Source organism: Terasakiella sp. (assembly GCF_048267425.1).
GTDB lineage: Bacteria > Pseudomonadota > Alphaproteobacteria > Rhodospirillales > Terasakiellaceae > Terasakiella.
In genome coordinates this window covers 1-229,328 of sequence record NZ_JBLWXN010000002.1, presented here as the reverse complement: position 1 = coordinate 229,328, position 229,328 = coordinate 1, and the positions used below count along the sequence as shown (strand labels likewise).

Annotated in this window: 220 protein-coding genes, 2 tRNA genes, 1 other RNA gene, 2 pseudogenes and 3 riboswitches; of the genes and pseudogenes, 144 read left to right on the top strand and 81 right to left on the bottom strand. The window is 48.2% G+C overall.

Features of this window, described 5'->3' with window-relative positions:
* Positions 1-2 precede the first annotated feature (2 nt).
* The 5 genes from ACN0VA_RS04290 to ACN0VA_RS04270 all read left to right on the top strand — a co-directional run bounded on the left by ACN0VA_RS04290 (position 3) and on the right by ACN0VA_RS04270 (position 6,345).
* Complete coding sequence (locus ACN0VA_RS04290; RefSeq protein WP_417819947.1) at positions 3-1,721, top strand: sensor histidine kinase; 1,719 nt, start codon at positions 3-5, stop codon at positions 1,719-1,721.
* A gap of 5 nt (positions 1,722-1,726) precedes the next feature.
* Complete coding sequence (locus ACN0VA_RS04285; protein WP_417819946.1) at positions 1,727-3,073, top strand: sigma-54-dependent transcriptional regulator; 1,347 nt, start codon at positions 1,727-1,729, stop codon at positions 3,071-3,073.
* Between the two features lie 135 nt (positions 3,074-3,208).
* Positions 3,209-4,213: a C4-dicarboxylate TRAP transporter substrate-binding protein gene (locus ACN0VA_RS04280; protein WP_417819945.1), complete on the top strand. Its 1,005-nt coding sequence runs from the start codon at positions 3,209-3,211 to the stop codon at positions 4,211-4,213.
* An 84-nt stretch (positions 4,214-4,297) separates the two neighbouring features.
* Positions 4,298-4,930 carry a TRAP transporter small permease subunit gene (locus ACN0VA_RS04275; protein ID WP_417819944.1) on the top strand — a complete coding sequence of 211 codons (633 nt, stop codon included), beginning with the start codon at positions 4,298-4,300 and terminating at the stop codon, positions 4,928-4,930.
* Positions 4,931-4,941: 11 nt separating this feature from the next.
* Positions 4,942-6,345, top strand: a complete 1,404-nt coding sequence (locus ACN0VA_RS04270; RefSeq protein ID WP_417819943.1) for a TRAP transporter large permease — start codon at positions 4,942-4,944, stop codon at positions 6,343-6,345.
* A 79-nt stretch (positions 6,346-6,424) separates the two neighbouring features.
* Here ACN0VA_RS04270 and ACN0VA_RS04265 read toward each other — a convergent pair whose 3' ends face one another.
* The 5 genes from ACN0VA_RS04265 to ACN0VA_RS04245 all read right to left on the bottom strand — a co-directional run bounded on the left by ACN0VA_RS04265 (position 6,425) and on the right by ACN0VA_RS04245 (position 12,348).
* Positions 6,425-8,281: a methyl-accepting chemotaxis protein gene (locus ACN0VA_RS04265; protein ID WP_417819942.1), complete on the bottom strand. Its 1,857-nt coding sequence runs from the start codon at positions 8,279-8,281 to the stop codon at positions 6,425-6,427.
* 10 nt (positions 8,282-8,291) lie between these two features.
* Positions 8,292-9,221: a hypothetical protein gene (locus tag ACN0VA_RS04260; RefSeq protein ID WP_417819941.1), complete on the bottom strand. Its 930-nt coding sequence runs from the start codon at positions 9,219-9,221 to the stop codon at positions 8,292-8,294.
* A gap of 254 nt (positions 9,222-9,475) precedes the next feature.
* Entirely contained in the window at positions 9,476-10,366 is an 891-nt protein-coding gene (locus tag ACN0VA_RS04255) for a prephenate/arogenate dehydrogenase family protein (RefSeq protein WP_417819940.1), read from the bottom strand.
* Between the two features lies 1 nt (position 10,367).
* Positions 10,368-11,459 carry a histidinol-phosphate transaminase gene (gene hisC / locus ACN0VA_RS04250; RefSeq protein WP_417819939.1) on the bottom strand — a complete coding sequence of 364 codons (1,092 nt, stop codon included), beginning with the start codon at positions 11,457-11,459 and terminating at the stop codon, positions 10,368-10,370.
* Between the two features lie 28 nt (positions 11,460-11,487).
* Positions 11,488-12,348: a chorismate mutase gene (locus ACN0VA_RS04245; RefSeq protein WP_417819938.1), complete on the bottom strand. Its 861-nt coding sequence runs from the start codon at positions 12,346-12,348 to the stop codon at positions 11,488-11,490.
* A 143-nt stretch (positions 12,349-12,491) separates the two neighbouring features.
* Here ACN0VA_RS04245 and metX point away from each other — a divergent pair, with 143 nt between their 5' ends.
* Positions 12,492-13,667, top strand: coding sequence for a homoserine O-acetyltransferase MetX (gene metX / locus ACN0VA_RS04240; protein WP_417819937.1), 1,176 nt, complete (start codon positions 12,492-12,494; stop codon positions 13,665-13,667).
* Positions 13,660-14,277 carry a methionine biosynthesis protein MetW gene (gene metW, locus ACN0VA_RS04235; protein ID WP_417819936.1) on the top strand — a complete coding sequence of 206 codons (618 nt, stop codon included), beginning with the start codon at positions 13,660-13,662 and terminating at the stop codon, positions 14,275-14,277. Before metX ends, metW begins: the two co-directional genes overlap by 8 nt.
* Here metW and ACN0VA_RS04230 read toward each other — a convergent pair.
* On the bottom strand, positions 14,274-15,038 hold the full coding sequence (locus ACN0VA_RS04230) for a class I SAM-dependent methyltransferase (protein ID WP_417819935.1): 765 nt from the start codon (positions 15,036-15,038) through the stop codon (positions 14,274-14,276). The genes metW and ACN0VA_RS04230 overlap by 4 nt on opposite strands.
* Positions 15,039-15,211: 173 nt before the next feature.
* Here ACN0VA_RS04230 and gloB point away from each other — a divergent pair, with 173 nt between their 5' ends.
* The 6 genes from gloB (at position 15,212) to ACN0VA_RS04200 (ending at position 20,470) form a co-directional block, all read left to right on the top strand.
* Positions 15,212-15,982 (top strand): hydroxyacylglutathione hydrolase, encoded by a 771-nt coding sequence (gene gloB / locus ACN0VA_RS04225; protein WP_417819934.1) that lies wholly within the window; start codon positions 15,212-15,214, stop codon positions 15,980-15,982.
* Positions 15,983-16,015: 33 nt separating this feature from the next.
* Positions 16,016-16,621 (top strand): glutathione S-transferase, encoded by a 606-nt coding sequence (locus ACN0VA_RS04220; protein ID WP_417819933.1) that lies wholly within the window; start codon positions 16,016-16,018, stop codon positions 16,619-16,621.
* Positions 16,618-17,043, top strand: coding sequence for a cupin domain-containing protein (locus ACN0VA_RS04215; RefSeq protein ID WP_417819932.1), 426 nt, complete (start codon positions 16,618-16,620; stop codon positions 17,041-17,043). The genes ACN0VA_RS04220 and ACN0VA_RS04215 overlap by 4 nt, the downstream gene beginning before the upstream one ends.
* A complete protein-coding gene (locus ACN0VA_RS04210; protein WP_417819931.1) occupies positions 17,044-17,286 on the top strand; it encodes a hypothetical protein in 243 nt (80 codons plus the stop codon). It begins immediately after the preceding gene.
* Position 17,287: 1 nt separating this feature from the next.
* Positions 17,288-20,008, top strand: a complete 2,721-nt coding sequence (locus ACN0VA_RS04205) for an ATP-binding protein (protein WP_417819930.1) — start codon at positions 17,288-17,290, stop codon at positions 20,006-20,008.
* Positions 20,009-20,212: 204 nt separating this feature from the next.
* Entirely contained in the window at positions 20,213-20,470 is a 258-nt protein-coding gene (locus tag ACN0VA_RS04200) for a YjhX family toxin (protein WP_417819929.1), read from the top strand.
* Positions 20,471-20,515: 45 nt separating this feature from the next.
* Here the strand turns inward: ACN0VA_RS04200 and ACN0VA_RS04195 are convergent, their stop codons facing one another.
* Together ACN0VA_RS04195 and paaX are read right to left on the bottom strand one after the other, a co-directional pair.
* Positions 20,516-21,790 (bottom strand): FAD-dependent oxidoreductase, encoded by a 1,275-nt coding sequence (locus ACN0VA_RS04195; protein WP_417819928.1) that lies wholly within the window; start codon positions 21,788-21,790, stop codon positions 20,516-20,518.
* On the bottom strand, positions 21,787-22,758 hold the full coding sequence (gene paaX / locus ACN0VA_RS04190; RefSeq protein ID WP_417819927.1) for a phenylacetic acid degradation operon negative regulatory protein PaaX: 972 nt from the start codon (positions 22,756-22,758) through the stop codon (positions 21,787-21,789). Before paaX ends, ACN0VA_RS04195 begins: the two co-directional genes overlap by 4 nt.
* A 363-nt stretch (positions 22,759-23,121) precedes the next feature.
* Here paaX and ACN0VA_RS04185 point away from each other — a divergent pair, with 363 nt between their 5' ends.
* The 9 genes from ACN0VA_RS04185 to ACN0VA_RS04145 all read left to right on the top strand — a co-directional run bounded on the left by ACN0VA_RS04185 (position 23,122) and on the right by ACN0VA_RS04145 (position 30,863).
* Complete coding sequence (locus tag ACN0VA_RS04185; RefSeq protein WP_188664254.1) at positions 23,122-23,946, top strand: Phenylacetic acid catabolic protein; 825 nt, start codon at positions 23,122-23,124, stop codon at positions 23,944-23,946.
* Between the two features lie 38 nt (positions 23,947-23,984).
* Positions 23,985-24,386: a hypothetical protein gene (locus tag ACN0VA_RS04180; RefSeq protein WP_417819926.1), complete on the top strand. Its 402-nt coding sequence runs from the start codon at positions 23,985-23,987 to the stop codon at positions 24,384-24,386.
* Positions 24,387-24,693: 307 nt separating this feature from the next.
* Entirely contained in the window at positions 24,694-25,863 is a 1,170-nt protein-coding gene (locus ACN0VA_RS04175; protein WP_417819925.1) for an ABC transporter substrate-binding protein, read from the top strand.
* Positions 25,864-25,976: 113 nt separating this feature from the next.
* Positions 25,977-26,852, top strand: a complete 876-nt coding sequence (locus tag ACN0VA_RS04170; RefSeq protein WP_417819924.1) for a branched-chain amino acid ABC transporter permease — start codon at positions 25,977-25,979, stop codon at positions 26,850-26,852.
* Entirely contained in the window at positions 26,852-27,787 is a 936-nt protein-coding gene (locus ACN0VA_RS04165) for a branched-chain amino acid ABC transporter permease (protein WP_417819923.1), read from the top strand. The genes ACN0VA_RS04170 and ACN0VA_RS04165 overlap by 1 nt, the downstream gene beginning before the upstream one ends.
* Positions 27,787-28,542: an ABC transporter ATP-binding protein gene (locus ACN0VA_RS04160; RefSeq protein WP_417819922.1), complete on the top strand. Its 756-nt coding sequence runs from the start codon at positions 27,787-27,789 to the stop codon at positions 28,540-28,542. Before ACN0VA_RS04165 ends, ACN0VA_RS04160 begins: the two co-directional genes overlap by 1 nt.
* Positions 28,543-28,546: 4 nt before the next feature.
* Positions 28,547-29,251: an ABC transporter ATP-binding protein gene (locus tag ACN0VA_RS04155; protein WP_417819921.1), complete on the top strand. Its 705-nt coding sequence runs from the start codon at positions 28,547-28,549 to the stop codon at positions 29,249-29,251.
* A 23-nt stretch (positions 29,252-29,274) separates the two neighbouring features.
* The gene (locus ACN0VA_RS04150; protein ID WP_417819920.1) at positions 29,275-30,231 is read left to right on the top strand and encodes an MBL fold metallo-hydrolase; all 957 of its coding nucleotides are present in this window, start codon (positions 29,275-29,277) and stop codon (positions 30,229-30,231) included.
* Positions 30,232-30,269: 38 nt separating this feature from the next.
* A complete protein-coding gene (locus tag ACN0VA_RS04145; protein ID WP_417819919.1) occupies positions 30,270-30,863 on the top strand; it encodes a hemerythrin domain-containing protein in 594 nt (197 codons plus the stop codon).
* A gap of 85 nt (positions 30,864-30,948) precedes the next feature.
* On the opposite strand, the gene ACN0VA_RS04140 is transcribed toward ACN0VA_RS04145, so the two are convergent.
* The 8 genes from ACN0VA_RS04140 to ACN0VA_RS04105 all read right to left on the bottom strand — a co-directional run bounded on the left by ACN0VA_RS04140 (position 30,949) and on the right by ACN0VA_RS04105 (position 38,759).
* Complete coding sequence (locus tag ACN0VA_RS04140) at positions 30,949-31,638, bottom strand: substrate-binding periplasmic protein (RefSeq protein ID WP_417819918.1); 690 nt, start codon at positions 31,636-31,638, stop codon at positions 30,949-30,951.
* Between the two features lie 130 nt (positions 31,639-31,768).
* Positions 31,769-33,073, bottom strand: coding sequence for a phenylacetate--CoA ligase PaaK (gene paaK, locus ACN0VA_RS04135; RefSeq protein ID WP_417819917.1), 1,305 nt, complete (start codon positions 33,071-33,073; stop codon positions 31,769-31,771).
* A 67-nt stretch (positions 33,074-33,140) separates the two neighbouring features.
* Positions 33,141-34,346 (bottom strand): 3-oxoadipyl-CoA thiolase, encoded by a 1,206-nt coding sequence (pcaF, locus tag ACN0VA_RS04130; RefSeq protein WP_417819916.1) that lies wholly within the window; start codon positions 34,344-34,346, stop codon positions 33,141-33,143.
* Entirely contained in the window at positions 34,343-34,792 is a 450-nt protein-coding gene (paaI, locus tag ACN0VA_RS04125) for a hydroxyphenylacetyl-CoA thioesterase PaaI (RefSeq protein WP_417819915.1), read from the bottom strand. Before paaI ends, pcaF begins: the two co-directional genes overlap by 4 nt.
* On the bottom strand, positions 34,785-36,323 hold the full coding sequence (gene paaH / locus ACN0VA_RS04120; RefSeq protein ID WP_417819914.1) for a 3-hydroxyacyl-CoA dehydrogenase PaaH: 1,539 nt from the start codon (positions 36,321-36,323) through the stop codon (positions 34,785-34,787). The genes paaI and paaH overlap by 8 nt, the downstream gene beginning before the upstream one ends.
* 2 nt (positions 36,324-36,325) lie before the next feature.
* Positions 36,326-37,117 carry a 2-(1,2-epoxy-1,2-dihydrophenyl)acetyl-CoA isomerase PaaG gene (paaG, locus tag ACN0VA_RS04115; RefSeq protein ID WP_417819913.1) on the bottom strand — a complete coding sequence of 264 codons (792 nt, stop codon included), beginning with the start codon at positions 37,115-37,117 and terminating at the stop codon, positions 36,326-36,328.
* A gap of 5 nt (positions 37,118-37,122) precedes the next feature.
* The gene (locus tag ACN0VA_RS04110; protein ID WP_417819912.1) at positions 37,123-37,926 is read right to left on the bottom strand and encodes an enoyl-CoA hydratase-related protein; all 804 of its coding nucleotides are present in this window, start codon (positions 37,924-37,926) and stop codon (positions 37,123-37,125) included.
* Positions 37,927-37,991: 65 nt separating this feature from the next.
* On the bottom strand, positions 37,992-38,759 hold the full coding sequence (locus tag ACN0VA_RS04105; protein ID WP_417819911.1) for a Phenylacetic acid catabolic protein: 768 nt from the start codon (positions 38,757-38,759) through the stop codon (positions 37,992-37,994).
* Positions 38,760-39,002: 243 nt separating this feature from the next.
* On the opposite strand from ACN0VA_RS04105, the gene ACN0VA_RS04100 reads away from it, so the two are divergent.
* From ACN0VA_RS04100 to ACN0VA_RS04090, 3 genes are all read left to right on the top strand, one after another.
* The gene (locus tag ACN0VA_RS04100) at positions 39,003-39,452 is read left to right on the top strand and encodes a flavodoxin domain-containing protein (RefSeq protein ID WP_417819910.1); all 450 of its coding nucleotides are present in this window, start codon (positions 39,003-39,005) and stop codon (positions 39,450-39,452) included.
* Between the two features lie 56 nt (positions 39,453-39,508).
* Positions 39,509-41,167 (top strand): phenylacetic acid degradation protein PaaN, encoded by a 1,659-nt coding sequence (gene paaN / locus ACN0VA_RS04095; RefSeq protein WP_417819909.1) that lies wholly within the window; start codon positions 39,509-39,511, stop codon positions 41,165-41,167.
* An 85-nt stretch (positions 41,168-41,252) separates the two neighbouring features.
* Positions 41,253-41,867: a phenylacetic acid degradation protein PaaY gene (locus ACN0VA_RS04090; RefSeq protein WP_417819908.1), complete on the top strand. Its 615-nt coding sequence runs from the start codon at positions 41,253-41,255 to the stop codon at positions 41,865-41,867.
* Here the strand turns inward: ACN0VA_RS04090 and ACN0VA_RS04085 are convergent.
* The 4 genes from ACN0VA_RS04085 to ACN0VA_RS04070 form a co-directional block, all read right to left on the bottom strand.
* A complete protein-coding gene (locus ACN0VA_RS04085) occupies positions 41,864-42,229 on the bottom strand; it encodes a VOC family protein (protein WP_417819907.1) in 366 nt (121 codons plus the stop codon). The two genes, ACN0VA_RS04090 and ACN0VA_RS04085, sit on opposite strands and share 4 nt — an antisense overlap.
* Before the next feature lie 12 nt (positions 42,230-42,241).
* Positions 42,242-43,012, bottom strand: coding sequence for a class II glutamine amidotransferase (locus ACN0VA_RS04080; RefSeq protein ID WP_417819906.1), 771 nt, complete (start codon positions 43,010-43,012; stop codon positions 42,242-42,244).
* Positions 43,013-43,076: 64 nt separating this feature from the next.
* On the bottom strand, positions 43,077-43,712 hold the full coding sequence (gene maiA, locus ACN0VA_RS04075; RefSeq protein WP_417819905.1) for a maleylacetoacetate isomerase: 636 nt from the start codon (positions 43,710-43,712) through the stop codon (positions 43,077-43,079).
* Positions 43,712-44,722 carry a fumarylacetoacetate hydrolase family protein gene (locus ACN0VA_RS04070; protein WP_417819904.1) on the bottom strand — a complete coding sequence of 337 codons (1,011 nt, stop codon included), beginning with the start codon at positions 44,720-44,722 and terminating at the stop codon, positions 43,712-43,714. Before ACN0VA_RS04070 ends, maiA begins: the two co-directional genes overlap by 1 nt.
* Positions 44,723-44,875: 153 nt before the next feature.
* Here ACN0VA_RS04070 and ACN0VA_RS04065 point away from each other — a divergent pair, with 153 nt between their 5' ends.
* Positions 44,876-45,346: a MarR family winged helix-turn-helix transcriptional regulator gene (locus ACN0VA_RS04065; RefSeq protein WP_417819903.1), complete on the top strand. Its 471-nt coding sequence runs from the start codon at positions 44,876-44,878 to the stop codon at positions 45,344-45,346.
* Here ACN0VA_RS04065 and ACN0VA_RS04060 read toward each other — a convergent pair.
* Positions 45,343-45,504 (bottom strand): hypothetical protein, encoded by a 162-nt coding sequence (locus tag ACN0VA_RS04060; protein ID WP_417819902.1) that lies wholly within the window; start codon positions 45,502-45,504, stop codon positions 45,343-45,345. The two genes, ACN0VA_RS04065 and ACN0VA_RS04060, sit on opposite strands and share 4 nt — an antisense overlap.
* A gap of 194 nt (positions 45,505-45,698) precedes the next feature.
* On the opposite strand from ACN0VA_RS04060, the gene ACN0VA_RS04055 reads away from it, so the two are divergent.
* Positions 45,699-48,170, top strand: coding sequence for an EAL domain-containing protein (locus tag ACN0VA_RS04055; protein WP_417819901.1), 2,472 nt, complete (start codon positions 45,699-45,701; stop codon positions 48,168-48,170).
* A 17-nt stretch (positions 48,171-48,187) separates the two neighbouring features.
* A complete protein-coding gene (gene bluB, locus ACN0VA_RS04050) occupies positions 48,188-48,826 on the top strand; it encodes a 5,6-dimethylbenzimidazole synthase (RefSeq protein WP_417819900.1) in 639 nt (212 codons plus the stop codon).
* Position 48,827: 1 nt separating this feature from the next.
* On the opposite strand, the gene ACN0VA_RS04045 is transcribed toward bluB, so the two are convergent.
* The 9 genes from ACN0VA_RS04045 to ACN0VA_RS04005 form a co-directional block, all read right to left on the bottom strand.
* The gene (locus ACN0VA_RS04045) at positions 48,828-49,118 is read right to left on the bottom strand and encodes a hypothetical protein (RefSeq protein ID WP_417819899.1); all 291 of its coding nucleotides are present in this window, start codon (positions 49,116-49,118) and stop codon (positions 48,828-48,830) included.
* Positions 49,115-49,861: a competence/damage-inducible protein A gene (locus ACN0VA_RS04040; protein WP_417819898.1), complete on the bottom strand. Its 747-nt coding sequence runs from the start codon at positions 49,859-49,861 to the stop codon at positions 49,115-49,117. The genes ACN0VA_RS04045 and ACN0VA_RS04040 overlap by 4 nt, the downstream gene beginning before the upstream one ends.
* A gap of 3 nt (positions 49,862-49,864) precedes the next feature.
* A complete protein-coding gene (locus ACN0VA_RS04035; protein WP_417819897.1) occupies positions 49,865-51,580 on the bottom strand; it encodes a hypothetical protein in 1,716 nt (571 codons plus the stop codon).
* A 119-nt stretch (positions 51,581-51,699) separates the two neighbouring features.
* Positions 51,700-52,377 carry an energy-coupling factor ABC transporter ATP-binding protein gene (locus ACN0VA_RS04030; RefSeq protein ID WP_417819896.1) on the bottom strand — a complete coding sequence of 226 codons (678 nt, stop codon included), beginning with the start codon at positions 52,375-52,377 and terminating at the stop codon, positions 51,700-51,702.
* Complete coding sequence (gene cbiQ / locus ACN0VA_RS04025; RefSeq protein ID WP_417819895.1) at positions 52,370-53,140, bottom strand: cobalt ECF transporter T component CbiQ; 771 nt, start codon at positions 53,138-53,140, stop codon at positions 52,370-52,372. Before cbiQ ends, ACN0VA_RS04030 begins: the two co-directional genes overlap by 8 nt.
* Positions 53,137-53,706, bottom strand: a complete 570-nt coding sequence (locus tag ACN0VA_RS04020) for a cobalt ABC transporter permease (RefSeq protein WP_417819894.1) — start codon at positions 53,704-53,706, stop codon at positions 53,137-53,139. The genes cbiQ and ACN0VA_RS04020 overlap by 4 nt, the downstream gene beginning before the upstream one ends.
* Positions 53,699-54,328: a cobalt transporter CbiM gene (gene cbiM, locus ACN0VA_RS04015; RefSeq protein WP_417819893.1), complete on the bottom strand. Its 630-nt coding sequence runs from the start codon at positions 54,326-54,328 to the stop codon at positions 53,699-53,701. The genes ACN0VA_RS04020 and cbiM overlap by 8 nt, the downstream gene beginning before the upstream one ends.
* Before the next feature lie 3 nt (positions 54,329-54,331).
* Positions 54,332-55,129, bottom strand: coding sequence for a DUF4198 domain-containing protein (locus ACN0VA_RS04010; RefSeq protein ID WP_417819892.1), 798 nt, complete (start codon positions 55,127-55,129; stop codon positions 54,332-54,334).
* Between the two features lie 97 nt (positions 55,130-55,226).
* A riboswitch (cobalamin riboswitch) is annotated at positions 55,227-55,440 on the bottom strand.
* A 71-nt stretch (positions 55,441-55,511) separates the two neighbouring features.
* Entirely contained in the window at positions 55,512-56,696 is a 1,185-nt protein-coding gene (locus ACN0VA_RS04005; protein WP_417819891.1) for an LbtU family siderophore porin, read from the bottom strand.
* A 106-nt stretch (positions 56,697-56,802) separates the two neighbouring features.
* Positions 56,803-57,016, bottom strand: a riboswitch (cobalamin riboswitch).
* A gap of 158 nt (positions 57,017-57,174) precedes the next feature.
* On the opposite strand from ACN0VA_RS04005, the gene ACN0VA_RS04000 reads away from it, so the two are divergent.
* From ACN0VA_RS04000 to ACN0VA_RS03985, 4 genes are all read left to right on the top strand, one after another.
* Entirely contained in the window at positions 57,175-57,750 is a 576-nt protein-coding gene (locus ACN0VA_RS04000; protein WP_417819890.1) for a YceI family protein, read from the top strand.
* 23 nt (positions 57,751-57,773) lie between these two features.
* A complete protein-coding gene (locus ACN0VA_RS03995; RefSeq protein ID WP_417819889.1) occupies positions 57,774-58,841 on the top strand; it encodes a YceI family protein in 1,068 nt (355 codons plus the stop codon).
* 42 nt (positions 58,842-58,883) lie between these two features.
* Complete coding sequence (locus ACN0VA_RS03990; protein WP_417819888.1) at positions 58,884-59,498, top strand: hypothetical protein; 615 nt, start codon at positions 58,884-58,886, stop codon at positions 59,496-59,498.
* 83 nt (positions 59,499-59,581) lie between these two features.
* A complete protein-coding gene (locus ACN0VA_RS03985; protein WP_417819887.1) occupies positions 59,582-60,751 on the top strand; it encodes an HD-GYP domain-containing protein in 1,170 nt (389 codons plus the stop codon).
* 30 nt (positions 60,752-60,781) lie between these two features.
* On the opposite strand, the pseudogene ACN0VA_RS03980 reads toward ACN0VA_RS03985, so the two are convergent.
* Positions 60,782-62,458: pseudogene (locus tag ACN0VA_RS03980) on the bottom strand (methyl-accepting chemotaxis protein); the annotation flags it as partial.
* A gap of 239 nt (positions 62,459-62,697) precedes the next feature.
* On the opposite strand from ACN0VA_RS03980, the gene ACN0VA_RS03975 reads away from it, so the two are divergent.
* From ACN0VA_RS03975 to ACN0VA_RS03955, 5 genes are all read left to right on the top strand, one after another.
* On the top strand, positions 62,698-64,347 hold the full coding sequence (locus ACN0VA_RS03975) for an NAD+ synthase (RefSeq protein ID WP_417819886.1): 1,650 nt from the start codon (positions 62,698-62,700) through the stop codon (positions 64,345-64,347).
* Entirely contained in the window at positions 64,344-65,678 is a 1,335-nt protein-coding gene (gltX, locus tag ACN0VA_RS03970; protein WP_417819885.1) for a glutamate--tRNA ligase, read from the top strand. The genes ACN0VA_RS03975 and gltX overlap by 4 nt, the downstream gene beginning before the upstream one ends.
* A 72-nt stretch (positions 65,679-65,750) precedes the next feature.
* Positions 65,751-67,118, top strand: coding sequence for a cysteine--tRNA ligase (gene cysS / locus ACN0VA_RS03965; RefSeq protein ID WP_417819884.1), 1,368 nt, complete (start codon positions 65,751-65,753; stop codon positions 67,116-67,118).
* Between the two features lie 56 nt (positions 67,119-67,174).
* Positions 67,175-67,894 (top strand): substrate-binding periplasmic protein, encoded by a 720-nt coding sequence (locus ACN0VA_RS03960; RefSeq protein WP_417819883.1) that lies wholly within the window; start codon positions 67,175-67,177, stop codon positions 67,892-67,894.
* Positions 67,895-67,983: 89 nt separating this feature from the next.
* Positions 67,984-69,549: a DUF4384 domain-containing protein gene (locus ACN0VA_RS03955; RefSeq protein ID WP_417819882.1), complete on the top strand. Its 1,566-nt coding sequence runs from the start codon at positions 67,984-67,986 to the stop codon at positions 69,547-69,549.
* Positions 69,550-69,556: 7 nt separating this feature from the next.
* Here ACN0VA_RS03955 and ACN0VA_RS03950 read toward each other — a convergent pair whose 3' ends face one another.
* The 3 genes from ACN0VA_RS03950 to ACN0VA_RS03940 all read right to left on the bottom strand — a co-directional run bounded on the left by ACN0VA_RS03950 (position 69,557) and on the right by ACN0VA_RS03940 (position 72,636).
* Positions 69,557-70,075 (bottom strand): adenine phosphoribosyltransferase, encoded by a 519-nt coding sequence (locus ACN0VA_RS03950; RefSeq protein ID WP_417819881.1) that lies wholly within the window; start codon positions 70,073-70,075, stop codon positions 69,557-69,559.
* A gap of 80 nt (positions 70,076-70,155) precedes the next feature.
* A complete protein-coding gene (locus ACN0VA_RS03945; RefSeq protein ID WP_417819880.1) occupies positions 70,156-71,715 on the bottom strand; it encodes a hypothetical protein in 1,560 nt (519 codons plus the stop codon).
* A 117-nt stretch (positions 71,716-71,832) separates the two neighbouring features.
* Entirely contained in the window at positions 71,833-72,636 is an 804-nt protein-coding gene (locus tag ACN0VA_RS03940) for a hypothetical protein (RefSeq protein WP_417819879.1), read from the bottom strand.
* Positions 72,637-72,840: 204 nt separating this feature from the next.
* Here ACN0VA_RS03940 and ACN0VA_RS03935 point away from each other — a divergent pair, with 204 nt between their 5' ends.
* Positions 72,841-73,551: a DUF6969 family protein gene (locus ACN0VA_RS03935; RefSeq protein ID WP_417819878.1), complete on the top strand. Its 711-nt coding sequence runs from the start codon at positions 72,841-72,843 to the stop codon at positions 73,549-73,551.
* 79 nt (positions 73,552-73,630) lie between these two features.
* A complete protein-coding gene (locus ACN0VA_RS03930) occupies positions 73,631-75,496 on the top strand; it encodes an ABCB family ABC transporter ATP-binding protein/permease (protein WP_417819877.1) in 1,866 nt (621 codons plus the stop codon).
* Here ACN0VA_RS03930 and ACN0VA_RS03925 read toward each other — a convergent pair.
* From ACN0VA_RS03925 to ACN0VA_RS03915, 3 genes are all read right to left on the bottom strand, one after another.
* A complete protein-coding gene (locus ACN0VA_RS03925) occupies positions 75,491-76,003 on the bottom strand; it encodes a DUF2867 domain-containing protein (RefSeq protein ID WP_417819876.1) in 513 nt (170 codons plus the stop codon). The two genes, ACN0VA_RS03930 and ACN0VA_RS03925, sit on opposite strands and share 6 nt — an antisense overlap.
* 137 nt (positions 76,004-76,140) lie before the next feature.
* Entirely contained in the window at positions 76,141-76,470 is a 330-nt protein-coding gene (locus ACN0VA_RS03920; RefSeq protein WP_417819875.1) for a hypothetical protein, read from the bottom strand.
* A gap of 133 nt (positions 76,471-76,603) precedes the next feature.
* Positions 76,604-77,587, bottom strand: a complete 984-nt coding sequence (locus tag ACN0VA_RS03915; RefSeq protein ID WP_417819874.1) for an MDR family oxidoreductase — start codon at positions 77,585-77,587, stop codon at positions 76,604-76,606.
* Positions 77,588-77,748: 161 nt separating this feature from the next.
* On the opposite strand from ACN0VA_RS03915, the gene ACN0VA_RS03910 reads away from it, so the two are divergent.
* The 7 genes from ACN0VA_RS03910 (at position 77,749) to ACN0VA_RS03880 (ending at position 83,761) form a co-directional block, all read left to right on the top strand.
* A complete protein-coding gene (locus ACN0VA_RS03910; protein ID WP_417819873.1) occupies positions 77,749-79,230 on the top strand; it encodes a hypothetical protein in 1,482 nt (493 codons plus the stop codon).
* 221 nt (positions 79,231-79,451) lie between these two features.
* The gene (locus ACN0VA_RS03905; protein WP_417819872.1) at positions 79,452-80,225 is read left to right on the top strand and encodes an ABC transporter ATP-binding protein; all 774 of its coding nucleotides are present in this window, start codon (positions 79,452-79,454) and stop codon (positions 80,223-80,225) included.
* Positions 80,226-80,279: 54 nt separating this feature from the next.
* The gene (locus tag ACN0VA_RS03900; RefSeq protein WP_229734304.1) at positions 80,280-81,023 is read left to right on the top strand and encodes an ABC transporter substrate-binding protein; all 744 of its coding nucleotides are present in this window, start codon (positions 80,280-80,282) and stop codon (positions 81,021-81,023) included.
* A 61-nt stretch (positions 81,024-81,084) separates the two neighbouring features.
* Positions 81,085-81,780: an ABC transporter permease gene (locus tag ACN0VA_RS03895; RefSeq protein ID WP_188664337.1), complete on the top strand. Its 696-nt coding sequence runs from the start codon at positions 81,085-81,087 to the stop codon at positions 81,778-81,780.
* Positions 81,777-82,457, top strand: coding sequence for an ABC transporter permease (locus ACN0VA_RS03890; RefSeq protein ID WP_417819871.1), 681 nt, complete (start codon positions 81,777-81,779; stop codon positions 82,455-82,457). The genes ACN0VA_RS03895 and ACN0VA_RS03890 overlap by 4 nt, the downstream gene beginning before the upstream one ends.
* A 139-nt stretch (positions 82,458-82,596) precedes the next feature.
* Positions 82,597-83,025 carry a CBS domain-containing protein gene (locus ACN0VA_RS03885; RefSeq protein WP_417819870.1) on the top strand — a complete coding sequence of 143 codons (429 nt, stop codon included), beginning with the start codon at positions 82,597-82,599 and terminating at the stop codon, positions 83,023-83,025.
* Position 83,026: 1 nt separating this feature from the next.
* Positions 83,027-83,761, top strand: a complete 735-nt coding sequence (locus tag ACN0VA_RS03880) for a hypothetical protein (RefSeq protein ID WP_417819869.1) — start codon at positions 83,027-83,029, stop codon at positions 83,759-83,761.
* Between the two features lie 73 nt (positions 83,762-83,834).
* Here the strand turns inward: ACN0VA_RS03880 and ACN0VA_RS03875 are convergent, their stop codons facing one another.
* Both ACN0VA_RS03875 and ACN0VA_RS03870 read right to left on the bottom strand, forming a co-directional pair.
* Positions 83,835-91,343, bottom strand: coding sequence for a S8 family serine peptidase (locus ACN0VA_RS03875; RefSeq protein ID WP_417819868.1), 7,509 nt, complete (start codon positions 91,341-91,343; stop codon positions 83,835-83,837).
* Positions 91,344-91,640: 297 nt separating this feature from the next.
* Positions 91,641-91,715: transfer RNA gene (locus tag ACN0VA_RS03870), tRNA-Thr, on the bottom strand.
* Between the two features lie 426 nt (positions 91,716-92,141).
* Here ACN0VA_RS03870 and dcd point away from each other — a divergent pair.
* From dcd to ACN0VA_RS03790, 16 genes and pseudogenes are all read left to right on the top strand, one after another.
* Complete coding sequence (gene dcd / locus ACN0VA_RS03865; RefSeq protein ID WP_417819866.1) at positions 92,142-92,696, top strand: dCTP deaminase; 555 nt, start codon at positions 92,142-92,144, stop codon at positions 92,694-92,696.
* Positions 92,697-92,705: 9 nt separating this feature from the next.
* Positions 92,706-94,001: a UDP-N-acetylglucosamine 1-carboxyvinyltransferase gene (murA, locus tag ACN0VA_RS03860; protein WP_417819865.1), complete on the top strand. Its 1,296-nt coding sequence runs from the start codon at positions 92,706-92,708 to the stop codon at positions 93,999-94,001.
* A gap of 17 nt (positions 94,002-94,018) precedes the next feature.
* Positions 94,019-94,687, top strand: coding sequence for an ATP phosphoribosyltransferase (hisG, locus tag ACN0VA_RS03855; protein WP_417819864.1), 669 nt, complete (start codon positions 94,019-94,021; stop codon positions 94,685-94,687).
* Complete coding sequence (gene hisD, locus ACN0VA_RS03850) at positions 94,671-95,969, top strand: histidinol dehydrogenase (protein WP_417819863.1); 1,299 nt, start codon at positions 94,671-94,673, stop codon at positions 95,967-95,969. Before hisG (ACN0VA_RS03855) ends, hisD begins: the two co-directional genes overlap by 17 nt.
* A 114-nt stretch (positions 95,970-96,083) precedes the next feature.
* Positions 96,084-97,916: pseudogene (locus ACN0VA_RS03845) on the top strand (methyl-accepting chemotaxis protein); the annotation flags it as partial.
* A 21-nt stretch (positions 97,917-97,937) separates the two neighbouring features.
* Positions 97,938-98,528: a bacteriohemerythrin gene (locus ACN0VA_RS03840; protein WP_417820312.1), complete on the top strand. Its 591-nt coding sequence runs from the start codon at positions 97,938-97,940 to the stop codon at positions 98,526-98,528.
* Between the two features lie 117 nt (positions 98,529-98,645).
* Entirely contained in the window at positions 98,646-99,125 is a 480-nt protein-coding gene (locus ACN0VA_RS03835; protein ID WP_417819862.1) for a UPF0262 family protein, read from the top strand.
* A gap of 9 nt (positions 99,126-99,134) precedes the next feature.
* Entirely contained in the window at positions 99,135-99,581 is a 447-nt protein-coding gene (locus ACN0VA_RS03830) for a low molecular weight phosphatase family protein (protein ID WP_417819861.1), read from the top strand.
* Positions 99,582-99,691: 110 nt separating this feature from the next.
* A complete protein-coding gene (locus tag ACN0VA_RS03825) occupies positions 99,692-101,125 on the top strand; it encodes a diguanylate cyclase (RefSeq protein WP_417819860.1) in 1,434 nt (477 codons plus the stop codon).
* 125 nt (positions 101,126-101,250) lie between these two features.
* Positions 101,251-101,469, top strand: a complete 219-nt coding sequence (infA, locus tag ACN0VA_RS03820) for a translation initiation factor IF-1 (RefSeq protein ID WP_135079527.1) — start codon at positions 101,251-101,253, stop codon at positions 101,467-101,469.
* A gap of 18 nt (positions 101,470-101,487) precedes the next feature.
* On the top strand, positions 101,488-102,066 hold the full coding sequence (locus ACN0VA_RS03815) for a Maf family protein (RefSeq protein WP_417819859.1): 579 nt from the start codon (positions 101,488-101,490) through the stop codon (positions 102,064-102,066).
* Between the two features lie 4 nt (positions 102,067-102,070).
* Positions 102,071-103,417, top strand: coding sequence for a ribonuclease E/G (locus tag ACN0VA_RS03810; RefSeq protein ID WP_417819858.1), 1,347 nt, complete (start codon positions 102,071-102,073; stop codon positions 103,415-103,417).
* Between the two features lie 4 nt (positions 103,418-103,421).
* On the top strand, positions 103,422-103,622 hold the full coding sequence (locus ACN0VA_RS03805) for a DNA gyrase inhibitor YacG (RefSeq protein WP_417819857.1): 201 nt from the start codon (positions 103,422-103,424) through the stop codon (positions 103,620-103,622).
* Positions 103,623-103,753: 131 nt separating this feature from the next.
* Positions 103,754-103,829, top strand: a tRNA-Phe gene (locus ACN0VA_RS03800).
* Positions 103,830-103,908: 79 nt separating this feature from the next.
* Positions 103,909-104,313, top strand: a complete 405-nt coding sequence (locus ACN0VA_RS03795; RefSeq protein ID WP_188664387.1) for a hypothetical protein — start codon at positions 103,909-103,911, stop codon at positions 104,311-104,313.
* A 26-nt stretch (positions 104,314-104,339) separates the two neighbouring features.
* Positions 104,340-104,558, top strand: a complete 219-nt coding sequence (locus ACN0VA_RS03790; protein WP_417819856.1) for a helix-turn-helix domain-containing protein — start codon at positions 104,340-104,342, stop codon at positions 104,556-104,558.
* A gap of 157 nt (positions 104,559-104,715) precedes the next feature.
* Here the strand turns inward: ACN0VA_RS03790 and ACN0VA_RS03785 are convergent, their stop codons facing one another.
* Positions 104,716-105,291, bottom strand: coding sequence for a cytochrome b/b6 domain-containing protein (locus ACN0VA_RS03785; RefSeq protein WP_417819855.1), 576 nt, complete (start codon positions 105,289-105,291; stop codon positions 104,716-104,718).
* Positions 105,292-105,357: 66 nt separating this feature from the next.
* On the bottom strand, positions 105,358-105,861 hold the full coding sequence (locus tag ACN0VA_RS03780; protein WP_417819854.1) for a PepSY domain-containing protein: 504 nt from the start codon (positions 105,859-105,861) through the stop codon (positions 105,358-105,360).
* Between the two features lie 194 nt (positions 105,862-106,055).
* Between ACN0VA_RS03780 and ACN0VA_RS03775 the strand changes: the two genes are divergently transcribed.
* The 3 genes from ACN0VA_RS03775 to ACN0VA_RS03765 are packed head-to-tail and all read left to right on the top strand — an operon-like array spanning position 106,056 to position 108,397.
* On the top strand, positions 106,056-106,388 hold the full coding sequence (locus tag ACN0VA_RS03775; protein ID WP_417819853.1) for a PepSY domain-containing protein: 333 nt from the start codon (positions 106,056-106,058) through the stop codon (positions 106,386-106,388).
* Between the two features lie 18 nt (positions 106,389-106,406).
* Entirely contained in the window at positions 106,407-107,069 is a 663-nt protein-coding gene (locus tag ACN0VA_RS03770) for a response regulator transcription factor (RefSeq protein ID WP_417820311.1), read from the top strand.
* Positions 107,066-108,397, top strand: a complete 1,332-nt coding sequence (locus ACN0VA_RS03765; RefSeq protein WP_417819852.1) for a sensor histidine kinase — start codon at positions 107,066-107,068, stop codon at positions 108,395-108,397. Before ACN0VA_RS03770 ends, ACN0VA_RS03765 begins: the two co-directional genes overlap by 4 nt.
* A gap of 1 nt (position 108,398) precedes the next feature.
* Here the strand turns inward: ACN0VA_RS03765 and ACN0VA_RS03760 are convergent, their stop codons facing one another.
* Positions 108,399-108,554: a hypothetical protein gene (locus ACN0VA_RS03760; protein WP_417819851.1), complete on the bottom strand. Its 156-nt coding sequence runs from the start codon at positions 108,552-108,554 to the stop codon at positions 108,399-108,401.
* A gap of 262 nt (positions 108,555-108,816) precedes the next feature.
* On the opposite strand from ACN0VA_RS03760, the gene ACN0VA_RS03755 reads away from it, so the two are divergent.
* Complete coding sequence (locus ACN0VA_RS03755; protein ID WP_417819850.1) at positions 108,817-108,990, top strand: hypothetical protein; 174 nt, start codon at positions 108,817-108,819, stop codon at positions 108,988-108,990.
* A gap of 251 nt (positions 108,991-109,241) precedes the next feature.
* On the opposite strand, the gene ACN0VA_RS03750 is transcribed toward ACN0VA_RS03755, so the two are convergent.
* Positions 109,242-109,391 carry a hypothetical protein gene (locus ACN0VA_RS03750; RefSeq protein ID WP_417819849.1) on the bottom strand — a complete coding sequence of 50 codons (150 nt, stop codon included), beginning with the start codon at positions 109,389-109,391 and terminating at the stop codon, positions 109,242-109,244.
* A gap of 281 nt (positions 109,392-109,672) precedes the next feature.
* On the opposite strand from ACN0VA_RS03750, the gene ACN0VA_RS03745 reads away from it, so the two are divergent.
* Entirely contained in the window at positions 109,673-109,993 is a 321-nt protein-coding gene (locus tag ACN0VA_RS03745) for a hypothetical protein (protein ID WP_188660989.1), read from the top strand.
* A gap of 63 nt (positions 109,994-110,056) precedes the next feature.
* Here ACN0VA_RS03745 and ACN0VA_RS03740 read toward each other — a convergent pair whose 3' ends face one another.
* Positions 110,057-110,938 carry a class I SAM-dependent methyltransferase gene (locus tag ACN0VA_RS03740; protein ID WP_417819848.1) on the bottom strand — a complete coding sequence of 294 codons (882 nt, stop codon included), beginning with the start codon at positions 110,936-110,938 and terminating at the stop codon, positions 110,057-110,059.
* 3 nt (positions 110,939-110,941) lie between these two features.
* On the bottom strand, positions 110,942-112,138 hold the full coding sequence (locus ACN0VA_RS03735; protein WP_417819847.1) for an N-acyl amino acid synthase FeeM domain-containing protein: 1,197 nt from the start codon (positions 112,136-112,138) through the stop codon (positions 110,942-110,944).
* A 569-nt stretch (positions 112,139-112,707) separates the two neighbouring features.
* On the opposite strand from ACN0VA_RS03735, the gene gshB reads away from it, so the two are divergent.
* Both gshB and ACN0VA_RS03725 read left to right on the top strand, forming a co-directional pair.
* Positions 112,708-113,763 carry a glutathione synthase gene (gene gshB, locus ACN0VA_RS03730; protein ID WP_417819846.1) on the top strand — a complete coding sequence of 352 codons (1,056 nt, stop codon included), beginning with the start codon at positions 112,708-112,710 and terminating at the stop codon, positions 113,761-113,763.
* Positions 113,744-115,774: a flavohemoglobin expression-modulating QEGLA motif protein gene (locus ACN0VA_RS03725; RefSeq protein ID WP_417819845.1), complete on the top strand. Its 2,031-nt coding sequence runs from the start codon at positions 113,744-113,746 to the stop codon at positions 115,772-115,774. The genes gshB and ACN0VA_RS03725 overlap by 20 nt, the downstream gene beginning before the upstream one ends.
* On the opposite strand, the gene ACN0VA_RS03720 is transcribed toward ACN0VA_RS03725, so the two are convergent.
* The 3 genes from ACN0VA_RS03720 to ACN0VA_RS03710 all read right to left on the bottom strand — a co-directional run bounded on the left by ACN0VA_RS03720 (position 115,771) and on the right by ACN0VA_RS03710 (position 118,569).
* Positions 115,771-117,426: an ATP-binding protein gene (locus ACN0VA_RS03720; RefSeq protein ID WP_417819844.1), complete on the bottom strand. Its 1,656-nt coding sequence runs from the start codon at positions 117,424-117,426 to the stop codon at positions 115,771-115,773. The two genes, ACN0VA_RS03725 and ACN0VA_RS03720, sit on opposite strands and share 4 nt — an antisense overlap.
* Before the next feature lie 193 nt (positions 117,427-117,619).
* A complete protein-coding gene (locus tag ACN0VA_RS03715) occupies positions 117,620-117,820 on the bottom strand; it encodes a DUF2892 domain-containing protein (protein ID WP_417819843.1) in 201 nt (66 codons plus the stop codon).
* Between the two features lie 77 nt (positions 117,821-117,897).
* A complete protein-coding gene (locus ACN0VA_RS03710) occupies positions 117,898-118,569 on the bottom strand; it encodes a Crp/Fnr family transcriptional regulator (RefSeq protein ID WP_417819842.1) in 672 nt (223 codons plus the stop codon).
* Positions 118,570-118,755: 186 nt separating this feature from the next.
* On the opposite strand from ACN0VA_RS03710, the gene ACN0VA_RS03705 reads away from it, so the two are divergent.
* A complete protein-coding gene (locus tag ACN0VA_RS03705; RefSeq protein ID WP_417819841.1) occupies positions 118,756-119,772 on the top strand; it encodes an amino acid ABC transporter substrate-binding protein in 1,017 nt (338 codons plus the stop codon).
* A gap of 6 nt (positions 119,773-119,778) precedes the next feature.
* Here the strand turns inward: ACN0VA_RS03705 and ACN0VA_RS03700 are convergent, their stop codons facing one another.
* Both ACN0VA_RS03700 and secA read right to left on the bottom strand, forming a co-directional pair.
* Complete coding sequence (locus tag ACN0VA_RS03700) at positions 119,779-120,138, bottom strand: c-type cytochrome (protein ID WP_417819840.1); 360 nt, start codon at positions 120,136-120,138, stop codon at positions 119,779-119,781.
* A complete protein-coding gene (secA, locus tag ACN0VA_RS03695) occupies positions 120,131-122,839 on the bottom strand; it encodes a preprotein translocase subunit SecA (protein WP_417819839.1) in 2,709 nt (902 codons plus the stop codon). The genes ACN0VA_RS03700 and secA overlap by 8 nt, the downstream gene beginning before the upstream one ends.
* 222 nt (positions 122,840-123,061) lie before the next feature.
* Between secA and ACN0VA_RS03690 the strand changes: the two genes are divergently transcribed.
* From ACN0VA_RS03690 to ACN0VA_RS03655, 8 genes are all read left to right on the top strand, one after another.
* The gene (locus tag ACN0VA_RS03690; protein WP_417819838.1) at positions 123,062-123,910 is read left to right on the top strand and encodes a peptidylprolyl isomerase; all 849 of its coding nucleotides are present in this window, start codon (positions 123,062-123,064) and stop codon (positions 123,908-123,910) included.
* A 78-nt stretch (positions 123,911-123,988) separates the two neighbouring features.
* On the top strand, positions 123,989-125,224 hold the full coding sequence (argJ, locus tag ACN0VA_RS03685; protein ID WP_417819836.1) for a bifunctional glutamate N-acetyltransferase/amino-acid acetyltransferase ArgJ: 1,236 nt from the start codon (positions 123,989-123,991) through the stop codon (positions 125,222-125,224).
* Between the two features lie 55 nt (positions 125,225-125,279).
* Positions 125,280-125,717, top strand: a complete 438-nt coding sequence (locus ACN0VA_RS03680) for a (deoxy)nucleoside triphosphate pyrophosphohydrolase (protein ID WP_417820310.1) — start codon at positions 125,280-125,282, stop codon at positions 125,715-125,717.
* Positions 125,718-125,840: 123 nt separating this feature from the next.
* Positions 125,841-126,644, top strand: a complete 804-nt coding sequence (locus tag ACN0VA_RS03675; RefSeq protein ID WP_417819835.1) for an inositol monophosphatase family protein — start codon at positions 125,841-125,843, stop codon at positions 126,642-126,644.
* Positions 126,645-126,793: 149 nt separating this feature from the next.
* Positions 126,794-127,918: an OmpA family protein gene (locus ACN0VA_RS03670; RefSeq protein ID WP_417819834.1), complete on the top strand. Its 1,125-nt coding sequence runs from the start codon at positions 126,794-126,796 to the stop codon at positions 127,916-127,918.
* Positions 127,919-127,951: 33 nt separating this feature from the next.
* Positions 127,952-129,085, top strand: a complete 1,134-nt coding sequence (locus tag ACN0VA_RS03665; RefSeq protein WP_417819833.1) for a flagellar motor protein MotA — start codon at positions 127,952-127,954, stop codon at positions 129,083-129,085.
* A gap of 1 nt (position 129,086) precedes the next feature.
* Positions 129,087-130,259, top strand: a complete 1,173-nt coding sequence (locus tag ACN0VA_RS03660) for a peptidoglycan -binding protein (protein WP_417819832.1) — start codon at positions 129,087-129,089, stop codon at positions 130,257-130,259.
* A gap of 85 nt (positions 130,260-130,344) precedes the next feature.
* On the top strand, positions 130,345-131,541 hold the full coding sequence (locus tag ACN0VA_RS03655) for an MFS transporter (RefSeq protein ID WP_188661037.1): 1,197 nt from the start codon (positions 130,345-130,347) through the stop codon (positions 131,539-131,541).
* 5 nt (positions 131,542-131,546) lie between these two features.
* Here the strand turns inward: ACN0VA_RS03655 and ACN0VA_RS03650 are convergent, their stop codons facing one another.
* On the bottom strand, positions 131,547-132,551 hold the full coding sequence (locus tag ACN0VA_RS03650; RefSeq protein WP_417819831.1) for an asparaginase: 1,005 nt from the start codon (positions 132,549-132,551) through the stop codon (positions 131,547-131,549).
* Positions 132,551-132,856 (bottom strand): iron donor protein CyaY, encoded by a 306-nt coding sequence (gene cyaY / locus ACN0VA_RS03645; RefSeq protein ID WP_417819830.1) that lies wholly within the window; start codon positions 132,854-132,856, stop codon positions 132,551-132,553. The genes ACN0VA_RS03650 and cyaY overlap by 1 nt, the downstream gene beginning before the upstream one ends.
* 188 nt (positions 132,857-133,044) lie before the next feature.
* Between cyaY and rpmE the strand changes: the two genes are divergently transcribed.
* From rpmE to ACN0VA_RS03620, 5 genes are all read left to right on the top strand, one after another.
* Positions 133,045-133,266 carry a 50S ribosomal protein L31 gene (gene rpmE, locus ACN0VA_RS03640; protein ID WP_417819829.1) on the top strand — a complete coding sequence of 74 codons (222 nt, stop codon included), beginning with the start codon at positions 133,045-133,047 and terminating at the stop codon, positions 133,264-133,266.
* Positions 133,267-133,463: 197 nt separating this feature from the next.
* Positions 133,464-134,729 carry a DUF2336 domain-containing protein gene (locus ACN0VA_RS03635; protein ID WP_417819828.1) on the top strand — a complete coding sequence of 422 codons (1,266 nt, stop codon included), beginning with the start codon at positions 133,464-133,466 and terminating at the stop codon, positions 134,727-134,729.
* A 201-nt stretch (positions 134,730-134,930) separates the two neighbouring features.
* Positions 134,931-135,392 (top strand): Hsp20 family protein, encoded by a 462-nt coding sequence (locus tag ACN0VA_RS03630; RefSeq protein ID WP_188661048.1) that lies wholly within the window; start codon positions 134,931-134,933, stop codon positions 135,390-135,392.
* Positions 135,393-135,548: 156 nt separating this feature from the next.
* Entirely contained in the window at positions 135,549-136,697 is a 1,149-nt protein-coding gene (locus tag ACN0VA_RS03625) for a GMP reductase (RefSeq protein WP_417819827.1), read from the top strand.
* A gap of 195 nt (positions 136,698-136,892) precedes the next feature.
* Complete coding sequence (locus ACN0VA_RS03620; protein WP_417819826.1) at positions 136,893-137,414, top strand: pentapeptide repeat-containing protein; 522 nt, start codon at positions 136,893-136,895, stop codon at positions 137,412-137,414.
* 56 nt (positions 137,415-137,470) lie between these two features.
* Here the strand turns inward: ACN0VA_RS03620 and ACN0VA_RS03615 are convergent, their stop codons facing one another.
* Positions 137,471-138,859, bottom strand: coding sequence for an MFS transporter (locus tag ACN0VA_RS03615; protein ID WP_417819825.1), 1,389 nt, complete (start codon positions 138,857-138,859; stop codon positions 137,471-137,473).
* 97 nt (positions 138,860-138,956) lie between these two features.
* Between ACN0VA_RS03615 and ACN0VA_RS03610 the strand changes: the two genes are divergently transcribed.
* Entirely contained in the window at positions 138,957-139,382 is a 426-nt protein-coding gene (locus tag ACN0VA_RS03610; protein WP_417819824.1) for a hypothetical protein, read from the top strand.
* Here ACN0VA_RS03610 and ACN0VA_RS03605 read toward each other — a convergent pair.
* Positions 139,379-140,308, bottom strand: a complete 930-nt coding sequence (locus tag ACN0VA_RS03605; RefSeq protein ID WP_417820309.1) for a pseudouridine-5'-phosphate glycosidase — start codon at positions 140,306-140,308, stop codon at positions 139,379-139,381. The genes ACN0VA_RS03610 and ACN0VA_RS03605 overlap by 4 nt on opposite strands.
* Before the next feature lie 102 nt (positions 140,309-140,410).
* Here ACN0VA_RS03605 and ACN0VA_RS03600 point away from each other — a divergent pair, with 102 nt between their 5' ends.
* Both ACN0VA_RS03600 and hisG (ACN0VA_RS03595) read left to right on the top strand, forming a co-directional pair.
* Entirely contained in the window at positions 140,411-141,298 is an 888-nt protein-coding gene (locus ACN0VA_RS03600; protein ID WP_417819823.1) for a formylglycine-generating enzyme family protein, read from the top strand.
* A gap of 39 nt (positions 141,299-141,337) precedes the next feature.
* Positions 141,338-142,210: an ATP phosphoribosyltransferase gene (hisG, locus tag ACN0VA_RS03595; RefSeq protein ID WP_417819822.1), complete on the top strand. Its 873-nt coding sequence runs from the start codon at positions 141,338-141,340 to the stop codon at positions 142,208-142,210.
* Positions 142,211-142,285: 75 nt separating this feature from the next.
* Here the strand turns inward: hisG (ACN0VA_RS03595) and efp are convergent, their stop codons facing one another.
* The 4 genes from efp to gap all read right to left on the bottom strand — a co-directional run bounded on the left by efp (position 142,286) and on the right by gap (position 145,563).
* Complete coding sequence (gene efp, locus ACN0VA_RS03590) at positions 142,286-142,855, bottom strand: elongation factor P (protein ID WP_417819821.1); 570 nt, start codon at positions 142,853-142,855, stop codon at positions 142,286-142,288.
* A 90-nt stretch (positions 142,856-142,945) separates the two neighbouring features.
* A complete protein-coding gene (locus ACN0VA_RS03585; RefSeq protein WP_417819820.1) occupies positions 142,946-143,734 on the bottom strand; it encodes a substrate-binding periplasmic protein in 789 nt (262 codons plus the stop codon).
* Between the two features lie 59 nt (positions 143,735-143,793).
* Positions 143,794-144,411 carry a thiamine phosphate synthase gene (thiE, locus tag ACN0VA_RS03580; RefSeq protein ID WP_417819819.1) on the bottom strand — a complete coding sequence of 206 codons (618 nt, stop codon included), beginning with the start codon at positions 144,409-144,411 and terminating at the stop codon, positions 143,794-143,796.
* A gap of 141 nt (positions 144,412-144,552) precedes the next feature.
* Complete coding sequence (gap, locus tag ACN0VA_RS03575; protein ID WP_417820308.1) at positions 144,553-145,563, bottom strand: type I glyceraldehyde-3-phosphate dehydrogenase; 1,011 nt, start codon at positions 145,561-145,563, stop codon at positions 144,553-144,555.
* Between the two features lie 212 nt (positions 145,564-145,775).
* On the opposite strand from gap, the gene ACN0VA_RS03570 reads away from it, so the two are divergent.
* From ACN0VA_RS03570 to ACN0VA_RS03550, 5 genes are all read left to right on the top strand, one after another.
* Complete coding sequence (locus ACN0VA_RS03570; protein WP_417819818.1) at positions 145,776-146,156, top strand: hypothetical protein; 381 nt, start codon at positions 145,776-145,778, stop codon at positions 146,154-146,156.
* Entirely contained in the window at positions 146,156-146,563 is a 408-nt protein-coding gene (locus ACN0VA_RS03565; protein ID WP_417819817.1) for a cell division protein ZapA, read from the top strand. Before ACN0VA_RS03570 ends, ACN0VA_RS03565 begins: the two co-directional genes overlap by 1 nt.
* A gap of 39 nt (positions 146,564-146,602) precedes the next feature.
* Positions 146,603-146,763: non-coding RNA, 6S RNA (gene ssrS / locus ACN0VA_RS03560), on the top strand.
* Between the two features lie 25 nt (positions 146,764-146,788).
* Positions 146,789-147,352: a 5-formyltetrahydrofolate cyclo-ligase gene (locus ACN0VA_RS03555; protein ID WP_417819816.1), complete on the top strand. Its 564-nt coding sequence runs from the start codon at positions 146,789-146,791 to the stop codon at positions 147,350-147,352.
* 23 nt (positions 147,353-147,375) lie between these two features.
* A complete protein-coding gene (locus ACN0VA_RS03550; RefSeq protein WP_417819815.1) occupies positions 147,376-148,188 on the top strand; it encodes a TIGR00282 family metallophosphoesterase in 813 nt (270 codons plus the stop codon).
* Between the two features lie 72 nt (positions 148,189-148,260).
* Here ACN0VA_RS03550 and ACN0VA_RS03545 read toward each other — a convergent pair whose 3' ends face one another.
* The gene (locus ACN0VA_RS03545; RefSeq protein ID WP_417819814.1) at positions 148,261-150,423 is read right to left on the bottom strand and encodes a methyl-accepting chemotaxis protein; all 2,163 of its coding nucleotides are present in this window, start codon (positions 150,421-150,423) and stop codon (positions 148,261-148,263) included.
* A 361-nt stretch (positions 150,424-150,784) separates the two neighbouring features.
* Between ACN0VA_RS03545 and ACN0VA_RS03540 the strand changes: the two genes are divergently transcribed.
* From ACN0VA_RS03540 to ACN0VA_RS03470, 15 genes are all read left to right on the top strand, one after another.
* A complete protein-coding gene (locus tag ACN0VA_RS03540) occupies positions 150,785-151,534 on the top strand; it encodes a YebC/PmpR family DNA-binding transcriptional regulator (RefSeq protein ID WP_417819813.1) in 750 nt (249 codons plus the stop codon).
* Between the two features lie 3 nt (positions 151,535-151,537).
* Entirely contained in the window at positions 151,538-152,032 is a 495-nt protein-coding gene (gene ruvC / locus ACN0VA_RS03535; RefSeq protein ID WP_417819812.1) for a crossover junction endodeoxyribonuclease RuvC, read from the top strand.
* Entirely contained in the window at positions 152,029-152,661 is a 633-nt protein-coding gene (ruvA, locus tag ACN0VA_RS03530; protein ID WP_417819811.1) for a Holliday junction branch migration protein RuvA, read from the top strand. The genes ruvC and ruvA overlap by 4 nt, the downstream gene beginning before the upstream one ends.
* Positions 152,662-152,673: 12 nt before the next feature.
* Positions 152,674-153,726: a Holliday junction branch migration DNA helicase RuvB gene (gene ruvB / locus ACN0VA_RS03525; protein WP_417819810.1), complete on the top strand. Its 1,053-nt coding sequence runs from the start codon at positions 152,674-152,676 to the stop codon at positions 153,724-153,726.
* Positions 153,723-154,163, top strand: coding sequence for a tol-pal system-associated acyl-CoA thioesterase (gene ybgC / locus ACN0VA_RS03520; protein ID WP_417819809.1), 441 nt, complete (start codon positions 153,723-153,725; stop codon positions 154,161-154,163). The genes ruvB and ybgC overlap by 4 nt, the downstream gene beginning before the upstream one ends.
* Positions 154,153-154,884 (top strand): protein TolQ, encoded by a 732-nt coding sequence (gene tolQ / locus ACN0VA_RS03515; protein ID WP_417819808.1) that lies wholly within the window; start codon positions 154,153-154,155, stop codon positions 154,882-154,884. The genes ybgC and tolQ overlap by 11 nt, the downstream gene beginning before the upstream one ends.
* Before the next feature lie 3 nt (positions 154,885-154,887).
* A complete protein-coding gene (tolR, locus tag ACN0VA_RS03510) occupies positions 154,888-155,346 on the top strand; it encodes a protein TolR (RefSeq protein WP_417819807.1) in 459 nt (152 codons plus the stop codon).
* Positions 155,347-155,352: 6 nt separating this feature from the next.
* Entirely contained in the window at positions 155,353-156,240 is an 888-nt protein-coding gene (locus tag ACN0VA_RS03505) for a cell envelope integrity protein TolA (RefSeq protein WP_417819806.1), read from the top strand.
* Between the two features lie 108 nt (positions 156,241-156,348).
* Positions 156,349-157,662, top strand: coding sequence for a Tol-Pal system beta propeller repeat protein TolB (gene tolB / locus ACN0VA_RS03500; protein ID WP_417819805.1), 1,314 nt, complete (start codon positions 156,349-156,351; stop codon positions 157,660-157,662).
* Between the two features lie 119 nt (positions 157,663-157,781).
* Positions 157,782-158,285 carry a peptidoglycan-associated lipoprotein Pal gene (gene pal / locus ACN0VA_RS03495; RefSeq protein ID WP_188661141.1) on the top strand — a complete coding sequence of 168 codons (504 nt, stop codon included), beginning with the start codon at positions 157,782-157,784 and terminating at the stop codon, positions 158,283-158,285.
* 131 nt (positions 158,286-158,416) lie between these two features.
* Positions 158,417-159,442, top strand: coding sequence for a tol-pal system protein YbgF (gene ybgF / locus ACN0VA_RS03490; protein ID WP_417819804.1), 1,026 nt, complete (start codon positions 158,417-158,419; stop codon positions 159,440-159,442).
* Positions 159,443-159,465: 23 nt separating this feature from the next.
* A complete protein-coding gene (gene tilS / locus ACN0VA_RS03485; RefSeq protein WP_417819803.1) occupies positions 159,466-160,671 on the top strand; it encodes a tRNA lysidine(34) synthetase TilS in 1,206 nt (401 codons plus the stop codon).
* Positions 160,672-160,752: 81 nt separating this feature from the next.
* On the top strand, positions 160,753-162,681 hold the full coding sequence (gene ftsH / locus ACN0VA_RS03480; protein WP_417819802.1) for an ATP-dependent zinc metalloprotease FtsH: 1,929 nt from the start codon (positions 160,753-160,755) through the stop codon (positions 162,679-162,681).
* Positions 162,682-162,741: 60 nt separating this feature from the next.
* On the top strand, positions 162,742-163,824 hold the full coding sequence (folP, locus tag ACN0VA_RS03475) for a dihydropteroate synthase (RefSeq protein ID WP_417819801.1): 1,083 nt from the start codon (positions 162,742-162,744) through the stop codon (positions 163,822-163,824).
* A gap of 58 nt (positions 163,825-163,882) precedes the next feature.
* The gene (locus ACN0VA_RS03470; RefSeq protein ID WP_417819800.1) at positions 163,883-164,734 is read left to right on the top strand and encodes an AraC family transcriptional regulator; all 852 of its coding nucleotides are present in this window, start codon (positions 163,883-163,885) and stop codon (positions 164,732-164,734) included.
* 39 nt (positions 164,735-164,773) lie between these two features.
* Here the strand turns inward: ACN0VA_RS03470 and ACN0VA_RS03465 are convergent, their stop codons facing one another.
* A complete protein-coding gene (locus ACN0VA_RS03465) occupies positions 164,774-165,337 on the bottom strand; it encodes an IMPACT family protein (RefSeq protein WP_417819799.1) in 564 nt (187 codons plus the stop codon).
* Between the two features lie 130 nt (positions 165,338-165,467).
* Between ACN0VA_RS03465 and glmM the strand changes: the two genes are divergently transcribed.
* From glmM to ACN0VA_RS03445, 4 genes are all read left to right on the top strand, one after another.
* Positions 165,468-166,811, top strand: coding sequence for a phosphoglucosamine mutase (glmM, locus tag ACN0VA_RS03460; protein WP_417819798.1), 1,344 nt, complete (start codon positions 165,468-165,470; stop codon positions 166,809-166,811).
* The gene (gene thiD, locus ACN0VA_RS03455) at positions 166,808-167,623 is read left to right on the top strand and encodes a bifunctional hydroxymethylpyrimidine kinase/phosphomethylpyrimidine kinase (RefSeq protein ID WP_417819797.1); all 816 of its coding nucleotides are present in this window, start codon (positions 166,808-166,810) and stop codon (positions 167,621-167,623) included. Before glmM ends, thiD begins: the two co-directional genes overlap by 4 nt.
* Before the next feature lie 90 nt (positions 167,624-167,713).
* On the top strand, positions 167,714-168,703 hold the full coding sequence (gene moaA / locus ACN0VA_RS03450; RefSeq protein WP_417819796.1) for a GTP 3',8-cyclase MoaA: 990 nt from the start codon (positions 167,714-167,716) through the stop codon (positions 168,701-168,703).
* Positions 168,704-168,746: 43 nt separating this feature from the next.
* Positions 168,747-169,514, top strand: coding sequence for an NAD kinase (locus ACN0VA_RS03445; protein WP_417819795.1), 768 nt, complete (start codon positions 168,747-168,749; stop codon positions 169,512-169,514).
* 14 nt (positions 169,515-169,528) lie between these two features.
* Here ACN0VA_RS03445 and ACN0VA_RS03440 read toward each other — a convergent pair whose 3' ends face one another.
* The 11 genes from ACN0VA_RS03440 to ACN0VA_RS03390 form a co-directional block, all read right to left on the bottom strand.
* On the bottom strand, positions 169,529-170,797 hold the full coding sequence (locus ACN0VA_RS03440; RefSeq protein ID WP_417819794.1) for a hypothetical protein: 1,269 nt from the start codon (positions 170,795-170,797) through the stop codon (positions 169,529-169,531).
* A complete protein-coding gene (locus ACN0VA_RS03435) occupies positions 170,797-171,321 on the bottom strand; it encodes a hypothetical protein (RefSeq protein WP_417819793.1) in 525 nt (174 codons plus the stop codon). Before ACN0VA_RS03435 ends, ACN0VA_RS03440 begins: the two co-directional genes overlap by 1 nt.
* A gap of 3 nt (positions 171,322-171,324) precedes the next feature.
* A complete protein-coding gene (locus ACN0VA_RS03430; protein ID WP_417819792.1) occupies positions 171,325-172,953 on the bottom strand; it encodes a hypothetical protein in 1,629 nt (542 codons plus the stop codon).
* A gap of 105 nt (positions 172,954-173,058) precedes the next feature.
* Complete coding sequence (locus ACN0VA_RS03425; protein WP_417819791.1) at positions 173,059-174,012, bottom strand: GGDEF domain-containing protein; 954 nt, start codon at positions 174,010-174,012, stop codon at positions 173,059-173,061.
* 134 nt (positions 174,013-174,146) lie between these two features.
* A complete protein-coding gene (locus ACN0VA_RS03420) occupies positions 174,147-174,746 on the bottom strand; it encodes a hypothetical protein (protein WP_417819790.1) in 600 nt (199 codons plus the stop codon).
* 2 nt (positions 174,747-174,748) lie between these two features.
* A complete protein-coding gene (locus tag ACN0VA_RS03415; RefSeq protein ID WP_417819789.1) occupies positions 174,749-175,966 on the bottom strand; it encodes a murein transglycosylase domain-containing protein in 1,218 nt (405 codons plus the stop codon).
* 4 nt (positions 175,967-175,970) lie between these two features.
* Positions 175,971-176,813 carry a hypothetical protein gene (locus ACN0VA_RS03410; protein ID WP_417819788.1) on the bottom strand — a complete coding sequence of 281 codons (843 nt, stop codon included), beginning with the start codon at positions 176,811-176,813 and terminating at the stop codon, positions 175,971-175,973.
* Positions 176,814-176,918: 105 nt separating this feature from the next.
* Positions 176,919-177,908, bottom strand: a complete 990-nt coding sequence (locus ACN0VA_RS03405; protein ID WP_417819787.1) for a hypothetical protein — start codon at positions 177,906-177,908, stop codon at positions 176,919-176,921.
* Positions 177,909-177,934: 26 nt separating this feature from the next.
* The gene (locus tag ACN0VA_RS03400) at positions 177,935-179,041 is read right to left on the bottom strand and encodes a hypothetical protein (RefSeq protein ID WP_417819786.1); all 1,107 of its coding nucleotides are present in this window, start codon (positions 179,039-179,041) and stop codon (positions 177,935-177,937) included.
* A 230-nt stretch (positions 179,042-179,271) separates the two neighbouring features.
* Complete coding sequence (locus ACN0VA_RS03395) at positions 179,272-179,670, bottom strand: c-type cytochrome (protein WP_417819785.1); 399 nt, start codon at positions 179,668-179,670, stop codon at positions 179,272-179,274.
* Between the two features lie 302 nt (positions 179,671-179,972).
* Positions 179,973-181,136: a hypothetical protein gene (locus ACN0VA_RS03390; RefSeq protein ID WP_417819784.1), complete on the bottom strand. Its 1,164-nt coding sequence runs from the start codon at positions 181,134-181,136 to the stop codon at positions 179,973-179,975.
* A gap of 171 nt (positions 181,137-181,307) precedes the next feature.
* On the opposite strand from ACN0VA_RS03390, the gene ACN0VA_RS03385 reads away from it, so the two are divergent.
* The 11 genes from ACN0VA_RS03385 to mobA all read left to right on the top strand — a co-directional run bounded on the left by ACN0VA_RS03385 (position 181,308) and on the right by mobA (position 190,663).
* Entirely contained in the window at positions 181,308-182,099 is a 792-nt protein-coding gene (locus ACN0VA_RS03385) for a dienelactone hydrolase family protein (RefSeq protein WP_417819783.1), read from the top strand.
* Between the two features lie 96 nt (positions 182,100-182,195).
* Positions 182,196-183,983 carry an ABC transporter transmembrane domain-containing protein gene (locus tag ACN0VA_RS03380; RefSeq protein ID WP_417819782.1) on the top strand — a complete coding sequence of 596 codons (1,788 nt, stop codon included), beginning with the start codon at positions 182,196-182,198 and terminating at the stop codon, positions 183,981-183,983.
* Between the two features lie 27 nt (positions 183,984-184,010).
* Positions 184,011-184,694, top strand: a complete 684-nt coding sequence (locus ACN0VA_RS03375) for a DUF2927 domain-containing protein (RefSeq protein WP_417819781.1) — start codon at positions 184,011-184,013, stop codon at positions 184,692-184,694.
* A gap of 6 nt (positions 184,695-184,700) precedes the next feature.
* Entirely contained in the window at positions 184,701-185,933 is a 1,233-nt protein-coding gene (locus ACN0VA_RS03370; RefSeq protein WP_417819780.1) for a glycerate kinase type-2 family protein, read from the top strand.
* 152 nt (positions 185,934-186,085) lie between these two features.
* Positions 186,086-186,241: a hypothetical protein gene (locus ACN0VA_RS03365; protein ID WP_417819779.1), complete on the top strand. Its 156-nt coding sequence runs from the start codon at positions 186,086-186,088 to the stop codon at positions 186,239-186,241.
* 92 nt (positions 186,242-186,333) lie between these two features.
* Positions 186,334-186,480: a hypothetical protein gene (locus ACN0VA_RS03360; RefSeq protein ID WP_417819778.1), complete on the top strand. Its 147-nt coding sequence runs from the start codon at positions 186,334-186,336 to the stop codon at positions 186,478-186,480.
* Positions 186,481-186,567: 87 nt separating this feature from the next.
* On the top strand, positions 186,568-187,557 hold the full coding sequence (locus ACN0VA_RS03355) for a NapC/NirT family cytochrome c (RefSeq protein WP_417819777.1): 990 nt from the start codon (positions 186,568-186,570) through the stop codon (positions 187,555-187,557).
* A gap of 75 nt (positions 187,558-187,632) precedes the next feature.
* Positions 187,633-188,334, top strand: a complete 702-nt coding sequence (gene modA / locus ACN0VA_RS03350) for a molybdate ABC transporter substrate-binding protein (protein WP_417819776.1) — start codon at positions 187,633-187,635, stop codon at positions 188,332-188,334.
* Positions 188,331-188,993 (top strand): molybdate ABC transporter permease subunit, encoded by a 663-nt coding sequence (gene modB, locus ACN0VA_RS03345; RefSeq protein WP_417819775.1) that lies wholly within the window; start codon positions 188,331-188,333, stop codon positions 188,991-188,993. The genes modA and modB overlap by 4 nt, the downstream gene beginning before the upstream one ends.
* Positions 188,994-190,088 (top strand): molybdenum ABC transporter ATP-binding protein, encoded by a 1,095-nt coding sequence (gene modC / locus ACN0VA_RS03340; RefSeq protein ID WP_417819774.1) that lies wholly within the window; start codon positions 188,994-188,996, stop codon positions 190,086-190,088.
* Entirely contained in the window at positions 190,088-190,663 is a 576-nt protein-coding gene (gene mobA, locus ACN0VA_RS03335; protein ID WP_417819773.1) for a molybdenum cofactor guanylyltransferase MobA, read from the top strand. Before modC ends, mobA begins: the two co-directional genes overlap by 1 nt.
* Before the next feature lie 5 nt (positions 190,664-190,668).
* Here mobA and ACN0VA_RS03330 read toward each other — a convergent pair whose 3' ends face one another.
* Positions 190,669-191,466: an FCD domain-containing protein gene (locus ACN0VA_RS03330; protein WP_188661226.1), complete on the bottom strand. Its 798-nt coding sequence runs from the start codon at positions 191,464-191,466 to the stop codon at positions 190,669-190,671.
* A 288-nt stretch (positions 191,467-191,754) separates the two neighbouring features.
* On the opposite strand from ACN0VA_RS03330, the gene ACN0VA_RS03325 reads away from it, so the two are divergent.
* The 8 genes from ACN0VA_RS03325 (at position 191,755) to ACN0VA_RS03290 (ending at position 204,126) form a co-directional block, all read left to right on the top strand.
* The gene (locus ACN0VA_RS03325) at positions 191,755-192,810 is read left to right on the top strand and encodes a TRAP transporter substrate-binding protein (protein WP_417819772.1); all 1,056 of its coding nucleotides are present in this window, start codon (positions 191,755-191,757) and stop codon (positions 192,808-192,810) included.
* A 158-nt stretch (positions 192,811-192,968) separates the two neighbouring features.
* Positions 192,969-193,550, top strand: a complete 582-nt coding sequence (locus ACN0VA_RS03320) for a TRAP transporter small permease subunit (protein ID WP_417819771.1) — start codon at positions 192,969-192,971, stop codon at positions 193,548-193,550.
* A 1-nt stretch (position 193,551) separates the two neighbouring features.
* Complete coding sequence (locus tag ACN0VA_RS03315; protein WP_417819770.1) at positions 193,552-194,937, top strand: TRAP transporter large permease; 1,386 nt, start codon at positions 193,552-193,554, stop codon at positions 194,935-194,937.
* Positions 194,938-194,949: 12 nt separating this feature from the next.
* A complete protein-coding gene (locus tag ACN0VA_RS03310; protein ID WP_417819769.1) occupies positions 194,950-195,708 on the top strand; it encodes a (Fe-S)-binding protein in 759 nt (252 codons plus the stop codon).
* Positions 195,695-197,134 carry a LutB/LldF family L-lactate oxidation iron-sulfur protein gene (locus ACN0VA_RS03305; RefSeq protein ID WP_417819768.1) on the top strand — a complete coding sequence of 480 codons (1,440 nt, stop codon included), beginning with the start codon at positions 195,695-195,697 and terminating at the stop codon, positions 197,132-197,134. Before ACN0VA_RS03310 ends, ACN0VA_RS03305 begins: the two co-directional genes overlap by 14 nt.
* Complete coding sequence (locus ACN0VA_RS03300; protein ID WP_417819767.1) at positions 197,127-197,792, top strand: LutC/YkgG family protein; 666 nt, start codon at positions 197,127-197,129, stop codon at positions 197,790-197,792. The genes ACN0VA_RS03305 and ACN0VA_RS03300 overlap by 8 nt, the downstream gene beginning before the upstream one ends.
* A 58-nt stretch (positions 197,793-197,850) precedes the next feature.
* Positions 197,851-201,300 carry a pyruvate carboxylase gene (locus ACN0VA_RS03295; RefSeq protein WP_417819766.1) on the top strand — a complete coding sequence of 1,150 codons (3,450 nt, stop codon included), beginning with the start codon at positions 197,851-197,853 and terminating at the stop codon, positions 201,298-201,300.
* Between the two features lie 21 nt (positions 201,301-201,321).
* Positions 201,322-204,126 carry an FAD-binding and (Fe-S)-binding domain-containing protein gene (locus ACN0VA_RS03290; RefSeq protein ID WP_417819765.1) on the top strand — a complete coding sequence of 935 codons (2,805 nt, stop codon included), beginning with the start codon at positions 201,322-201,324 and terminating at the stop codon, positions 204,124-204,126.
* Here ACN0VA_RS03290 and fdhD read toward each other — a convergent pair.
* Positions 204,123-204,938: a formate dehydrogenase accessory sulfurtransferase FdhD gene (gene fdhD / locus ACN0VA_RS03285; RefSeq protein ID WP_417819764.1), complete on the bottom strand. Its 816-nt coding sequence runs from the start codon at positions 204,936-204,938 to the stop codon at positions 204,123-204,125. The genes ACN0VA_RS03290 and fdhD overlap by 4 nt on opposite strands.
* A gap of 250 nt (positions 204,939-205,188) precedes the next feature.
* Positions 205,189-205,278: riboswitch (glycine riboswitch) on the top strand.
* Positions 205,279-205,495: 217 nt separating this feature from the next.
* Between fdhD and ACN0VA_RS03280 the strand changes: the two genes are divergently transcribed.
* The 9 genes from ACN0VA_RS03280 to ACN0VA_RS03240 all read left to right on the top strand — a co-directional run bounded on the left by ACN0VA_RS03280 (position 205,496) and on the right by ACN0VA_RS03240 (position 217,109).
* Complete coding sequence (locus ACN0VA_RS03280; RefSeq protein ID WP_417820307.1) at positions 205,496-206,878, top strand: L-serine ammonia-lyase; 1,383 nt, start codon at positions 205,496-205,498, stop codon at positions 206,876-206,878.
* A gap of 22 nt (positions 206,879-206,900) precedes the next feature.
* Positions 206,901-208,181 carry a serine hydroxymethyltransferase gene (glyA, locus tag ACN0VA_RS03275; RefSeq protein WP_417819763.1) on the top strand — a complete coding sequence of 427 codons (1,281 nt, stop codon included), beginning with the start codon at positions 206,901-206,903 and terminating at the stop codon, positions 208,179-208,181.
* A gap of 15 nt (positions 208,182-208,196) precedes the next feature.
* Complete coding sequence (lpdA, locus tag ACN0VA_RS03270; RefSeq protein ID WP_417819762.1) at positions 208,197-209,600, top strand: dihydrolipoyl dehydrogenase; 1,404 nt, start codon at positions 208,197-208,199, stop codon at positions 209,598-209,600.
* A gap of 30 nt (positions 209,601-209,630) precedes the next feature.
* On the top strand, positions 209,631-210,731 hold the full coding sequence (gcvT, locus tag ACN0VA_RS03265; RefSeq protein ID WP_417819761.1) for a glycine cleavage system aminomethyltransferase GcvT: 1,101 nt from the start codon (positions 209,631-209,633) through the stop codon (positions 210,729-210,731).
* A 16-nt stretch (positions 210,732-210,747) separates the two neighbouring features.
* The gene (gene gcvH / locus ACN0VA_RS03260) at positions 210,748-211,113 is read left to right on the top strand and encodes a glycine cleavage system protein GcvH (RefSeq protein WP_417819760.1); all 366 of its coding nucleotides are present in this window, start codon (positions 210,748-210,750) and stop codon (positions 211,111-211,113) included.
* Positions 211,114-211,140: 27 nt separating this feature from the next.
* On the top strand, positions 211,141-213,999 hold the full coding sequence (gcvP, locus tag ACN0VA_RS03255) for an aminomethyl-transferring glycine dehydrogenase (protein ID WP_417819759.1): 2,859 nt from the start codon (positions 211,141-211,143) through the stop codon (positions 213,997-213,999).
* Between the two features lie 267 nt (positions 214,000-214,266).
* Positions 214,267-215,625 (top strand): alanine/glycine:cation symporter family protein, encoded by a 1,359-nt coding sequence (locus ACN0VA_RS03250; RefSeq protein WP_417819758.1) that lies wholly within the window; start codon positions 214,267-214,269, stop codon positions 215,623-215,625.
* A gap of 97 nt (positions 215,626-215,722) precedes the next feature.
* Positions 215,723-216,733 carry a type I glyceraldehyde-3-phosphate dehydrogenase gene (locus tag ACN0VA_RS03245; RefSeq protein WP_417819757.1) on the top strand — a complete coding sequence of 337 codons (1,011 nt, stop codon included), beginning with the start codon at positions 215,723-215,725 and terminating at the stop codon, positions 216,731-216,733.
* Between the two features lie 175 nt (positions 216,734-216,908).
* Complete coding sequence (locus tag ACN0VA_RS03240; protein WP_417819756.1) at positions 216,909-217,109, top strand: hypothetical protein; 201 nt, start codon at positions 216,909-216,911, stop codon at positions 217,107-217,109.
* 135 nt (positions 217,110-217,244) lie between these two features.
* Here ACN0VA_RS03240 and ACN0VA_RS03235 read toward each other — a convergent pair whose 3' ends face one another.
* Positions 217,245-218,162, bottom strand: coding sequence for a metal ABC transporter solute-binding protein, Zn/Mn family (locus ACN0VA_RS03235; RefSeq protein ID WP_417819755.1), 918 nt, complete (start codon positions 218,160-218,162; stop codon positions 217,245-217,247).
* 164 nt (positions 218,163-218,326) lie between these two features.
* On the opposite strand from ACN0VA_RS03235, the gene ACN0VA_RS03230 reads away from it, so the two are divergent.
* Both ACN0VA_RS03230 and ACN0VA_RS03225 read left to right on the top strand, forming a co-directional pair.
* A complete protein-coding gene (locus ACN0VA_RS03230) occupies positions 218,327-218,848 on the top strand; it encodes a hypothetical protein (RefSeq protein ID WP_417819754.1) in 522 nt (173 codons plus the stop codon).
* Positions 218,849-218,862: 14 nt separating this feature from the next.
* A complete protein-coding gene (locus ACN0VA_RS03225) occupies positions 218,863-219,063 on the top strand; it encodes a hypothetical protein (protein WP_417819753.1) in 201 nt (66 codons plus the stop codon).
* On the opposite strand, the gene ACN0VA_RS03220 is transcribed toward ACN0VA_RS03225, so the two are convergent.
* Positions 219,060-219,434, bottom strand: coding sequence for a hypothetical protein (locus ACN0VA_RS03220; RefSeq protein WP_417819752.1), 375 nt, complete (start codon positions 219,432-219,434; stop codon positions 219,060-219,062). The genes ACN0VA_RS03225 and ACN0VA_RS03220 overlap by 4 nt on opposite strands.
* A gap of 537 nt (positions 219,435-219,971) precedes the next feature.
* On the opposite strand from ACN0VA_RS03220, the gene ACN0VA_RS03215 reads away from it, so the two are divergent.
* The gene (locus ACN0VA_RS03215; protein ID WP_188661310.1) at positions 219,972-220,310 is read left to right on the top strand and encodes a P-II family nitrogen regulator; all 339 of its coding nucleotides are present in this window, start codon (positions 219,972-219,974) and stop codon (positions 220,308-220,310) included.
* 63 nt (positions 220,311-220,373) lie between these two features.
* The gene (gene glnA / locus ACN0VA_RS03210) at positions 220,374-221,795 is read left to right on the top strand and encodes a type I glutamate--ammonia ligase (protein WP_417819751.1); all 1,422 of its coding nucleotides are present in this window, start codon (positions 220,374-220,376) and stop codon (positions 221,793-221,795) included.
* An 83-nt stretch (positions 221,796-221,878) separates the two neighbouring features.
* Here glnA and ACN0VA_RS03205 read toward each other — a convergent pair whose 3' ends face one another.
* Genes ACN0VA_RS03205 through ACN0VA_RS03195 form a run of 3 tightly spaced genes read right to left on the bottom strand, consistent with a single transcriptional unit; the run spans position 221,879 to position 224,075 of the window.
* Positions 221,879-222,556: a phage tail protein gene (locus tag ACN0VA_RS03205; RefSeq protein WP_417819750.1), complete on the bottom strand. Its 678-nt coding sequence runs from the start codon at positions 222,554-222,556 to the stop codon at positions 221,879-221,881.
* Between the two features lie 27 nt (positions 222,557-222,583).
* A complete protein-coding gene (locus ACN0VA_RS03200) occupies positions 222,584-223,300 on the bottom strand; it encodes a phage tail protein (RefSeq protein WP_417819749.1) in 717 nt (238 codons plus the stop codon).
* Between the two features lie 49 nt (positions 223,301-223,349).
* Complete coding sequence (locus tag ACN0VA_RS03195) at positions 223,350-224,075, bottom strand: phage tail protein (RefSeq protein ID WP_417819748.1); 726 nt, start codon at positions 224,073-224,075, stop codon at positions 223,350-223,352.
* A gap of 343 nt (positions 224,076-224,418) precedes the next feature.
* Between ACN0VA_RS03195 and ACN0VA_RS03190 the strand changes: the two genes are divergently transcribed.
* Positions 224,419-225,696: a serine dehydratase subunit alpha family protein gene (locus tag ACN0VA_RS03190; RefSeq protein WP_417819747.1), complete on the top strand. Its 1,278-nt coding sequence runs from the start codon at positions 224,419-224,421 to the stop codon at positions 225,694-225,696.
* A 46-nt stretch (positions 225,697-225,742) separates the two neighbouring features.
* Here ACN0VA_RS03190 and ACN0VA_RS03185 read toward each other — a convergent pair whose 3' ends face one another.
* Genes ACN0VA_RS03185 through ACN0VA_RS03175 form a run of 3 tightly spaced genes read right to left on the bottom strand, consistent with a single transcriptional unit; the run spans position 225,743 to position 227,908 of the window.
* Entirely contained in the window at positions 225,743-226,435 is a 693-nt protein-coding gene (locus ACN0VA_RS03185; RefSeq protein ID WP_417819746.1) for a phage tail protein, read from the bottom strand.
* Positions 226,436-226,460: 25 nt separating this feature from the next.
* Positions 226,461-227,168 (bottom strand): phage tail protein, encoded by a 708-nt coding sequence (locus ACN0VA_RS03180; RefSeq protein WP_417819745.1) that lies wholly within the window; start codon positions 227,166-227,168, stop codon positions 226,461-226,463.
* A gap of 50 nt (positions 227,169-227,218) precedes the next feature.
* A complete protein-coding gene (locus tag ACN0VA_RS03175) occupies positions 227,219-227,908 on the bottom strand; it encodes a phage tail protein (RefSeq protein ID WP_417819744.1) in 690 nt (229 codons plus the stop codon).
* Between the two features lie 280 nt (positions 227,909-228,188).
* Here ACN0VA_RS03175 and ACN0VA_RS03170 point away from each other — a divergent pair.
* A partial coding sequence (locus ACN0VA_RS03170) for a DUF4347 domain-containing protein (RefSeq protein WP_417819743.1) occupies positions 228,189-229,328 on the top strand: 1,140 nt, incomplete at its 3' end.

Here is a 229,328-nt window from a genome sequence, read left to right as displayed (position 1 = left end):
AAATGCGCCCACGCTTTTTATTGTTGTTTATTGTCGGTTTGGCCGTCCTGTCTTATGGCATGTATTATGTTTCTTTTTCCTATTTTAAATCAGAAGAAATCAGAAAAGCCAGTGGGCGGCTGTCTCTGTATAAAAGCTCGTTGCTGAGCGAGATTGAACGCTTCGTTTACTTCCCCTTTGTGCTATCGCAAGACCCATATGTGATTTCGGCCCTGTCTGGTGAGGGAGTCGATCGGCTGAATAAAAGATTGGCGAAATTTGCCGATCAATCGGGGGTAGAGGCCATCTATTTAATGGATACGACCGGATTAACGGTGTCGTCTTCAAACTATGCCAGCAAGACCAGCTACATCGGGCAAAATTATGCCTTTCGTCCCTATTTCAAAGAAGCCCTAGTTGGAAATCATAGCGAATTTTATGGTATTGGGGCGACGACCAAATTGCCCGGTTTGTTTATTTCTGAACCTGTGCGCGATGTTCAGGGGCAGGTCATTGGTGTGATCGCACTGAAACTGAATTTTGGGCAGTTGGAAAATTTATGGATTGATTCCGATGAACAAGTTTTGCTGGGCAATAAAGACAGTGTGATCTTGTTATCGTCCAAGCCGAACTGGCGTTATCGGGCCATGTTTCCGATATCGGAAAAACGCAGGCAGGAAATTCAGGAAGAACGTCAATTTGCAAATGAGCCATTAAATGAATTGAACTGGCGTATTTGGAATGAAAATCAAGTCATGGTCGAAGGTAACTATTTCCTTTTGGTGACGGAGGAAATGGATAGCCGAAATTGGACGCTTTACTTTTTTGCCAGTCAGGACCCGGTGCAGGAAAAAACATGGCTGACCTTGATTTCGGCCTTTGTCATTCTGACGATTGTGTTTGCGGTTGTTCAGTTTCGCCGCACGGTACGTATCGGTGCAGCCTTGCGCGAATCACAAGCTGATTCTGCGGCAATGCGCGAAGCCAATAGACGTCTGGCTGTAGAAATCGAAGAACGTAAAGCCGCGGAAAAACGTTTAAAAACAACACAAAACGAATTGGCGCGTGCCAGTCGTCTGGCGGCATTGGGGCAATTGGCGGTGTCGGTAACGCATGAATTGGGGCAACCCTTGGCGGCGATGCGTAATTATTTAACGGCGGCTGAGATGTCGCCAAATCCACCGGCCACGCGTTTTATGCAGAAGATGACCGGCCTTGCCCTGCGTATGGAAAATATTACCAAGCAGCTTAAGTTTTTTGCCAAGCCGGGGTCGGAAACTTTTGAGGCTGTCGATATGCGCGATGTTCTGAAAGGGGCTGAAGAATTATTACAACCGGATTTTGTCAGCAATGCGATTCATTATAAGAGAATTGTGCCCAATACGGCGGTGATGGTGCATGCCAATCGTTTGCGTTTGGAACAGGTTTTGACCAACTTGATGCGAAATGCCTTAAATGCGATGGAGGCAGGCGAGGAACGGCTCTTAACGGTTCAGCTTAGTATTGAAAACGCACAAGCCTGTGTGGACGTTTTTGATACAGGTGCCGGGTTGGGCAAGGCGACATTGGAAGAATTGCAAGAACCCTTTGTGACCACGCGGGCTTCGGGTGAAGGTTTAGGGCTGGGGCTTGCCATTTCCAGTGAAATTGTGAAAGAACATGGGGGCCGTATGGCCGCGCGCAATCGTCAAATCAAGGGGGCTGCGTTTCGAATTGAATTGCCCTTGTGGGCGGAGGATTAAAAACAATGGTCGATGCAAATCCGACGTATACCCTTGTCATTGTCGATGATGACCGCGAAATGCGTGATTCTTTAACTCATCTGTTTGAATCGGTGGGCTGGCAATGTGAAAATTATGCCCGCGCAGAATTGTTTTGTGAAAAAGTCAGGGACATCAGCCCGGATGTGATTATCAGTGATGTGCGCATGCCCGGTATGGATGGGCTTGCTTTACTGGATTATATGCAAACCAAGGAAGACGCGGCCCCCGTTGTTTTGATTTCCGCACATGGTGATATTCCGATGGCGGTAGGTGCCATGCAAAAAGGGGCTTACAGTTTTCTGGAAAAGCCGTTTGATCCGCGTCGTTTGTTGACTGTGGCCCGCCATGCGGCCGAACAGCATCGTATGGGGCAGGATACGGAACGCTTGAAAGCCCGGCTTGCGATGTTATCGGGATTGGATCGTATTTTAATTGGGCAAACTGATGAGATTAAGATCCTGCGCGAAGATGTTCTGGATTATGCCGACCTGGAGGCGCCTGCCATGATTTTAGGCGAAACAGGTACCGGCAAAGAAGTCGTTGCCCGTGCTTTACATGATCTGAGTGGGCGCGCAAAAGGGCCGTTTACCGTCTTGAACTGTGCCACGATTTTAGAAGAAAATTTTGAAAGCAGTATGTTTGGCGAAGTTGGGCAGGTGAAAGGTATGCTGGCGGCAAGCGACGGGGGCACCTTGTTTCTGGATGAAGTCGCCACCTGCCCCCTAGCCATTCAAGCCAAATTGTTGCGTGTGATCGAAACGCGCGAATTTATGCCGATTGGGGCGGACAAGTCGGTGCCTGTTGATATTCGGATTGTGTCGGCCTCCAACGAGGATATGGAGGCAGCGGTCGCACAAGGGCGTTTTCGGTCTGATTTGTTGTATCGTTTGAATACGTTGATGTTAAATTTGCCGACCTTGCGCGAACGGCGTTCAGATATCGTGATGTTGTTTTCTCATTTTTTAAACGAATACAGTACAGTTTATGAAATCAGCACACCGGAATTAAGCGCTGATGATGTTTCGGCCTTGATGACGCATGAATGGCCGGGGAATGTGCGTGAATTACGCCATGTTGCCGAACGTCGCATTTTGGCAGCCCGTCGTGGGCGCGGTAGTGTGGGCGAAGCGATCCATTCCAGCCATGATGTCGAAGAAGTCCCCGATACCTTGCGTGAAGCGGTTGCCGCCTTTGAACGTGAACTGGTTGCCAAAGCCATTCGCACACATAAAGGCAAGATGGATGCGGTTGCGGAAAGTTTAGGAATTGGACGACGCACGTTAAATGAAAAAATCGTCAAGCTGGGGTTGGATAAGAACGCCTTGCTGTAACCCGTTTGGTCCTTTGCGGATTTCCGCGTACAGGAAGTTTACAAGCCTGCGGTTTTCTTCATGCGTATTTTTTGCCGGATTTATTATCTTATTTCCCGAGACATCTGGAGGATGTTCATTTTGGGAGATTATTTTATGAAGAAAATTCTTGGCAAATTATGCCTGACTGCTGTTGCTCTTTCTTTTGCCGGTGAGGCAATGGCGACAGAATGGAACGTGTCCTTGTGGGGCAAACGCCGCGCGTTTACGGAACATGTTGAAAAAATCGCTGAATTGGTCGACAAGAAAACCAACGGTGAATTCAAACTCAATATTTCTTACGGCGGCCTGTCTAAAAACAAAGAAAACCTTGATGGTATTTCTATTGGCGCGTTTGAAATGGCACAATTCTGCGCGGGTTATCACCGTGATAAAAACCCGTCTTTGACCGTTGCGGAACTGCCGTTCTTGGGTGTGTCTACCTTGGATCAGGAACGTCGACTGTCTGAAGAACTTTACAAACATCCGGCTGTTGTCAAAGATCTGGCGCGCTGGAATGCAACCTTGTTGATGCCCTCACCGATGCCGCAATATAACATTGCCGGTCTGGGTGATACACCGAAATCACTGGATGATTTTAAAGGCCTTGCTGTTCGCGCAACTGGCGGGATCGGTCAAGCCATGAAGGCCGTTGGTGCCGTTCCGACATCCATGTCGGCTTCTGAAGTGCGTCAAGCCCTTGATGGCGGCGTTATTAAAGCCGTTGCCTTTGCACAACACGCCCATATGGCATTCGGTGTTGTTGAAAAAGCAACGTGGTGGACGACAAACCTGAACCCCGGCACAATTAACTGCCCGGTTGTTGTCAATACAGATGCGTTGAATGGCCTGAAACCGGCTTATCGTGATGCGTTGCTCGGTTCTGTTGATGAAGCACTCGATTACTATGTCGACAACTACAACAACAAAACTATGAAACGTTGGGATCCGTTGTTGAAAGAACGCGGTATCGAGAAAGTCACTTTCTCTGACCAAGCGATTGCAGACTTGAAAAAAGCCGTTGCCACTCCTGCTGCAGATCAGTGGATTAAGGACAATGCTGCCAAAGGGCTCCCCGCTCAAGAACTGTATGACTTCTTTACTGGCATGATCAATAAGTAAGTCAAACAGCTTGAGATCAAGCGAGAGGGGGCGTCATCGACCCGGACGTCCCCTTTTTTCGCAACTTTTTTTAAGGAGGAGATCATGGCTGGGAACGCAAACGTACTCACAGATGATAGCCTGTTGAGCCTTTTAGACCAAAAGCTGAATGAGATTGGGAAATTTTTAGCCCTGATCAGCGGTCTGGCTGTTTTTTCATTAATGATTTTGGCGGTGTTATCCGTCAGTGGGCGTAACTTTTTCAATCATCCTTTACCGGGATATATTGACTGGATTGAACAGGCGATGCCCCTGATTGCTTTTATGGGGATTTCCTATACACAGCGAAACGGCGGTCATATTCGTATGGATATGGTTGTCGGTAAGTTGAAAGGCCGCGCCCTTTATGCGGCAGAGTTGGTAACGACTATTGCGATTTTGGTTCTGATGATGCTCATCGTTTGGGGCAGTTGGGAACATTTCCAACGTAGTTTTGATTTTAGCGCACCGATGTGGAGCCGCGATAGCTCAATGGATATCGGTATTCCATTATGGCCGGCAAAATTATTGGCGCCGGTGGCTTTTTCGGTTTTATGTCTGCAACTGATTGTTCAGGCGTGGGGCTTTACCAGTGCATTGATCAGCGGAACCAATGAACCCGTTGCAGTGCCTTTGATTGAAGATGTGGCAGCGCAGGCAAATAACGAAGCCAGTCACTTAACCGGTCACGATGACTAAAGGAAAAGATCATGGAACCTATTGAAATTGGCTTGATCGTTTCTGGCGGTCTGCTGGTATTTGTTGTGCTGGGGATGCGGGTGGCTTTTGCCGCCGGTCTTGCGGGGCTTGTCGGCCTTATCTGGATTTTCTGGGCGAAAAAAGGATACGATCCTGAAGCCTTTATGTGGGCGTTGGGAATTGCGGCCAAAATTGCCGGTCAGGTGCCCCATTCCAAGGTGGCAAATCAGGCCTTGTCCCTTATTCCGACATTTATTCTTATCGGTTATCTGGCCTACTATGCCGGATTGACCAAAGCATTGTTTGAGGCTGCAAAACGTTGGATTGCGTGGGTGCCGGGCGGTTTGGCCGTTGCGACCGTCTTTGCGACAGCCGGTTTTGCGGCTGTGTCTGGTGCATCAATTGCCACCTCGGCGGTGTTTGCCCGAATAGCCATTCCTGAAATGTTGAAGATCGGCTATGACAAAAAATTCGCCGCCGGTGTGGTGGCGGCAGGGGGCACGCTTGCCTCTTTGATCCCGCCGTCGGCCATTCTGGTTATTTATGCGATTATCGTCGAACAGGATGTGGGTAAGTTGCTGCTGGCAGGCTTTATTCCCGGGGCGTTCTCTGCCTTCATCTATGGCGGATTGATCATCGGTATGGCCTTAACGATAAAAGGGTTTGGCCCGCCGGTATCGGGTTATACGTGGAAAGAACGCTTTGCGTCTTTGCCTCCGTCGTTACCGATTGTTTTTGTTGTCTTCATCATTGTTGTCTTTATCTACAACCCGTTTGGCGGCGATGCATGGGGGACACCGACAGAAGGCGGTGCACTGGGTGCGTTTGTTGTTTTCTGCATGGCTGTGTTTAAAGGCATGCGCTGGGCGGAATTGAAAGATGCCTTGCTGGAAAGTGCGAAACTGTCTGTGATGATCTTTACGATTATCTGGGGCGTTCTGATTTATGTGCGCTTCCTCGGGTTTGCGGACTTGCCCGGTGCGTTTTCCGATTGGGTGACCTCGCTTGATTATTCGCCCATGTTGATCCTGATTATGATCCTGTTGGCTTATGCCGTACTGGGGATGTTCATGGATGCGATTGGCATGTTGCTGTTGACCTTGCCTGTGGTCTATCCGGCGGTTATGGCATTGAATGGTGGCGAAGCTGTGAGTGCAGCAGAAAGTACATTTGGGATGTCTGGTCCCATGTGTGCGGTCTGGTTCGGTATTCTGGTTGTGAAAATGGCAGAATTCTGTCTGATTACACCGCCGATCGGCTTGAACTGCTTTGTGGTTGCCGGTGTGCGTGACGATCTCAGTGTTCAGGATGTTTTCCGTGGTGTGGCACCGTTTTTCGTTGCCGATGCGATTACCATCGGGTTGCTGATCGCATTCCCGGCGATTGTAATCTGGCTGCCCAGTTTGGCTGGATAAGGGAATTTACGTTATAAAAAAGCCACCTCGAGGTTTGAGGTGGCTTTTTTTATGCGATGATTAAGTTGAGTTCTGCACTTTACCCTTTGCGGATTTGATCGAGGAAATTATCGACCTGTTCGCGCAGGACTGTTGATTGCGACGACAGGGCTTCGGCGGCATCCAGGACTTCTTTGGCTGCTTGGCCGTTGCGTTCTGCACTTTGCGACACTTCCACCATATCGTTAGAGGCATCTTGTGTGCTGTGGGCGGCCTGTTCCACGTTTGAGGCAATCTCCTGTGTCGCAGCACCTTGTTGTTCAACGGCAGCCGCAATGGCGGAGGATACCTCGTTCATATGGTCGATCATTTTTGAGACTTCATCAATGGCGTCCACGGCATTTTGTGTTGTGCCTTGAATAGTCGTGATCTGATGAGAAATTTCGTCCGTCGCTTTTGCTGTTTGATTGGCAAGGTTTTTCACTTCGGAGGCCACAACCGCAAAGCCTTTGCCAGCCTCACCAGCACGCGCAGCTTCGATGGTTGCGTTCAGGGCCAGCAAGTTGGTTTGTTCGGCAATGTCTGTGATTAAACTGATGACTTCACCGATCTTGTTGGCGGCTTCTGCCAAATCACGCATGGTGACATTGGTGGTTTCCGCCTGTGTGGCGGCTTGTGCCGCCATTGTTGAAGATTCAGAAACCTGACGGGCAATCTCGTTGATGGAATTGCTGAGTTCCTCTGCGGCTGAAGACACTGTATGAACGTTGGTTGTTGCATTATTGGCCGCGTTGGTGGCACTTGTCGCACGTTGCTGGTTGGTTGCGGCAATTTCGCTCATATCCCTTGCGGTTGCTTGCAATTGGGTAGAGGAAGAGGCAACGGAGTTTACAACTTCACCGACCTTGTCTTCAAATTCGGTGGCAAGGGCATCGCGTTGTTCTCTTTGTTCTGTTGCAAGGCGTTCGCGTTCCTGTGCGCGTTCTTCACTCATGCGTTGGGTATCAATCAGGTTTTGTTTGAAAACGCCCAAGGCACTTGCCATATCGCCGATTTCGTCTTTCTGATTTTCAGGAATATCGACATCCAGTTCGCCTTTACTCAAACGGGCCATAGCCTGAACCATATTGACGAGAGGGGCTGAAATTTTCTTGGTTGCAAAGATAATCGTCAGCAGGATCAACACCGCCGAGACAACGGCCAGAATACCGTAATTTAGTTTTTCAGTTGCGCTTAATTCATCAATGGCATTTTGTTTTGCATCTATACGATCTTTATTGGCTTGAATTTTAGTATCCAGCAAAAGCTCTGTCAGAATAGAGGCACTGTGATCGAGTGTGTTTTGAATAACAAGTTGGCGTGAGACCTCTTCGTAAATGAAATTACTTGCGGCTTGATCGGCGCGTTGGTTCCCTAAGAAAACAAGGCTGCGTTCGTTGGACTCCGCAAATAGTTTGAAAAGACGCGGTAGATTATCTGCGGTACGTAACAGATAATTTAAGCGTTTTTGTGCGAGTTCACGCTTTGCAGGGGTCTCGTGCGCGTCAATGGAGGGCTGGATCGCTTTTTCCAATGCGGAGACATCTTGTTGAAGCTGCACAAAGACATTTTCCATTGACGTACGCATTTCACGTGTTTTGAAAACGGCAACTTTGTCGCGTTGCAAAATGCTGCGTTGATGAAAGTTTGTCAGGGCAGCGAAAGAATTTCGCACCTTCGTCAAGCTGCGTTGTACGCTGATGCTGCCTTCCATCAGGTCGTCGGCATTTTCTGCCTTTTGATTGAGGCTGTCCAAGGTATTTTCAAATAGATTGCCTGTTTTAAAGCTGACACCCAGATTGAGGGCGGCCATAAAAAGAACCGGTAAAATACCCAGAAGGATAATTTTTGTGCCCAGTCCCCGTTTGGTTTGTGGGGAGGTTTCCTGTTCAATTGAATCGATTGTTGTTGTTGTCATAATGTCCTCCTTACCACACCATTGCTTGTATCTGGCGATTGACTAAGCCAAGTTTGTCAAACACGGTTGTCGGTGTCTGACCGGCGGCGGGCTTCGGCATCATCAGCGGGGCGGTTGCACCCACGGCAACTTTCATGGAAGAAAGTTCGGCAAGGCAGAAAAGCAGCAATTGCTGCACATCGCTGGATGTTATATTGCGGGTTTTGCGTTTCGGCAGCACAATATCGTTGGGAATTTTATATTCTGGCTTTCGGGTCAGCCCCTTTAATCCTTTTAAGGCATAGTACGCTAAGCTATAGGCATCCGCCGGTCTTTTGCCAATGGAGGGAGACGGCGGTTCAACATCGGTTTTTTTATTTGAGGCCGCCGCAACCAGTTTAATTTCTTCGGAAACGGACAGAACGTTATTGAAAACCTCGTTGGGAATGGTGTCGGGTATGCCCAACTGAACGATCATCGCCTGTGCGCGCAACAGGTTGAGATAGACATCTGTTGGTGTTTTACCTTCAACGGCTTTTGCTTGTTTTTTGAAAGGAGGCAAATTGAAAGTTTTGTCGAACTCGGTTAACTCGTTGAGGATGGTTTGAACCTCAATCAGAACATCACTTGGGGTGACCTCTTTGACTTTCGGTGGCTTGATTTTTGAAGGTTCCAGTCCGTTTACGCGCTTAAGAAGCTGGATCTTGGAGCGCACATTCAAGGCTTGTTGCAACACATGACGGGGCTGGCGGTCCGGCAGGTTTGTATCGACATTCATTAAATTGGGGATGCTCAAGTTTGCATCATGCAGACGTTCAAGCTGTGCAAGAACATCTTCTGTGACCTGATAGACTTGATTGGGGGTAACTGTCTCGGCATGGCTTGTATGAGTGGCTAAACCGCTCACCCACAGGCTGAATGTAAATATGGCAAGACGATACACGTGGTAACGTATAGGCATCTGAAGACTCCGCTGTTAACGCCCCATTTTATGAGGCTTTCTTTCTTTGTTTTGGAATTAGGTGCCTCTATCGGGCACTCTTTTATCCCTGTAGATGGGGTTAACCCATTCAAATATTTGTCGTTAACAGTACGCTATTTTTTTGTGTGCTTCAAATTGTCTATACGGATAAATACCAATTTATAATATAATTTGAATGTAAGCGGAGGATGAAACTCAGCATAAATATTCTTGTGAATATTTGAAACGTAGGGTTAGGCTTGTTTTGCTTCGATAATTTCGCGACGGATTTTGCGGGTTCGGCTAAACAGTTCTTCCAGTTTGTCGCCCTCGCCCCAGCGAATTGCACGTTGTAGAAATGTTAAGTCTTCGCTAAATCGTTGTAGAATCTCAAGAACGGCTTCTTTGTTGTTTAAGAAAACGTCGCGCCACATCACGGGGTCAGATGCTGCAATCCGTGTGAAATCCCGAAAACCGGAAGCTGAAAATTTAATGACTTCCTGTTTTAAATGTTCCCCCAAATCGTCGGCTGTCCCCACGATGGTGTAGGCAATCAGGTGAGGCAGGTGCGAGGTAATAGCCAATACCATATCGTGATGCTGGGCATCCATAATTTCGATTTGAGATCCCGCGCGTTCCCACAAAGCGCGGACTTTGGCAATGGCGTTTTCATCTGTTCCAGCCGGTGGGGTCAGGATCAACCATCGACCATCAAACAGTTCTGCAAAGCCGGCTTCCGGGCCTGAATGTTCCGTCCCGGCGATCGGGTGTGCGGGCACAAAATGGACGCCATCGGGCAGATGTTGGGAGACATCGTGAATGATGGATTGTTTAACCGAGCCAACATCGGTGACGATTGCCCCTTCTTTTAAGCCTGGAGCAAAGGCCGCAGCCGCGTCCCCACAAACACCGGGCGGGGTACAAATCACAACAAGATCGGCATCCTTGACCGCGGCAATAAAGTCGCCGTTTGCTTCATCTGCAAAACCCAGCTCGACAGCCCTGTCACGATGGGCCTGATTGATATCGCACACGGTGATGTGAGCGGCACTTCCCGTTTTTTTGACGCTACGCGCCAAAGAAGACCCGATAAGGCCGATACCTACAAAAGTGACACGATCAAAAAGGATGCCGTCTTTGGACATTTTATTTACTCATAAACTCGGTTAAAGCGCCCATGAACGCTTTCATTTCATCTTCTGTGCCGATGGAGACACGCAAGCAATCTCCCAGACCATAGGCCGCCATCGCGCGAACGATAATCCCCTTGGAACGCAGGAATTCATCGGCAGCGCGTGAAGAATGTCCATCCTGATGAGGGAAACGAACAAGGGCGAAGTTGGCGTAACTGGTTGTACAGGTTAAGCCCAGTTTACGGCATTCTTCTTCGGTCCAGCGCAGCCATTGGGTGTTGTGTTTGCGGGTTTTGGCAACAAACAAGTCATCATCCAGTGCGGCTTCACCGGCGGCCAAGGCTACGGCCGTCACGTTGAACGGGTTACGCGCACGATTAAGCACATCGGCGATTTCTTCTGACCCGTACGCCCAACCCAGACGAATACCGCCTAGGCCGTACATTTTCGAGAACGTACGCGTCATAACGGTATTTTGTGTTTTTTCGACCAGTTCAATCCCGGCTTCATAATCGTCTTCAGTCATAAATTCGGCATAGGCTGCATCAATGACAAGCAAGATATCATCGCGCAAGCCGTTGCGCAGGCGGGTCATTTCTGTTTTGGGAATGTAGGTGCCTGTCGGGTTATTCGGGTTGGCGACAAAAACGATTTTGGTTTTATCCGTTACGGCAGCCAGCATGGCATCCACATCAGTGGTCAGGTCCGTTTCCATTGCGGTAACAGGTGTTGCACCGGTTGCTTTGGCTGCGATGGGGTACATCAGGAAACCGTGATCGGAATAAAGCACTTCATCACCGGGACCGGCATAGGCGCGACACAGCAGGCCCAGCAATTCATCCGAACCTGCACCGCAGACGATGCGTTCGGCATCAATATGATATTTGGCAGCCAGTTTTTGGCGCAATGCAGTGCTGCCGCCATCGGGATAACGATGTTGGGTATCTGCCGCAGCTTTCATAGCTGTAATGGCGCTGGGGGCGGGGCCAAACGGGCCTTCGTTGGAGGCCAGTTTGATGATGCGTTCGACACCTTCGATTGCAGATTCACCGCCTTTGTACGGCGTAATGTCCATGATACCCGGACGTGGCGTTAAGATACCCATTTTTGACTTCCCAATTTAGAAATTATGCTTAGGCGAGTTCGTCTGCGCTGAAGGGCACGGCGTAACCGCCTAGCTTTAATATTCCTTTAACAGACACACCGTTTTTGTCGAGGAACTTTTTAACCTCGCTCATGTCTTCATGCAGCACCGCGTCGGCTTCGATCAGGAAAAGCCATTGATCGTGCATGGCCTTATCGTGCCAGTGCCCCTGAATGGAAACATTGAGGTCACTGTCCTGAAAATGTGCAGCAACCGTGCGGATGCTGATTTCCTGATCAAATTCAAGAACAGTATAATATCGTTCGTTATCGGTATGGTCATCGGACGGTAAGCCGATGATCAAGGCTTCTTCATACGTGCCGCGGACTTTTTCAGTTTGTGCGACCGGAAGGCGAGATAAAATTTGCGGTGTATTTTCCGCGCGCGAATAAAGGTGCCGCCACCACGGATCCGAATCGGAAATGGTCGGAACCGGTAAAACCCCGATTGCCGCATCGCCGTTTTGAACCGCACCAATGACACCACGAACGGAGGCATGAGACGTCATCGGTGTTTGCGAACCATATTGATCGCGCGCCAAATCCCAGTAAACGGCCCCCGGTTCCGGCATATAAACAGCCATCGCAAGATGACCTTGCAATTTAAGATAGGCTGACATGACCTCGCGCCAGATGCGAACCAATGCTCCTTTGGGGAAAGGCCCGCTGTGGCGTGCGATTAGGCGGCGCAGGACTTCGGCTTCGCGGCCCGGGCGCAGTTTGATCCCTTCGGCGCCTTTGGCGGCGCGAACTTCTTCGACAACAAGGGCACGTGCCATCAACAGGTCGTGGACGGCATCGTCAATGCGGTCAATTTCTTTTCTAAGTTCTGCAAGTCTGTTTTCGGACATAGTGCCTAATCCATGTTGTCGTCTAAATTTGTAGTTAGGAATAATCCGAACGGGCGCGAAAGGCAAAGAAAACATTGACAGTTTGCCTTTCAAAAGCCTAGCTATCCCATCTGTAAAGTACATTTATTTGAAAAAATTGAACCATGAGCATCGCTGACACCGCAAACAACAATCCGTATGAGGACGATTTTCCCACCCAAAAAGCCATTTTGGGTATGGATATGCCTATGCGTCTGGATTGTGGGGCAGAGTTGTCGAATTTTTCGATTGCTTATGAAACCTATGGCAGCTTAAACGCGGATAAATCCAATGCTGTTCTGGTCACGCATGCCCTGACCGGAGATCAATTTGTTGCCGGTGTGAACCCGGTGACGGGGAAGGCCGGTTGGTGGTCAATTATGGTTGGACCGGGAAAGCCGATTGATACAGATCGCTATTTTGTCATTTGCACGAATGTGTTGGGGGGCTGCATGGGAACGACCGGTCCTGCTGCGCTCAACCCAGAAACAAACGAGCCGTGGGGCGTTGACTTCCCCGTGATTACCATTGGCGATATGGTGCGTGCACAGGCCTTGTTGCTGGATGATATGGGAATTGAAACCCTGTTTAGTGTCGTCGGTGGATCAATGGGCGGGATGCAGGCGCTTGAATGGGCGGCGGCTTATCCGGAGCGGGTTTTCTCCTGTGTGCCAATTGCAACGGCGGCAACGCACAGCGCGCAGAATATTGCCTTTTACGAAGTTGGGCGCCAGGCCATTATGGCGGACCCGGACTGGTGTGACGGGCATTATCTGAAAGAAGGTAAAAAACCACGCAGCGGCGTTTCGGTTGCACGCATGGCGGCCCATATCACCTATATGTCGGAAGCGGCTTTGACACAAAAATTCGGTCGACGATTACAGGACCGTGAAAAAGTGACCTTCGGGTTTGAGGCCGATTTCCAAATTGAAAGTTACTTACGCCACCAAGGCAGCAGTTTTGTCGAACGTTTTGATGCGAATTCGTATCTGTATGTGACACGGGCGATGGACTATTTTGATCTGGCGACCACGCATGGCAGCGGTCTTTTAGCCGATGTTTTCAAGGGAACGGAAATTCGTTTCTGCGTGGTGTCCTTTTCATCCGATTGGCATTATTTACCGGAAGAAAGCCGGGTGATTGTGCGCGGATTAACAGGGGCCGGGGCCAATGTGTCCTATGTGGATGTGGTCAGCGATAAAGGCCATGATGCCTTTTTGCTGGAAGAACCGGCGTTTGAACGTGTTATGCGTGGGTTTTTGGAAGATGCGGCACGCAAAAGGGGATTGATCAATGAATAATGCAAAAGCAATTCGTGTCGATCTGCAAATTATTGCCGATATGATTGAACCGGGTGCGCGCGTTCTGGATGTTGGCTGCAGTGATGGTCAGCTGTTGGAATATCTGGTCAAAGAAAAAGACGTGCGTGGCCGTGGACTGGAAATCAGCCCCAACGGCGTGAATGCGTGTGTTGCCAAAGGATTATCCGTTGTACAAGGTGATGCTGAGGAAGACCTTGGATATTACCCAGATAATGGCTTTGATTTTGTTATTCTGAGCCAGACGTTACAGGCGACCCATCACCCGGATCAAATTGTCAAAGATTTGTTGCGTTTGGGCAAGCACGCGATTGTGTCCTTCCCCAATTTTGGCCATTGGCGGGTGCGCAGTTATCTGTTCTTTCAGGGGCGTATGCCCGTAAATGATAGCATGCCCTACCAGTGGTACAATTCACCCAATACCCATTTCTGCACGATCAAGGATTTTATCGTCATGTGTGATGAAATGGGGGTGACGATCGAACGATCTATTGCGTTGGATGCTGATGGGCAGGCGCATCGCATTCGGACCAATTTATTCTTTGCCAACCTGCTGGGTGAGCAGGCTGTTTTCCTGCTGAGTAAAGATTAAGATTTTTCTGTATTGCGCTGGTGGTTTTGTCGCGTGTGCCAGCTTTCACGCCGGGGCAGGGCGATCATGGTTTTGCGTTTGGTTTTGACGACGCGTTGCGGGTTGGCGGCATAAATCTGTTTTGTGGCTTCAACCAGACAAACTCCCGCTAAACCGGGGAAAAAGCGATAACCAATTTTTTCCCAAGCCAAGGCGGATCCCATAACCATGCGTGATTTTGAAGGCGGTACAAACAGGGCTGGTTCTGATTGTAGTGGCGTGAACATGGTGTCGCGCAACAGGCCATTGATTTGGCGTGGGGAATAAGGGCGTCCCATGCCAAATGGGGTGCGTTCCATACGTGCCCAGATCCCTGTACGGTTGGGGACCACGATTAAGACTTTGCCGCATCCGTTCAGGACGCGCCAAACCTCACGCAAGAGGTTGCGCAATTGTTCGGAACATTCAACGGCATGAACGATTAAAACGCGATCAACGCTCAGGTCCGGTAAGGGTAAGTCCGCCTCATCGACCAACGTTGTCAACGATCTGTTTTCATTGGGCCAGTGCAAAACCCCTTGGCTGGACGGCATAAAAGCAAGGGTACGGCCCGCATCGCTTTTAAAAAGTCCCAGATAAGGAGTCGTGTAGCCCAGACCCAAAATGGTTGAACCTTTGCAATCAGGCCACATTTCACGGATGCGCCGCCGGATCATCCGGCGTGCCACACCGCCAAGGGCGGAGGAATAAAAATCCCTTAAATCAACGGCATCCATCCACATAAAGCAAATCCTGATCGTGTAAGGTTCATAGGGGACAATAAACACGTTCAGCTCAGACTCTAAAGACAAAAACGCTTACTGTCATCTTTGGCGATAGGTTTTGGACGTGATTGTTGTATCGTTACAAAGACATGATATAGTTTTGCCGACAGCAAAAATACAAGGGAAGAAAGATGGCTTCACTGCAAATTGAACAAGTTCCCGTCTTATCCGACAACTACGTTTATTTGATTTATGATCCCGCGACACAAGCTTGCGCCTGTGTTGATCCGGCAGAATCCGCCCCTGTGAAGCGTCGCCTGGATGAACTGGGGTGGCGGTTGACTCATATTTTTAATACCCATCATCACCACGACCATATCGGTGGGAATTTGACGCTGAAACAGGCGTATGAATGCCAAATCGTTGGGGCGGACAATGATCGCGCACGTATCGATGGGATTGATGTCGGTGTGAAAGACGGTGATGTTTTTGAATTCGGCAGTACGCGCGCACATGTGTTTGAAGTACCGGGTCATACCCGTGGCCATATTGCATTTTGGTTTGAAGACGATCATGCCCTTTTTTGTGGGGATACCTTGTTTGCTCTGGGCTGTGGGCGTTTGTTTGAAGGAACCCCCGCCCAGATGTGGAACAGCTTGTCCAAATTAAAGCAGTTACCCGATGAAACACGTGTTTATTGCGCACATGAATATACTCAGGCCAATGCACAGTTTGCCCTGACAATTGATCCAACGAATGCGGCATTGATCAGTCGCGCCCGTGAAATTGACGATCTGCGTGCACAGGGGCAACCGACGGTTCCTGCGCGCCTAGGTATGGAAAAGGCGACGAACCCTTTTTTACGCCCGGATGAAACAAATGTGCAAAAGACCTTGGATATGGTGGGGAAAGACAGCGTCGAGGTTTTTGCAGAAATTCGCCGTCGAAAAGATAATTTTTAAGTCGTATCCGTTGAACACTGAAAGGATCATCCTATGAAAATGCGTTATTCCGCCACATCACCTTATGTGCGAAAGGCTTTGGTCTGTGCGAAGGAACTGGATTTGATGGACCGTATCGAACTGGAACCGACATTGGTATGGGACCCGGCGACGGATATGGGCAACGTCAACCCGCTTGGTAAAATTCCGGCCCTTATTCTGGACGATGGCTACGTTCTATATGACTCTCCGGTCGTTTGCGAATATCTGGATGCGTTGGTGCCGGGCGTTGTGTTGTTTCCTGCACCGGGCAAGGCGCGTTGGAAAGCGCTGCATTTTCAGGCTTTGGGTGATGGTATTCTGGATGCTGGTGTGTTGCGCCTGCTGGAAAGCCGTCGCGCGGACGGTGAAAGATCACAAGGCTGGATGGATCGTCAGGCGGCCTCTATTCAACGCGGGCTGGATGCACTGGAACAGGAAATTGACGAGCTGTCAGGCGGGCCATTGACCATTGGTCAAATTACGGTTGCCTGTTGTTTGGGCTGGATTGATTTTCGTTTCCCCGATGACAAAATTCTTTCCACCCGTCCAAAGCTGGCGGCATGGTACGAGGCATTTTCCGCCCGCCCGTCTATGCTTGAAACGGCCCCCAAAGAATGAGTGAGGCAGAACGCATTATTTCCCAGTTAGGTCTGCAACCCCACCCGGAAGGCGGCTATTATGTCGAAACCTTCCGTGATGGTGACGGGGGTGAGCGAGGGTCATGCACCGCGATTTATTATCTGTTGAAAGCCGGGGAGAAATCGCATTGGCATCGTGTGGACGCAGTGGAAATCTGGCATTGGTATGCGGGGGCACCCTTGAACCTTTTTATCAGTCAGGATGAAAAAAAGGTCGACACGGTTGTGTTGGGTCCCGATATCTTAAAAGGGGAACGTCCCCAAGGTGTTGTGCCAAAAGATGCATGGCAGGCAGCCCAAAGTACGGGGGACTGGACCTTGGTTGGATGTACGGTTTCACCAGCCTTTCAGTTTGAAGGCTTTGAAATGGCCCCACCAAAATGGAAACCGGGAGGCGGATAGATGCAAAGACCGGGCATTACGAGAGAGCGATTGGTCGGGCTATGTATGCTCGGTGCTTTGTTGTTTAGCCCGGCGTTGATTTCCCTGTTTGATCGGGGGGGCAGCACTACGTTTTTTGGTGTGCCTGTCTTGTTGGTCTATCTGTTTGGTGTCTGGGGCGGGTTGATCCTTGTAGCGGCTATTTTGATCATTCGGCGTTATTATGAAATATCGGACCCCATCGATTTGAACGGGGAGGATTGAGGTGTCCAATACGGCTATTTTCCTCGCTTCCGCGTTTTATCTGGCCTTGTTGTTTGCCATTGCCTATTGGGGCGACCGACGGGCAGAACAGGGTCGGAGTCTTTTAAAAAATCCATCCATCTATGCCTTGTCCTTAGCCGTTTATTGTACAAGTTGGACCTTTTACGGATCGGTTGGACGTGCCGCCTCGACAGGGGTTGGGTTTTTGCCGATTTATATCGGTCCGACGTTGACCTTTTTACTCGGTTGGTTTGTCATCGGTAAAATCGTGCGTATCAGCCGGAAACACCGCATTACATCGATTGCCGATTTCGTCTCTTCCCGTTACGGCAAAAGTCATGTCTTGGGCGGGCTGGTCACCATTATCGCGGTGGTCGGGATTATGCCTTATATTTCCATTCAGCTAAAGGCGGTCTGGACCAGTTATAATGTGTTGGTGGGGACGCAACATTTATCGACGCCGGAAAACCTGTGGGACGATAAGGCGTTTTATGTCGCGCTGATGATGGCGGCATTTACCATTCTGTTTGGGACACGCCATATTGATGCGACCGAACAGCATGAAGGTATGGTCACAGCCATTGCCTTTGAATCGATGATTAAGTTGTTGGCCTTTTTGGCGGTTGGTTTTTTTGTCAGCTATTCCATGTTCGACGGTGTGTCCGATATTTATGCCCGCGCAGCGGCGCATCAGGATTTATCGTCGCTTCTGACCATGAGTGCGGTAGAAGGAAACTGGTTTTCCCTCACCTTGTTGGCAATGGTTGTGGTAATTTTCCTGCCCCGTCAGTTTCAGGTGATTGTGGTGGAAAATACGGATGAACGCCACATATCGCAGGCGGTGTGGCTCTTTCCGCTGTATTTGTTACTAATTAACCTGTTTGTTTTACCGATTGCACTGGGCGGCTTGCTTTATTTCGATCAAGGCGGTGTCGATGCGGATACCTTTGTCCTTGCCCTGCCCTTGGCAGAAGGGCATCCGTGGCTGGCCTTGTTTGTGTTTATCGGGGGATTGTCTGCGGCAACGGGCATGGTCATTGTTGGGGCAATTGCACTTTCGACGATGATTTGCAATGATCTGGTGATGCCGATCCTGCTGCGCTATTTCAAGGCAAAACTGGAAGCGCGCCGCGATATGAGTATGTTGCTGTTGTTCATCCGGCGCATGGCGATCTTGCTGATTTTACTGCTGGGCTATCTCTATTATCGCATCATCGGGGAATCTTATGCGCTGGTGACCATTGGGTTGGTGTCCTTTGCCGCAGCTGCCCAATTCGCCCCGGTGATTTTAGGCGGTATTTACTGGAAAGGCGGGACGCAACGTGGGGCGATTGGCGGGTTGCTCGCTGGTTTTTTGGTTTGGGGCTATACGTTGGTCTTGCCCTCGTTTGCCTTGTCCGATTGGTTACCAATTGCGTTTGTTAATCAGGGGCCGTTCGGGATTGAGTTGCTGAAACCTTATAATCTGTTCGGGATGGGAGGGATGGATCACATCTCCCATGCGCTATTCTGGTCGATGATTGCCAATGTCGGGTTTTATATTTTGATTTCCCTGTTTGACCATCCCAGTGCGATTGAACGGATTCAGGCCACCTTGTTTGTGGAGGTCGATCAACAAACAGCGGTTAATCAAAATGTTGGTTTCTGGGGGGCGCAAGTCTCGGTCGATGAATTGCGCGATTTATGTGCGCGCTATATTGGAACCAATGCGACCCAGCGTGCCTTTTATGAACATGCGCAGCGGCGCGAGATTGATGTGGAAACATGGGATCAGGCCGCACCTTATACGGTGCGTTTTTGCGAACGCCTGCTTGCCGGTGCCATCGGATCGGCGTCGGCGCGTGTGCTGGTGGCTTCTGTTGTAAAAGGCAAAGGGGCCAGTCTGGACGAAATGCTGGAGGTTTTGGACGAAGCTTCCCATGTCATCGAATATTCCCACCAACTGGAACAAAAATCCGATGCGCTGGAACAAGCCCGCAATGAATTACAACAGGCCAATGAACGTTTGATGCAGTTGGACCGCTTGAAAGATGAATTCCTATCCCATGTCGCCCATGAATTACGTACGCCTTTGACCTCTATCCGTGGCTTTACGGAAATCCTGCACGACAATCCTGATCTGGATATGGAACAACGTCAGAAGTTCTTGCAGGTGATGGTCGAAGAAAGTCAACGTCTGACCCGGTTAATCAATCAGGTTCTGGATTTGGCACGGATCGAGTCCGGGCGTGAAACCTGGGACATTAGCGAAGTGGAAATGCGCGATGTGATTAAACATGGCGTGGAAACTTTGGCGCAGGAATGCGAGAAAGAAAACGTTGAACTGAATGTGGATGTGCCGAAATATCTTTCACTGGTTTTGGGAGATAAGGATAAGTTGACACAGGTGGTGATTAATCTGATTTCCAATGCGCAGAAAATTTACAAGGGCAAAGGGGGGCGGATTGATATTCAACTGATCGATATGGGGACCCATGTCCGTGTTGCTGTAAAAGATCAAGGTCCCGGTCTGCATGAAGATGAATTGAAGCTGGTCTTTGAGAAATTCTATCAGGCCAAACAAATTGGAACGGGGAACCCGACAGGCTCGGGTTTGGGATTGGCCATTTGCCAGCGGATTGTTTCGCATCTGGGCGGACGTATCTGGGTGGAAAGCGAGTATGGTCATGGTGCGACTTTCTTTTTCACCGTCCCGTTTTCGGATCGGGCGTTGAAGACTTGAGGTGTGATTACATTTATGATATCCCCGTAAGTGTCATGGTGGTTTTTCCGCCAAAAGCTATTCAAGGTCTTTATGTTAGAGATTGTATCCAAGTAACACCGCTTCTTTCAAAAGAAGCCTGAAACGCAACCAATGGGCGGCGGCGTGTGATGTCGTGTGCCGATTGAGTTGTTGGTGTTTTGATCCGACTAAAGACTAAAAACCATGAATATTTCAAAAGACGAACAGCGGGTGTTGCATGCGCTCGCGCAAGGTGGTGCGATTCATTTCAAGCGTGCCACGAACGGGCATGTCTATGATGTCCTGTGTTTTAACCGGGATGGTTATGCACTCAGCGGGTTTACGCTGGAAACGTTTAGGAAGTTGAAGGTAAAACGGCTGATCCGTTCCAGGAAAGGACAGCCTTATTACATTACACATGAAGGACGTTTGAGAGTGAATGCGCAATTAGATAATCGCTAACAAAAAAAGTGCGGGGTTATATATGGCCCCGCACTTTTACCCCTGTTATGGGAATGTGATTTGTTTTTCGCGCACACGGCCCGGTCGGGCTGCTTGTTCTTCCTGTGCTTCGATCTGCTTCCAGTTATCAAAATCAACGGGATGGACGTTGCGTTCCTTTAGCAAAGCGTCCAATCCGGTGGGGCCGGTTTTGTCGCTTTTGCCGTTAAAGGCATCAATGGCGCGTTTTGCCATTTCCATCGATTCTTTGCGGTTGGTCGGGATTGTGCCTTGGGGACCATGCTTACACCAGCCGGCAACGTACACCCCGTTTTCAACGACACCGTCATTATTTTGAACGATGGTCCCGTTCATGGGGAGACCGGGGATCGGGGCCGTTTCATAACCGATTGCGGAAATGACTGTGGAAACGGCAATGTCAAAAGTTTCCCCTGTGCCTTGCACACGTCCATCGACCAAAGCTGTGCGTTCCAGTCGCAATCCTTCCACACAATCGGTGCCGAGAATTTCAATCGGTTTTGCCCAGAACTGTAAATGCAATGTCTTTGCCTTATCGCCACGGTCCTGTTCATTGAGTCCGCGCAAAATCTCCATATTCTTTTCTTTGTTTTTTTGCGATTTTGGGTCTTCTTCTGCGGGAACTTCGTTTAAATCATCATTCAGAATAACGGGATGACAATGGGCGAGGTGGCCTAGTTCATTGGCTTCAGAAGGGGTGAAGGCCGCTTGCGCCGCACCACGGCGTCCGATCATATAAAAATCGTTAAGTTTGGTGGCGCGAATGGTGTCTTCGGCATGTAGGCACAAGTCGGAACCTTGCATTTCTTCGGCCGATTTTGCCAGAACACGGACAATATCAATGGCGACATTCCCATTGCCGATAATGGCGACACCGTTGGGGCCGAGTTTCGGGGCGAGGTTTACAAAATCAGGGTGGCCATTATACCAACCAACAAAGGCGCTGGAGCCATAAACACCGGGCAAGTCTTCCCCTGCGATCCCCATTTTACGATCAACAGAGGCACCGATAGCCAGAAAAACAATGTCGTACAGGTCTTTCAGTTCATCATATGTGATATCGCGACCGACTTCGACATTGCCGATAAAACGAACATTGTCGTTTTGCATGGTGCGTTCAAACTGGCGGGTGACATTCTTGGTCCCTTGATGATCCGGTGCCACACCGGCGCGAACCAGACCAAACGGTGTATGTAATCGTTCGATCATGTCGATTTGGCAATCAGGGAGTTTTTTCGCAAAGGTATCGGCGGCGTAAAAACCACTGGGGCCGGAACCGATGATGGCGATTTTTGCTGTCATAGGGTCAAACTTTCTTGCAAGGGCGGGGTGGACGTGCCGTTTTCCAATCCGCCAAATCTGTTGAAGAAATAAGGGCTGGCATCCGGTAAGGGGCCTTCGGCCGTTTCCAACAGGGATTCAAGGTGTTTTTCTGCGCTGGGGGCGCAGAGGCGATAAAGGTTTGCGCACAAGGTGGCCGCGGTGGAACCGGGCCATTCGGCGTTTAGTAAATCATCGGGCAGCATGGGGTCGCGCAGCATGATGCGGCGATATTCATGGATCAAAAGGGTGCGCACGAGAAAGCTGCTTTCCGGGTCGATCGTTCCTTCCGCACTCAGAGCGTGATAGAGCGGGCGGAAAGCATCCAGGAAATGATTGTAATCCTGCGCCAGTTGGTCCAGATCCCAACTGCTGTGAACCATATTACGATGGGGGGCGGTGCCGCTGTGACGGTCTGCGCGTGCGGCCATTGTCACGACATTTTCCTCTACGCCCATATCCTGAATGATTTGGCGAACGGCACGAATGTCTGCGGCAGGGTGGGCAAAGACATTGGGGGCCACGTTGCCAAAACCTAACCAAAGAAATTCACGGCGCAGTTGATCGCGTTGTTCCTGTGTCAGGTTGGATTTGTTTGCAATGACCATCAACCATTCGCCATTCCATGTACGGTGTGGGGAGGCATAAATGCGGCGATGGGCGGTTTCAAAACGACGACGCCCGATTTCAGTCAGCTTGTAATAGCTACGTCGTCCGATTTGTGTGGCACTGAGCCAATCATCCTTGGACAACCGAAAAACGGCGGTACGTACCATGCGTTCGCTTAACCCCAACGGTTCCACGAGGTTAATTAAACTGCCAAGCCATACCGCGCCACCATGCGGGAGGATGGCATCGCCGTATACGGTGACCAATAATGATTTGGCACGCAGCGTTGTTTTGTCGCGCAAGTCCAATATGGCATCGTGTATTTTTTTATTCTTTGTCATGGCAATTCGATTATTCCGTCTTGAAAAGAGAGCTTGTCCGCATCAACTCATAGCATATCAGGGCTGTTATTTCAGCGTTATCTCTTGCGGGATATAATAGTTACACTTTTATGGGATGTCACTACAAAAAGTGTTACATAAAGTAATTTGTATCATTAGAAACAAATTATTTAAAAAAATATAATATATAAAATCCTAGAGTAATAAAGGGTTAAGGCTTGTTCTTTGGAGAGGCTTTAAAAAGGAATTGACAGGAATTAATATGATACACTATTCTTTTAAAAGAATCATTAAATGTGTCATAAGATGATTTTTGGGCGGATAGGCGCCAATCTGAATTGAGATAAACAGTGGAGGAAACTGATGGCTAACTGGAAAACGTACGATAAAGGCGATGAATTGCCGGAAGAGTACAAGAAGCTCCTATTAAATTTGATGAGCTTCCAGGCAGACTCTGAATATGCAGGTGCGCAACGTGTTGCGGAAAATATGCGTTTTGCACCGCGCCCGGAAGAGGCTTACCGCCTGTCCAAGAAAGTGATGGAAGAAATGGGCCACGGCTATTACGTCTGGAACCTGATGTCCGACTTGGGTGTGGATGTAAATGCACGTTTACGCGAACTGGTAACGAATCCGAATAACCCGGATCCTAAAAAAGTGACGGTCATTAACGGCTTTCGTAAAGAAAACTGGTCAAAACTGTTTGAATGCTGGGAAGATGTTGCGCTGTTCTCTACCGTGGTAACGCCGGCGGCTGTGGCTTTCCTTGGGCAGTATCGTGAATGTTCTTACCTGCCGTGGGCACGTGTGAATGTGCGTATCCATAAAGAAGAATACGGTCACCTTGCATTCGGTGTTTGGGCGTCCAAGCGTTGTATCGAATTCGGTGGTGAAGAAACACGCGAATTTATGCAAAAGCGCGTTGAGAAATTTATGAAAGTCGGCCTTGGTTTTTATGGTCGTCCGTCAACGGGTGACAAACAGTCTGCCATGTTTGATAAATATTACGAATACGGCATTAAGGTGAAAAAACCGGAAGAGTTACAGGAAGAATACTTGGAACTGCTCGAATCACGCTTGAAAGAAGTCGGTCTGGAAGTGCCGCAAGGCGTGGAAGCCGATTATGACATGCGCGTCGGATATGAAGCGGCGGATCTGGATGATCAAGTATCCAAGGCTGCTGTCTAAGCAATAACGTAAAATACGAAAAACAAGGAGGGTTCGCTATGATTCCAGAGTTGCCCAATACACTTTTTTCCAACGGACGCAGTGTATTGTCCAAATTTGGCTATGTCCATTTTGAAGATGGTCAGGGTCGTGATGACTGGGCAGAGATGTGGGAACATTTAAGGGGGGATTTCCCGTTACCACTGGAAACTGTTCCCAGTTTTAATGATCTGGAGGCAACTGTTCAAGAGGCTGCGCGCCAATATATGAAAGTGCGCTTGTTGGCGGATCATTATCTGGATGACTGCGAACGCCTTCATGTTCGTATTTTTAACGGTAGTATCGAAACCGATTTGGTTGAAGATTACGCCGTGGCACGTGATCGTTATGAACATAGTGTCGAAGAGTTTGGGGAGACACGCGAGGCTGTTCAGAAACTGCTGAGCAAGCTTGCGGCCTAACCTGCCGAAAAGTCTGTGCCTTCCTTGATGGGGAAGGGAAGTCCGAAAAGGAAGGCACCGTCTTTGATTGTCAGTCAAAAAGGTGGAATGTTTTTTTGCTTGACGATTAGTTTTTATTAAAATAGTTTCAATTGAAACAAATAAGAAAGAGAAATGTCCAGATTTTCTGGGTAAAAAATCTCACTGGATCAGACTTTTGCATGTGATGTTTTGATATAGATCATGTGGCTTACAAACATTCTGCTTAAGCTGATCGGACTAAATTAAAAACAAACGATATATTGTCTATTTGGGAGGCAAACAAATTATGACTTCACGTCACAATCAAGTTAAGAAGACAGTAGCTGCACTGGGGATGGTCGCCGGTGCAATGGCCTTTGGTGCAACAACGTCTGATGCTGCGGACCCGATCAAAATCGGGACTTTCCTGTCCGTAACAGGCCCGGCTTCATTTTTGGGTGATCCGGAACTGAAAACACTGGAGCTTTATATTGAAGAACTGAATGCCAATGGTGGTGTTTTGGGTCGTCAGGTAGAACTGATTCAATATGATGTCGGTGTTGATTCCAAAAAAGCGATTACAGCTGTCAAACGTCTGGTCAGCCAAGATGAAGTCGACGTTATTGTCGGTGGTTCTACATCCGGTGCCACAATGGCGGTGATTCCGATTGTTGAAAAATCACAAGTACCGTTTATTTCGCTGGCAGGTGCTGTTGCGATTGTTGAGCCGGTTAAAAAATGGACGTTCAAGACACCTCATACCGATAAAATGGCCTGTGGTAAAATCTTTGAAGATTTACAAGCACGTGGCCTGAATGATATTGCCATGATTTCCGGTACGGGCGGTTTTGGTAAATCCATGAAAGGTCAGTGCGAAAAATTGGCACCGGCCTATAAAATCAATATTAAGGCCTCTGAATCTTATGGGCCGAAAGACACCGATATGACTGCACAGTTGACGAAGATTAAAGGTGTTGACGGTGTACAAGCGGTTGTCAATGCCGGCTTTGGTCAAGGCCCGGCGATTGTGACGAAAAACTATCGTCAGCTTGGTATGACGGCACCGCTTTATCAATCTCATGGCGTTGCGTCCAAGAAATACATTGATTTGGCCGGTGAAGCGGCTGAAGGTGTGCGTCTTCCGGCCGCGGCCCTGTTGGTTGCTGATATGTTGCCGGATTCAGACCCGCAAAAAGCTGTGGTTCAGGCTTATACCAAATCTTACAGCGAAGCGTATGGCGGTTCTGTTTCCACATTTGGCGGTCATGCCTATGACGGTCTGCAAATGGCGGTTGCCGCGATTACACGCGCGGGCAGCACCGACAAAGCAGCCGTTCGTGACGAGATCGAAAAAACCAGTGGCTACATCGGTACCGGCGGCGTTGTCAATATGACGGCAGAAGACCACCTCGGTCTGGACCTGTCTGCGTTCAAGATGCTGGAAATCAAGAACGGTAACTGGTCTATCGTGAAATAACGTCGAATTTTGGGGGAGGGATCGCCCTTCCCCAATTTTCTAAAAACGTCCTGTTTCTATGGTTTTATCCAAGAAGCAACAGGTGAATTATATCCGCAAGAAAGACGTAAAAAATGTTCGCAGAATTCCTGCAATTCCTTTTTTCCGGTATTACGTTGGGGGCAACCTATGCGCTGGTTGGGCTTGGTTTCTCCATCATCTACAACGCATCGCACGTGATCAACTTTGCGCAAGGCGAGTTTGTCATGCTGGGCGGAATGGGAACCGTTTTCTTTCTCGGCCTCGGTTTGCCGATGCCAATTGCCATTCTGGCTGCGATTGCATTGACCACTCTGTTCGGTTTTGGTCTGGAGAAATTAGCAATTGCACCGGCGCGTGGCGCGTCCGTTGTTACTTTGATTATTATTACAATCGGTGCTGCGATTGTAATACGTGGATTGGCTCAAGTTTTTTGGGGCAAGGAATTTCACGCGGTTCCCTCATTCAGCGGGGATGAGCCGATCAATATTGCAGGGGCCACGATTTTACCGCAAAGCCTGTGGGTGTTGGGAGTTACGATCTTTCTGGTGTTTGCCCTGCGTTACTTCTTCGATAAAACCATGATGGGTAAAGCGATTATTGCGACATCGTTAAATCGTGATGCCGCCCTTTTGATGGGAATTAATGTCAAACTGGTCTTGTTTATCAGTTTCGGTTTGTCCGCTGCCTTGGGGGCGATTGCCGGTATTTTGGTGGCACCGATTACACTGACAAACTTTGAAGCGGGTATCATGCTCGGTTTAAAAGGGTTCTGTGCCGCCATTCTTGGTGGATTGGGCAATGGCATGGGTGCAGTTGCTGGTGGTATGATCGTTGGTATTGCCGAGGCAATGGGGGCGGGCTACTGGGTCTCTGAATATAAAGATGCGATTGCCTTTATCCTTATTCTTCTCGTCCTGTTCTTTAAACCGAGCGGTCTGTTCGGTAAAACCGGAACGGAGCGCGTGTAATGATGATGAATTTGAAATCAGCCAAAACAGGCGGAATTCTGGTGCTTTGTGCCGTAATTGCCATTCTGCCCGTGTTTTTGAGCAATGCGTTCCAATATGAAATCGCCATTCTTATCGGTTTTAACGCGATTGTCTGTATCGGTTTGAACCTTTTAATCGGCTATGGCGGGCAAATCAGCCTGGGACATGGTGCCTTTGTCGGTCTTGGGGCTTATGGCAGTGCGATTTTGACGATGAACCAAGGTTGGGACCCGCTTCTTTCAATGGTCGTGGCGGCGCTCTTTACTGGTGTGCTCGCCTTTGTTATTGCGCGTCCGATCCTGAAATTAAAGGGGCACTATCTGGCGATGGCAACTTTGGGGATGGGGATCATCATTTCCATTGTGATCAATACCGAAGACCAGTTGACCGGCGGCCCGGATGGCATGTATGTGGACGGCTTGTCCTTTATGGCAACACAAATGTATTGGTATTGGTTGATCGGCGCGCTTCTGGTGTTCAGTGTGTGGGCGTCTCTTAACCTGATCCATTCGCCTATTGGTCGTGCGCTGCGTGCGGTTCATGGGTCTGAAGTGGCGGCCGAAGTGGTCGGGGTTGATACCACGCAATATAAGGTCCTGATTTTCGTAGTCTCTGCTGTGTTTGCCAGCATTGTGGGCAGCTTTGGTGTTTATTATTCGAATTTCGTTACACCGGATATTGCAGGGTTCTTCCATTCTATCGAACTGGTGGTGATGGTGGTGTTTGGCGGTATGGCCTCTACCTTTGGGGCGGTCATCGGCGCTGCTATTCTCACGACTTTGCCGCAATTTTTGACCTTCTTACATGATTATGAGCATCTGGTTTTTGGCTTGATCTTAATGCTGACGATGATTTTCCTGCCCAAAGGTCTCGTGCCGAGTATTGCAGGCTTGTTGAAGAAGGGAGATAAGTGATGACCCTTTTGAAAGTCAATAACCTGAGCATTGAATTTGGTGGTGTGCGCGCGATTGATGACCTGTCTTTCACGATTAATTCGGGGACCATTCATTCGATCATCGGACCAAACGGGGCGGGTAAAACGACCTTGTTTAACCTGATTACCGGTGTGTATACGCCGACCAGCGGTACGATCCTTTATGATGATGAAGGGGTGACGGGATTTAAATCTTATGAACTGGCCGCGCGTGGAATGTCACGCACGTTTCAAAACCTGCAAATTTTCTTCAATATGACGGCAATTGAAAACGTTATGGTTGGTGCCCATCTGCATTTGAACCGCGGGTTCTTTGCCTCCTTTTTCGGGCTGCCGTCTATTAAGGCCGGTGATCGACATTGCCGGGAAACCTGTCTGGAACTGCTGGATTTTGTTGGCCTGAAAAAATATGCCGATATTGATACGGAAAGCATGCCTTATGGGGCGTTGAAACGTTTGGAAATTGCACGTGCTTTGGCGTCCAAGCCCAAGATCCTGTTGCTGGACGAGCCGGCGGCAGGCCTGAACCCGGCGGAAAGTCGCGAGATTGATGAAGTCATCAAGAAAGTGGCAGAACGCGGCATTACGGTTGTTCTGGTGGAACATGATATGAAGATGGTGATGGAAATTTCAGACCATATCCTTGTCCTTGATTACGGACGCAAACTGACGGAAGGCACCGCACTTGAAGTGCGCAACAATCCAGACGTTATTGCGGCATATTTGGGGGGCTAAGGGGATGTTGAAAATACAAAATCTCACCAGTCATTATGGGCGTATTCAAGCTTTGCATGGGGTTGATCTGGAAGTCAACGAAGGCGAACTGGTTGCATTGGTTGGCGGCAATGGTGCGGGAAAAACTACCTTGTTGCGTACCATTTCGGGCTTGCAGGATGCCAGTAGCGGTTCGGTTACCTTTGAAGGGAATGATATTACCAACATGGTGGCCAACAAACGCGTTGGGTTGGATATTGCACAGGTGCCCGAAGGCCGTCAGGTCTTTACCGCCCTGTCGGTGGAAGACAATATTCGTTTAGGGGCTTTTATCAAAAAAGACAAAGCCCAGATTACTGCCGATCTTGAAAAAATGTATGCGCGTTTTCCTATTTTGAAAGAAAAACGCAATCAAGCAGCCGGGACACTTTCCGGTGGACAGCAACAAATGTTGGCGATGGCGCGTGCACTTATGTCACGCCCCCGTCTGTTGTTGTTGGATGAACCCAGCATGGGCCTGTCGCCAGTGTTGGTTATGGAAATTTTCGCAATTATTGAAGAGCTCAAGGAACAGGGTGTGACTATCTTTCTGGTGGAACAGAACGCCACGGCTGCGCTGCGTGTTGCAGATCGTGGGTATGTGATGGAAACCGGAAAAATCACACTGACGGGTAGTGGGGAAAACCTGCTGAATGACGAAACTGTCAAGGCAGCCTACCTAGGTATTTAATTGGAATAATGGAACTTTAAGCAATGACAAAGAATTTTGCATCCGCAGCTGATTTAGACGAAAAAGAAGTTTCTTTCGAGAAACTGGGCGAAGGCCTGTACGCTTATACGGCGGAAGGCGACCCCAATACCGGCATTATTATCGGTGATGACGGTGTGATGGTTATCGATACGCAGGCCACCCCGACGATGGCACAAGATGTCATTCGCCGCATTCGCGAAGTGACGGATTTACCGATCAAATACGTGCTGATGTCACATTATCATGCGGTGCGTGTGATGGGGGCATCTGCTTATAATGCTGAACAGATTATTGCCTCTAAACCCACTTATGACTTGATTGTGGAACGGGGCGAACATGATTTCAAATCCGAGGTTGGCCGCTTCCCGCGTTTGTTTAACGATGTGGAATCCGTGCCGGGTCTGACATGGCCGACGATGGTGTTTGAAGGCAAGATGACCATCTTCATGGGCAAACGCCGTGTGGAAATCATCCATGCCGGACGCGGTCATACCGCAGGGGATACGATTGTGTGGTTACCGGATGACGGGGTGTTATTCTCCGGTGATCTGGTGGAATTTGGGGCGACACCATACACAGGGGATGCCCATCTGGAAGACTGGCCGCAAACCTTGAATGTCTTGCGTGACCTGAAACCGCAAAAACTGGTACCGGGACGTGGGGCTGCATTGATGACGCCTGAATTATGTGAACAGGCGATTGCTGAAACACAGGATTTTCTGGAATCCATGTATGGTGCAGTTAAAAAAGGTCGCGCAGAAGGCAAGGAACTGGGCCAGATCTACAAAGATACATATGCCGCGCTTAAGCCGAAGTTTGGCGACTGGGTGATTTTTGATCACTGTCTGCCCTTTGATGTGACGCGTGCCTTTGACGAAGCCGGTGGGCTGGATCATCCACGCATCTGGACAGCAGAACGCGATGTCGAGATGTGGAAAGCACTCGAAGAAGTCGAATAAAACGCATAACTGAAACGATTTTTGAATGGGGGTCTGACATGACCAAAGCCATTACTATTATGAAAAGAGAACACCTAAGCTTGAATACAGTCTTGCATGTTCTCAATCAACTTGTGCTGGATCTGGAATCGGGACGTTTGCGTTCTGACGATGTTGATTATGAATTGATCGAAAAGATCATGCATTATATCGAGGAATTTCTCGATACCATGCATCATCCCAAAGAAGATAATTATCTTTTTCCGGCCTTGTTGAAAAAAACGTCCGAAGCCAATGATGTTATTCTGGAGCTTCAGGAACAGCATGAAAAAGGGGTGGAACACCGCAAACGTTTGGAAGTTCATATTCAGGCAATGAAAGACAAACACCCCGGTCAGACCGAAAAGGTTATTGATGCCTTGAAAGACTATCTGGCAGCACACCGCGCACATATGAAGCTGGAAGACACAGTCGTCATTCCGCTTGCTGAACGCGTTTTGACAGAAGAAGATTGGGCACCGATTGACGCGGCCTTTAATGAAAACAAGGATCCTGTGTTTGGTGATGTTCCGCAAAACAAGTTCCGTAAACTATTGTCCGATATTACGTTTCTTGCGCCTTCACCAATTGGGCTGGGCGGGGGAAGAAAATAGTTCTCCTAGGCTGTCGAGAGTGTAATGCCTTCCAAGGCGGCCTGACTTTACTGGCCGGGTTCTTTAAATAGAACCCGGTCTTTTTTTATTGGGTATAAGTTTGCCGTTTTAATTGGTCATAAGCCCCGTTGGCTTTCAGGCGTCGGAGAGCCTCAGCCAGTTTATGTGCTTCTTCCTGTCTGCTTTTATGAAAGAAAAGATAAGACGGCGTGCTGTGGAGCGGGGGATAAAGGAAGTGGAACGGATGGTCTGTGCGGTTTTTAAGTAAGCTATGCGCAATTGTTTCAGACAGTAAAATGATATCAACCCGATCAATGTCCAGCAAATTAAACAACTGCATATGATCGTTTACTGTGGTTGTTTTGGTGCTTGCAGGCACATTGGCGTCAAAAATTTTCCATCCTGCAGGGTACGCTACTTTATAGGGGGCTAGGTCGGCCCAACTTTCTACAATAATGTCGTCGCGCTTCGTAATAGCGATGAAGTCAATATGGAGAACAGGTTCGTCCATTTTGATGATATTTGGATAACGTTCTTCCAATATGCGCAAACGAAGGCCATTCGCATCAATACGTCCCTCATTCAGTTCGACCAAAGCACGGCGAGAGGGAATAGTAATAATTTTAGCCTCTAGTTTTACATCGTTCAGTAACTCAGGCAACAGCGCTTCCAGAAAGATATTGTTTTGTTCAACCGATATGGTCAACGGGTTGGCATAACTTGTCGAGGTGATGAAGTTGAGCAAACATAAAGCGAAAATGAAGAGGCGAGACATACTTTGTGAGCCACCTTAGGGTTGAGTGATTCTATTGTGACTTATCCTACATATATGATGGGATGAGGGCCAGACAAAAAAAGAGGCTTCCAAGAAGCCTCTTACAAAATTGAATTTTTGTCAGATAACATCAATCCTTGGGTCGGATATCCGTTACTCGTTGCGCTTTGCCTTGTGAGCGTGGAATAGCACCGGGTTCTAGCACTTCAATTTTGGTTGAAATGCCAATGTAGGATTTAATGTGATGGGACAGGTTCTTTTTAATGTCATCGTCATTTTCCTGGCCGCTTTCATTGCGTTCGACCTGAACTTTCAGTTTATCCAGATGTCCGTCACGCGATAACACGAGATGATAGTGCGGGCTGAGGCGCGGATCACGTAGCACTTGTTCTTCGATCTGACTGGGGAAGACATTGACGCCGCGAATAATCATCATATCATCCGAACGTCCGGTGATTTTGTCAAAACGCCGCATGGTGCGTGCAGTCCCCGGCAGCAAACGGGTTAAATCCTTGGTACGGTAACGGAAAACCGGCATGGCCTCTTTGGTTAATGACGTAAAGACCAGTTCACCCATTGTGCCGTCTTCGACTGGGTTGAAATTATCATCAACGACTTCGGGATAGAAATGATCCTCCCAAATGGTCGGGCCGTCTTTGGTTTCCAGACATTCCTGTGCCACACCGGGGCCGATGACTTCGGACAGGCCGTAAATGTCCAGACAGTCAATACCAAGGCGGCTTTCCATTTCATCGCGCATCTTGTTGGTCCAGGGTTCTGCCCCAAAGATACCGCAACGTAATTTAATGGCGCGAGGGTCCAGCCCTTGGCGTTCCATTTCATCGGCCAGAACAAGCATATAGGACGGTGTGACCATGATAACGTCAGGGTCGAAATCGCGGATCAACTGAACCTGTTTTTCGGTTTGCCCGCCGGACATGGGAATGACGGTACAACCCAATTCTTCTGCCCCGTAATGTGCACCTAACCCCCCTGTAAACAAGCCGTAACCATAAGCAACATGGACCCGGTCACTATGATTAACGCCTGCAGCGCGCAGAGAACGTGCAACCACACCGGCCCAGACTTTCAAGTCTTGTTTGGTATAGCCTACAACGGTCGGTTTCCCGGTCGTGCCAGAGGAAGCATGAACGCGCACAATGGATTCCATCGGAACCGCAAAACTGCTGAACGGATAAGCTTTGCGTAAATCTTCTTTGGTGGTAAATGGAAATTTTTTAAGGTCGTCCAGATGCTTCAGGTCATCGGGGTGGACATGTGCGTCCACACATTTTGCGCGATAATATGAAACGTTGTTATAGGCATGGTCCAATGACCATTTCATGCGCTTGAATTGAAGCGAACGCAGCTCATCCACGCTTGCTTTTTCGATAGGGTCCAGTTCCCCGAGTAAAGGGATATCCGTATGTTGCATAATTTAGTTCCTCCCAAACATTCCCTGTTGGTCATTTTATAACAATTAATCTGTGTTTTTTATATGTTTATATGCGTTCGATGATGGTGGCGATGCCTTGACCGACACCGATACACATGGTGCAGAGGGCATAACGCCCCTTGCGACGTTCCAATTCATAAAGGGCGGTGGTGATCAAGCGCGCGCCACTCATTCCCAAGGGGTGACCCAAGGCGATGGCTCCACCATTGGGGTTGACGTGTTCGGCATCGTCTGCCACGCCCAGTTCACGCAGAACGGCCAAGCCTTGTGAGGCAAAAGCCTCGTTTAGTTCGATCACGTCCATGTCATTGATGGACAGACCGGCTTTTTCCAAAACTTTCTGTGATGCGGGTGCTGGACCGATGCCCATAATACGGGGGTCCACCCCGGCACTTGCCATTGCGACAACACGGGCACGGGGCTTCAATCCCAACTCACTTGCTTTTTCTTCGGACGTCAGCAACAACGCACAGGCCCCGTCATTAACCCCGGAGGCATTACCCGCTGTGACACTGCCACCGTCGCGAAACGGGGCGCGCAGGCCTGCCAATGTTTCCAGTGTCGTGTCGGCACGCGGATGTTCATCCGTATCAACGATTTTTGGATCAGCTTTGCGCTGAGGAATAGTAACAGGGCAAATTTCTTCTGCCAGCCGGCCTGCATCCTGTGCGGCTTTGGTTTTTTGTTGGGATCGCAAGGCAAAGGCATCTTGATCTTCGCGGGTGATGTTGAAATCTTCGGCAACATTTTCTGCTGTTTCGGGCATGGAGTCGGTGCCGTACTGCTTTTCCATCAGTTTATTGACGAAGCGCCAGCCAATGGTGGTGTCATAAACCGCATTGGCGCGGGAAAAGGCGGTTTCGGCCTTGGGCATAACAAAGGGGGCACGCGACATGCTTTCCACACCACCGGCAATCATAAGTTCACAATCACCAGCCTTGATGGAGCGTGCAGCCAATCCGACAGCATCCATACCGGACCCACACAAACGATTGACTGTTGTACCCGGAACTGTCGTGGGCAAACCAGCCAGCAAGGCGGACATGCGCGCAACGTTGCGGTTGTCTTCGCCTGCCTGATTGGCACAGCCATAAATCACATCATCAATCGTGGACCAGTCAACGGTTTGGTTACGCGACATCAACGCTTTCATGGGGATTGCCCCCAGATCATCGGCACGGACTTTGGACAAGCTGCCGCCATAACGTCCAATCGGGGTGCGGATGGCATCAATAATGTAAGCTTCACTCATTTTTTTGTTTCCTCTGTGTCCGGGATCAACTGTCCCGAAATCGTTCTTGATCGTCCCCTAAACAGAGCAACAATGGTGCCGTCCTGTTTGGTAATTGTGATGTCATAGATGCCTGAACGTCCCATCAGAATGGTTTCCTTGGCCACGGCTGTCAGAATATCGCCTTCATGGCTGGGGGCGCTGTAGGTAATGTCGCAGCCAGAGGCCACGGTGACTTTGTTATAGGTGTTACAGGCATAGGCAAAAGCTGTATCGGCCAAGGCAAAGGTTGCCCCGCCGTGGGTCATGGCATGACCGTTGAGCATATCCTTACGCACGGTCATGGTGGCCTTGGCATATCCCGGTGCAATCTCGGTGATCTTAATCCCCATGGATTGGGCCATGTGATCATTCGGGTACATAACATCAACAGAGGCCAGCGCCCATTTTTGTGCAGTCTCAGTCATGGAAATATTTCCCCGTATTGACTTTGCGCCGCAGGAGGATGGAGGTTCGATAACGGTCTTCGCCGTAGGTTCGTCCCATATTTTCAATGACGGCACTGATATAATCCGGCCCGATTTCGTCTGCCCAAGCCAATGGGCCTTTCGGATAATTCACACCCTTTTGCATGGCAAGGTCCACGTCTGTGACGCTGCAAACTTGTTTGTGAACAGTATCTGCGGCTTCGTTGATGATCATGGCGACAGTGCGTGCCACAATCAGACCGGGGATATCGTCCAGAACGCTGACGTCAATCCCTAAAGATTGAAACAGGCCGCAAGCCTCCGCCACATGTTCTTCGTCTGCGGTGTCGGACGGGGCAATGGTGATGCGTGTGGCCTTTGCGTAATCAATAGCAAGGTCAAACAGTACAAGGGCCTCGTTTTCTTCCATGATCATGGAGGCTTCCAGCTCGCTTGCCAGCATACCCGGTGTCAGCATTAAATGCGTATGCCCGACAATAATGCGGTCCACCATGCTGTCTTCGTCATCAATGCGTTCGACATCCAGTCCGGCCTTGATCATGCGTTCCACCAGAACTTCGGCGGGACCAAGATCGCCTTCGACAATGATCTTGGACGGCTTTAAACCTTTATCTGCGTTATGGGGCCCGGCTTTGGGGACGTTATCGCCATATTCGTAAAACCCACGGCCGGATTTGCGACCCAAAAGACCGCCATCAACCAGTTCCTTTTGAATAAGGGATGGCAGGAAGCGGGGATCGTTATAAAACTGGCTCCATGTGGTCGTTGTGACAGCATAGTTTACATCCAGACCAATCAAGTCCATCAGTTCAAACGGTCCCATGCGAAATCCGCCGACGTCTTTTAAGGCCGTGTCGATGGTGGCAATGTCTGCGCCACCTTCTTCAAGGACACGTAAAGCTTCTGCGTAAAAAGGACGCGCCACACGGTTGACGATAAAGCCCGGCGTGGATTTGGCATGAACCGGTTTTTTACCCCAAGACAGACTCGTTTCGTAAACGCAATCAGCAACTTCTTTTGCAGTTGTAAGGCCGGAAATAACCTCAACCAATTGCATGATCGGTGCAGGGTTGAAGAAGTGCATGCCGACTAAACGACTGGATCGTTTCAGTTTTGCACCAATTGCTGTTAATGAAATGGATGACGTATTAGAAGCCATAATGGTGTCGGCAGAACAGATATCTTCCAACTGTGCAAAGACGTTTTGTTTAATATCCAGATTTTCAACAATGGCTTCGATAACCAGTTTGGCCGGGGCCAGATCGCTGAGGTTCTCAACGATCTGGATACGCGAAAGTAAATCATCGACATCGGGTTGGGACATTTTGCCTTTTTCAACAAGGCGGTTCAGTCCCTTGGCGGTTTTGTCTTTACCCGATTGGGCTGCGCCGTCTTGTGCGTCAAACAGCAGGACGGGATGCCCGGCCTTGGCGGCAACCTGGGCAATTCCGGCCCCCATTGTGCCGGCACCGATGACGGCAACAGTATCTGATGTGGAAAGGGCAGCCATTGTTATTTACCTGTGAAGTTCGGTTTGCGTTTTTCCAAGAAGGCACTGACACCTTCTTTATAATCATCACTGAACCCGGCGAGTTTTTGCAGATCGCGTTCCAGATCAAGTTGTTCATCCATCGTATTGGTCGGGGCGGCATTTAGGGCCCGTTTGATCAATCCCAACCCCAATGTCGGTTGTTGGGCGAGGTGGAGACAAAGTTCCTCGGTAGTTTCGTTTAAGGCATCGTCATCGACACATTTCCAGATCATGCCCCATTCTTCGGCTTGGGTTGCGCTGATTTTTTCACCCAGCAAGGCCAAGGCTTTGGCGCGTGCCATGCCAACCAGATTGGGTAGGCTCCAGGTGCCGCCACTATCGGGGATCAGGCCGATTTTACAGAAGGCCTGAATAAAACTGGCACGTTCTGCGGCATAGACGATGTCACAGGCAAGGGCGATATTGGCACCTGCACCGGCGGCGACACCATTGACGGCGCAGACAACAGGTTTTTCGATGGACTGGATCAGGCGGACCAACGGGTTGTAGAATTTTTCAATGGTTTGAGATAAATCGCGCGGTCCTTCATCTCCTTGTACGGCACGATCGCCCAAATCCTGTCCGGCACAAAAACCACGCCCGGCGGCGGTCAGCAAAATGGCGCGTACGGTGTCGTCTTTTTGGCAGTCTTTTAGGGCATCACGCAATTCAACATGCATGGTTTCGTTAAAGCTGTTGAGCACATCGGGGCGGTTCAACGTGATTTTGGCGTAGCCGTCTTTCTTTTCAAACAGGATGGTTTCTAAGGTCATTGTTCTTAGCGTCCCTCAAATACAGGTTTTCGTTTTTCCATGAAGGCGGAAACGCCTTCGGCTTTGTCTTCGGTGGCAAACAAGGTGCCAAAGGCTTTGCGCTCAAAGCTCAGTCCTTCATTGAGGAGGGCGTCGGAGGCTTTGAGTACGGATTCTTTTGCTAAACGTGCCGCGACGGGCGGTTTGGAAGCTATCACACAGGCAAGGGCATAGGCCTTGTCATATGTCAGTTCGGGTTCACACACTTCTGCGACCAGCCCGGCTTTTTCAGCGTCCTCAGCCGACATGAATTGCGCGGCAAGGACCATACGCATGGCTTTTGATTTTCCAATCATTTGGGTGAGGCGTTGCGTTCCGCCAGCACCGGGAATGATGCCGAGATTAATTTCCGGTTGCCCAAATTGGGCGTTTTTTCCGGCAATCAGGATATCGCAATGCATTGCCAATTCATTCCCACCCCCCAGACAGAAACCATTGACGGCCCCGATCAGGGGTTTGTTAAAGGCACGAATGGCAGCCCAATGATCTGCGCGGGGATCGTTCAAAACATCGACAGGGGTTTTATCTGCCATTTCCGTAATGTCGGCACCGGCGGCAAAGACTTTTTCACCACCGGTTAAAACAACACAGCGCACACGTTCGTCACGGCTTGCTTTGCCAAGGGTTTGTGCAAGTTCGTGCAGTAATTGCGTACGCAAGGCATTGTGTGCCTTCGGTCGGTTCAGGCGAAGGCTCAGGACATATTTATCATCCAGTTCAGATAAAATATCCGTGCATCCATCCAGATACGGGGCGTGAGGATTAGCCAATTTCAGATCCTAAAAAATAATATGATACAAAAAATAGGTAATATCTTTTGAAATTGATAACTTTCCTAACAGCGGGCTTCCAGTCCGATTCTGGCGAGTTGTTCTGCCATGCGGCTTTCCCACTTTGCCAGCAGATCGGCGTTGGCTGTTTTACGCAGGCCATAGGCTTTGTCCTGTTCAAAACGTTGCGAATCGCTTTTGCCGAATGTGGCGGCGACACGTGGGTACCAGTAATCGACACTGGCTTGCGCCGCTTCAAGGCTGTAGCCGTTTTCAATGGCTTTTTGCAGGCCTTTGCGCCCTAGCTCGGCATGTTCGGCTTCACGTGCGGCAATCTCGCCCATGACAGCAACCAGCGGGGCGTAGGAACAATGGGTCAGTTCTTCAAGCTGGATGGAAGAGGCAAGACCCATCAGCATGTTCATCACAACGGAGTCGAGCCAACCTTCAAAGGGGTAGTGAAAGACGTTCAGGCGTTTATCCCCACCAATGCGGCGGTTGCCCAGATCAATGGTGCGTGACAGGCGCGCATCCCACGGGTGGGACTGGACGTAAAGGTCTGTATTTACACCAAAATCTTCCAAAAGTGTGAGGGCCTGTTGGGCATGGTCAAATTTTTCGGACACGATGCGGGCAGCGGTGCAGCGTTCGCGCATTCCCGGTGCTTTGTTGATGGTATCGACAAATCCTGCGGCACCAGCCAGTTCAGAATCGACAAAAGCCACGAGCAAGCGGCGCAGTTCCCCGCGGTAGCCCGGCGTTAGCTCATCGGTTGACATAAGTTTTTCGTTGTTGGCAATGCGGGCAAGTAATGCATCATCTGTCTTGGACATATTCTTCCTCTCCCCTTGGCAAAAGGTATTTTCAATTTGTGCCTTGTTTTGTTGCCTAAAAAATAATGTGATACAAAACTAGACAACTTTATATAAATTTAGTATCAAAAAAATTAGAAACATTCAAACATTAATGTTAAAAGAAAAAGGGCCGATCCTTATATAGATGTGTACGCAAGGCAAAAAAGCCATCTTTTATCTAGGGATTATGCAGGGTTAAACAAAGAAGAACGAGTGTAAGAAATGACAAGCATCGCGATATTCGTAGGAACAGAATCGGGAAATGCCCAAATGGTGGCGGAGGCGCTGAATGATGAATTGTCGCGTCTGGACCATGATGTAGAGATCATCGAGGATTTTGACGACGGGTGCGATGTGCTGGATGGTCATGACACCATCATCATCAGTTGTTCAACGCATGGACTGGGGGAATTACCTGATAATATCATCCCCTTGTTTGAAGCTATGAAAGAAGACACGCCCGATTTATCGAACGTGAAATATGGCATTATTGCACTGGGCGATCAGACCTATTCTGATACGTTCTGCAAAGCGGGCAAGGATATGGACACTGTTTTCGCCGCTTGTGGAGCGAAACGGGTGGGGGATCGTCTGGAAGTGGACGCCTGCACGCAACCGTTGCCCGATGAAGAAGCAATTGAATGGGTCAAGGAATGGCTTGATCTTCTGTAATGAAAAACAGACGATCTTTAAAAAAGAAACACATCCAAGAATAGGGAATTAGGAAAATGAGCCTCGAGCTTTTTGAACGTCATCAGGAAAAACTGGATCAAGCCTGTGCCGCAGCACGTTCGCGTGGATATTGGTCCGCTTATAAGGAAATGCCCAGCCCGCGTGTCTACGGTGAAACCGCACAGGAAGATGGGATCAAGGCTTTTCAATCTCATTTGGGGAAAGCCTTTGAAATCGACCAACCGCACAACGGCACGACCAAAGGGTCAGAAGACGGCCCGTTCGGTGTAACCTTTGATATTGATTATCCGGCCCCCGATGTAAATGCGATGATGACAGCAGCCAAAGCGGCGATACCTGCATGGCGTAAATTGGGGCCAAAAGGGCGCGCCGGTGTGTGCATGGAAGTGCTGGAACGCCTGAATGCCAAAAGTTTCGAGATTGCGTTTTCCGTTATGCACACCACAGGTCAAGCCTTTATGATGGCTTTTCAGGCCGGTGGAGCACACGCACAAGACCGGGGGCTGGAGGCTGTTGCCTATGGCTATGATGAAATGATGCGTCACCCGGAAACAGCCGATTGGATCAAGCCACAGGGCAAGAATGATCCGTTGGAAATGAAAAAGAAATTTACCGCTGTCGGGCGTGGTGTTGCCTTGATGGTCGGTTGTGCGACGTTCCCGACATGGAATGGCTATCCCGGTTTGTTTGCTTCTTTGGTGACTGGAAATGCGGTCATTGTCAAACCGCACCCGCGTGCTGTTTTGCCCTTGGCAATTACAGTGCGTGTTATTCGTGATGTGCTCAGCGAAGTCGGGATTGACCCCAATTTGGTTTGTTTGGCGGTGGATACGCTGGAAGCACCGATCACGAAGGAATTTGCCACACATCCCGATACCAAAATCATTGATTTCACCGGGTCCAGTGAATTTGGCAACTGGCTGGAAGATAATTGTAAACAAGCTCAGGTTTATACTGAAAAAGCTGGGGTTAATGCGATTATCATTGATGATTTTGATGATATCAAAGGGATTGCGCGCAATTTGTCATTCACGTTCAGCCTGTATTCCGGGCAAATGTGTACGACCCCGCAAAATATCTTTATCCCCAAAGACGGCATTGATGTAAATGGTGAGAAAATGAGCTTTGATGACGTTGCCAAAGCCATTGCCACAGGTGTTGAAAAATTCCTGTCCGTGCCGGAGCGCGCGGTTGAGGTTTTGGGCACGATTCAGAATAAAGCTATCTTGGATCGTATGGAACAGGCCAAGGGATTAGGCGAAGTGGTCTTGGATACAACGCAAATCGATCATCCGATGTTTAAAGGTATTCAATGCCATACGCCGGTGATTGTGAAGTTGAACGGGGACGAAATTGATAAATATAGTGAAGAACTGTTTGGTCCCATTGTCTTTGTGATTGCGACGGATGATACTGCCGACAGTATTGAGAAAATGCGCAAAACCATCTCGGAACATGGTGCGATTACATTGGGCATGTATTCCAAGAACGAAGACGTGATTGCACAGGTGGAAGAGGCGGCGCTGGAGGCAGGCGTCAATCTGTCCATCAACTTGACGGGTGGTGTATTTGTCAACCAGTCAGCCGCGTTTTCTGATTTCCATGCAACGGGGGCAAATCCGGCGGCGAATGCGGCCCTGACGGATGGGAATTTCGTATCGGGGCGTTTCCGTGTGATGCAAAGCCGTCGTTAACAATTCTTTACTTCCCGAAAGAAGCGGGCTTCGGCATAAAAGTTGAAGTCCGTTTTTTTCTTTTACGCTTAAGGAGTGTCCTTAGATGTCCATGTCCCCAAAAGTCTATGAAATTGATGGTATCGTGCCGGTGATTGATGAGACCGCCTTTGTTCATCCTGAAGCGGTTTTGATCGGGGATGTGATTGTGGGCCCCGGTGTTTATGTTGGACCTGCTTGTTGCCTGCGCGGTGATTTTGGTCGACTGATTTTGGAAGAAGGCTCAAACATTCAGGACACCTGCGTGATGCATGGTTTCCCCGGTAGCGATACGGTGGTGAAGAAAAACGGACATATTGGTCATGGGGCCGTCTTACATGGCTGTGTCGTGGGCGAAGACGCGCTGGTCGGCATGAATGCGGTGATTATGGATGGTGCCGAAATTGGGCCACAATGTATTGTGGCGGCTTCGGCTTTTGTACGTGCCGGGCTGAAATTTGACAAACGATCCTTAATCGGCGGGGTTCCTGCCAAAGTGATGCGTCAGGTATCTGATGAAGAATTTGCGTGGAAACATGCCGGAACGAAAGAATATCAGGAACTTGCCATACGTTCACTTAAAACTATGAAACCGGCAACCGCCTTGCGTGAAGTTGAAGAAAACCGTGCCCGCATGCCCAGCGGCGGCGTGAAACCGTTGTTTGAGACAAAAGGCAGTTAAATATTTTGGCCAATACGCCAAAGGACACCGGATGGATCAAGAAACGTAAAATCTCGCATGCCCCACGGTTGGGTTTCCAACGGACCAAAGGATGTACCGTATTTTTCTGCAATATTGTTTTTTTGTAATTGGTTATGCCATGCCTCTACATCTTTAACCAATAAATGCATGACAAAATTTTCAGCATGGGCTTGTTGATAAAAGTCTTGTAGCAAAAAAGAACAATTGCCGTGTTGAAAATAGGCAATACCTGCAACATCACTGGTTAAAGTGAAGCCAAGATCAATATAGAATTTCTTGGAAAGTTCAAAGTCTCGGGCAGGGACAAAGGCCTTAATTTCAATTGTTTCTAGATTTGGCATGTTTAAGCATCCTTAATAAAGGTCAAAAGAATGGCTTTTGACACCGTCTCTTGTCGCATGCAGCAAAGTGCCTTGATCAAGCGAGCACCAGTTGACACCATCGTTGCTGAGGGGTTCGGAAGCAATAAGCGTTGCACCGTTTTGAGTGCAGGTAAACAGGCTGGGTGCCTGCGGGTCACTGGAAAAACGAAGGGCGTAAATGTCCTGCCCGTTGCTGAGGCAGGCGGTAAAGCGCAAAGGGTGTTCGGCCTTGACCTGTTCCATCATGTTTACGGTTTGATGCAAGGTTTTGCGCAAGGCTTCAATCGGGTCTTGTTCCAAACCGTTTTGAATTAAAAGCAGAAAAAGCAATTCACTGTCGGTGGCGCCCAAACGATGGGCAAAAAGATTGGCATCGAGTGTCATTTCTAAACCATGACGAACATCACGGTAATTGCCAATTTGCCCGTTATGCATAAACAGCCAGTTTTTATAGACAAACGGATGACAGTTTTCACGCGAGACAGGTGTCCCGGTCGAAGCGCGGACATGGGCGAAAAAGAGACCCGATTTTATCTGATGGGCCATAGATTTCAGATTGCTGTCGTTCCATGCAGGGAGAATGTCGCGAAACAGGCCCGGGGTTTGACGATCTCCGTACCATCCAACACCAAATCCATCGCCGTTAATCGCACTGACGGATTTGCGCGCATGCAAACTTTGTTCGATCAGAGAGTTCTCCGTATCAAACAGGAGGCTATCCAGAAAAATCGGATCACCGCAATATGCAAGCCAACGACACATGGTTCCCTCCATTTAATGTTAATGGAGGGAACGCTATCATAAAATGGGAGAGTGTTTGCGTCTTTTATTCCGCATCCGGGTGATTTGCGGGACTGGTCAGTTTAAATGCGTCCAGTTTTAAACAGTTTTCATTAACGCGTGCAATTTTGGGGTACGGGCTAAGATCGACCTTAAATCGCTCTGCATTGTAAACTTGCGGAACAAGGCAGATATCAGCCAGTGTGGGACTTGTGCCATAACAAAATGGATCGTCTCCCAGTCTTTGTTCCAAGGCATTAAAGCCTTCAGTAATCCAATGCTGATACCACGCTGTTTTGGCCTGATCGTCTAGCTCCAGTTCCACCGTGAGATACTTTATAACACGGGTGTTGTTAAGGGGATGGATATCTGCGCTGATCATATTTGCAAGAGAACGCACATGTGCGCGTTCACGCGGGGTTTTAGGTAAGAACGGCGTGTCTGGATAAGTTTCATCCAGATATTCCAATATGGCCATAGATTGGGTGATAATATGACCGTCATCCAGTTCTAGGCAAGGCACGAACCCTTGCGGATTTTTTGCCCGATATTCGGGTTGGTGCTGTTGCCCGCCGTCTTTCACCAAATGGACGCAGATGTGTTCAAAAGGTAGTTCTTTCAGGCTTAATCCAATTCGTGCACGATAGGAGGCAGACGAACGCCAGTAATCATAAAGCTTCATTAGTTTTTCACCACGGTTTGTTCAATAGTGCCAAAGATGGATTGTCCGTTTTTATCCAGCATTTCGATACGGATGGTATCGCCAAATTTCATAAAGGGTGTTTTGGGGGCACCATCTTCGATGGTTTCAATCATGCGGATTTCTGCGATACAGGAATAACCGACACCGCCTTGTGAAATAGGTCTGCCGGGCCCGCCATTCATTTTGTTGGAAATGGTACCGGAGCCAATGATGGCACCTGCCCCGACATTGCGGGTTTTGCAAATATGGGAAACCAGTTTGGGGAAGGTAAAGGTCATGTCAACGCCCGCATCCGGCTTGCCAAAAGCTTGTCCATTTAAAGTGGACAGCAGGGGAAGGGATAATTTTTCCCCGTCCCATGCCTCGCCCAATTCGTCCGGGGTGACGCAAACCGGAGAAAAGGCAGAGGCTGGTTTGGATTGGAAGAAACCAAACCCTTTTGCCAATTCACCGGGGATAAGTCCGCGCAGGGAACAATCGTTTACCAACATTAACAGCTTGATATGGGAGGCCGCCTGTTCTGGCGTGGAAGACATGGGAACGTCATCGGTAATAACCGCGATTTCCGCCTCGAAATCCACGCCCCATTCATCGGATGCCACTGGAATATCATCGCGTGGTCCGATAAAATCATCTGATCCCCCCTGATACATCAAAGGGTCTGTCCAGAAGCTGTCCGGCAATTCCGCCCCACGGGCTTTGCGGACCAGTTCCACATGGTTGACGTAGGCCGACCCGTCTGCCCATTGATACGCACGTGGTAAAGGGGCCATGCATTCTGTTTGATCAAAGGCTTTTGTCTCTTTGATTTCGCCAGCATTTAATTGCTCGAAAATCGCTTGCAGTTTTGGGGCAGTGTCTGTCCAGTTATCAATAGCGGCTTGCAAGGTCCGGGCAATGTGGGGAACCGGCGTGCAAAGTGTAAGGTCACGAGAGACAACGACCAGTTGACCGTCTCGGCTTGCGTCTTTGAGCGTTGCGAGTTTCATGGGTGTGATATTCCTGATAATCGGGTCAATAAGAATTAGTTTCCATCAATAATAATTTCATTTGAAACCATTTCAAGGGAAAAATGGCAAAACCTTGCAAAAAAAGCAGGCTCATGGCTATAAATGTGCGGGTCAAAGAAAAAAGGGGGTCCCATGTTACTCAGAGATGAAGACGACGACGATAAGCGCGACCTAATTCTGGATCAGTATTTGCCTTATCGTATGGCTGTCATTGCGCATTTGATGAGTACGGGGTTTTCCAAACGGTATTCAAAAGATTTTGATATGACGATCGGGGAATGGCGGGTCATGGCGAATCTTGGCCATTTGGAACCACAAAGTGGCCATGAGATTGGCGCGCATTCCCATCTGGACAAGGTCCAAATTTCACGGGCAGTTGCACGTTTGGAAAAGAAAGGCTGGATCCAGCGCGAAGGCGATACGGTTGATCGGCGCCGTAATCTGCTGACCTTAACGCCGGAAGGACGGCGGGTCTTTAATGCCATCGGAAAAATGGCTTTGGATTTCGAAGATGATGTCAGCGCATCTTTATCGACGGAAGAATACGCCGCGCTGGACAGAATCTTGCGAAAACTGTCCAAGCGGGCGGAAAGTCTGATTTAGCCGTTTTCGGACTTGGAGCAGGTCATATCGCAAAAATGCATGGCAGACAGGCCGATAGCAGCGATTAAAAATGCCAAAAACAGCGGTACGCCAACAAGTGTGCTGCCGTAAAGCATGGGAAGCATAACAAGCCACGGTAAAATCAATTGAAAGGGCATGGTTTATCTCCATTTGATCACTGTAAAAATTTTGCGGATTGTGCGCCAAGCTTGTCATGGTTTTCAAGTGCTAATTTACACAGTGTCCTCATGAATAGGTTTTTTTATCTTGATAGGTGCATAAAGGCTTAGAAAAATACATCAAAATAAGCTAAACCTTATGTGAGGATAAATTAAAAAAACTGCGAACTCAGATGCCCGTTGAAACACAGAATACCAAAATTTTGGTGGTTGATGACGACTTGATCATACGCAAGCTGGTTAGTGGTTTTCTATCTCGAAAAGGCTATGACACCGCGACCTGTAACAATGCAGACGACGCCTTGATCTATCTGGAAAATCAGGAAGTTGACCTTGTTGTGCTGGATCATTTGATGGATCCGGGCCTGAGCGGTCTTGAAATGTTGAAGCATTTGCGCGCGCAAGGAAGTCACGTGGCTGTGGTCATGTTGACGGGCGCGGAAGAACACGAAGTCATTGTCGAGGCCATGCAGGCAGGGGCACAGGATTTTATTTTAAAAACAGGTGGAAATGAATTTCTGTTAAAACTGGAACAAGGTGTGGAACGTGCTTTACGGGTATGCCTGTTGGAGCAACAAATGCGCGCAGCACACGAAGCGTTGGAGCATCAGGCGGAGTTCCTACAAACGGTGATCGATGCGGTTCCGACCCCGATTTATTATAAGGATTGGGAAGGTCGTTACATCGGTTGTAACGTTGCAATGGCTGATTTTATTGAAACACCCAAAGCTGACATTATAGGTAAAAAAGCAACCGAACTTTATGAAAGTGTTTTGGCGCAAACCGTCAGCAGACTGGACGATACTCTCTATGCGCAAGGGGGGCATAGTCTGGAGGAATTATCCTTCAATCGATCAGATGGCCTCCATCATCTTTTATTGCATAAAGCCCGTTTTCAAGAACCCGGTGGGGCGATGGGGCTGGTGGGGGCCGTTGTCGATATAACGGATCGCAAGCTTTATGAAAATGAATTGCGGCTGGCACAAACCGTCTTTGAAACCACGTCCGAAGCCATTGTTGTCACAGATGCGCACAACCGTATTCAGGCGGTTAATCCATCCTTTACGCATGTGACGGGATATACGGAAGACGAAGTTGTTGGACGAGATCCGGGTTTTTTAAGCTCGGGGCGACAGGATAAAGCGTTTTATCACAAAATGTGGTTGCAGTTATCGCAAAATGGGCATTGGCACGGGGAAATTTGGAATCGACGTAAAAATGGCGACCTGTATGCGGAATGGTTATCCATTTCAGCGGTGCATAATGAAAACAACGAAACAACCCAATATGTCGCGGTGTTCAGTGATATTACCAAACGGATCAAAGCCGAAGAACTGATCCGCCATCAGGCCAATTACGATGCGTTGACCAATTTGCCGAACCGCAATTTGTTCCTTGACCGTCTCAGTCGTTCCATGATGCGGGCCAAACGGCATAAAACACAAGTCGCCCTGATGTTTCTGGATCTGGACCGTTTTAAAAGCGTGAATGACACATTGGGACATAATGTGGGCGATTTATTGCTTCAGGAAGCCGCCGTGCGTATCAGCACGTGTGTACGCGAAACCGATACGGTATCGCGCTTGGGCGGGGATGAATTTACGGTCATTATTCCTGATTTGCATCATGTGAATGATATTGAAAAAATTGCCAACAAAATTTTATATCAATTGGCCCAGCCGTTTTCTTTGGCCGGACATGAAATTTTTGTTTCTGGCAGTGTCGGTGTGACGGTCTTTCCCGATGATGGTCAGGATTTGGAAGTCTTGTTGCGAAATGCGGATACAGCCATGTATCGGGCCAAGGAAGGCGGACGTAATGATTTTCGCTTTTTCACACAAGAAATGAATGCCGAGGCCCATGAACAAATGGTTCTGGAACGCGAAATCCGTAAAGCCATTAAGAATGAAGAATTTGTCGTTTATTACCAACCGGTTATGGATGTCAAGCAAGGCAGGATTGTTTCGTGTGAAGCCTTGGTGCGTTGGCAGCATCCGGTTAAAGGGCTGATTGCCCCAAACGATTTTATTGGGATTGCCGAAGAAACCGGCCTGATCGACGGCATTGGGCATCTCGTCCTTAAACAAGTTTGTCAGCAAATTCAGGCTTGGAAAAAGGACCCGGTGATGAAGGATATCCGGGTGGCGGTTAACCTGTCGCCGCATCAATTGCGCAACCGCAATTTGGTCCATGATATAGAAAAGATGTTGCTGCGTTATGAAATTTCAGCCGGGGCACTCGCGTTTGAAATTACAGAAACACTGGTAATGCAGGACCCCGAAGGGACAGCCGTTTTATTGGACGATATTCAGGCATTAGGCATAAAAATATATCTGGATGACTTTGGGACCGGTTATTCATCCCTGAATTATTTAAAACGTTTTTCTTTTGACGTTTTGAAAATTGATCGTTCATTTATTATGGATGTTGAAGTTGATAGTGGTGATGCCGCCTTGGTTGAGGCCATTATCGTTATGGCACATAAACTGGGGATCAAGGTTGTGGCAGAAGGCGTTGAAACAGAAAATCAACGTAAATTTGTCACACAACAGGAATGCGACCTGATCCAGGGGTTTTATTATAGCCGCCCAGTGAATGCCGCGGAAATAGTCTCATTCTGTCATCTGAATTTTGCAAAGAACTAGGTAAGAAGGTTCGAAGAATGCCCCCTGTTTTTGATAAAGAATTTTGCGAAAAACTAGATGAATTGTTTCGTTGGCGCAGGGATGTTCGACGATTTAAAACGGACCCTTTGCCGCATGGGATGCTGGATGAATTGCTGGAAACGGCAACCTTGGCACCTTCGGTCGGAAATAGCCAGCCGTGGCGTTTCGTTGTTGTCGAAGATCGCACACGTCGCGATAAGGTCCGCAACAATTTTGAAGCCTGTAATCGCGAGGCCCTTCAAGACTATGAGGGGAAAGAGGCGGAAACCTACGCCACTTTAAAATTATCCGGTCTTGATCGGGCACCGGCCCATATTGCGGTTTTTTGTGATACCCAAACCGATATTGGTAAAGGTCTGGGGCAGAAAACCATGCCGGAAACCTTAAAATATTCGGTTGTATCCAGTATCCAGACATTATGGCTTTCTGCGCGCGCGAAAGGTGTCGGACTAGGTTGGGTTTCGATTGTGGAACCGGAAACGGTTAAAGAGATTCTAGACATTAACGAGGCAAGCTGGGATTTGGTTGCCTATCTTTGTATCGGTTATCCTGAGGAAGAGCACGAGGTCCCGGAACTGGTCCGTTTTGGATGGCAGGATCGTTTGCCCCTAAGCCAGACGGTTATTCGTCGCTAGGTCAATAATAGGTGTGATCTTCCGGTGGATCATCGCGTTCTTGGGCAAGGCTGAAAATGCCCCAGCCCATACTGATACTGCCAAATGTGACCGCCAAACCCGTAAACATCATAATACCGACCAACCAGCCATCTTGTGAAGCTGAGATCATCGTCCAAAGTTTACTGATATCGTAATAAAGCAGCAAGGCACCAAAGAAAAACCCACCGCATATCCCTGCCAACATATGTTTGAACAGGAAAATTAAGGTGGTTTGTGCAGTCCAGTGCAGGTCGCTCAGCGGTGTTCTCATACAGAGAAGATAGTCTTTCCACCTAAAGATTCAATCATTACTTTGATTTCTTCTAAACAAAGATCCACATCATCTTCGCACAAGGCACGGGCAACGAGGCTGACACCCGTCTTACCATCCCCAAAATAAGGGTAGCTGCCGATTTCGACATCTGGAAATTTATTTTGAATCTCACCCAATGGCCCGGCAATCAGACCTTCACCTAAGTTTGTCGAAATGGTTTTGGAGATAACCGGGGCAGCGCCTTTTAAACGAGGTTTAAGGTTTTCGAACATGGCTTGTGCGATGCGGGGCACACCTGCCAAGACAAAAACATTTTCGACCTGAAAGCCGGGTGCTTTGCTGATCGGATTTTCGATGAGGATTGCCTCACTCGGGGTATTGGCCATACGCAGACGTGCTTCATTAAGGTCTGTCGAAGGGTAATGAGTTTTCAAAATAGCAACCGCTTCTTCATTACGAATAAGCGGGCGATTGAAAGCCTTGGCGATACAGGCGGCCGTGATATCGTCATGCGTGGGGCCGATGCCACCTGTTGTAAAGACGTAATCAAAGGCTGCGCGCGCATAATTCACGGTATCGATAATGATCTTTTCATCATCGGGAATGACGCGAGCTTCGCCAACTTGAATGCCGATCTCATTTAAGGCATTGGCAAGGAAGGCGAGGTTTGCATCGTGGGTTCGTCCCGATAAAACCTCATTCCCAATAATCAAAATAAAGGCGCGGATTTTATCAGACATAGCTTAGGATTTTTTCATTTTTTCATACATGCCTTCATAGGCCGTAATAAATTTTCCGATGGTATGGGAAATGGTGTCTTTGGTGTTGTGTGAGGTATCTTCACCTGTTTCACGCGCCTGTTGACGGGCAAAAAGAACACGGTCCATCAAACCGAGAATGCCGTCGACGACACCCTGAATCGGTTTAGCCAGATTTTCTTTTTGTGATTCCAAATAGGTTGACGCATTTGCGAAATCTTTTTCGTATTTAATCAGATGTAAAACCAAGATTGCTTCGAAAAAATATTCCAGACAATTTTTAAGAACGCGCGGTTCGCAAGGTTCTTTCAACAACTTAATAATTTGCGTGGCATAGGCATTAGGGCGACGCCCCATTTCCGGTACGGACAGCGGCAAGCGTCCTTCATCCAGCTTTTGTCCCATACAGGCGGTTTGTACTTCGTCCAACCCGATAGAGTTTTTGGTGTATAGCAGGTTGAGGATCAACATCTCAAAGAAGTTCTGATCATTGTTCTTGAAGGATTGTTCCAAACCGCGTGCGACAGCCCCTTTTGCCGAAGAACCGCCTTTGGCTTGTTCGGCAATCTGGATAATCCGTTCAACTTCAGACTTGAACAGATTCTCACGCATTTGCGACAGATAGCTGAGAATGGAAAAATTGAAGGTTCGCGGGAAGAAAATCTCGCCGCGGGCTTCGGCAGCCTTGAAAATTTCCAGAACCTCTTCCCAAGCCTCTTTTTCTTTTTTCTTTGCGCGTTTGGGGGCGGCTTGCGGTTTCTTTTCTTTGCCCAGAAGTTTGGAGAATAAACCGCCTTTTTTCTCTTTTACTGTGGTTTTCTTTGCGGTGTCATTATCGCCCGTATTGGCACGTTTGGCGGCTTCGGCTTGGGCACTGCCCCAGCCGGCAAAACCGGACTCAACCACATCAAGAAGCGGACGTGATTTGTCCCGCAGCACTTTACGGATTGTTTCTTCGTCGGCTTTGGGGTCGGTATCATTATAGACGCGGCGGGCTAAAATATCGCGGCTGTCCACGATCAGGGCTTTGATAGCATCTTCGATCAAGACACTGAATTCGACGGTGTACAGGAAATGCGGTGGAATGCCGATATCCACTGTTGAATGTCGTCCATACATATGCACACTGCGCAAGACATCCAACTTGGCATCGAAATGACGGACAACGGTTTGAATGCAGATTTTTTCTGCCAGTTCGTATGGGAAATCCGGTTCTGTTTCTTCGACAACAGTTTCTTCTTTGTCGATCGGGGTGGCTTTTCCGCCAGCGGCAATCGCTTTGGCTTTGGCAGCGGATTTTGCTTCCGCTGCTTTGCGCTTGGCTTCTTCAGCTTCGCGTTTTTTCTTTTCTTTTAGGGCCTTGGATCGTTTGGGCAAATCTTCCAAACCGACCATGATGTCTTCGGCGTGGCTGCGCACCAACCGGGTAAACTGACCGTCGCGAAACTCTTTACATTGTTCCATGACGCCAAGGACAAATTTAACCTGCTGAAGATACGTGCCTTGCTGCAATGTATCCGGATTCCCTTCCTTAAGGACTTTCAGGACACGCAAAGCCGCACGATCAACCTGAGACATCATCGCCGCTTTACCCTCTTCAGGTTTGAGCGATGCCAACTCTTGCATGGCTGTCATCAGTTCGATTTTTTCAAAATCGCTTTGTTTCTCTTCAGACACGTTTAAAACCGTTGTTTTGTTCATTTACAATTGTCGCCAAGAGTACGGACAAATCAGGCAAAAATCAACGCTTTGAACGCACAGGGATAGCAACATTTATAAACTATAAGACAATAGTTAATAAAATCGATACGAAAGATTACTTATTTTGCGTGTTTGCATTTTGGGGCCGGGGGAATAAGTCGCCCATCCTCAAGATTTAAATGGCTTTTTGTCACTTTGCGTCGAAAATGGGGATCGTGAGAAATTACGATCATCGCCTGTGGTAAATGGTTTAAAATATCAACCAGACGTTCTTGTGTGCCTTCATCCAATGCGTTGGTCGGCTCATCCAGCAACAGGATGTCGGGTTCCATTGCCAGAACGCAGGCAAGGCTGACAAGACGTTTTTCACCACCGGACAGGTTATGGGTGGCACGATCTCGCAAATGATCCAGCCGTAAATCCTGTAATGTTTTTTCGACGATGGCGAGGGCTTCGTCAATCGGTTTGCCTAGGTTTAACACCCCGAAGGCAATGTCTTCGGCGACTGTGGGGCAAAATAATTGGTCATCGGGATCTTGAAAAACCAGTCCGATGCGGCGACGGACATCTTTAAAATCGCTTTCGATAAGACGATCCTGATCAAAGGCGAAGACATGCCCGGTTGTTGGTTTGATCAATCCGACCATAATATGAAACAAGGTGCTTTTCCCTGCGCCATTGGGTCCGTTAATCGCAATACGTTCACCCGCGCTGAGGGAAAAGTCGATTCCATTTAGAACGGGCTTTTGATTGGGATAAGAAAAATGGATGTTTGTAAGTTTAATGAGTTTATCCATAAGAAATATCCAGAATGAAAAGGCCTAGGAGAAAAAGAAAAGAGACAAGGCAAAAAAGACGATCCCGCCTTTGAAAATGGAATTCGCCCAGAAGATAAAATTTCCCCTGAAATCCTCGACATTTCATAGCCTCTAAAATACGTTCGGAGCGTTCAAGGCTGCGCACCAACAACATACCAAGCAGATAACCGATGGAACGATAGGTATGCAAGTTGTTTCCCGGTTTAAAACAACGCGCCTTCATCGCGACCCGCAGGCGGAAGTATTCCTGTTTGAGTACATCAATATAACGCACGCTGAAGAGCATGAGATGAACCAGATTTTCCGGCACCCGCAGACGGTTGAGGGCATGCCCCAATACAATGGCGTCAATAGTGCCGACAAGGGCGAGCAAGGTCAGAACGACGGCATTGGCTTTTAAAGTGATTTCGCACGCTTTATAAAACCCCTCCCATGAGGCCTCAAAACCGAATAGTGTGAACCAGACCTCGCCTGGGGTGGTAAAGGGCAGCATGCAGAGAAGGAAAATAATGAAGCCGTCCATTGTTATGACTTTTTTGATGGTTTCCCCGGCCGGTAATTTTGCCGATAACATGAGGAAGACACCGCAAAGTACCGCAATGGATAAGCTGAGAAAGCCTGTCAGGCTAACAACGACGCACGCGAAAATAAAAGAGGTAACGACACGGGCGCGGGGATCAAGGTGTAACATCCATGATGATCCACCTGCGCCCATATGCATGTTTGAGGAAGCCGGGCTCATTCCCCTTTTTTTTCCTTGCGTCGGGCTGCGATATAAAAGGCTATGCCAGTTAATCCAAGGATATATCCGATCCCACCCAAGATCGTTTGGAGATCGTTCTTTTCTTTGTAAGATGCGATCTCTTTTCTCAGAGGTTGGATTTCTTTACGCACAGCTTTGGCAACCAGTCTTTGAATGTCACCGGATACGGCAACGGGTTGATCCGTGCTTTTAGGTTGGCTTTGTATCGGAGCCTTTTCACCTTTTAAGTGGTCGGGCAATTCATCAACTTGCATGATGAGTGTCGCCACATGCCCGGCGCCTAAATTCGCACGAAACTTATGCGGGATAGCTTTGGTCGGGGTGAAGCGGAATAAACCTTCTTGTCCAATTTTTGTTTCCCCCAAGGGGTTATCGTTAAGATCGAAGACTTCGACTGCTGTGCCTTCCAAAGCAACGTCACCATTGGATAGACCGACTTCCCCTTCGATATCTGCGCCATCTGTCCAGGCAGAAGCAACAACCTTGTGCGCATCGGCTGGGTTTGCAAAGGCAAGTAGAGCGATCAATACAAGAAACTTACGCATGACGGACCTCCGCCACGGGGATAAAGCTATCGAAAAGTTCAGGTTTGACGCGATGGATCAGGGAAACAGCGCAGGCACAGAGGAAACCTTCAATCGCCATAACGGGGGTATGAGCCAGGACGACCAATTTGGCAGCGGGAATAAAAGATTCCCCGGTAATGGCCAAGGCAAGGGTAACTAGGACAGCGGTCAGGGCGATGGATCCGCCTCCGGCAAGGGCACCCCAGAACATAGCGACTTTTTTGTTTGAATGACGGATACCTGAACGACAAATGTAGTGCATCAAAACAGCGGGCAGGGCGATTGCAACGGTATTCACACCCAACACTGTGACACCGCCGTATCCAAAAAATAGTGCTTGTAGCAATAAGCCGACGAAAAGGGCGGGAAAAGCAGTCCATCCTAGTATCAATCCGGCCAAACCATTCATGATCAAATGGACGGAACTGGGACCGATGGGGACATGAATGAGGGAGGCAACGAAAAACGTCGCCGCCATGATCCCGGCAGCCGGTATTTTTTCCATATCCATTTTTTTTAAGCCAAGGGCAATGCCGCCAACAGCCAGAATGCCACCCGCAATGACCACATCATTGGAAAGAGCACCATCTACGATATGCATCTGTTAATCCTCCAACGCATGGGCTTTAATCCACAGAACGGCGTCTTGGGATAATTCTTTACCCTTGAATTCACTATCCGGGCCGACCCCCAAGGCGGCAAATCCCCAATAACCGGCCTTTGGAATGCCAAAGCTGAATTTCCCTTGGGCATCGGTTAGGGCCACAATCGCCCCGCCGGGAACTTCGCTGACTTTTGCATTTTGCGGTTTGTTGGCGTTCATATCCGGTTCTGCGATCATATGTTCGATTTCAATTTCAACACCGGGAGCAGGTTGTCCATTTTTGAGAACAACACCGGAAAAAGTCGATCCGACCAGTGCGCCATAGGGTTTACTGAGTGGGACAATTTCCGTTTTCAGGCCCAGCGGTTCAGACCAATTGGTTGGTACATCGCCTTTATTGATGATCACCTTGGTGATCTGCTGGATGTAGATATCTTCGCTTTCTTCGTAATAAGGGGCCGGTACAGCCACGAGAGCATAATCCCCGTTGCGTTTCAGGGTGACAGAAGCATCGTAGGCCGTAGCTTCATTGGACAGACCCTTAAATGTGATGGGGTTTAAGGTGGGCTTCAGGTCTGTCTTTTTACCTTTGAAGACGGAATAAAATTCAACGGGTTCGCCCATTGCCATTGTATGACCATTGGACATGGGGTGCCAGAACACCAGCTTTAACGGCACTTCTCCGGCTTTTTTGATGTTAATTTCGGGTGTGTAGATAAGTTGGAAATGAGCGTTGGCCTGTTGCGCCATGCTCAGAACACTTACCATTGCGGCAGCGAAGATAGATTTACGTAACAATGTTGATCCCCTCGATCAGAGAAATAAATGTCAGGATCAAGCGGTTTGGTAGAGAAGGTACAGGTTGGAAAAAAAGACATCCCCGTGAGCTTCCCCGCTCGATCGTCGTATATATGGCAGGTATCCTGGCTTACGCTTTTTCGCCCCGTCTCCCTTCCCGGCCATTTTACCAGTGGGCTATCAGACGGCACATTTGCGCTTACAGTTGCGGGGGCAGCCACGGTTTCGATCCCTGATGGGTACGTCTCACCGTGTTCCCTTTTAATCTCCTAGACTCTTGCCTTCGGAGAACCATGATGTTTTTTAAGCGAATATACTTGATCCGGTCAAGTATATAAGTACAAGGCAGGGAGAGGAGATTGCCCCTCTCCCTGCTTTGTTGTTAGAATTCCACGGCAAGCTTGGCTGTTGTTGTATGACCGTCTTTGCCGGTTCCCCCTTCTGCAATGCTATAATCTTCATCGGCAAGATATTCTAGTGTCAGGGATGTTTGATCGTAGATCCCGACTGTGACTGCGCCACCAAGGCGTGTTTCAGGTAGGGAAAGGGCCAAGGCTTCGTCTGTTCCCTGATAAGTGGCCGCAAAGGTTGTTTCTTTACCTAGGATATCCATTGTGTAGGAAATTTCTGTGTTCCAGGTAACGGGTTGTGCGCCTTGACCATTAAAGGCAAGTTCACCAGTCTGGAAGCTATCTGTTGCTTTGACGTAGCCCACTGATGCGCTCACGCCGTTTAGACTGAGGGAACCGTACAGGCTGATCCCACCGACATAATCTTTTAAGGCTGTTGCCCCTGTGAGAGCGTCATTGACGCCGTCTGAGTCTGCAATGTTGTTAAGATAGGAAGCGGCCATGTTGTAAAGCAAACCATCTTCCTCGCCCTCTACTGCAAGGTTGAGACCGTATTGGTCGATATTGTTGCCTTCTCCTGATTTTTGCGTATCGCCATTAAAGGCAAACGCTTCGATGCTGAAACCGTTATGGGTTGCACCGACGAGAATTGCATTTTCCTTGGTTTCCCCCAGGTTTTTGGTAAGGGGATCGGTGCTCATGGCGGTATCGTAATTGCCGAACGGCATGGCCCATTTCCCGACGGTTGTATAAAGGGGAAAGGCTTCAGTGTTGGCAATTTCGATTGTGGCTTCATCAAGCGTGATATTGTTTGAACCATCTTCATAGAGTGCAACGATATTGGTTGTTACATATTCATGTGGCTTTGCAGAAAAGGTAAGTTCGGCTTTGGCCAGTGATAAATCGCTGGTGTCGGCGTCTGTGAAAGCCTCGGTTTCCGTGGCTTCAAATTCCAGTGTTCCACCAATTTGTACCGTATCCAAGAATGCGGGTTTTGCGGCTGCTTCTGTGGCTTTAGCCGTTGCGGTTTCTGCCTGTTTTTGAGTTTGTTTCAACATGGCCTGCAATTCGTCAAGCTGGCGTTGTTGTTGTTTCAGCATAGATAGTAATTCTTCACGACTGGGGGCTTGTTCTGCTGCGTGAACATGAACAGAAGATAAGGCGAGTATGGAAGCCGCAGTCAAGAAAAGGGCAGTTCTTTGTATTTTGTTGGACATATTTGGTAATCCCCACGATTAAAACAGAAGTAGCAGGGATTAAGAGAAAGATGAGATTGTTGCGAATAACAACGATAACAGCCAACTATTGAGCATCCCCGCTCCGTTAAGAAGTATGTGTTATGGCAGGTATCCTGGCTTACGCTTTTTCGCCCCGTCTCCCTTCCCGGCTATTTTGCCAGTGGGCTATCAGACGGCACATTTGCGCTCACAGTTGCGGGGGCAGCCACGGTTTTGATCCCTGATGGGTACGTCTCACCGTGTTCCCTTTTAATCTCCTAGACGTTTGTCTTGAGAGAACCATGACGGTCTTTTATGTCGGATTTGTTCTGTGAGTCAACAATTCTGTTCTCTGGCAGGTTTTATTGGTTCAATTTTAGAAACAATCCCTTTCTGTTTGCGTTCTTTTTGTCGTGTGAAGAACAGATTATCTTGCTCGGAGTAACCATTCATCTCTCATAAGCAAGGATATCTCTCGATGAAAAAACTTTTGCTCGCTTCTGTATTCGCTCTTGGTCTTGGTGTATCTGGCGCACAGGCGGAACCCGTGGAATATGTATTTGATACCAGCCACACTTCGATTGAATTTTATGTCAATCATATGGGCTTTTCCAATTTCCAAGGGGAGTTCCAGACTTTTGATGGCACGCTTGTTTTTGATGAAGCCAAGCCCCAAGACAGCCGTGTTGAGGTCGTTATTGAGGCAAACAGCATCGACACCGATGTTGCCGCGTTGGACAAACACTTAAAGTCGGCTGATTTTTTTGATGTTGCAAAGTTCCCGAACCTGACATTTAAAAGCAAATCTATCGAAATCACGGGTGACAAAACCGGGATTATCACAGGTGACCTCACCATGCACGGTGTGACTAAAGAAGTTGCTTTGAATGTGACTTTGAACAAAGCTGCCCCGAACCCGATGACAAAAAAGGCAGCCGTTGGTTTTTCTGCAACAGCAACCTTGCAACGTTCCGATTTTGGCATTTCCACTTACGTCCCGGCTGTTGGCGATGAAGTGAAAATCCGTATCGAAACTGAAGCGCAAGCAAAATAACGCATAAATTAAGGATTACCGCCATGTCATTGCGTAATAGCAGTACGTCTTACGGATGGATTGCCAAGCTCTTTCATTGGAGTATGGTGCTCAGCTTTTTGATTATGTTTCCGCTTGGTTATTATATGACCGGGTTGCCGTTAGGGCCGGATATGTTTGAAAAAATTGCGTTACATAAATCCATCGGTGTCATCGTTTTGTTCCTTGCTGTGCTGCGACTGGCCTGGCGGTTAATCAATCCAACACCCGAATTACCGATTGAAATGGCGTGGTATGAACGTCTGGGGGCACATGGGATGCATCTTGCCCTGTATGGAGTGATGTTTGTCATGCCGCTAAGCGGATGGGCCATGAGTTCTGCGGCCAATTTCCCCTTGTCGGTCTTTGGCTGGTTCACGTTACCGGCATTGATGGAACCGTCCAAGGAAGCGGTTGATTTCTTAAAAGCGTTTCACGAAGTCATGGCTGTTTTGATCCTTGTGCTGATTGCTTTGCATGTTGGTGCCGCGCTCAAACATCATTTTATTAACCGTGATGATGTTTTGAAACGTATGTTGACGGTTGTGGCCGTGTTTTTGATCACGAGCCCAGCCCTTGCAACAGATTGGTCGGTTAAAGACAGCAGCAAGCTTGGATTTATTGCCACGCAAACCGGGGCGGAATTTGAAGGGGCCTTTAAGACGTTTACTTCGACCATTTCGTTTGATCCGAATAATCTTGAAGAAAGTCATGTCGAAATCATCATTGATATTGCCAGTGTGGATACGCAAAGTGCCGAGCGTGATAGTCAGATCGTCAGCGCTGATTGGTTTGATGCATCCACTCATCCTCAGGCAATCTTTAAAACGATAGAGATTTCAAACGGAGAAAACGGGGACTATATCGCCAAGGCAAGCTTGACCATGCGGGGGATAACCAAGGAAGTTGAGTTGCCGTTTAAAGTGAAGATTGACGCCGATCAGGCACATGCCACAGGCGAGTTGACAATTCAGCGCAATGATTTTGGGATCGGGCAGGGGCAATGGGTTGCGACAACGGTTGTCGGGGATGATGTACGCATTTTCTTTGACTTGAAGGCTGATAAAAAATAGGGTGCCGCACAGCTTAATCATTTGAATGCGAGATGTGTGATCATGGCAACGAACAAGCCCGGAAAATATATTGGTGATGCTGGTGTTGCCAAATTTCTTGAACAGTACAACAGTCATGTGCCGTTTCATGTGGTACGCATGCGTGTGCTGGGGGCCTTGGCCAGCCCCAACAAGGAGTTGTTGCCTGTGATGGTGATCGCTAGTTTTTGGGGGGAGAATGATTTTCCCAAGTTTGTGACAAAGGCGGAAAGTGAGAGCTTTTTTGCGACCTTCATGGGCTTGTGGCACCGTATTGAAAAAATGGCGATTGCGCGAACCCCCTTGTTGAGTGCGCGGGGCAAACTGGCAACGCTGGAGGCAGCGAAAGACCTGCTTTTACGTCGTGTGGAAGAACTGGATGCCGGCTTTATCGAAGGGTTTTGGGGCGGTGAAGACGATATGAAAATGGCCTCTGCCACCGCTGCCTTGATTGATGGTCTGGGTGAAGAGGCCGAAGGATTTAGCGCGCTTTTACAAGATGTGGAAAATTGGTCTGATTATACACTGGCGATGCGCGAAGCCCTGTTGGAAGAAATCACCGAGCGTGATGCCTTGATCGAAGATGCCATATTGGCCTTGTTGGTTTTGAAAGACAAAGCCAAAGAAACAGTTCATTAATCTTGAAATTCTAGAATCACTTCCCATATGCTTAAGGTTATAGTGGGGTGATAGGCAGGGACACCGATCAAGAGGGTGGTGTCATGCTCAGTCCGCAGGTGGCAAAAGCCAAAGTAGGATATGCTGTTACGGATCAATCCCGGCGACCGGGGCAGGTGCGTGCGCTTGTCGTGTGCAAATACGAAAAATTCAGAAGTGAAATTGTTTCCGCTTTGGACCGTAGTTTTGAGGTGGATTATTATGCCTCACCCGCTGCGGCGATGGCCGGGCTTATGGCGGCGAAAACACCGGGTCTTATTGTGATGGATTATGATCTGGTCATTCGAGGGTCGCGCGATTTTATGCGCATGAAGCTGGAAAGCGATCATTTGCGCGATATTCCGTTTTTGATTACAGGGCGGGTTCCAACGGAAACATTTAATGAGACGGTGCGTATGCTCTGTCCTGTTTCCTATCTGCGCCGTCCGTTTATGAAATCGGCTTTGCATGATGAAGCCGGAAAATTAATTGATCGACTGTTAGAGGCCAGTTGGCGGAGCTTACCGGCACGTCAGCGCGAAGCGTTGGAAACGTCACTGGGGCATTTTCGCGGTACAACCCACCGCGTGCGCCGTGGAAATCCATTGAATATTCATAACACCAAAGAATGTTGTTTCCCCTTGATGGAAGAAGTGTTGGAGGGGCAGGTTGCGGATTTGATTTCCAACGTGAAAGATCATCATAATTATACCTATGTCCATTCCTTGAAAGTGTCGAGTTTGATGTGTCTTATGGCGCATGCCATCGGGATCAGCGGGCACGAACTGTTAACGGTTGCGGCTGCAGGTATGCTGATGGATGTGGGCAAGCTGGCGGTGTCGCAGGAATTGTTAAATTCACCGGATCCATTGTCGCGGGACGAATTGAAGCAGTTAAAAAAACATGTGTTGCATTCTCATGATATTTTGAATCGGAGTGAAAATATCAGCGAAGGCATTCGTGTCATTGCCGAACAACACCATGAAAAACTGGATGGAAGCGGGTATCCCAAGGGATTGACCGGACAGGATTTAAATGAACTGGCGCGATTGGCCACGATTGTGGATATCTTCTGCGCCTTGACGGATAAGCGCCCGTACAAGCCGGAATTCAGTTGTGAAAGTGCGATAAAGGTACTGGAAACACTGGAGGGAAAAATTGATCCCTTCCTTTTGGCATTATTTAAAGAAATTATTATGGATGTCTATCGCCCGGAAAACCCGAGCATCCATTAAGGAGCTCGGGTTCTGGGGAAAAGGGGGGCGTTAACTGCGGATCGTCGCAAGGAAGTTGCGGACTTCTTGGTTTAATTGATCCGTCGGGCCTTTTAAATCTTCGGCGGCCCATGTGACCTGAATGGCCGTGTTGTGGGATTTGGCGGCACTGCGTGTCATGGCAACGATGCGGTCGGCAACGGCTTGGGCATCATCGGATACATTTTGCACATTTCTGGCGATATCGCGTGTGGTAGCATCCTGTTCTTCAACGGATGCGGCGATTGCCGCTGCAATTTGGTCAATCTGATGGATGGTTTGACTGATGTCGTCAATGGCTTCGACAGCCTCGCCGGTTGCGTCTTGAATTTGAGAGATTTGACTGGCGATTTCATCTGTGGCACTTGCGGTTTGATTGGCAAGGTTTTTCACTTCGGAAGCCACAACCGCGAACCCTTTGCCGGCTTCGCCTGCACGTGCGGCCTCAATGGTGGCGTTCAGGGCAAGCAGGTTGGTTTGTTCGGCAATATCCGTGATCAGGCCAAGAACTTCACCAATGCGTTGCGCGGCTTCTGCAAGGCCATTGACCTTGTCGTTGGCGGTGCTGGCCTTGGTTACGGCCTGATTGGCAATGTCGGTTGATTGGGTAACCTGTTGACCGATTTCACTGATAGCGGCAGAAAGTTGTGTGGTGGATGCTGCAACCGTATCGGCGTTGGTTGTTGTGCGTTCCGAAGCTTCTGCAACTTCCATGGATTGGCTGGTATCGGTTTCAGAGCTCTCCTTACCGCCAGAACTGGCAACGGACAGGATATCGCCCGTCTTGTCGGCGATACTGGAAATGATGCTGGAGACGGAGTTTTCCAAATGATCGGCCAATTCCATCATCTGCTGGCGGTTGGCTTGTTCTTGTTGTTTGCGCTCCGTTTCCTGATTGGCGCGCATATTTTCCATTTCAACCAGATTATCTTTGAAAATGCTGAGGGCATCGGCCATTTCGCCGACTTCATCATGGCGTTCATCCGCTGGGATTTCTGCGCTGAGGTCGCCCTTAGCCAAGGTTTGCATCGCACGTGTCATACCGCGCACCGGGCGTGAAATGCTGGTCGCGATGAAGATGGCAACAACAAAGACCACAACGAGAACCACAACAACGATGATGGCATCAACACGAATGGTATTGTCGATGCTGTTATTGACGTTTTCGAATTGGTTGTCAGCTTTTTCACGCCAGTTTTCGACTTGAGAGGCCACGTTCTGATTGACTTGCGAGAACAGGTCATCGGCTTCGAACATATAGATAACAGCCATTGACGCATCTGTTTCTGCGGTATCAATGACATCGGTTGCTGCAACAATGTATTGTTCGAAAAGAGCTGCAATTTTATCAACGGATTTTTTTTCTTCACCTTGGAAGTCATGCTTTTTGATCAAAACCTTAAGATCAATGTTCAGACCATTAAGGGATGATTTCAGCGATTCCCGCATGGCTTTTTGCGAATCTTCATCCGTCATGTTGCTGGCGGTCCAGCTGATCATGCGGAAAAGCCCGCCGTTGACTTCGCTTAGTGATTCCTGGAAATCGAGGGCTTTAACGACTTTTGCCGTATTCTCATTGAATAAATTATCCATCGAGGTTCGGATTGTTTGAATACCCGAGTAGGATAACCACGATAAAAAAATCAGGGCGATTGTAAAAATCACAGGAGAAACGAGCAGTTTCTTTGTAATGCTCCAGTTTTTCATACCAAAGAACGTCCTTTTCGTCGAAGCCAGAAGTAGTCCCGTTAAAGGCCAAAATTATGTTAGTTTGACAAACAAATTATCTTGGCGCGCAAGAGGGGGCAAGTTGAGCATTGTAATAAATTGTAAGCTTTATCATTCAATCGCGCAGTTACGTTGACATTCGGTGCGAGTCAGCATAGTTTCGCGCACAGTTGGATATTTAAATTCTAGACCCTCAGTAAATGACCGATACATTTTCCCTCGCTTTGGCGCAACTTAACCCCACAGTCGGTGCAATCCGTAAAAATATGGCATTGCTGGCGACTTATTATGACCGTGCATTGGAACAATGCGCCGATCTGTTGGTGAGCCCGGAGCTGCTGACCACGGGCTACCCTCCTGAAGATTTGGTGTTGAAGCCGTCTTTTCAAGATGCTGTTGAAGATGCCGTGCTGGCGTTTGTCGAAACAACGCGAGGAAAGCCGACCGGTGTGTTGCTGGGAACACCGTGGCGTGTCGAGGAGGGATTGTATAATGCCGCCTTGTTTATTTTTGATGGGGAAATCCGTCAGATCGTTCTGAAACGTCATTTGCCCAATTATGGTGTTTTTGATGAAATGCGCCTGTTTTCAAGTGGTGCAGAAAGTGCAGTTATTGATTTTGCTGGACGCAAGCTGGGCGTAATGATCTGTGAAGATATGTGGTACGACGATGTCGCCGCCGATCTGAAACTTGCCGGGGCAGAGATGTTGATCGTTTTGAACGGATCACCTTTTGAAGGGGATAAGCCGTTTGTGCGCTATGATCTGGCAACTGAACGGGTTGAACACTGCAATATACCGTTGGTGTACGTCAATCAGGTTGGCGGACAGGATGAACTGGTCTTTGACGGGGCCTCATTCGTGATGAACAGTGCTGGTGAACGGGTCTGTCTGATGCGCCATTGGCATGAAGAAATGGCAATTGTTAAAATCGATAAAGACAATCAAGTTACCGGACCGTTGGCCCATGATAGTCATGGGTTGGAAGCTTTGTATCAGGCTATGGTTTTGGGCTTACGCGATTATGTCAATAAAAATGGTTTTCCCGGTGTGGTTTTAGGGTTGTCCGGCGGGATCGACAGTGCCTTGTCTGCGGCTGTGGCGGTTGATGCGCTTGGGGCAAAACGTGTGCGTTGCGTGATGATGCCCTCGCCTTATACATCACAAGAAAGTCTGGATGATGCACGAGGTTGTGCAGAAATGTTGGATGTTGAATACGAAAGTATTTCTATTGAACCGGCAATGCAGGCGTTTGAGACAATGCTGGCCCCGGCTTTTGGTGATAAAGACAAAGATATTACCGAAGAAAATATTCAGTCGCGTGCTCGGGGCCTTTTGTTGATGGCCCTGTCCAATAAATTTGGACATATGTTGCTGACAACGGGCAATAAATCAGAAATGTCTGTCGGCTATGCCACCATTTACGGGGACATGTGCGGCGGCTATTCTGTCTTGAAAGATGTTTATAAAATGACGGTCTTTGCGTTGTGTAAATGGCGTAACGATCAAAAACCAGAAGGTTGTTTGGGCCCCAACGGGCGTGTGATGCCCGATAATGTGATCGCCAAACCGCCTTCGGCTGAACTTCGTCCTGATCAAAAGGATGAAGACAGTCTTCCGCCTTACGAAATTCTCGATGATATACTGGAATGTTTGATCGAGAAGGAGTATTCCCTTGAAGATGTGGTGGCCTGTGGCCATGATGCAGATGTGGTGCGCCGGATCTGGAAGTTGGTTGATCGTGCGGAATATAAACGCCGTCAAGCACCTCCGGGTGTTAAGCTGACATCGCGTGCATTTGGTCGCGACCGCCGCTATCCCCTTACCAACGGTTTTACGAGTCTGATATGACCTTTAAAGTACGCTTCGCACCTTCACCCACCGGTATGATGCATATCGGCAATGCCCGCATGGCGCTGGTTAACTATCTTTATGCAAAAAAAGAAGGCGGCACTTTTTTGCTGCGTGTGGACGATACCGATCAGGAACGTTCCAAACCTGAATACGAACAGGCGATCAAGGATGCCATGAACTGGCTGGGGTTGAGCTGGGATGAAGAAGAACACCAGTCTGCCCGCATGGACCGCTACGAAGACGTTTTTGAAAAGCTGAAAGCGGACGGTCTGGTCTATGATTGTTACGAGACACCGGAAGAGCTGGAATTTATGCGCAAACGCCTGCGCTCACGCGGCAAAGCGCCGATCTATGATCGTTCTGCTCTGGACCTGTCCGATGCGGATAAAGAAAAGTTGAAGGCCGAAGGTCGTCAGGCGCACTGGCGTTTTAAATTGCCGGCAGATGACATTGAATGGACCGATCTGGTGCAGGGCGAAAAGAAATTTTTGGCTGCCAATCTGGCGGACCCGGTTATCCGTCGTGCGGACGGAACGTTCCTTTATATGATGCCCTCTGCCATTGATGATATCGATCTGGGTGTCACTCATGTCTTGCGCGGTGAAGACCATGTGTCCAACACGGCTGTGCAAATTGCAATGTTCAAGGTTTTGAATGACGCTAAATTCCCGGCATTTGCGCACTTACCGCTGCTGTCCGGTACGGAAGGCGAAAAACTGTCCAAGCGCAAAGGGTCCATGTCTTTAGCTGAAATGCAGGAAGACGGTCTGGAAGCCATGTCCATCAATAGCCTGCTGGCGCATTTGGGAACGTCAGAAAATATCGAGGCGGTCAAGAGCCTGGATGAACTGGTTGCGAGCTTTGATATTGCAAGTTTCGGGCGTGGCACCCCTAAATTCGATTTCAAGGAACTGGAACGCCTGAATTCCAAGCTGATCCACGAAATGGATTGGTCAACAGCGTCTGCACGCTTGAACCTTGAAGGTGCGGACGAAGCTTTCTGGGAAGCGGTGCGCCCCAACCTGTCACGTGTGAAAGATGCGCAGGATTGGGCTGATATCGTTTATGGTAAAGTCACCCCGATTATCGAAGATGCAGATTTTGCCGTTCAGGCCAAAGACCTGTTACCCGCGGGTGATTGGGATGAAACCACGTGGCAGACATGGACAACGGCAGTTAAGGAAGCAACCGGACGCAAAGGCAAGCAATTGTTTATGCCATTGCGTCAAGCCTTGACCGGTATGGATCATGGGCCGGAACTGGGTGTCTTGTTACCTTTGCTGGGCCGTGAAAAAGTGGAAGCCCGCCTGCAAGGGATAGCCGCTTAATTTTTTCTTTTCATAAGTGCCCCTGCGTCATGCAGGGGCCTTTTCTCTTTTTAAACATCGTTGGTTAAGACAATGACATTGCATATCTACAACACCCTGACCCGCAAAAAAGAAGAATTCAAACCGATTAATCCGGATTGTGTGGGCATGTATGTCTGTGGACCGACGGTTTATGATTTTGCCCATATTGGCAATGCGCGTCCGGTCATTGTCTTTGACGTTTTGTACCGTTTGCTCAAAACACTCTATAAAGACGTGACCTATGTGCGCAACATCACGGATGTGGATGACAAGATCAACGCGAAATCCAAGGAAACCGGCGAAGATATTCGCACGATTACGGAACGCACAGCCCAAGCATTTCACGAAGATATGGCCGCGTTAAACGCAGGTAATCCCGATATTGAACCGCGCGCGACCGAACATATCGGTGAAATGATCGATATGATCGAAACCTTGATTGCCAACGGCAATGCCTATGCCGCGGATGGTCATGTCCTGTTTCATGTGCCGAGTATGCCAGAATACGGCGCGTTATCGGGGCGTAATATGGACGATATGATTGCTGGTGCCCGTGTGGAAGTTGCTTCTTACAAAAAAGACCCGGCCGATTTTGTCCTTTGGAAACCCAGTGAAGAGGATGTCCCCGGTTGGGAAAGTCCGTGGGGACGCGGTCGTCCCGGCTGGCATATCGAATGTTCCGCTATGAGCCGTAAGTACCTCGGCAATACGTTTGATATTCATGGGGGGGGGCACGATTTGATTTTTCCACACCATGAAAATGAAATTGCCCAAAGCTGCTGCGCAAACAAAACCGAACGTTATGCCAAATACTGGATGCATAACGGGCATTTGATGGTTGAAGGTGAGAAAATGTCCAAGTCATTGGGCAATTTCTTCACGGTGCACGAATTGTTGGAAGAAGTCCCCGGTGAAGCGTTGCGTTTTTATATGCTATCGGCCCAGTATCGCTCTCCATTTGATTTTACCAAAGACGGGGTGCGTGAGGCGAAATCCACATTGGATCGTTTTTATACAGCCCTTCGCCAGCATAGTGATGTGGTGGCAGCCGAAGAGGCCGCGCCACAGGCCTTTATTGCGGCACTAGAAGACGATTTGAACACTCCTTTGGCTATCTCACAACTGCATGAACTCTTGGGGAACTTCAACAAGGCCCCCAACCCGCAGACGAAAGGGCAACTTTTAGCCGCGGCGCAATTGTTGGGAATTCTGCAACAGGATGTGGAGTTATGGTTGAAAGGCGGGAATAAGGAAAACTCCGGGGTTGATGAAAGTTCAATTGAGCGTATGATTGAAGAACGAAAACAAGCCAAAGCAAACAAGGATTTTGCAGCGGCGGACCGCATCCGTGATGAACTTGATGGTCTTGGTATCGTTCTTGAAGACAGCGCACAAGGGACAACGTGGAAACGAAAGTAGCACAGAGAAAAACGTTCAAATTTAGACTTCCAGTCTTATTTCTAATAGGATTGTTGGTGTGGTCTGTGCCTTCCTTTGCCGCAGATCGAGATATATTGGTCGGTGTTGGATTGTCCAAACCGCCTTATATTATTCAGGCAGAAAATCGTGGTGCGGAGCTGGATATCGTGCGTCGCGGGCTGGAAATCGCGGGCTATAGTGTGAAGATCCGCTATATGCCGCTAAAACGCATTCCCCATGAATTAAATGGTGGGTCGTTGGATGCGGGGATGACCATGCGCGCGCATATGGCAGTGGACGGTTTCTTTTCCAAAGCGATCATTTCTTACCAAAATTATGCGATTACGTTGGCCAGCTCGGACATTCGGTTGAAAAGCTTAAATGATCTTGGTTATTATCGGGTCACCGCGTTTCAAAATGCATCGAAGTTGTTAGGGGCTGATTTTAAATCCGCCATAGCTGAAAATCGGGAATATTACGAGGTCGCCAATCAAGCTTTGCAAGTGAAAATGCTGGCAAAGGGGCGCACGGATATTGTGATTTCCGATTTTCGTATTTTCTTGCATTTTAAACAAAAAGTGGAAGAGGAAAGCGGGGAAAAAATCGCGGTTCAGTTCCATTCCTTGTTTCCGCCAACCCATTATCGTGTCGGTTTTCGGGATCGACAAGTGCGCGATGATTTTGATATCGCCCTAGATGCAATGAAAGCATCGGGAGAATATGCAGCCATTCTTCAAAAATATATTCGTGAAGACACGATGAATATCATCAACTAAGAAAATACCACGGCGTTCTTTTTTATAAAAACGTCCCTAAACCGTGTATATTGTCCTTTAAATTCTTTCAAAGATGATTGAGGCGTGTGGTGAATAGGGTTGTCTTGTGTCTGGTACTAAGTGCGTGGTTGTTTGTATCCGGTGCTTTATCCTCCCTCTCTGCAGAAGAAGGCGTGATCCCTTCGGTCGAGCAATCCGCGTCTGAATATCGTTCGGATAAGCCGTGGCGCAAAAAAGATCCTGACCCGAAAAAAGACAAAAAGAAAACGGTTTCTGCTTCCAAAAAATTTAAAACGATGGCGCGTGCCCTGTTGGGACAACCGCATTGGAGTGAGCGTTTCCTCAGCTTACTGGATCGTGATACGCCGAAAATTGCCATACATCCTTTTCAGGCGGATGAACTGCCGATTTCGTTGGAAGAAGCCCAGATTTACGTAAACGGATTTACGCAGGCCTTGGTCCGCGAAGCCGATGGGCGTTACGCCGTTGTTGCGCGCAAGGAACTGGGGGCGCTGGTTCAGGATATTAACGAAATGGGAATGCGCAGTGAAAGTGAAAACCCCTTGGGGGATTTAATCACCCGCGCGCGTTCCGATCTTTTGGCCGTGGGCACGTTAAGCCTAAAGGGAGATAAAATTCTGCTGGCCTATAAAATGGTGGAAACGGAAACCGGGCGCATTGTATCTAGTAGTCAACAGGCGTTTGCCCGCAAGAATGAGGCGATAAGCAAAGCGCACGGCGGGTTGTCTGTCAATGGGGCAGCGCAAAAAGCCGCAGGTGCTTTGCTGCGCGATGTTAATTTTGTTCGCAAAATCATGGTTCAGGGGATCCGGTACCAAACCAGTGGCATCCATACCGGGTTTGGGCGTTATTTCACCGGGGTACTGGTGGACAGTTTGCGTCAGTATGCCGCCAGTGGTCCGCGCAATATCAACAGTATGGAAATCAGCGATTTTATCATTGAAGAAGAACAATTTCGGGGATTGCAGTTAAGTGCAAACAGTGTTGAACGCGCGACGTTATCACAGGATGGGCAGGGGAGTTTTATTTTAAAAGGAACCTATTGGCCATTTGAAGAATATGTAGAAATACGCTTGAGTTTGGAAAATGAAAAAGGTGCTGCGCATGTTTGGCGCGGGCGGATCGTGAAAAGTGAAATCCCGCCTGAACTTGACCTTTTGCCGCCACCTTCCCCGATTGCACAGGAAGAAACAAATCCATTGGGGCCGATTGACCTTTATCTCAGCAGCAACAAAGGGAACGACCCGTCTTACAAAGTCGGGCAAAAGATGGTGCTTTCTGTGCGCACTACTGTTGATGCCTATATCGGTTGTTATTATTTGCAGGCCGATGGGATGATTTTTCGTATTTTTCCGAACCGGTTTATGAAAAGCGGTTTTCTAAATGGGGGATTTACGCAAAATATCCCCTCGGCCTCTATGCCTTTTGCCTTTGAATTTACGCCGCCCAGCGGTGTGGAGGCTGTCAAATGTTTTGCAACGGACCGCGATGTGGCAAAGGATTTAACGACGGCCTTGGGTCAAGCTGCCTTTAAACCGTTATCGGTTGCCAATGAAAGACAACTGACCAAAGTCTATCGCAGCTTGCCCAATGTACTTTTAAGCGAAGCGTCTTTGATTATCAGTGTGGAATAACTCGCCCTTATTCGTCGTAAGACACCAATGTATCAAAGGGAATATCCCCAAGCTTTTCCCGTCCATTCAGGAAATTTAACTCGATCATGCAGGCTGTGCCGACCACGTTTGCACCCACTTGTTCAAATAATTTGATCGCGGCTTCCAGTGTGCCGCCTGTTGCCAGCAAGTCATCGAGAATAACGACGCGCTGCCCCGGTTTAACGGCATCGGCTTGAATTTCGACCGTGTTGGACCCGTATTCAAGGTCATAGCTATATTCAATTGTTTCGCCCGGTAGCTTGCCTTTTTTACGCACCATCGTAAAACCAAGACCCAGTTTTAAGGCCAGAGGCGCTGCGACCAGAAAACCACGAGCGTCCAGACCTGCAAGAATATCAGGTTGATGACGGCTGACGATTTTGGCCATGCGTCCCATTGCAACCTGCCATGCATCCGGTTCGGCCAACAAGGTTGAAATATCGTAAAAAAGAATGCCCGGTTTCGGAAAGTCCGGAATGCCGCGAATATGATCTTTCAGATCCATGTGATGTACCCCAAATTAAATAATCTGACCGTATATTAAACGTGTGTTTTGAGAAGTACCATGTAATTTTTTTGGTTTTATCAGCCGGATTTTTGCAATCTTTCAATCGGTAAATTGAAGGGTGGGCGCAGTTTTGGCGTATTGCGCACAAGGGCAACCCCATTGATCAGTTCCATACCGATTTCCAACATGTCATTGACCTGATCACGTCGGCGCAAGCCAAGGGCATAAGGCTTGGCGTCAAGGGCTGTAATTTCTGTCAGGCGGTTTTCCAGTTGAGGCAATGAAATACCGTTTTTTGAATTGAGTATTGAAAAATCAATCCCGACCCAATTTAATCCGTTGCATAACGGGGTTGCGAATTTATTTTCGGCATTCAAGGTTAAAGCGGTTGCGTTCACCACGCTGTTTAAGGCCGTGCAAGTTTGTTGCAGGCTTTCAGGTGTCCAGTGCCCATCATCCAATATTTCAACAATAAGAAATCGTTCGCGCAAGGAAGGCGTGAATTTTGCGAGCGCTTCCAGAAGGGCCTGAAGATTTTCACCACGCAAAGAGGGGCTGTGTATGGGAATGAAAACAGGCGTGACAATGTTTTGCGTATTAAAGGAAAACAAGGCTTTGGCGGCTTGTTGCAAGACCCAGAGATCTGTTTTTAATTTTTGTTGATTGTTGGCTTTGCCATAGGCTTTTGAGCCTTCCAGTTTTTGCCCTGTGGGTGAGGTATAGCAAAAACGCGCACGATATAATCGCAGGCTTTGACTGTCCCTTTCCCAGCACGGGGCATATTCAACAGCGTAGGTTGGCTTGTCCTTGGGGAGTGATGATGGGCTTGTACTTTTTTCTTCTTTTTCCTTTGTCATCGCCACCCATTGTGGTTCGTCTTTGTTGTTTTCTTTGCGTTCACGCTGTAATTGAACCCATTGGGCTTCGCTCATGGAAGCTGGTTTCTTTTGCCCTTTTTGCCAATGCGGATTGTTTTCTTCGTGGGCCAAATGGTGTTCTTTCCAGTTGGTTTTGTCTTCTTTTGGGTCGTGCGTTTGTTGTTGCTGATCGATCCTTGTTTTAGGGGCTGTTTTTTCTTGTGCGTTGTCGTTTGCCCCTTTTTCTTTGGCGTTCCCGGCAGCTTCACCCGCACGGCCTGCTTTTTCAAGGAATTCAATATTCAGGCTGCCGTCTTCTTTGAGGGCATCTTTCGGGTCGACACCCGCCACGCGGACAAGGGGGCGACGTTCCCCGTCAAAACGATCTCCGATAATTTTGCGCCCGACTTCTTCGGCGATGTCATAGGCACGGGCGTCGGCTTCTATTTCAGACAGGGTCGGGAACAACATGATGTAAATTTCTTGGCTTTGATGTTCCCAGCGATTGCCCTGACCGACACGGTCACGCATCACGCCTTCTGTCAGTCGGAAAATTTTGTCTTCACGTTTATCCCATGTGTCACCGAGGGCTTGATGAAATTCTGTCATGCTGAGGACGTGCAGTTTGCCTATATCTTCATGGTCTTCTTCGCTGATAATATCTTCGATACTGACAGCAATATCATCAGACATAAAACCATCGTCCTTGATACGCACAAGGGCACGGTCTTCACCGATACCTGAAAAGATTTTTTTTGCCGTTTTGATCCACTTGAACACGCGGGAGCGCCTTTTGTTTATTGTTTTTGGTTCGAGGACTTTAACAGGTTGTTTTCCATAAAAAAAGAGCGAAGGCGTCAGGGGAACGCCTTCGCTCAAGGGGCCGTTGATTGAAGGTTAACGGCGATATTCTTCCGGGAGGAAAAGAAGCCCATCGGTTTCTGCACCCATTGCGTTATGACATTCAAAACAGAAGGTCATGCCTGCTGAATTGCGCCCTTTTGTTTCCCCCCATAGACTGCCATCTGCCATGATCATGGAATATTTCCAGTCCAGTGATTGCGGGTTCCAGCCTGACGACATTTTTTCCATCAGGAAAAGGGGGCCTATATCAGCTTTGCCACCTGCCTTGCCAACAATGGTCGGTTTTGCAACGATCGCACCTGCCGGTAGAATGCCAGCCTCTTCCCATTTTTGATAATCTTTGGCTTTTTCATTGACGATGTTGACGAGATAACGGTCCCCATGCGTGCTGGACGGATAGGGGCTTTTTGTAACGTTTATCCAATTGAAAAATTGAGCCGCAGCAGGGACGCCTGACTTTGCATATGTTGTCTGCATAGCGGGAAGCAAACGATCCCATTCACGCGTGGCTTGTTCATCACTAAGTTCTGCGGGTTGTGCGGCTGCACATGGGTTGGCAGCACACGGATTAGCCGCGCACGGGCTTTTTGCCGCACATGGGTTGGCTGCACATGGATTAGCCGCGCACGGGTTTTTCGCGGCACAAGGGTTGGCTGTACATGGGTTCGCTGCGCACGGATTTTTGGCGCAACAGGGGTTTTGAGCACAGGCTTTTGCCGCACACGGATTAGCGAGAGCTGGCGTAAGCGGGAGGGCACTTGCGATTCCAATACCAAGGCCAAGCCCCAAAGCCAAAGGTGTGAAAGATGCGGTTTTTAGTGTTGTACGAAATGTCATAATGCCTCCCGAGACTTTGCTGGATGTCGTTCTTTTCAAGTGTTCCAAGTATGAAGGGAGAAGGCTGGAATATCTCTAAACAATGCCTTCACGCGCCATCAATAAAATGTGATTAAAACTTGAGTGCTTGTGATAAGTACTTATCTGGAAAAGGGATTAAGTTCTGTACCAAGTCATCTGGGGAACTTGAAATAGGAACGTGTTATGATTGATTTGTCACAGGTCACAACAGAACGTCTGAACAAAATGCTGACGGCTGGCCATGAGGTCGAAAATTGCCAGCGTGTCTTGAGCAAAGTTGGTGAAAATATTGTTGCGGATGTTCTTCGCGGATGTGGGACGTTTTATCAGATGAACCACTATCCGGACGGTGACGTTTATGACCATGAAACACACGGGCAGTATTATTATCATGCCCACCGTGACGGCGAACATGGTCATTTCCACCTGTTCTTGCGCCCGAAAGGAATGCCGTCGGGGATCAAGCCGGCTGCGGTCGAAGATTTTGAAGAACCAAAAGCCAAAAATGATGCGCTCAGTCATTTAATTGCGATTTCGATGGATGAGTTCGGTCACCCGAAGGCCTTGTTTACTACAAACCGTTGGGTGACGGCGGAATATTGGTATGAGTGTGAGGATGTGATCCGCATGCTGGATCATTTTGAAATTGATCATGCCAGTCCGTCCTGGCCTGCAAATCGTTGGATGGGGGCAATGGTTCAATTGTTTTACCCGCAAATCTGCGATCTATTGCGCCTGCGCGATCATGTTGTGGCCGATTGGAAAGAACAAAACCCAAAAGAAAACGTTTTTGAATGCCGTGATCTGGATGTCACGTCTGAATTGGAATGTCATATTTCCCTTCAAATCACGGCTATTGAACAGGAATTGGAAGCCCGCAAGACTGAAAAGTGAATTAAGTCACTGTCGGATTAAAGGAACTTGGGGCATACTGTCTTTAATTCCTTTCAATTAAAAAGAAAAATGACAGTGCATGCGCCACCTTTCCAATGATGCCCCACCACGTACCGGTCCGCGAAATGACTGGAAAACGTTAAAAACGCTTCTGCCCTATCTCTGGCCTAAAAATGCGCGTGATTTGCGTATCCGGGTGGTGATTGCCTTGTTGTTTCTGGCAGCGGCAAAAGGGTTAAACGTCTCCGTTCCGATCTTTTATAAAAAAGCGGTTGATGCATTGAGCATGGACAGCACCGCCCAACTGCTTGCGGTGCCGATTATGTTACTGGTTGGCTATGGTGTGGCGCGTGTGCTTTCTCAAGCTTTCGGGGAATTGCGCGATGCGGTGTTTGCCCGTGTGGGGCAACGTGCCATTCGTGATGTTGCCCTTAAGACCTTTGAACATTTGCATAAACTGTCTTTACGATTTCATGTGCAACGCCAGACCGGGGGGCTCAGTCGATCCATTGAGCGCGGTACCAAGGGTATTGAATTTCTCTTGAATTTCATGCTGTTCAACATTTTGCCGACGTTACTGGAAATCGTGTTGGTCTGTGGCATTTTGTGGGTCATGTATGATTGGACGTTTGCGCTTGTGACGTTTGCGACCATTGCCGGGTATATCGCCTGGACCTTGATTGTGACGGAATGGCGGATCAAATATCGCCGCACCATGAATAAAAGCGATAACGAGGCCAATACCAAAGCAATTGATAGTTTGCTCAATTTCGAAACCGTCAAATATTTCACCAACGAAGACCATGAAGCGCGTCGTTATGACAGTGCGTTACGCCGGTTTGAAGAAGCCTCCATTAAATCCAAGGTCACCTTAAGCCTGCTGAATATCGGGCAGGGTGTGATTATCTCGTTGGGGTTAACCGCGGTGATGATTATGGCGGGTTACGGCGTGCAAGGCGGCACCATGACCATTGGTGATTTTGTCTTGGTCAACAGCTATCTGATCCAGCTTTATATGCCGCTGAACTTTTTGGGCTTTGTCTACCGCGAGATCAAGCAATCGCTGGCCGATATGGAACATATGTTTTCCTTGCTGGATAAAGAGGCAGAGATTGCCGACGACGTGGATGCCTGTGATTTACCTGAGGGCGGCGGGGATGTGCGTTTTGAACAGGTTTCGTTTTCTTATGATCCACGCCGGCCCATTTTAAAAAATGTCGATTTCCATGTGCCCGCGGGTAAAACAACGGCAATTGTTGGATCCAGCGGGGCGGGGAAATCGACCTTGTCACGCTTGTTGTTCCGATTTTACGATGTTTCAGATGGCGCTGTGAAAATTGATGGTGTCGATGTGCGCCAGATTAAACAAGCCGCCTTGCGCGGGGCGATCGGCATTGTGCCGCAGGACACGGTTTTGTTTAACGATACGGTCTTTTATAACATTGCATATGGCCGTCCCGGTGCGACACCGGGGGATGTGGAAGAGGCGGCCAAGCTGGCCAGTATCCATGATTTTATTATGGGACTACCTGATGGTTATAACACAATGGTGGGGGAGCGTGGCCTCAAGCTGTCCGGCGGGGAAAAACAACGGGTTGCGATTGCGCGTACAATTCTGAAACGCCCGCGCATTTTATTGTTTGATGAGGCAACATCGGCCTTGGATACCCATACGGAAAAAGAAATTCAGGTGTCGTTGCGCGATGTTTCAAGTGGATTGACGACGTTGGTCATTGCCCACCGTTTATCAACGGTAGTGGATGCCGATGAAATTCTGGTTCTGGAACAAGGCGAGATTGTTGAACGCGGCAATCATGCAAAATTATTGGACAAAGGCGGGGCATATGCCGCCATGTGGGCAAAACAGCAAGAAGCTGCCCAAGCGATGGAAACCTTGGAACAAGTGGGTGAAGATGTCGCGCCTGCCTTGAAACCAGCTTTATAGACGACCGGCTTTCAAGGCCCTGTTGATCACGGTGCGTACAATCAGCTTGTGAAAAGGCTTGATGATTGCTATGTAGATTTTACCCAAGGTGTTATGGGTATTGACCATTGTGGTCAGTCTAATGGTTTTTGGTCCTGCCCATGTCAGTGAAATTCGAAAATCTAGATGACTATCGTTTTCTCCTGTCACCAGTTGATTTTCGTTGAGCTGCAATAAGGTAAACATGCCCAGTCGTTTACCAACTTCGATTTTGTCTCTTGTGGGCAGGGGATGGGCGGATTTATCCTCATCAGGACGTGCTGTTTTAAGACCAAAAACACCGACAATGCGATTTCGTGTATTCATCAACCAAGTGACCCAATCAGGGCTATGAGCAAAGATTGCCCAATAAATTTCGGCTAAGTCCTGTTTGTGAACCGGGGTGGCTTCGTAACAATCGACGAAGGTAACACGTTCCAAGAGGTTGGCGGTTAAATCAGGGGTAACCGGAATTTCCGTAACAGCCATTTTATGCCTCGTCTTTTGACCTGTGAGAGTAAGACGTAAGCCGAGCACAACAAATGCACAAGTCTATAGGCTCTGAAAAAGACCCCCACCGAAAACAGGTGGGGGCGTGTGGGTATGATGGAGATGATCAATAGGGGTTATTGATCTGTGGCCGGATGTACGGTTGAATCGTCGGGGATGGGTTCTTCATCGCGTACATAAAAGGCCACCGGGGGCGGTGCGACAGATTCCAACCGATCGGGAGGTGAGGGCGTATCGTATCGGTTGGGATGAGGGCCATAGTAATTAACCAGTCGGGCCGCGTCCCGGTGAACAGGTTCGCTGAAACATTTGACGGAACCGAGCTGTTGATAACAATAGCGCGGTTCTTCTTCATAGACGGCTTCTTCGTACTTATCGACGTACCCGCAGGCACTCAGACTCAGAAGTCCACCTATGATCCATCCTAGTTTCAACCTTTGTAACATTTTCGATCCTCTTTTTTGATCGGGTCGTATTTTTCGACCTCTGTTAAAATGAGATTGCAAAGAGGATGCCAAAAAGAAAAGGGGCTGTTAAAAAATTAACAACCCCTTAAAATTCAAAAAGTTAACAAAAGGTTTACGAATTGACGTCCACCACAATACGGCCTTGTGTTTGGCCTTTGAGGATTTTTTTGCCTACCTCCGGCAATTCTGACAGGGTAATTTCGCTTGTCAGGGCATCCAGTTTATCCATAGGAAGTTCGTTGGTCAGGCGCTCCCATGCGGTGACGCGACGCTCAAACGGGCAGGTGGCACTGTCGATCCCTTGCAGGGTAATGCCACGCATCAGGAAGGGTAAAACGGTGGTGTGTAATTCGTTGGATGCCGCAAGACCAACAGAGGCACAACAACTCCAATATTTTAAGGTTGCGAGCACATGATGCAGGGTGGAACCACCCACATTATCAATGGCCCCGATCCAACGTTCACCACCCAAGGGACCACGTGGGCCTTCTTCCAGTTCGCTGCGTGGAACAATGGTGCTGACGCCCAGGCTTTTCAGATATGCGTGGGAGCTTTCAGACCCGGTGGACCCGGCAACTTTATAGCCCAGATTGGCAAGTATAGCGCACGCAATGGAGCCCACACCGCCGGATGCACCGGTGACCAGAACCTCGCCATCTTGATCGGGTTTCATACCGTGGTCTTCCAACGCCATGATGGATAACATGGCGGTATAACCTGCCGTTCCAATTGCCATTGCGCGTTTGGTGGAAATGGCGTCAGGCAGGGGAACCAGCCAATCGGCTTTCACGCGGGCTTTTTGGGCATATCCCCCCCAATGGATTTCCCCCACGCGCCAGCCGTTTAACACCACACGGTCACCGGGTTTGTAACGATCATCTTGTGAGGCTTCGACCGTACCGGCAAAATCAATACCGGGAACATGAGGGTATTGTTTTACCAGCTTGACCAGACCATTCATGATCAGCCCGTCTTTGAAGTTCAGTGTGGAGTAATCAACCTTAACCAGAACCTCTCCGGCAGGCAGGTCATTGTCGGAAACTTCCTTGATCGCCAGTGTCATATCTTGATCAAGCAACAGGGCATTAAATGTCATCTCTTGGACCTTTCATGGTTTGATTTGACAGAACGATACATAATGTTCGGTAGACGATCAATCTTTTCAATTTAGGAAGTGCCTTTTACAAAATATAAGTTTACTTTTAATTGTATTTAAATTTAAGATACCGCAAAAAGTGCAATTGAAGGGTTGGTTAAATGAAAAAGATTGTTTTGTTGTCTGCTGCGTTGACTTTTCTTTGGTTGCCGATCGCTTTTGCTGGCAAGGACGTGACCTTGACGGGATATGGGGATGGAACGCTACAAACCCCGACATTTGATTGCGAAGGTGACGGGGTTTATGCTTTGCCTTATCAAAAAAGTACGTTGGGTGAGGTTGGTAAGGTTCGGACGGCAAAATGCACGCTGTCACCTGGTTTTTTCATTATTAATCGGGATTTCCATTTGCAATCACGTGACGCAAATGGCGCACAACTGCAAAATATTCTTTATAAAATAAATACGACGACCGGTGCTATTGCCGGCAATGCAGTGCTTCAGCAGCAAGGGCACGTATTCAGTTTACCCGATGGGACAGAGGGCGTTATGAATTATGGCATGAGCCATGCGTCGTCCCCGATTACAAATCAAGCTTATATCTATACGGGTCCGCGCCAAAATAGCTGGATGAGCCACCTTCAAACGCAATATCCAGATTTAAAATTTGCCGATTTGGTTTTGCCCGGTTCCCATGATGCGGGCATGTATGAAATGACGCTTCAGGATACGCAGAATGCCGTTGCTCAGTTGTGCGGATCCAATGCGGTTTTGGATGCGCTTTGTAAGGCAGGGGTTAGTGTCGGGGCGCAGGCTTTGGAGAATTTCTCGATTACCCAAAAAGATGCCAGTGCGGCGCAAATGGATTTTGGCACACGTTATTTTGATTTTCGTCCTGCTTATTTAAAAACGGATACCAGTAAAACGGCGTTTCATGTGCATAATTTCATAACCGGGGCGTCTTTTGAGGATTTCTTAAAGGGTGTGGATCAGTTTTTGGTGGAAAACACGCAAGAAATTGCCGTTGTCCAGATTAAGGATTCCGGTATTCAGGACAGTACATTCCAACCGTTGAGCAAGGCAGAAGTTCAAACCTATTTGTTACAATATATCACGGCAAATGTCGGTTATGATCTTGTGGACGATATTCAACCGTATAACGATAAAACACTCAAACAAATTGCCGGATCAGGAAAGCGTTTGATCGTTCTGTATGGAAATTCAAATGTAAATGACAGTTACAGTGACGCGGCATATTCTCAGTCTTTGACAGATGCGTCTTCAATTATTGCCTCGCTTGAAAAGACATTGGCGAAGACGGGGGCTTTTCAGCTTACCATGTTGCAATTACAAGACACGGGATCGGGGGCGTTGGTTAATCATTATTTGCCTGTTATCTTGAAAAATCCAACGTCCTGGGCCAATAATTTGTTGGCATCGGGAACAGGCAATATTTTACAGGCAACCAAACCTTTGTTTGATACGCAGACCTACAGTTGGCTAACAACACCGACAGCATTAGACGCAATTGCACAGCAAACCAATATGGTTGTTTTGTTGAATGATTTTGTAGAGGTTGGTTTGAGTGCCCATGCCATTGGTTTAACGGCATATCGCTACAATCAACGTAAAACCTTGCAATAAGGGTGTGCGCAACCGTACTTTTTTGAAGCGAATCTTATGGCGGATTAGGAAAATTTAATTTCTTTGGGTAATTTCATTTCAAAGGGAACTTTATTTTCGGTTCTATCCTTCTGAAATTGGCTGAGTTTTTGCTTGATTGTCGCAAATGTATGACAGTTTCTTGACTTCTTGGTTAACTCGAAACATTGTTGCGAACAAATCATTTGAACCAAAAAGAATTCATGACCAAAGATTATCCGGCCCTTGAGGTCAACGACATCCATAAATATTTCGGCGACCTTGAAGTGTTGAAGGGAATTTCCCTGACGGCACATTATGGCGATGTGATTTCCATTATCGGTTCCAGCGGATCCGGTAAAAGTACGTTCTTGCGTTGCTTGAACTTACTGGAACGCCCGACAAAAGGCAGCATTCGCGTTGCCGGTGAAGAAATGAAATTGCACCGTGAAAAAGATGGTCAATTGGGCGCGGCCGATAAAAAACAGATCACACGTTTGCGTTCTGAAATCGGATTTGTGTTTCAGGGGTTCAATCTGTGGGCACACATGGATTTGATGGAAAATATCATCGAAGGTCCAACGCAGGTAAAAGGCGTTTCAAAAAAAGAAGCGACTGAAAAAGCAGCAGAATTGCTTAACAAAGTTGGACTTTATGATCGTCGCGGGCATTATCCGTCGCAACTTTCCGGCGGGCAACAACAACGCGCAGCCATTGCGCGCGCATTGGCGATGGAGCCTGAGTTATTGTTGTTTGATGAACCGACCTCGGCACTTGATCCGGAACTGGTCGGTGAAGTTTTGAAAGTGATGCAGATACTCGCCGAAGAGGGGCGCACCATGTTGGTGGTGACACATGAGATGGGCTTTGCCCGCGAGGTGTCCAGCCACGTGATGTATCTGCACCAAGGGCAGGTGGAAGAGTTCGGGCCGCCTAAAGAGGTTTTTGAAAATCCGAAATCCGAACGCATGAAACAGTTTATCAGCACGGAATTATAAACAAAATCCGGCTGGTTAGGGGTTTAATCAAATACATCACGGGAGATGTTTTCAATGAAGAAAATTGCATTTGCACTGGCTGCTGTTCTGGGCCTGAGCGTTTCTATGGCACATGCGGGTGATAAAATCCGCATCGGGACGGAAGGTGCTTACCCTCCGTTTAACGGGATTGATAAAGACGGCAAAGCGTTTGGTTTTGACGTTGATATCGCCAATGCCCTTTGTGCAGAAATGAAAGCGGAATGTGAAATTATCGCACCGCTGGATTGGGATTCTATCCTGATCGGTTTGAAAAAGAAAAAGTATGACGCGGTTGTGGCTTCTATGTCCATTACCGAAGAACGCAAAAAGGCAGTTGATTTTACGGAACCTTACTATTCCAACAACCTGACTTTGGTTGCTAAAAAAGGCTCCAGCGTTGATCCAGCAAATTTGGCAGGTAAAGCGGTTGGTGCACAACGTGCAACCATTGCAGCAAACTACGTGACAGATGAGCTGAAAGACGTTGACGCGAAATTGTATGATACGCAGGAAAATGCGTACCTCGACCTCGCTTCTGGCCGTATCGACCTGTTGGTTTCTGATAAATTGCCGGCTTATGACTGGTTGCGTAGCGAACAGGGCCAAGGTTTTGAATTTATTGGCGATGCGATCGATGTAAATGATAAAATCGGTATTGCTGTTCGCAAAAAAGATGATGAGCTGCGCGAAAAATTCAATGCGGCGATCAAGGCAATTGTTGCCAATGGCACATATGCAAAGATCAACGAGAAATATTTCCCGTTCTCTATCTACTAAGACCTGAAATACCGCTCCTTTCCTCTGGTTAGGGGCGGTATTTTTTTACGAAAGACGAAACATGATTGACCTGCAAGGATTTGGTCCGCAAATCGCGTTGGGTGCCTGGATGACGGTTCAGGTGGCCTTTGGCGGTTTGATCGTCGGCCTTGTCTTCGGATTGATGGGGGCGGCGGCCAAGCTGTCACCTTATGCTGTTTTACGTGGTATGGGGCAAAGCTACACCACAGTTGTGCGCGGTATCCCGGAAATCCTTGTGGTGTTGATCGTCTATTTTGGCGGGGAAGATATCGTCAACCGTATTGCCGAAAGTGTTGGATATAACGACTATATCGAGATCAACGTTTTCGTTGCCGGGGTTTGTGCCCTTGGTTTGTCATTTGGTGCTTATGCCACCGAAGTCTTTCGTGGTGCGATTCAGTCTGTCCCTGTCGGCCAGATTGAAGCAGCAGTGGCGTGCGGGATGCACTCTCACCAAATTTATTGGCGTATTACCTTGCCTCAGGCCATGCGTCTGGCAATACCGGGCTTGGGCAATTTGTTTCAGGTCTTGCTGAAAGACACCTCGCTTGTGTCGCTCATTGCTTTGCCTGAATTGATGCGAACATCACAAGCCGCCATTCAAAATACAAAAGAGCCCTTTACCTTTTATTTTATTGCCGCGCTTATTTATCTGGGGATTACGACAGTTGTTTTGGTGGGGCAGATTTATGCGGAACGCTGGGCCAATCGCGGTGTGAAGAGGGCATCGGCATGAATTGGGAAGAAATTTTTGTTGCTCTGCCCAAATTGCTGGATGGTGCCGTCTTAACGTTGGAACTGGTGTTTATCTCTTGCATTATCGGATTTGTGATTGCCATTCCGGTTGCCCTGATGCGGGCGTCACAAAACTGGTGGGTCAGTAATATACCAATTCTCTATACCTTCTTTTTCCGAGGCACACCTCTGTTGGTGCAGTTGTTTTTGTTTTATTATGGGGCCGCGCAATTTGATGCGGTTCGTGAAAGCATCTTCTGGCCTGTTTTTAAAGAGGCCTATTGGTGTGCACTCATCGTCTTTGCCTTAAATACCGGCGCTTATACCGCTGAGATTTTCCGAGGAGCCATTCAGGCCGTTCCACATGGCGAAGTGGAAGCCGGGATTGCAATCGGCATGCAGAAACACACACTATATCGCCGCATCGTTTTGCCTCGCGCAATTCGCATGGCTTTGCCTGCCTATGGTAACGAAATTATCTTGATGCTGAAAAGCTCGGCGCTGGCTTATACCATTACCTTGTTCGATCTGACCGGTGTGACGCGTACGATCATTGCGCGTAATTATCTGGCGATCGAAATGTATTTTACGGCAGGTGTGATTTATCTGCTGATGACATTCATCTTTATTCAAGTTTGGATGCGAGTGGAAAAACGCTTGCTGAGATTTCAGAATTAAAAGTTTTTATTAAAAAAGATATGCGTACTTATACGGGTGTATAGTTGATTTTTAACACCTAATGGCCAACTATCTATAAGGCGTCGACACTGCATCATAAGAAAAGCAGGTCGTACATAAAGGTCGGCAGGATGGTACCATGCTTTTTTTTGAGAATTACGCAACCGTTGAGGATGTGATTAATTTTAAACAATCAGAAACCCCCGAACATGATGGTCTTCTGAAAGTACCGATGACAGCATCGTTACTTCAACTTATTGATTATATGGCAGACCATCAGGTTGGTGTGGTTTTTTTACATGATGGCGAAGATCAGATTGTCGGTTTGATATCGGAACGTGACATCATCCGCCATATTGCGATGAATGCGTTGAAAGCGTTTGAAAAACCCATTCATATGATGGTGCGCCATAGTGTCGTGACTTGTAAGCGTCGTGATAAATTAAAGGTGGTTGCAAGCCAGATGGCGGAACAACATATTCGTCATGCTGCTATTCTCAGCGACAAAGGGGAATATATCGGAGTTGTCAGTTCCAGTGATATCGAGCTCTTTGCCGGGAAAGGGTAATATGGAAAAACTACCCTGTAAAAACACATTCGATATGACCGTCCATATTGTCGTTTCCGCTGTGAAAGAGAAATTGGCAGCAGGCATGATAACATCTGATGAGCTTGATGAGATCGAGCAAGCATTGACGGTTGAAAATTCACAGGTAGAGGCCTTTTGTCATTCTGTGCATGAACGCTGCATGAGCAAATCCAAACTGGACCTGTTGGTGCCGCCCAGAACCAATGCCTATGGCCGGATTATGGTTCAACCGTTGGAAAATTTGTTTGATAAAAGGCATCGACGTTTTTCGGAAAGACAACTGGCGAATTATTTTCATATGCTGTCTTCGATCATAGGGCGGGAAGTTTATGAAAGAAACCATGATCATATGTCTGAATTAATGCGAAATGAAATTCGTGATCATGGCAGCAATTTTGCGTGGGATGACTTCTATAACCATCCTGAAGTTGTGCGTTGCCGATTGGAGACATTAGGCGCAATTGCACAAGCCTTTGATCATTTCGATCAACGTATGAACTGGTTTATCAATGTGATGGAAGGCTCTGCCCATAACCCGGAAGATGGTGCGGGCACTCTTCAATTTACCGAACAACAGGCAAAGGCGTTTTTGTCGGCGTTATTTGCGGAATGTATGGAGATGACGCAGAACGAAAGAGAACGTCTTCAACAATATGTCGGTGAGAGGCGTCGCAAAAACATTGCGTTCCTGATTGCCCGGCTCACCCAAATGTGATTCTAAATAAAAACATGAGAGATAGCCTGTAATTATTAAACAATTTAGCAACACTTTTAAGGTGAGAGCGGTCTTAAATCAGCTTGATATCCTCTGCCGTGATTAGGGCATTGTTGCTGAACTCGGCTATTTTCGTACTTTGATAGGCTGTTTCAACGCCATCGCCATCAAAATATAAGGCCGTATGATTTTCCTCTGATGTCGAGAGGTAAAAGGACGGCCAGCCCCAATCATATGCGTTGCTTAATTTGGAATCATTCCCCTGAATTTCTAACGCAAAATCACGTAAGGGACCGTCATTAAGGCCAAATGTCCTCTCTAAACCGGAAAGTGCGATATGTAACTGATCCGTGCCGGAAATGAAATCTTCAATAATATCAAATGTATCCAGACCAGCTTCGAGAACAAAGATATCTTCGCCAGCCCCGCCCGATAGAATGTCTTTACCCAGACCGCCTGAGATTGTGTCATTACCGTCATTGCCGATGATCACATTCGGTTTTTCATCCCCATTTAAAATGTCATCGCTATTGCTGCCATTGATAACGCAATTGTTATCAACAGTGGTCCATTCTGTACCCCGATTTTCTAAATTAATTTGACGGGAATAGGCGGCGTCATCCATTTCCCAGATGGCGGCGTCACCGGCATCATTTAACCAAAGGATGTCGGATGTCCCGTCACCTGTATAATCACCATCGCCAACAATATGCCAAGAGGTATTAATGCCTCCTAGGGAATGTTCTTCAACTTTGTTGCCATATTCCATTTCCCAAATCAGGGTGCGACCATCGTCGTTGCGCCATAACACATCGGATGTGCCATCCCCGTTATAATCACCACTGTTGATCATATTCCAGGAAAGGTCATGAGTGCCCAAATTGTGATTGGAAGACATAACACCATCCTTTATCCCCCAAACCACAGTTTGACCATTGGAATCGCGCCATAAAATGTCGGATGTACCATCCCCGGTGTAATCCCCGTCGCCTATAATCTTCCAATCGGTGCCGATCGTACCAAAATCATATGTCGCGCTTTTTCCATTGCCGCCGTCCATCGCCCAAATAACAGCTTCACCATTGCGTCCGCGCCAGAAAATGTCTGCAGTGCCATCACCTGTATAATCACCGCGACCAGCAACAGACCAAGCTGTATCTACAATACCGAGTTGAATGTTCTGGGAATAAGAACCACCATCCATACCCCAGACAACGGTATTGCCGTTGTTGTGCCGCCATAGGATATCTGCGGTACCGTCGCCTGTATAATCGCCATTTCCAACAATGGACCAGTCTGTAGATACGGTTCCTAAATCAATGGTACCTGTTTGTGTCCCCTGATCCATATTCCAAATAACGATATACCCCTCGGTATTGCGCCAGACAATATCGGAAGATGAATCGTTACTGAAGTTGACTGATGTGGGCCTTGGGATGACAGGGATGTTTTTATCCCCCATTGCGGACCAATTTGTGCCGATACTTTCAAAATTAATTTGTTGAGAATAGACACCATTTTCCATTTCCCAAACAGCGACATCCCCGAGCTGATTTAACCACAAAATATCGGCTGTCCCATCCCCGGTGTAATCCCCGTCTCCGACGATATGCCAGGATGTGCTGATCGTGCCCAGAGAATGTTCGTCTGCTTTTTCACCGTTGTGCATTTCCCAAATCAGAGTTTGACCATCTTCGTCCCGCCACAGGATATCAGAAGTGCCATCCCCGTTATAATCACCACTGCCGATCATCTTCCAATCGGTATCATGTGTGCCTAAATTATGGCTGGTGGACATCACTCCATTATTTATTCCCCAAACAACGGTTTGACCGCTGCGATCTCGCCATAAAATATCGGCTGTCCCATCCCCGTTATAGTCGCCATCTCCGATGACTTTCCAATCGTTTCCTATATTGCCGAAATCATACGTTGCACTTTTTCCATTGCCGCCGTCCATGGCCCAAATAATGGCTTCACCATTGATCCCGCGCCAGAAAATATCATCGACACCATCCCCGGTATAATCCCCCCGGCCCGCAATAGACCATGTTGTATCCACAGTGCCGAGTTGTATGTTTTTACTGTAGGAACCACCGTCCATACCCCATATGACAGTATTGCCATTTTCTGCGCGCCATAAAATATCGGCTGTCCCATCACCTGTATAATCGCCATTCCCCGCAATTGCCCAATCCGTAGAAATGGTACCCATATCCATTGTACTGGTTTTTATACCAAGGTCGATATTCCAAATGACAATGTGCCCATTACTATCACGCCACATAATATCGGAAGCGGAATCTTCGCTATAGTTCATTGTCGGTAATTTAGTCATAGATTGCGGGGATTTATCACCAACGGCAGACCATCCCGTTCCAATCCGACCCAATTCGATGTCTTGAGCATGTGTGCCCGCATCCATTTCCCAGACTGTGGCATAACCGGATCCATTTAACCATAATAAGTCTGAAGTCCCGTCTCCGGTATAATCTCCTTCACCTACGAGTTTCAGATCAGCATCAATCGTGCCGAGGGAATGTTCGGCAGATTTGTCGCCATCATCTAATTCCCAAATCAGAGTTTGTCCGTCGGTTTTTCGCCATAAAATATCGGCTGTCCCATCCCCGTTATAGTCGCCATCTCCGCTCATATACCATGAACTATCCAAGGTCCCCAAAGTATGACTTGAAGACATAACGCCTTGCGTTACCCCCCAGACGACAACTTGACCACTGCTGTTGCGCCACAGAATATCGGCTGTACCGTCACCGTTATAATCACCATCTCCGATAATATTCCAGTCGGTGCTGATAGTGCCGAAGTTATATCGAGAAATATTTGTGGCGCCATTATCCAGCGCCCAGATAACCGTTTCTCCATTACTGCCACGCCAGAAAATATCTGAGGTGCCGTCCCCTGTGTAATCCCCATGACCCACAATAGACCAATCGGTACTGATCACACCCAGCGAAATGTTTTGTGAGTAGGAGCCGTTATTCATACCCCAAATAACAACTTTTCCCTCTTGAGTACGCCAAAGAATGTCAGAGGTACCGTCACCATTGAAGTCGCCGTCACCCAATATGGTCCAGTCACGCGTAAAAGTACCAATTTCGGCCTGCTTGTCGAGGGCTCCCTCCCTGTTTAGATCCCAAAGAACGGTTCGCCCATTGGTGTGGCGCCAGATAATATCAGAGGTAAAATCGCCATCGAAACTCATGTGAGATTTTTGAAGGTAGTGATATCCGTCTGCAAATTGGAGGCGTTCCATCAAATGAAGTGTATCAATACCATCACTGCCATTTCCAGCATTGTGACTGACTGTAAAGCCCGTGTCGCCTTTTGTAATCGCGTAGTCCGATTTATTACCAGAGAAAACGGCCGTATCGTACCCAGCGCCACCGATCAAAATATCGTCACCACCCCCACCGGTTAAGGTATCGTGCCCATCTGCACCGAAGAATTTATCGACACCCGATGTTCCGGTAAAGGTATCTGAGTTACTCGTCCAAACCTCGTCATAAGTAACGCTGTCCAAAACATGTGTGATTGTGTTGGATGTATGATTTTGGTTTGTAGGGTCTGTAACTTGAAGAGTGACCGTACGTGAGGTCACTGAGGTTGAAATAACCTGAATGCTGTTTAGCAGATCTTCGTAAGTTGCAAGATCTGCTTCACCGCTTAGCGTTAATATGCCTGTTTTAGGATTATAGACTTGCGTGACTGATATATCATCTGGAATAGATACGAATAAATAGTCTTGAGCCTCAGCGTCAGACAAAGTCAGGGTGGCAGATATCAAGGAGGTATTATCTACATCCTGAATTTCGTAAAGAACGGGATCTTGGTCAAATATTTTAAAGGATACTTGACTTTCCCCTGCTGTATAATCTTTCCAGACGGCAACGAAACGGCTATCGTTCAACTGAATTATATTTATGTTATTTTTATACAATCCTCCGGCGCTGCTTGCACCGCCGAAACCACTTTCGACTGTATCAATCAAGCTTGAGAATGGTTGAGGTCCAGAGTCTAGCGGAATACCGTTTTTATCAAAAAAACCATATTTTATGTTAACGTCTTGCCAGATTTGCTCCACATAGCTAATGACAAAATCACCATTGCTTAATGGCATTATTGTTGGTGTTACGCTATTGCTACTGCCTGGATCAAAATGAGCGACAGGGTCTGTAACAGCTGTGCCATCAGGTGCAAAAATTTGGGAAGAAACTTGTAAGTTATAGGGAGAAAAATCATTATCTGATTGCCAAGCAATCACAATATTTCCATCTGCAAGTTGAGCAATGTCACGATACGCAGGGTCATATGAAACTAATACTGCAATCTGTGATGTGGATATGACCTGACCGTCTGGTGCATAAATTGTCAGATTGAGATCCTGATAACCTGAGTCTGGTTGTTTTGTCGTTTCAATAACAGCATATCCCCCAGAGGATAGGAGGATCTGATCTCCATGATGGGGAACGCTATTGTTAAAGAGGGCTTCATTATTTTCCGTTCCCCCGCTGGCATCAAAACTTCTGTGGTATGTATCTTCATCTGCCGTTTGCCAAAACACCTCAAAACCACCTGCATCATTTGCTGTTATTAATGGTTCTTGAGTTCTGAGTATTGGGCTCTGGCTAATCTCAATTTCGTTGGTTGCAGGCGTCCCGTCTGAATTAAATATGCGTGCTAATAATTTTAGGTTTGTGTCGGTTCCTTCGATGGTATCGCCTTCCCAGACAATGACAAAACGACCATCGCTCAGTTCTTTAATGCCTACATAGTCTTGAAATTCAAGCGTTTGGTTATTCACCTTCTGAATACCGTCATCAACTGAAAAATTTTGAGCCTTTGGAAATATTTTTGGCTTATCATTTTCACCCAAAACAGTAATTGTTGTGGTGTGAGTTCTGGAGGTATAGCCATCATTGACGCTATAGGTGAACGTAATATTTTCGCTTTCGCCCGGACCAAGTTCATCAAAATGAAGACCGGGGTCAAATTGATAAGTACCATTGGAATTGATAATCATGTTGCCCTTTGAGGGGGCAGCTATCAATCTGAAGCTAAGGGTATCATTATCAGGGTCTGTAGCAAGCAGTGTACCGCTTAAAGTATTGCTCTCGGTTGTTTCATGTGTCTGATACTGGAAAATCGGCGCATCATTTTGGCCATTGACGGTTATTGTTGCGGTTTGAGTTGTGGTCGCAATACCATCGCTGACGCTATAGGTGAATTCAATGTTTTCACTTTCGCCCACGCCAAGTGCATCAAAAAGAAGGCCCGGGGTAAATTGATAAGTACCATTGGAATTGATGACCATGTTGCCCTTTGATGGGGCTGATACCAAACTGAAACTAAGGGTGTCATCATCAGCGTCGGATGCACTGAGTGTACCTGTTAAGATCGTATTTTCGTCAGTGGATAAACTAACTGTTTCTGCAGTAGGGGCCCTATTAGAGGCAATCTTGAATTCGGGAATTGTGTAAAGGGCGTTGTCAAATTTCAACCATTCGATATCAAATAACGTATCCGTCCATGTATCGTTTGAAATTAGAACACTGCTGTTTGCGCCATCAGATATCTGATAATTGAGGTAATTCCCTGCAAAATATGCGACATCATCTCCAGTTCCACCATAGAGATAATCGTTACCGTCGCCGCCACTTAATGTGTCATCGCCCACATTGCCGAATAGGTAATCGATACCTTCTCCACCGCTTATCGTATCATTGCCGCGACCACCACTCAGGGTATTGGATTGATCGTTCCCGATCAGAGTATCGTTGCCATCGCCGCCAAAGGCATTTTCAATGAGTGTTCCTGTTGCGATTTGTACGGACTGCCCGTCAATTGTACTTGTCGCACCTGCATTCAGGTTAATTGTCAGATCAGAGGTAATGGCGGCCGCATTCAGGGTATCTGTGCCCCCGTTCGTATCCTGAATAGAGCTACGACCTGCGCTATAGATTTGATTGAATTCTTCGGTATAAACATAAATATCATCAGCGCCTGTATTGCCATAGAAGGTTATATTGGCATCGACAAGAGTGCTGTTATTTATGCTTGTATCTTCAAATGTAAGTGTCCAGTCGCCGTAACTATCTTCACCCCAATGTTGAACAGATGTGAAATCCCATAATAGTTCGGTTTGCGTGGTGTATGCACTTGTGGACAGAATACTTTTTGTCCCATCCGGCGAGGTCAGGGAAATCACCATGTCGCGCAAGAAATAGGCTTGACCAGTAAGATCAAGAGAAATGGCAACATTCTGTATGTCGAGGTGTTGATTGACACTTAGGACAAATGAATTCGTCTGATTTGCCGTAATCTGTCCGGAGGCATGGGTGGACGTAACACTTTCTTCATTGGCGAAGGTGGATTGGAATGTCCATGTTTCTGCCATACGAATAGCGGCATGCGCATCCACCAAGCCAAATCCAACCTCGTGGCTGAAGTGCATTCCGCCGCCATTCCAGTTTCCAGCGCCATTGATATTCCATTCAGGATTGGTTTGGTCCACTTGTCGGGCTGAATAAGCTAATATTTGCTGAATATCACGATAACCCAACAAGGGATTGGCTTCATAAAGCAGCGCAATAACACCACTGACAATTGGTGCCGAAGCAGAGGTTCCACCAAATTCATTCGTATAATTGGTGTTACTATATCCTTCTGCGCCACTACGATCAGTTGTGTATACTCCTGTATATTCTGCACTACTGGGGGCGCTCACTAAAACCGCAGCCCCGGGTGTGCTGTAATAACTCGCCTCGCCATCTTGGTTAATGGCCCCAACAGCAATTGTGAAGCGCGAATTTTGTGCAAATTTATAATTTACATCGAAGCTGTATTCTTTTTCGTTACCTGCAGAATAAACGATGGATGTTCCCAATCCATCTCTGCCTTGGTCAACAGTATTTTGAAGTACTGTTTTGAGATACGATCCGGGATCATCAAAAAAACTAAAAAACCCCCAACTGTTATTGACGACATCGAAATTTTTTGATCTGACCAATATGTTTATGAGGTCTGTTGTATAGATCTCGTTAAAATTGAGGCGAAAACCAGTAATCTGACTGTCATAAGCAACGCCGACACCCCCGACACCATTGTTCTCCGCAGCAATAAGGCCAGCAACGGCCGTGCCATGAAAATCATCGGTTTCGGCCATTGCGTTCGTATCGTCGTCAGCATAATCGTAGTCACTGTAAAGAAGATAGTTATCGTTCAGATCTTCGTGGGTATAATCAATGCCATCATCAACAACGGCGACAGTGGTACCTGCACCTGTATAGTCATCCCAAACTTTTTCAACATTAATATCAATACCAACGAGACCACCAGTTTGCCCCGTATTTTTGAGGTGCCATTGCTTACTGAATTCTCCGCCAGTTGGGAGATAGTCAGAAGAGATATCTAAAGGCGAATTTTCATTTTTCTGGATTGATAGATTCTCAGAGGATTCAATGGAGGATGATGTTTGCCAGATGCTGGCAGTCTCAGAATCGGAAATAAGATTACTTTCTAAATAGGCTCTATCCGCATTTTGTTTATTGTTATTCGCCGTCATTTTTTCTTGTTCTCCCCACCTTTAAGAGAGGTATGGTTATATAATATTTTAAATAAGAAGACACCGGCGCGAATTATACTACCTATAAATGTTTTTTCAATGTGATTTGCGTCACTACCTAAATAAAAAAAACTTATTTTAGAATGGTTTGAAGGTTTTCTCTCTGGACCTTCTATATTGGTATAAGTTAAGGAGGCTCGAACTTAATCTATATGTAGAAATGATTTTTTAGCGAAAATTGATAAAATACAAAATTCTAAAACAAAAACCCGCAAACCTTTAGGGGCTGCGGGTTTATGGTGCTGATGAGTAGGATTGAACTACCGACCTCTCCCTTACCAAGGGAGTGCTCTACCACTGAGCTACATCAGCAATATACGCTCTTGCGTGGGCGGGCTTATCGCATAGGCATTCGATCCGTTCAAGTTCTTTTTTAACAAAATGTACTTTTGCTTGACCTGTTCCGGTGGATGAGGCACCAATTCGCTTATGAGTGAAGACAACAGAAATATAACGCCCCCGAAACAGGACGAAAATAAGAAGAAGCAGGAACGGCTTGCTGAAGCTTTGCGCGCGAATCTGCGACGTCGAAAAAGTCAAAGCCGGGCGCGGACACAAACGGACCAACCCAAAAAGGACGAGAGCTGAGAATCAGCTTGTGATCTTGCTGTTTTTTGTCGTCGGGGCGGTCATTATCCCCTTGAGAAGGGATTCTTTTATTTATGCGCTTGAGACTCCCGGCTCTTTCCTATAAGAACAGGCAGTATTTTTTCGTTATTTTTTGGGAGAATTCCTGCGATGGCTGTGCTGCCCGACAAGTGGATACGTGAACGCGCGCTCAAAGACGGTATGATTGAACCGTTTGTGGATGGCTTAAATCGCGATGGCGTTATTTCTTACGGGCTGTCTTCATACGGCTACGATGCCCGTGTCGCCAGCGATTTCAAAATCTTCAGCAATGTTGATTCTGCGACGGTTGATCCCAAATCTTTCGATGATGATTGCTTTGTCACACGCGATCAGGATTATGTCATCATCCCGCCAAACAGTTTTGTACTGGGCCATACGGTGGAATATTTCCGTATCCCGCGCGATACTTTGGTCATTTGTCTGGGCAAATCCACATATGCCCGTTGCGGCATTATCGTCAACGTCACGCCGCTGGAACCTGAATGGGAAGGCCATGTGACGCTGGAATTTTCAAATACAACTCCGTTACCGGCCAAGATTTATGCCAATGAAGGCGCCTGCCAGTTCATCTTTTTAAAAGCCGATGAAGTGTGCGAAACCTCTTATGCTGATCGTGCCGGAAAATATATGGGTCAACGCGGTGTGACCCTGCCTAAACTTTAAGGATATCTCATGGACAGAATTCACATTCGCGGCGGTCAACGTTTGCGAGGGTCCATTCAAATAGGCGGCGCGAAAAACGCAGCCCTTCCCCTGATGGCAGCTTCTTTATTGAGTGAAGAAACGCTGACGCTGTCAAACCTGCCGCATCTGGTCGATATTACGACCATGACGCACCTGTTGGCGGAACTGGGTGTCGAAGTCGGCATGAACGGACATGCCCCCAATGGTGGACATGTTGGTCGTGTGTTTGAACTGACCGCCCATGATGTCGGTAAAACCGTTGCGCCTTATGAAGTGGTGCGCAAGATGCGGGCTTCGGTTCTGGTGCTTGGTCCTTTATTGGCTCGTTATGGCAAGGGTAAAGTCTCTTTGCCGGGGGGCTGTGCCATTGGGACACGTCCGGTTGATGTGCATCTGGGGGCCTTGGAACAGATGGGTGCAGAGATTGAATTGAAAGAAGGTTATATTGTCGCGCATGCACCGGGTGGGTTGCATGGGGCACATATTACCTTTCCGATGGTATCCGTTGGCGCGACCGAAAACCTTTTGATGGCGGCAACCTTGGCAAAGGGCGAAACCGTTCTGTCCAATTGCGCACGCGAGCCGGAAATTACCGATCTTGCCAATTGCCTTGTCGCAATGGGCGCGCAGATTGAAGGGATTGGGACCGATACTTTGCGTGTTCAAGGCGTTGATAAACTGCATGGTGCGAAATATTCAGTCTTGCCGGATCGGATTGAAACCGGGTCTTACGCGGTGGCAGCTGCTGTAACGGGGGGGGATTTAACCCTGCTTGGAACGCGTATGGATTTGATTGAGTCCGTTGCTGACGTGATGAGAAAATGCGATGTCAATTTCGAAGAAGTTGACGGCGGTGTACGTGTCTGGTGTGATGGCCCGATCCGTGGTGTGGATGTAATGACGGAACCTTTCCCGGCTTTCCCCACTGACATGCAAGCGCAATTTATGGTGATGATGGCGGTGTCTGACGGGGCATCCATGATCACCGAGTCCATTTTTGAGAATCGTTTTATGCATGTGCCTGAGCTCAACCGAATGGGGGCTGATATCAATGTGCATGGCCGATCTGCCATTGTGCGTGGTGTCAACAAACTATCCGGTGCGCCGGTTATGGCAACTGATTTGAGGGCGTCCATGTCTTTGGTGCTGGCGGGTTTAGCCGCCGAAGGCGAGACGATTGTGAACCGGGTTTATCATCTGGATCGTGGTTATGAAGCCCTTGAACAAAAGCTGTCGGCTTGTGGTGCGATCATTGAACGTGAAAAAGGCGCTCCCGCCGAATAATTTGGAAATTGAAAGCCATGTCTGAACAAGAAAAACTGGTTATTGCCCTGCCAAAGGGGCGTATTCTCGACGAAGTGATGCCATTGGTACAACAATGCGGGATCGAGCCGGAAGCCGCCTTTTTTGATTCCAAATCACGCGCCCTGAAATTTGCGACTAATCATTCGCATATCGAGATCGTACGTGTGCGCAGCTTTGATGTGGCAACATTTGTAGCATTTGGGGCCGCACAAATCGGTGTCTGTGGCGGGGATGTTCTGCTGGAATTTGATTATCCTGAAATTTATGCCCCACTGGATTTAGGGATCGGTTATTGCCGTATTTGCGTGGCGGAGCCCAAGGATTTGTCCGATGATGACGATCCCAGCCGTTGGTCGCATGTGCGTGTCGCCACGAAATATCCAAACATCACCAGCAAATATTTTGCGCAAAAGGGGGTGCAGGCGGAATGTATCAAGCTAAATGGTGCAATGGAACTGGCGCCCAATATGGGGTTGTGTTCCCGCATTGTTGATTTGGTTTCAACCGGATCGACCTTGAAAGCCAATGGGCTGGTCGAAGTTGAGCAGATTTGCGAAATTACATCGCGTCTGGCTGTCAACCGAACAGCCTTGAAAACCCGATCTGAAGAGATCACCGACCTGATTGAAAAATTCCGCGAGGCCGTCAATGACGTTTCGTCTTGAAACCACACAAGCTGATTTTGAAGCTCAATTCACCGCACTTCTGTCTGCCAAGCGCGAAGAAGCTCCCGATGTCAACAAGATCGTTGAAGGCATTCTTGCCGATGTCAAAAAACGCGGTGACGAAGCGGTCGTTGAATATACCAACAAATTTGACCGGATGAATATTTCGGTTGGTGATTTGGCGATCGGTGCCGAAGAAATGGACCGCGAAATTGCCAAGGTGCCGGAAGATGCGCTGGCTGCATTGAAAGTTGCCTCCGACCGGATTAAGGCTTTCCACGCCAAACAATTACCCGAAGATCTGGATTACATTGATGAAGCCGGTGTACGTCTTGGATACCGTTGGAAACCGGTTCAGGCGGCGGGGTTGTATGTGCCGGGGGGGACAGCGGCTTATCCATCTTCTGTTTTGATGAATGCCATTCCAGCCAAGGTTGCCGGGGTGGACCGTCTGGTCATGGTTGTGCCGACACCGGACGGAGTTGTGAACCCGTTGGTGATGGCGGCGGCCCGTTTATCCGGCGTAGACGAGATTTACCGCATCGGTGGGGCGCAGGCCGTTGGTGCGTTGGCTTATGGGACAGAAACCATTAAACCGGTCGATATTATCGTTGGACCGGGTAATGCCTTTGTTGCGGCGGCCAAACGCCAAGTCTTTGGTACGGTTGGCATTGATATGATTGCCGGACCGAGTGAAATTTTGGTGATTGCCGATAGTAAAAACGATCCGGCATGGATGGCGGCTGATTTGTTATCACAGGCCGAACACGACACGGCGGCCCAATCCATTTTGATTACGGATGATGGGAATTATGCCCGTGCAGTTGAAGATGCCATTGAAACGCATCTTGAAACCCTGCCGCGTGCCGATATTGCAAGTGAAAGCTGGGAAGAACATGGCGCGTTGATCGTGGTTCAAAACTGGGATGAAGCGGTTGCCTTGTGTGACCGGATTGCACCGGAACACCTGGAACTTGCCATTGATGAACCGGATGTACTGGAACGCAAAATCCGCAATGCCGGTGCTGTGTTTATGGGGCGTTATACCCCCGAAGCGATTGGGGATTATGTCGCCGGTCCTAACCACGTCTTGCCGACAGCACGCAGTGCACGTTTTTCTTCCGGTCTTGGTGTGCTTAATTTTATGAAACGCAATAGCCTGATCCAATGTGACGCATCCAGCCTGAATAAAATCGGCCCGGCAGCGGTGACATTGGCAAAGCAGGAAGGATTGGATGCACACGGACTATCTGTTGCGATCCGCCTGAATGTGGAAAGATAAACAAGTTAAAATGAGCAATAGAAAATCAACTATAATTTAGGTTATTAAACCTTTAAATGTATTTGATCGTCCCTATATACTGATTAAATTGAGATCGGTTCTAGGGAGTGGAAAATGTTGTCTCATATGCGCTTACGGACCAAGCTTGTCTTGAGCTTCATGGTCGTGCTTGTCCTCATGGTTGTAACATCAGGGTTGGCCTATAAACAATTTATGACAGTCGCACATGAAGTGGTTGAATATGCCCATGTTGTTAAAGGGGCTTCCAAAGCAAGCGACATTGAAGCACGTTTTCTCAAACTTCGAGCGCATGCCCGTGAATATGCCGTTACGGGGGATACAGAAGAAGGCGAACAGGTTGAACAAATCGGCACGGTTTTAGTCGATGATTTGAAAGACGCGCTGTCTCAAATTCAAGACCCAGAACGCCAGACTTTGCTTAAGGGAATGCTTGTCGATGCTCAGAAATATATGAGCGACTTTGCCTCCATTAAGAAACTGGATGAGGAATACCGCAACCTGGTTCGTAACGACATGATGCCGAAAGGTCTGCAAATGTCGACAGAACTTGATGGTATTCTTAAAGAAATTATTGGCAACGATAAAAACGAAATCCGTGCTCATATCGAAAATGCGATTAAACATACACTCATGGCACGGCTTTATTCCAACCTGCTGATTGGCAATAAAGATGTGACGGTTGGGGATAAGGTGAGAGAAGAATTTTTACAGCTTCATCAATCCGTGAAAGAATTACGTGCGGTTGCCCGCAATGCGGAAGATATTGACTTGGCAAATCGGATTGACCAATTGGCGACCAGTTATGAACAGACTTTGAATCAGGTTATCGAAGAAACTTCGGAAATTCATCATCTTGTTGATGGTGAAATGAAGGGGTTTGCCCTTGAACTTGTTGCAGATGCAGAAAAGCTGCAGGTTTTAGCCGCCGAAGATGAAAGTCGAATTTCGTCTGCAACCCTTGCCAATATTGAACTGGGCGAACGTGAGCTGATTATTGTCGGTCTGTCGTCGTTTGTTTTGGGGTTGGGGGTGGCTTGGTGGTTGGGCGGGACACTGGCCAAACCTATTCAAGCCATGACCAATGTAATGCATACTTTGGCCAATAATGATTTGAATGTGCATGTCCCTTATACCGAAAATCGTGATGAATTGGGGGATATGGCGTCCTCTGTAGAGCATTTTAAAGAGGCAATGGCGGACGTGCAACGCATGGAAAAACGCCAACAGGAAGATAAGCTAAAAGCCGAAGCCCAACGCCGCGTTGCCATGATCCAGATGGCTGATATTTTTGAAAGCAGTGTTGGCAAGGTTGTTGAGGCTGTGACCTCTGCCGCAACCCAGCTTCAGGCGTCCGCTGGACAAATGGCGCACACAGCCAAACAGACCAGCGAGCAAGCAACCAACGTTTCTGCCGCGACGGAAGAGGCTTCCGCAAATGTACAGACTGTGGCCTCCGCCTCAGAAGAACTGGCAAGCGCGAATAGCGAAATTGGACGCAATATGCAGAACTCGGCCCGCGTGACGGCAGATGCCGCCTATAAAGCACAAGAAACACATGAAACGGTTATTTCGATGGTGGATGAAGTCAGGCGCATCACCAGCTTTGCAGAACTCATCAGCCAAATCGCAGACCAAACCAATATGCTGGCGCTAAACGCCACTATTGAATCTGCCCGCGCAGGCGAAGCTGGCAAAGGTTTTGCCGTTGTCGCCAGCGAAGTGAAATTGCTTGCACAGCAAACGGCAGAGGCGACAGAAGAGATCGTAAATCAAATCCGCCAAGTCAATGTGGTCACGCAACGCGCAGCACGGGAAATGGAAAACATCAGCCAATGTATCGGTGAGGCCGATAAACTGAGCAATTCGGTTGCCAGCACAATTGAAGAACAGGTTGCCGCCACGGCTGAAATTGCCCGCAGTGTGGAACAAGCCGCACAGGGAACGCAAATGGTTGCGAACAATATTACAATGGTGGAACAAGCCTCCGGTGAGACAGGCTTGGCCGCACAGGAAATCGCGCTCTCATCTCAGGAATTGTCAAAACAGGCAGAATTCCTGCGTGCAGAAGTCGGCAAGTTTCTGGAAAATATTCGTGCGAGCAACGAAAATAAGCAATTCCTTGCATGGTGTGATGATTTTTCATGTGATATCAAAGTGATAGATGATCATCATAAAACATTTTTTCAGGAAATTAACTATTACCATGCCCGTATGCTGGATGGTATTACGGCGCAAGAAGTGGATGCTTCTTTAAATCGTATCCTGATTTCGTTTGAAGAGCACTTGCGCGAAGAAGAAAGCGAAATGCGTCAGGCGCAATATCCTCAGGTCGAACCTCATTGTGCAGCACATAACGAAATCATGGCAAAATTAAACCAGATCGCACAACAACATTTTGACGGAGATGATATTAGTCTGGACTTCTTTGACGCCCTGGCCAGTTGGCTGCGCGAGCATACCTCAAAAGAGGATCGGGACTTCGCGCAGTATCTTAAAGAGGAACGTCCAGATTTCATCCTTCAATTGGAAGCTGCTTGAAAATATGAAACCTTAGAACGTTTCAATTGAGATGCATATGACGGATTGTGCAATGTGCGCCTTTATGCTTTTATACCCTTTCTAACACAAAGAAGTCTTTGAGGGGGATGGGCAAAGGTGCATCATTTACAAAAAATTGCCAATATTCAGATTGAAGAATTGGACGGTATCCGCCTGAAACCGGAAGTGGAGCATGAACGCAAAGTTGCCGTTTTCGATTTGCTCGAGGAAAACTATTTCGCCCCGGTTGGTGATGAAATTGGCCCTTATGATGTGAAGCTGTCGATTGAAGACGGAAAACGTCTTGTGCTGGATGTCGCCAAAGAAGGCGAAACGGATTATTTTACGCAAATCAAAGTCCCCCTGATGCCGGTGCGTAAAATCGTCAAAGATTATTTTCTGGTGTGTGATAGTTATTTCAAAGCGATTAAAACGGCTTCCCCCGCCCAGATCGAAGCCATTGATATGGGGCGGCGTGGTTTACATAACGAAGGATCAACCATTTTGCGCGATCGGCTGGAAGAAAAGGTTCATGTGGACCACGATACAGCCCGTCGCCTTTTTACCCTTGTCTGTGTTCTCCATATTCGCCAGTGAGGATAAGGGGTGAGTGAACTGCCTTCTGCCATCTTATTTTGTTGTACGATGAATGCCATTCGCTCCCCTATGGCGGAAGGCATTATGAAACTGCTGCATGGGCGACAGATTTATGTCGATTCCTGCGGCGTACGATTAGGGCAAGAACTGGACGGTTTTGTCATGGAGGTGATGGACGAGATCGGTATCGATATGTCCAAGCATAAACCAAAGACATTTGATCAACTTGAAGACAGTTTTTATGACCGCATTATAACCTTATCGCCTGAAGCCCATCACCACGCCTTGGAAATGGCGGCCTATATGGATTGCGATGTCACCTTGTGGAATACGTTTGATCCCAGTCTGGAAACGGGCAGTCGGGAACAACGTCTTGAGGCATATCGTACTGTACGAGACCAGTTAATGACGCAGATTAAACGTGCTTTTCCGCGTCACGGTATGGTGGATGTTTAACGCATAATGCACGATAGAGGTGTGTTTTTATCTTGTTTCCTTTGTTTTCTATACATCAATAGGCCGTCTTGATATAACACGCAGCAGGATTAATTTTTTTGAGCGGATTGATGAAAGAAAATAAACTGCGCTTTATTCTGGTGCTGGCTGTCCTGATGGTATTCGGCTTTATGGTGACAAGCCTGACCAGTTATTTTGCTGCTCATAATTCGCTGTCCAAACAGATTTCCGAAACGGCACTACCGCTGACCAGTGACAATGTTTATTCTGAAATCCAGAATGACCTTCTGAAACCGATTTTCATTTCATCTTTGATGGCGCAAGACACGTTCGTGCGTGACTGGACCATTCAGGGGGAAGAAGAACCGCATCGTTTGGTGCGATACCTTGCGGAAATCCAAAAACGATATAAAGCCGTTACTGCCTTTTTTGTTTCTGAAAAGACCAAGCGCTATTACCATCCGACAGGCGTGATCAAAACACTCAGTCCTCAAGATGATATTGATGAATGGTATTATCATTTCCGCGATAGTGGAGAGGAATACGAGGTCAATGTTGATGCCGATACCGCAAATCCGGGCAAAATGACGATTTTCATCAATTATCGTGTTTTTGACTATGCGGGTAATTACATCGGGGCAACCGGTGTGGGGTTGAGTGTCAACAAAGTTCAGGAACTGATCCGTATTTATCAGGAACGCTATGGTCGCCGGGTTCTGTTTGTGGACCGCCAAGGTCAGGTTATGATGGCGTCGGAGCAATATCGCGGCGGATCCATTCGCAATACACCGGGCCTGGAAAAGATCGCCACGCAAATTCTGGCGGTTCCCAGTGGGACATATCAATATGAACGCGATGGTAAAACGGTTCACCTGAACGCACGCTTGGTTCCTGAATTTCAATGGTACTTGCTGGTTGAACAAGAAGAAAAAACCGTCGAAGGCGAAATTACCAATAATCTTATCAGTAACTTAGCCGTTAGCTTGGCGATTTGCATCATCGTTATCAGTCTTGCGCATATGACCATCTCGCGCTACCAGAGACGTCTGGAAGATATGGCGATGAACGACAAACTGACGAATGTTTCCAACAGACATATGTTTGATGCTGTTTTCGATCAGGTCGAACGCACATCCAAACGGCAAAATCATCCTGTTTCGTTGGTGATGGTGGATATTGACCAGTTTAAGTCTATTAACGATACCTATGGGCATTGGGCGGGCGATAAGGTCATTGTTACAATTGCCTCTATTTTAAAAGAGCGCCTGCGCGACTCCGACAGTATTTTTCGCTGGGGTGGGGAGGAGTTTCTCATTCTCTTACCCGATTGCAGTCTGGAACGTGCTGTTGGGATTGCAGAAGACTTGCGCCGTGCAATTGCGGCTTCGACAGTGCGCGCAGATAGTGAAAATATAGTCGTCACAGCAAGTTTTGGCGTGGCTGAACAAGGCGTAAACGAAGATTCACAAGCGGTGATGAAACGGGTTGATTGTGCGCTTTATGAGGCGAAAGATGCGGGCCGCAACATGGTTGTACGGGCTTAATTTGTGTGAATTCAAACACATCTGATCAGGGAACCTGAGTGGTTTCGTAAAAAAGTCTTGACCTGAACCCGATTCCTGAGCATTTTCCCCACCAACTAGCTAGTCTTAATTAAAAGGATATATCCGTGGCCAAAGAGGACATGATTGAATTTCAGGGCGTTGTGACAGAACTTCTCCCCAATGCTATGTTTCGTGTGAAGCTGGAAAACGACCACGAAATTTTGGCACATACTTCCGGTAAAATGCGCAAGAACCGCATCCGCGTTCTGGCAGGTGACAAGGTGACTGTTGAAATGACACCTTACGATCTGACCAAAGGTCGCATTACTTTCCGTTTCAAATAAGATTTCGGGTTTTAGACATTGCGTCTTGTCTTGGCTTCCGCCTCGCCCCGACGGGTTGATCTTCTGGCTCAAATCGGCATTATAGCCGATCAGGTGGACCCTGCCCATATTGATGAAACTCCGTTAAAAAACGAGTTGCCCCGCCAACTTGCCCTGCGTCTCGCTGTGGGCAAAGCGCAGGCCGTTTATGCTCACCACGAGGGCAGCCTTGTGGTGGGGGCTGATACCGTTGTCGGGGTCGGGCGACGCAGTCTGCCCAAAGCTGCCGATGCAGATGAAGCGCGGCGTTATCTCTCCTTGTTATCCGGGCGGCGCCATCATGTTTATGGGGGACTGTGCGTTGTCGATACAAAGGGAACGCTCCATACGCGCCTGATTGACACAGCCGTTAAATTTAAGCGACTGAGTGTCGAAGAGATTGACGATTATATCGCCAGTGGCGAATGGGAAGGCAAGGCCGGTGCTTATGCCATCCAAGGGCGTGGCGGGGCTTTTGTTGAAAAAATCATCGGTTCCTATACCAACGTTGTCGGTTTATCTTTATATGAAACCAACAATATCTTAAATGGATTGGGCTATCGTTCTGTGAAAGGATAAGACGATGTACAGGTTGGCCATCGATCAAATCCCCGCAGAAACCCGCGTTGCAATCCTTAATGATGACGATCTCGTCTCCTTGCATATTGAGCGCAAAGGCCTCAGCCAACATGCGCCTGTTCAGGCCGGCAATATCTATTGGGGACGTGTGGTCAATGTTGTTCCCAGCCTGCAAGCGGCCTTTGTTGATTTTGGTGGCAAAGAAAACGGCTTCCTGCCAGCGAAGTCTCTGGGGTGTGACGATATCGCCAAGGCGGTTCAGAACGGGCAATATGTGTGCGTTCAAGTCAAAAAAGAACCCAGCGAAGATAAGGGTGCATTGCTGAGTGCAAAGATTGAGCTCAACGCTCAAGATTGTATTTTGACCCCCCTCCATCCCGGTATTAATGTCTCGCGAAAATTCACAAATTCAGACCAACGCCACGCGATGCAAGAAACTTTGCGAAATGGTCTGGCACCGGATTGTGGCTTGATTGTACGCACCAGTGCGCAAGGTTTAACAGCAGAGCAGGTTCTGATGCAGGCAAAACAGCTGCAAAAAATCTGGCAGGATATGCTGCAATTACGCGCCAAACATCCCGTGTTGCTTTATGCTCAGACCGACTTTATTGAACAGGTCTGGCAACGTTATGCGTCGGTCTCCTTTGAGGAAATCATCATCGAAGGCATGGAAGCCTTTCGTGTATTGAAACACTTCACCGCAGACGCACAGCTCTATAGCGATAGCCAAGCGTTATTTGAACGCCTTGGCATTGAAGAACAGATCGAACAGGCGCTTGCGACAGAGGTTCCTTTGGTCGGGGGCGGGAGTATTGTGATTGAACGTACAAAAGCCCTGATCGCGATTGATGTGAATATGGGAACGCGTACAGATCAGTATGACGATGACGGCAATCGATTGCAGCTCAATCTGATGGCGTTGGATGCGATAAAACAGCAAATGGAATTGCGTAATCTGAGCGGTCAGATCTTTATAGATTTTGTACGTCTGAAATCAATAAAGGCCCGCAATCGTTTGAATGAAGCCTGTAAAACCGTTTTTGCGCAGGATAAACGTTGCCAGTTACATGGGTTTACACGTTTGGGCTTGGTGGAAGTGTCGCGGGCGCGTAACGGTTATGGCTTGGATGAACTCTACAACGATCCTTTAAGTACGGCGCTTGCTCTGGTGCGACAGTTGGCTTATCTACGGGGGCGTAAACGTATTTTAATGGGCGCGCGCCTGTTTAGACTATGGCGTGAACCGGTGCTGAAAGACAGTCTGGATTGGTTGGAACAACGTCTTGGCTATCGCATTGACTATATAGAAAATGATCGTTTGGCACCGCTGAGTTACAAAATTGAAGAGTAGAAAAATGACTGATAAAAAAAGAGTGGAATCCTTACCGCTGACGAAAACGGGTCTTTGTCCGAATTGCAATAAGCCAAGCGATGTCAAATACCGCCCGTTTTGTTCAAAACGCTGCGCCGATGTGGATTTGGGGCAATGGTTAAATGAGGGCTACCGCATTGAATCAGAAGAAGAAAATAACTTTGATGACGAGGATGTTGTCTAAGCAGGCAGCGATAAGTTTTTTTTCTGTCACATGGATGCATTTTTTTTGAAAAAGACACTAGACAGAAGCGCAACCCTGCTCTATAACCCCTCCCACGCAGCACAGAGCCGACGCTGCGAAACATACGGTAAGCCCGGGTAGCTCAGTCGGTAGAGCAGCGGATTGAAAATCCGCGTGTCGGTGGTTCAAGTCCGCCCCCGGGCACCATTTTCCAAGACTTAGCGGATCGGCTAGGTCTTTTTTATTGCCATATAATAGATGGCAATTTGACCGACAGGTTCCCTAAATGCAGACATTCAAACTGACGCCCAAGCCGCAAAGCGATTATCGCCTTGAAATCAAGGAGCTGAAATATCGCTGCAAGCTGGAAACTCACGGCTATCGCCTTGATAAAGTCGTTTATGGCTTTTCAGAAAAGCTGGCAAACCTTGTGAAGATGCACGATGCGGGCTTTAATATCGAAGAAGTGCCTTTTGTGGAGGCTCAACGTGATCTGGTGAAAGCCCTTGTGGAACGTGGTCGCGCCAAATCCAAAATTGACCACCTGCTGCACGCTCAAGAATTTGACGGTGCAGACAATGCAGATGACGTCAACAAGACGAAAATGAAGCTCAATGAGCTCAACAACAAAATTCAGGACGCCAAAACGGCCCTTGGCATCACCGGCACCGTGAAGCTCCTGAAATTCTAATTCCTTTATTATTGAAAGCAAACGCGATGACCAAACTCGCCCCCAAAGTCCGCCCAGACATCTCCGACTGGACAGCCACCGACCTTAAAAGCTGGCGTGAAAAACACGGCTTCGACCAAGTGCAAGCCGCAGCCGCCATTGGCATTGGTCGTCAGACATGGCTGAAGATGGAAACAGGTAAGAAGGCCGTTGATCTGGTCTATTATCTGGCCTGTGTTGGATATGATGCGGGGCAGGGGAAGTAGGGCTTAGTGGTGCTTGCTCTCATGCGATCCATTTATATCGCCAAAATACCGTTCTCTTTTATCTCAATCAATGAGTCCTGAGCCAGAATGGGAGGCACCAACCTTTTAAATCAAAGTTTGGTGCCTTTAATCTACGGCTTGCCAATGAGATGACTTGTTATCGCGAAAACCTAAACATTGACTGAACAGTCTGGTGTCCAACAAGTTGGTGTAACATACCTGCCCCAGCGTGAATTCCTAGATAACCCCACATCAGCGGGCCGAAGGCTTCGTGAATTTCTTTGATGTCATGAAGCCAGCCGGTCATTTTCTGGCTCGGATCGGCATAAATGAGAATGATAGTGCCTGAAATGGCTAGGACCGTGCCAGTCATCAATCCCAATCCCTGTATGGAACCTGCAAGGGGTGACGGCTTATCCGTTGTCGGCAGTTTGAAGCGAAACAGGTAGGTGATATATTTAACGATATCGGTCTTCAAAGCCAACAGGCGCGCTTTTGAGAACCATGGGAATAGATGTCCGAGTGACACAGGCCCTTTGCGAATAAAGGTCCAGATCCAGTTTAAAATCAAAATGCCTAACAAAAAGGCGCCCAGATATTCATGTGCATTGTAAAAAATGTTAGCATCCCTGCCGGGTTTGGGATGAACCATAACCAATGTCAACAGCATTTGAGTCGTGATGCCAAAAGCAATCAACATATGGAAAAGACGGGTTAATCGATCATATTGCATTTTAGAATCTCCGATTAGAAAGTCAGGATCAGGCCGCAAGTCCTTTACGGCCTGATCTATGAATGATTAGCGAAAGAAGGCTTTCCATTGCGACAGCACTTCGCCTGTCTGGGCATCCAGAGTAATTTCCTTTTTGTGACCGTTTTGGTCTCTGATTTCGGCCTCGTAATAGCCTTTCTCAAACTCAATTTCTTCGATGGATGTATAGCCTTGTTCAGCTAGGATATTGAGTGCCTGATCGAGCGTGACCTTCGACGGGACGCTTGCATATTCGGCATTGTGTTTCTTGTTTTTCTTCTCCAGAACCTTCACGGCTTGAGATTCCGGGATGATAGCAAGCTTAACGCGTTCTCCGTTTGCATCTCGGACCTTGACTTTAAAGAAGCCATACTCGTTTTCAATTTCGTAAATGTCGCCATATCCTTCCTTTTGAACGAGCTCAATGACACTTTTAAAAGAAGTTAGGTTATCGTTTTTGACCGTAGTGACTTTATCGGATGAATAAGCCTGAGTGCTCAGAGCGGCCAGAGCGAGTGCAGCGATCATGGAATTGCGGATCATCGGTTTCATGGTGTGTTTCCTTCAATTGTGTGAAAACAGGGCTGGTTTTGTTGTGCCGTGTCTCATGTGGTGAATGTCGATGAAGGGCACTCTACATGATCTTACCTTGCGTCAGACTGAAGCACATTTTAAGCTGGCGTTAAGGTTCAAAACTGTATGTTGTTAAGGAACTCTTTGGTCTTAATCGCAAATTTGAGAAGACAATGAAAATTTTGCTTTATCCGCTTGTTTTATTGGCATTTTTTGCTGTCTTGTCTGTTGCGCAAGCGGACGATGACAGACAAACTGCAAGAGAATTGTTACAATCCGGACAAATCGTTTCCATCGATGCCTTGCTAAAAAAAGTGCAATCTGAGTTTCCCGGGCATATCCTTAAAATCAAACTGGATGATGAAGATGATGCGCAATCGGGATGGGTTTATGAAACCAAGATTTTGCGTGATGATGGCGTTGTCATGGAAATAGAATATGACGCCAAATCCCTTGAGATTGTAAAAGTCGAAGAGGGAAAAAGAAAAAAAGATCATCATAAGTAAGTCACCAAGGGGGAAATGATGAAAATTCTTGTGATCGAAGATGATCAGGAGATTGCGCGGCAGGTCAGTTCGGCCCTTCGTGATGTCGGCTATGCGGTTGACAATGCCTATGATGGGGAAGAAGGGCACTTTCTGGGCGATACGGAATCCTATGACGCCATTATTCTGGATCTGGGCTTGCCTGTGATGAGCGGCCTTAGCGTTCTTGAAAGCTGGAGAAAATCTGGTCAAACAATGCCTGTCCTTATTTTATCAGCCCGCGATACCTGGCGTGAAAAAGTAACCGGCCTCAGAACCGGTGCAGATGACTATCTTGCCAAACCATTTGAAATGGAAGAGATGTTGGCACGGGTGGAAGCTCTGGTGCGTCGGGGGGCGGGACAAAGCAATCCGGTTCTTGTCTGCGGGGATATCAAGCTGGATACGACAACACAGAAAGCCTTCCTTAAAAATGAAACCCTGTCGCTTACATCCATGGAATATCGCTTGTTGTCCTATTTCATGCATCATCCAGAAGCCGTGATTTCAAAAACAGAATTGAGCGAACATCTGTATGAATATGACGCTGACAAGGATTCAAATACCATTGAGGTTTTGATCAACAAGTTGCGAAACAAGCTGGGGGCAACCTGTATTCGGACATACCGGGGCAGGGGATATCAGTTAACGGCGAATGAATGATGTTTAAATCGTCCTTACAGCTCCGTCTCATTCTCTCTTCCCTGATCTGGACGGTTGCCAGTCTGGTTCTGACAGGGCTTCTGATCGTATCGCTTTTTAAGGGGCATATTGAAAAACGCTTTGATGGCCAGCTGAGTGATCACCTTGAAGAGCTTGTTGCGGCCAGTGAAATTTCACCAAACGGGCGGCTGGGTTTAACATGGTCGCCGTCAGACCCTCGTTTTAACAGGCCACATTCTGGATGGTATTGGGAAATACAGGAAAATGGATCAGTGATTCATCAATCCAATTCATTGTTAATGGCGACAGTCTTTCCCAAGGGGCAGGAAACGGATACTTTTATTCAAACGAATGGGCCGTCCGGTCAGGCAATACGGCTTTATAGCCGTCAAATCGCCTTTCCCAGAAGTGCGGACAGTTTTGTTTTCGTTGTGGCCGGACCTGTCAGCGACATGGAAGACGATATCCGCACCTTTTCGGGGAATGTTATCCTCGTTTTGTCGGTTTTAAGCTGTGTATTGCTGGGCATGATTGTTTTACAGATCAAGTATGGACTGTTGCCACTAAAACGCCTTACTCAATCATTATCCCAGATCCGTTCCGGTGATCTGGAAAAAATGCCCACTGATTTTCCTTTGGAAGTTCAGCCTCTGGCTACAGAATTGAACACCTTGCTGGAATATAATTTCACCTTGCTGGAACGTGCCCGAACCCAAGTTGGCAATCTTGCCCATTCCCTAAAAAATCCAATTGCCGTTTTGATGAATGAGGCAAAAGATGTTCCCGGCGAGAAAGGCAATCTGATACGCCAACATCTCAACAGCGCGACGGATAGCATCACACGTTATCTGGACAAGGCACGTATTGCGGGTTCATCCAGCCTGTTGGGCACAAAAACGGACCTTGGGGAGGTTGCGGCAGACATCAAGTTCTCACTGGAAAAGTTGTTTAATCAGTCGAGCCTTGAGATCAACCTGTCGGGCATGGAAGGCTTAATGGTGCGCGCAGACCCGCAGGATATGGAAGAACTGTTTGGCAACCTTATGGAAAATGCTTGTAAATGGGCCAAACGCCGGATTTCCATTTCCGGTACATCTCAGGATGGGCTGATCCTTATACAGATTGAGGATGACGGCCCCGGTGTCCCCTTTGAACATATGAATGACCTTGTGAAGAGGGGCCTGCGGCTGGATGAAACAAAACCGGGCACAGGGCTTGGTTTGCATATCGCCTCAGAAATCGCAGAGCTTTACGGCGGGCAGCTGGATTTCTTCACCTCCAACCTCGGTGGATTGGGGATTAAAATCACGCTGCCACAAGCTTTGTAACTTAGAGAAACAAGCCGAACAGATAAACCAAAGCCAGCCCAGCCAAGATATAATCAATGCGTTTCAGGCCATGCGGTGATTTGGAACGTTCACGGGTTTTTATTTGTTGGGGGGAACGGTTGTTGATCTCGGTCGCGTGTGTAAAAGCGTATTTCATAATGGTCTCCAATCGAAACGGGTGTTGTTAAACTGCACTTTGTCTGTGCCGTTCGTCTTTCATTTAAAGACATTACAACAAGCTACCTTTCGAAGGGCTGAAGGCCTTTTTAATGTTTGCTTAAGGTTGGGGAGATCCTAAGATAAAGTTGGTTCGCTTTTGGTGAACCTTTTGCGTTCAATTTTTGCCCTCTAAATCAGGAAATGGCGAATAGCATAATCGCCACCGTTAAGCGGCTCACATTCTATAGAAAGCAAAACACATGACCAAACTCGCCCCCCCCCAAAAAAAAGTCCGCCCAGATATCTCTGACGGGAGCGCTGCCACCATCGGCATCGGCCGCCAGACATGGCTGAAGATGGAAAGCGGCAAAAAGGCCGTTGATTTGGTCTATGATCTGACTTGTGTCGGCTATGATGCGGGGCAGGGGGAATAAACTTCTGATCTGTGTTCTCGTAGTAGATTTTCAAAGGCGCCATGCCGGCGCCTTTTTTAAAGTGGGAAAGGCCTCGTGACTCAGTTTTATGTTGTGGAGAAAGATAATTTCGAGGCTGACCTCGGATTACGCCTTTTATGAGCTTTAAAACGATAGATGAAATTTCTGGCATCAAGCGGCAAAAAAATAGAAAAGGAAGCTGTTTCCAACTTCCTTTCAGTTCTTTTCAAACCGGAATACCACCTCATATCTCAGTCACTTCCAGAGCCATCAGAATGTTCTGACGAACTAAAATCACCGATTGAGCTTTCATTTTGACCGGATTTATCAGGTGTGGACCAAAATGCTTTGATCAAAAATAGTCCCATCAAGATCAAGCCGATTATTGCCCAGATGCTCATCAAACAACCTCATACATGCATTGGGTTTCAATTTAACTGATCATCATTTTTTTGGGAATATGTCATATGATGATTTTAGGTGTAGTTATAAGGTTCCACCCCATATTACGCCCAAACCTGCCTGCATCCCCCAAGCATATCCAGAACCTTCTCGGACTTTCATTCCTGCGCGCCAGTGACTTTTAAATTGTGATCAAAAAGGTCTGGCTGCTTATCATTTTGTTAATTGCTTGTTTGTAATATGGAAATGATTATTTCGTTTTTGATGAAAGGGTTATAAAATGCAGGATGCTCAACTTGGTCGCATCAAATTGAAAATGGACAAGACAATTCGTGAAATTAATCAAGTTGTCATAAATCCTGAAATCCCCGAGTTATCATCAGAAGATTTGGAACCTGTTTTTCGTCTTGTGGCAAAATGCAGAGCCGCTTACCTTAAACAGCTTTTTCACGTAACCCTTGCTGCAAAAAAAGGGCTGCCGGACAACGGGCAAATTCAAGAATTAGCTGATTTGCGAAATACATATGAAGAAACCTTGAAAGCAACTCAAGCTTTGGAAACAGCTATTGAGCGCGGGTATCTTGATATGAAGAATGTCTAATCTTAAATATAGCGATTTCTTCCGAGCTCAGCCGCACTCTTTGACGTGACTTGCAAGTGATCCCTAGTGAAAAAGGGCAGAGACCAGATATTCGCCATAATGTAAGGCGGGATGGTCGTCGGGTTTTAGGAATTGGGATTTGAATTGATCGGTGCCGTCCAAGGCCAGCAGGTCGCAGTTTTGTTTTTCCAGAAACGCTTTCATGTTGCCTTTTTCCATATCCCATTTGATCGGCTCCCCGATCATGTTCAGGTAGATTTGCAGAAGTTTTCGGGTGTTGTTGTCCGCGCTGTCTTGGGGTTCAAGGGCGGTGAACAGGAAGCGGGTTCCGCTGCCGCTTAGGGTGCGGATTGCGTTAAACATATGGGTGATTTCGTCATCACTCAGGTACATGGTTACGCCTTCACAGATATAAAGTGTCGGGATGTCTGTTTGAAAGGCTTTGAAGGCGGCAAGGCGGTCTTCGAGATTTTGATGGGTGAAATCGATGCTGAGGTAGTGCAGATTGCTTTGTTCGGCCTCTTTTAAGGCTTGTGCCTTAAACTGCTGAGTATCGGGATGGTCAATTTCAATAAAGGAGACATCCGGGTTTTCTTTTGCCAGTCGCAGGGCGAGACTGTCAAAACCGGCGCCAAGACACACGACTTGTTTAATACCGTCTACAAGAGCTTTTCGCGTATGTGTTTCTATGGCAAGTTTACGCAAGGCATAATGCAGGGTAATGCCGGGTAATAAAAGATATTCGCGCAGTTTGACGCCTAGGGTAAAGCCCGGTTTATTGATTTGTGCCAGTCGCTTTTGACCTTCTGGTGAGTGGGACAGGATTTTTTCGCCGAGCTCTATCGCCTCCGGTGAAATGAGATAATGATGAGGTGTGCGCCGGGCGATATACATAATGCCTTGCAGAACTGTATAGGCCGTGATGCTGGCTTTATTCTCTTTCATTGATCAATCTTTCTCGATAAAGGTGATGGCATGTTTGCTGCGTTTGATGAGATTCTGCGCTTCGAGTTTCGCAAGATGCGTTTCAGCTTCTTCCGGTGTGGCAAGGGCCATAGAGGCGAAATCGGTCGTTGAGACTTTGGCAATGCGCTGATTTGGATTTTTCGGGTCAATCACGGCGTTTTGGCGTAAGTTCTTGGTGAAATACACCATGCGTTCTTCCAGTGTAGCATGGGCATAGAGCAAGGCACGTTCGTCGGCAGAACGCAGGCGTTTTGATAAAATCTCCATCAAATCGCGCAGATAGGTGGCGTTTTCCTGAATCTTTTGCCAAAAGGTTTCCCGGTCAATCACCAACAGTTCGGTGTTGCCAATGGTGGTTGCGCTGGCTGAACGAGGTGCCTCATCAATCAATGACAATTCACCAAACATATCGCCGGGACCGAGTTTCGCCAACGAGAGCAGCTCGGCATTTTCTTTATAACGGCACGCAATATCGACCCCGCCTTTGGTGATGAGGTAGGCTTTGTCGCCGTAACTGTCTTGTTCAAAAATCGTTGTGGCGCCATCCAAAAGGTACCATCGAAAACAGCCGCTGAAATGGTCCAGCAGTGTTTTTTGTTCCGCCAGCATATTGAAAGCCCAGTTGTACATATTGACCAGCGGGGTGGCAACGGCAATGATATGGCTGCCGATTTCTTCAATCCAAATTTCATCAGACAGGATTTCCCAGCCGAGGCGCTTGTAGATGCCAATTGTTTTGGCGTTTACGGTTGCAATAATGTGGCTGACATTCAGGGAATGCCCGACATCAACGGCCATACGCAACAGGGCGCGAAAAACGTCGCGTCGATTGCGCCATTCTTCAGCGATAGCTAACATGCCGGAACTGGCAAAAACAGGGGGTGTTGTGTTTTCGTCAAGGGCTTGTTGGCGGATTTTATTTTTATAAGGCGTGAAATCAAAAGATTCATCAGCGGCAGTGCCAATTTCGTTTTCGACGGTCACGCGCATGGTGCCGACGGCGGTTTCCTCGCTATAAGCAATAATGTTAATGCAATTCGGTACAGAATCGTAAAGGTCAATAATGTAGTCGTGAGCGGTGTTTTGAAAGCTGCCGTCCGCCTGATAGACGCTGTGGCGCAAACGATAGACATCGTTTAACTCTTTTGCCGATTTTGCAATTCTGATTTTTATCGCCATTTTAAAATATGCCGTAAAGGTTTCAAACAACACTCATTCATCAATTTAATTGAGGGTATGTCAAGGGATACATGGGGTGTTTACGGATGAGATAGTAATCGAGAGGTGAATGAACGTATTCCCCATGATGTTTTAAAGTTATGTCTCGTTCTTAAAATGTAAAGCGTGCCTTGCGAAAAGAGGGGTTGGATTTATGGGCTTGGTTAAAGTCAATTTGACCGAAGAATAGGGCAGTGAGGTTGTGTTACTTCTAAATGAGAAAGTGAAGTTTGTTATTATTTATAACGTATTTTTGATTATTTTTTAAGCTTTTAATACTTGTTATTTACTTTAAATTCACCTGAATTACGCTTGTGTTATGTAATGTTCGGGAATTTTTCTTTTCATTTTTTCTTGAAATTTTTAATAAAAAATACAATGTGTAATCATAAGTTCAGTAGCTAATATTTTTTTATTTCACATAATAAGTAAAAAGTTCTTGCTATCCTGTTTTACAGTCCCTAAATAGCGCCTCGCCCTATCAGTCTTGGTAGTAGGTGTGTTTCAAGTTGTTCGTGATTGGAATTTAAATGACAACTTTTAATCGCCCCATCAAAATTTGTTTTCTGATGTATCCGTGGGAACGCATTTCCCCGGAAAGCGATACGACCTTGCGTATTATCCATGAAGCAGTTGGACGCGGCCATATTGTGGCGGTGACAACGCCAACGAATTTGACGATCCGTGAAACGGTGGCACATGCGTTTTGTTCTGTGATTGAACGCAAGTCCTATACCCGTTCGGCACAACATTTCCATAAATCGGCAACCTTTAAAAAGCGGTTGTTGCCCCTGTCCGGTTTTGATGTGATCTTTATGCGCGCCAATCCACCGTTGGATGTGACGGTGTTGAACTTCCTTGATTCTGTTAAAGATGACACATTCATCTGTAACGACATCAACGGCTTGCGCATTGCGAATAACAAAATCTATACCGCTGCTTTGTATGACCCGAGCAGCACGTTTGTGCCGGCGACCCATGTATCGAAAAACCGGGAATATCTGGAAAAGGTCTTGCTGGAATCTGATCAGGAACAAATGATTCTGAAACCGCTCAACGGTTTTGGCGGGCAAGGTGTGATTATTGTCGAGAAAAAATCCAAGAGCAGTTTTCGCTCTTTACTGGATTTCTATCTTGGTGCCAATTCCGACCAGTATGTCATTTTGCAGGAATTCGTTCCCGGTGCGGAAAAAGGGGATGTGCGTATTCTGATGCTGAACGGAGAACCGATCGGTGCCATGAAGCGCGTCCCGGCAGAAGGGGAAGCCCGTTCTAATATCGCAACAGGCGGTAAGGCGGTTAAACACACCCTGACGAAGGAAGAGAAAGAACTCTGCCGTCAAGTTGGTCCCAAACTTGTGCGCGATGGTTTGTATTTTGTTGGTTTGGACGTCATTGGCGGCAAGTTGATTGAAGTAAATGTTCTCAGTCCTGGCGGGATCACGCGGATCAACCGTTTGAACCGTGTTCGCTTGCAAGCCAAGGTCATTGATTTTGTGGAATCTGTGGTCACCGCCAAAGAAGTGCTGATGGCGCGTAAGAACCAGTATAGAAGGTTGATCGAAGATGCAGTCGACGAAGGCTGAGGACATCATCGCGCGCCTTCATAAAGGCGAAAGTCTGGAGGCGTGCGAAACGGGCGGGGCTTATGAAATAGCATTTGATCCCCAGTTTCCTTATATCTGTGCGGCTATTCATAACGGGCATCGTTTTGCAAGTGAACTGCGCCCGCTTTGTCTGTTGGATGAAGCAGAACGCCTGTATGAAGAAGACCCGCATACTGGCGATCTGATTAGCGGTTATCCCAATCGAATTATTGCGTTTGACAGTCGTTATGAATATGACCTGAACCGCAATGAGTTGGATTGTATCTATCAAACGGCATGGGGCAAAAAGATTTGGAGCCGCGAGCTGCCGGAAGAGTTAAGCCATCGTTCCATTGAAAAGCATCGTGCGTTTTACAAGGTGTTTGATGCGGCGGTGCAGGCCTTGATTAAAAAGCATGGTTTTTGCGTGGTCTATGACGTTCATTCCTATAACGGGGAACGTAAAGGCGGGACCGCAGCACCGAGCTTTAATATCGGTACGGCACAAATTGATATGCGCAAACATCGCAGCAACGTGAATTTTATGCTGCGTCAACTTGATCGAATTTCGATTACGGGTGAAACAGTACGTGCCGCGCATGATGAAGTCTTTTTGGGACAAGGTTATTTGGCAACGCGTGTGCGTGAGCTATCGTCCAAGGCGTTATGTTTGCCCATTGAAATTCGCAAATTTTATTGTGAAGAACAAACGGCAACGCTTTATCCGCAGATTTTTAATGAACTGAAAGACGGCTTCACCAAAGTTATTGTGGAACATGCGGCTTTCTTTGCCAACAAGCGGACAGAGAAAAGTACGGTGCATCGCCATGATATGCTGTCGTCCCAGATTGAACCGGTCACCCGTCAGGTGGATCGGGATCTGTTTCGTATTGCCAAGTCGATGGAAACCCTGCTGTATGTTAACCCGATTAATATTGATCAGGAACGTAAGCGGTTTTTTGCCCGCAAAGAACGCTACGAACCCGTCTTTAAATATCGCAAGCTGGATATTGATCCGTTTTTGGTTAAAGAAAAACTCTTTCGTTTACCGATTGAAGAGATCAGCGATGTAACGGTGCAAACCCTGTACCGACGGGCTATTGATGGTTTGTCGACCAAGGTGGACCTTTTGTCGGCGATTGGCAGCAAAGGCTGTCTCTATAATTCACTGCGTTATTATGGGGAACCGGACCGGGCCGATTTGGACAACGCGCGTTTTCTACTGCATGCCCCAGAATTGAAGGATGAAATAGAAGATCGTGATTTTGTCAGTGATATGGCTGTCGCTGAATTGCTGCAAAAAGAAATCGACTATTACACATTAGATGCACCGGTTAAGCTGAGCAGTCGCCTTGTTGCCGGAGCGATGGTTGATAATGCAAATTTCCGTGTTTTGGTTAAACGCGGGAGCCACATGACGCGCAAGGCGGCGCAGGCGTTGAAACATCACGAAGTTGGTGTCCATCTTTTGACATCAGCCAATGCACGACAACAACCGTTAAGTCTATTTCGTCTTGGCTTGCCCGGTTCAACCGAAACACAGGAAGGTATTGCAGTCCTGGCGGAATATTTATCCGGGAATATGTCGCTAAAACGGCTCAAGGTTTTGGCCTTGCGTGTGATTGCGGTACGCTATTTACTGGATGGACATTCGTTTGAGCGCACTTACAGTATGTTGATGGAAGAATACCCTGAAATGGATGATCATATTTTTATGACGGTTGTTCGGGTGTTTCGTGGCGGTGGTTTTACGAAGGACTATCTCTATTTACGGGGATTGGCGAAGGCGTATTTCTATTGGCAATCGGGTAAATCGTGGGAACCGCTTTTAATCGGTAAAAGTGCTTTTGATGATAGTGAGCGTATTCAGGAATTGATTGAACGATCCGTTATCGTCAGACCGGAGCGTCTGCCCCATGCCTTTACTATGAAAGAGGTCAAAAACCCGATCCATGATTATTTACTCAGCTCACTTAAATATGAAATGAGTGACGAGGTTGTCGCTGCCTAAAGGGCAGCATCCTCGTGATCCGGGGCAGGGGAGTAATCTTCGTCGTATGCTTTTAAGTATATGCTGAAGCGGCTCCCTTCTCCCAAAGTGCTTTCCACTTTGATTTGCCCGCCCATCAGGTCAAGGTTCTTTTGTACGATTGCAAGACCGACACCGGTTCCCTCAACTTGCAAGCTGGTTTCTTTGACTCTGCGAAACGGTTCGAAGATATGGGGGAGATCAGTTTCAGGGATGCCTTTGCCGTTATCTTCGACATAAAGTTCAATATATTGATTGTCCGTGGTTCGGCAGCCAAATTTAACATAACCATTGTCTTTGCCGTATTTGATTGCATTGCTGACAAGGTTCAGCAAAACCTGCTTCAATTTGCTGCGATCAACATAGACATAAAGGTCCGTTTCAGGGTGTCCGCTCAGGCTGATATGGCGTGTGGCTGCAATAGGTTCGACAATATCAAAACATTCCTTAAACACCTCACGCGGGCGAAAAATTTCGGGCTGGTAAACGGCGCGCCCGCTTTCGATGCGGGCAAGGTCCAGCACATCATTGACAATATCAAGCAACATGCGCCCAGAATTAACGATTTGTGTAATCCATGCCTTTTGTTTTGCTGTGAGGTTTTGATCTTTGTTCAGCCCAAGCATTTGAGCAAATCCAAGAATCCCATTCAGGGGGGTGCGTAACTCGTGTGACATGCTGGATAGGAAGGTTGACTTTGCCCGACTGGCTTGTTCAGATTTTTCCGCCTTTTCCATAATTTCAACAGTTTGGCGCCGAACCTGTTCTTCCAGCCTCTTGTTGAAAGTCGCAAGCTCAATATTGGCCTGTTCCAGATCACGATTAAGTTTTTGTGATTGTATAGATTTGCGTTGAATAACGCTGAGGAGATAGACCAATGACAAAATGGTAATGAGAAAAGGGAGAAGGTTCCAAATTAAGTCGGTGAAAGAATAGCCTTTAGGGGTGAAATAAAGAGGGAAGCTGGACTGGCTTACTTCATCGAGCACATCAAATTTTATTTTGTCTGCATTGGGTTGTAGGGAAAGGTTTACAACACCAAAATTCTTTGAAATTTTAGTCAAAATATCGGGTGTTATTTCTTTTAGCAGGACCAAATAACCTTTTTCGTCTTCTGTTCGCGAACCTGTGGCTGCTTCTCGGGTAAGTGCGCTTATGGCAACGAGATAAACGTTTTCTTTATTTCGAAAGTAAAAGCCGCTGGCTTGTGGCGAATTTCGTTTTCGAGAGAGGGTTTGTGTAAGTGCAGTTCTAAAAGCCGGATGACTGGTTAATGTGTCCGTTAACTTCGAATGGTCTGCCCCAAACGCAAAAATTAAATTGTTTTGCGCATCAAACAATAGGGTTTGAGATAAGCCAAACGTATCTAAAAGGTATTCCCCAATATTGCTGTCTGCCCACTCTCGGTCTTTTGCGATGAGGGCTTTATCTATTGTATCGTTCCAATAGCTGTAATCATATGCGGTGCGTTGCAGGTTTTCTAATCGATCTTTGATAATAACTGTGACCATTTGTGCCTTATAGGCGAGGTCGCGTGTTTTTGTTTTGTTAAAGGATAAGCCCCCGTAGATAATCGAGGCCAAGGTTGCGATAATGGCAACTAAATAGGCAATTTTAATTTCCCGATTTTTCATCGCAGACCCATGAAATTTAGAGTTTTAATTATTCTTACACAGATGTAGCCTTTTATAAAGGAATAGAGCCTCAATATCGGTCAATTTCAAGCAAAAAAACTGCAAGACTTTCGCCTTGCAGTTTCTTGTGTTTGATCTTTACGGTTTGAGGGGGCTGTAAAAATCAGAACTCTTTTTGCTGGATCAAAAAAGCTTAATCTGAAAGTTTGCAGGTTTTAATCCCGAACAATGTATAAGCCGGGCACCAACCGAGCAATGCTGTCGCTAGCGGGATAATACCGATGAAACCGAGATAGTTATAACCGGTTTCCGGACCGACCAATGCAAATGCCAAGAGGGCAATGCCTGCAATAATGCGAACGATACGGTCAATAGAACCAACGTTTTTGTTCATGTAATCTACTCCCAACAGAATATGTAGTTGTCATCTCTGGAGCTATATTAACAAAGACGAATGGAATGTTATGTAACTTAGTCACAATGGCGTGAAATAAAGGTTTTGAGGTCTTCCGGGTTTTTGACAATCAGCTTGCCACGGAGCAGTTCGATCCAGCCTTTTTTCTCAAATTCTTTCAGTTGGCGACTGATAACTTCGCGGGCGGACCCCAGTTCGACGGCGAGATCATAATGGGTTTTTTTGACAATGCCGTCCTTATCTTTATGGCGGTCTATAAATTGCGCCAGTCTAACATCGATACGTTTAAAGGCGACTTCTTCAACAAGCAGAACCAGACTTGAAATACGTTGGCCATAGCTTGCAAAAACCAGATCCCGAAATCCGTTACTGGTTGCAAGAAATTCTTGAAACGCACGGGCGGGCAGGGCGATTGCCGTTGTTTTTTCTTCGGTGAGGGCTTCTGCATTATAGGCTTCATGTGAAAGCAGGCAGGCTGTTGTTAGAACACAAGTCTGTCCGCTTTCTACGCGATAAAGAACGATCTCGCGCCCATTGTCCCCAACCATTTGGACGCGCACGCTACCATCAATGACAAGAAGGAATGCCCCGCATTCATCGCCGGGTGAAAAAAGTTTGGTGTGAGAGGGTACCTCGACAAGCTGTGCGTTTGTTTCAAGACGTCTTTTTTCATCAGCTGTGAGCTGATTCAGAAAGGGCAGGTGTTCTATCCAGTCCGAGAGAGTCATATTTTTGAACGCATATTGTTGAAAGGATGAATGTGGACAGATCATATTTTATGACACGTAGGGAAGCTACTGATTTTTGAATCGAGAGGGAGACGGCAAGCGGAGCTAAATCCCTTTTCTTTTGTTTTTATGAAAAATACCGTAAGTTAAATATGTATAAAGCGGGGGAAGGAGACAAAGGGGCAAATGCGTTTATTTTTGTTGGTTGTTCTTGGCGGGATATTCTTTTTTAAGGGGCCTGTTTCTTATGCGTCTACATTGGATGATGTGCGCGAGCGCGATTACCTTATTTGTGGTGTAGATGAACAAAATTATGGTTTTGCCTATGTGAATGAACGCGGGCGCTGGGTCGGGTTTGAGGTTGATTTCTGCCGGGCGTTGGCGGTTGCCGTTTTAGGAAGTGCCGAGAAAGTTCAGTTTATTTCACTGAATGCCCAAACCCGTTTCAGTGCACTCAGCGCACAGCAAATTGATATTCTTTTGCGTTCGACAACATGGACATATACGCGCGACATTTCTTACGGTGTCGATTACCCCGGTGTGACATACTATGACCAATTAGGGGTTTTGGCACATAAATCAATTGGTTATACGGAATTTTCTGATGTTGAACAGGCCATCTTATGTGTGGCAAATGGGACGACGACGTTGGAAACAGTTCAGGAGTATGTCAATAATTCGGGTCGCGAGATCAAGATCAAAGTTTTTAATTCGCGCGAAGGATTGAGCAATTTTTTCTTTTCTGGTCAATGTGATCTTTATGCGGCCGACCGTTCGGCGCTTCAAGCGATTTTGACTTTTTCTGCGCCCAATCCAAATGATTATATTTTGTTGCAGACAACGCTTTCCAAAGAGCCTTTGGGGCCAGTGGTGCGTGATGATGACCGGGAATGGTATGATATCGTCAAATGGCTTGTTTATGGATTAATCGAAGCCGAGGAACGCGGTGTTACGAGCCGCAATGTGGAAGAGATGCGGCGCTTAAACAATCATGCGGTTCGTTTTATGTTGGGGGGCAAAAGTGGTTTTGGCAAAGCCCTGCGTTTACCGGATAGCTGGTTATATGACGTTATTTATTCTCAAGGGAATTACGGCGAAATTTTTGAGCGCAACCTTGGAAGCGGCAGTCAGTTGCAAATAGAACGTGGTCTGAACAATCTATGGCAAAAGGGCGGGTTGATGTACGCCATGCCGATCCGTTGAAGCCGTTTATTTGAACGCATGCCAAAGATACTGGACAATAGCCTTGGCATCGTCTTCGGAAATATTATCGCGTTTTTCAAACGAGGGCATATCGGTATGAATGTTTTCGCCGCCTTCACGAATAGTCCACATCAGGTATTCATCCGAGATGATCTTACCTTGCATGGCTTGTAATAAGTTTGCAGGCGGGGGTGACATATTTCCGGCGGCCGGGCCATTCCCATCCCCGTCTACACCATGACATTCGGCACAGAACTGCATGTACAGCTGTTCGCCTTTTTCGATCAAATGACCGTGGGCAAGGGCATTGCCTGCGAAGATAAGAAAGGCGGCGAGGTAAACGCCGCCTTTTAAAAACTTAGCCATGACAGTGTTTAAACTTCTTGCCGGAGCCACAAGGACAAGCTGCGTTTCGGGCAACTTTCCCCCATGTGCTGGGATCATTCGGATCTACGGTTTCAGACGGTTTGTTTGTGCGAACGGTTGCTGTGCCGTATTCCGGTGACTCCGGTTGCTGGTTCGCCATTGCCGGGTCTTGACGGCTTTCCATCATTTGCTGGTCTTCATGGCGGTTGAAGGCTTCGAGTTCTTCTTCGGGGGAGCCGACTTGAAGTTCTACATGGGCCAGCAAGGAAACGACGCGATCTCGTAAAATGGAGAGCATTTCTTCAAACAGGTTGAAGGCTTCACGCTTATATTCATTTAACGGGTCGCGCTGTGCATAGGCGCGCAAGCCGATGCCTTGACGCAGATGATCAAGGGCCAGCAGGTGTTCTTTCCAAATCGTGTCGAGCAACTGTAACAGCACACTCTTTTCAACAGAACGCCAGACTTCTTCGCCATAATTGACAACTTTGGCTGCCATTTTGCGATCAACTTCATCGGTAATGCGATCACGGATTTCCTGATCGGCAACGCCTTCTTCCTTGGCCCATTCTTTGACGGGCAGGTCAATGTTAAAGACGCGTGTGATTTCTTCATGCAGCGCATCTGTATCCCATTGTTCTGCATAAGCTTTTTCTGGGATGCATTTGTCGACGATACCTTCGATCACATCATAGCGCATGTCTTTAATCAGATCGGAAACGTCTTCGGTCGACATCATTTCACGACGTTGTTCAAAGATCACTTTACGTTGATCATTCATAACGTCGTCAAATTTCAGCAATTGCTTACGCATGTCGAAGTTTCGGGCCTCGACTTTCTGTTGTGCTTTTTCCAGTGCCTTGTTGATCCACGGGTGGACGATGGCTTCGCCGTCTTCCAGACCGAGTTTTCTCAACATGCCGTCCATACGTTCAGACCCGAAAATACGCATCAGATCATCTTCCAGCGACAGGAAGAATTTGGAGGCACCGACATCGCCCTGACGACCGGAACGACCACGCAGCTGGTTGTCAATTCGGCGGCTTTCATGGCGTTCTGTGCCCAAGACGAACAAACCGCCGGCATCCAGAGCAACCTGTTTGGCCTCGGCAATTTCGTTTTTGAGACGTTCGATTTCAGCGTCACTCGGGTTGTCACTCAGTTCCGTTTGAACGCGCATGTCCAAATTACCGCCAAGCTGAATGTCCGTTCCGCGACCTGCCATGTTTGTGGCGATCGTCACGGCACCCGGTACCCCGGCCTGTGCAACGATATAGGCTTCGCGTTCGTGTTGTTTGGCGTTGAGAACTTCGTGTTTGATTTTGCGCTTTTTCAAAGCCGCTGCCAGTTCTTCGGATTGTTCAATGGAAACCGTACCGACGAGGATGGGCTGCTTGCGTTCAACGCATTCGACAATCTGTTCAATGATAGCGTTAATCTTTTCGCCGCGTGTGCGATAGACTTCGTCGTCATAATCCTTACGGGAAATAACGCGGTTGGTCGGCATATCCACGACTTCGAGCTTATAAATCTCTGCAAATTCGCCGGCTTCCGTCATGGCTGTCCCGGTCATGCCCGCCAGTTTGGGATAAAGTCGGAAGTAGTTCTGGAAAGTGACAGAGGCGAGCGTTTGGTTTTCCTGTTGGACGGTGACGTTTTCCTTGGCTTCCAAGGCTTGATGCAGACCATCTGAATAACGACGGCCTTCCATGGCACGACCTGTGAATTCGTCTACAATCATTACTTTGCCGTCTTTAACCAGATAATCCACGCCGTTTTGAAAAATATGGTGGGCGCGCAAGGCAGAGTTTACGTGGTGAAGAAGTGAAACGTTGGTCAGATCATAAAGCCCGCCAGCTTCCAGAAGCCCGGCTTGACGCAAAAGCTCTTCTGCCGTTTCGACACCTTTTTCGGAAAGCGAGATGGATTTGACTTTCTCGTCTTTTTCGTAGTCGTCTTCTTGTAAGTTCGGAATGATGGCATCGACCGCGCCGTACAGATCGGAACTGTCGTCGCTGGGGCCGGAAATGATCAACGGTGTACGTGCTTCATCGATTAGGATCGAGTCAACTTCATCGACGATGGCAAAATTAAAGGGACGCTGAACCATTGTCTCCAGCGTGAATTTCATATTGTCGCGCAAATAGTCGAAGCCAAGTTCGTTGTTGGTCGCATATGTAATGTCGCAAGCATAGGCATCCTGACGTTCTTTGTCCCCCATTTCGTTGAGGATACAAGACGTCGTCATGCCGAGGAAATTATAGACCTTACCCATCCATTCGGAGTCGCGCTTGGCGAGGTAATCGTTGACGGTCACAACGTGAACGCCTTTTCCATCCAGAGCATTTAGGTAAGCCGCCAATGTGGCAACCAGTGTTTTACCTTCACCTGTGGCCATTTCCGCAATCTGGCCCCGGTGCAGGACAAGTCCGCCGAGAAGCTGCACATCGTAATGGCGCTGTCCCAACGTGCGTTTGGCAGCTTCGCGGACCGTGGCAAAGGCATCGACCAGAACATCGTCCAGTTTTTCACCGTTTGCGACACGTTCGCGCAGCCAGTCGGTGCGGGCACGAAGTGCGTCATCGTTTAAGGATTCAATCTCTGCCTCGAGTGCGTTGATATCATCGACGTATTTTTGCAGACCTTTAATATAACGTTCATTTGCAGTGCCGAAGAGCTTGCGGGCAATAGCGCCAAACATGAAAATCCCCTAGGAAAAATGGTGGAATACCGTTCACGACCGCACAGAGATAGAAGGAATGGGCTTCTCTGTCAATTGGACTTGGTCAAGTATGGCAAAAATTGGGGCAAAAAAACGGCCATGTTACAAACCTGTTACTTTTCTAGGCTGGACTAGTCCAATGGGATGTGCATTATGCCCGTTAGAGTTTTTTTATCTAACCTTTCTGGGGGTCTTAATTCCATGCTGAAAACTACCTTTCGCAGTTTTGTTCTTGCTGGCGCACTGATCGTCGCTTTGCCTGCTTTTGCTGCAGACAAGCCTGTTGCAGACAAAGATCGTGTCGTTGCCACTGTTAACGGTGCGGACATTTATTATTCCGAACTGTTGGAAGCACAGCGTGCGATGGGCGGTCAGGCACAGGCGATGCCGCTGAATGTCATTCAAGGGTTGCTTGTCAATTCTATCGCGGATCGTAAATTGGTGGCGGCGACAGCCCGGATGGAAGGCGTCCATAAAACAGATGAATTTAAAAAACGTATGCAAAGCATCGAAGAACATGTGTTGCAACGCCAATATCTGATGGATTACGCAGATAAAGCGGTCACGGATGAGAAAGTAAAAGTCAAATATGACGAAATGGTGAAATCTTTTAACCCGGAAAAGCAGGTTCATGCCCGTCATATTCTGTTGAAAACAGAAGACGAAGCTAAAGCCGTCATTAAGGAACTTGAAGGCGGTGCTGATTTTGCTGAATTGGCAAAAACCAAATCCACAGGCCCGAGTGGCCCGAACGGCGGCGACCTTGGTTTCTTTGGTGCAGGCCAAATGGTACCGGAATTTGAATTGGCAGCGTTTGATTTGAAAGAAGGCGGTTTTTCTAAAAAACCTGTCAAAACGCAGTTTGGTTATCATGTGATTAAGGCAGAAGCCTTCCGCGTTTCTGAACCGCCGAAACTGGAAGAAGTTGCTGACAAGATTAAAGGTGACCTCGCCAACGATGCGGTGACATCCTATATCGAAGGTCTACGTAAAAAAGCTGAAATCAAAATGTTTGACGAAGCTGGAAAAGAGATCAAAATGGACGAATAATCCGTCCGGATAATTGAATAACGTCTCAATCATCCCCGGTATTGCACCGGGGATGCTTTATTTTAAAGGCATTGAAATATGACTGACATTTCTCCTCTTGCGCCTAAACAATTTCCAGAAATTTCCCCGGTCAGCGGTGTGCGTTTTGTCACCCGTGGGGTTGGGGTCAAATATAAAGACCGTACCGATTTAATGGTGGCGGAACTTGTTCAAGGCAGCAGTATTGCAGGTGTGTTCACAAAATCATTGACCGCATCAGCCCCCGTTGATGCGTGTCGGGCAGCCTTGAAAGCAGGGAAAGGTCAGGCACGATGTATGATCGTCAATTCAGGAAATGCAAATGCCTTTACCGGTAAAAAGGGCAGCGCGTCAGTCGAGCGGATTGTGACAGCAGCCGCAGATGTATTTGATTGCGCACCCGAAGAAATTTTCACCGCATCGACCGGGGTGATCGGTCAACCGTTGCCGGATAGCAAAATCACCAATGCCTTGGCGGAGATGAAGGATCATTTAGGCGAAGCCGATTTCGAAGCGGCGGCCAAAGCGATTATGACAACGGATACCTTCCCCAAGGCGGCGTCTAAAACCGTTCAAATTAACGGAGTCGATGTGGTTATTTCCGGGATCGCTAAAGGGTCCGGTATGATTGCCCCGGATATGGCGACCATGTTGTCGTTTGTTTTTACCGATGCGAAAATTGCCCCAGATGTGTTGCAGGCTGTTTTGCGCGACGCGACGGACAAATCATTTAATGCCATTACAGTAGATAGCGACACCTCGACAAGTGATACCGTGTTGTTTGCGGCGACCAATCAGGCGGCACATACCGAGATTACATCTTATGACGATGCTGCCTTGTCCGATTTTAAGGCCGCCTTCGAAGAATTGATGATCGATCTTGCTCAGCAAGTCGTACGCGATGGCGAAGGGGCCAGTAAGTTTATCACCGTTACGGTAACCGGTGCTGAAAATGACAAGGCCGCAAAAACCATTGCGCTGGCAATTGCCAATTCACCGCTGGTCAAAACAGCGATTGCCGGGGAAGACGCCAATTGGGGGCGTGTTGTCATGGCAGTGGGCAAGGCTGGTGAAAAAGCGGACCGTGATAAATTGCAAATCTCGATGGGTGGGGTGATGATCGCGGGTGAAGGCGAGGCCGTTGATGATTATGACGAAGGTCCGGTTGCCGCCCATATGAAAGGTCAGGAAATTGACGTGTTGGTCGATGTGGGTATCGCTGCGGGCAAAGCCACGGTGTGGACCTGTGATTTGACGCATGGCTACATTACGATTAACGCAGATTATCGTTCTTGATTGATAAAGAAGAATAACGGGTAAAAATCACATGGCTTTGATTGAAGAAGACGATATGGGTTGTTATGGCATGCAGGTCACCAAACATGGTTTGCCGACCTTGTGGGTGTCTGCTGTTGCAATGGTCGATGTGGACGGGCGCGTCTTGATGGCGCAACGCCCGGAAGGTAAATCACTGGCCGGATTGTGGGAATTCCCCGGTGGCAAGGTGGAAGAGGGCGAAACACCCGAAGCCACCTTGGTGCGTGAGTTACACGAAGAATTAGGGATTGATATTTCGGAAAGCTGTTTGGCTCCCTTTACATTCGCGTCCCATTCCTATGATGAATTTCATCTGTTTATGCCGCTCTATCTCTGTCGTGTATGGAAAGGGGAACCGCATGGAAAAGAAGGGCAAAAGCTGAAATGGGTCTATCCGCACAAGATGGTGGAGTTGCCTATGCCGGCAGCCGATGTCCCCTTAATCGCCATGTTGCGTGATTTCCTGTCTTAGCAAAAAAGCACAAATATTGGTCTTGCATCTGCGCGCGTAAAAGAGTAAATCTCTCGCTTCGCCTTGCCCGAAGTTGGCAAGGCTTTGAAACCTGCTCCTTGAATTTATATATACGGTGATGTTATGGCTGTGCGTTCTGCCACGATCAATGTAATGGCAAAAGCTGTCGAAGCGGCTTCTCGCGGTTTGCTGCGTGATTTCGGTGAAATTGAAAACCTTCAGGTGTCCCGAAAAGGACCGGCTGATTTTGTAAGCACAGCAGATACCCGTACTGAAAAAATCCTCATTAAAGAACTGACCAAAGCCCGCCCTGAAGTTGGCTTTTTGCTGGAAGAAGGCGGCGTGATCAAGGGCGAAGACGAAACCAAACGCTGGATCATCGACCCGTTGGATGGCACGACAAATTTCTTGCACGGCATTCCTCATTTCGCAATTTCGATTGCCTTGGAAGAAAACGGTCAAATTATTGCCGGTATGGTTTACAATCCGATTACCGATGAAAAATACTGGGCTGAACGCGGGCAAGGCGCCTTTTTGAATGGCCGCCGCTTACGCGTTTCCGGTCGTCGCACGATGGATGAAGCCGTTTATGCGACAGGCATTCCTTTTCGCGGGCGTGGCGATCATGGTCGTTTCCTGAATGAACTGGAAGCCATCATGAAAGTGTCTGCCGGTGTGCGTCGCTTCGGTGCGGCATCGCTTGATCTGGCTTTTGTGGCAGCTGGTCGTTATGACGGGTTCTGGGAAACAGGTTTGCAGCCGTGGGATATCGCAGCCGGGATCTTGCTGGTGAAAGAAGCGGGCGGTTTTGTCTCTGAATTTGATGCTCGCCAGAAAATGTTGGAAAGCGGTAATATTGTTTGTGGAAATGAATTCCAACATAACTTGCTTTTGAAAACATTCCGGGATGCAAGAAAACGCGCCTGAGTTGATTGAGTATAAAAAAAGGCTCTTTTCATTTTGAAAGGGGCCTTTTTTTTGGCTTATATGGTTGTTTGTAAGTCAAACCTTGGGTATCTTGTTTCAATTCGATTTTTATGCATGTGGGAGTACCCCACTCATGGGGGTATGGTTTTATGGGTAAATGGACTGGTTATCGTAAGGTTCTTCTTTGTTCGGCTTTTCTGGGCGCAATGACGCTAGGGGCAGTTGCACAAGCGCAGGTTTTGGCAAATTTTGATAATAACGTTGTGGTGGACTTGTCCGTTCTTGATGACCGTGGTGTGCGCGCACCTTCACCATCCGGTGTGAACCCGTACGTTTCAACAAAAATGCCACCGGCCAAAATGCCGCGTTCACAGTTTTATGGTTTGCCGCAAGGGGTACAATCGCGCGCAGCCGTTACTTTGATCGAACCCAAAGTTCCTGCACAGGGAACACCGCCGAAATCCCGTTTGTTGGTGCAAGCCCCGGATCTCGGTGAAAAGCCGATGTTGAAAATGCCGGCTGCACCAGCCTCCAAGATTACATTGAAAAAACCGGTTGCAGCACCGAAAGCCCCGGTAGCGCGTGTCGCGGTTGCTGAAACGGCACCCAAACCGATGGTTAAAGTGACACCCAAACCCGAAGTGGTTGAAGCTGCCCCGGCAAAAGAAGTCGCGAAGGCCCCGCTTCCCAGTCAGGTTGTTGAAACGGCACCTCAAGAAATCGCCAAAGTGGAAAAAAAGGTAGAGGCCGCGAAACCGGCTGAACCGAAGTCGATTGTTGAAAAGCCGAAAGTGGCAGAAGCACCGAAAGTGGAACAAAAACCACAACCGGCCCCTGAAACAGTGATGGCGGAAGCACCCCCGCCGCCGCCGAGCACGACAATTGAACCCAAAGACGTAACCTCTGCCATTTCTGCAGAAAGTGGTAGTAAAACATCGACGGCCTCTTTGCCCACGCAAAATGAAGCCGCTATTCGTGTTGTTTTCCAGTCTGGTCGTAGTAAATTACCGTCCAGCATCGAGGCGGATTTGAAAAAAATGGCGGAAGATTTACGCAGTCATCCCGATGACCGTGTTCAGTTACAGGCTTATGCCGGTGGGGAAGACCTGTCTGCCAGTAAAGCGCGTCGTTTGTCCCTGTCGCGGGCTTTGGCTGTGCGCTCTTATTTGATTGATCAAGGCGTACAAAGCACACGGATCGATGTCCGTGCCTTGGGCAACAAAACCACGGAAGAACCGTTTGATCGTGTGGATGTTGAAATTACGCCGCGCTAATCCAATCATGTAAACTCAGGTGTGGAGCCTCCCATGACTCGTCCCAAACGTTATCTCATTCGGATGGTTTTGTTCCTGTTGGCTGTTATGGCCGCAGCCATTTTGCTGTTTGGGCAATTACAGGATGCCTTTTTTGCCAATGCCGCGCTCAACGGTTTGATCTTGGGTGTTTTACTCATTGGGATTTTTAACAATTTCCGGCAAGTCCTTATGTTGAACCCGGAAGTGCGCTGGATTGAAGATTTTAAATCAGATCGTCCGGGCGTGCGTTCCGACAGTTCACCGCGCCTGCTGGCCCCAATGGCAACGATGTTGCGTGAACGCGAAGGCGGACAGTTTACCTTGTCGGCTTTGTCTACGCGTTCATTGCTGGATGGGATTGCGAGCCGGTTGGAAGAACAACGTGATTTGTCCCGCTACAATATCGGGTTGCTTATTTTTCTTGGCCTGCTTGGGACGTTCTGGGGCTTGCTGAGTACCGTTGGGTCCATTGGTGATGTGATCAGTAATATCACCATCGGCAATGGCGGTGACCTTGGTGTGGTCTTCAACGAATTGAAACGCGGTCTGGAAGCCCCGATTGAGGGAATGGGAACGGCGTTCAGTTCTTCCTTGTTCGGGTTGGCCGGATCACTGGTTTTAGGCTTTCTGGATTTACAAACCGGGCAATCGCAAAATCGTTTTTACACCGATCTGGAAGATTGGCTTGCCAGTCAGACGCGACTGTCCAGTGGGGCGCTTTCAGATGCGGCAGGGGATCAGTCTGTTCCGGCTTATGTACAAGCCTTGCTAGAACAGACTGCAGATAGTTTGGAAAAACTACAACGCACCATGACGCGCAGTGAAGAAAACAAATCTCAAACCACCAATCAGATGATGGAACTGACGTCCAAGTTGGGGACTTTAAGTGACACGATGCGCACAGAACAAGCCTTAATGGCAAAGCTGGCGGAAGGCCAGTTGGCGCAGAAGGCGATTTTAGAAAAAATTGCGCATGGCAATGGCGGTGGGGGTCTGGACGAAAGCAGCCGCGGTCATTTGCGCAATATTGACCTTTATGCGCAAAAATTGATTGAAGAAATCAGCGGTGGGCGCGAAGAGGTGATTTCTCAAGTTCGTCAAGAAATCCGACTGTTGGCCCGTACAATCGCAGCCAAGGACGGCTAGGATGGCATTTGGGCGGCGCAGACGCATTCATCAGGATAACATTTGGCCGGGGTTTGTGGATGCCTTGGCGACCTTGTTGATGGTCATTATTTTTCTGTTGATGATTTTTGTTCTCGCGCAGGTCTTTTTGAATGAAACCCTTTCTGGTCGAGAAAGTGCCTTGGAGAAGCTCGGCTCTGATATGAGTGAGCTGACGGAACTGTTGAATTTGGAACGTAAGGCCAATAAGGATTTACGTTCTAATATGGCTGGATTATCACAGGAATTGCAGGCATCCCTGCGTTTGCGCGATGAGTATTCGCTCAAACTAAAAGGTTTGGAAGATAAGAACCAGCAACTGAATGAGCGTCTCGCGGACGCCTTTCAAACGATTGAAGCTGATAAAGAAAAAATAGAATTAAAACTGGCGGAAGTGGCGAAACTGCAACAAGATGTTGCCGCCCTTGAAGCTTTGCGCGAAGAATTGACCAAAGAAGTGCAGCAACAAGCGTCCAAGCTGGAACAGAAAGACGGGCAGCTGATTGAGGAACGTAAGATCGCGGAAAGTGAACGCGCGCAGCGGGCTTTGCTCAATCAACAAATGGCGGCTTTGCGCGAACAATTAAGTGCGATCCAAGAAGCCTTGGATGCATCCGAAGCCCTCAACAACGATCAAAAAGCACAAATTAAATCCTTGGGGAAACGCCTAAACGCGGCCCTTGCGACCAAAGTGCAGGAATTATCTAAATATCGATCTGAATTTTTTGGAGAATTGCGCAAGGTTTTGGGCAATCAATCCGGGATTCGAATTGTAGGGGATCGTTTTGTCTTTCAATCGGAAGTCCTGTTTAACTCTGGTGAAGCTAAACTCGGTGAGGCTGGCAAAGCCCAATTGGAACAACTGGCCCTGACATTGTTGGAAATTTCGCAAAAGATTCCGGCAAAAATTGATTGGATTTTACGGGTTGATGGTCATACAGACAATGTACCGATTGCAACCGCCAAATTCCCATCCAATTGGGAGCTTTCAACGCAACGGGCCATTTCTGTCGTCAAAGAGCTGATTGCACACGGAATTGCACCGGAACGCTTGGCAGCGACCGGCTTTGGTGAATTTCAGCCCTTGGATGGACGACATGATGAAATCGCAAAAAGACGCAATCGCCGTATTGAACTGAAGCTCACACAGCGTTAAAAAAGGCGTTCTTGCCCTTATTCAGCCAAAATTCCCCTGCATAAGTCCTAAGTTTTAAATAGTTCCAGCAAAAGCAGAACCCCGTATGTTTGTTTTATTTCTTGTCGTCTTTATTGATCTGGTCGGTTTCGGCATTGTCATTCCCTTGTTACCATTTTTTGGGGAACACTTTAATGCAAGTCCTGATGTTGTGACGCTTTTGTTGGCGACTTATTCGGTGACGCAGTTGATATCGGCCCCTGTTTTAGGGCGCCTGAGTGATCGGTATGGGCGCAGGCCTATTTTGCTTTTTTCTTTGCTCGGTTCTATCATTACCTATGTGTGGCTTGGCTTTGCTGAAACATTGACGATGTTGTTCCTTGCGCGGGCCTTCAACGGGTTTATGGCGGGCAACATTGCAACGGCGTTTGCCTATATCGCGGATATTACGACCCCGGAAAACCGGGCAAAAGGCATGGGGGTCATTGGAGCGGCTTTTGGATTGGGCTTCATTATGGGCCCGGCTATCGGGGGCGTCTTGGCTGGACCGGATGCCGCGACGGCGAATTTCCAGCTTCCGGCCCTGTGTGCCGCGGGACTGTCCGCAATCGCGTTTGTCATTGCGTTGGTGAAATTAAAAGAGTCCATGACAGATGAAACCCGTGCAAAAATTGCTGCCTTACCCCCGCGCAAGCATTGGAAGTCTTTCTTTGAAACATTGTCGCGCCCGCATTTGGGTTTTCTTATCGGATTGTCGTTTGTTTGTACATTTGTCTTTGCCGGTATGGAAACCACATTTGCCATGTGGACACGTCGTCAATTTGATTGGGGACCGGAACAGAATGGATACTTGTTCGCCTTTTTGGGAATTATCAGTGCGCTTATTCAGGGGGGGCTGATCGGTCGCTTGTCCAAAAAATTTGGCGAAGGAAAGCTGGTGGTTGCGGGAACATTGTTCCTCGGGGCAGGGCTGGGTCTTATTCCGCTAAGCCATACTGTGCCCATGCTGATGGCGGCGACAATGGTGTTGGCGATTGGTTTTGCCTTGTCCACACCCTCACTAAACAGCTTGATCTCGTTTGAAGCTTCAGAGACAGAGCGCGGCGGTGTCATGGGGGCAAGCCGTTCTGCGTCAACCTTGTCCCGTGTGTTGGGACCGGTTCTGGCAGGTGTTCTGTTTGCACAGATCGGGCGTGATGCGCCTTATTATGCCGGGATGGTAATCATGTTGATTGCAACGCTGATTGCCTATAGTAAGCTGATGTCTAAAAAGACAGCCAAGCCGTTGGAAGTTAATAAATAACGGCCTTATGTCGTGGCGCGGCGGATGTCCCCGACATGAACACCGTTGCGATTTGTGATGGGCTGGATCAACAGGTCCAGCACGCCGGCTTTGTCGAAATCTTCTTTGGTAAAGAGACCAAGGTCTTCCAGTACAATGCTGAGCATAATCTCTGCGCCGCGCAAGGTGCCATCATCACATTTGACGGCAATCCCTAAACCGCGTTCGGGGATAAAGGCACAAAAGACGCCTTCTGCGCCGACTTTGCTGAAGATGCGCCCAGGGAAGGCTTCCATTAATCGGGTATCATAACGGTTTTTGCCAGCCACCATGTAAGGATGGGCAAAGACAGATTGAGTGATACGACGAATGGCCTTTGTGCGCTCTGGTGTAAAAAATAAATCGGGCTGACTGTATTTGGCAAATCCGAGGGCAAGATTTTTCAAGGGAATCGCCCATGTGGGAATGTCACAGCCATCAATGCCGATGGGAGCGCTGGAAAGATCAATTTCACAGACATCCTCCAATGCATCCCGGATTTTTTTCTGCAGCATATGGTCGGGTTGACCGTACCCTGTGGGCATGATCTTTTCTTTTTTAAGATAGGCCAGAAAACCGGAATGCTTGCCAGAACAGTTGTTGTGCAGGGAACAGGGCGTTTCCCCTTCCATCGCAAGATGACGTCCGGCTTCTTCGCTCATGGGCCAATGGGAGCCACATTGCAGCATGTCCTTGGATAAACCGAGTTTGTTCAGCATGACTTGGGCCACGCCGACATGAACGACTTCCCCGTTGTGTGATGAACAGGCAAGCGCAATTTCTTCATCGCTGAACCCATAGGTATCCGCTGCGCCGCTTTCCATCATGGGCAAGGCTTGTATGGCTTTGATGCTGGAGCGGGGAAAGACAGGGGTGTTGATATCGCCTTGGCAGGCAACGACATTGCGCTGGGTATCGACAACGCAAAAGGCACCGCGATGCTGGCTTTCAACAATATCCCCGCGCGTTACTTCAATCAAGACGGGGTTCATTATAGGGTGACTTTCAGCTCTTCACCTAATCGTTCGAGCAAGTTGGCCTGATCGCGTGTGCCAATCCAGTTTGTGCCGTCATAAGCATAATGCGTTGCCCCGCTTTTGGGGGAGGCCATCCAAATCTCACGGTTGGGGCCGTGCTTGTTGATGATATAGATACCACCTGCATCCAGTTCGATATTGAGAATCCCGTCTTGCAGGTCAACATCGGCGTGACCACCAATGGCATCATCCAGTTGATCGAACAGATTTTCAAGCAGTTCGTCCGCGATTGCGTTAAAACGGATTTCATCAAGTGCCATTGGAATTTCCCTTATAATGGTCAAACACTCAATCGGATATAGCAACGTGATGAGGTGGCGGCAAGGTGATTTACATAAAAATGCAAAGAAGGCCTTGCACAGGGCAACTATAGTCGGTATATAGGCGCCTCGTTTTCCCGACAACTCTGTCCTGCCTTGTGCGGGGCCTAAGAAACTGAGACGAAGATATGAAAAAAGACATTCATCCTGAATACCACGAAATCACCGTTCAAATGACAGACGGTTCTACCTTCACAACACGTTCCACTTGGGGCAAAGAAGGTGACGTTATGAAACTGGACATCGACCCGAAAGCTCACCCGGCATGGACAGGCGTTCACCGTTTGCTTGACGCTGGCGGCCAGCTGGCGAAATTCAACAAGCGTTTCTCCAACTTCGGCATCAAATAAGGCGCGCGCAAGTTATTTTGCGACCCTCTTGTGTCGGGATAGACGTTCCTTAGAATCCGTATGGATTTAGGAAAAGAGAAAAAAGGCGATAGATCTTTACAGGTCTGTCGCCTTTATTTTTATGATTTGGGTTGCAAAAAGAATAGAAGACCGCAAAACTATCCAAAGAGATAAAAAAATAAGAGACAGTGTAGGCCATGAAGGATATCGATAAAAAACGCGCTGCCAACGAGAAACTCACGTATGAAGAAATGCAGGAGTTGGCATCACATGATGATGTTAGCGTGCGTTGCCTATTGGCACAGCGTGAAGATATCCGGCCGGAAATCCTTTATTATTTGGCAGAAGACGAGGCAATGGAGGTCCGGCGCCATATCGCGTTGAACCCGGCCACGCCACGACAGGCTGACCTCTTGTTAGCAAGTGATCGTGATGAAGATGTGCGGTTGCCCTTAACGGAAAAAATCGCCAAGCTTGCCCCGGATGTGAGTGAAGCCGAGCGGGATAAAATTCAGGCTTTGACCTATGAGGCGCTTATGGTTCTGTCTCGCGATCAGGCCATTAAGGTTCGCCAGATCTTGTCGGAAACCTTAAAAGATGTCGATGGGGTGCCTGGTGATGTGATCCGCCAATTGGCCAGTGATATGGAATTGGTTGTTTCCGGTCCGGTGCTACAGTTCTCCCCGGTTTTAAGTGACGAAGACCTGTTGGAAATTATTTCATCGACCCATGCGAAAGGGGCGTTGAATGCGATTTCAAAACGCGCCCATGTGTCGGAAGAGGTCTCGGATGCGGTTATCTCGACGAATGAAAGAAGTGCGATTGCCGACCTTCTGGGCAATAGAAGCGCACAGATACGTGAAGAAGCTCTCGACCTTCTGGCAGAACGTGCGCATGATATTGTCGAATGGCATGTCCCCTTGGTGAGACGTCCCAAACTGAGTGTAAATGCCGCTAAACGAATGGCGCATTACTTGGCGGACAACTTGCTTAAATCGTTAGAGGAACGGGAAGATCTTGATGACGCGGTGATCATCGGTATCAAGAAAGAGGTCAAAAAGCGTATTGAATGTGACGGCCATGATGAAGAGCTTGAAGAAGCAGAGGAAGGCATAACTGATCCCATCGATGAGGTCAGGCAACTTCACGATGAAGGAAAGCTGGACGAAGAGATGTTGATCGACTGGATCGACGAATCGCAATGGCAATATGTGATTGCAGCCCTGTCTGTCTTGTCGAAAATGCGTCGTGTGAAAGTTAAAAAAATTATTTCGTCACAAAGCGCAAAAGGAATGATGGCTTTGGCATGGCGCGCGGGTATTCCAGCCGCTTTAGGTGAAAGTTTACAGTTTAAATTAGCGAAAATGCCGATTGGTAATATTTTAAAAGCCACACAGAAAGGGGAATACCCTTTGACGGACGAAGAGCTGAGCTGGCATTTGGAATTGTTTGGCGAAGATTAAGCCTGTTTGAAAAACCGCTGGAAAAAATATTTTACCTCCCCCTTGCATCCCTGAAAAACGCTGCCTAATTCCTCTGTACACAAGGACGAAACGATGCCGCCAAGCGGGTCTTTCAAATGAAATTCCTTGTTGTCAAACCGCCTTGCCCATGATGGGAAGGCTTATCATTTTCAACCATGTTGCTCAGAGGAGAATATGGACATGCGTAGTTTTGACTTAACACCCCTTTTGCGTTCTTCCGTTGGTTTTGATCGTATGCAGCGCGCTTTGGAAGCTGCCGCACGCCTTGATACGGCAGCCAACGCTTATCCGCCCTATGATATTGAAGTCAGTGGGGAAGATGCTTATCGAATTAGTTTGGCCGTTGCCGGTTTCAGCCGTGATGATATTGAGATTACGGTGAAAGAAAACAGCCTTGAAATCACGGCACAAGCCAAAACGGAAGAAGCTGCTGAGCGTGAGTTCCTGCATCGTGGGATTGCACGGCGCGCCTTTGAAAAACGCTTTGAGCTTGCCGACCATGTGAAAGTGGTTGGGGCGAGCATGGATAACGGTTTGTTACATGTGGATCTGGTACGTGAAATTCCGCAAAGCCTGAAACCGCGAAAAATTGAAATCACCGCAGATAACCCCAAGGCACTGGTACATAAAGATGCTGCTTAATCCCGCATCTTAATTGCCCCCTCACTCCCAAGTTACCAGTGCAACTCGGCGTGTAAGTTTTATAAACTTGCACGCCGTTTTTTTAATTCTTGTCCATCCGGTCAAGAAAGTGATAATGTCGGGAATCGGTGCTATTAACAAGGGAGCCATTGGCCCGTGCGTATCGATACTGAAGTCAAGCTTGACTATAAAAACGTTCTCATCCGTCCCAAACGATCTTATTTGCTGTCACGTTCCGAAGTGGATATGCAGCGCGAATTCAGATTCCCGCATTCGCCATATCATTGGAAAGGTGTGCCGATCATTGCTGCCAATATGGATACGGTGGGAACCTTCCGTATGGCAAAAAAACTGGCAGAACAAGATGCAATGACGGCGTTGCATAAGTTCTATGGTTTGAAGGATTATCAGGAATTTGTTGAAGCAAAACGTGCAAAACCGCAGGAAAATATCCCGTTGGAACCGGCCGAAGGCGGGCTGAATGCGTGGAATAGTACGTTCTTTTCTTTCGGCATTACCGATCAGGATGGTGAAAAACTGGATGCCGTGATGAAAATTGCGGAAAACCGGCCCAAAGATCAACCTGTTTTCATTTGTCTGGATGTTGCCAATGGATACAGCGAACGGTTCGCGCGTATTGTGGAACGTATCCGTAAAAAACACGCCAATACAGTCATTATGGCCGGAAACGTGGTGACGGGTGAAATGACGGAAGAGTTGATCTTGTCTGGGGCCGATATTGTCAAAGTGGGGATCGGACCGGGTTCGGTTTGTACAACCCGTAAAATGACGGGGGTGGGCTATCCGCAATTATCGGCTGTGATTGAATGCGCAGACGCCGCCCACGGGCTGAAAGGCCTTGTATGTGCGGATGGGGGATGTACGGTTCCCGGTGATGTGGCAAAAGCATTTGCTGCCGGTGCGGACTTTGTCATGCTGGGTGGTATGTTAGCCGGCCATGACGAAAGCGATGGGGAAGTCTTGACCCGACGCTACCTGACAAATGAGTTGGACGAAAACAACAAGCAAATTGTGCGTGAGGAAAAGTTCCTCGAATTTTACGGTATGTCTTCGGATACCGCCATGCATAAGCACTATGGCGGCGTGGCGAAATATCGTGCCAGTGAAGGCAAACGCGTTGAAATCCCTTATCGTGGTCCGGTGGAAGAAACCTTAAGCGAAATCCTGGGCGGTGTACGGTCAACCTGTACGTACGTCGGGGCGCAAAGTTTAAAGGAATTGTCGAAACGCACGACCTTTGTGATGGTTTCGCAGCAAATCAACGAAGTTTTTGGAAAATCCTGATGCGCGTTTAACGAAGAGAAGACTTTTTTCAAACTGAAAAGTCTTCTCTTCAGGCTCTTTGACGACAAGTGGATATATTTTATACATTTAATTAATGTTAAATATTTATTATTACATTTATCTAATTGATTAAGGTTAATGAGGTGCTTAATTTTCGCATGTATTATTTATTCAACATATAAATAGTGGAGTTAGATGATGTCTAACATATTGAAGCATGCTTTCTTAACTGCCGTCTTCGGGCTTGGTCTGGCAACATCTGCACAGGCCTGGACAGATCAAATTGATCCAAAAAATGACATTAATACCCGATGTAAATTTGAACCCGAGGCCCAGTGTACGGACGCAATTCGCGTTGGGGCACAAATCGAAGGTGTGGACATGAGCTATTCCTCCATGCCGAAGATGCGTCTGGACGGGGCGAATATGAAGCGCATTAATCTGCAAGGCTCCAATATGGAGATCATCAATCTGAAAGGGGCTGACCTGACATTGGCGAACCTTTCCTTTAGCCAGTTACATGCTGCAAACCTGCAAAATGCCAACCTGATGCTGTCAAATATGACAAAAGCCCTATTGGTTGACGCGGATCTTCGCGGGGCAAACCTTCAAGGGGCGAATATTCAAGGGGCTGTTTTCTTTCAGGCAAACTTAAGCAACGCCACATGGGTTGATGGTCGTGTCTGTGCCGAAGGCTCTATCGGTGAATGTAAATAGAGATTTCAGATCTCGTTCTAAAAAGGCTTTCGAAAAATCGGAAGCCTTTTTTCATATCAACGTTGCGGCCATTTGACATGATGGGCATCGATGACAAAGGGGTGGGCGTGCCGGGTCTCTTTGTGTCGATGTTCATGTATATGCGGTTCCGGGCCTTCCCACCCTTCATGGGGGTGATGGTGATGGGGGTCTTTGTGGGTATGGGGGTGATCGTGGGAATGCGCAGGATGACTATGTTCAATAACGACCGGGTCATTGGTCGGCCACAGTTTTAACGCCCATAAGGTCATAAGGAAGGCAAGACAGGCGAGAATCGCAAAGGTTTGGGAAAGACCGATATTGGCCCCCAGCCAGCCTGCCAGACTATAACCGATAAACCAGGCCCCGTGGGATAGCGCAAAATTGGCACTGAAATAAGCCGCCCGGTCAGACGGGGTGGTGGATCGTGTGACCACGCGGGCCGCTGGTGTTTGAATGAGTGACCAGCCCGCCCCCAGTAAAAACCAGATAATCAGTAATCCGCCCAGACCGGGCAGGATGACGCCCCATAAAAGGGCCGAGGCAATCAAACTGCCCCCCAAGATCATCATCGGGCGATCCGGTACTGTTTTTAGGAGCCGAGGCAGAAAGAGCGCGACGAGCATGGACCCGGCACCTGATGCCATCATAACGTAAGCTGTTTCGCTTTCCCCCAGTCCCAAGTGGGCACGCACATAAATGACCGTATTGACGATCACCATTGCGCCCGCGCAGGCGACAGCCCCATGCAGGGCCAGCAGGCCACGCAAACGAGGGGTGCGCAGGTACGCCTTAATCCCGAAACTTATATTGTGCCAGAGAGACGATTCGCGCTCGGCAATCGCTTGTTTTGGGAAAACCGTGATGACTACCAATAAGGCAGATCCCAAAAAAGTAAGACCGTTTAACAGGAAAAGGCTGTCGAAACTCCAAATGGATAAAAGCAGAGCCGCCAATGTCGGGCTGAGCAGGTTTTCCAGATCATAAGCCAACCGGGAATAAGACAGTGCCTTGGTATAACGCTCTTCGTTGGGCAGCAGATCGGGAATTGTGGATTGAAAAAGCGGTGTAAAGCAGGCAGAGCAGACATTAAGGGCAAAGATAACGCCATAGAGCTGCCATTGTGTCGATAAAAAGGGCAAGGTGAGTATGAGGCCTGCACGCACAATGTCCAGCAAAATCAAGGTTTGTTTGCGCGGAAGAAGATGAGCAAAACCGCCGGCGATTGGGGCCACGCAGACATAGGCGATCATCTTGATGGCAAGGGCGGTTCCCAGAACTTGCCCCGCATTTTCACCAGCCATGTCATAAGCAAGCAAAGCCAGTGCAACCGTGGTCAGTCCGGTTCCGACCAATGAGGTAACTTGTGCACCAAACAGGTTGCGATAAGCCGGGTTTTTGAGGGGGGAATGTGCAGATTGGTTCATATGCCTGACTTAAATTGTAAATAAACAGGTTCGAAGGTTCTAATCAACGCAACGATAGGATATGCTTTTAAACATAACTTTAATAGTACGCTTGAACATGCAGAAACTTTTCATTCTTTCGTTTGCTTTGATGATTGCTTCATCCCTGTTTGTCGGTCATGCCTTTTCAAAAGGATACGTTCCCTATTTCGGGATGATCGCGGGCGGCATTTTTTTATTGGCGATTTTTTTACCGTTTTTAAGCGAATACAATATTTTACACCGTGGGTTTTCAAGTATTGGCGATAATTTTAAAAGTCTGATGCATTCTGATGAACCGACAAAGGGGGAGGTCGAGATTTTGCTTCCCAGTCATATGAACCAAGCAGCGAAAACCTATCAGTTGCAGGAAAGCGGGAATATTAAAATCGGCCTTTGGGTGATACTTGCGATTGGGCTGGTATTCCTTGCCATTGATGGGGTTGATTTTTATGTTTTGGGCGACGGTCTAAAAGCGGATAACGGGCCGATCAGTAATTTTTAACTCAGTTTTTTACTTAAGGCCCGTGCGATTTTTGCAGCCAAGGCCGCATTGTTTTTTAACAAGGCAATATTGCTGGTCTTGCTTTTACCCTGACTTAATTCCGCAAGGCGGGCCAACAGATAAGGCGTAACATCGCGTCCGTTGACAGTCATTTCTTCCAAGGCCTGCTTGATGCATGTTTCGACTTCTTCCTTGGGATATTCGAATTCGGGGGCTATTGGGTTGCCAATGAGAACGCCCCCCTTGAAATCCAGACCATCGGGCCAGCCGATCATATTCCATTTTTGGATCAACAGGTCTGTGATTTCCTCCACACGGTCCAGTCTATAGGCTCCCTTAACTCCGCTGTTGCGATAATAAAAGGCTGGAAATTCATCACATCCAAACGATATGGTCGGCACACCTTTTGTCTCCAGTACCTCTAATGTCTTGGGGATATCAAGAACAGCCTTGGCCCCGGCGCAAACGACACAGACGTTACAACGGCTTAGTTCTTCAAGGTCAGCAGAAATATCAAATGTCTCACCCGCACCACGATGAACGCCCCCGATACCGCCAGTGGCAAAGACATGAATATTGGCGTGTTCGGCAATCATCATTGTGGTGGCAACCGTTGTGCCGCCATTTTTTTTCAGAGATAAGGCGTAAGGCATATCGCGTCTACTGAGCTTTAGGGCGCTTTGGTCTTGTGCCAAGTGTTCCAGTTCTTGATTGTTCAACCCTACACGAATGATACCGTCGATGACGGCGATGGTTGCCGGGGTGCAGCCGTGTTGTCTGATGGTTTCTTCGAGGGCGAGAGCCGTTTTTAAATTGTCGGGATAGGGAAGGCCATGTGTGATCACGGTACTTTCCAGTGCGACAACACCTTTTTTATTAAAAAAGGCCTCTTTAACCTCATCGTTGACGAGAAGTCTGCGCTGGATCGGCTTTCTCATTCCTTTTCACCTTTCTTTCTCGTATTTTGGCTTGCGTCCACGACTGTCCTAAGGGATGTTATATCAAATAATACGCACAAGGGGGGATTGATGTTTTTGTTAAGGTTCAAGAAACTGGTATTCGGGATCTGTTGTCTTGCCTTAAGCGGCTGTGTCAGCACGTCGTTTAAACAAAAAATTGATCCGCTGCAGGAAGTTCCCGCCCTGTCCTTTATTCCAAATTCGGTCTTTTATATCGGCTCATCCGAGAGCGAGCGTGAAAAGGCCTATCACATAGATGAAGCCGCCTATAATGTACCGGTGACGCGCGAGCAGAACTGGTATGAGGCAGAACTCCCATTGCAACAGGTGCGTTTGCGCAGTTTTTATATCACGCGCACACCGATTACCAATTTCCAATATGCGGCTTTCGTTCGTGATAGCGGTTACGACGCACCGGACGTTGATATTGTGGACTGGCAGTCTTATGGATTGAATCATACCTATGAAAGTACGCGCAAGTATGCGTGGGGGCCAAATGGTTATCCCCAAGGGCGTGATCGTCACCCGGTTGTTTTAGTCAATTATGAAGATGCGCAGGCCTATGCCAAATGGTTGTCTGAAAAAACCGGACAATACTGGCGCTTGCCCAATGAACGGGAATGGGAACTGGCGGCACGTGGCACCGATGGACGGGCTTATCCGTGGGGCAATGACTTTAATCCGGCAAAAGCCAACACCGCAGATATTGGACCGCACGATACGTTGCCTGTGGGCAGCTTCCCGGAAGGGGCCAGTCCCTTTGGTGTGTTGGATATGGCTGGGCAGGTCTATGAATGGACCAGTACACCGGGCGAAGCGTCTCGGATGACCGTGAAAGGCGGGGCCTGGGATGATCGGGGGTGCGGTGTGTGCCGCGCAGCCGCACGTCATCACCGACGCTGGGATATGAAACATATTTTAATTGGCTTCCGACTTGTACGTGAAGTCGCAAATTGATTTCCATTTTTATCTGATGAAGTGAAAGAGAGCGAAAGAATGGCCTTTTTGAAACTTGGTATTCCAAAGGGAAGTCTGGAAGAAGCCACAATCGAATTGTTTGAACAAGCCGGTTGGAGCATCAAGAAACGGGCACGCAATTACTTTCCGGTAATTGACGACGATGATATTGAATGTTCACTCGTGCGATCACAGGAAATGTCGCGCTATATCGAAGATGATGTGCTGGATGTCGGCTTGTGTGGGCTGGACTGGGTGCAGGAAAATAATTCTGATGTGGAAGTTGTCAGTGACCTGATTTATTCCAAAGTTTCAGACAAGCCGGCGCGTTGGGTGCTGGTCGTTGAAAAAGACTCCCCCATTCAAAGTGTCAAGGATCTGGATGGAAAACGGGTTGCGACAGAACTTGTCGGGTTTACCAAACGGTATCTGGAAGAAAATGGTGTTCAGGCAGATGTGGAATTTTCCTGGGGGGCAACCGAAGCCAAGGTTATTCAAGGCTTGGCAGATGCTGTTGTGGAAATTACAGAAACCGGAACCACCATCAAGGCCAACGGGTTGCGCATTGTTGAAGAATTGATGCAGACCCACACGGTTCTGATTGCCAACAAGGCCGCGTTAAAAGACCCGCAGAAAAAAGCCAAAATCGACCAGCTTGCCCTGATGTTACAGGCGGCGCTGTCTGCACGTCATAAGGTGTTGTTAAAAATGAATGCACCGGACGCCAACTTGCGCGAAATTGTCGCTATGTTGCCCAGTTTACATTCGCCAACGGTTAATCCGCTGTCTGACCAAAATTGGCATGCGGTGGAAACAGTTGTGGATCGTAAGCAAACACGCGATCTTATACCGGCGCTAAAGGCGGCCGGGGCACAAGGTATTCTGGAATTGCCTTTGCAGAAGATCTGCTAGGCGAAGGGACGTCTTCACAAAGAAAAAGGGCACTGATAATCAGCGCCCTTTTTTCGTATATTTGTTAAAGACCGCTTAGTCTTTGGCGCGCTCGACGTATGTGCCGTCCATTGTGTTGATGATCACACGGGTTCCGGCTTCGATATGCGGGGGAACAAGGATTTTAACGCCATTTTCCAGTACCGCAGGCTTATAAGAAGATGATTGTGTTTGACCTTTGACAACTGGATCCGCTTCGGAAATTTCAAAAGCCATTTTTTCCGGCAATGTAATACCGAGAACTTCGCCTTCGTGTGACTCGATGGTTACTGTGATACCGTCTGTCAGGAAGGGGGCTTGTTCATCAAGTAACATGGAACGGTTGGCTTCGATTTGTTCGTAAGTTTCGTTATCCATGAATGTCAGCAAATCGCCGTCACCAAAAAGGAATTGATATTCTTTTTGTTCAAGGGTAACGCGTTCAACGGTTTCTGATGCACGGAAGCGTTCGTTCAATTTCGTACCGACGCGAATGTCTTTAAGTTCTACCTGATTGAAGGCACCGCCTTTACCGGGTTTGACGGCTTGACATTTCACAGCGCGCCACAGGCCGTCTTTGTGATTGATGATATTGCCGGGGCGAATTTCGTTACCGTTGATCTTCATAGGTCTGGATATCCTGAAATAAACACTGAAATTGGCGCGAAATTAGCAGGAAGTTGCCTCTAAAGCCAACCCTTTTTGCGTAAAGGCGAGTTATCGTCTCAAAGTAACGAGTGAAGACTGGTATTTCTGATAAATTCGTCGAAATGTTCCATCATCAATCAAGCTTTGTGCCGCTTTTTTCAAATCATCAAGGCCTTCGCGTTGGATAAACTGACTAGAGGCTTGCACCCATCCTTGCAGTCGGTCCAGTTCAAAGGGGATGTCAAAGTCTGAACTGGTGCTTAGACCTGTGCGAACGGCATTGTAGGCCAAGCTTTGTTCTGTACCGACAACCGCATCAACGCGTCCGGCTTTAAACAAAAGCATGGAATGGGCATAATCCATTGAAGGGACGATGTTGAGATTTTCCTGCTCTGCAAATTTACCACCGACTTTCAAGCCGCGCGCAACAGATAAACTGAGATGCTGGAGGTCTTTATAATTTGTGATTTTTATGCCTTTTCGCGGCCAGACGACGGTTCGAAAATCAATGCCGACATTGACAACTGGAACCGTAATTTTTTCAGAATAGGGGGTGCGCAGGACGATGGAAAAGTCAGCTTTGCCATATTCCAATGATTTGAATAATCGTGCCATCGGAACGATCCTGTTCACGCTTTGACGTCCCATACGCTTGGCAATGGCATTGCCCCATTCAAAACAAATTCCCTTTGGAATGTTGTCATTTGTTTTATAACCCCAAGGCGGTAATGGCAGGGTTGCGATACGTAGCGGTGGTTTTTCTTGCGCATGAACGCTTTGCATTCCCGACACAAAGACGCAGATCAACAAGGCAAGGGATAATGATAAAAGTCGTTTGATATGTAAACGAACGGTCATTGTTTTTGCAGTTTCTCAAGAAGGGGGGGGAGGATTTATTATTTTTGCCCCATTGTAGATTATTCGCACAGCTTATTAAAGTGTTTTACCGCGTGCTCTACGCCTTTAGAGTGATTCCAGATACCACCGCATACGGCAAGGAAATCTGCTCCCGCTTCGATTAACGGTGTGGCATTGTCCGTTGTGATGCCGCCAATGGCAACGCAGGGGATTTCAAACATGGTGGTCCACCATTCCAAAATCCAGGGTTCCGCCTTTGTTTTGGCTTGTTTGGTGTCGGTTGGATAGAAGGCACCAAAGGCGACATAATCAGCCCCTTGTTCACCTGCAATCATGGCAAGATGTTTGGAATCGTGGCAGGTGACACCGATAATGGCGTCTTTTCCCATAATTTCACGGGCTTTTTTATAAGGTGTGTCATCCTGTCCGATATGGACGCCGTCGCAGCCCATTTCCTTGGCAAGGTCGGGGCGGTCATTGAGCACAAATGCGATATCGCGATCCTGTACAAGCGGTTGAAGCTTTTCACATGCACGACGGACCGTATCATCATCTACATCTTTCAGGCGCAGTTGAACGCAGGCGATTTCGCCGCTATCCAGTGCCGTAACAAGGGTGTCGGCAAAAACATCCAAATCAATTTTGGGCGGTGTAATCAAATAAAGCTGCGTATTCATGTTGATCCTGCTTTGCTGGCTTATGCCAGAACCTTGTGTGCGCCCCCGCATTGGGGATGGTTGTTGAAATAACATCTTTCTATAACAAAAAAGGGGACGAAAATCGCCCCCTACTTCACTTAAAAGAGTGATAACAGTGATTTAAAGTCCGGTTTGGGCCATTGTCAGGGCCGTATCCAGCATCCGGCAGGAAAAACCCCATTCGTTATCATACCAAGATAAGACCCGTACCAAAGTCCCCCCCATGACGGTTGTTTGGGTCAAATCAAAACAGGATGAATGTGGATTATGATTAAAATCGATGGAAACCAACGGGGCATCATAAGCACCAAGCACCCCTTTCATCCGTCCTTGGGCCGCTTCAAGGATAGCGGCATTGATTTCCTCTGTGCTGGTCGGGCGGGACGCATCGAACGTTAAGTCGATCATGGATACATTGGGGGTCGGGACACGAATGGCACATCCGTCCAATTTACCGGCCAGTTCCGGCAAAACCAGACCAACAGCCTTGGCGGCCCCTGTTGACGTCGGGATCATAGAAACCGCACCAGCGCGGGCACGGCGCATGTCTTTGTGCAGCATATCGACCATGCGTTGACCACCGGTGTAGGCGTGAACGGTGGTCATATATCCTTTTTCAATACCGACGGCTTTGTTCAATACATCGGCAACCGGGGCCAGACAATTGGTGGTGCAAGACGCGTTGGAAACGACTTTATGATCGTTGGTTAATTGATCGTGATTGACACCATAAACAACTGTCAGATCGGCGTCTTTTCCGGGGGCGGAGATCAAGACCTTTTTGGCGCCGGCGTCAATATGGGCCTGCGCTTCGTCACGGGCCTTGAAAATTCCGGTGCATTCAAAGACGATATCGATGTTCATCTCTGCCCAAGGGAGACTCGCCGGGTTGGGTTCGGAGGTAAATTTAATCGCTGTCCCATCAATGAGAATAGCGTTGTCGGTGGTGGAAACCTCGGCTGCTAAAATACCGTGAACGGAGTCGTATTTCAGGAGATGTGCATTGGAGTCAACCGGACCGAGATCGTTAATCGCAACGATTTCAAGGTCGCTTCGCCCGCTTTCAATGAGGGCGCGTAAGCAAAGACGTCCAATTCGGCCAAAACCGTTAATCGCCACGCGAATAGCCATTGTATCCTCCATATCCATTTATAAAAACCTAATATTTTATAGCACGTTAGCCAATGTCAAAACCAGCGTTGAGTTGTGGAAAACGTATCAAATAAGTGGTGTGCCTGAGACTTTTGTTTTTACCGGAGTCGCTTGGGGCTTGCTCAATGTGGTATTTTTTGTCATTACCTTAGCCTTGGAATTTCTCAGTATATATTAAATGGGGTTCGTCCTTGTCCGTTTCTGTACAAGTATCACCGCGTATTCTCTCTGCGTTTGATCGACTTGAAAAAGCTGTTCTGGTTCTGGAACAGGCGTGCGAGTCGCAAAGCACAAAGGTCGATGCGGCACAGGTTGAGGTTTTGCAGAACCAGATCGAAGGGTTAAAGCAAGATAATCTGGCGCTGTCCGAAGCACTGGAAGCGTATAGCGAGGCAGATTACGATACGCAGTTTGAAGAATTGAAAGATAAGATTTCAGTTCTCGAAGACAATAACCAGACCCTCAGCGTCCAAAATGAATCGTTGCATGAAATCAAAAGTGATTTTGCCACGCGTCTGGAAAAATTGATCGGCAATGTCCAGCAAATTCTGGATGAAGAGGAGGACGAATAATGGCTTCAGTCGCTGTTACCATTAATGGTCGCCGTTACGAGATTGCTTGCGAAGAAGGGCAAGAAGCGCAGCTTTCCCGATTGGGACGTTATGTGGATGACCGTGTGCGCCAATTGGCGGCTGCGGTTGGACAGTTGGGCGATACACGCTTGATGGTTATGACCAGTTTGTTGCTGGCAGATGAACTGAGCGATAAAAACGACGAGTTGGAAACCTATAAGGTGGAACATAGTGTCGCTGTGCGTGAACGCAAAGACGAGATGATTGTTCAAAAACTGGATCGCCTGACACAGAAAATCACGGAAATCGCGCAAACAATGGATGATGTGGACATTGCTGAAGTGAGCAGCAATGTTGAAACACTTGTTCACAATGATGATGAACTTGATGATCCTTCTGCGCAATAGGGCGTGACAATTCAAGAAAGACTGACTATATAGCCCAAGGTGAAGCTGCGAAGTGCGTCGGTGTTCATGAATCCCCGGGGCCAATAATGAAACCATCGGGAGCTGTCCCTGTCCACCTCGTGGGGTGGTTACACGGCGCCCACCTGCTTTGGCAGGCCTATGGTGGATCTAGTCAACATTACGGCTTATGTGGCTTCACCCGCACCTAATCGAACGAGGTGGTCTGTGACTTCTTTAAAGGAAGAAAAAAATCGTCTGCGCCTGCGTATGCTATCGTTACGCAAAGGGATCAATAAGCCGGAACTTTCCTCGCTGTTGCAGCAAACGTTTTTGAACGAAACTCATTTCAAATCTTATCAGAGGGTCGCGGCCTATTGGCCCATGTCCGGTGAACTTGATATTCGCCCATTGTTGCCGTCATTGCAGGCGCGCGGGCAGGTCTGTGCGTTACCCGTTGTGCTGAACAAAAACACACCGTTGATTTTTCGCAAATGGTTGCCCGGTGATGTGTTGGTTGCAGGACCACATGGGACACTCCATCCCCGCGAAGACGCACCGCTTGTTATCCCTGATTTAGTTCTAGCCCCCTTATTGGCCTTTGACCTTCAAGGGGGGCGTTTGGGGTTTGGTGGGGGCTATTATGATCGCACTTTGGTGAACTTGCCCACAGTCACCACAGTCGGGATTGCCTATGATGAACAGGCTGTGGAAGAAGTCCCGACGGATCGGCTGGATCAAAGAATGGACTGGATTGTTACGCCGACACGGGTTATTCACATCAAAGCGTGATTTTAAAAAAATGGACGAGATATATGCGTTTTCTTTATTGTGGTGATGTGATGGGCCGAAGCGGTCGCAATGCAATTGTTGAACAAGTTCCTCAATTGCGTGAGAAACTCGGTCTGGATTTTGTCATCGTCAATGGGGAAAATTCTGCACATGGCTTTGGCATTACCCGCAAGATTTGCGATGCTTTTTATGATGTTGGCGTGGACGTTATTACCACGGGTAATCACGCATGGGATCAGCGCGAGGTTATGAATTTTATTGACGATGAACCGCGACTGTTGCGCCCGTTGAATTACCCGGAAGGCACACCGGGGCGAGGTTTTCATGTCTATGAAATGAAAGATAATCGCCGTTTCTTTGTGGCTCAGGTCATGGGGCGGTTGTTTATGGACCCGTTGGATGATCCGTTTACCATGCTGTCGGCCGTGTTGGATAAGCATGTTCTGGGCCGTGATGTTCAGGCTTCACTGGTGGATATTCATGCCGAAGCGACCAGTGAAAAAATGGCGATGGGTCAATATTTGGATGGGCGTGTGTCGCTGGTGGCGGGAACGCACTCTCATATCCCGACGGCAGATGCGCAGATTTTACCAAACGGTACGGCCTATCAAACTGATGTGGGCATGTGTGGCGATTATGACAGCGTGATCGGGATGGAAAAATCGGTTCCGATTGAACGGTTTACAAAGAAAATAAGTGGACGTTTGACCCCCGCAGAAGGTCCGGCGACGTTGTGCGCAGTCTTTGTTGAAACCGATGATGAGACCGGTTTGGCCAAAACCGTTTCACCTCTCAGGCTCGGTGGTCGCTTGATTGAAATTGTTCCGGCCCTTTAATCAATTGAATAAAAAAGCCCCGATGCTCATTCAGTCATCGGGGCTTTTTTTTGTCTTTGGTTGCTCGGCTTTTTAATTGCCGCGAACCTGTTGCAGGAATTTTTGAACAACATCTTTCAACGATGTAGCCTGAGAGTTCAGCCCGCTGGATGCTTCCAGTACCATTTGTGAGGCTTTGCCCGTCTCGGCGGCGGCAAGGTTTACGTTTTCGATGTTTTTCGTCACATCGACCGTGCCGCTTGCTGCTTCCTGAACGTTTTTGGAAATCTCAATTGTTGCAGCGCCTTGTTCTTCAACGGCGATGGAAATGCTGCTGGAGATATCGTTGATGTTGTTGATCGTTTGACCGATGTTGGAAATGGCGCTCACTGCATCGGTGGTGGCCGATTGCATGGCATCGATTTGTTCGGTGATCTCTGCTGTGGCGCGTGCGGTCTGATCGGCAAGATTTTTTACTTCAGAAGCCACAACCGCAAACCCTTTACCAGCTTCACCGGCACGGGCGGCTTCGATGGTGGCGTTCAAGGCAAGAAGGTTGGTCTGTTCAGCAATGGAGGTAATCAACTCGACAACCTCGCCCACCTTATTGGCGGCAGAAGACAGGCTGCTGACGGTATCTGTCGCCTGTTGGGCTTCATCCACGGCTTCCTGTGCAATCCCGCGCGATTGTTCGACCTGACGGGAAATTTCGCTAATGGATGCGGACAGTTCTTCTGCGGCGGAAGCTACGGTTTGTACGTTACCGGTTGCCTGTTCGGCAGCCTGCGCTACGACATTGGATTGTTCCGATGTGGCGGCTGCGGTGCGCGACATACCTTGGGCGGTTGTTTCCATATCCTGTGCGGCTGTGCCGACGGCCTCCACCACGCTGCTGACAGTATTTTCGAAATTGTCGGCCATTTGGTTGAGGAAAGCGCGTTGTTTTTCTTCGCTACGTCGTTGGGTTTCTTCTTGTTCGTCGCGTAGTTTTTCAACTTCCTGTGCGTTTTTGCGGAAGATGCGCAACGCTTCTGCCATTTCACCGACTTCGTCTTTGCGCTCGTCTTCAAGGATTTTAACCTCGAGATTACCTGCGGCAAGAGCATGCATCACCTTGGTCATCGCCGCAATCGGGTTGGCAAGGTTACGGGCAACGACAAGACCGATAACGATAATGACAAGTAGTGTGATCCCGGCGGCAACGATGATAAAGGTGCGCATGGTTCGCACGGGTTCCAGAACTTCGTCTTCGGACATTTCAGCAACGACGCCCCAATGCATCCCCATGAAGTCCAGTGGGGCATAGGCTGCAAAGACATCTTCGCCTTTAAAGTCTGTGGTTTCTACAAGACCGGATTCACCTTTAAGGGCGGCTTTGACGGCTTCGTTGCTGATTTTTTGTTTAATAATGGTCTTTTCTTTGACCAGACGCAGATCACTGCGCAAAAGATTATCTTTACCAACAATGTAGGTTTCGCCTGTGTTGCCAAGACCGCGCGGGTTTTGCATAACCTGATCGATTCGTTTAATCGGCATGCGCACAATCAATGCACCGACGAAGACATCTTCTTCGTTTTTCACCGGACTTCCCATGAAGCTAGCCGCTTCGTTATTATCGGCTTCATAGGCGGCGAAATCTGTCATCGTCACGAAAGCGTTGTTGTCGCCGTTTTCTTTAATTTCTTTGAAAATCTTTGCGAAGTCTGTGTCTTTCCATTTGCCCTTTTCAAGGTTGGTCGCAAAATCATGTGCTTTATAAACGGAATAAATAACGTTGCCTTTGGCATCGACAATAAACAAATCATGGTAGGCCCGTGATTTGGCAAGGGGCTGGAACCAGGCATGATAACGTTGATGTGTGTCATGGTAGGCATCTTCGCTTTGACCGCGTTTCAGTTTGTCGCGTTCACCGGCGCTATTGGAATTATCTTCAATATATTCTTTCTGCAAGAACGCGGTGGCATCGCCGTATTCGGCGCCGATATCTTCATAGTCAACGGCCAGCTCAACCAAGGCATCTTTGACCATTTGGTTGCTGGATAAAATACCTAAGTCCTGTCGTATCCCTTCCATCAAAGACATGATGGAATGCGTTCGACTGTCAATAAGGGTTTGCATGCTGTCGTCAGCGGCAATTCGCATATTGTCGGCTGATTTTGTATAAGCAAGCAGCCCCGTGATCAGGATCGAAGCTAGTGCGAGAATGACGATGATTGCGGGGAGTTTGACTGAGATTTTGACGTTTGACAGTGACATTATCTTTTCCGATCTTTGGTTTCGGCCAACCTGTTATTGCAGCTTGCTGCTTTTGGTCGAATTACCCCAAGGGATATTTCGCAAAATTCGGAAGTATTTATGGCATAAGAAACCATACATATGATAGGGAAAATTTTATTTTTCAGTGAATTGGAAAGGTATGTTTTTCATATAGTTAGTTCATATTATCTTTTTGTGTCTATACTTAAGGATGATTTGGTGTTTGTGAATTGGTACTTTAGTTAAAAATGGGAAATGTTCGAAGGTGCACATTGTTTGTTGTTGTCAAGATGTGCTAATAGAATATCAGAGATGGATTTCTCGTCATTTTCAGAAAAGTTAAGGATTAAATGTAGGAACCATGGCTGGTCATTCCAAGTTTAAAAATATTATGCATCGCAAAGGCGCACAGGACAAAAAGCGCGCCAAAGAATTTGCCAAATTGTCAAAAGAAATTATGGTCGCTGCCGGAATGGGCACACCTGACCCCGATATGAACCCGCGCTTGCGTACAGCGATTGCTGCGGCGAAAGGGGCGTCCATGCCGAAGGACAATATCGAACGGGCCGTTAAAAAAGGCTCCGGCGAGATGGATGGCGATAATTTCGTTGAAATGCGTTACGAGGGGTACGGTCCCGGCGGTGTTGCCGTTATTGTAGAATGCCTGACCGATAACAAAAATCGCACCGCCTCCGATGTGCGCTCGACTTTCTCCAAACGAGGCGGAAACCTGGGTGAAACCGGTTCGGTTGCTTTCAGTTTCGAGCGTCGCGGCCTGATCACATATCCGCTGGATGTCGCTGATGGCGATGCGATGTTTGAAGCTGCTTTGGAAGCCGGTGCAACTGAAGTGGAAACAACGGATGAAGCCCACGAAATTTCGTGCGAACCCGATGAATTGCATGCCGTTTTGGATGAATTGGTCAAACAATTTGGCGACTCCAAAGGGGCCGCACTGGATTGGAAACCGACCAATACGACCGAACTGGATGCCGATAAGGCGCAAAGCCTGATGGGGCTGGTCGAAGCTTTGGAAGATCTGGACGATGTTCAGGACGTCTTCACCAATATGGAAGTCTCTGACGAGGTCATGGCAAGCCTGGCGGGCTAGGCGATGCGGATCGTGGGGCTGGACCCGGGATTGCGCATAACCGGATGGGGGATCATTGATATTGATGGGAACCGAATGCGGTGTGTTGCCGATGGTGCCATCAAGACGGATTCCAAACGCCCCTTGGCGGAACGGCTGGTACAGCTTTACGAAGGGATCGAAGATGTTCTTAAACGCTTCGGTCCCGTCGAGGCGGCTGTCGAGGAAACGTTCGTCAATAAAAACCCGAATTCGACATTGAAATTGGGACAAGCTCGCGGTGTCGTGATGTTGACACCGGCGCGGGCCGGATTATCTGTGTTTGAGTACACGCCCAATCAGGTCAAAAAGACGGTGGTGGGGAGTGGGCACGCACAGAAAGAACAAGTTCAAATGATGGTGAAAACCTTGTTGCCAACCGCCAAAATTGAAATTGCAGATGCGGCAGATGCATTGGCGGTGGCGATTTGTCATGCGCACAATCGTAATACGCCTGATAAATGGGGAGGGGTCGCATGATTGCCAAATTAAAAGGCTTGGTCGATTCCGTCGGGGAAGATTGGGTCATTCTGGACGTCAACGGGGTAGGATACCTTGTCTTTGCCTCCGCCAAAACATTGGGAAAATTGCCAAAAGTTGGTGAGGCAACATCACTTTTGATCGAAACTCATGTGCGCGAAGATCATATTCATTTGTATGGTTTTGGTGATGTTGCAGAACGTGACTGGTTTAAGCTTTTAACGACGGTTCAGGGCGTTGGGGCCAAAGTTGGTTTGGCCATTTTGTCAGCCTTGACGGCTCAGGACATCATGCATGCGATTGCCGCACAGGATAAAAAGGTTTTAACACAAGCCAACGGCGTTGGCCCGAAAGTGGCAACGCGTATTTTAACGGAACTGAAAGATAAAGCCGGTGCCATTGCACTGAGTAGCCCTGAAGGACTTTCGACGTCGTCGGGGCATGCGGCTTCTTCATCAACGGGTTTTGGTGGTGCACCGGTGGAGGCCGTTTCCGCCCTTGTCAATCTCGGTTATGGGCGCAGCGAAGCTTTGGCGGCTGTTTCCAAGGTGAATAAGGAACTCGGTGGTGAGGGTAAGCTGGATGACCTCATCCGCCTTGCCTTGTCGGAATTATCGGTGTTGGGCTAGGGGGCATCAGATATGTATGAAGATGAAAACCGCATGGTCTCGCCGGAACGTTCCGAAGATGATGTTTCTGAAAATTCCTTGCGGCCTCTGGCGTTAAACGAATTTATTGGTCAAAAGCAAGTCCGTGAAAATTTGAAAATTTTCGTTGAGGCCGCACGCGCACGTGGGGACGCGATGGACCATGTTTTATTTTACGGTCCACCAGGGCTGGGGAAAACAACACTGGCTCAAATCGTTGCACGTGAACTGGGTGTCGGATTCCGTGCCACATCCGGACCTGTGATTGCAAAAGCGGGTGATTTGGCGGCGCTGTTGACCAATTTGCAGCCTTATGATGTTCTCTTTATTGATGAAATTCATCGCCTCAACCCGGCTATTGAAGAAGTGCTCTATCCGGCGATGGAAGATTTCCAGCTTGATTTGATCATTGGGGAAGGACCGGCGGCACGTTCTGTTCGCATTGATCTGCCGCCCTTTACATTGGTGGGGGCGACAACGCGTTCCGGGTTGATCACCACACCGTTGCGTGATCGTTTCGGCATTCCGTTGCGGATGAATTTTTATGAAGTTGACGAACTGGAAGAAATTGTGACACGTGGCGCACGTATTTTGGGGATGGAAATGACATCGGACGGTGCCCATGAGGTTGCCAAACGTGCCCGAGGGACCCCTCGTGTTGCCGGGCGTTTGTTGCGCAGGGTTCGCGATTTCGCTCATGTGGCCGGTGTGTCCCCGGTGGATGCAGCCTGTGCCGATGGGGCCTTGAACCGATTGGAAGTGGATCATCGCGGTCTGGATGAGATGGACCGCCGTTATCTGAAATGTATTTGCGAAAATTACGGGGGTGGTCCTGTTGGTGTTGAAACGATGGCAGCGGCCTTGTCTGAACAACGCGACACGATCGAAGAAGTGATGGAACCATATTTGATCCAGCAAGGCCTGTTAATGCGCACCCCACGCGGACGGATGTTATCGGAAGCCGCCTATCGTCATTTGGGACTGGATGCGCCACAGGGACGTGAGGCCGCGCAAATGGATTTATTGAAAAAGGTGGATAAGGAATGACTGTTGGCCGCTTGGAAGGCGATACATTCATTTTCCCCATCCGTGTCTATTATGAAGACACAGATGCGGGTGAAATTGTTTATTATGCCAATTATCTGAAATTTGCTGAACGCGCACGAACCGAATTTTTACGATATTTCAATATTCATCAGTCAGAATTGCTAAAACAGGATCGGATTGCGTTTGCGGTACGCCGCGCGGAAGCGGATTATCGCAAACCGGCGAAACTGGATGATTTGTTGGAAGTCCACACCCGTTTCGTTAAGTTGGGTGGCGCGTCTTTGGAAATGGAACAGGTCTTAAAACGTGGTGAAGAGACGTTGGTTTGCGTAAAAGTGCGGATCGCCTGCATTCATTTAGAAGGCCGTCCGGTTCCTATTCCGCATGATATCAAGCAGGTGTTTATGAAAATGTTAGGGGTTCACAATGGAAAATAATCTGGTCGAGGCAGCCGTACTGGCAGGCTCCGTCGAGGTACACGACCTGAGTATGCTTGGCTTGTTTATGCGAGCCGATATTATTGTACAGGCCGTGATGGTGGGGTTGTTGCTGGCTTCCATCTGGTGTTGGGGGATTATTTTCGACAAGATCGTGCGTTTACGCCGATTGAATAAAAAAGCGGATAGTTTTGAGGATAAATTCTGGTCCGGGCAGTCTTTGGACCAATTGTATGACGCCCAAGGCAATCAGCCGGAAGACCCGATGTCTGCTGTGTTTGTGACAGCAATGCGCGAAGTTCGTCGGTCACAGGCGAAAGGGCGCGGTACCGGGGACGAAATGCGTACCCGTTTGCAAGACCGTGTTGATCGTGTGATGCAAATTACGGTGGGGCGCGAAATGGAACGTGTCGAAAAAAATATGACATTCTTGGCGTCAACAGGTTCAACAGCACCGTTTATCGGTCTGTTCGGGACTGTTTGGGGGATTATGAATGCCTTTACAGCGATTGCACAAACGAAAAACACCACATTGGCAGTGGTTGCCCCCGGTATTGCCGAAGCCTTGTTTGCAACAGCACTGGGCTTGGTTGCTGCGATTCCGGCGGTGGTCGCTTACAACAAACTCTCACGCGACCTTGATCGCTATGCCGGGCGTCTGGATAGTTTTTCCGGTGAGTTTGGTGCTATTTTGTCTCGTCAACTAGACGAAAAGAAGTAAATCATGGGTGCGTCATTCAATTCAGGTTCAGGCCGACGCGGGCATTACGGACGCCGTCGTTCTTCAGCACAAATGTCGGAAATCAATGTGACCCCGATGGTCGATGTGATGCTGGTGTTGCTGGTTATTTTCATGGTAACAGCGCCTTTGCTGACGGTGGGAGTTGAAGTCGACTTGCCGAAAACCAAGGCAGGTGAGATTCAAGGGCAAGACGAGCCCTTGGCGGTGAGTATTGACAAGGAAGGTAAGCTTTTTGTTCAGGATACGGCTGTTGAATTGGATGGATTGGCGCCCTTGTTGATGGAAATTTCCAAAAACAATATGGATATTCGTATTTTTGTACGCGGTGATGAAAAAATTGACTATGGCACAGTGATGCGGGTCATGGGCGTTTTGAACGGTGCCGGATTTACCAAGGTTGCGCTGATTGCTCGCAATCCTGCCAACAGTCAAAAGAAATAACCAAAAGTGATGCGCGGCCCCTTATCCATATCATTTTTTCTCCATCTGGCAGTTATTTTGCTGGCTTACTTTGGGATTCCGTTGTTGCCGGATCGTGATTTGATTGTGGAACCACCCATTGTTGTGGAAGTCGTACAAATTGATGATGTTTCCAATGTGCCGACGCCTAAACCCGTAACAAAAAAGCCGGAACCACCAAAAGAAAAACCGAAACCGCCGCCACCAGCACCCAAACCGCAGCCCCCGGCCCCAAAGCCGGAACCCAAACCTGCGCCAGAACCAGAACCCAAAGCCGAAGTTGTGCCGGAGAAAAAGCCAGAACCGAAACCTGAGCCCAAACCCGAACCGAAGCCGGAACCGGTGAAGCCGAAGCCGCGTGTTCAACCACAACAAGTGACGCAAAAGCCGAAGCCGCCGCAACGCAATGACTTTGACAGCTTGATGAAAGACTTGGCACCGACGTTGAAAGAAACGGCGAAGAAAGAAGAAAAAGAACAGGAAGAGTTAAAACTGGATGATCTCGCCAAATCTATTCAGGAAGCCATTAAACAACCGAGTAAGTTTAATGATGCCTCGCGTCCGCTTACCATTACGGAAATTGATGCGCTACGCCAGCATATTGCCAAATGTTGGAACCCGCCTATCGGTGCGCGTGAGGCCGAAAATCTGAAGATTGAAATCGAAGTCACGATGAACCCGGATGCAACACCGCGTGCGGCTTCGATTGCGTCTCGCACCCGTTTGTCCGATCCGTTTTATCAGGCGGCTGCGGAAAGTGCGTTGCGTGCGGTGAATAACCGTCGTTGCTGGCCTTATCCGTTGTCGCGTGAAACGTATGATCAATGGCGTGATCTGACATTGATTTTTGATCCGAAAGAACTTCTGGGGCTGTAAACAGAGTAAGAATTGCAGGGCAGGGATCAGGTTTTTGTCGTCTGCCCCTTGGCAGAACCACAGGAACTGCGTATCTTGCATCAAACGCATTGAACAGGACTGGATGACATGAGATTCGCACTGCGCTTTCTAGCTATTTTCACCATTATGGTTTCTGCCTTCCCCGCATGGGCCGAATTACGGGTTGATATCACACAAGGGCGTGTGGAACCTATGCCGCTTGCGATTGTGGAATTCGATGGCGAAACGGCGGAAGCCGCCCAGATTGGCGCGCAGATTGCCCAGGTGGTTTCGGCTGATCTGGAACGTTCCGGCCTGTTCCGACCGATTGATCCTAAAGCCTTTATCCAAAAAGAACTGTCAATGAAGACATTGCCGCGTTTTGGCGATTGGCGGATTCTAAATGCACAGGCCTTGGTGCAAGGTTTCGCCGTGCCACAAGGAAACGGACAACTTGCGATCCAATTTCGGTTGTGGGATGTGTTTGCTGAACAGCAGATGGTCGGTCTAGCTTATAATACCGTGGCGGATAATTGGCGCCGTGTGGCTCATATTATCGCCGATACCATCTATCAACGTATCACCGGGGAAAGCGGTTATTTTGATACCCGTATTGTTTATGTGGCCGAAAACGGTCCGGCCAATCGCCGGGTAAAGCGACTGGCGATTATGGATCAGGACGGGGCGAACCATAAGTTTCTGACGGACGGGCAAGACATGGTTTTGACACCGCGTTTTTCACCGACATTACAAGAAATTACCTACCTATCCTATTATCGCAACACACCTCGGGTTTACCTGTTCAACATTGATACGGGCCGTCAGGCTGTTTTGGGTGATTTTCCGGGCATGACCTTTGCGCCGCGTTTTTCTTTCGATGGCACCAAAGTGATTATGTCTATGGCGAAGGATGGGAACTCGGATATTTACACGATGGATTTGGCGACTCGACAGACGAAACGTTTGACCAGCCATTCCGCAATTGATACGTCCCCCAGCTATTCCCCGGATGGAACGCAAGTGGCTTTCAACTCGGACCGGGGAGGCTCTCAACAGATTTATGTTATGGATTCGAACGGTAAAAACGTCCGTCGCATCAGTTTTGGCAAGGGTCGCTATGCAACACCGGTCTGGTCACCGCGTGGTGATTTGATTGCATTTACAAAAATGTTAAGCGGTAAATTTTATATTGGTGTCATGCGCACAGACGGGAGCGGAGAACGACTTTTAGCGGACGGTTATTTGGTCGAAAGCCCAACGTGGTCGCCCAATGGCAGGGTTTTGAGCTTCTTCCGTGAAACCCTTCGCGGTGAAGAAAAAACGACGAAAATCTATACCGTAGACCTCACGGGTTACAATGAAAGAGAGCTGATTACACCCTTGGAAGGGTCCGACCCGGCATGGTCCCCCTTGATTCCTTAAAAATAGCTGCCTATAGTCAAACTTAAGACTTTGACGTTATTCGTCTTAATTCGGGGGGCGTCTAGGGGTCTGTGTAAATTATCGGTTTAAAACAAATAGTCCTAATAAGGGGATTGCTCATGCGTAAGTTTATTGGTCTGGTTGGTGCTGTTGCTCTGCTCGCAGCTTGTGAGACCGCTCCTCAAGATGGTGCCAATGCAACAGGCACCGGTAATGCGAATGCGACGGCTGCTCAAAAACTCGGCCCGGCTGCTGGTTCAGCTCAAGATTTTGTTGTTAATGTCGGTGACCGTGTGTTCTTCGGTTTCGACCAGTACAACCTCACTACAGACGCACGTGCGACTTTGGACAAACAAGCAGTTTGGCTGAAGAAATACCCAAGCGTTACAATCGCGTTGGAAGGCCATGCTGACGAACGCGGCACACGCGAGTACAACCTTGCACTGGGTGAGCGTCGTGCAAATGCTGCCAAAGAATATTTGGTAAGCCTCGGTGTTGATGCGGCACGTGTTAAAACCATTTCCTATGGTAAAGAACGCCCGGTTGCTCTGGGCCACAACGAAGCAGCATGGGCACAGAACCGTCGCTCTGTGACTGTTGTTTCTTTGGGTGCAGGTTCTTAATTTAAAAATTAAGTTCTCTGGTAGACCTTTTAAACAAGGCGTTTGCTGCATATCTTGTGGCAAACGCCTTGTTTTTTTGTGTAAATGGATGCACAAAGACAGTACGTGAAATCAACGCAGGTTCCGAATCTATGAGAATGTCCCTAAAAACGCTGTTCGCCACTACTTTTTTGATGACCGCCACGATTATGCCAGTTTATGCACAAGATAGTGATATGCAGGCCTTGGTCGATCGACTGGAACGGATGGACCGGGATATAAAGGCCCTGAATTTGAAAGTCTATCGTGGCACAAACGCCCCGGCGGTTTCAGGTGGTGGTGAAGATGTCAGTGGTCCGCTGGGCGCACGTTTGAGCATTCGGATCAATGAGCTGGAAAATCAACTACGCCAAATGACAGGGCAGATTGAGGAAACGGCCTTTCGGATTTCACAATTGACCACGCGTTTGGATAAACTGGTCGCTGATGTTGATTACCGCCTCACCACGTTGGAAGGCGGAACGCCGAATGGTGTTACGGCCCAACCCAATGAAACCGGAACGCAAGGCGAAAGCGTTGCGAATTTGCCAAACGGCGTATCGGGGGAACAACTGCAACCTCCCGCACCGTCTGGGCAAGAAGCCGCGGAAACCCCGCAAACGACACCAGCGGGCAGCCAGCCCGGTGTCCTTGGGACGTTGGAAGAAAAAGATCTGACAAACCCGACTTTATCACAGAAACCGTTGGAAAATACGCCAACTACCGGACAAGTGGAACAGCAGCAAGCGGCTTTGACACCGAAAGCGATGTATGAAAGTTCCCGGCAAATGTTGATGCGTGGTGAATTCGCCGATGCAGAAAAGTCGTTTAAAACTTTCCTTGAAGAAAACCGCGAACATGAATTGACCGGAAACGCACGTTACTGGCTGGGTGAAACCTATTATGTGCAAGGCAATTATGCCCAAGCGGCTGCGACTTTCCTAGAAGGCTATCAAAAAGATGCACGCGGGGCAAAAGCGCCAGACTCTTTGTTGAAGCTGGGTATGTCTTTAAAACGCATGGATAAAAAACGTGAAGCCTGTGCGGCTTTTGGTAAATTGCGCGCGGATTTCCCCAAATTGCCAGCCCATTTGTCTAAAACGCTGGAGCGCGAGCGCACTGCGGCCCAATGCAGCTAAGCAGGGATGAATTTTCATCTTTAATGACAAGCTTCCCTGATATCGGGGAACGCTTTGCTGTTGCTGTGTCCGGTGGGGCCGATAGTCTTGCGTTGTGTTTATTAGCAGCCGGGTGGGCAAAAGAAACGGGACGTCATCTGGTTGCGCTGAGCGTTGATCATGGTTTGCGGGCAGCCAGTCGTCAGGAATGTGACACGCTGCATGACACGTTGACGATAAAGGGGATTGAGCATCATATCCTGACATGGGTGGGTGAAAAACCGACCTCGGGTATTCAGGCGGCTGCGCGTGAAGCACGTTATCAATTGATGTCCAGATGGTGCTTGGAAAATCAAATTGAAGATTTGATGGTGGCTCATCATCAAGATGATCAGGCGGAAACGTTCCTTTTACGTTTGGCACGCGGCAGCGGTGTGGATGGCCTTGGGGCTATGAAACCAATAGTGCAACAGGCTGGAATTCGGCTTTTACGCCCTCTTTTACCTATTCCCAAAGAAAGGTTAACGTCGACATTAGAGACGATGGGGCAGGAGTGGGTGGAAGATCCCTCCAATCAAAATGAAGATTTTGATCGGGTGAAAATTCGTAAAAACATGGCCTTGCTTCAAGATCTTGGCTTAACATCCGAAAGATTGTCTCAAACCGCGCAGGCGATGCAACGCGCAGGCGATGCTTTACAGCGTATGACGAGAAACTGGTTAAAAGAACACGTCCGCCTGTTTGAGGAAGGCTATTGTGTCATTGCACAAACCGGACTGGATGAGTTGGAGGATGAAATCCGACTTCGCAGTCTCGCCCGAATCGGTATGGTAATCAGCGGCGAAATTTATCCGCCCCGGCTGGAAAGACTGCAACGTTTATCCATGAGCCTGAAAAATGGCAGCGATGCAACATTGATGGGCTGTCGCTGGATTGTGCGCAAAGACGATATTCTTGTCTGTCGGGAAACTCGTCATGGCGAGGTGCCGGATAATCTTTATCAGATTGATTATCCTCATTCATTCCCGAGTTTGAAATTGCGTATATTGGGACAGGAAGGCTGGAAACAGCTTTTGAAACAAAGAACGGGTAAGGATGATTTCGATCTTCCGAAACCCGTGATTTACAGTCTTGTGTCGTTTTGGGATGAGGAAGGGGTTTTGGCTGTTCCACATTTAGGTTATCAACGCGTGGGTAGCGAATTTGAGGCGCAATTAACGTTTATCGCCAAAAAGAGGCTGTTATCGTAAAGTTTCGCCTTGCGTGAGTGAGAAAATAGCTTATCTCTAATTCACTAAGAATTGTACGAATACGAAGGAAGGAATCCTAACGTGAACTTTAGCAGGAACCTCGCGCTGTGGGTTATCATTGCATTGCTGATCTTTGCGCTGTTCAATCTGTTCCAAAGCTCTAACCAGCAAATGGACCAGTCGACTGTGCCGTTCTCCGACTTCATCACTGCGGTTGAAGAGGGTAACGTGCAGGACGTGGTCATTCAGGACAACACGATTACGGGCACATATCGCGATGGCATCAAGTTTCATTCTTATACGCCGGACGATCCCAACCTGATTTCCACCTTGCGTGAAAAAGGCGTGAAAATCACCGCTGTGCCGAAAGATGACAGTGTGTCGTTCTTCTCTATCCTGATCAGTTGGTTCCCGATGCTGCTGTTGATCGGCGTTTGGATTTTCTTCATGCGTCAGATGCAGGGCGGCGGTGGCAAGGCGATGGGCTTTGGCAAAAGCCGTGCGCGTCAATTGACGGAAAAGCAAGGCCGCGTGACTTTTGAAGATGTGGCGGGAATTGAAGAAGCCAAGCAAGAACTGGAAGAAGTGGTCGATTTCTTGAAAGATCCGTCCAAGTTCCAGCGTCTTGGTGGGAAAATCCCCAAAGGCTGTCTGCTTGTTGGTCCTCCGGGGACAGGTAAAACATTGTTGGCACGCGCGATTGCCGGCGAAGCCAATGTTCCGTTCTTTACGATTTCCGGTTCGGATTTTGTTGAAATGTTTGTCGGTGTCGGTGCCTCTCGTGTACGCGACATGTTTGAACAAGGCAAAAAGAATGCCCCTTGTATCATCTTTATCGACGAGATCGATGCGGTCGGTCGTCATCGTGGCGCCGGTCTTGGCGGCGGTAATGATGAACGCGAACAGACCCTCAACCAATTGCTGGTCGAGATGGACGGCTTTAGTGACAACGAAGGTGTGATCCTGATTGCCGCAACCAACCGTCCCGACGTTCTGGACCCGGCCCTTTTGCGCCCCGGTCGATTTGACCGTCAGGTTGTTGTGCCGAACCCGGATATTCAAGGTCGGGAAATGATCTTGGGTGTTCATATGCGTAAAGTTCCGATCGGCCCGGATGTCGAGCCTTTGGTCATTGCGCGTGGAACGCCGGGTTTCTCCGGTGCAGATTTGGCAAACCTTGTGAACGAAGCAGCCCTGTTGGCAGCACGTCGCAACAAGCGCCTCGTCACCATGAGTGAATTTGAAGAAGCCAAAGACAAAGTGATGATGGGTGCGGAACGCAAATCCATGGTCATGTCCGATGACGAGAAAAAATTGACGGCCTTCCACGAAGCTGGTCATGCCTTGTGTGCTCTTCATATGGAAGCATCCGATCCGATCCATAAGGCAACGATCATTCCGCGTGGTCGTGCGTTGGGGATGGTGATGCGTTTGCCGGAATCTGACCGTGTGTCCTTGTCGGTTGAAAAGCTGCGTGCGGACCTGGTTGTTGCGATGGGTGGACGTGTGGCCGAAGAACTTGTTTTTGGTAAAGACAAGGTCACAACCGGTGCATCCAACGATATCAAGCAAGCCACCAACATGGCCAAGCATATGGTTATGGAATGGGGTATGAGTGATAAGCTTGGCCCGATTGCTTATAGCGAGAATGAACAGGAAGTTTTCCTTGGTCATTCCGTGACGCAAACGCAGAATAATTCTGAAGAAACAGCACGTGTGATTGATTCAGAAGTTCGTGAAATTATTGAGACGGCTTATGATAAAGCAACAGCCATTCTCACAGATTTCCGCGACCAACTGGACCTTATCGGGAATGGGTTGATTGAATTTGAAACCCTGTCCGGTGATGAAATTCGCGAGTTGTTAAATGGTAATCCGCCCAAACGCGGCGGTACAGGTGGTGCAGCGGGCGGTGACGGCAAACGTCGCAGTACGATCCCGACAGCCGGCCATAAGAAAGACTCTTCGGATGGCAACGGCATTGAGCCGGAACCGCAACCGGGTGAGTAATCTTTAAACACCTTATCACCCCGCATATTCTGCGGGGTGATTTGTTTTTGGGGTAAGATAATGACATTCCATACGGACACATTCGGTTCACCATCCTGGCCCAGCGGGTTTTGTTCCCCTGAACTTGATCTTGCCAAGGCGGTTTATCTTCGACCCTTAGCCCCGTTTATAGAGGGTGGCTTTGACTTCCCGCTTTATGAAGTTGCTGTTCGTCTGGATGGGGGTGTCTGGCGTTTTACCTCTACGCATAGTGATTTAATGCAATGGGCAAACGAGGAAGGCGAAGACCTTGTTGCCCATGTTGGCAAAATGTTGGAACGTTTGGAAAGTCCAATTCGACGATTTGCCGGACTTGAGGTCGGACGCCGTCCTTTGATCATGGGAATTGTCAATGTCACCCCGGACAGCTTTTCAGATGGGGGTGATAATTACGATGCGTCTGACGCGATTGCGCATGGTAAAGCCCTGCTGGCAGCGGGTGCGGACATTCTGGATATCGGGGGGGAATCAACACGCCCGGGTGCGGCCGCTGTGGATTTTGAGGAAGAGGTCCGCCGTGTTGTTCCCGTCATTCGCGGGTTAAAGGGTTTAGGGGCGAAAATCTCCATTGATACACGACATGCGGACGTCATGGCCGAAGCGGTGGCGGCGGGTGCCGATATTATCAATGATGTAACTGCCCTTGAAGGCGATGGTGCGTTGGAAGTTGCCGTTCAAAGCGGTGTGCCTGTGATGTTGATGCATATGCAGGGCGAACCGCAAACCATGCAGGATAATCCGGTTTATGAAGACTGCGCGCTGGATGTGTTTGATTACCTGCAAGACCGCATCCGCGTCTGCGAAGAAGCTGGCCTGAAACGGGAAAATATCTGTATTGATCCCGGTATCGGGTTTGGTAAGACGCTGGATCATAATATGGAAATTATGAACCGTATCGGCCTTTATCATGGTCTGGGTTGTCCCGTCCTGCTTGGGGCATCACGCAAAAGCTTTATCTCGAAAATCTGCGGTGATATTCCGGCAAAAGATCGTCTGCCCGGCTCGCTTGCTGCGGTGTTGAAAGGGGCGGATGTTGGTGTCCAGATCGTGCGTGTGCATGATGTTGCAGAAACCAAACAAGCCTTGGATGTCTGGTGTTATTAACTTAGCAAGATTTATCAATCGGGTTTGACGTAGCTTAAAGGGGAAAGGAGTTCAACATATGAACCAGACGATACAAGTAAGCTACCTGAGCCGAATTGAACGCGTTTTGTCTTTTATCGCAGATCATTTAGATGACGATCTTGATATGGAAGATTTGGCGGATGTGGCCTGTTTTTCAGCCTATCATTTTCATCGTATTTATCGGGGGCTGGTTGGTGAAACCGTGACCCAAACCGTGCGGCGTTTACGCCTGCAACGCGCGGCAAGCGATTTAATCCGCAGCCACTCCGATATCGAAGAAATCGCCAAGCGTGCGGGTTATGGTAGTGTGGAGGCTTTTTCGCGTGCGTTTAAAAGCGCATTTCAGAAATCACCTGCTTCGTATCGGGAACATGTGCGTGAAACTCCTGTCTCATTGATCCAGCAAGAAAGGAATGCAGGAATGTTTAACGTAGAAATCAAGGAATTCCCCGCTCGTAAAATGGCAGCAATTGCCCATCATGGGGATTATATGGGCATAAGCAAAGCCTTTGATAAAGTCTTCATGTGGGGGATGAAACACCAAAAACTGACCGCAACGACACCGGGGACGGGGCTTTATTATGACGATCCAAGCCAAGTGCCAAGTGATCAGTTACGATCTGAAGCCGGGTTCATTGTGGATGAAGAATGCGTGGATGAAGAAAATGGTGTACGCACGCTGGATATCCAGGGTGGGCGATATGCGGTTCTGCGCTTTAAAGGGTCATATGCGGAATTGCAAAAAGGCTATGATTATCTGTTCGGCCCGTGGTTGAATGAGTCAGGGGAAACCCCTGCCAATGCCCCGGTGATGGAAGTGTACCTGAACGATCCTCAATCCACCCCACCCAGCGAACTGCTGACCGATATTTGTGTGGCTTTGCAATAAAGGCTTGTGTGTGAGAGTGAAGGTGGCGCCCCTTCAGTCTCAATAATTCAGGCTTTCCCATTCCTGAACAAGTAAGGCAACGTGATCTTCGGGGCCTGTAATCTCAATCTCGATACCTGTTTCCGTATAACGACGTTCTGCAATGAGACTGTCGTTTAAAAGGCGTTCCAGCTGGCTGATACGTTCGAAACTGGCGCAGAAGGTGGTGCTTGTCAGATGTGAGAAATCAATAAGGTCGGCGGCTTCAATTACGGCTTTGACCGCCCCGCCATATGCCCGGGCCATACCGCCCGTTCCCAGTTTGATCCCACCGAAATAACGCACGATGATAACCCCGACATTGACCAGTTCATGCCCTTGTAAAACCTTTAATGCAGGCATTCCCGCAGACCCGCTGGGTTCACCATCATCTTTTGCCCCTTCATGGAGGCGTTTTTCTGTATCAAACGCGCGAAAGGCACTGACATGATGATTGGCTTTGGGATGTTCACGTCGCAGGCGGTCCAGTTCACTATCCAGCACAGAATAGGGCAGGAGAAAGGCCAGAAAGCGTGATTTTTTTTCTTCTGTTTCGACAAAGACGGAATGTTTGATGGTTTTCATAGGGAAATAACAAAAAAAAGCAGAGGAACACAGGCTAACATTTGCGCTTGAATTGCCCAAGTGCTAAACCTGAATGAGATGAATTTGTCGATCCCGCAGTAAGCTGGGCAGTAAGGAAAAGACGAACAGTATGACACGGAAACTCTTTGGTACAGACGGTATTCGCGGGACTGCAAATACCTATCCGATGACGGCAGAAATTGCGATGAAGGTCGGTATGGCAGCCGGACATTATTTTGTCCGGGGCGCTCACCGCCACCGGGTTGTCATTGGCAAGGATACGCGCTTGTCCGGTTATATGATTGAACCGGCCTTGGTATCGGGGTTTGTGGCGATGGGGATGGATGTTTTATTGGTCGGTCCGATGCCTACGCCTGCGGTTGCCATGTTGACCCATTCCATGCGCTGTGATTTGGGTGTGATGATATCTGCATCGCATAATCCGTTTGGAGATAACGGGATCAAGCTGTTTGGCCCCGACGGGTATAAGCTGCCGGACAATGTTGAATTAAAACTGGAAGAATTGATTGAAAGCGATTTGTCGTCCAAATTTGTATCACCGGAAAAATTGGGCCGTGCGACCCGTCTGGAAGATGCATCGGGTCGATATGTGGAATTCGCCAAAAAGACTTTCCCGGAAGATTTACGTCTTGATGGCCTTAAAATCGTTGTCGATTGTGCCAATGGTGCAGCCTATAAAGTTGCCCCGGCAGTGTTATGGGAACTGGGGGCTGAGGTTATTCCCGTTGGTGTGACACCGAACGGGTTTAACATCAACAAGGATTGCGGATCGACGGCAACAGATACGCTCAGTCAACAGGTTGTCACCCATAAGGCCGATATCGGAATTGCCTTGGATGGTGATGCGGACCGTTTGATCATTTGCGATGAAAATGGCGATGTGATTGACGGGGATCAGATTATGGGGCTGGTGACCACCCATCTGCATAAACGCGGATTGTTGAAGGGCGGGGGGCTGGTTGCGACTGTCATGTCCAATATGGGATTGGAAAAATATCTGGAAGATCAAGGTTTGACGTTGCAACGTACACAAGTCGGTGACCGTTATGTGGTCGAACGTATGCGTGCGGACGGGTTCAATATTGGTGGCGAACAATCCGGTCATATTGTGCTGGGCGATTATGCAACAACCGGGGACGGTCTTGTCGCGGCCTTGCAGGTTTTGGCGGTGATCGTCGAACGCGGACAACCGACTTCGCAGGTGTGTCGACTGTTTGATCCCTTCCCGCAGATTTTGAAAAATGTGCGTTACGGTAATACGTTCCCGTTGGATGAAGAAAGTGTCCAGCAAGCGATTGAGGATGGGGAAGGCCGTTTGAATGGCGCGGGTCGCGTCCTTATTCGTAAATCCGGCACAGAACCCCTGATCCGCGTGATGGCGGAGGGACAAGACCCGGCCTTGGTTGAAGAAGTTGTAGACGATATCGTTGCTGCGGTTGTCGAGGTCTCATGAACGGGCGTGTCTTAATTATTGCCGGTTCAGACAGTGGCGGCGGCGCCGGTATTCAGGCGGATTTAAAAACGGTGACGTGTCTTGGCGGGTATGCCATGACAGCCATTACGGCCCTGACGGCGCAAAATACCGAAGGTGTAACAGCCATCCATGATGTCCCGGTCGATTTTATCAAAGAACAAATCCGTGTGGTTTTAAGTGATATCGGGGCAGACTGTTTGAAAACAGGGATGTTGAGCCAACCGGAGGCCATTCATGCGATTTGCGATGTGTTGGATGAATTGGAGATGGACCTTCCGATGATCGTTGATCCGGTCATGGTGGCAAAGGGCGGCGCATCGTTATTGGCGGATCAGGCGCTTGACGCCCTGACAACACGGCTTATCCCACGCGCAACGGTTTTGACGCCCAATGTGCCGGAGGCTGAAAAACTAAGCGGACTGTCTATCCAGACCCCGGATGATATGAAAGCAGCGGCAGATATTTTATTTACGCTGGGACCAAAGGCCGTTTTGATGAAAGGCGGTCATCTTGATGAAACAAGCGAGATGGTGACAGATTATCTTTATCTGAATGATGGTCAATGCCATGTTTACGAAGGTGAACGTTTGTTAACCCGCCATACGCATGGCACAGGCTGTACAACCGCCTCCGCCATTGCTTGCGGGATTGCACAGGGTATGACGGCACAACAAGCTGTGAAACGTGCGAAATCATATGTTTTTGAAGCTATTCGCACCGCACCGCGCTATGGTCGCGGGCATGGGCCGCTTAATCATGGACATACTGTTAAACAAGATGAGTATCCATAAATTATTGCGGGTTTTTGATCCTCGTCATGTGGGTTATTCTGTTATGGGTATAAGCATGTACGCAACAACAGAGAAAAAGAGCCCTCACCCATGAAGGATGCCTTTGGTCGAACGATTACTTATTTGCGCGTTTCCGTCACGGACCGTTGCGATTTTCGTTGTACCTATTGTATGGCGGAAGATATGTCGTTTTTACCGCGACAAGAAATTCTATCCTTTGAAGAAATGGATCGGATCTGTTCGGCCTTTATTCGACGCGGCGTTACCAAAATCCGTTTGACGGGCGGGGAACCGTTGGTTCGCCACGGCATTATCGATCTGATTGAAAAACTTTCACGCCATTTAAAAACAGGTGATTTGAAAGAACTGACCTTGACCACCAACGGGTCGCAGTTGACAAAATATGCCGATAAACTGGTGGAACTTGGCGTACGCCGGATCAATGTCTCGCTGGATACGTTAAACAGTGATCGTTTTACAGAAATTACGCGTTTCGGTAAATTGGACAAGGTACTTGCCGGATTGCAGGCCGCAAAAAATGCGGGCCTTAAGGTCAAGCTGAATACGGTTGCCTTAAAAGGGCAAACAGATCAGGAATTGGACGATTTGTTGACATTTGTGGCGGACAACGGTTTTGATTTGACGTTTATCGAAACCATGCCGCTGGGGGAAATTGGCGGATCACGTGTGGATCATTACTTGCCGTTAACAGAAGTACGCGACCGAATTGCCCAACGTTGGACCCTTTCTGATACCGATTATGCAACGGGTGGTCCGGCGCGTTATGTTGATGTCAAAGAAACCGGCAACCGGATTGGGTTTATTACCCCCATGAGCCACGGTTTTTGTGAAAGTTGCAATCGCATGCGCCTGACCTGTAAAGGGGTGCTGTATATGTGTTTGGGCCAAGATAATAATCTGGATCTGCGTGAAGTGGTGCGTGCCAGCGAAAGTAACGAGCCATTGCAACATGCCATTGATACGGCCTTGAACCTGAAACCCAAGGGTCATGAGTTTATTATTGATGAAAGTGAAGACGGGCCTGCGCTTAATCGTCATATGAGCGTGACAGGCGGTTGATCCTGAGTCTATAGTGTGCGCAAAGCTGAATGGGGTTTTGCAAATGTCCGATCCGAAAATAGCCTTCGTTGCCGGTAAATCCGATAGCGCTCAGGATGCTATGTCCCGCCTGTGTGGGAAATATGACCATGTGCGCCCGGACAAGGCCGATGTCATCATCGCCTTGGGCGGGGATGGATTTATGTTGCGCACCCTTCATAAATATCTGCATTTGAACAAACCTGTCTTTGGGATGAACCGGGGATCGGTTGGTTTCTTGATGAATGAATATCGTGAAAACGACCTGATGGGACGCATTCGACGCATGGAAGCGTTTGAACTGCATCCTTTGCGTATGGAAGCGGTTTGCAAAGGCGGCAAAGTCAAAGAAGCGATTGCCTTTAACGAAGTCTCGCTGTTTCGTGAAACAGGGCAGGCTGCGCATATCCGTGTCAGTGTGGATGGTGTTGTCCGTCTGGATGAAATGGTGTGTGATGGTTTGTTGATTTCCACACCTGCCGGATCGACGGCTTATAACATGTCGGCATATGGTCCGATCTTGCCGCTGGGGGCCGGGGTGCTGGCGTTAACGGCTATTTCCGCCTATCGCCCAAGACGCTGGCGCGGGGCAATCCTGCCGCAAAGTGCGACGGTTGATTTTGAAATTTTAAGCGAAGACAAACGCCCGGTTGGGGCGTCTGCTGATTTTAACGAGTTTCGCGATGTGGTGAAGGTCAAGGTCTATGAAGACCGCAGCCATTATTCCAACGTTCTGTATGATCCCGAACATAATCTGGAAGAACGGATTTTGCAGGAACAGTTTATCGGATAATATTGGTTTACGACCTAATATTCCAGCGAATGCAATGTACTGATAACGGTGATCTTTTCTTCGTTGAATTGTGCCTTAATGGCTTCCCAATCGGGTTTGCCATTTTCAACCGTGCGACGGATCATGCGGTTGACGGCATCGCCAAGCGGGCTGGATGAGGCAAGCGCGACAACCCTGTAATCGATGGAACGTTTTAGGTTTTTCGGCAAAATTAAACGCCAGCCGATCAGGCCTTTTTGTAATTCAGGTTGCAGCAGGCTTTCGCGATCTGCCATGAGAAGGTGCCCGTCTTCGATGCGCTGGGCATAGGCCCACATATAGGCAGGGGCACCGACATTATTGATGGTGATTTCAAGGGCGCAGAGACCATCCAAGGGGCTGGCGGGAAACGCATTTCCATTGGGCGATAACGGAATGAGATTGGGTTCTGTGCAGCCTTTATCATCGTTTGCGCGCAACTCGGATACACCGATTTTTAAACTGCCGGAACGCAAGGCGATGATATTGTCTTCAAATTGCAGATAAAGTCCGACCAGCAGGGCGGCAACACAGGCCACAAGGGCGATAATTTTCGCCATGCGATGATCTTTTATCGGCGGAGGCGCATTCGGATCAGGTTTGTAAAGGTCGATTTCTTCATCGTCATCGGCTTCTTCTTCGCCTGCGTCTTCTGCCGCAGCGGCTTTGTCTTCTTCAAGTTTAGTATAGACATCTTCCAGATCAAAACGATTTAGGATCCGTTTGACTGTGACGATGGATTCAAGGCGCAACATATCGCCATCGATGTTCATACGTTCCAGAAAATCATCATCGGGAACAAGCCCGGCCCCACCGGGTATAAAACAGAAAACGCGCACGTCTTCTGCACGCAGGCGTTCAAATAATTCTTTGGAGGCCAGTAGCTTTTCTTCGATATGATCTACGGGGCGGACATTTAAATCCCGGTCAACTTCCCCGCTCAGCCAAATGGCATTGAGCACTTTATCCTCGGAGGAAGCCAGTTGGTTTTCCTGAAAAAGAGCATGAGCAACAAAGGCACCAAGTTGCCAGCTGTTGCCGTCTGTAATCGGTTTGTCCACATCCATGCGAAAGGCGGAATGCAGGTAGGAACGTTGAATAATGCCGGTGGGTTCTTTGACAAAACTGTCATAGGCGCGCGAAATCGGTAAGGCCTTGGCCGTCCCATCCAGACAGACGACGCTGCGCACATTTGGGTCCTCACGCGTGATGCGTTGAACTTCAACCGGGCCTTCCGTTGTGGCTATGTAAATTCTAATCGACATTACCGCAGAATGACGTCAACTTTCGGTTTGCGCAAGGCTTTGACGATATCATCTTGCACAGACAACAGAATCTGCGCTTCCCCGTCATAAAAATCCTCAATAACAAGGCGATGGAAGGGGCCGTTTTCTTCTTCAACAAACAAAAGAGAGGGAGAATCGTCACGGTCTTCGCTGTGAATCAACAGATAAATTTGATTTTCATCAGCTTGTGAAGGACGCAATGTTATGACGAAACCGTCGCCTTCACGCCGTTCTATTTGACCGGAACTTGCCGCAGCTGCGCGCATCATTGTTGCAATGGATTGTTTGTGCAGCAGTCGTTTCAGGTCCCGGCGCAGGTTCAGGTTCGAAGACAAAGCCTCTTTTAGTGCAGGGGTGGGAACGTGATTTCCCTGTGTCGCATAGGCGTATAATTCGCTGAACCCGACTTTGTTATGAGACATATTTGTCTTTTGTGTCAGGGTGTCGAAATGATCAAGCATATGGAAAATGGTTTCAGCATGTTTGGGTATGGCGGCTGTCATGGGTTATCCCTTCGCATAGATTTTGTCGAACTGTCCGCAAAAAATGCCGAGATCGTGTGAAAATTGTTTCTGCCAGTTGCCTTCTGCCAGACGAATTTGATCCAGACGTTCCAGAAAGGCTTCGATATCGCGCGCGACATCCAATAAAAGAGCGGCGCCTAAGGAAAACGCCTGAACCAGATCGGGCGATTGAGATACCTCGTCTTTAAAGCCTTTGCGCGATAATCCGCTATAAGCTTTTTGTGCGTTTTGCATAAGCTGGGCGATGTCTTGACCAACGTTTTCGCTTTTCTGCACCAGTTCGATGAAATGATCGGCAACCCGTCTGGAATGCAGTTGAACGACATTGCCCTGATCCGGGGTGACCTCCAGTCCCAGATGTTGGGATAAAGGCGAGAAATCAATGTTGGGGTCAAGTTTCAGCATAACGGAAATCGTTTCGTGTGAACGCGCCAAGGCCAAGGCATGCAGGCTGGCATAGATGCTGCGTTCAATATGATTGCGTAAGTTCTGGTAGGTGATTTGGCGATCCTGATAGGTTTCTTCCGGTCTCTGTGCGATGATCTCTTTTAAGTGATGAACCTTTTCTTGTCGGCGCAAGGCTTGTGTCAATTTGGCTTGGGGTTTGGTGAAAACGTTGGCGCGTAAAATGGAGAGGGGTAAGCGTAGTGCCAATTCTCCGGCCCCTAACAGGTTTTCAAGATGGGCACTTTCCTGTTTGTTGAGGAATTTGACCTGATCGAGCGGCGGGGAACTTAATTGCAACAGCGGGGATATGGTTTCTGAGACACTATCTAATGTTTCAGAAAGAAGGTCGGGGTCGATTTCGCCGGCCTCCCGTTCAGAACCGATTGTCGTGGCATAGTTCAGCGCCATAAGACTGCGGGCACTTTCCACCGCCTGAATCGCCCGGATGAAAGTTGATAAAACACTGTCAAAGGTCTTGAAATCGACCCCTTTATCCTCATCGACGGAGGCCTCTTGCCAGAAGTTTAAAATCAAAGAGTCGTCAATTGCATCGACATCGTCTTCGCAAAAGGCGAGAATTTTACGAAATTTGCGTTGTGATTGGGCAGTGGGCAGGTGTTCGCGCAAATAGGCATAGACAAGACGCGACAGGGTATTGGCGGCTTCGGACACGGATTTGCGACTTAATTCACCGCTAAGCATGGTTTGAAAAATATCATCGATATCGCAATATCCCAATGCGGTGAGTAAAAACTCCATCAAGGCAGACAAGACAGGCATGCGGCTGAACTGAATGGCAAAGCCGCCGTCATTATATTGAATTTGCAGACCGTTGGTGTCGATTGTCAGGCGATCCCAATTATTGTTTTGCAGGGCAGCATGGCAATAATGGCGAAAATTTGAACTATGGGCGGCTCCGCTATCCCAAAACAGGAATTCATATCGATTTTTTTGTGGGGAAAGATCATGGGCGCAGACAATCAGGTGACATAATTCCATGATCGGTGTGGCGTAGGTGCGACACACCACCATCTTGCCCAGCTCGCGGCACACGATGGGGGAGAACTTGGGTTCGCCGTTGATCTCACTATCCGATATCGTGTGTAAAACAGCGCTCAACTCGCTGCTTTTGCCTGATTCCAGCAATAATTCTTCTGATCCCATAACGGTCCGTTCCTTGAATGTCTTTTCTCTATTGTAGTGAAAAACATGCCTTGGTCTAGGTCTGGTCGTATTTTAGGGGAACTATGAAAGGATTAGGGGGATTTTTTATTCGAACTCAACACGATTACGTCCATTTTCTTTGGCGCGATAAAGGGCACGGTCTGCACGGCGAATGAGATCATCTATCGTTTTATCGCCGTCAAGACGTGTGGTCACGCCGAAACTGGCACTGATTGAAAAGGTTATGTTGTCATACGCAATTTTTGTTTCGGCAAGATTTTCGCGCATGCGTTCGGCAATGCCACGGGCCTGCGTGAGAGAAAGATCGGGAAAAAAGGCGGCAAACTCTTCCCCACCTATACGGGCAAGCTGGCGATCACGTCTTCTGTTTTCATCATCGTTGTGACGGGTGGTTTCATTCCAGACGCGTGTAATGGTTTTAAGGGCTTCATCCCCGGCCAAATGCCCATAGGTGTCATTTACTTTTTTGAACCAGTCAACATCGAAAGTGAGCAGACTGAAGGCTGTTTTTTCCCGAATGGATTTATGGAGAGCGATTTCGGCATTTTGAATAAAGAAACGGCGATTAAAGGCTCCGGTCAATGGGTCGTTGAAGGTGAGTTTGCGTAATTCCTCGGCTTGCCATTTTAATTCGGTAATATCTTCGAATAGAATTTGGATAACGGTTGTCCCCTCCCACGGGAGGCGTCCCGCCGTGACTTGTAATATCCGTTTGGCGCCGGAAGGAACTTGTAAGCGAATTTCCGGGAAACGCACTGGTTTATCCTGTTGAAAAGCCGACATGAACATTTCGGTGCTTTGTTCCCGTAAGGGCTCGGCTACAAAATCAAGAATATGTTTGCCCACAATGTCATGGGCGTTTTCTTCAAATAAGGTCAGGGCCTGTTGATTGGCGTAGAGAATACCCTGCAACTGGTGGATGATAAGACCTGTTGGCATTAAGTCCAGCAAAGTTCCCAGTTTTTCCTGAGTATCTATCAGGTTTTTGTTGGTTAATAGGGCGTCGTCTGTACCCTGTTCATCATCAAAAAAATCCAAATCCGTCCCCGGCATTTATTATTGGTATCAATTATAAGTTAATGTTCCTTAGGATAACTCGCGAGGAGGGCTTGTGTAAAATAATCTTTGAAAAACAGAGTAAAAAAAAGAGAGGCGAACCTCTCTTTTCGAATTTACCAGCTTTGATCATTGCGGGGGCCAAAATCATCCAGAGAGCGATTTGCGGGATTGCCCCGTAGGTCATCGGATAAGTTTTGCCATTTTCCTTGTCCCTGTCTGCGCCCGCGTTCAATCGGGCGTCTCGGTCGATCTGGTTGCAGGTTGTTATCAAAATCGGGTTGGCGGTCCCAGCGGTTAGAGATCAGATACCAAGGGACATTACGTTCACGACAGGCAATTGCGGTTCCGTTATACCAATCGGAATTGACCATGACACTGTGGCGAAACCGTCGACAATCGCGATCCCGGCGATCCCGGACATCACCGGTGGGACGAATGCGGGCACTGACACCTGCATACCACCTTGTTGTTAAACCGTTTTCAGAAAAAAACAGAGCCTTTTCAATCTCGCTATTCATTTTTGCTTCGTCATGAACATCAAGGTCCAGACCGGCCTCAGAAGACAGAATAGATCCGATATCACTGCCCATAACTTCGCCGGGACGCAAGGGGCCAGTCGTTTGACAGGCGCTGAGAAAAGCGACTGCTAAAAAGGGGAGAACAAGTTTTTTAATCATCTTACAGACCTCGTCTTTGATATAGGCTTTTCGCATAGCTACGCATCCCAGCTCGCAAAAGTTTTGGTGTCTTTGCTGACGCGCCTTAAATAGGTTTTGGTTTCTGCATAGGGCAGGTTCGCTTGCAGGTGTTGATAAATTTGTTGGGCGTTCATCGTGTTTATTTTTTGAATAGCCGATTTTAATTTCATCTTTCCGGTAAAGGCCTTTGCCACATTGCCGGGTCCGGTGTTGTAGGCGGAAATAATCAGATATTGCCGGGCGAGGTCGTCTTTGACCTTGCCGAAATAACGGGTGTTGAGTAAATGCAGATAGGTGGCCCCCAACATAATATTTTTGTCCGGGTCATAAAGGACATCCACACTGGGAATGACCTGCTTGCCTTTCAGGTAGCTATAGGCCTCTTTCCCGCCACTGGTGGCGACCAGTTGCATCAAGCCAAAGGCATTGGCAGGCGAACGTGCACGCGGGTTAAAAGCACTTTCATTTTTGATAACGGATAAAATCAAGGAACGGGGCAAACCATATTTGGTTGCGACTTCTTCCACAGGATCTTGCAAGGCTTGTGCACTTAAATGATCCCGGTCTGTGCGCAGGGGAATGGTCAGTCGGGCGAGACTTGCCCGTTTTCCTTGGGGTAGGGCCAGTTCACGCGTCATAAATTTGGGCTGCGTGCGCGGTGCAATTATTTTGGATAGTTCGTAGCTGCGCTTACGTTCAGACTGTTGGGCCTGGGGAGTTTTTTCCGCCTGCCATTGACGTTCAGGTCTATGTCGTGGGCGTTCTATGCGTTTGCGTGGTGTTTGTGTCGGCCAGTCGTCGCGAAAGGCAGTCGTTTTCTCAATCAACTTGCGGCGCAGGGCAGCCCGTTCATTCAGTTGCTCGCTGTCTTCCAATAAAATATTCTGAAAGTCCCGCATCAGATCGTTTTGATCCCGGTTGACGCCTTCGATTGACATTTCACCTTTATCATAGTCAACGATAATGCGGGTTTTTCGGTCTTGACTATAGCCGACCCAAACTTTTGCATCGGGGAGTTGACGGCTTTCCCCCCAGATATCGGCAAGTTCCTGATGCAGTTCTGCGACACCTTCGCGCATAGCCCGGTCAAAGGCTTGATCCGTTTTTTCAAATGTTTCTTCGTATTGGCGATCGATTTTATCCAGCCAATCGTCTTGTGCGCACAGTTGCTGGGACATCAGGAAACTTGCGGCACAACCGATAAACAACAGGCGATATGAAACAGACTGAACCATCGGCTTAATCCAGTGCAACGATCAGGTGGCCTTGTTTCAAAGCGTCCAAGGCGTTGATTTTTTGACCATCGGCCTCAGAAAGAACAATTCGGTTATCCGGGGAGACACGAACGGCTTTGATGATTAACGGGTTTGACCCGCTGATGGACATTTTTTTTGCTTTGGCAATATCTTTGGCATAATGGATTAAACCGGTATGGGCGGTAATCTCAGCATCTACACTGTCTTGCGAATAGATCGTTTTGTCTTTTTCGTCGATAATTTCCGGGGCAAGGGCGGGAAGATAAAGTGCTTGTTCCAAATCAATGATGATGGACGTGACTGCATTGTTGGTAGAAAGCGGTTTTGCTGGTTTGTTTGTTGTTTTGGGCAAGTTGAGGGTGGCACCTGTCAGGTTTTGCGTGGTGGCTTGACAAGCCGGTGTGATGCAAACCCGCAAGGTGACTTCGGCTAAGACGGTTTCGCCCCGGCGTGATGTCTTGTCTTCATGCCACGAGACCTGTTCGTCAATTTGACGCGCACCGCGCAAGGTTCCTTTAATCCGGGTGGCTGCCCGTGTATCGCCACTGCCAAGGGTCGCGATGGTGGTTAGTCCCGTCAGTCGGATCCCCTTGATGATTTCGAGCAGGCGTGCTTGTGCGGTTGTTCGCGCTGCCTGTTTGGCCATCAGTTCTTCCTGCACACGGTTTCCCATGTAACGTGATGTGCCTTGTCCGGTGGCTTCGACATAACCGTTTGTCCAATCCGTCAGGCCGTCAGGTGTCGCTTCTTGCCAACCGTCCTGCGCATGGGCAGTCGTATAAACTCCCAAGCTGAGGATTGCTGTAATTAGAAAAGATACTTTCAAGATCTCGCCCTCATTTTTATATGTATGTCCGGTCTATGAAAGGGGGTGAACGGTTTTGTGAAGACGGTCATAAATTATAAAAAATGACCGCCTTGCTAAAGAACGCTACCACTTATCGCCATCGTTGTAGTAACGGCTACGGCGTTTGTTCACTTTTGAAATGGTGAACTCTTTCCCCTGATAGGTCACACGACCCGGCATGCCGAGATATTCAAGCGCGCGCACGAGATTGCGTTTGAGTTTTCCGGTGTGAAGACGGGTTTTATAGACATATTCGTGGGTTCGACCGAACGTGGCTGCCGGGCGATGGTCGATGTAGCAGGAAAACTTGGCAAGAATGACATCTTCCATATCCAGCATTTCCTGTTCTGTGAAATTGCGGAAATTCAGGAAAATATCCTGTGCGCGCCCGCGACAGCCATCATTGCCGGCGCGGCGGGCAACCGGTGTGCCACCATTTTGTGAAGCCTTATCGTCGGAGGCAAAATCATCATCTTGGTCGTTGTAACCGTAATCAACTTCGTCCCCCAGTTTTTGAACCAGAACATCGGCGACATCACGGGCCAGCAGGCGGGCGTTATTGCCGACGGTTTCCAGAATGCATTCACGATTGCAGTTGACCGGTGCGCGAAAATTGCGGGGAGATGCAATTTCAAAATTTCCTAGGCGGCGACCGGAATGGACATCCAAAAGGCGACCAGACAGACGGGTACGGACCTTGGTGGTATAATCCAATCGTTCTGCGCTGGCGTAAATTTCAAATAAGACGACAATATCAATCGGTGGTCGTTTTACAGCGCGTGCAATATCAATCAGTTCCGCATCACTGCGCCGGGAGCGGCCTTGTGCAAAATCATCCAATGTAACGGCGGTTTCATCATAGACATCGAAACCGTCCATATTCATGGTTTCACTGAGTTCATTTAAAACACGACGAAAGACGCGGCTGTCGCGTGGCACAGCGTCCATATCGCCATCTTCACCCATAATCATCAAGTAGGGCAGTTCGGCGGCTTGTGCAGCAGGTAAGCGCATGCCAAAAAGAGTGAAGATAGCCAGTGCTATCATTAAAAGTGGTTGTGTGAAACGTGTCATGTTTATCCCCTGAACATACAGATAAATTATTCAAACATCGGGTCGTTAAAACGATAGGTCAGTTGCCGGTTTCGGACTTTGAAATCGAAAGGGATATCGCGATTATGTAAAAGGGCGGATATCTCTGTATTCAAGGCACCGGGTTTTAATAAAGACCAATAGGAAAGGCTGAGAGCATTTTTTTTCTGATAAGTGACTTTATGGCGAACATAACCGTTTAAATTGGTTAAATCGGTTGCCAGAAATTCGATGAGTTTTGGATCGAAGCGCTGAAAACTGATCCGATAATCCTGGCCGTCTTCATAGACTTCTTTGTGAAGGATATCGACAAGGGCGGCCCCGATTTGGGCGCTGGGGCCGTAAATATGTTCTTTGGCTTGCAAAATAATGGTATCGCGATCCTTTTGGGCATCTCTGGTCCAATCGGTCATTGCAAAATCGGTTTCGCGCTTGTCGATGGAACGACCGTTGGCGACATCTAGGCTTTCAAGGCGCAGGGTATAAGGCGCCTTTAGCCCTTTTAGCAATTCTACGAAAACAATAAAATCGGCACCGGCTTTTTTTGCGCGTTTGAGATTGTTTTTACGATCTGTAAAACGATAGGTGTTGCGATCTTGAAGGCGTATTGCTTCACTATCGAGAATCTGGAAATGAAAATCATCGCGTAATGTGGTTTCCACCGCTTCGCTTAAAATGCGAAACTCATCACTCAGGCTCGAAATTGCATCAAAATCGTCATCTTGCGCCGCCACCAAAATACGCGGATGGGATGCCATTTTCATTAAAGTTGCAAGGGCTGTTGCGCTGTCTTCAATGTTCTGATCATCAATTGTTGCATCAATTGTGATGTTGAATATCCCTTGTGCGGTGCTGTCTTCTTTTAAAATTTTATAGCTGCTTACAAAACCACGCGTATGTGTCAGGATTTGCTGGCGCACAATCTGGAAATTTTCAACCAGAGTATTGCTTTCCAGATTTGTTCCCAAACTCATCTCTACGGCTTGGCGTAAAGCGTTGTTTAAAGCTTGTCGCTTGTTAACCCCTTGAGCACTGACTTCAACGCCGTGTGCAATTTGAGGAGATAAAAAAAGTAAAAAGCCGATGAGAGAGAGAGAAAAAAGAAAATCACGCATTGTATAGAAACCTGTCTTCATTGTGCTGTCTTACGTCGCGTGTTGTTCTATGGAAAGGCTAGAAAGAAAAAATGCTTACGGACATTATCATTTAAATATACACGTTTAAAGTTATCTTTGTCCCCTTTTGATTGTTTTGTTGCTTAATTATTCGTGACAATAAAAAAGCCGTAAAGGTAAATCCCTTTACGGCTTTTAATCAAAGAAACGCAAATGAGGCGTTTGATGACTTACATGTTTGTTTTCAAGTAAGCGATCACGTCTTTGCGGTCTTGTTCTTTTTTCAGTTTGAAAGTCATTTTGGATTTAACTTTCTCACCGGCTTTTTCAGAAAGGTATTTGGACGGGTCCATAAGGTATTCCATCAGGGCCGCTTCGTCCCAAGACAGATTACCTGCAGCCGCCAAGTAGCCTTTGGAGTATTTGTAACCTTCAGCAGCGCCGCCAGCACGGCCGAATGCACCAAACAGGTTTGGACCTACTTTATGTTTGCCGCCTTGTTCGATGGTGTGGCAAGACTTGCATTTTTTGAATACTTTCTCGCCTTTTTCTGCGTCGCCGTCTGCCAGTGCAGAACCGCTTGCAAAAGCCACCATGCCGGCAACGGCCAGAGCCAGAACTTTACGCATACTTAATTCTCCTAAGCTTAGAATTCTGTGAATCGATCGGCGATATATTATCAATCCGTTCGGGTTTGGCAATAGTTTAAAAACGTCCAACTTGAAGTTTTTATAAAAATAACAAAGAGGAAGTGGTGATCTCTAACTGTCTGTTTATAAAAGGTTTCAGTGAACCGTTTTTGCTCTCTTCCGGGTTATGGAGAGAGCAGAGCATCATTTTGAATGAAAAAATGCAGAAAATCTGTTTTTTTGTGCTCAAAGTAAAAAATAATATATCGGATTCGCTTTCTTTACCGCGGTATTAGCGATGTTTAAAAATCAGAGGGATCATCTTTCAATCGGCTCATTTCTTGCCATGTCTTTCTGTTTTTCAAAAAGGCATTCAGGCTTTCCCAGACTTCCAGAACGCTTTGATCTTTTCTGACTTCTTCTGCCAAGACTTGTTCCCATGCTTGTTTAAGCGGATCTAATATATAGCTGGGCATACGTCTGAGGATGACGTCTTGCTTTATAAGGTCGCTTAAGCCTTTGAATTGTTCTTGCGGGGCTTTTGCCAGCTCAATCGCACTACGTTGATCACACGATGTTTTCAGAAGAGACTGGCGTTCCTGATCCAGTCGTTTCCAGACGCGGGTATTGATCAACAGCAAAAGGGGCTGCCCCTGATTTTGCCAGCCGGGGAAATAATAGTTTTTGGCGTAGCGACTGTAGCCCGATTTTACATCTTGTGACGGGGTCGAAAAAATGGCGCCGTCCAGTTGCCCTTGGTCGAACGCATTCGGGACTTCTTCGGGCGTCATTGCACTTACTGTTGCACCAGCCTTTGCCCAGACTTTTGCGCCCAAGCCTGTGGCACGGATGCGTAACTCGTTGATTTGTTCGGCATTTTGCAATTCGCTGACAAACCAGCCGGAGGCCTCAGGGGGGAGATAACCGCAGACGAGAGCCGTTACATTGTGCTTTGAAAAAATATTTTTAAGCTTGAGTGTACCGTTGCCGACCTGCAACCACGCCATCATGTCAATGGCATCGGGACCAAAGGGGAGGGCGGAGAAAAGGGAAAGGGCAGGTTCTTTATCGGCGGCGATATCTGCGGTGGAAAACAGGGCGTCAATCCGACCGGAGGCGATGGCATTAAACAACCGGTCTGCGCCAATGACATCTTTGGCGGGCAGGATCGGTAAAATCATCTTATCACCGGACAGCAGCGCCAGTTGTTTAGAGAATCTTTGGGCCTGTGCGTTTACATTAGGGCGGTCTGAAGGGAACGGAGGGGCCGAGCGCCAATGGATGGCATCCCCGTCTTGTAAAGCGGATAAAACAACGGGAGCTTCTTTGTTATCCCCGGGAAGTTCACGGTCTTTCAAAACGGCCTTGGAGGCCGTGTGGCTTTTAATTTGGGGTGTCAGAACCGTTACGCCGAGAACGACGCCAACGACCAAACCGATAACAAGACCGATGACAATGTGCCGCATTTCCCTCATCCACTTTATGCGTTGGTGAAACCCGTATCGGGATTCTAGGGTTAAGAAACTAGTTCAAACAATAAAAAACAGCAAGCACTTGCAATTTTCATCACTTGCACCAAACTGCTGTTAGAGTCATTCTAATTTATTAAAGAGCTTTCATACTTGATGGAGAATGCCATGTTTCGTTTCGCACTTTCCTTGATCTTGGGCATGTTTGTCCTGTCAACAGCACAGGCAAAAGTGATCGGTCAGGACGTTAAATATTCGGTCGATGGTCAGGAAATGACAGGCTATCTTGCCTATGATGATTCTGTAAACGGGACACGTCCCGGCGTTTTAGTGGTTCATGAATGGTGGGGACATAATCCATATGCCCGCAAACGGGCAGAGATGCTGGCAAGTTTGGGCTATACCGCACTGGCCCTGGATATGTATGGTACAGGTAAATTGGCGGACCACCCCAAAGATGCAAAAACATTTATGATGGAAACCATGTCCAATATTGCCGTGGCTGAAAAACGCTTTGATGCGGCCCATGCCCTGTTGAAAAGTCAGCCACAGGTAGACGGGGAGAGAACGGCGGCGATTGGATATTGCTTTGGGGGTGGCGTCGTTCTGCATGCCGCGCGTACGGGGCGCGATCTGGACGGTGTGATTAGTTATCACGGTTCGTTAAAGCCGATGATGAAGGCTGAGAAAGGCGTGGTCAAGGCACAGGTGCGTGCTTTTAACGGTGCGGATGATCCGTTTGTTAAGCCGGAAGAAATTGCAGCGATTAAACAGGAAATGCAGGATGCAGATGTCGATTTCCGGTTTGTCAATTATCCCGGGGCAGTTCATAGCTTCACCAACCCGGATGCCGATGACTTTGCCAAACGTTTTAAAATGCCGGTGGGATATAATGCCGCTGCCGATGCTGATAGCTGGGCACAAACACGGGCCTTCCTACGCGATATTTTTGCACGTTAATTTATCCTGAAACCTTGGTGCAATTATCTCTCCCTTGCCGGATTTCGATTGCCCGCCTATCTTTGAAGCCACTTATAATATAAGGATAAAAATATAGTGGCTTCTTCACCGCGCCTTATGGATCGTCCTAAAAGCAAGAATTTTCATGTCCTGATCCGGCTTTTCTCCTTTCTTGCACCCTACAAACCTCGTGTGCTGTTGGCTTTTGTCGCCCTGATTACAACAGTGGGGGCGACACTGGGGCTGGGGCAGGGGCTAAAGCAACTGATTGATGCCGGCTTTACGGCACAAAACCCACAAGCGCTTGATAATGCGCTTGTTTTTTTATTGATCTTGGCGGTCGTGATGGCAGCCGGGACGTTCTTGCGATTTTTCATGGTGTCCTGGATTGGGGAACGGGTTGTCGCCGATATTCGCCAAGCGGTCTTTCAACGTATTCTTTCCTTACATAGTGCGTTTTTTGAAGTCACCCGTACGGGGGAGATACTGTCGCGTCTGACAACAGATACCACGTTGTTGCAGTCGGTCATTGGTTCCAGTGCCTCAATGGCCTTGCGCAATTTCCTGAATTTGCTGGGTGGTGTGGCCATGTTGTTTATTACCAACGCCAAATTGACAGGGATTGTTTTATTGGTTGTGCCGTTGGTAGTGGCCCCGATTGTCATTTACGGGCGCAAGGTACGTACCCTTTCCAAGGAAAGTCAGGACCGTGTAGCCGATGTCGGGGCCTTTGCCGAAGAAACCATCAACGCCATCCATACGGTGCAGGCCTTTACCCATGAACGCGAAGATGAACGTCGTTTTCTGGGGGAAGTCTCCGGTGCGTTTCAGGCGGCGGTGAAACGGATACAGGCGCGCAGTATTTTAAGTGCAAGCGTGATTTTGCTCGTGTTTGGGGCGATTGCGGTTGTCATGTGGATTGGCGGGCGTGATGTTATGAACGGGGCGATTACAGGGGGCGAACTGGCCGCCTTTTTGTTTTATGCCACAATGGTTGCCTTTAATGTCGGTATCATCAGTGAAGTGATGGGCGAATTGCAACGTGCAGCCGGGGCAACCGAACGCTTGGTTGAACTGCTGGATAGTGAAAGCGAGATCAAAGCCCCGCTTAACCCGCTCGTCTTGCCGGAAAAACCGCTCGGTCATGTACGGTTCGATCAGGTTGATTTTCGTTATCCATCCCGCCCGGATGAGTTAGCGCTCAAAGATATTTCACTGGATATTGCTGCCGGGGAAACGGTTGCGTTGGTTGGCCCCAGCGGTGCCGGGAAAACGACTATGATGCAAATCCTATTGCGTTTCTTTGATGTGGAACGTGGTTCGGTTTCTATTGACGGTGTCGATATTGCGTTGGCGGACCCGGAAGAAGTGCGCAAACGTATGGCATTGGTGCCGCAAGATCCGGTTATCTTTTCCGCAAATGCATGGGAAAATATCCGTTATGGACGACCGGATGCCACCAATGACGAGGTCCGAAAGGCAGCCGATGCCGCACAGGCAACGGAATTTCTGGAAAAACTGCCTGACGGTTTTGATAGTTTTCTGGGGGAAAAGGGCATGCGTTTGTCCGGTGGACAGCGTCAACGTCTGTCGATTGCCCGCGCGTTGTTGCGCGACCCGAGCATTCTTTTACTGGATGAAGCGACAAGTGCGCTGGATGCGGAAAATGAACGCGTTGTGCAAGCTGCCCTTGAACGTTTGATGGTTGGGCGCACGACTTTGATCATTGCCCATCGACTGGCAACGGTGGTGAATGCAGATCGAATTTGTGTCATTGACCAAGGGCGCATCCAAGCAATAGGTACGCACCATCAGTTGATGGAATCTAGTAAGCTATACAACCATTTGGCAAAGTTGCAGTTTTCTACCGATGTGCCACAATAGGAAAGGATAAAAAGAAAGGCTCAGCCTATGAGATTGTTGTTGATACTGTTCGCTTTGCTGTGGTCGTATAATGCACAGGCGGAAACGCAACGCTTGACCCTAAACGGTTTGGTGGATCATTTTATGGCGGTGGTGTTTGTGCATGAGCACGGCAAGACCGGGCGCGAGGCAAAGCCTTTGATCAAATGGACGGGGCCGATTATTTATTCACCGTCCGGGACTTTAACCCGCGAACAGGTGACCCGTTTTTTTAATTTAATGCAGCAAATTCAGCAGTTGACCAAGCTGGATATGCGCATGGCGCAAAAAAATGAAAAGCCGAATTTAATTATCAATTTTATTCCGAAAAAGGTTCTCGCCAAACAGGTGGCAAAGGGGATCAATTGTTATGGCAAGATATCGGCTAAGAAAACCTATGAAATTACAAGGGGTCGCGCCTATATCCCGTCTGATCGACCGGATAAAACCGATCACTGCCTGATTGAAGAAACGGTGCAGTTGTTTGGGTTGACTAATGACAGTCCGATTATTGCCAATTCCATGTTTAACGAAGATTCAAAAAGAACGACGTTATCAATTTCAGATCAAATTTTGTTAAAGGCGCTCTATGATCCACGCTTGAAAGTGGGCATGACCAAGGCTGAGGCCGAACCGATTGTGCGTCAGGTCATCAGCGATATTGTTAAAAAAGCGCAAAGCAGAAAGAAGTAACCCGACATGAAAGATATGCTGAGGCAGGCATTTGAGGCGGCGGTTGCTGCGGCTGATCCCGATGTTGTGTTGGAACGATATTTACCAACGGATCGTCAGGCCAAAGTGACCGTTATCGGTGCCGGTAAAAGTGCAGCAAAAATGGCGGCGGCTTTTGAACATGCGTGGCAAGGTCCGGTGCAGGGGCTCGTTGTGACCCGTTATGGTCATAAGGCACCCACCCGGTTTATCGAAGTTGTTGAAGCATCCCACCCGGTTCCGGATGACGCCGGATTACAGGGGGCACGGCGCATATTGGATATGGTGTCGGAACTGGGCGAAAACGATTTGGTCGTGGCTTTGATTTCTGGTGGTGGGTCGGCCCTGTTGTCTTTACCTGCCAAGGGCGTCAGTATCGCGCAAAAACAGGCAGTGAATAAAGCCTTGTTGCACAGCGGCGCGACGATTGATGAGATGAACTGTGTTCGTAAACACTTATCAGCCATTAAAGGCGGACGATTGGCAAAAGCCTGTTTCCCTGCCCAACTTGTAAGTCTTGCGATTTCTGATGTGCCGGGGGATGATCCATCGGTTATTGCGTCTGGTCCAACGGTTGGTGATGTGACGACATGCACGGACGCCCGTGAAATTTTAGACCGTTATGGGATAAAAGGATACGATGACCTATTGATTGAAAGCGTCAAGCCGGATGATCCATGTTTCGTCAGAAGCACTTATAAATTGATTGCGACTCCGCAAAGATCATTGCAGGCGGCATGCGATTTTTTGGCAAATAAGGGGATTGCTTCTCTGATACTAAGTGATCGTATCGAGGGCGAGGCACGTGAGATTGCCAAAATGCATGGGGCGATTGCGCAGCAGATTGTCACTTATGGACAGCCGGTTTCCGCACCTTGTGTATTGCTGAGTGGTGGGGAAACAACGGTGAGTATTCGCAACCAGGAAGGGGCAGGTGGGCCGAATGCGGAATTTTTACTCAGTCTTTTAGATCATATTGATGGGATCGAAATGGTCTATGCTTTGGCGGCAGATACCGACGGGATCGACGGGTCCGAAGATAACGCCGGGGCGTGGATCGATCCGACATCGCGCCAACGGGCCAAGGACAAGGGATTGAAAATAAGAGACTATCTGGACAGCAATCAATCTTATCGTTTCTTTTTCGAAATGGGTGATCTTTTCGCACCCGGTCCGACTTTGACGAATGTAAATGATTTTCGGGCCATTTATATTGAGTGACATAAACGTGATATCAACTTATAGGCACATTTTTCCTATTGCCAGAATCTGCAACTGCATATAAAGTTAAGGCATAAAAATGGTTCAGAATGAACCTGCAATTTTGAGGGATTTAATACAACTGACGGACAGAATGTCGAAGGAGTTGTCACATGCCTGTTACCCAACAAACGCCTCTGTATTATGGGGATAATCCCGGTGTTATGATCGGCCTTGCTGAAATGCCCAAGTACATGGAATTTCTGATGAAAATGCATGTTAAAAGTTCAGGGTCAGATCGTATGAAACCTGTTTCCAAGGCTCCATAAAATCGTCTTCCCAAGGGATGTAAACTTCAGGATAATTGATTTCTTATCAACCTATACGCTACATTTCTGGAGAAAGAAACAAAGGGGGACGTATGGTTGATTCTGAAAAAGATGTTAAACTCCTGAAGCTGGATCCGGGGACATTAATTGGTCGTGTTGAAATGGCGCAATTTGTGGCTTTTATCGGGCGGTTATCTGATAAAAAACAACAAGATGCGACAGGACGTAGAGAGTCTTAAACCAATATTGGTCGGATAAAATTCTGTTAAGTGACCATATTTTCTTGTAGGTATAACGTGATATCCTTACGGGAAAATGAGTGGTCTATGAAGCGTCTTTGGAATTGGGTCTGGCACGTGGTGCCCCGCCCCCTGTTGGTTGGCCTTGTCGTCGGTTTGTGCGTGGTGGTCGTCGGGGGCTATCACGGTTTTATGGATTATACCAATCGTACCGAATTTTGTATTTCCTGCCATGAAATGAAGGATAATTCTTATGCGGAATATAAGGATTCTATCCATTTTCACAACAGTTCCGGTGTGCGTGCGGGCTGTGCGGATTGTCATGTCCCCAAAGAATTTGTGCCAAAGGTTGTTCGTAAAATCTTTGCGGCAAAGGATGTTTGGCATACCCTGTTAGGAACCATTGATACGCCGGAGAAATTCGAAAATCATCGTCTTTTGATGGCACAAGACGTATGGACCTATATGCGCGAAAGTGGATCGCGGGAATGTAAGACCTGTCATTCCTATGATGCGATGCATGCGGTGAAACAAGGTCCACGGGCACAACGTGTCATGGGGGTGGCGGCAAAGACCGACCAGTCCTGTATCGATTGTCACAAAGGCATTGCTCATAAGCTGCCGCGATTTGATAAAATCTATGCAGGCTGGATGCAGGCGTTCCATGAGGGATTAAATAAAGATATCAAACCTTCGAAACCTCTTTTCAGTGCCGGTAATGTGGTGGTGCATGCAGATGCGGATATAGAAAGTGATGTATTAGCAAGCCTGCCTCCTTTGATGAAACTGGATATCAAAGCGCAAGAAAAAGACTGGGTACAGGTTGATTTGCCGGAGCAAAAAACGGGATGGATTTCCTTGGTGGAACCCCTGAGTGTGGAAAAACAACCGATTGAGGAGATGGCCCGTAAATTATGGCAAACCGATTGCCAAATCTGTCATGCGCGGCCCAAGATTGATGCCTTTAATGCACTCCAATGGGAAGAACATCTTAAGGCGATGGCAAAGTTTACTTATTTGAACGCAGAGCAACAGCAACTTGTTTTGAGGTTTTTACAAAACCAAGTGACACCGTAAGAGAAATCCTTTGCCTTTGTTGTAACTGATTGCTTAAATGCTGCAGGGTAAGAGATTGGGAATAGGGTGTGCCATATGAAAAATGTTTTTATCTTTCTTATCAGTCTCTTGGTTAGTGCGCCTGTTTATGCGGAGGCTGTTCATGTTGCTGTGGCTGCAAATTTCAGTGTGCCGTTAAAGGAAATTGCAAAGGCCTTTCAGATAGAAACCGGGCATGAAGCGTTGGTCAGTGTCGGATCAACAGGAAAGCTTTATACCCAAATCGCCAATGGGGCACCATTTGATGTGTTTTTGGCCGCAGATCAAAAACGTCCCCGTCTGGCAGAAGAAAATGGATTGGCCGTAGTGGGCAGCCGTTTCACCTATGCAATGGGGAAGCTGGCTCTTTATCCGGCCTCTTCACCCGATGTTTTAACGCAAGGTGATCTGGTGCGTCTTGCTGTTGCAAACCCCAAAACAGCGCCTTATGGGCAAGCGGCGGTGGAAACATTGCAAAGCTTAAAGCTTTTTTCTTTAGTTAAAGACAAGCTGGTTTATGGTGAAAATATCGCGCAGACCTATCAATTTGTTGCCACGCAGAATGTTGATGTCGGGTTCGTCGCGCTGTCGCAGGTGGTGGATAAGCCGGATAAATGGATTGTTCCGGCGCATTATTATCAGCCGATTGCACAGGATTGTGTTTTGGTGAAAGATAGCCCTGCAGCGCGTGCCTTTGTTGATTTTCTGAAAGGCGAAACCGCGCGCGCCATAACAACACGATATGGATATGGGGGATGATTGAACCGATCCTTCTGACCCTGAAACTGGCTGGGTTAACCACCTTGATCCTGATGATTTTGGGGACGCCGCTTGCATGGTGGCTGGCACGGTCACAAGCATGGTGGAAGGAAGCCATCGGAGCCATTGTTGCCTTGCCGTTGGTTTTGCCGCCGACGGTTTTGGGGTTTTATCTGTTGATTGCACTGGGTCCGAACAGCCCGTTGGGGCAATTGGCGATATCCATTTTCGGTCATAGCTTACCTTTTAGTTTTACCGGATTGGTAATCGGTTCCGTTATTTATTCGCTGCCCTTTGTTGTTCAGCCTGTGCGCAACGCGTTTGAGGCAATGGGCCATAAACCGTTGGAGGCTGCGGCGACTTTGCGGGCTTCTCCCTTGGACAGTTTTTTCAATGTGGCCTTACCTTTGGCGCGTCCCGGTTTGTTGACGGGGGCGGTTTTGGGTTTTGCCCATACGGTCGGGGAATTTGGCGTTGTTTTGATGATTGGTGGCAATATTCCCGGTAAAACCAAGGTCTTGTCCATTGCGATTTATGACCATGTGGAAAGTCTGGAATGGACGCAGGCCCATATTTTATCTGCCGGGATGCTGGTGTTTAGCTTTTGCGTGATCCTGATTATGATGGTCAGCGAGAAACGTATGAGAAAGGGGCGGTAGATGAGCAATATTTCCGTTCGTTTTTCCGGCAAGCTGGATGAATTTGATCTGGATGTCGCCTTCGATATTCCGGGGCAAGGGGTAACAGCACTGTTTGGGCAGTCCGGGTGTGGGAAAACCACGATTTTGCGCTGCCTTGCGGGCCTTGAACGTGTTGAAAACGGCTATTTATGCATAGGAAATCATATTTGGCAGGATGAGCGCACATTTGTACCTGCCCATAAACGTGCGGTTGGCTACGTCTTTCAAGATGCGAACCTGTTTGATCATTTGTCGGTAAAAGGCAATTTGCAGTTTGCCCTGAAACGCCGCAACAAAGGCACCGGGGCGAATTTTGATGATGTGGTGAATTTGCTGGGCTTATCCGGTTTGCTGGATCGGCACCCTGACAATCTTTCCGGCGGGGAGCGTCAGCGCGTTGCGATTGCGCGCGCCTTGCTGAGTGCCCCGGAAATTTTGTTGATGGATGAACCGTTAAGCGCGCTGGATCGTTTCAGTAAAGACGAGATTATCCCTTATTTGGAAAAGCTCAGTGATGTTCTATCCATACCTGTTGTGTTTATCACCCATGATACGGACGAGGTCGAACGCCTTGCCGATCATATGGTTTTGATGGAAAAAGGACGCATTCGGGCCAATGGTCCTTTGTTGGATGTCTTATCTGATCCAACCTTGTTTATTGCCAAAAGTGCCAAAACGGCAAGCGTTCTGGAAGGTTGTATATCCGCCTTTGACCAAGAGGATCAACTGAGCACACTAGATATGGGTGGGGCGGATTTATTTGTGCCCGGTCATGTCGGTCAGGTCGGCGATGTGCGTCGCCTGCGTATTGCTGCCACCGATGTCAGTCTGGCGGTGGACAAACCGTCTCAAACAACAATCCTGAATGTGTTGGAAGCCCGGATTAATGACATCCATGTGATTGACGGGGCACGGGTTAATATCGTGTTGTCGATTGGGGATCGAAGTCAAGGTCGCTTGATTGCCCGTATCACCATGCGGTCCTTAAAATTGTTTGATTTTCAGGTCGGGCAATCTGTTTATGCGCAGGTTAAAGGGGTGTCGATGGTTGAACGGCGAAAAGGGAAACGGTGATGAAAATTGGATGTGTTGTGTTGGCCGGTGGATTGGCACGCCGCATGGGCGGTGGTGACAAAGGTTTGCGGGAAGTCCAAGGAAAACCGATGATTAAACGCGTGCTGGAAACGGTCGCACCCCAAGTGGATCATCTGGTGATTAACGCCAATGGCGACCCGGCGCGTTTTGCTTCCCTTGGGTGTGAAGTCATTGGCGATAGTATCGAAGGCTTTGTTGGCCCCTTGGCAGGTGTTTTGGCGGGGATGGATGCGTTACAAGGATATGATTATATTTTAAGCGTGCCAACGGATACGCCGTTTCTGCCAGATGATCTGGTGGAAAATTTGAAAAAACCGATTAAAACCGACGGGATGGAAATTGTTATGGCGCGTTCTGGGGGGTATGATCATCCCGTGGTCGCGCTTTGGTCGATGGCCTTAAAAGAAGACCTGCGCCATGCGTTGACTGAGGAAGAAGTGCGCAAGCTTAAAATGTGGGTGTCGCGTTATCGCTACGCCTGTGTGGAATGGGCGTGTGATCCGCAAGACCCGTTCTTTAATGCCAATCGACCGGAAGACCTTATTGGTCTGTAGCGAATTTATTTCACCGCTTTCCTTTGGCGTTTTTCATCTTTTTTCAGATAGCGTTCGAGACGTTGTTGAGAGACATTCTGGCGCATTTCTTCGCGTTCCAGATCGCGCATGACATCTTGAACATAGGCCAAATGCGCCTTGGCGGCTTTGCGGGCTTCGTCTGGATCCCCGGACATGACGGGTTCATAAATCGCCCGGTGTTGTTTGAGTAGAAGATCACGTGCACCACGTCGAGTATAAAGCTGCATCCGGTTATAAAAAACGCCTTCACGCAAGACATTGACCATCGCGCGCATGATGTGCAGCAACACGACGTTATGGGACGCTTCGGCAATGGCAAGGTGGAAGTCCGCATCAATGTCGGCTTCTTCGTGTGGGTCGTCTTCCTGATGGGCGCGTTCCATTGCCTCAAAACAGTTTTTCAAGATTGCACGATCGGCATCGGTGGAGCGTAGCGCTGCAAAATAGGCCGCATTCCCTTCAATGATGGATCTAAATTCGACAAAATCGCTGGCGGTATCCGGGTGCGTTTGAAACATCTGCATTAAGGGATCCGTCAAAGATGGTCCTAAGAAATTTTTCACAAAGGTGCCGCCGCCTTGTCGGGTTTCTACCAATCCTTGTTTTTCCAATTGACCAATTGCGTTGCGTAGACTCGGTCTGGAAACGGCCATTTGAACGGCAAGATCACGTTCTGCCGGTAAACGGTCACCGGGAATCCATAAACCCTGGAGGATATTATTCTCCAATTGTTTGGCAACAACATCAGCGATTTTTTCTTGTTTTACTTTTTCGTAAGGCATTGATCTTTATTCGCTTTCATCGGGAATGTAGGAAGAACTTAACCACTAGCATAAGCCTTATAGCAGAAAAAAGCACTATACCCAAAACTACTTACGCAAGCTCTAAGTGGTAATTGGTAAAATAAATTTACCTATTTACAAAATTGGTAAAAAAATATAACCAATTAATTAAATCAAGCTTTCGGCCCAGTGGTGCGAAATGCCAATAATAAATAAAAACCAGTCTTTTAAATTGTTCTAATCGGTCATTTCTTTTGACCAAAGCATAACCGTGGGAGGTTATATTTTATGCGTAAGTTTATTTTTGCAACCGCTGCTGCCGCAGCTTTGACATTGAGTGCTGCGACACCTGCATTGGCGGGCAAAGTTCTATTGAAAACGCCGATCGCGTTTGGGACGCATCTGCCGGGTCTGGGGTCCCCGATTGTTCGTGTGGCTGAGGAACTGAACAAGGTTTCCGGCGGCACAATTAAAATGAAAGTCTATGAGCCGGGTAAACTGGTTGCGCCGTTTGAAATTTTGGATGCCGTTGCAACGGGCAAAGTGAATTCCGGTTATGCGACGGCTGGTTACTGGACAGGTAAAATGGCTGCTGCACCGTTGTTCTCAGCCGTCCCGTTTGGTCCTGAAGCCGGTGAATATATGGCGTGGCTGTATTATGGCAACGGTATGAAATTGTATCAGGAAATGTATGATAACGGCGGCTATAATGTAAAAGTTCTGCCGTGCGCGATCATCGCACCTGAAACATCTGGTTGGTTCTCCAAACCGATTGAAAAGCCGGAAGATCTGCAAGGTCTGAAGATGCGTTTCTTCGGTCTGGGTGGCAAAGTGATGCAGAAGTTGGGTGTATCGACATCCTTGTTGCCCGGTGGTGAAATTTTCCCGGCACTTGAGAAAAAAGCCATTGATGCGACAGAATTTTCCATGCCTGCCATTGATAAAAAACTCGGTTTCCACAAACTTGTGAAATACAACTATTTCCCGGGTTGGCACCAACAGGCAACAATTTTTGAATTGCTTGTAAACGGCGATACATGGAAGAAAATGGACGAAACTCAGCAAGCGGCTGTTGAAAACGTCTGTAAGGCTTCTATGGCGCATTCCTTTGCCGAAGGTGAAGCTCTTCAGTTTGAAGCCATGAAGGAAAACGTTGAGAAAAACGGCGTCCAAATCATGCGTTGGAATGACACCATGCTGACAACATTCAAGAAAACATGGGATGACGTTGCGACTGAAGAGTCTGCAAACGATGCTGGTTTCAAGAAAGTTTATGACGATCTAAGCACCTTCCGTGCGGGCTACGCGATCTGGAAAGAGAACGCGTTCTTGCCTCGTAAGTAAGATACACCTCCCTAACGTATCGAGCTTATTGACTGGGGGCGCGTGGACTTAACCCGTACATCGCGCCCCCTTTTTTTTAAAGAATTTCGCCCCGATCCGCGTTTTACCCTTATCGCGTTTGATGAAGTCCGGGGCATTAAGTTGGAGGAACCCGTATTATGGGCACGCCGAGTGATCTTCCCCCGCATCCTCATGTCGCCGAGAAGGTAGACGAGATCAAGATGCACGAGGACGCAAAACACGTTCTCATCCCCGATCTAATCGATAAATTTGTCCGTGGCGTCGGTCATGCCGTATGCGGTGTGAATGCCTTGTTGATTGCCGCCATTATTGGCAATGTGGCTTTGCGTTACGGGTTTTCCAATGGTCAAATCTGGCTGGAAGAACTGCAATGGCATCTTTACGCCATTGGCGTGATGATGGGCTTGTCCTACGCACAGGTTAACGATAGCCACATTCGGGTGGATATTTTGCATGCCCGCTTTTCTGACCGGACCAAGCGTATTATCGAAATTATTGGTATTTTGTTATTTGTCCTGCCCTTTATCTGGGTGATCTTCTCTCATTCCCTTGATTTTGTCGCCGACTCTTTCCGTACCGGGGAACGGTCTGATGCACCGCTTGGTTTGCCTTACCGTTGGGCGATCAAGGCGGTTATTCCGCTGTCGTTCGGGCTTCTCGGCCTCTCCATTTTCTCGCGCTTGTTCCGCGATGCCTATTTGATCGTGAAAGGACGCTAAGATGTTGGAAAATGAAATCATGGTCGCGGCGATGTTCGCTACCTTTATTGTCTTTTTGTTTACCGGTATTCCGGTTGCCTATGTTTTGGGTGGTGTCGGAGTTCTGTTTGCCGGTGTCGGTTATTTGGCCGATATGTATTTTGACACCATGACCGGGCTGGATTTTCTAACACTTGGTCTTGTCGTCAACCGTGTCTTTAAGGTTATGGACAACTGGGTTCTTGTCGCGCTTCCCATGTTTATCTTTATGGGATTGATGCTGGATGAGTCCGGGATTGCCGAACGTTTGATGAAATCCATGCAGGAACTATTTGGCAAGGTACGCGGTGGTTTGGCAATTACGGTAACCTGTATCGGGATTATTCTAGCGGCCTCCACCGGGATTATCGGGGCATCCGTTGTGTTGTTGGGTCTGTTGTCCCTGCAACCGATGTTGCAGCAAGGCTATAACAAACAATTGGCGGTCGGTACGGTTGCCGCTTCTGGTTGTTTGGGCATTTTGATCCCGCCCAGCATTATGCTGGTGATTATGGCGGACCAACTGGCCCTGTCTGTGGGTGATCTGTTTATGGGTGCAGTGTTTCCCGGACTGTTGCTTGGTGCGCTCTATATTATCTACATTCTGATTTATGGCTTGATCAATCCGAAGGCAACGCCCTTGTCCGAAGATCGTCGCGAACTGGAATGGCACGTCATCTGGGATGTCGCCAAGGCGGTCATGCCCGCGATCTTCTTGATTTTTGCGGTGCTTGGATCGATCTTTGCCGGGATGGCAACCCCGACCGAAGCCTCCGGCGTCGGGGCGTTGGGTGCAACCTTGTTGGCGGCCTTTTATCGCAACCTAAACTTCAAGGTTTTCTTCGAAGTTCTTAAGGCAACATTCAATACCACGGCTTACATCTTTGCTATTTTTCTGGGCGCAACTTGCTTTGCCTTGGTTCTGCGGGAATTGGGCGGGGATGAAATTATCGAAAGTTTGCTGACAGGACTGCCGTTTGGCCCTTATGGGATTATTCTGGTGATCCTTGGTTTTGTCTTCTTATTGGGCTTCATTCTGGACTGGATCGAAATTACCTTGATTATGTTGCCGTTGCTGGCCCCGGTTGTATCTGCCTTGGGGTTGGGTGTTCCGGGCTTTGGTGTGATCGATAATCCTGATCTGGTCTGGTTCGTTATGTTGGTGGCAATGACCTTGCAAACCAGCTTTTTGACCCCGCCTGTCGGATTTGCCCTGTTCTACCTGAAAGGGGTCTGCCCGCCGGAAATTAAGTTGATGGATATTTATAAAGGCGTTGTGCCTTTCATCATCCTGCAACTGATCGGTCTGACGATTGTTGCCCTGTGGCCTAATATTGTCACCTGGTTACCATCGGTGGCATATAATTAAGGAGTGTGTCGCATGAGCCGTACACCTATTGAAAAGCCAAAAAGCGTCTATTTCTTTGGCACCTGTCTTGTGGATTTATTCTATCCAGAGGCCGGTGTCGCCGGGATCGAATTGATCAAGCGCGAAGGGGTAGAGGTTATCTTCCCTCAAGCACAAAGCTGTTGCGGGCAACCGGCCTTTAATTCCGGTCAACGTGACAAGGCACGCGACGTGGCACGTGCTCAGCTTGATCTATTCAGCAAGGATATCCCTGTTGTTTTACCTTCCGGGTCTTGTGCGGGGATGATGTTTAAACATTACCCTGAACTGTTCGAAGGGGACGTGGATTATAATAAAGCGTGTGCTTTGGCAAACCGGGTGTATGAGCTCAGCGACTTTCTTCTGAATGTTTTGAAAATCAAACTGACAGACAAAGGGGAACCGATGCGGGTGACATGGCATGGATCATGTCATTCCCAACGCGAAATGGGGGTGCGTTCCCAGCCCAAAGACCTGATTAATCAGCTTGAAAATGTTGAACTGGTGGAGCTGAAACGCGAAACGGAATGTTGTGGGTTCGGGGGCACTTTTGCCGTTCGCCAACCTGAAATTTCCGCGGCGATGGTATCGGATAAAGCCGATGATGTTGAAGCCACGCAGGCGCAAAAACTTGTGTCTGGTGATTGTGGATGCATGATGAATATCACCGGGCATCTTGATTATCGAAAATCGGATGTTAAAGGGCTGCATTTGGCTGAATTCCTGTGGGAGCGTACAAATGACCCTCGTTAACGGCAAAGATTTTAAAGGTCGTGTTCACAAAGCCTTAAAAGATGACGAGCTGCGCGCCAACTTCCGCCGGGCAATGGATGGGTTGATGGGGAAACGCGCCATGCAGTTTACGGATGGGGATGAATGGACACGTTTGCGCAATCTGGGGGAAAGTATCAAAAAACGTGCCCTGTCCAAATTGCCGGAATTGCTGGAACGTCTGGAAGAAAATTGTACAAAAAACGGAATTAAAGTTCATTGGGCGCGTACGGTTGACGAGGCCAATTCGATCATTTTGGAAATCCTGAAATCCCATGACGTGAAAACCGTGGTCAAGGGCAAGTCGATGGTGTCAGAGGAAATGGAGTTGAACCATTTTCTTGGCGATCATGGCATTCGGGCGCTTGAGGCCGATTTGGGGGAATATATTGTGCAGATGGCAGGACAAATGCCGTCTCATATCGTCATGCCCGCCATTCATATGAACAAAGGGCAAATCGCCAAACTGTTTCAGGATCATTTGCCCGATACTCCCTACAGCGAAGATGCTGCTGAATTAACAGCGATTGCGCGCAAAGAACTCCGTCGTGAATTTATGGAGGCAGGCGCAGGCCTGTCCGGCGTAAATTTTGCGGTGGCCGAGACCGGAACGCTTTGTCTTGTTGAAAACGAAGGCAACGGGCGGATGGTGACGACAGTTCCCCCTGTCCATATCGCCGTCACCGGGATCGAGAAAGTGGTGGAAAACTTAAGTGATGTCCCCGCACTCTTAAGCCTGTTGACCCGATCAGCGACGGGTCAACCCATCACGACTTATTTCAATATGATCTCTAACCCGCGCAAGGAAGGGGAAAAAGACGGCCCGAAAGAGGTTCATCTTGTCTTGCTGGATAACGGACGATCAAAAGTATATCGCGATCAGGAAACGCGCGATACCTTGCAGTGCATTCGATGCGGGGCCTGTATGAACCATTGTCCGGTCTATACCCGTATTGGCGGTCATGCCTATGGCGGGGTCTATCCCGGCCCGATCGGCAAAATCCTGACACCACAGTTGGAAGGGCTGGATGAATATCCGGAACATGCCGGTGCTTCCACCCTGTGTAATGCCTGTGTGGAAGTCTGCCCTGTTAAAATTCCGATTGCCAAGATGCTGGTCCGTCTGCGTGATGAAAATTCAGGGAACTGTCCGCATGGGGAGCATCCCTTAAAAGGACGCGGCACCAAGTCATCCATCCTTGAAAATGCAGGGTGGTCAGGATGGGCCGCCATGAATGCCAGCCCGGCAACTTATAAGGTTGCAACCACGGCCATGAGCAGAATCGGTAACTTGTTACCGCAGTCTGCCCCGATGTTGAAAGAATGGACAAGCATGCGGGTGAAGCCGAAATTTGCCAAAAAAACACTGCATCAGATGGCAAAAGAAATGGGTTTGAAAGATGAATAAGATTGCAAAACAGGAAATTCTAGACAATTTGCGCAATGTATCTCCTTCAAAAGGTGATTTTGTCACCGATAATTCAGTTGTTTACGAAAAAAAATGGACGCAGGAACAAAAAATTGAGCGTTTCTGCCAAGTCACCTCGGCAGTAAATACCCAGATTAAACAAACGACATTGCAAAATGCACAACGTGATTTAATCGATATGTTGACAGCGAAAGGGGTGCGTCACCTTATGCAAGGGTCACCTTCACCGATTGCGAAAGAAATAACGGACAATTGGACGGCGACGGATACGGGAGTGAAACTGCGCAGCTTTGATCAAAAAATCGAAGCCTGCAAAGAAGAGTTATTCAGCGTGGATGCAAGCCTGACCACAACCGTGGGCGCGATTGCAGAAACGGGAAGCCTTATTTTATGGCCAACGCGCGAAGAACCGCGTCTGTTGTCGCTTGTTCCCCCTATTCATGTCGCTCTTGTTTATGAAGACCGTTTTTTCAATACGTTTCTGGAGGCGATTGAACAGGAACAATGGACAACCCACATGCCAACTAATGCATTGCTCATCTCCGGCCCCAGTAAGACTTCGGATATCGAACAGGAACTTTGTTACGGTGTTCACGGTCCCAAAGAACTGGTCGTGATGATTATCAGAAATAACTAACCAGCATAAAAATAACGTGGGTTTCCTTTAAGCAAATTAAAGTAAGGCAAATTTAATTATGATCACACGTCCGAACAAAATTCGTCGTCTCTTGGCAGCCAACCGTGGTGAAATTGCCATTCGTATTTGTCGCGCGGCAAGCGAGCTGGGGATTGAAACCGTTGCCATTTATTCAAACGAAGACCGTTTTGCATTGCACCGTTTTAAGGCCGATGAATCTTATTTGATCGGTGAAGGCAAAGGCCCGGTAGAGGCTTATCTCGATATTGAAACCATTATTCGGGTTGCCAAGGATGCCAATGTGGATGCGGTCCACCCCGGATATGGTTTTTTGTCGGAGAACCCAGCCTTCGCAAGACGATGTGAAGAAGAAGGCATTATCTTTATCGGCCCGCGTCCCGAGGTGATGGAAGGATTGGGCAACAAGGTATCGGCACGCGAATTGGCGGTTCGTGCCGGTGCACCGGTGGTGCCGGCCACCAATGCCTTACCTGATGATGCGGATGTGATTAAGGCCGAAGCCGCAAAAGTCGGCTATCCCATGATTACCAAGGCATCGTGGGGCGGCGGTGGTCGCGGGATGCGTGAAATTGAAACCGAAGCTGATCTGTTGCGCGAAGTTGATGCGGCAAAACGTGAGGCCAAAGCCGCCTTTGGCAATGATGAACTTTATCTGGAAAAACTGGTTCGTCGTGCCCGCCACGTCGAAGTTCAAATTATGGGCGATACGCATGGTAATGTGGTCCATTTGTTTGAACGTGATTGTTCGGTTCAACGGCGCAATCAAAAAGTGGTGGAACGCGCCCCGGCCCCTTATTTGACAGAGGCAAAACGCGCAGAACTTTGTGAAGCCGCCTTAAAAATTGCGCGTACCGCAAACTATAGCTGCGCGGGTACGGTTGAGTTTTTGATGGATGTGGACACAGAAGAATTTTACTTTATCGAGGTAAACCCCCGTGTTCAGGTCGAACATACGGTCACCGAAGTGGTCACCGGAATTGATATCGTTCAGGCACAAATTCGGATTTGTGAAGGGGCCATGATCGGGCGCGATGATAGCGGTGTACCCAATCAAGAGGACATTTTCCTGAACGGTCATGCCATTCAATGCCGGGTAACAACCGAAGATCCTGATAATAATTTTATTCCGGATTACGGGAAAATTCTGGCCTATCGCGGAGCAACCGGATTTGGCATCCGTCTGGATGGTGGAACGGCCTTTAGTGGTGCGCTGGTGACGCGTTATTATGATAGCTTGCTGGAAAAAGTCACTGCGTGGGGTAAAAGCCCGAACGAAGCGGTTGCGCGTATGGACCGGGCATTACGTGAATTTCGTATTCGTGGGGTGGCAACCAACCTTGTCTTCCTTGAAAATGTGCTTTCCCATGAAAAGTTCCTCAGCGGGGCTTATACCACCAAGTTTATCGATACAACCCCAGAACTGTTTGCCATGCCCAAGCGTCAGGACCGGGCCAGCAAACTGTTGAAGTTTATGGGCGAGGTCATGGTCAACGGTAATCCAGAGGTCGCAGGACGCAAAAAACCAAACCATATTCATCACCCATTGGCCCCGAACCTTGCGGTGCCAATCGGGGGCGGTTTAAAACAAAAATTGGCAAAGGACGGGGCGAAGGCAGTTGCCGACTGGATGCTGGCTCAAGACCGTCTGTTGTTAACCGATACCACCATGCGCGATGCCCATCAGTCTTTGCTGGCAACCCGTGTGCGCACCGATGATCTGGTGAAAATTGCCCCAACCTATGCGGCGCGTTTACCGGAACTGTTTTCGGTTGAATGCTGGGGCGGGGCGACATTTGATGTGGCGATGCGGTTTTTAAAAGAATGTCCGTGGGACCGTCTGGAACGTTTATCCGCAGCAATGCCAAACCATTTGACCCAAATGTTGCTACGGGCTTCAAACGGGGTGGGCTATACCAACTATCCCGATAATGCGGTGAAATATCTGGTGGACCGGGCGGCTGCGGCCGGGATGGATGTCTTCCGCGTGTTTGACAGCCTGAATTGGGTTGAAAATATGCGTGTGGCGATGGATGCCGTTTTGGATACGGGCAAAATCTGCGAAGCTGCGGTTTGTTATACGGGTGATATTCTGGACCCGAACCGATCCAAATATGATTTGAAATATTATGTCAGTATGGCGAAGGAACTGGAAAAATCCGGTGCGCATGTTCTTGGTTTGAAAGACATGGCGGGCTTATTGAAGCCGGCTGCTGCGACGGCTTTGGTTAAGGCACTGAAAGACGAAATTTCTATTCCGATCCACTTCCATACCCATGATACAAGCGGAATTGCCGCAGCCTCGATCCTTGCGGCAAGTGAGGCCGGTGTCGATGCGGTGGATGGGGCGCTGGATGCCATGAGTGGTTTGACTTCACAAGCAAACCTCGGTTCCATTGTGGCGGCCTTGCGCAACACCCCGCGCGACACCGGACTGGATCAAATTGCCTTGCGCAAAGTGTCTGATTATTGGGAACAGGTGCGTGCCAACTATGTCGGCTTTGAAAGCGATATCCGGTGTGGAACCAGCGATGTCTATAATCACGAAATGCCCGGCGGCCAATATACCAACTTGCGCCAACAAGCCCGTAGTCTGGGCATTGAAGATCGTTGGAGCGAGGTTTCGGATGCCTATGCCGATGTCAACCAGATGTTTGGTGATATCGTCAAGGTGACACCGTCTTCCAAGGTGGTTGGTGATATGGCCTTGATGATGATTACATCGGGCTTAAATCGCGATGATGTGGAAAACCCGGAAAAAGAAATCGCCTTTCCTGAATCGGTTGTTTCGTTCTTCCGTGGGGAGTTGGGGCAACCGACAGGGGGCTTCCCGAAAGATTTGCAAAAGAAAGTCCTGAAAGGGGAGACACCGATTACAGTGCGCCCCGGTTCTGTTATGGACCCGTTGGATTTGGACGGTGAACGTAAAAAGGCTGATGAACTGGCAGGCCGTGCGGTTACGGACAATGAATTGGCTTCGTATATTATGTATCCGCAGGTCTTTCGTGATTATGCCGCGCATTTAAAAGAATACGGCAATGTCAGTGTTTTACCGACAGGTGCGTTCTTTTATGGCATGACACCGGGGGAAGAGATCAAGGTGGATATGGAAAAGGGAAAAACCCTGTTTATCCGGTTCCGTGCCTTGTCCGATGCCGATGATGAAGGCAAACGCACAGTCTTTTTCGAACTGAACGGTCAACCGCGTAACGTTAAAATTTCCGATAAGTCACAGGCCCCGAAAAAGGCCGCAGCCCCGAAGGCAGAAGAAGGCAACGAAGATCATATCGGTGCGCCGATGCCGGGGCTTGTTGTCTCGGTTGCCGTGAAGGAAGGCGACGAAGTGGAACGCGGTGATGTTTTATTATCGATTGAAGCCATGAAGATGGAAACTTCCGTTTTGGCGGAAAAGTCGGGTACAGTAAAACGTGTGGTCGTGACGCCGGGAACCCAAGTGGATACCAAAGACCTGTTGGTTGAAGTCGGTTAACAGAACAAGAAAGACAAACATATGCTGCAGTCTCCTTACCGTGATCTTCATGCAAGTTTGAAACAAACATTTCCTGCAAGCCAATTGATAACGGACCCGTTGCGTACATTGGCCTATGGTACGGATGCGAGCTTTTACCGCCTTGTCCCGAAAATTGTGGTTGTGGTGGAAAGTGAAGATCAGGTACAGGAGTTGCTGGCACAATGTAAGGCCTTTAACACACCGGTGACGTTTCGCGCCGCCGGGACCAGCCTGTCGGGTCAAGCAGTCAGTGACAGTGTTCTGGGGCTGTTGGGGGACAATTGGGACGGGTTTAAATTATCCGATGATCAAAGTCGCGTCAGCCTGCAACCCGGTGTGATCGGGGGACAGGCCAATGCCAAGCTGGCCCCGTTTGGTAAAAAAATCGGCCCAGATCCCGCCTCGATCAATGCGGCGAAGATCGGGGGGATTGCGGCGAACAATGCGTCTGGCATGTGTTGCGGAACGGCGCAGAACAGCTATCGGACCTTGTCTTCCATGCGGGTGATTTTGCATGATGGGACTTTATTGGATACGGGGGATCAAACCTCGGTCAATCTGTTTCGCCAAAGTCATAGTGCTCTGTTGAATGGATTGCGCGAACTGCACCATGATGTGCAGGCTGACCCGGTGTTGGCAGAACGTATTACCAAGAAATTCAAAATTAAAAATACAACGGGTTACAGCCTGAATGCCTTGATCGATTATGACGATCCGATTGATATCTTACAGCATTTGATGATCGGCTCAGAAGGCACCTTGGGCTTTATCGCTGAAATCACTTATGAAACCTGTGTGGAACATGCCTATAAAGCGTCCGCAATGGTTTATTTCGAAACTTGTGAAATTGCCGCGAAGGCCGTTCAACTGTTGAAAGAGGCCCCGGTTGCAGCCGTTGAACTGGTGGATCGTCCGGGCTTGCGATCGGTGCAAGATAAAGAGGGCATGCCCGCTTTCCTAAAAGACTTGCCCGATGATGCCACCGCCTTGTTGATTGAGGTTCGCGGCGAAGATGAAACGGAACTGCAAGACAAGATCGTTCAGGCCACACAATCGTTTGCTCATATTGAAACGGTCCATCCGGTTGAATTTTCCGATGACCCCAATGTGTGTGCGCGTTACTGGGGGATCCGCAAAGGATTGTTCCCCTTGGTCGGGGCGATGCGTGAAACCGGCACCACGGTCATTATTGAAGATGTTGCTTTCCCGATTGAACATCTGGCCGCGGGCGTGGTTGATCTGCATAAATTGTTCAAGCAGTACCATTATGATGAAGCCATTATTTTCGGTCATGCCTTAGAAGGGAATTTGCATTTCGTTTTTACACAGGACTTCAATACACAAAGCGAAGTCGAACGTTACGGTAAATTCATGGATGCAGTCTGTGAAATGGTGGTTCATAAATATGATGGATCCCTAAAGGCCGAACATGGCACCGGGCGCAATATGGCGCCGTTTGTGGAAATGGAATGGGGCGTTGATGCCTTTGCCTTGATGCGCCGGATTAAGAACTTGTTTGACCCGGAAGAACTGCTTAATCCCGGTGTGATTATCAATGACGATCAAGATGTTCATCTTAAAAATTTGAAGCCACTTCCCGCATCGGAAGAAATTGTCGATAAATGTATCGAATGTGGTTTTTGCGAACCAAAATGTCCGTCACGTCATTTAACATTAACCCCGCGCCAACGCATTGTTGGTTGGCGAGAAATTTCCAGACGAGATGCGGCGGGCGAAGACAGTATGGCTTTGCGTGATCTGTATGTTTATCAGGGGATGGATACCTGCGCAGCCTGCGGCTTATGTGCAACGGCCTGTCCGGTTGATATTGAAACCGGTAGTTTGATCAAGATGCTGCGTGGGCGCGAAGCGGGTAAAGGGTCCACCCGACTGGGACAATGGTTTGCCGATCACTATGGTGTTGCGATGAACGCGACGGCAATGGGCTTAAAAGCCGCCGACCTTGCTCACGGGATTTTAGGGTCTAAGGTCATGCAGGGAATGACGGATGGGATGCGTAAAATCAGTGGGGATCGAATGGCGCGCTGGACCCCATCCATGCCAAGTGGCATTTCATTTAAACCGGAACCCTCTGTGGAACAAGACGGTGATGTCGTGATCTATCTGCCCAGTTGTGCATCCCGCACGATGGGACCGGCGCGCAATGATGCTCAAAAAACACCTTTGCCTGTGGTGACGGAACGTTTGTTAAAACGTGCAGGTTTTCAGGTACGTTACCCGGACGGTCTGAATGATCTATGTTGTGGGCAACCCTTTGACAGCAAGGGGTTGACTGATGTGGCAACCGGGAAGTCCAATGAACTGAGCGCGGCGCTATTTAAGGCGTCTGAAGGTGGGAAATATCCGATCGTGTTTGATACATCCCCTTGCAGCTTCCGCATGAAAGGCATGAATGGGGACAGTTTGAACTGTCTGGATATGACCGAATTTATGCACGATCAGGTATTGCCGCGCCTTAATATCCAAAAACAAAATCGCAAAGTCGCCATTCATCCGACTTGTTCAACACAAAAAATGGCACTGGATGTGAAAATGAAGGCGGTTGTCGAGGCATGCGTCAGCGAGGTTGTTATCCCGGAAGGGGTCGGCTGCTGTGGCTGGGCAGGCGACAAGGGGTTTACGACACCGGAATTGAACGCACATGCTTTGCGTAAGCTCAATCGATCTTTGGACGGGATCAGCGAAGGCTATTCGACCAGCCGGACCTGTGAAATCGGCTTGTCTGAAAAAGCAGGTTTTCCTTATCGGTCCATCGTTTATTTGTTGGATGAATGTAGCCGTTAATCATCAAAGATGATGCGCTCAGTTCCGCACAGGGCGATAAATCGTTTGCCTTTGGCGCGACTGATCAGGCTTAAACCCGCCTTTTGGGCCAGTTCCAAGGCCCAATGGGTTGCCCCAGAGCGCGAGATAAGAATAGGAATGCCCATTGAAACAGCCTTTATGACCATCTCGCTGGTCATGCGCCCCGTGGTGTAAATAACATAATCACCCCCGACCATATCGTGTTGGTACATATAGCCCGCGATTTTGTCCAACGCGTTGTGACGTCCCACATCTTCCATGTAAATCAAGGGAGTGGCGTTTTTACACAGAACGCAGGCGTGAATGGATCCGGCCTTTTGATAGAGGCTGGGTGTGGCTTTGATGGTGGCGAGTAAGGCTTCGATATCGCTTGTTTTTAAGTTGGCGTTTTGAGGGAGGTGGACATGATCCAGATTGTCCATGATGTCGCCAAAAACGGTCCCTTGGCCGCAACCGGATGTCAGGATTTTACGTTTCAGTTTTTCTTCATAATCGGTTGTGCGTTCGGTTCGCACAACGACGGTGTCTATTTCTGCATCATATTCGATCATTTCAATGATATCGTCATCATTGATCATATGCTGGTTGACCAGATAACCCAGGCCCAAAAGTTCAGGATAATCACCGACCGTCATCAGGGTGACGATCTCTCGGTTATTGAGGAAAACGCTTAAAGGTCGCTCATTCACTGTAAAAAGATCAATGGCGTTGCCTTGCGCATCGACACCTTCAATTTTTGTGGTCGTCAGGCCGTTTTCCGGGTCTGGTTTGATCAGGTACGGATCGTTCATGAAGATTGCGACTTCCCTTTAAATGCCCTTATTTGATAGGGTGATATTTTGTATTGTGCACTGCATAAGCGTAAAATATTTTCGGTATAAAATATCAAAGCGTCCCATAAGAAATAACAGAAAATCAACAGTTCGCATTGCAATAAATACCAAAGGGTGAAAAAAGGCTTTGACAACTCCTTCTCAAGTCACCTACCGTAATAGGGAAGGTGGGGTTTGGATTCCGCTTTCATACATATTCATTTCTCTTGACATTCCTGTGGGAGAGACAGCGGTAGAAGCTGTCGCCGAAGGAGCAACCGCCCCGGAAACTCTCAGGCAAACGTACTGCAGGAAGATGAGACTCTGGAGAGAGACCGGACATGATCCGGTCCACCGAAGGTCAACCCGATATCAGCCAAGTCTGGGCGGGGACTATCTCAGGTATCAAAGACAGAGGGGGCATCGTTCAATGAAACCGTATTTTGCGGTTTGTTTTGGAGGTGCCTTTGTCGGACCTTATACAACAAAAAAAGACGGATGCGGAAGTTATCGCGGTGCGCACGCCCAAAGGGGCCATGCAGCATCTCAGCGCGATGGACTTGTTTACCATTGGGATCGGTCCATCCAGTTCCCATACGGTCGGCCCCATGCGGGCAGGTTTTCGATTTTGTACGGAATTGAAAAACCGTGGTCTGATTGAAAAAATCAGCCGCGTTAAAATCGACCTCTTTGGCTCCCTCGCCCTTACCGGAAAAGGACACGGCACCGATACGGCCGTGTTGCTAGGTTTGTCAGGCGAACGTCCGCGCAGTGTTGATCCTGATCGTGTGCCTGATATTGTTTCAGCTATTCGTGATGGGAAAACGATGATGCTGGGGGGCAGCCAGTCTATTTCATTTGATGAAGAAAACGATCTGCTTTTTCATTTCAATGTTTTCAAACCTGAACACCCCAATGCGATGGAAATCAAGGCATGGGATGAAACGGGAAAGGAACTTTACACACAGGTGTTCTTTTCTGTCGGGGGCGGATTTGTGCTTGATCGTGATGAATTTGAACACGCCGGTGAGAAAATCGTGGGACCGGACATTCCTTACCCGTTTTCCTCGGCCAAAGAATTGTTGGAGCACGGACAAAAACATAATCTGAGCATTGCCGAGGTTATGCTTGCCAATGAAGTTGCCGCCCACGGGGAAGAGGCCATCAAAACGTTTTTAAAACGTGTACGCGATGCGATGATGGCTTGTATTGATCGAGGGTGCCAGACACAAGGAATTTTGCCCGGTGGCCTGGATGTTAAACGCCGCGCCTATAAACTTCATCAGGAATTATCAACACGTCCCGAAGCCGGGATGAAAGACCCGCTTACCGTTTTGGACTGGGTCAATTTATTTGCCTTGGCGGTGAATGAAGAAAATGCCGCCGGCGGGCGTGTTGTGACGGCCCCGACCAATGGGGCAGCCGGTGTAATCCCTGCGGTACTGGCGTATTACGAACGTTTCTGTCCCAGTGCCTGTGAAAAAGGCAGTCTGGATTTTCTCCTCACCGCAGCGGCGATTGGTTCGATTTATAAAAAACGGGCGTCGATCTCGGCCGCCGAAGTCGGCTGTCAGGGCGAAGTCGGTGTGGCTTGTTCGATGGCGGCGGGTGCCTTGTGTGCGGTGTTGGGTGGCACGAACGAACAAGTGGAAAATGCCGCCGAAATCGGTATGGAACACAATCTCGGCCTGACGTGCGACCCCATTGGCGGGCTGGTTCAGGTGCCCTGTATTGAACGCAACACAATGGGGGCGACCAAGGCGATCAACGCTTCACGCCTCGCGCTGCGCGGAGATGGATCGCACATGGTGTCGCTGGACAAAGTGATTGAGACCATGCGCCAGACGGGCATGGATATGCAAAGCAAATATAAAGAGACCTCCCAAGGCGGTTTAGCCGTCAATTTGGTTGAGTGCTAAAGATTTAACAGGATTTTTAAAAATGACGAACACAACTGAAAACTTCTTCCATCAAGACCTCGCCGAGACAGACCCTGCCTTGATGAGCGGCATTCAAAACGAGATGAAACGTCAAGCCGAAGGGATTGAACTGATTGCTTCTGAAAACATTGTGTCCAAGGCGGTGTTGCAGGCGCAAGGCTCGGTTCTGACCAACAAATATGCCGAAGGATATGCGGGACGGCGTTATTACGGTGGCTGCGAATTTATGGATGTCGCGGAAACGCTGGCAATTGAACGGGCAAAAGACCTGTTTAACGTTGGCTTCGTCAATGTGCAGCCCCATTCCGGTGCACAAGCCAACGGGGCCGTGTTGTTGGCATTGTTACAACCCGGTGATACGATCTTGGGCATGTCATTGGATGCGGGTGGGCATTTAACACATGGCGCACGTCCGACCTTGTCGGGGAAATGGTTTAATGCCGCGCAATATGGCGTGGATCGGGAAACCTCTCAAATTGATTATGAGGCGTTGGAAGCTCAAGCCATTGAATGCCAGCCCAAACTGATTATTGCAGGCGGGTCGGCTTATCCACGCTTTATTGATTTTGCCCGTTTTCGTGACATTGCCGACAAGGTCGGGGCTTACCTGATGGTGGATATGGCCCATATTGCCGGACTGGTCGCGGGTGGTGTACATCCATCCCCGATTGAACATGCCCATGTGGTGACAACAACAACGCATAAAACCCTGCGTGGTCCGCGCGGCGGCATGATTTTGACCAACGACGAAGCCTTGGCAAAGAAATTTAATTCGGCTGTTTTTCCGGGGATGCAGGGCGGACCATTGATGCATGTGATCGCTGCCAAGGCTGCTGCTTTTGGTGAAGCCTTGCAACCGAGTTTCAAAGAATATGCCCAAAATGTTGTGGATAATGCCAAGGCATTGGCGGCTGTGTTGATGGAACGCGGGGTCGATATCGTGTCTGGCGGGACTGATACCCATCTGATGTTGGTTGACCTGCGCCCCAAAAATGTAACGGGCAAAGTGGTTGATGCGGCACTGGAACGCGCGGGTATCACCTGTAACAAAAACGGTATTCCGTTTGATCCTCAACCGCCTGCGATTTCATCTGGTATTCGATTGGGGACACCGGCGGGCACGACACGCGGGTTCGGGATCGAGGAATTTACAAAAATCGGTCATCTAATTTGCGATGTCATTGACGGCATTGCTGAACATGGTGAAGACAATAACGCAGAAGTCGAAGCGGCTGTACGTGAACAAGTTGTCGATCTTTGCCGCCGTTTTCCGTTGTATTAAGGCAGGATGCAAACCATGACGACAATGTATGATATTGTAATTATTGGCGGCGGTCCTGGCGGTTATGTCGCAGCTATTCGCGCAGCCCAACTGGGCATGAAGGTTGTTTGTGTCGAAGGTCGCGGGACATTGGGGGGAACCTGCTTGAATGTGGGGTGTATTCCGTCCAAGGCGTTGCTGACATCCTCTGAAAAATATGCGGATGCTGTCAAACATATGGCCGCGCATGGCATTAAAATCGATGGTGTCTCCGTTGATCTGGACGCCATGATGGCGCGTAAAGATAAAACCGTTGGTGATTTAACCAAGGGGATTGAGTTTCTGTTTAAAAAGAACGGTGTTGATTACATTCAAGGCTGGGGCCGTATTATAGAGGCTGGACGGGTTCGTGTGACAACAACCGATGGTGAACAGGAACTCAACTGTAAGAACATCATTATTGCCACCGGGTCTGAACCAAGCAGCCTGCCCGGTATTGAAATTGATGAAGAACGTATTGTTTCCTCCACCGGGGCGTTGGCCTTAAAAGACGTGCCTGCGAAAATGGTGGTTATCGGTGCCGGTGTGATCGGTTTGGAACTCGGTCAGGTTTGGGCGCGACTGGGGGCTGAGGTCAAGGTTGTGGAATATCTGGACCGCATCCTGCCGGGTATGGACAGCGAAATTGCCAAAACCGCCCAGCGGGCGTTGGGTAAAAGTGGCCTGAAATTTACCTTGGGGCGCAAGGTTCTAGGTATTGATAAGGGCGATACATCCCTGACAGTTCGTATGGAACGTCTTGCCAAGCAAACCGAAGAAGAACTGGAGGCCGATATCGTTCTGGTCGCGGCTGGTCGTCGCCCCTTCATTGATGGTTTGGGGTTGGATGATCTGTCGGTGCAACGCGATGCGCGTGGTTTTATCGCGGTGGATGATCATTTTCAGACCAGCCAGCCCGGTATCTTTGCCATTGGGGACTGTATCCCCGGCCCCATGCTGGCACACAAAGCCGAGGAAGATGGTGTTGCCTGTGTTGAAATGATTGCCCATCAAAACGCTCATGTGGATTACGCTAAAATTCCGGCTGTTGTTTATACCGCGCCTGAAATCGCCGGTGTTGGCAAAACAGAAGATGACTTGATTGAAGCCGGTATCGCCTATGACAAAGGAACGTTTGCCTTTCGCGCCAATTCCCGCGCACGGGCAACGGGCGAGGTTGATGGCATGGTCAAAGTCTTGGCTGATCCCCATTGTGGCAAAATTTTCGGGGCACACATTGTTGGCCCCCATGCCGGGGATTTGATTGCTGAACTGGTGCTTGCCATGACGGTGAATGCCACGGTGCGCGATGTTATTCGAACCTGTCATGCCCATCCCGCCCTTGGGGAAGCGATCAAGGAAGCCTGCCTCGACGTTTTGGACCGTGCGGTTCATGCCTAAACAGATTTTAAAACAAGGAAGAAATACTCCATGTCTGCATCTAACGTAAAAAAGACCCCCCTTTATGACCTACATGTGGAACTCGGTGCCAAGATGGTCGAGTTTGCCGGATGGTCCATGCCGATCAATTATCCGATGGGGATTATGGGCGAACATCATCATTGCCGAACCAAAGCGGCCTTGTTTGATGTGTCCCATATGGCACAAGTCATCGTGCGCGGCGAAAATCGGGCCAAAGCGTTTGAGACACTGGTTCCCAGCAACATTGATGGTTTGCCGGCAGGTAAAGCGCGTTATACCTTCTTCACCAATGAAGAGGGTGGCATCATGGATGATCTGATTGTTTCCAATGCGGGCGATTATTTATTCGTGGTGGTCAATGCGGCGATGCGTGACCAAGATATTCCGCATATGAAAAATAATCTGACGGGATGTGACGTCATTGAAATTACGGATCATGCCTTGCTTGCCATTCAAGGGCCTGCGGCTGAAAGTGTCGTTGCCAAACATGCACCCGCAGCGGCTGATCTGAAATTCATGGAAACGATGGAAGTCGAATTTCTCGGGACAACATGCCGTATTTCCCGTCTGGGCTATACGGGCGAAGATGGATATGAAATTTCCATCCCGCAAGATGAGGCCACCCGGATTGCAAAAACGTTGCTGGAAGATGAAAACCTTGCTCCGGTTGGTTTGGGCGCACGGGATTCTCTGCGTTTGGAAGCCGGGCTTTGTCTGTACGGCAACGATATTGATGCCACCACATCCCCTGTTGAAGCACAATTGAACTGGGCGATGCAGAAACGTCGTCGCGAAGGAGGCGGCTTCCCCGGTGCAGATCGTATTTTGAAAGAACTGGCAGACGGTGCCACCCGTAAACTGGTGGGCATTCAACCGTTGGGTCGTGCGCCGGCCCGTCATGGTGTCGAGGTCGTTTCTATGGATGGAACGTCAATCGGGCAGATCACCAGTGGTGGGTTTGGTCCGACCTTTGAAGGCCCGGTGGCGCTTGGCTATGTCGCATCAGAATTTGCCGCCCCTGATACCGAAGTTCAACTTTCTGTTCGCGGCAAGCTTTTGCCTGCAAAAATCGTTAAAACCCCATTTGTTCAACAGAACTACAAACGCTAAGTAAAAGGAACGCGTAATGTCCAAATATTTTTCCGAAGACCATGAATGGATTGTCGTTGACGGCGATGTTGCCATTGTCGGCATCAGTGAACATGCCGCCCAGCAACTTGGCGATATTGTGTTTGTTGAACTGAAAGAAGCTGGCGATACCTTTGATCAAAATGATGAAATCGGTGTGATTGAAAGTGTCAAAGCCGCCAGTGAAATTTATGCCCCGGTGGGCGGAGAAGTTGTTGAAGCCAACGACGATTTGGCCGATAACCCAAGTATGCTGAATGCAAGCCCGGAAGGCGATGCGTGGCTTTATAAAATCAAGATTGCGGATGCGTCACAGTTGGATGCATTGATGGATCAAGATGCTTATCAGGCGTTGATTGCCTAATTTTTTTGGATTGGAAAGGATCTATAGATGACCTTTAAACCGACGACATACCAACCGTATGATTTTGCCAATCGCCGTCATATCGGCCCATCCCCTAAAGAGATGGAAAAAATGCTGGAGGTGATCGGGACAGATAGCCTCGATAGCCTGATTGATGAAACGGTCCCGCGCGACATCCGCCAGCAAGAAGCACTTGATTGGGGGGATGCGTTATCCGAACGCGATACCCTGTTCCACCTGCGCCGTGTTGCCAAAAAGAACAAGGTTCTGACTTCTCTAATCGGGCAGGGCTATTACGGCACCATGACCCCGCCAGTGATTTTGCGCAATATTCTGGAAAATCCGGCATGGTACACCGCTTACACGCCTTATCAGCCGGAAATCAGTCAAGGCCGTCTGGAAGCCTTGCTGAACTACCAGACAATGGTGGCAGACCTGACCGGGTTGGATATCGCGAATGCGTCTTTGCTGGATGAAGCGACAGCTGCAGCCGAAGCCATGACAATGGCAAAACGGGCTTCTAAATCCAAGGCCACAACGTTTTTTATTGATGAAAACTGCCATCCGCAAAATATTGCGGTGATGAAAACACGGGCTGAACCGATTGGGATCGAAATTGTTGTCGGCAACCCTGATACGGACTTGAAAGCCGATGAAGTTTTCGGTGCGGTCTTCCAGTATCCGGGAACTTATGGGGATGTGCGGGATTTCACAGCGATTATCGAAAACCTGCATGAATTTAAGGCGTTGGCCGTTATGATTGCGGACCCGCTGGCCTTGGCTGTTTTGAAAGCACCGGGCGAGATGGGCGCTGATATTGCTGTGGGGTCCACACAACGTTTCGGCGTGCCGATGGGATTTGGTGGTCCACACGCAGCTTATATGGCGACACGTGATGCTTATAAACGGTCCATGCCGGGCCGTATTATTGGTGTGTCCATCGATAGTCGCGGCAATAAGGCGTATCGTCTTGCCTTGCAAACACGCGAACAACATATCCGTCGTGAAAAGGCAACATCCAACGTCTGTACGGCGCAAGCTTTGCTGGCGGTTATGGCGTCCATGTATGCTGTTTTCCACGGTCCCGATGGGATTAAGGCGATTGCGCAAATCATTCATCAACATGCGGTTCGTTTGGCGGTTGGTCTTGAAAAACTCGGTTTCAAAGTCTCTCCGGATGTGTTTTTTGACACCATCACGGTTGAAGTTGGTTCCATGCAGGGTGTGATCCTGAATGCTGGCGTTGCCAATGGGATCAATCTGCGCAAAATCGGCAATGACCGTATCGGGATCAGTGTGGATGAACAGACCCGCCCAGAAACGATCGAGGCGATCTGGACTTCGTTCGGTGGTAACGATATGAAAGATGATCCGACGATTGCCCTTGATTATCGTCTGCCCAGTGATGTTGCACGTACATCAGAATATCTGACTCACCCGATTTTCCACATGAACCGGGCAGAGTCTGAAATGACACGTTATATCCGCAAATTGGCGGATCGTGATTTGGCACTGGATCGGGCCATGATCCCGCTCGGGTCTTGTACCATGAAGCTGAATGCCACAATGGAAATGATCCCGATTACATGGCCGGAATTTGGCGATATCCACCCGTTCGCACCGCGCGATCAGGTTGATGGCTATTATGAAATGATCGATGATTTATCTGATAAATTATGCCAGATCACGGGCTATGATGCGATTTCCATGCAGCCGAATTCGGGTGCACAGGGCGAATATGCAGGCCTGATTACCATTCGTAATTATCATAATGCACAAGGCAATAGTCATCGCAATGTGTGTTTGATCCCAACATCAGCGCATGGGACGAACCCGGCAACGGCGCAAATGGTTGGCTATAAAGTCGTGGTGGTGAAATCGGCAGAAAACGGCGATATTGATGTAGCCGATTTCCGCGAAAAGGCGGAAAAACATGCCGATAATCTGGCCGCATGTATGATTACGTATCCATCCACACATGGTGTGTTTGAAGAAACCGTGCGCGAAGTGTGCGAAATTACACATCAACACGGTGGTCAGGTCTATATCGACGGGGCCAATATGAACGCGATGGTCGGTCTGGCCCAGCCGGGTAAAATCGGTGGGGACGTGTCGCACCTGAACCTGCATAAAACATTCTGCATCCCCCACGGTGGTGGCGGTCCCGGCATGGGACCGATCGGGGTGCGCGAACACCTTAAAGCCTACCTGCCGGGACATCCTGAATTGAACGAGGCTGTCGGTCCGGTATCGGCTGCCCCGTTTGGTTCCCCTTCCATCCTGCCGATTTCCTGGGCGTATTGTCTGGCAATGGGTGGGGAAGGACTGACGCAAGCCACAAAGGTTGCCATCCTGAACGCCAATTATATCGCCAAACGTCTGGAAGGCGCGTTTGAGGTTCTTTATACCTCTAAATCCGGTCGTGTGGCTCACGAATGTATCCTTGATACCCGTCCGTTGAAAGACAGTGCAGGTGTGAGCGTAGACGATGTTGCCAAACGTTTGATCGATTGTGGCTTCCATGCCCCGACGATGAGCTGGCCGGTTGCCGGAACCTTGATGGTGGAACCCACAGAAAGTGAAACCAAGGCAGAATTGGATCGTTTCTGTGATGCCATGTTAGCCATCCGGGCCGAAGCACAAGATATCGAAGATGGCAAAATTGACGGGGAAAATAACCCGTTGAAGAATGCACCACATACGGTGGAGGATCTTGTTGGTGAATGGGATCGTCCTTACAGCCGTGAACAGGCTTGTTACCCGCCGGGTGCCTTCCGTGTCGACAAATATTGGGCACCGGTAAACCGGGTTGATAATTCCTACGGGGATCGCAATTTGGTTTGTTCCTGTCCACCTTTGGAGGACTATGCCGACGCGGCTGAATAATAAATAAAAATCACGAGAGAGATGACCGCCTGAGCAAAATTCCCCTACAGATGTTCAGGCGGGCGTGGTCGATGAAAAGCAAGTGCCGTAACCTTTGTTTTTCAAGACCTTTGGGTATCCTCTCTCCCTTGCATTTTCCGGTGTTGGGAGAGAGGAGCCTTTTTAAAAGATAATAAAATTACACTTTTTTTCCGGGCGAACAAAATCTAGTCATAAAGCCCCAATAAAAACAAAAACGTTTCATATACAGAGAGAGGATTTTAAATAATGGAAACAATAACTTCCATAATAGGTGATATTAACGGAATTGTTTGGGGTTGGCCGATGCTGATCCTGATTTTAGGTGTTGGCCTGTTCATGAGTATCGGTTTGAAATTGATGCCGATTTTGCAGTTGGGGACAGGCTTTAAATTATTGGCTGGCGGTGTGCGTGCACGCAGCGGTGAAGAAAACGATGGCGAAGTTCCGCCCTATCAGGCTTTGATGACAGCCTTGGCGGCAACCGTCGGGACCGGGAATATTGCCGGTGTGGCAACCGCCGTTTTCCTTGGCGGACCTGGTGCTTTGTTCTGGATGTGGATGACCGCCCTTGTCGGGATGGCGACCAAATATTCAGAAGCCGTTTTGGCGGTGAACTTCCGTGAAGTTGATGAAGACGGCAACCATGTTGGCGGTCCGATGTACTACATCAAAAACGGTATGGGTAAAAAATGGGCGTGGTTAGGCACCCTGTTTGCCTTGTTTGGTGCTGTGGCCGGTTTCGGCATCGGTAACGGTGTACAATCCAATTCCATTGCACAAGTGATTGAAACGAACTTCGCCATTCCACCGCTGGTATCCGGTTTTATCGTGATGATTTTGGTCGGTGCAGTTTTGATCGGCGGGATCAAACGGATCGGTTCTGTGGCTGGGGCATTGGTTCCCTTTATGGCGCTGGCCTATATTCTGGTGGGATTGGTTGTGTTGTTTATCAATGCCGATCAACTGGGACATGCATTTGGTCTGATCTTTGAAAGTGCCTTCACAGGTCATGCTGCGGAAGGCGGCTTTGCCGGCGCAGCTGTTTGGGCAGCGGTCCGTTTTGGTGTGGCGCGCGGTGTCTTTTCCAACGAAGCTGGCCTTGGGTCTGCCCCGATTGCGCATGCGTCTGCGCAAACGAAAGACCCGGTTCGCCAAGGCTTGATTGCCATGCTCGGTACCTTCATTGATACGATTATTGTTTGTACGATTACCGGTCTGGTGATTGTGACGTCCGGTCTGTGGACATCGGGTGAATCCGGTGCGGCCTTGACATCAGCGGCCTTTGCCGATGCGTTGCCGGGGGCAGGTAATTATGTCGTTGCCGTGTCATTGGCGGTTTTTGCCTTTACCACCATTTTGGGCTGGTCCTTGTATGGTGAACGCTGCGTGGAATATTTGTTCGGTGTGAAATCAATTGTCCCTTACCGTATTGTTTGGGTCTTGGCTGTCCCCTTGGGGGCAACGGTCAGCCTTGATTTCATCTGGTTATTGGCAGATACGCTGAATGCCATGATGGCCTTGCCGAACTTGATTGCGATTGCGGTTTTAAGTCCGGTTGTTTTCAAAATGACGCAAGCCTATTTTGAGCGTCACAAAAACGATTAAATAGCAGTGACTTGAAAATCCTTTTGGTTAGGGATTGAGAAAAAAGGCCCACTGACTATGATGTCGGTGGGTCTTTTGGGTTTAAGGAAACAGGAACATGTATCGTATTGCAATAAATGGCTATGGCCGGATTGGACAGGCTGTTTTGCGTGCCCTTTACGAAAGTAAAGACAAATGGGGCATGCAGGTTGTCGCCATTAATAGTCTGAGTGATATTGAGACCCTGACCTATATGACGCGTTACGATACGACCCACGGGCGTTTTCCGGTTTGTGTGGAACATCGCGATAGCAACTTGATCGTAGATGGCGATGTTATTCGTGTTTCAAATACCGAGGATCCGGCAGACCTGAATTGGCAGGATTTGGAAATCGACCTGGTTTTGGAATGCAGTGGTACATTTGGTGATCTTGTACAGGCGCAACGCTATCTTGATGCTGGGGCGAAACGATTGCTGTTTTCCCAACCGGCCTTGCCCGAAGTCGAAGCCACGGTTGTTTACGGGGTGAATGATGAGGTTCTGAATAACACACAACGTATTGTTTCTGCTGCCTCCTGCACAACAAACTGTATCGTTCCGGTTTTGAAGGCGCTGGATCAAAAATGGGGGGTTGAAAACGGGATGACGACCACCATTCATTCCGCGATGAATGACCAACCGATTATTGATAGTTCTAACGCGCGTAACTTGCGCCTCAGCCGGGGCGGGTTGCAATCCATTATTCCAATCGATACCTCACTTGCGCGCGGTATTGAAAGAATGCTCCCGCATTTGCAAGGCAAATTCGATTGCCTGCATATCCGTGTGCCGACACAGAACGTTTCCGTTCTGGATGTGTCCTTGAACATGAAAAATGACGTGAGTGTCGAAGAGGTGAATGACTTGTTCGCGGACTTAAGCCGGGGAACTTTATCGCATATTCTGGGATATACGGAAGAACCGCATGCATCGGTCGATTTTAATCATTCACCTTTATCATGTGTGGTGGACGGTTCACAGACCAAAGTAAATTCCAAGCGGATGCTCAAGCTGTTTTGCTGGTTTGATAATGAGTGGGGATTTGCAAACAGGATGCTTGATGTGTCCCGCCATTGGTTGAACCTTTGAGGTTGGAAAATAGGTAGATATTTCCGCATAAGGGCGGTGATTTTTTCCGCTGTTTTAATCTGTATGCAAGAACACTTTACAAGTTTTGTTTATTAACAAAGAGTTAAAGTTTTTACTGTGTTGGTATGGTTCTTGAATTGTCATAAGCAGGAAAGTTACGACAGGGAACCTTGCCATGACGGATAAGACGACGACAGAGGGAGCTTCCTCTATGCCACAAGCGGAGACAACAAAGCGAATTGTGATTTGTGACAAGCTATCGCTGATTTCACAAAATTGGGAAAAGCATATGTTTCCCAAACCGGATTATTTCAAAACGTCGCGTCATACGCAGAAGGGGAATAACCGATCCATTACGATGAATTTGGCTGAATGACTTTTCCTCGGTTGACCAGCCTCAAGTACGTCGAAAAAAAAAACGGCGAAAATGACCATATGAGCATTAATAAATACCTTCTTGCCTTTATGGCCCTTATCGCCGCAACAGAATTAATCTACGTTGGGTATCTTGCTATTCGGGCTTTTTTCTTTTAGTCGGCTCGACGTATGTTGCGCCGATATTTTTGAAACAGTTGGCAATGGTATCGAAGTTATATTGCATCATTTCTTGATACAAATTCGGACCGGCCTTAAAGCTTAAGCCATAGGATTTCAAGGTTGCGACTTTTGTATCGGACCCATCCAACGCAAATGAGAGATTTTTGTCGGTCAATCCTTCTTCTGTGAAGAAACAAACTGGTCCCATATCGTTTAATTTTGTGCGCAAAGTCAACATGTTGGCCATGTCTGCTTCGTCACCGGGATTTGTGGCAAGAATATCACGGACCTTAAACGCATAAGATTGTTCGAAATATTGCTGGGTATCGTGGTACAGCCACGATTGCCCGGCGGCAATGGCGCGAAAGCCGAATTCAAATTGGCGATCCAAGGCGGCGATGTCACGTTTTACAGTTGTGCGGTTTTCAGCATATTGTTTTTCATGCGCGGGATCGACGTTCACCAGATTTTCATAGAGGGCATCAATCATAACTTCTGCGTTGCGGACATCCAGCCACATATATGGGTCGCGACGATTCTCGTTATTTCGCTGTGGTAAAATCTTGAAATCGGAATAGGACAGCATTTCAAAAGTATTTTTGCTGTTGCTTAACGTTGTGCTCAGGGATTGTTCCAGCTCCGGTCCCATCCAGACGACAAGGTCGGCTTTTTTCAATTCCTGCAGGTCGGCTTCACTTGGCGTGTAATTTAAGGGCACTTTGTCTTTAATTAACAAGATAGGTGTGCCGACGTTTTTCATCAGGCTAGACAGTAACGAATGGATTGGCTTGATGGTTGCGATAACTTCTGTTTTTTCAGCAGCATATACCGTGGAGGTCGAGAGAACACCGACAAGAGCGGTTGCGATAACGAGTGATTTGCGCCAGAACATCTTAAGTTTCCTTCATGTAAACGGTGACACACCTTGCAGCAGTCTTATGGCGATAGCATTGACTTACATCAGTCTGGAAGATTTTTTAATGACGACAGACATGACCACGGCTTTGCCACATTTTGCGATTAGACAAGCCTAAACGCGTCTGAATATAGGATGAAATGATGAAGAAACAGGTCTTTTGCCTTGCTGCGGCAGGTTGTTTTTTAGCGACAGTTGCTCATGCGGATCCGGCTTATGATAAGAAGCTTGGTGAATATATGGTCCATCTTCAGGAAATGCAGGCCGAAGCCGATCGTATGAAGGGGCTGGTTGTGCAATTTGATAAGACTTCACAAGCGTGTCTGGATGAATTGCAAGCTGGAAAACCGGCAAAAATCTGTATTGTCATGCAAAAAGACAAGATGGATTTTGTATATGAACATAAGAAATTCCGCAGCTATAACCGTATTCGTAAAGTCCCGAAATTTGAGAGGGCGTTACAAGATATGATGCAGATGGAAATGTTCAGTTTGCCAAAAGAAGACGCCAACTATTTGTTCAAAACCCATATGGATGCGAAAGATAATCGTCAACAACGCATTACGGCCATTGGTGAACAAATTTACGGGGCGATCGACCGTTTCAACGCGATTTCGGATGAACGCTTGACTAAAATTAAAGAGCTCAAAAAGAAAAAATAACTTATAAACGCGTTATGAATTATCAATCTTTCGGAAAAATTGCCATTCAGCCCGATAAAATAGAAGCCTTTGTAAAAGAGGCTGAAGCAAAGGGGCTGTGCGTACGCCATGTCAAAGGCACTATCTATGAGTTTGGCATGCGTATACCCAGTTTGCACGACCCCGTTCAATTGCGTAAATCTGCAGGTATGATTGGCCTAAAATATAGCGTTTAAAAAGCCAGATCACTTACGGCGGCGAGCGCACTGTTGACGTCTTTGTGTTGGGATAGGTTTACGCTAAAGACGATATCCGGCAACGGGCCTAGGTTTGAGAGAAAATCCTGTGTGTCCAAATCATGTTCTTGCAGATATTCAAACTGTGCCTGCGACATCTTAAAGGGCCGACAGCATAGTGTGAAAGCCGGTTCACTTTGAAACATATAGGTTGTGGTTATCAGCGTTTGAAATGTTTTGTGCGCCGGTGCGACATTTAATCCGTAGTCGCCTGTAGTACCTTTATCGTCAAACCAGCCGAACAAATATAAATCCACGATTTCACCATTTGGATTGGGCAAATCGTTGAATTTGTCTATATGAGTCATCATCTTACTTCCGCCTAAGAGTTAGGCACCTGTTTGATGCCCCATAACTTTTTAAGCGTTCCAGTATGCTTATGCAATAATCGAGTTGTCTTCTTGAACGTGCGAGTCGTTGGACCGATTTAGAATTTTCCCAAAAGATAGGATTTAAGATCGGGAATATAATTGTTATATATCAATGAATTGGGCCTAACTTATATAGTTTTTATTTTTTCGTTTCTGATCGACTGCAATCCAGATTACGATGTGGGACAAAGTCGAAACGAGACCGGGAAAAGACATATTCTAGTTATGGTTTTTATATCATGTACTGATTAAAAAATAATCAACTGGCTGTTTTTTAAGCTTATAGATTGTTCAAAAATGAGGCAATTGATGTGAAGGGAGGCCGTAAAAGTGCGGAAACACTTGTTTTTCTCCGGTTTTTAAAGTTGGCATGATCTATGCTTTATATGTTGCGACAGAAGTGCAGGTGTGACACCGCAAATGCATTTCATTTGGGAAGTTAGAGTTTACTGTAAGACATAAAAGAGGCGTCTGCTGATGAAAAAAATCGAAGCCATTATCAAGCCGTTTAAACTGGATGAAGTGAAAGAAGCACTCCATGAAGTCGGACTGCAAGGCATCACGGTAATCGAGGCAAAAGGCTTCGGTCGTCAGAAAGGTCACACAGAACTGTATCGTGGCGCAGAATATGTCGTTGACTTTTTGCCGAAGGTAAAAATCGAACTCGTCATTGACGATGCTATGGTGGAGGGCGCCGTTGAAGCCATCCAGCAGGCCGCACACACCGGTCGCATCGGGGATGGCAAAATCTTTATTTCCACTGTTGAAGAAGCTATCCGTATCCGTACCGGGGAAACCGGACCGGAAGCCGTTTAAGCCTTCGTTTGGAATATCTAAATCTTTTTTTCACAACCAAGTAAGTAAGGGAAGGGAAGCATTATGCCCTTGGATTGCAAAACTCCTGAAGATATCTTCAAAGTCTGTAAAGAAAACGAAATCGACTATATCGACCTGCGTTTCACAGACCCGCGCGGCAAATGGCAGCACTTGACCATGTGTGCGGACGTACTGTCTGAAAGCGATTTCGAAGATGGTATCATGTTCGACGGTTCTTCCATCGAAGGCTGGAAGGAAATTAACGAGTCAGACATGTCTTTGATCCCTGACCCGACCTCTGCAATTATCGATCCGTTCTCTGCGCAGCCGTGCCTGATCGTAAACTGCGACATTTACGAGCCGTCTACAGGGACGCCTTATAACCGTGACCCGCGTTCAATCGCGAAAAAAGCCGTTGCTTACATGGAATCTGCTGGGATCGGTGACACGGCTTATTTCGGTGCAGAACCGGAATTCTTCGTATTTGACGATGTGCGTTATTCCAACGAAATGCACGACACTGGCTTCAAAATCGACTCTGATGAAGGTCCGTGGGTAACCGGTAAAGAGTTCGACGAAGGCAACACAGGCCACCGTCCGGGCGTTAAAGGCGGCTATTTCCCGGTACCGCCGGTTGACTCTGCACAAGACCTGCGTGCAGAAATGGTCACAATCGCGAAGGAAATGGGCCTTCCGATGGACAAACACCACCACGAAGTTGCACCGTCTCAGCACGAACTGGGCATGATGTTCGGTAAACTGATCGAAACAGCTGATAACGTACAAACTTACAAATACGTTGTTCACATGGTTGCACACAGCTTCGGTAAAACGGCAACATTCATGCCGAAACCGATCTCTGGTGACAACGGTTCCGGTATGCACACACACCAGTCTATCTGGAAAGACGGCAAGCCGCTCTTTGCGGGTAACGGTTATGCAGACCTGTCCGACATGTGCCTGTACTACATCGGTGGTATCATCAAGCATGCGAAATCTTTGAACGCCTTCACCAACCCGTCTACAAACTCTTACAAGCGTTTGATCCCGGGTTTCGAAGCACCGGTTCTGTTGGCATACTCTGCGCGTAACCGTTCTGCATCTTGCCGTATTCCGTTCTCACCGAGCCCGAAAGGCAAGCGTGTTGAAATCCGTTTCCCGGATGCGACTGCGAACCCGTATCTGGCCTTCACTGCCATGATGATGGCTGGCCTTGACGGTATCCAGAACAAAATCCACCCGGGTGAAGCAATGGATAAAAACCTCTATGATCTGCCGGCTGAAGAATTGGCTGAAGTGCCGACAGTTGCAGGTTCCTTGCGCGAAGCTCTGGAAGCACTGGATGCCGACCGCGAATACCTGAAAAAAGGCGGCGTCATGGATGACGACATGATCGACGGCTACCTCGATCTCAAGTGGGAAGAAGTCTATAACTTCGAACACGCCCCGCACCCGATCGAATTTAAAATGTATTATTCTTCATAATACGGGTACAAATCGGGGGCGATCATTGTTCCTGATTGCGAAATATGGGAGGGAGGCTGAGAGGCCTCCCTCCTTTTTTGTTTTCAGGGGTGTGGGGGGAAATTGCCTTTAATCTTAATGCAATATAAAGCAGCTATTTCCGGGTTGGTGATGTCGATTGGAATTCCAATGCCTGTTTCTTGGATTGTAGGGGCGGAAACGGGTTGATGAACACCACCCAGTTTCACAAGATTTTCTTCGCTTTGGTTGGAGACAAAGCCAGATAAGGGTGGTTGCGCAAGCATGTCGCCATCTTCTGGAATTTCTTTTTCTGCGGGAGTTTGCGAGACATGGACATCAATGTGAGCGGAAGATCCGCTACTTGTATATTCACCTTCATGAGTATGAGGTGGGAGATTTTCTGTCTTCAGCGTGACCGTTTCGCTACCCAGCATCTGGCCTTGTTTAATATTGAGGGGGCCGCCAATGCCAACAACTGTTCTGGAACGTAAGTCTGGTAAGCGGAAAACGCTGCGTCCATCACCGCCATATGTTGTCCCCATTGTTTGAAAGAGAGCGGAATAATCCTGGATGGGGAGCAACTGCCCGGCAGCGGGGACGTAAGTATCGGGGCACCAATTGCTGGATGTTACGCAAATGCTGGCAATATAGTCATTTTCGGCACAAGCGAATGCAGAATGCGATGATGTAAAGAAAGCAAGGCTACTAAAACCGAGTGCAATACCGGTGCAGCGTGCCATTTGTGTGAAAGAACGTGTCATAATTTATATCCGAAAAATTTAATTCTACTAATGGCGAGGTGGCCAGTAACCCATATTGGCGAGGCAAAACCGTAAACCTAATTGGGGGGGGACTGTTCGAATGGATTGTCCGTTTCCAGTTTGTTCTACAATCAAATCGGATGATGCCGGTTGGCTGGTGATATGACTTCCCGCAATGGCGGTGCCATGTTCCATCCTCATTGCTTGGGTAAAGCTTTTACTTTGATTGCCATTTTTATTGGAAACGGCGAGATAATCACCCTCTTCCGGTGTGGATTTGGTGCCGTTCTCGGTTGATACATTTATATGTGGACGTTCGTATTTATATGGGGAGTACGTTCCATTATGTGTATGTGAGGGCATATTATCATACAGTATGCGAGTAGAAGCGGAACCTGAAAGATCCCCCAATGTTGCCGGTTCTAAATCAGGTCCATGCCCAGGGGAACGCAGGATACGCCCTGCGGTTTCCGGTGTTTTGAACGTGTTTTGAAAATCCCCGCCATAGATCGTAGTGATAAGAGAGAATAAATCTTGAAATTCACTGCTATGATTTGAAAGGGTTTTGCTTGGGCCAAGTTCAATATATCCGCGCGGGCAATAGACGGCAGCGGTAATGCAGACTGTTCCAAGGTAGGGCTCAGGGGAACAACTGGCATGGGCAGGGGATGATAAGGGAAATGCATTTGCGATTAAGCCGCATAGAGTAAGTCCCCCAAATTTAAGAATGGTTTTGAAATGCATAAGTAACCTCTTTAAAAGAGTGATTGATGGAGAAAATATATCTTGCGGATCAATTTTCATTTGGTCTGGTGGGATAATCCGGTCCTGTTACAACCATGCAGCTTTGCAAGACGATGTTTGAGGTGTTGATGCTTAAGGGCAAGGGCAAGTCCTTTCCTGCCGGCTGTAGGCTAACCTCTCCCAAAGTTGGGGACGGGTTGTGTGTGGTAGAAACCTTGGCTGTTTTACCTGCCTCATTTGCGGGTATATACGAGTCTAAATTGGAGAATCCCTGTTTTTTACGGGCCAACCAAGTATCCGGCGTGGAAGCCGGTTCTGATCCGGTTTCGGTTGATACATAAAATTCAGTGCGAAAGGCTTCGTTTTGATTTTTAAGGGTGGCGTTATGACGATGGGCGGGTAAATTTTTTGTTTCTAACTGTATTGAGGTTTGCCCCCCTTTGTATCCAAAAGGTTTGGGGGGGAGCCCATTTGGAGTTCCCATCCGGCTTGCGCCTACAATAGCGCGCCCACGCAAATCAGGTAGGGCAAACTCTGTAATACCATTTCCGCCATAAGTGTTTCCGATAAGGGAATAAAGTCGACGAAATTGAACGATATCGAGAACTTGCCCGTTGGGGGGTAACGAGAACTGGGGGCAAAAGTTGGCGGCTGTATAAAAAATAGTGCCCATATATGTGTTTTGTGATGTGGCCTGCGCTGTAGATGGCGGGAGCAAACCCGTTGCCAGCACAAGAGTCAGTGCTGAAAAGCAACTGGCAGTGGAATATTTCATTACAAGGTCCTTATTTGTTTCAAATTCGAGATGAGTTCTTTTTAACAATTAAGAGACTAGGCAATTTTGCCTTTCTATTAAACAGAAATACTCTTTTTTATCTTTTTAATAAAAGATTAAACAATCCAAGGTAGAAATTATAAGTGTGTTATGCATGATTGAGAGGGGTATAGATAACAATTACACGAGAAGATGAAATGAAAATATTTTCTAGTATTAAAAATAAAAATAGTAAAATTACCTAATGAATATATAAATCACTGGAAAAAAAGGAAATTCTACTCGAAAGGTTGCGGTATTCTTTATGCAAGTTAAAAGCTGTTCTAAAAGAAAGCATACTCTAATGAAAAATGATGATACCTGCTATTCTCAACACCTTAAAATCCTTCAAGAAGAATTGATCCCTGCGATGGGATGTACAGAACCGATTGCGATTGCTTATGGGGCATCCAAGGCGCGCGCGGTTTTGGCGGAGTTGCCGCAAAAGGTTGATCTTCAGGTGACGGCAAACTTGATCAAAAATTCTAAAAGCGTCGTGGTGCCGAATACGGGCGGACTTAAGGGGATTGGTGCTGCGGCTGCTGCCGGGATTATTGCCGGGGATGCGGATCAAGGTTTGCAAGTTTTAAGTCGAGTGCAATCAAGTCGATACGGTGAAGTTCAAGACTATCTGAACAGTGACAAGATTGATGTTAAATCGCTGGACAGTGAACATACATTTGACATGATCGTTACGGTTTATGGGGTGAAGTCCAAGGCAACGGTGCAGATTTCACGTTATCATACAAACATCGTTTTGATCACCAAAGATGACGAGATCTTGTTTAAAAAAGATGTATCCGATGTTTCTGTTGGTACAAACCATACAGATCGAGGCTGCTTAAGTATTGAATCTATTCTTGATTTTGCACAATCCGTTGAGATTGCGGACAGTCAAGATCTTCTTGAACAACAAATTACCTACAACAGTCAAATCGCTGATGAAGGCTTGAAGGGGGAGTGGGGAGCTAATATTGGCGCAACCTTGATGCAGGTTTGGGGGGAGGATGTTAAAACACGGGCAAAAGCGCGTGCTTCTGCCGGGTCTGATGCCCGCATGAGCGGATGCGAGTTACCGGTGATGATTGTGACAGGCAGTGGCAATCAAGGCATAACAGTCTCGGTTCCGGTGATTGAATATGCCAAAGAATTAGGCGTGAGCCATGAAAAATTATTACGGGCCTTGGTTGTTTCCAATCTGGTTGCCGTACATTTGAAATCGGGAATTGGCTGGTTGTCGGCTTATTGCGGTGTGGTGAGTGCCGGGGCGGCAGCTGCAGCCGGGATTGCATGGTTGCATGATGCGGATCACGAGGTGATCAACCAAACCCTGATCAACAGCTTAGGGTCTGTGTCAGGAATTATATGTGATGGTGCAAAACCGGCCTGTGCGTCTAAAATCGCCGCATCGGTGGAGGCTGGGATCCTTGGTTTTCATATGGCGAAACAAGGCCGCCATTTTAAGGATGGCGAAGGCATTGTGAAGGGCGACATAGAAAGCACAATCGCCAACGTTGCCAAACTGGGGCGTGACGGTATGCGTGAAACGGATAAAGTTATTATTGATATGATGCTGGATTAAAAAAAGAAAAGCCCTGCCGTTTGATCTGGCAGGGCTTAAAACGTACTTAGTACGGACGAGGCGGGTAGATCCCTTTCATTTTGATGCAATATTGCGCCGAAGTTTGTGGATCAATCACGCTGATAGGGGTTGGGGGTGCTGATCCCGCATTGGCAATTTGCACAACACTGCCTGCCGATGGGCTGACTGTTGCCCCACCTAACATAACTGGTGAGCCCTGTTGTCCGTTAGAGATATATCCGTTGACAGGTGGCGTTGCCAACATATCGCCGTTGGACGGAATTTCTTTTAGGGCTGCATTTTTCGAGGCCTTTACGCTAAATTGGCCGGTGGTGTCTGGTGTGAAGGTTGCATCGTGAGTATGGCTGGCAAGTTGACCGACTGTGAGCGTGACGGTTTCCTGACCGTAACGTTGACCTTGTTTGAGGTCTAAGCTACCACCGATGCCAACCGGGGTCCTGCTGCGCAAATCCGGTAAGGCAAAGGTTGTCGGTGCGTTGCCGCCATACATATTGCCGAGTAAGGTATACAGGGCCTGATTACTGGAGATGGTCAAAACTTGTCCCTCAGCAGGGGAGAAATTTTTCGGACAAAAACTGCCTGAGGTTACGCATACGCTGCCTAGATATGCGTCATCGCTACAGGCCTGTGCCGTTTCACTGCCCAATGTCAAGGTGAGGACACTGCCGCCCAAAAAAGCAGCCGTTTGAATGGATTTATATAAGTTCAGTTTTTTCATAATCTTCTTCCAAATCTTTGACTGTTTAAGAGCGTGGCGGATATACACCGTCGTAAGCGATGCAATAGCGCATGCCGAGTTGCGGCGGCGAAATGGGGATGGCACCATCACCACCCGTTTCAGATATCTCAATTAATTGTGCTGGCGGGAGGTCTGAAATATAACCACCGCTGATGTCGGCTGTGGGAGCCGCACTGCCTGCGGCAATAAAGCTTTTGCTTTGTGTGCCATTGCGGTTTGAAACCGCCATGTAATCCCCTGCGGCAGGGGTTGGTTTGGTTCCATTTTCGGTGGAGACCTGTAACCCAGGACCATCTGCACCAAACGGTGCATAAGTGGCTGTATGTGTGTGTGTGGGCATAGAGTCTTCTGTCATATAGACATGGGTTGAACCGAATATCATGCCTTGCTGGACGGCTACTAACCCAGGAGGGGAGCCTTCGGAACGCAAGACGCGGCCTGCGGTGGCAGGCAGGCCAAAGTCTGTACGCATGTTTCCGCCATAAGTATCCATCAACAAAGAAAAAAGCATCTGTTGTTGATTGACGCTTATATATTGGACAGGGCCAAGGGTGAAATATTGATCTGGGCAGAAGGAAGCCGCTGTCATGCAAATGCTGCCGACATAAGGGTCTGGTTCACAATCAGCGTAGGCTGCGGTGGTCAGATGTGTACTTGCGAGCAGGCCAGCTACGGCAAGACCAAATGGTTTTATGATATTTTTGGAAAACATTAAAGTGATCCTCTTGAAAATGATCAGATGGGAAAAGTGCAGGGATGCGTTTACGTACGTGGGGGATAGATACCCTTGGTCACAACGCAGTAACGTATGACAATACTGGGTGTATTGATCCCCATTTGCGTACTGGTACCTGCGTTATCAAGAGTGACGGTCCCGCCAGTCGATGACGCGGTATTAGATGCGACAACTTTGGCCGTTGTGCCTTTGTCAGCCGGTGCAATGTATGAATTTTGTGTTGCAAAACCTTGTTTTTTTGTGGCGATCCAATCATGGGTCGCAGGGGTTGCATGGCTTGCGTTGTTGGCAGAGGCCGCAAAGGCTGTTTGAGGCACCTGATCGAATGTACTTGTATGGGTGTGGGACGGCAGATTTGCGGAAGTCAATGTAATGAATTGTTGCCCGTTTTTAAGCCCGCGCGGGGTTGGGGACAAGCCGGGGCCAGTTCCAACGCCGACGATGACGCGCGCACGTAAATCCGGCAAGCCGAAAGAGGTGCGTCCATCCCCGCCATAGGCGTATCCGATGACTGAATATAAGGCGTCAAAGTCTGAAATTGCTAATAGTTGCCCGTTGGCCTCCAGCGTATTGCGCGGGCAAAACTGCGCCCCGGTCGCAAAAATAGTGCCGATATAAGAGTTGGGTGAGGCCGCATGAACCGGGGCGCTGGTTATCAACCCCGACATGAACGAAAATGTGATCGCAGCAACTGATGCTGCCTTCTTGAAACTCATCTTACCCTCCTAAGTGGTGTAATATTTAATAAGTTTTAAAATCAAATTGCCTTAAAATGGTATTTCTTTTTAAGAAACAATCAAACATAAATTTTTAATTAGACTTCTTATTCTAAGAAAAATATTAATAACTTGTTTTTATTGTAAAAATATAAATACTACTTTTTGAAGATTGATTGACAATCGTGGAAGAAACAATCTATACATAAAGTTGTGCGTCTTCCGTTTTCTCGGACCATCAGGCGTGTCGTAAAACAATTCGACGGAGGCAGTGAATAATATGTCAAAATATAATGGTTCCTTGATGATGGGGAAAAAGCCTTTAGCCGTGGCGCTGGAACAGCGTTTTATGTTTGATGCGGCGGGTGTTGCCACCGGTGCGGAAGTTGCTGAACAAAATGCGATAGATACAGAGGCCAAGGCGATTCAATCCTCGCACGGTAGTGATACATCAGCTGTAAAAGAAATTTATTTTATCGATTCGAATGTTGCTGATTATGACCAGTTGATCGCCGGTTTAGATGCCGATGCGGAATATGTTGTTTTAAATGGCGATGAAAACGGTTTGGACCAAATGGCTGCGGCCTTGTCCGCTCGTTCCAACCTTTCTGCTGTTCATGTAATCTCCCACGGGGGGCAAGGCGAAGTCCTTTTGGGGACGAGTTCTTTGAGCAGCGCGACGATTGAACAAAATCGCGATGCACTGGAAATTATCGGGCAATCCCTAAGCGATGATGGCGATATTTTACTTTATGGCTGTAACATTGGAACCGGGTCTGTCGGTGCGACGTTTATCGGCAGTCTTGCCGATGTAACAGGCGCAGATATTGCTGCATCCGATGATGCAACCGGGGCAAGTGGCGATTGGGCGTTGGAAGCCAAAACCGGTCAGATTGAAACCACGCTGGGCATTTCGTTAAGCGCACAGGAAAATTACCAACATGATCTGGCGACATTTGATTTTACGAATGCCGTGGATAATGGGTCAAACGTTACCTCAACAGTCAGTGGGATAACCGTTACCATAACGTCTAGTGAAGGGGTGAATGTTAGCTTTCTCGATGGTGGTGGTTTTGGGGGGTCTTCGGGCAATGCTGCTGTTGCTCATTTTAATCAACAAACCGCAACCAGTATGACGTTTACTTTTAGTGCAGCTGTGAATTTAACAAGTTTGCGGGCGATTGATACTTTTCAGACAACAACGACCAACTGGACTTTTACGCCTAACACAGGCAGTGCCGTAACGACGAGTGTTGATCATAACACTGGTACAACGGTTGATTTAAGTTCATTGACGGGGATTACTTCTTTTACCATTACCAGTACTTCACCGGTTTCATATGGTGTGGACACGATCGTATTTACAGCGGCACCGACAGATCCCGCGATTACCTCTGCAACATATGATGCTTCTGCAGGG

What these genes read in the sequence shown, in the direction of transcription:
- ACN0VA_RS04290 (WP_417819947.1), top strand. Translation starts at nt 3, where the DNA reads ATGCGCCCACGCTTTTTATTGTTGTTTATTGTCGGTTTGGCCGTCCTG.
- ACN0VA_RS04285 (WP_417819946.1), top strand. Translation starts at nt 1,727, where the DNA reads ATGGTCGATGCAAATCCGACGTATACCCTTGTCATTGTCGATGATGAC.
- ACN0VA_RS04280 (WP_417819945.1), top strand. Translation starts at nt 3,209, where the DNA reads ATGAAGAAAATTCTTGGCAAATTATGCCTGACTGCTGTTGCTCTTTCT.
- ACN0VA_RS04275 (WP_417819944.1), top strand. Translation starts at nt 4,298, where the DNA reads ATGGCTGGGAACGCAAACGTACTCACAGATGATAGCCTGTTGAGCCTT.
- ACN0VA_RS04270 (WP_417819943.1), top strand. Translation starts at nt 4,942, where the DNA reads ATGGAACCTATTGAAATTGGCTTGATCGTTTCTGGCGGTCTGCTGGTA.
- ACN0VA_RS04265 (WP_417819942.1), bottom strand. Translation starts at nt 8,281, where the DNA reads ATGACAACAACAACAATCGATTCAATTGAACAGGAAACCTCCCCACAA.
- ACN0VA_RS04260 (WP_417819941.1), bottom strand. Translation starts at nt 9,221, where the DNA reads ATGCCTATACGTTACCACGTGTATCGTCTTGCCATATTTACATTCAGC.
- ACN0VA_RS04255 (WP_417819940.1), bottom strand. Translation starts at nt 10,366, where the DNA reads ATGTCCAAAGACGGCATCCTTTTTGATCGTGTCACTTTTGTAGGTATC.
- hisC (WP_417819939.1), bottom strand. Translation starts at nt 11,459, where the DNA reads ATGGGTATCTTAACGCCACGTCCGGGTATCATGGACATTACGCCGTAC.
- ACN0VA_RS04245 (WP_417819938.1), bottom strand. Translation starts at nt 12,348, where the DNA reads ATGTCCGAAAACAGACTTGCAGAACTTAGAAAAGAAATTGACCGCATT.
- metX (WP_417819937.1), top strand. Translation starts at nt 12,492, where the DNA reads ATGAGCATCGCTGACACCGCAAACAACAATCCGTATGAGGACGATTTT.
- metW (WP_417819936.1), top strand. Translation starts at nt 13,660, where the DNA reads ATGAATAATGCAAAAGCAATTCGTGTCGATCTGCAAATTATTGCCGAT.
- ACN0VA_RS04230 (WP_417819935.1), bottom strand. Translation starts at nt 15,038, where the DNA reads ATGTGGATGGATGCCGTTGATTTAAGGGATTTTTATTCCTCCGCCCTT.
- gloB (WP_417819934.1), top strand. Translation starts at nt 15,212, where the DNA reads ATGGCTTCACTGCAAATTGAACAAGTTCCCGTCTTATCCGACAACTAC.
- ACN0VA_RS04220 (WP_417819933.1), top strand. Translation starts at nt 16,016, where the DNA reads ATGAAAATGCGTTATTCCGCCACATCACCTTATGTGCGAAAGGCTTTG.
- ACN0VA_RS04215 (WP_417819932.1), top strand. Translation starts at nt 16,618, where the DNA reads ATGAGTGAGGCAGAACGCATTATTTCCCAGTTAGGTCTGCAACCCCAC.
- ACN0VA_RS04210 (WP_417819931.1), top strand. Translation starts at nt 17,044, where the DNA reads ATGCAAAGACCGGGCATTACGAGAGAGCGATTGGTCGGGCTATGTATG.
- ACN0VA_RS04200 (WP_417819929.1), top strand. Translation starts at nt 20,213, where the DNA reads ATGAATATTTCAAAAGACGAACAGCGGGTGTTGCATGCGCTCGCGCAA.
- ACN0VA_RS04195 (WP_417819928.1), bottom strand. Translation starts at nt 21,790, where the DNA reads ATGACAGCAAAAATCGCCATCATCGGTTCCGGCCCCAGTGGTTTTTAC.
- paaX (WP_417819927.1), bottom strand. Translation starts at nt 22,758, where the DNA reads ATGACAAAGAATAAAAAAATACACGATGCCATATTGGACTTGCGCGAC.
- ACN0VA_RS04185 (WP_188664254.1), top strand. Translation starts at nt 23,122, where the DNA reads ATGGCTAACTGGAAAACGTACGATAAAGGCGATGAATTGCCGGAAGAG.
- ACN0VA_RS04180 (WP_417819926.1), top strand. Translation starts at nt 23,985, where the DNA reads ATGATTCCAGAGTTGCCCAATACACTTTTTTCCAACGGACGCAGTGTA.
- ACN0VA_RS04175 (WP_417819925.1), top strand. Translation starts at nt 24,694, where the DNA reads ATGACTTCACGTCACAATCAAGTTAAGAAGACAGTAGCTGCACTGGGG.
- ACN0VA_RS04170 (WP_417819924.1), top strand. Translation starts at nt 25,977, where the DNA reads ATGTTCGCAGAATTCCTGCAATTCCTTTTTTCCGGTATTACGTTGGGG.
- ACN0VA_RS04165 (WP_417819923.1), top strand. Translation starts at nt 26,852, where the DNA reads ATGATGATGAATTTGAAATCAGCCAAAACAGGCGGAATTCTGGTGCTT.
- ACN0VA_RS04160 (WP_417819922.1), top strand. Translation starts at nt 27,787, where the DNA reads ATGACCCTTTTGAAAGTCAATAACCTGAGCATTGAATTTGGTGGTGTG.
- ACN0VA_RS04155 (WP_417819921.1), top strand. Translation starts at nt 28,547, where the DNA reads ATGTTGAAAATACAAAATCTCACCAGTCATTATGGGCGTATTCAAGCT.
- ACN0VA_RS04150 (WP_417819920.1), top strand. Translation starts at nt 29,275, where the DNA reads ATGACAAAGAATTTTGCATCCGCAGCTGATTTAGACGAAAAAGAAGTT.
- ACN0VA_RS04145 (WP_417819919.1), top strand. Translation starts at nt 30,270, where the DNA reads ATGACCAAAGCCATTACTATTATGAAAAGAGAACACCTAAGCTTGAAT.
- ACN0VA_RS04140 (WP_417819918.1), bottom strand. Translation starts at nt 31,638, where the DNA reads ATGTCTCGCCTCTTCATTTTCGCTTTATGTTTGCTCAACTTCATCACC.
- paaK (WP_417819917.1), bottom strand. Translation starts at nt 33,073, where the DNA reads ATGCAACATACGGATATCCCTTTACTCGGGGAACTGGACCCTATCGAA.
- pcaF (WP_417819916.1), bottom strand. Translation starts at nt 34,346, where the DNA reads ATGAGTGAAGCTTACATTATTGATGCCATCCGCACCCCGATTGGACGT.
- paaI (WP_417819915.1), bottom strand. Translation starts at nt 34,792, where the DNA reads ATGACTGAGACTGCACAAAAATGGGCGCTGGCCTCTGTTGATGTTATG.
- paaH (WP_417819914.1), bottom strand. Translation starts at nt 36,323, where the DNA reads ATGGCTGCCCTTTCCACATCAGATACTGTTGCCGTCATCGGTGCCGGC.
- paaG (WP_417819913.1), bottom strand. Translation starts at nt 37,117, where the DNA reads ATGACCTTAGAAACCATCCTGTTTGAAAAGAAAGACGGCTACGCCAAA.
- ACN0VA_RS04105 (WP_417819911.1), bottom strand. Translation starts at nt 38,759, where the DNA reads ATGTCCAAGACAGATGATGCATTACTTGCCCGCATTGCCAACAACGAA.
- ACN0VA_RS04100 (WP_417819910.1), top strand. Translation starts at nt 39,003, where the DNA reads ATGACAAGCATCGCGATATTCGTAGGAACAGAATCGGGAAATGCCCAA.
- paaN (WP_417819909.1), top strand. Translation starts at nt 39,509, where the DNA reads ATGAGCCTCGAGCTTTTTGAACGTCATCAGGAAAAACTGGATCAAGCC.
- ACN0VA_RS04090 (WP_417819908.1), top strand. Translation starts at nt 41,253, where the DNA reads ATGTCCATGTCCCCAAAAGTCTATGAAATTGATGGTATCGTGCCGGTG.
- ACN0VA_RS04085 (WP_417819907.1), bottom strand. Translation starts at nt 42,229, where the DNA reads ATGCCAAATCTAGAAACAATTGAAATTAAGGCCTTTGTCCCTGCCCGA.
- ACN0VA_RS04080 (WP_417819906.1), bottom strand. Translation starts at nt 43,012, where the DNA reads ATGTGTCGTTGGCTTGCATATTGCGGTGATCCGATTTTTCTGGATAGC.
- maiA (WP_417819905.1), bottom strand. Translation starts at nt 43,712, where the DNA reads ATGAAGCTTTATGATTACTGGCGTTCGTCTGCCTCCTATCGTGCACGA.
- ACN0VA_RS04070 (WP_417819904.1), bottom strand. Translation starts at nt 44,722, where the DNA reads ATGAAACTCGCAACGCTCAAAGACGCAAGCCGAGACGGTCAACTGGTC.
- ACN0VA_RS04065 (WP_417819903.1), top strand. Translation starts at nt 44,876, where the DNA reads ATGTTACTCAGAGATGAAGACGACGACGATAAGCGCGACCTAATTCTG.
- ACN0VA_RS04060 (WP_417819902.1), bottom strand. Translation starts at nt 45,504, where the DNA reads ATGCCCTTTCAATTGATTTTACCGTGGCTTGTTATGCTTCCCATGCTT.
- ACN0VA_RS04055 (WP_417819901.1), top strand. Translation starts at nt 45,699, where the DNA reads ATGCCCGTTGAAACACAGAATACCAAAATTTTGGTGGTTGATGACGAC.
- bluB (WP_417819900.1), top strand. Translation starts at nt 48,188, where the DNA reads ATGCCCCCTGTTTTTGATAAAGAATTTTGCGAAAAACTAGATGAATTG.
- ACN0VA_RS04045 (WP_417819899.1), bottom strand. Translation starts at nt 49,118, where the DNA reads ATGAGAACACCGCTGAGCGACCTGCACTGGACTGCACAAACCACCTTA.
- ACN0VA_RS04040 (WP_417819898.1), bottom strand. Translation starts at nt 49,861, where the DNA reads ATGTCTGATAAAATCCGCGCCTTTATTTTGATTATTGGGAATGAGGTT.
- ACN0VA_RS04035 (WP_417819897.1), bottom strand. Translation starts at nt 51,580, where the DNA reads ATGAACAAAACAACGGTTTTAAACGTGTCTGAAGAGAAACAAAGCGAT.
- ACN0VA_RS04030 (WP_417819896.1), bottom strand. Translation starts at nt 52,377, where the DNA reads ATGGATAAACTCATTAAACTTACAAACATCCATTTTTCTTATCCCAAT.
- cbiQ (WP_417819895.1), bottom strand. Translation starts at nt 53,140, where the DNA reads ATGAGCCCGGCTTCCTCAAACATGCATATGGGCGCAGGTGGATCATCA.
- ACN0VA_RS04020 (WP_417819894.1), bottom strand. Translation starts at nt 53,706, where the DNA reads ATGCGTAAGTTTCTTGTATTGATCGCTCTACTTGCCTTTGCAAACCCA.
- cbiM (WP_417819893.1), bottom strand. Translation starts at nt 54,328, where the DNA reads ATGCATATCGTAGATGGTGCTCTTTCCAATGATGTGGTCATTGCGGGT.
- ACN0VA_RS04005 (WP_417819891.1), bottom strand. Translation starts at nt 56,696, where the DNA reads ATGTCCAACAAAATACAAAGAACTGCCCTTTTCTTGACTGCGGCTTCC.
- ACN0VA_RS04000 (WP_417819890.1), top strand. Translation starts at nt 57,175, where the DNA reads ATGAAAAAACTTTTGCTCGCTTCTGTATTCGCTCTTGGTCTTGGTGTA.
- ACN0VA_RS03995 (WP_417819889.1), top strand. Translation starts at nt 57,774, where the DNA reads ATGTCATTGCGTAATAGCAGTACGTCTTACGGATGGATTGCCAAGCTC.
- ACN0VA_RS03990 (WP_417819888.1), top strand. Translation starts at nt 58,884, where the DNA reads ATGGCAACGAACAAGCCCGGAAAATATATTGGTGATGCTGGTGTTGCC.
- ACN0VA_RS03985 (WP_417819887.1), top strand. Translation starts at nt 59,582, where the DNA reads ATGCTCAGTCCGCAGGTGGCAAAAGCCAAAGTAGGATATGCTGTTACG.
- ACN0VA_RS03975 (WP_417819886.1), top strand. Translation starts at nt 62,698, where the DNA reads ATGACCGATACATTTTCCCTCGCTTTGGCGCAACTTAACCCCACAGTC.
- gltX (WP_417819885.1), top strand. Translation starts at nt 64,344, where the DNA reads ATGACCTTTAAAGTACGCTTCGCACCTTCACCCACCGGTATGATGCAT.
- cysS (WP_417819884.1), top strand. Translation starts at nt 65,751, where the DNA reads ATGACATTGCATATCTACAACACCCTGACCCGCAAAAAAGAAGAATTC.
- ACN0VA_RS03950 (WP_417819881.1), bottom strand. Translation starts at nt 70,075, where the DNA reads ATGGATCTGAAAGATCATATTCGCGGCATTCCGGACTTTCCGAAACCG.
- ACN0VA_RS03940 (WP_417819879.1), bottom strand. Translation starts at nt 72,636, where the DNA reads ATGACATTTCGTACAACACTAAAAACCGCATCTTTCACACCTTTGGCT.
- ACN0VA_RS03935 (WP_417819878.1), top strand. Translation starts at nt 72,841, where the DNA reads ATGATTGATTTGTCACAGGTCACAACAGAACGTCTGAACAAAATGCTG.
- ACN0VA_RS03930 (WP_417819877.1), top strand. Translation starts at nt 73,631, where the DNA reads ATGCGCCACCTTTCCAATGATGCCCCACCACGTACCGGTCCGCGAAAT.
- ACN0VA_RS03925 (WP_417819876.1), bottom strand. Translation starts at nt 76,003, where the DNA reads ATGGCTGTTACGGAAATTCCGGTTACCCCTGATTTAACCGCCAACCTC.
- ACN0VA_RS03920 (WP_417819875.1), bottom strand. Translation starts at nt 76,470, where the DNA reads ATGTTACAAAGGTTGAAACTAGGATGGATCATAGGTGGACTTCTGAGT.
- ACN0VA_RS03915 (WP_417819874.1), bottom strand. Translation starts at nt 77,587, where the DNA reads ATGACATTTAATGCCCTGTTGCTTGATCAAGATATGACACTGGCGATC.
- ACN0VA_RS03910 (WP_417819873.1), top strand. Translation starts at nt 77,749, where the DNA reads ATGAAAAAGATTGTTTTGTTGTCTGCTGCGTTGACTTTTCTTTGGTTG.
- ACN0VA_RS03905 (WP_417819872.1), top strand. Translation starts at nt 79,452, where the DNA reads ATGACCAAAGATTATCCGGCCCTTGAGGTCAACGACATCCATAAATAT.
- ACN0VA_RS03900 (WP_229734304.1), top strand. Translation starts at nt 80,280, where the DNA reads ATGAAGAAAATTGCATTTGCACTGGCTGCTGTTCTGGGCCTGAGCGTT.
- ACN0VA_RS03895 (WP_188664337.1), top strand. Translation starts at nt 81,085, where the DNA reads ATGATTGACCTGCAAGGATTTGGTCCGCAAATCGCGTTGGGTGCCTGG.
- ACN0VA_RS03890 (WP_417819871.1), top strand. Translation starts at nt 81,777, where the DNA reads ATGAATTGGGAAGAAATTTTTGTTGCTCTGCCCAAATTGCTGGATGGT.
- ACN0VA_RS03885 (WP_417819870.1), top strand. Translation starts at nt 82,597, where the DNA reads ATGCTTTTTTTTGAGAATTACGCAACCGTTGAGGATGTGATTAATTTT.
- ACN0VA_RS03880 (WP_417819869.1), top strand. Translation starts at nt 83,027, where the DNA reads ATGGAAAAACTACCCTGTAAAAACACATTCGATATGACCGTCCATATT.
- ACN0VA_RS03875 (WP_417819868.1), bottom strand. Translation starts at nt 91,343, where the DNA reads ATGACGGCGAATAACAATAAACAAAATGCGGATAGAGCCTATTTAGAA.
- dcd (WP_417819866.1), top strand. Translation starts at nt 92,142, where the DNA reads ATGGCTGTGCTGCCCGACAAGTGGATACGTGAACGCGCGCTCAAAGAC.
- murA (WP_417819865.1), top strand. Translation starts at nt 92,706, where the DNA reads ATGGACAGAATTCACATTCGCGGCGGTCAACGTTTGCGAGGGTCCATT.
- hisG (WP_417819864.1), top strand. Translation starts at nt 94,019, where the DNA reads ATGTCTGAACAAGAAAAACTGGTTATTGCCCTGCCAAAGGGGCGTATT.
- hisD (WP_417819863.1), top strand. Translation starts at nt 94,671, where the DNA reads ATGACGTTTCGTCTTGAAACCACACAAGCTGATTTTGAAGCTCAATTC.
- ACN0VA_RS03840 (WP_417820312.1), top strand. Translation starts at nt 97,938, where the DNA reads ATGGTTGCGAACAATATTACAATGGTGGAACAAGCCTCCGGTGAGACA.
- ACN0VA_RS03825 (WP_417819860.1), top strand. Translation starts at nt 99,692, where the DNA reads ATGAAAGAAAATAAACTGCGCTTTATTCTGGTGCTGGCTGTCCTGATG.
- ACN0VA_RS03810 (WP_417819858.1), top strand. Translation starts at nt 102,071, where the DNA reads ATGTACAGGTTGGCCATCGATCAAATCCCCGCAGAAACCCGCGTTGCA.
- ACN0VA_RS03805 (WP_417819857.1), top strand. Translation starts at nt 103,422, where the DNA reads ATGACTGATAAAAAAAGAGTGGAATCCTTACCGCTGACGAAAACGGGT.
- ACN0VA_RS03795 (WP_188664387.1), top strand. Translation starts at nt 103,909, where the DNA reads ATGCAGACATTCAAACTGACGCCCAAGCCGCAAAGCGATTATCGCCTT.
- ACN0VA_RS03790 (WP_417819856.1), top strand. Translation starts at nt 104,340, where the DNA reads ATGACCAAACTCGCCCCCAAAGTCCGCCCAGACATCTCCGACTGGACA.
- ACN0VA_RS03785 (WP_417819855.1), bottom strand. Translation starts at nt 105,291, where the DNA reads ATGCAATATGATCGATTAACCCGTCTTTTCCATATGTTGATTGCTTTT.
- ACN0VA_RS03780 (WP_417819854.1), bottom strand. Translation starts at nt 105,861, where the DNA reads ATGAAACCGATGATCCGCAATTCCATGATCGCTGCACTCGCTCTGGCC.
- ACN0VA_RS03775 (WP_417819853.1), top strand. Translation starts at nt 106,056, where the DNA reads ATGAAAATTTTGCTTTATCCGCTTGTTTTATTGGCATTTTTTGCTGTC.
- ACN0VA_RS03770 (WP_417820311.1), top strand. Translation starts at nt 106,407, where the DNA reads ATGAAAATTCTTGTGATCGAAGATGATCAGGAGATTGCGCGGCAGGTC.
- ACN0VA_RS03765 (WP_417819852.1), top strand. Translation starts at nt 107,066, where the DNA reads ATGATGTTTAAATCGTCCTTACAGCTCCGTCTCATTCTCTCTTCCCTG.
- ACN0VA_RS03760 (WP_417819851.1), bottom strand. Translation starts at nt 108,554, where the DNA reads ATGAAATACGCTTTTACACACGCGACCGAGATCAACAACCGTTCCCCC.
- ACN0VA_RS03755 (WP_417819850.1), top strand. Translation starts at nt 108,817, where the DNA reads ATGACCAAACTCGCCCCCCCCCAAAAAAAAGTCCGCCCAGATATCTCT.
- ACN0VA_RS03750 (WP_417819849.1), bottom strand. Translation starts at nt 109,391, where the DNA reads ATGAGCATCTGGGCAATAATCGGCTTGATCTTGATGGGACTATTTTTG.
- ACN0VA_RS03745 (WP_188660989.1), top strand. Translation starts at nt 109,673, where the DNA reads ATGCAGGATGCTCAACTTGGTCGCATCAAATTGAAAATGGACAAGACA.
- ACN0VA_RS03740 (WP_417819848.1), bottom strand. Translation starts at nt 110,938, where the DNA reads ATGAAAGAGAATAAAGCCAGCATCACGGCCTATACAGTTCTGCAAGGC.
- ACN0VA_RS03735 (WP_417819847.1), bottom strand. Translation starts at nt 112,138, where the DNA reads ATGGCGATAAAAATCAGAATTGCAAAATCGGCAAAAGAGTTAAACGAT.
- gshB (WP_417819846.1), top strand. Translation starts at nt 112,708, where the DNA reads ATGACAACTTTTAATCGCCCCATCAAAATTTGTTTTCTGATGTATCCG.
- ACN0VA_RS03725 (WP_417819845.1), top strand. Translation starts at nt 113,744, where the DNA reads ATGCAGTCGACGAAGGCTGAGGACATCATCGCGCGCCTTCATAAAGGC.
- ACN0VA_RS03720 (WP_417819844.1), bottom strand. Translation starts at nt 117,426, where the DNA reads ATGAAAAATCGGGAAATTAAAATTGCCTATTTAGTTGCCATTATCGCA.
- ACN0VA_RS03715 (WP_417819843.1), bottom strand. Translation starts at nt 117,820, where the DNA reads ATGAACAAAAACGTTGGTTCTATTGACCGTATCGTTCGCATTATTGCA.
- ACN0VA_RS03710 (WP_417819842.1), bottom strand. Translation starts at nt 118,569, where the DNA reads ATGACTCTCTCGGACTGGATAGAACACCTGCCCTTTCTGAATCAGCTC.
- ACN0VA_RS03705 (WP_417819841.1), top strand. Translation starts at nt 118,756, where the DNA reads ATGCGTTTATTTTTGTTGGTTGTTCTTGGCGGGATATTCTTTTTTAAG.
- ACN0VA_RS03700 (WP_417819840.1), bottom strand. Translation starts at nt 120,138, where the DNA reads ATGGCTAAGTTTTTAAAAGGCGGCGTTTACCTCGCCGCCTTTCTTATC.
- secA (WP_417819839.1), bottom strand. Translation starts at nt 122,839, where the DNA reads ATGTTTGGCGCTATTGCCCGCAAGCTCTTCGGCACTGCAAATGAACGT.
- ACN0VA_RS03690 (WP_417819838.1), top strand. Translation starts at nt 123,062, where the DNA reads ATGCTGAAAACTACCTTTCGCAGTTTTGTTCTTGCTGGCGCACTGATC.
- argJ (WP_417819836.1), top strand. Translation starts at nt 123,989, where the DNA reads ATGACTGACATTTCTCCTCTTGCGCCTAAACAATTTCCAGAAATTTCC.
- ACN0VA_RS03680 (WP_417820310.1), top strand. Translation starts at nt 125,280, where the DNA reads ATGGGTTGTTATGGCATGCAGGTCACCAAACATGGTTTGCCGACCTTG.
- ACN0VA_RS03675 (WP_417819835.1), top strand. Translation starts at nt 125,841, where the DNA reads ATGGCTGTGCGTTCTGCCACGATCAATGTAATGGCAAAAGCTGTCGAA.
- ACN0VA_RS03670 (WP_417819834.1), top strand. Translation starts at nt 126,794, where the DNA reads ATGGGTAAATGGACTGGTTATCGTAAGGTTCTTCTTTGTTCGGCTTTT.
- ACN0VA_RS03665 (WP_417819833.1), top strand. Translation starts at nt 127,952, where the DNA reads ATGACTCGTCCCAAACGTTATCTCATTCGGATGGTTTTGTTCCTGTTG.
- ACN0VA_RS03660 (WP_417819832.1), top strand. Translation starts at nt 129,087, where the DNA reads ATGGCATTTGGGCGGCGCAGACGCATTCATCAGGATAACATTTGGCCG.
- ACN0VA_RS03655 (WP_188661037.1), top strand. Translation starts at nt 130,345, where the DNA reads ATGTTTGTTTTATTTCTTGTCGTCTTTATTGATCTGGTCGGTTTCGGC.
- ACN0VA_RS03650 (WP_417819831.1), bottom strand. Translation starts at nt 132,551, where the DNA reads ATGAACCCCGTCTTGATTGAAGTAACGCGCGGGGATATTGTTGAAAGC.
- cyaY (WP_417819830.1), bottom strand. Translation starts at nt 132,856, where the DNA reads ATGGCACTTGATGAAATCCGTTTTAACGCAATCGCGGACGAACTGCTT.
- rpmE (WP_417819829.1), top strand. Translation starts at nt 133,045, where the DNA reads ATGAAAAAAGACATTCATCCTGAATACCACGAAATCACCGTTCAAATG.
- ACN0VA_RS03635 (WP_417819828.1), top strand. Translation starts at nt 133,464, where the DNA reads ATGAAGGATATCGATAAAAAACGCGCTGCCAACGAGAAACTCACGTAT.
- ACN0VA_RS03630 (WP_188661048.1), top strand. Translation starts at nt 134,931, where the DNA reads ATGCGTAGTTTTGACTTAACACCCCTTTTGCGTTCTTCCGTTGGTTTT.
- ACN0VA_RS03620 (WP_417819826.1), top strand. Translation starts at nt 136,893, where the DNA reads ATGATGTCTAACATATTGAAGCATGCTTTCTTAACTGCCGTCTTCGGG.
- ACN0VA_RS03615 (WP_417819825.1), bottom strand. Translation starts at nt 138,859, where the DNA reads ATGAACCAATCTGCACATTCCCCCCTCAAAAACCCGGCTTATCGCAAC.
- ACN0VA_RS03610 (WP_417819824.1), top strand. Translation starts at nt 138,957, where the DNA reads ATGCAGAAACTTTTCATTCTTTCGTTTGCTTTGATGATTGCTTCATCC.
- ACN0VA_RS03600 (WP_417819823.1), top strand. Translation starts at nt 140,411, where the DNA reads ATGTTTTTGTTAAGGTTCAAGAAACTGGTATTCGGGATCTGTTGTCTT.
- hisG (WP_417819822.1), top strand. Translation starts at nt 141,338, where the DNA reads ATGGCCTTTTTGAAACTTGGTATTCCAAAGGGAAGTCTGGAAGAAGCC.
- efp (WP_417819821.1), bottom strand. Translation starts at nt 142,855, where the DNA reads ATGAAGATCAACGGTAACGAAATTCGCCCCGGCAATATCATCAATCAC.
- ACN0VA_RS03585 (WP_417819820.1), bottom strand. Translation starts at nt 143,734, where the DNA reads ATGACCGTTCGTTTACATATCAAACGACTTTTATCATTATCCCTTGCC.
- thiE (WP_417819819.1), bottom strand. Translation starts at nt 144,411, where the DNA reads ATGAATACGCAGCTTTATTTGATTACACCGCCCAAAATTGATTTGGAT.
- gap (WP_417820308.1), bottom strand. Translation starts at nt 145,563, where the DNA reads ATGGCTATTCGCGTGGCGATTAACGGTTTTGGCCGAATTGGACGTCTT.
- ACN0VA_RS03565 (WP_417819817.1), top strand. Translation starts at nt 146,156, where the DNA reads ATGGCTTCAGTCGCTGTTACCATTAATGGTCGCCGTTACGAGATTGCT.
- ACN0VA_RS03550 (WP_417819815.1), top strand. Translation starts at nt 147,376, where the DNA reads ATGCGTTTTCTTTATTGTGGTGATGTGATGGGCCGAAGCGGTCGCAAT.
- ACN0VA_RS03545 (WP_417819814.1), bottom strand. Translation starts at nt 150,423, where the DNA reads ATGTCACTGTCAAACGTCAAAATCTCAGTCAAACTCCCCGCAATCATC.
- ACN0VA_RS03540 (WP_417819813.1), top strand. Translation starts at nt 150,785, where the DNA reads ATGGCTGGTCATTCCAAGTTTAAAAATATTATGCATCGCAAAGGCGCA.
- ruvC (WP_417819812.1), top strand. Translation starts at nt 151,538, where the DNA reads ATGCGGATCGTGGGGCTGGACCCGGGATTGCGCATAACCGGATGGGGG.
- ruvA (WP_417819811.1), top strand. Translation starts at nt 152,029, where the DNA reads ATGATTGCCAAATTAAAAGGCTTGGTCGATTCCGTCGGGGAAGATTGG.
- ruvB (WP_417819810.1), top strand. Translation starts at nt 152,674, where the DNA reads ATGTATGAAGATGAAAACCGCATGGTCTCGCCGGAACGTTCCGAAGAT.
- ybgC (WP_417819809.1), top strand. Translation starts at nt 153,723, where the DNA reads ATGACTGTTGGCCGCTTGGAAGGCGATACATTCATTTTCCCCATCCGT.
- tolQ (WP_417819808.1), top strand. Translation starts at nt 154,153, where the DNA reads ATGGAAAATAATCTGGTCGAGGCAGCCGTACTGGCAGGCTCCGTCGAG.
- tolR (WP_417819807.1), top strand. Translation starts at nt 154,888, where the DNA reads ATGGGTGCGTCATTCAATTCAGGTTCAGGCCGACGCGGGCATTACGGA.
- tolB (WP_417819805.1), top strand. Translation starts at nt 156,349, where the DNA reads ATGAGATTCGCACTGCGCTTTCTAGCTATTTTCACCATTATGGTTTCT.
- pal (WP_188661141.1), top strand. Translation starts at nt 157,782, where the DNA reads ATGCGTAAGTTTATTGGTCTGGTTGGTGCTGTTGCTCTGCTCGCAGCT.
- ybgF (WP_417819804.1), top strand. Translation starts at nt 158,417, where the DNA reads ATGAGAATGTCCCTAAAAACGCTGTTCGCCACTACTTTTTTGATGACC.
- tilS (WP_417819803.1), top strand. Translation starts at nt 159,466, where the DNA reads ATGACAAGCTTCCCTGATATCGGGGAACGCTTTGCTGTTGCTGTGTCC.
- folP (WP_417819801.1), top strand. Translation starts at nt 162,742, where the DNA reads ATGACATTCCATACGGACACATTCGGTTCACCATCCTGGCCCAGCGGG.
- ACN0VA_RS03470 (WP_417819800.1), top strand. Translation starts at nt 163,883, where the DNA reads ATGAACCAGACGATACAAGTAAGCTACCTGAGCCGAATTGAACGCGTT.
- ACN0VA_RS03465 (WP_417819799.1), bottom strand. Translation starts at nt 165,337, where the DNA reads ATGAAAACCATCAAACATTCCGTCTTTGTCGAAACAGAAGAAAAAAAA.
- glmM (WP_417819798.1), top strand. Translation starts at nt 165,468, where the DNA reads ATGACACGGAAACTCTTTGGTACAGACGGTATTCGCGGGACTGCAAAT.
- thiD (WP_417819797.1), top strand. Translation starts at nt 166,808, where the DNA reads ATGAACGGGCGTGTCTTAATTATTGCCGGTTCAGACAGTGGCGGCGGC.
- moaA (WP_417819796.1), top strand. Translation starts at nt 167,714, where the DNA reads ATGAAGGATGCCTTTGGTCGAACGATTACTTATTTGCGCGTTTCCGTC.
- ACN0VA_RS03445 (WP_417819795.1), top strand. Translation starts at nt 168,747, where the DNA reads ATGTCCGATCCGAAAATAGCCTTCGTTGCCGGTAAATCCGATAGCGCT.
- ACN0VA_RS03440 (WP_417819794.1), bottom strand. Translation starts at nt 170,797, where the DNA reads ATGTCGATTAGAATTTACATAGCCACAACGGAAGGCCCGGTTGAAGTT.
- ACN0VA_RS03435 (WP_417819793.1), bottom strand. Translation starts at nt 171,321, where the DNA reads ATGACAGCCGCCATACCCAAACATGCTGAAACCATTTTCCATATGCTT.
- ACN0VA_RS03430 (WP_417819792.1), bottom strand. Translation starts at nt 172,953, where the DNA reads ATGGGATCAGAAGAATTATTGCTGGAATCAGGCAAAAGCAGCGAGTTG.
- ACN0VA_RS03420 (WP_417819790.1), bottom strand. Translation starts at nt 174,746, where the DNA reads ATGCGAAAAGCCTATATCAAAGACGAGGTCTGTAAGATGATTAAAAAA.
- ACN0VA_RS03415 (WP_417819789.1), bottom strand. Translation starts at nt 175,966, where the DNA reads ATGGTTCAGTCTGTTTCATATCGCCTGTTGTTTATCGGTTGTGCCGCA.
- ACN0VA_RS03405 (WP_417819787.1), bottom strand. Translation starts at nt 177,908, where the DNA reads ATGACACGTTTCACACAACCACTTTTAATGATAGCACTGGCTATCTTC.
- ACN0VA_RS03400 (WP_417819786.1), bottom strand. Translation starts at nt 179,041, where the DNA reads ATGCGTGATTTTCTTTTTTCTCTCTCTCTCATCGGCTTTTTACTTTTT.
- ACN0VA_RS03395 (WP_417819785.1), bottom strand. Translation starts at nt 179,670, where the DNA reads ATGCGTAAAGTTCTGGCTCTGGCCGTTGCCGGCATGGTGGCTTTTGCA.
- ACN0VA_RS03390 (WP_417819784.1), bottom strand. Translation starts at nt 181,136, where the DNA reads ATGCGGCACATTGTCATCGGTCTTGTTATCGGTTTGGTCGTTGGCGTC.
- ACN0VA_RS03385 (WP_417819783.1), top strand. Translation starts at nt 181,308, where the DNA reads ATGTTTCGTTTCGCACTTTCCTTGATCTTGGGCATGTTTGTCCTGTCA.
- ACN0VA_RS03375 (WP_417819781.1), top strand. Translation starts at nt 184,011, where the DNA reads ATGAGATTGTTGTTGATACTGTTCGCTTTGCTGTGGTCGTATAATGCA.
- ACN0VA_RS03370 (WP_417819780.1), top strand. Translation starts at nt 184,701, where the DNA reads ATGAAAGATATGCTGAGGCAGGCATTTGAGGCGGCGGTTGCTGCGGCT.
- ACN0VA_RS03365 (WP_417819779.1), top strand. Translation starts at nt 186,086, where the DNA reads ATGCCTGTTACCCAACAAACGCCTCTGTATTATGGGGATAATCCCGGT.
- ACN0VA_RS03360 (WP_417819778.1), top strand. Translation starts at nt 186,334, where the DNA reads ATGGTTGATTCTGAAAAAGATGTTAAACTCCTGAAGCTGGATCCGGGG.
- ACN0VA_RS03355 (WP_417819777.1), top strand. Translation starts at nt 186,568, where the DNA reads ATGAAGCGTCTTTGGAATTGGGTCTGGCACGTGGTGCCCCGCCCCCTG.
- modA (WP_417819776.1), top strand. Translation starts at nt 187,633, where the DNA reads ATGAAAAATGTTTTTATCTTTCTTATCAGTCTCTTGGTTAGTGCGCCT.
- modB (WP_417819775.1), top strand. Translation starts at nt 188,331, where the DNA reads ATGATTGAACCGATCCTTCTGACCCTGAAACTGGCTGGGTTAACCACC.
- modC (WP_417819774.1), top strand. Translation starts at nt 188,994, where the DNA reads ATGAGCAATATTTCCGTTCGTTTTTCCGGCAAGCTGGATGAATTTGAT.
- mobA (WP_417819773.1), top strand. Translation starts at nt 190,088, where the DNA reads ATGAAAATTGGATGTGTTGTGTTGGCCGGTGGATTGGCACGCCGCATG.
- ACN0VA_RS03330 (WP_188661226.1), bottom strand. Translation starts at nt 191,466, where the DNA reads ATGCCTTACGAAAAAGTAAAACAAGAAAAAATCGCTGATGTTGTTGCC.
- ACN0VA_RS03325 (WP_417819772.1), top strand. Translation starts at nt 191,755, where the DNA reads ATGCGTAAGTTTATTTTTGCAACCGCTGCTGCCGCAGCTTTGACATTG.
- ACN0VA_RS03320 (WP_417819771.1), top strand. Translation starts at nt 192,969, where the DNA reads ATGGGCACGCCGAGTGATCTTCCCCCGCATCCTCATGTCGCCGAGAAG.
- ACN0VA_RS03315 (WP_417819770.1), top strand. Translation starts at nt 193,552, where the DNA reads ATGTTGGAAAATGAAATCATGGTCGCGGCGATGTTCGCTACCTTTATT.
- ACN0VA_RS03310 (WP_417819769.1), top strand. Translation starts at nt 194,950, where the DNA reads ATGAGCCGTACACCTATTGAAAAGCCAAAAAGCGTCTATTTCTTTGGC.
- ACN0VA_RS03305 (WP_417819768.1), top strand. Translation starts at nt 195,695, where the DNA reads ATGACCCTCGTTAACGGCAAAGATTTTAAAGGTCGTGTTCACAAAGCC.
- ACN0VA_RS03300 (WP_417819767.1), top strand. Translation starts at nt 197,127, where the DNA reads ATGAATAAGATTGCAAAACAGGAAATTCTAGACAATTTGCGCAATGTA.
- ACN0VA_RS03295 (WP_417819766.1), top strand. Translation starts at nt 197,851, where the DNA reads ATGATCACACGTCCGAACAAAATTCGTCGTCTCTTGGCAGCCAACCGT.
- ACN0VA_RS03290 (WP_417819765.1), top strand. Translation starts at nt 201,322, where the DNA reads ATGCTGCAGTCTCCTTACCGTGATCTTCATGCAAGTTTGAAACAAACA.
- fdhD (WP_417819764.1), bottom strand. Translation starts at nt 204,938, where the DNA reads ATGAACGATCCGTACCTGATCAAACCAGACCCGGAAAACGGCCTGACG.
- ACN0VA_RS03280 (WP_417820307.1), top strand. Translation starts at nt 205,496, where the DNA reads ATGCAGCATCTCAGCGCGATGGACTTGTTTACCATTGGGATCGGTCCA.
- glyA (WP_417819763.1), top strand. Translation starts at nt 206,901, where the DNA reads ATGACGAACACAACTGAAAACTTCTTCCATCAAGACCTCGCCGAGACA.
- lpdA (WP_417819762.1), top strand. Translation starts at nt 208,197, where the DNA reads ATGACGACAATGTATGATATTGTAATTATTGGCGGCGGTCCTGGCGGT.
- gcvT (WP_417819761.1), top strand. Translation starts at nt 209,631, where the DNA reads ATGTCTGCATCTAACGTAAAAAAGACCCCCCTTTATGACCTACATGTG.
- gcvH (WP_417819760.1), top strand. Translation starts at nt 210,748, where the DNA reads ATGTCCAAATATTTTTCCGAAGACCATGAATGGATTGTCGTTGACGGC.
- gcvP (WP_417819759.1), top strand. Translation starts at nt 211,141, where the DNA reads ATGACCTTTAAACCGACGACATACCAACCGTATGATTTTGCCAATCGC.
- ACN0VA_RS03250 (WP_417819758.1), top strand. Translation starts at nt 214,267, where the DNA reads ATGGAAACAATAACTTCCATAATAGGTGATATTAACGGAATTGTTTGG.
- ACN0VA_RS03245 (WP_417819757.1), top strand. Translation starts at nt 215,723, where the DNA reads ATGTATCGTATTGCAATAAATGGCTATGGCCGGATTGGACAGGCTGTT.
- ACN0VA_RS03240 (WP_417819756.1), top strand. Translation starts at nt 216,909, where the DNA reads ATGACGGATAAGACGACGACAGAGGGAGCTTCCTCTATGCCACAAGCG.
- ACN0VA_RS03235 (WP_417819755.1), bottom strand. Translation starts at nt 218,162, where the DNA reads ATGTTCTGGCGCAAATCACTCGTTATCGCAACCGCTCTTGTCGGTGTT.
- ACN0VA_RS03230 (WP_417819754.1), top strand. Translation starts at nt 218,327, where the DNA reads ATGATGAAGAAACAGGTCTTTTGCCTTGCTGCGGCAGGTTGTTTTTTA.
- ACN0VA_RS03225 (WP_417819753.1), top strand. Translation starts at nt 218,863, where the DNA reads ATGAATTATCAATCTTTCGGAAAAATTGCCATTCAGCCCGATAAAATA.
- ACN0VA_RS03220 (WP_417819752.1), bottom strand. Translation starts at nt 219,434, where the DNA reads ATGATGACTCATATAGACAAATTCAACGATTTGCCCAATCCAAATGGT.
- ACN0VA_RS03215 (WP_188661310.1), top strand. Translation starts at nt 219,972, where the DNA reads ATGAAAAAAATCGAAGCCATTATCAAGCCGTTTAAACTGGATGAAGTG.
- glnA (WP_417819751.1), top strand. Translation starts at nt 220,374, where the DNA reads ATGCCCTTGGATTGCAAAACTCCTGAAGATATCTTCAAAGTCTGTAAA.
- ACN0VA_RS03205 (WP_417819750.1), bottom strand. Translation starts at nt 222,556, where the DNA reads ATGACACGTTCTTTCACACAAATGGCACGCTGCACCGGTATTGCACTC.
- ACN0VA_RS03200 (WP_417819749.1), bottom strand. Translation starts at nt 223,300, where the DNA reads ATGCATTTCAAAACCATTCTTAAATTTGGGGGACTTACTCTATGCGGC.
- ACN0VA_RS03195 (WP_417819748.1), bottom strand. Translation starts at nt 224,075, where the DNA reads ATGAAATATTCCACTGCCAGTTGCTTTTCAGCACTGACTCTTGTGCTG.
- ACN0VA_RS03190 (WP_417819747.1), top strand. Translation starts at nt 224,419, where the DNA reads ATGAAAAATGATGATACCTGCTATTCTCAACACCTTAAAATCCTTCAA.
- ACN0VA_RS03185 (WP_417819746.1), bottom strand. Translation starts at nt 226,435, where the DNA reads ATGAAAAAACTGAACTTATATAAATCCATTCAAACGGCTGCTTTTTTG.
- ACN0VA_RS03180 (WP_417819745.1), bottom strand. Translation starts at nt 227,168, where the DNA reads ATGTTTTCCAAAAATATCATAAAACCATTTGGTCTTGCCGTAGCTGGC.
- ACN0VA_RS03175 (WP_417819744.1), bottom strand. Translation starts at nt 227,908, where the DNA reads ATGAGTTTCAAGAAGGCAGCATCAGTTGCTGCGATCACATTTTCGTTC.